This window comes from Paenibacillus sophorae (assembly GCF_018966525.1).
Lineage (GTDB): Bacteria > Bacillota > Bacilli > Paenibacillales > Paenibacillaceae > Paenibacillus_AQ > Paenibacillus_AQ sophorae.
Genome location: NZ_CP076607.1, coordinates 2,182,011 through 2,412,696, shown reverse-complemented (window position 1 = coordinate 2,412,696; position 230,686 = coordinate 2,182,011). Strand labels below are relative to the sequence as shown.

Genomic DNA, 230,686 nt, shown 5'->3' with positions numbered 1-230,686 from the left:
CATTCCATTCGAGGAGTAAATGCTTACAACCCAGCTAAAGTGTGTCCGCAAGCAGCTTAACGGTGTTATTTCACCAGTTGATGCATCCGCAGGATTGACAAGAAGCACAGAGAATCGGATGAATGGTTTGACATCTCATTTATGATAAGGTTCACCGTAATGTATCTAAACACAAAGTACAGTTTGACCACAAGGTTTACATATCAATATAAAACAAAAAACCACTCCTTTGACGGAAGTGGGTTTTTGAACAGAACTTCCCTTTTATTACACTATCGTTTCCCGTCAGCCTAATCAAATAATTATTGATTAAATTTGAATACGTTTAAAAAACCTTTTATTAGTCAAAAGAAAGCCCACGAAACCGATAATGTTAAAAAATAAGAAAATCAGCATCCATAAGACACTCGCTTTCTTTGTCGTATGGAAAGCATAGATAATTGCCCAGATTGTGAATAAAGCCCAATAAAGAGCGATTCCCAATACCAGAATTAAAATGGATATTACATAATAACCGAATGCTGACGTGTAAACAAACCAATCTCCCATCCCATTACCACCACGATAGTACCCAGCCCATAGCCATCTTGGCGTATTAACATCTTCAGAGTAAGAATAAATAGGTTTAGAGTTCTCCAAGTAATTAAATAACTCATTCCCCTCTAAACCTTTGGTATTATATATTTCTATTTTGTTTACGCTTCTATTGCTTTGTACGATGGATTCAACTTCTTTTTTTACTTCTTCTGTTATTGATTCGTGGTCTTTTAGACTGTCAATTATCTTTTCGTTAATGCGATGAGGAAAATCATTACTGCTCAAATAATCTCGTTGATACAGGAATTGAAACGAAAATATAGCGACGATAAGTACCGTTATAGCTGCAAACAACACCCCTTTTGCAAATAGCCTTTGTTTGTGATAAAGCTGAGAAATTTCGAAACGCATTTCCTGTTCTCCACCAAAACGTTCGATTGCGAGCTGAACTGCTTCCTGCTCCGATTTCCCTTCTATTTTCAATTCGTGTACTGCTTCCAGAAGGTGGCTTCTCATTTCAGCTTTTAATTCGTTTATTTCTTTTTTGTTTCCACCAGCGTTTTGATAGACAGAATCGACAAATGTTTCGATTTGCTTCATTTCCTATCTCCCCCCTCCAAAAATGAATCAATTATTCCTTTGATGAACTGCCATTCCAAGCGTTTTTGTTTGAATGTTTCTTTGCCCAAGGGCGTGATTCTATAATATTTCCTTCTTCCGCCTGGTCCTTGATCGTCACTCCAGTAAGAAGAAATCCACTCGTTTGTTTCCAGCCGCTTCAGTGATAAGTAAAGCGTGCCTTCTTTCAATTCGAATTGTTCTCTGCTATTTTCTCGTACTAATTTGGCAAGTTCGTAGCCGTACATTTCTTTGTTGTACAACAGGGAGAGTATTATCGTGTCTATATGACCTTTTAATACCTCTTTATTAACTTCCATATTCTCACCTCCATACCACACAGCAATTGTAATCATTTGTAATTTATTTATAATATAGATTACTCTATAATGCAAGGTATAAAATCTTTTCACCCCCGAAGATTTAACTATCCTGTCCGTTAGCTTATTTTACTTCATACTATAATTTACAGTTTCGTAAACGGCTCAAATCTTGCTCATAGTCGGGCGACGGATGTGCATACCTTGTTTCCAAACCCATGAATGGTAAGAGTGATGTAACCCCCCCACCTTTTCTACCTCAACCGACTGTCTAGAATCATTCTGACGCCCCTAGCCTTGCATCAGCCCTTACAACTAAGATAGGCATTAGAAGCCAACATAATCCCGCTACCGCCCCGAGGATCGAGTATGTCAAAAACTATGCTATTCGAAATGGTGATAATCTGAAGGGGGTTAGCAATTTCAAAATGTTCGTTTTATGGTTTTGAAATGTTTCAAGTTGATTTACCGAGTATATGAAATATGAAGTTTGCCAACCAATCTGACAAGTTGGAGGATAATTTACGGTGAACCGTATCATAAATCAAGAGCTCTTGATTGCGCTGACCTGCCCTTTAGCTTAAAGGTCATTTTTTCGAATTCGTGATTACGTAAGCAGTGAGAAAAGAGATTTGATGAGAAATAACTAAACATATAACTATTAGTAATCCTTCATCACCAACAGGATTTAATAAACTAGACAACAAATAAAAAACCACTATCGTTAAAAAAACTACACCTAGAAAAATACATTATACATTCCTTTGTTTAACTCTACTGCCCTTTAGTTGAAAAAGGCTCCCGTTCAATTGCGGAAGCCTCTTGATGGTTATTCAGCTATCGTAATCCGTTAGAGCTTAATCACCAAACGGAAATGATTCTCTAGATTTGAACATCACAACCATCGAAAGGTAAACTTCTTTCAATAAGTTTAACCGCATAATTGATTGCATTCCGATGGTCCACTGTAAGACGACTCTCATCGCCATCCCATTCACCTAACCACCAGAAGAAAGAACAAATATTCCGATACTCCATAAACATGGGGATTGTTTGTATCCAGTATTCTGAGAGATGATTTTCTTTACCGTAACCAATTGATCATCGTTTTTATCAAAAAAGCGGCCTGAAGCCGCGTAAAAAGCTGTTGCTATTTTCTCTTCTACTATTTAAATATTCTATGGCTAGGATAGACGTAAATCTTCAAATGTTAATTAAAATGCTATCCTGACCTTTCAACAAATATTAAAGGACGCTCCCGCTCCTTCGCTTGGGCTGCGTCCTCTACACACTAAGAAAATACTTTATTTTCCCAAGACACCCACTAGAAGGCTATGTAAATCAGGTCACCTTCTTGAAGGCCTGCTTAATATCCTCGATCAGCAGCTCGGGATCTTCCAGACCGACATACAAACGGACAACCGGACCGGATACCGATTCATAGCCTTCCGGCAGGGTTGGAACGGTCACTAGGCTTTCATACCCTCCCCAGCTTACGCCAATCCGGAAATATTCCAGGTGGTCCGCCCACTTCTTGATCACATCGACCGGCAGGTCCGTCTCAAATGCGAACACACTGCTGTACCCGGCCATCTGCTCCTTCCCCAGCTCATATTGCGGATGCGAAGGCAGTCCGGGATGATGGACTTTGAGGACATGCGGGAGCTGTTCCAAGCTTTTAGCGACCTGCAGGCCGTTCTTTTCAAACCGCTCCATGCGAAGCGGCAGCGTGCGCAGTCCGCGCATGGTCAGCGAAGCGGTATGGGGAGTCATGACTCCGCCGAGCAGCAAATACTCGCTCTCGTTGATCCGCCCAATCAGCTCCTTCGAGCCGATAGCGACCCCTCCGATCACATCGCTGTGCCCTCCGATAAACTTGCTTGTCGAATGAAGGACAAGATCAATGCCCAGCGAGAACGGATTTTGAAAACAAGGCGTCGCCCATGTATTGTCGATATAGGTCAACGCGCCGATGCTTTTTGCCAGCTCCGCACAGTACTTCAAGTCCTGAAGCTGAAACAGCAAGCTGGTCGGGCTTTCCAGGTAAAATAATTTGGTGTTGCCGCGCACGGCCGACCAGAGAGCTTCCCGGGAAGCGCCGTCCACGAAAGTGAATTCCACGTCGAATTTGGTTAGAAAATTCTCCAGCAGCTTGCGGGTCGGACCGTAAACCTGGCTGACGCATACGATGTGATCCCCCGTGCGGACAGCAGCCAAGATGGCTGTCGAGATGGCGGCCATGCCTGATGCAAAGCAGCGGGCTTTCTCTCCTCCCTGAAGCTGAGCGAGCCGCTGCTCCAGCTGTTGAACGGTCGGATTATTGCCCCTCGAATACATCGGCCGGTCCGGCTCCTCCGCCGCCGCATGGTCAAACTCCGCGTGGGTGGCAAAGCTGAACAGACTGGTCTGGTATTGCGGTACCGTAACAGAACCTTGATGGCGCTCGTCGTGTTTGTCATGAACGACAAGGGTTTGCGGATCCTGTTTCCGGCTGGCTGTTATTTTTTCTATTTCCGTCATCATTCGTCATATCCTTTCTCATGTAATGTCCTATCCCTAACCTTTCACAGCGCCGTCCGTCAGGCCTTGTACAATCAACCGCTGGCAAAGGGCGAACAGGATCATGGTAGGAATGACGGACAGAACCGTTGCCGCCGACATCGCTCCCCAATCGATATCAAACTTGGTAATAAAGGAATTCATCGCAACGGGGATCGTCTTCGCCTCTTCCCTGTCGATGAACATAATGGCCAGGAACAGCTCATTCCAGTTCTGAACAAAGGCAAAAATAAACGTTGCCGATATCCCCGGCTTCATGACCGGAAGGATAATGCGGATCAATCCGCCCAGACGGGAGCATCCGTCAATCATCGCCGCTTCCTCCAGGCTGGAAGGAATCCGCTGAAAGAACCCTTTTAACATCAGGGTACAGAACGGGATGAGAAGCACGGAATACATCAGGACAAGCGAGCCCTGCTTGTTAAGCAAGTTCAATTGGGACATGATGCTATAAAGAGGACCAAATCCGATGAACATCGGAATCATTTGCGTAAGAAAGAAACCGTTCATAATCTGCCGGCTGCCCCGGAACGTAAAGCGCGCCAGCACATAACTGCTTAATATGGCAATGATAAGGACGATAAACGCCGACAAAAGCGAAACCAGCAGGCTGTTGCCGATATACACATGAAATTTTGAAATCGCGAAGATGTTGGCGTAGTTCTCAAACGAAATCCGCTCCGGCAAGTACTCCAGCGGAAACTTGAAAATATCGTTCTTGGGCTTCAGCGAAGTGAGAATCATCCAATATAAAGGAAAGACCATGAATAACAGCCAGATCCCGAGTATGATCACCTTGGAGCTTAATTTAACCCTGCTTATAACCTTCCGTTTCATTTAAAAATCACCCGCCTTACTCGCTTTCGTAGCAAAAAGATAGAATAGGGTGTACAGCAGCAGCAGTACGATCGAGATGACCCCGATGGCGCCGGCCAACCCGTAATCCCCGCCGAAGACAATTTTATCAAGCATGAACGTGGACAGAATATGCGTCGAATTGGCCGGTCCGCCGTTCGTCATCGCATAGATAATATCCGGGAAATTGAAAATCCAGATGACCCGCAAAGCCGTGGTCGTAATGATCGTCGGCAGAATGTAGGGAATAATGACATGCAGCATCTTTTGAAGTCCGTTCGCCCCGTCCATATCGGCAGCCTCAAACAGCTCCTCGGGAATGGACTGCATGGCGGCTGTAAGCATGATGGCGAAAAAAGCAACCCCGTACCAAATATTGGCCACAATAACCGAGAACATGGCCCATTTCGGGTCGGACAGAAATCCGATGCGTTCTGAGATCAGCCCCATTTTGAGCAGCAGATCATTAATGACGCCGATTTGGCCGTTGAACATCCAGCGCCAGATAATCCCGATCAGGAAGCCGGACATTGCCCACGAATAATAAATCAAACCTTGATAAACGCCTCTGCCCGGGAATTTCTGATACAGCAGGAGCGACAGGACGAATCCGATGGCGAACTGCAGGATTAGGGATATAAACACCCAAAGCACTGTATTTTGCATAATGGTCGGCAGGTTCGGGTCCTGCAAAACCGTTTTGAAATTGTCAAAGCCGATAAACCGGATGTCGTTCAAATTAAAAAGCGAGTAATTTTGAAACGCCATAATGATGCCCTTGAAAATCGGAAAATACGTAAGCACAACCACCGGAATAAGCGCGGGCAGCAGACAGAACAGGATAAACGCGGCAGTGCGGCTTAAGCGAGGTTTACGGACGTCAGCGTTGTTCATCAGGACAGGAACCTCCTCTGAAAACAAACATATGGGCAGCACCGTACCCATATGTTTGAATTAATATTTACTTGCCTTGCTTCTTCTGGTCGAGCCAGTATGCGTCCCATTTCTTAAGCGCGTCGTCTACGGACAGCTTTCCAAAAATGATAGCCTGCGTATCCTGCTGGATGATCGAGCGCCATTCTCCGAAGCCTTTATAATCCGTTTCAGGCTGGACCGGAATATAATGGGCGGTATCTGCGTTCATATCCATGTAAGGCTTGTAATAGCCTGTCTTGTAGAAGTCATTCTCCGAGGCGGTTGTATGCACGGGAATCAATCCGATTTTTTGGGTGAAAAATTCATTCTCTTCCGGGCTGGACAAGAACTCGATCAATTTCCACGCTTCGTCTTTATGCTTGGAATTGGCCGCCATTCCCCATCCGGCAGCGCCGACTTTAAAGTGGGTAACGCCGGAAGGACCTGCTGGGATAGCCGCCGTGCTCCAGGTGCCTTCACCCATTTTTTGCTTAACGACGTCGATGACATCCGGGTCTTGAATCAGCATGCCGGTAATCCCGGCTTCAAAGCCTTCAACCATTTCCGCGAATCCCCAGTTCACCGAATCTTTCGGTGCGCCGTCTTTATAAATATTCAGGTGGTTCTCCAGAGCCTGCTTGGCTTCCGGCGTACTGAAAATCGTGTTGCCGTTCTTCAGGAACATCGCATCTTCTGGGTTGGTGTTCGTTCCGTTGTAGTCGCGGACCATATCGACAATATAGCTGTCTGCGCCTTTTCCGCCCCGGAACGAGTAGCCGTAACGGTTCTTGGAAGGATCGGTGATCGCTTTAGCCGCTTCGTACAGGTCTTCCCATGTCTTGGGCGCTTCCAGTCCTTTTTCCTTGAACCAGTCGGTGCGGTAGAACAATATTTTTTCATACAGGCCATAAGGAATGTAATAAGGCTTGTTCTCTATATAATTGGCGGACATTTGTGCGCTGGTGTTCAGCGTGCCGTAACCGGACCACTTGGACGTGTAGGTCGACAAGTCGGCAATCCAGTTGTTCGTTACGAATTGCTTGACGGTTGAATCTCTGACTTCCAGCACATCGACATCCGCTTTGGAGGACAGCATTTGCGCAATTTTCGTATCGGCGCTGTCCAGCGGCGGAGAGATCAGCTCGACGTCAATCCCCGGATTGGCCTCTTCAAACTTGGTCAGCATTTGATTGATGACTTCGGTCCGGGCTGGGCTTGTCAGGCTTTCAATCATTCGGATGGTTACCTTTTCCGAAGAGCCGTTTCCGGCAGAGCCTTCACTGCTTGATCCGCTTCCGCAGGCTGTTAAAGTGCTGAGAGTCGTTACAATCACTAAAGCTGCCGCAAACAATTTTTTACCGGTTCTCACAAAAATCCCCCTCAAAAATAAAAGTATTATTATAAAAGGTTCAGGGTCCCTTCATAATTTCGTTAATGCCACTTACAAGCAACCATACTATCATGCTGTCATACAGGTTGAGGCAAAATCTCTTGTTATCATCTCCAACGGTGATCAACAAGAGGAAATACCTAACTACTAGAGGAAATATCTAACTACCAGTAATGCTGTGAACCTGTCTGATAGGTTGAAGCTCAAAAAACTAATTTTTTTCTCGAGACCATCCCGACATGTTAAGTTACATGCCATTAGCTTTCAATCTCGCATTGATTTTGCATGAATAGAATGAAATTTATTTAAATTCTTAATGAATCTTATCATCGCTTATCGCCTATGTCAATCCTTATGTCAGGTAAGTTTACTCCACTTCCGTGATCGCTCTCACCATAACGTCCATCATTTTATTGAATTCTTCTCTCGCCTTCTGCGGATTCTTCTCTTCGATCGCTTCAACGACGGATTTGTGAAAAGGATAGCTGTCATAGAAAAAATCCTTGTTTCCAAACGGAGCCCGCCAAAACTCGACAAATGTATTCCAGATCGAACCGATAATTTCCTGAAGGATGACGTTGCCTGAGGCCCGGTAAATCGCCTGATGGAACTTCATATCCGCGATGGAGCTTTCAGCCCCGCTCGTCTTGCCGATCAGCTCATAATAATACCACATCTCGTCCACATGCTCCTGAGTGGCCCGGGTTGCCGCCAGTTCCACCGCAATTCCCTCGAGGCCTCTGCGCACATCGCACAGCTGAAGCAGCGCGGATTTCTCATCCTCTATCGTAAATTTGGTCGATAATTGATAAAGGGATGGCTCCTTGACGAATATTCCTTTGCCGTTAAGGACTTCAATGATATCCAGAGCTTCCAAATAACGGATCGCCTCACGAATTGAAGAGCGGCCCACGCCAAGATTTTCCATGATTTGCTCTACGGAAGGCAGCTTGTCTCCTTTCTTTAGATTGTTTTGCTGAATATAATCCTTAATTTCTTTCGAGACCATTTCGTGCGTCTGAACTTTTTTGATCTTCTTCATTTGGCCTTCCCCTTCAAACCAATATTTGCACTTATTCTACCTGAAAATGATAGCATGATGAATAATAAGTTACAAACATTGACTTTATGGAAAAAAACCGAGCTTTGCCCACAGCAAAACTCGGTTCAATTGCGGCCGGCTCTCATCTTACTTAGGCGAGCTTCACCCATTCCCCTTGGGCATCCGCTGATTTGATCTCCGCTTCGACGAGTTCAAGGGATTCCGCCGCGCTTTCAGGCGTACACACGGCAACGGGCTTGTCATGGATGACCGCATCCAGGAAATAGTCAAGTTCCCGGTAATAGCCGGCTTCCGGGGAAATCTCCGGGGTAAAGCCCGGTCCGTTATTCGGATTCACCTTGACCTGGCTGCCGTCAAACACCACACTGCCCCCTTCGAAATTGACCCGATAGCCCATGTAGAAACCGAAATCGCCCTCCAGCGTCCAGTCCACCTGGGCATTGATAACCTTGCCGTCTTTATAATAATAATGGGTGGAGGCGATATCGTATCCGCTTCCCGGAAGCACATTGCGCCCAAGGGTTGATACTTTCTCCGGCTTGCCGAAGAGATAGTTGATCATATCCGTGTCGTGAATATGCATGTCCATAATGCAGCCGCCGCTCAGCTTTTCATCAAGGAACCAGTCCTTCGGCGCGCCGGAGCCGCGATAGAAATAGCCTTCCGTCGCCTGGCCGAACTTGCCGCTGTCTACAATATCCTTCAAGTATTCATAACCCGGCCAAAACCGGAGGCACTGTCCGATCATAAGCTTCTTACCGCTGCGCGCAGCCGTCTCCACCATCTTCCATGCGTCCGCCGAATGTCTCGCCATCGGTTTCTCGCAGAATACATGAAGCCCGCGCTCCAGCAGCAAGCAGGCCATTTCGGCATGCAGATACGTAGGAGCCGCAATATCGATGACATCCAGCTGCTCGTGCGCCAGCATTTCCTCAAGATCGGTGTAGAGATTATAAGCAGACAAATCATATACTTCACGGGCCGTACTCATATTCCCGCCCGCTTTTCCGTCTTTCAGTTCTGCGATTCGCGGATCGCAGATCGTGGTGAGCGAGACAGGGCAGCCTTCCTCCACTAACCGGACATAATTGTCAAAGTGCATCCGGCCCATAAATCCGAAACCGATCAATCCTATTTTCAACATGCCAGAAACCACCCCGCTAAATTGATATCGTTCAAAACAGTGTAACCCATGCCCCTTCATTCCGGGCGGATTCCATTTCAGCCTCAATGATTTCAATGGACAGAGCCGTACTTTCCGGCGCGCAGACGCTGACCAGCTTATCCTGAAGAATCGCGTCCAGGAAATAAACCAGCTCCCGATAGTAGCCCGTATGCGGAGAAAGATACGCCGTAAAGCCGGGCTGGTTGTTCGGATTGACTCTCACCTGACTGCCGTCGAACACCAGATTGCCCCGCTCGAAATTGACCCGGTAGCCCATATAAAAGCCGAAATCCCCTTCGAGCGTCCAGTCCGCCTGCGCGTTGATGACTTTTCCATCTGTATAGTGATAATGGGAGGACACGATATCGTATCCGCTCCCCGGCAGGACATTCCGTCCGAGGGCCGAAACCTTCTCCGGCTTCCCGAACAGATGTTGAATCATATCGGTGTCATGGACATGCATATCCATCATGCAGCCGCCGCTCAGCTCTTCATTCACCAGCCAGCCCTTCGGCGCGCCGGAGCCCCGATAGAAATAGCCTGCCGTAACTTGACCGAATTTTCCGCTTTCTATCGTTTCCTTCAAATATTCATAAGCCGGCCAGAACCGGAGGCAATGCCCGACCATTAGCTTCTTCCCGGTCCGCACTGCCGTTTCGGCCATTTTCTGCGCCTCGGCTGAATGTCTGGCCATCGGTTTTTCACAGAACACATGATAGCCCCGCTCCATCAGCGAACAAGCCATTTCGGCATGCAGATACGTGGGAACCGCCAGGCTTACAGCATCGAGCTCCTCGTTTGCCAGCATGTCTTCCAAATCTCGATATAGTTGATAGGCTGACAAATCGTATACTTCACGGGCCGTGTTCATATTTCCGCTCGCCTTTTGGCCCTTCAGTTCTTCAATCCGCGGGTCGCAGACCGCCGTCAGCGTGATCGGATAGCCGTCTTCATTCAGCTTGACGTAATGATCAAAATTCATCCGGCCCATGAAACCAAATCCTACCAGTCCTACTTTAAGCATTTCCCTCACTCCTGCTTAGACTTTGTAATCGGTCCGTCCCAAAATTGCATCCATGGACGCGGAAGTATTGAAGATGATTTGCTCCGTGTAATGCTTGTAAGCAGGGATCATCTCGCCTGTAACATAGCCGTCGTATCCAATCTCCCGAAGGGCGCTAACGACTGCGGGATAATCCACATCTCCAGCGAGCAGGTCCACAAACCCGTGAAGACCTCCCGCTTCCCGGCGGTAATCTTTGAAATGCACCTTCTTGATCCGGTCCCCCAGAATCCGCACCCATTGTTCCGGATAGCCGGAATGAACGATATTCCCCACATCCAGGTACGAGCCTACGAAGCGGGAGCCGATCGCGTCAATAAATCCGCGCATTTCAAGCGGGGACAGCAGAAATTTATTCCACACATTCTCGATGCCGATGGCTACACCCAATTGCTCGGCCTCCGGCGCCAGCTTGCCGATAGCCTCCAGCGCCCGGTCATATGCCTTGTCATAATCGACAACCTCGCTACCCGGGATGAAATCCACGCCGACCGCACCCGGAATGACCAGGATGGTATCGGCTCCGAGAACGGCAGCCAGCTCCAGCTGCTTCTTGCACACATCCATCGCCTTGGTGCGGTTCGCCTCCGATTCGCTCGTCATCGCATAGGACCAATACAGTCCCGTGGCCAGACCCGCAATCTCCAGACCCGCCTCGTTGATCGACTCCCGAAGTGCGCGCGCTTCCTTCTCGGTCGTTTGCAGACCCATTTCACCGGACTCGTTCAGTGACAGCTCAATTCCGTCAAATCCCGCCGCTTTAGCCAAACGAACGCAATCCTTGATTGGCGTCCCTTCACGAAACGACCAAATATTAATCCCTTTTTTCACTTGGATCACTCTCCGATTTTTGTTATTTTCCGTTTTATAGAAACATAGGCTGCGTTTTGCTGTTTTCCTTATCTTTTTTATAGTATATTAGATTTGAAATTTAATTTATTTAGGGGAAAAAGATACTTTTTGCATTATTCCGGTGTATATCTTTTATTTCTTCATTTGTTCTGGGAGGCCTTGCCATGCAGGAAAGAGAGATTTTCCATTCCTTGAAAAGAGAAACGCCCTACCGTGAATGGTCGCCCGGCATCCATTACGCCCAATTTCAAAATCTTCAGCCCTGCAGCTTTCCCGAACGAAGGCTGTATGATTTTGAACTGCTATATGTCCGCCAAGGGAAGCTAACGACTAAAATGAATGGAACGAGGCATGCCCTGACATCCGGACAGCTTATTTTCCTTTCTCCTGGCGTCTATCATCAGAATTCGGTCCTGAAGTCTCCCACGAAGCTGCTCGGCATCCATTTTGATTTTTTCGGCGAATCCCGTATTTTGCGCGAAGAAGATATGGTGGTCAATGAAGAAGAAGTCGTTCCCGAAAAATTCGCTGTGGAAGCGATAGCCGCTCCCTTTTTACCCTTATCCGAAGAACCGGTATATGCGCCGCCCCCCGAGTGCATCCATGCCATGGAACAGCTCGTCCAGGAATTTACGATGCGCCCGCCCGGTTATGAGCTGGTCTGCCGGGGGTTGATGCTTGGAATTCTGACCTCGCTGCTACGCACCCAAAGCTCGCGCCGTCTGGCCAAAGCATCTGTGCATGGCGAACGGATTCGGGCCCTGATTGAAGAGATCGAAGCCGCGCCCGCCCAAGGCTGGACGAATCGGTCCATGGCCGCATTGATGAACTTGCACGAGGACCATTTCTCCAAATTGTTCCGCCAGATTGCCGGTATGCCTCCGGGCGAATATCTCCGTTCCATCCGGCACCGCGAAGCGCGCAAGCTGCTCAGAGAGACGGACTGGACGATCGAGAGGGTCGGGGAGCGGGTCGGCTATCCGGATATCCATTATTTCAGCAGGACCTTTTCTTCCCATGAGGGCATCTCCCCCCGCGCGTACCGCAAGCTTTCCCGGATATTGTGATGCCGTCTATTATGAGTCCGATTTTCGCAATTCACTCAGTTATCCGCCAAAAGGAGGCACCTGTTATGAACGAAGCTAGGTTGTACCGGGTTGCAAGGAATTCAGGTTCAACAGATTGGAAGGATATTTCCCCGCTCGCCGTGGACCGGTATCTTTGGCTAGACAACGGCTATACCCCCAAGGTCGAGGTCAGGGGATATTACACATCCGAGCGCCTGCATATCCAATTCAAGGTTTTTGAACAAGACCCGCTCGTTCGGTATAGGGAGCAGAATGATCCGGTCTATACGGACAGCTGCGTCGAATTTTTCATGCAGCCTCTTCCCGGTTCCGATCCGCGCTACCTGAATTTCGAATTCAATGCAGGCGGAACCATCCTCTTGCAGATGGGCGAAACGAGAGAAAACCGGATAACCCTTGCGGATTCTCCGGCGCTCTTTCAAATCGATACAGCGCTTAACCGGGTTGATGAACATAGCGGGGATACGTACTGGGAGCTGGCATTTGCCATCCCTTTCAACTGGCTGCAAAGCCGGTTCCCCGGCTTCAGGGCAGAATCCGGTCAAGCCTTTCGCGGCAATTTCTATAAATGCGGAGATGAAACCCCTATCCCCCATTATGGATGCTGGAACCGGGTCGCTTCGGCCTCGCCCGATTACCATCAAAGCCGGTTTTTTGGGGAATTGGTGTTTGAGTAATCCAAGCGAGAAGCAGGTACTGCCGTACTGAGGAGCTCATGGTATAAAAAAGGATACTATACAATATTAATGTGCGTACTATGATTGTTTATACTTATGTACTACACTATTGCATGTGGTTGCGATGAAAATACAAATAAAGGAAGGTATCCTCCTCATGCAAAAAGTAAAAGATCAAATTATTGAAGCCTATCAATTTCGACATGCTTGTAAGGAGTTTGATGCAGGCAAAAAAATAAGCGATGCCGACTTTGATTTTATTCTTGAAACCGGGCGTCTATCCCCAAGCTCGTTCGGGTTTGAGCCTTGGAAATTTGTCGTCCTTCAAAACCCGGCGATTCGCGAAAAGCTGCTTCCGGTAACGTGGGGAGCCCAAAAACAACTGCCGACATCGAGCCATTTCGTGATCGCTCTCTCCCGCACACAAGCCGATATGGTTGCAGATTCCGCACATATCCAAAGGATGATGAAAGAAGTTCAATTGCTTCCAGAGGAAGTTCAGCATGGCAAAGGAAAAGCCTATCATAACTTCCAAGAGAATGATTTCAAGCTGCTTGAGAACGAAAGAGTGACTTTTGAATGGGGCTCCCGGCAAACTTATATCGCTTTGGGCAATATGATGACCGCCGCCGCTCAAATCGGAATCGATTCCTGCCCGATAGAAGGGTTCGACAAAGAAAAAGTAGAGCAAATTCTGAAAGAAGAAGGAATCCTAAAGGGGAATTTCGGGATCGCCTGCATGGTTGCATTCGGATACCGGCTTCAAGAGCCTCGTCCAAAAACAAGACAAACGATCGAGCAAATTGTAGAGTGGGTTCGTTAATAACATACACGACAGAAGGCCATCCTGAAGTAGAATTTTCTACGAGCGGGATGGCCTTTTTTTCTGGATGACGCAGAAAATAAAAAAGGTGAAAACTAGCTGTTTCTTAAAACATAGTGCATCTCTCAAAAGGATGGTATTATATTCAAAATATTTAGCCCATGATTACTTTGAATTTGAGGAGACTTCCATTGAACCTGTCCGAAGAGAGCCTGAACACGATTAACGAGAGCGTCTATAAATGCCTGGATGAATGCCTGAAAAAGCTTAACAAACGTATTCACCTCAAGCTGTTTTCCCTGGTATACGAGAAGGGTGGCTTCACATCGCAGACACGTGTCAAAAAGACCGTCGCTGTGCAAGAAAATGCTTATCCCATCGCCCCGCAGACCCTCCCCCGTTGGGAAGATCTTGGCAAGGAATTGCGCGTCCCCCTGCCTGCGGCAGAAAATGCCCTTACTCCGAAGGAATTGAAAAGCTATTTTGACAAAAAGCTCTACCGCGAAGAACAGGGCATTGAATACGAGAAGGCTGCTGATTTGGAAACAGATGGAGATTCAGAAGCAACGGTATCCACTGAAGATGAGACACGCATCTTGTATTCCAATCACCTGCATTTCTCAATTCACGGGTCGCCCGTCGTTATTTCATACATTCTGGAAATCTGGAACGTCGATCCGGTATCCCGCAAAATGTTCTATGACAAGCCCGAATATTCATATCTGCGAATGCTGCTGGATTTCTTCCATCTCGATTATTTTTCCGTGAATGAAGGACTTGAAATTATCCTGGACCATAGCGGACAACCGGTCAGCAAATATAACGAGAACATGGTCTTATTTAACAGAAGGATGACCCGATTGTTCTTAGGTAAAATGCAGGAGCACTTGCTGAACGGCAGCGAACAGGAACGCTCCGGGCAGATTTATGACAATACTCCAAGCAACACCTACTACATTCATAACCTTCTGGAGCATATGGACGAGATTTCCAGCCTGACCTACGAGAACGCTAATCCTTTCGGGTCGATTCTGCTCATGCACCGAACAACCATTGTTCATTCTAACTTCATTCGTTTCAGTATCCGGTTTAAGGAGTGTGACCGGATTGCGCTGGATGATTCCAAGCGTATCCGTAAGCTGCTCGAGCTAACAAATGAGGACAAGGATTTGTATCTGATCGCGGATCACAGTCATATTTACGGCCTTGGCGAGGCGAACTGGAATCTGCTAAAGAACGCGCTGGTTCTGCGTCTGGATTTTCACGGACTGTCCAAGTTCAGCCTGTCGCTGGTCTGTACAGAGGACGAACGGTCTACAAGCGGAACGATGGTTGTAAAGGATGACCGCAAATATTACAGCTACGATCTCGCTCTTGCCGAGAATCAATTGCTGGCGGTATCGGCTAAAAATCCCAGATTAGGAGAAGAAGGCTACAGCCCTGAGCGTTTTATCAACCTGCTGCAAAAAGTATTCTGGGATGGGATCGTCAACGAAACCGTAGAACGGAGCTGCAAAATTCTGGATCTCATGGTCCGTAAGGCTCGTGAGCAAAAACACGGAACGATGGTTGTAATCACGGACCCGAAGACGGCAGTAAGCGAGTTGGCTATCCTGCGGAAGCAATCCACCCTGATTGAGCCGAGACCGATCAAAGCTGAGCACATTCCGTACTTAACCTCGATTGACGGAGCTATCTATTTTGACACGAATGGAGACTGCCACGCGATCGGTGTCATTCTGGACGGCATTGCCAAACCGGAAATCGGTGACGCCAGCCGCGGCGCGCGTTTCAATTCAGCCCATCGGTATCTTCACAAGCTCAAGGGCAACGGTACTGAGGAAGACGAAAAAAAATGCGTGATCGCCATTATCTCGGAGGACGGGATGGTCGATTTGCTGCCGGAAATTGAAAATGAGGAGCAGTTGCTGGCAATTTCTTATGAAATTATTAATCTGATTAAAGAAAATGCCGATACAGGCTTGTTGGAAGAGAAAGAGAACATCCTACTGAATTCTGCGATTGCGGATAGCGAGTGGCTATTCCAGATTGGCAAAGCTTATCGTAATTCAAAGAAATACGAAAGGGCATTGGTTTTTTTAGAACAGGCTTTGAAACAAGCCAAAGATGAGTTTATCTCATCCTACCATTATAATTTGGTTGGACTTTGCTATTATTTAGTCCAAAAAGATAATACTTATTTGGAAAAAGCCTTGCAATTATCTGAAAAAGCGCTTCATAATCCGGACAGCGAAGATAGACTTCACACTTACTATGGCAATGTAGGCATAGCTTGCGGTACACTAGCAGCACACTATTCTAAAGAAAAGCAGAAAGATAGGAATAAAATAGTCCCGCTTTATAACAAAGCTGTACATGCACTGACAGAAGCAGTTGAAATTAGAAAACGAAAATCCATTAAAATTGAAGATTATTTCTACGTTAATCGAGCAATTTGTTACCGTGAATTAGGAAAGATGGAAGATGATAAATCGAATCAAGCGGCATTGTTCCATAAAGCGCTTGAAGATTTTAGCTTTGCCAACTCAATAAATCCTGATAGAGAGAATTATTGGAATCAAGCACTAATTCACATTGTTCTGGGCGAACACAAAGAGGCAGCAAGCTGTTTGATTCATGCAATAGCCATCCAAACCGATCCAAAATATTGGGACAAGCTGCATGCTCTCTTTGAGAAAGAACCTGCACTTGTCATGGATGCCGCTGCACTTTATAAGAAACTTACAGGCCAAGAAGAGCTTCCCCAAGAACTGAAACAGCCTTACGAGACCTATCTCAACCATCTCGAAATGACCGAAAGAGAGAGTGCGGCCGGCAAACAACTAGATCAGAACCCTGAAGACTCCGATTCGGAGTAGAAGCTTTTTGTAGCCGAAAACAAACAGGCAACCGGACGTTTCCGGCTGTCCCAACAATTATAAAGAAATCGCCCTTCACTAATGGAGTATCACCGAACCATTGTAAAGGAGCGATTTCTTTTTATATCCAATATCCATAATCTTACGGCAAGGTCAGCTTCCCCAGCACCGTCGAACGGCCCGCGCCTGTTGCGGAAGGGAGATGGTTGCTAATGCCGTGCATAAAATCATTTCCCAGCAGCGCGAAAATGACCGCTTCCTTCGCATCGTCGCTAAATGGAGGTTCTTTGTCATGAATTGCTTTAAGCGCTCAGCTTATAAATTCTTATATTTTGAACAAAAGGTGTCCCGCAGCCATCCGGAGATGACGGGCGGAACACCTTTTGGAGATACTAGAAAATTAAGATACTTTTTTCTCCAGCATACGGAAGATAATAACCGCTGCTTGAGCACGGTTGGCGATGCTCTTCGGTGCGAATTTTCCGGCATCCACACCGTTCACAATTCCAAGCTCAGTCAGCTGTGCGACAGCTTCCTGCGCGTAAGGCGCAATTTTGGACTTGTCGGCGAACTTCTGCAGCGCCACGTTTTTATCTACCGGCTGCAGATGTCCTTTAAGGGCGTTCACGATCATAATCGCCATTTCTTCACGGGTAATTTCACGTCCCGGTTCGAATTTGCCGCTTCCCGAACCTTTTACAATGCCGGCCTTAACCGCCGCGGTGATGGAATCCGAGTACCAGACGCCCTGCTTAACATCTTTGAATGTATTGCTTGCTCCGGTATTCGTCAGGCTAAGAGAACGAACCAGCATTGTAACGAATTCCGCGCGGGTAACATTTTTGGTCGGTGCAAAATTGTTGCCGTCAACACCTTTGATGATGCCCTTGGCAGCCAAGTAACTGATCGCTTCCTGCGCCCATGCAACTTTACCCAGATCCTTGAAGACCGGTGCGGAAGATGCAGCAGGAGCCGGTGTCGCGCTTGGAGCCGGAGTTGCCGAAGGCGCTGGGGATGCGGACGGACTCGGTGCTGCTGTTGGCGAAGACCCCGGTAACGAAATCACCGCTGGGCTCAGATTGTTGATGATACGCCCTTCAATTTTGGATGTGATCAGCCCGCCCTTGAACGTCTTCACGATATAATCATAGAACACGTCCAGATCAATAGGTCCGGGCACGGAATCGCTGGCTTCGGTCAGAACTTTGTAGTTATCTCCGCCGGCCGCCATGAAGTTGTTGACAACGGCGGTGTATTTTTGGTTCATGTTAATCGGTGTTCCGTCAGCCTTGGTGAGACTGGCAACGCGATTGGCTGCCGGCAGATACATGTTTGCCGTATATTTCAGGCCGGAAATTTGCAGTGTTTTGGTATCTGCTGTTCCGTCGGCTTTCACACCCCATTGCTGCTGCAGCAGAGTCTTGATTTGTGCTCCGGTGAGCGTCAGCTTCACCAGTGTGTTGCCGAACGGCTGGATTTTGGCCAGATCGCCAAACGAGACATTCCCTTTCGGAAGATCCGCGCGGATACCGCCCGGATTCATAAAGGCGAAGTCGGCCGGTCCTTTGCCGTCGCCGAAATCCGCATTGATCATAGCGTCGGCAATCAGGTTGCCAAGGGCAGACTCGTTATTATAGGCATCAGTACGGGTAATTGTGCCGTCTGTCGTACCTACCGGCTTGGTCAGCTCTGGATGCAGATTCAGGTACTTATTAACCAGAGCAGCGGTTTCCGCATCAGGTGTTACGCCGTCTTGGAAAGTGGTGTTTACTACAGCCGACTTCGTCTTGACATCACCTGTTGTATGGTCGATAACCAGCTTGATGTCCTCAAATGCCGTACCGTAAGAATAAGCCTGGACAATCAGCTTGCCGTTAACGACGCCGTTCGCCAGCGCGTGGTTGTCACCGGCAACGATAACGTCGACCGGCGAGCCTGCGGGAAGCGCGTTGGCCAGATCGGCGGCTTCGCCCGTTGTGGCCTCTCCCTTGGTTGACGCCGGATCATGCGCCAGCACAACGATGGTTTGAACGCCTTTGCCTTGAAGCTCGGCGGCGTACTTCTCGATAGCCTGTACTTCTTCTTCCGGAGACAGGAAGCGGACACCCGCTGTGCCTGCAGGAGAAACCTTGCTTGGCGTTGCCTTGGTCACAACACCGATAAAGCCGATCTTCACGCCCCCGATTTCTTTGATGACGTAAGGATTAATAATCGGTGTGCTTGACTTGCTGTCTACCGCATTGGCATTGACATAATCAAAATCCGTACCGGCGTGAACAACTTTGTTGTTCTTAGGGTCCGCTCCGCCGAAGAGCTGCGTCTTCAGCGCTTCAACGCCTTGGTCAAACTCATGATTGCCCAAGGAGCCGACATCGAATCCCATCATGTTCATCCATTCAATGGTCGGCTCGTCACGCTCAAGCGAGGATACCGGAGCGGCTGCGCCAACGGAGTCTCCATTATGGAAGAGCAGTGAGTTCGCATATTTCGCACGAGCCTGCTTCAGGTAAGTCGCGAGAACCGCAGCCGTCCCTACATTCTTGCCACTGACAACGGAAGTAGTGTCAAGCTGGCCGTGGAAGTCGTTAATGCCGATCAAGTGAACCTCAACGTCCCCGGTAGGAGCTGGGACAGCCTCTTTCAGATTCAGGTTATAGATCTCAAATCCCTTGCCATCAACCGCCTTTGTATCCTGAATGTTGCCAGGAAGAACATTTTTCGCGTCAGGGGAGGATGTAAATGTAACATTTACATTGCCCTTGATCGGAGCCAGGGACCAGTTGTTGTCAGCGGTCGGGTCAATCGTGCCTGCCTCTTTGATATAATCCATCAGAACCTGACGGTTCTCGGTTTGGGTATCCATGATCATCGTGGAACCTTTGACGCCCGGGAAGTTGCCCCCGCCGCTGGCGCGGTAATTGTTCGTAACTACGATGAAATCCTGGTTCGGATCCAGAGGCTTGCCTCCGTATGTCACTTCCGTTACACGGCTCGAAGATGCGTCGTTGATCGTGCCGTCAGGCTTGTATTTCGCTTTTTTAGTTACATCAATTTTGTACTTGATGCCGTCAATAACATCAAAGTTGAATACGGCAAACGCCGGATTCAGCAGAGGCTGCGGAGTGGAAATGCCCGGCTTGATACGGTTGAACGCGCCTGCGCTCATTTCCAGCCATTCCTTGACGACAGAACCTTTAAGCTTGATCACTTTCAGCGTGTTGTCGTACAGATACAGATCGCTCGCGCTGCGGATCGTCAGCGGACCGGCGGCAATACTTGTATATTCGCCAGGGCCGTTGCGTCCCGCCTTGAAAGGAGCGCCCACGCTGAGAATCGGCAGGCCTTTATACTCCGCCAAGGCAGGATTGGTGGCAATTTCGTTTTCCACATAATGTTTTTGGGCATAGGTCACAATCTGAACGGTCGGATCGTCCTGTACCAGAGCGAAATAACTGTTCATCCGAGCCGTTGTCGTGCCGAGCGGTGTGCCGGTGTAATCAATTGTAGCCTGATGATCGGCCCCTACCGCAGCCAGAATAGCCGGATCTTCCGCGGCTCCAGAGGCCGAACGGGTCGAAGCTTTGGAAGCCGCCTTGTCAACCACCCATTTTCCGCTGCCATCTTTAGTGATTTTGAGGTCAATAAGGCCCAGATAGCCTCCGCCGTAACCGGCCTGCACAGCCGGAACGCCGTGGATATGGCCGTTCACATTGTCAATATAGCTGTAAGGCTGCTTCGTTGCCGGATCTATAAAAGATGCATCCAGCTTCGTAGTATCCCAATTCGTCGGGAATACTTTGTGGGTGTGAGAGAAGGTAATCGCGTCAATGCCGGAAACCTGACTCAGCTCGCTGATGGCATTTTCAGCGTTTGGTCCCGCCGCAGCAGCATCGAAACCGGTATGCGCCATCACCACAATGACGTCGGCCCCGGCCGCTCTCATTTCAGGGACAAACTTTTCTGCTGTTTCAACAATGCCTTTGGTCACGACCTTGCCTTCCAGATTGGCCTTGTCCCACTCCATGATCTGGGGGGTTACAAGACCGAGAAGACCGACTTTGATCGATTGGCTTTGATTATTGGAATCCTTTACCGTCTTGGTGATAATCTCATAAGGTTTGTAATAGTTCGTCACGCCATCAGGTTTATAAATATTCGCATTGATATAAGGAAAATTAGCTTTTGTGTTCAAACTGTCAGTGAAACTGCCATTGATCGTCCGATCCAGGAATTCCAGACCATAATTGAATTCATGGTTGCCGAAAGTTGCCGCATCGTAATGCAGGGCGTTCAGCGCCGCAATCATCGGATGGGGCTTGGAATCGTAGACCGCCTGGGTCACCGGTTGAATCTTCGCCTCATATGTACCGAGCGGCGTTCCCTGGATCAAGTCCCCATTGTCGAGCAGCAGGTTGTTCGATTGCTCGCTTCTCGCTGTATTGATCAAGGTCGCTGTCCGAGCGAGTCCGACCGAAGCAGATAGGGCATTCTTGAAATAATCCCAGCCGTATACATTCGTATGCACGTCCGTCGTGGTCATTAACCGCAGGTCAATTAAAGGCAGTGAAGAGCCCCCGACATCAGCAGCCTCCGCCTTGTCCGTACTCCAAAACGCCCCAGCAACAAATCCGCCAAGCACCTGCGCTGAGAGTACAGCTGTTGCCAGCACAGAAGCGAGAGGCTTGTTCCATCGTTTCTTCCACATATCTACTAATCCTCCTATCAATTAATCTACTTCCGCGATATCTTATCACAGAAAAAAATTCCAATCTAGCAGGAAAATATAAACTCCGCGTATTTTTTATGTAAAATTTCTCACACTATATGTTAATTGATAGCGGTTTTATGAGTGAATTTAATAAAAAGTTCATAAATATTCGTAGGGAATTGCAAAGCTTTCGTGAGGGGCATCATTTTATCAGAATTCGTTTCAGCAGCCAATCCTAAGCGGGGGTCATATAGAAATAAAGAGTAATAATAAAAAAAGAATTAAGACCAAAATATTAATAGCAACAAAAATATAATTCCTCCCTTCTTTAGGATAGAATAATAGGAATCCGTATGTCCCGATTATCGTTAACATTAGGGACCCAGATATTAAAAGGGTGAGATAATTCGGCTGATTGAACAATAAGGCGCCCTCACCACTACTTGATGCAAAAAGAATGGAGATAAATAAATAAAAACTAATAACCCCTAATCCCGAACTAATTAACAGATACATAATTCTCTTTATTATTAAAAAACTTCTCTTCTTCATACATCGATAATCCTTTCTAACCTAAAGAGGTGACATGAAGCAAACTATTGAATCCTCTCTATAAGTGGAGTTGCTAGCTGCAACCCCAACCAATGCACTCAATATAAGGAAAAATAGACCAAATAAAATACATCCTCCTTAATTCGAAAATTACACGGCATGACCAATTGAAAAATCCAATATCCCCCTATCGATAAGATTTATCGGTATATTTTTCCAAATAGTTGATAGGTTCTTCTCCAGAAATCATAGTGCTTCTAACCTCTCAGTATCTTTGGCAGCATCGGGCCCGATCATTGGATTGAAATTGTTCTCTTTGGAAATGATAACGGCGATGTTCCATTTTTCACATAAGGGAGGAAATCCGCATTGTTCAAACGCATGGATGAAATCATGATTGAAATTCCTCAAGTCAATCAGCCCGACGCCAATGCGGCGGCGGCCGTACAGGAACTGCTGGGCGGAAAGTTCGGCGAGATGTCAACGCTTAACAACTATTTGTTCCAATCCTTTAATTTCCGCAGCAAAACAAAGCTGAAGCCCTTCTACGACCTGATTATGAGCATTACGGCTGAAGAGATCGGCCATGTGGAGTTGGTATCCCACGCTATCAACTGCTGCCTGCACGGTACCACTTCCGCTGGGGAGCCTGATGCCACTCCGCTGGGATCGGCCAAGGATGCGCGTATTTCCTATCACTTTCTCGCGGGAGCACAGGGAGCGATGCCTTTCGATTCCATGGGCAATCCATGGACCGGTGCAAATGTATTTAACAGCGGAAACCTGGTGGAAGATCTGCTGCATAACTTTTTCCTGGAGTGCGGCGCCAGAACACATAAAATGAAGGTATATGAAATGACGGATCATCCATCCGCCCGTGAGGTGGTCGGGTTTCTACTTGTGCGTGGGGGCGTTCACGTTGTGGCTTATGCCAAAGCGTTGGAGGTTGCGACCGGCGTCGACGTCACGAAGCTGATACCGATTCCATCGCTAAATAACAAACATTTCAAAGAAGCGGCCAAGTACGAGGCTAAGGGAGCGCATACGAAGCTGTATACGTGGAGTGAGAAGGATTTCGGGGCGATCAATCAAATTTGGAAAGGCACCCACCCTGAAGATAATTCTCCGCTTGAGGTAGTTACAGGAGCACCTCAAGGCTTTCCGATTCCGGAAGCGCCGGCGGTGGAGGAAGAGTTCGCACCGGGGTTTTCTTCCGAGGAATTCACGTCGATTGCGAACCGCCTGAAGATGGCGGGCAACATCAGCGAAGCGAAGGTAACGACATGGGCATGATTGAAGAAGCAGGGCGCTCTTCCGAAAAGTACTGCCTAACCGGAAGACCGCCCTATTTATTTGAAACTATTCAGAAAAACTCCGATTTCCTGAAAGCGCGGCGGCAAGGCGCTGTAAATCGTTCGAATTTCGTGCCGCAAAGCAAAACCCGGACGAAAACGGAACATTTTCGTCCGGGTTTTTAAGCATTTTACTCTTCAAGCGTCTACTCCACTCTTTCCAGCCGCCAAATATGACTCAGGAAATCTCCTTTCAGCAGCCCAGCGGGAACCCGCAGTCCGATGTTCATCAACTCGTCGCCGCCGAATATTCTTGCAAAGCCATTCCCGGCAGCCCCCGTCCCGTCGTACACTGCAGGCTTCCTGACTTCGCTGCCGCTCGCCTCACCCGCCGCCGTTCCGCAGGTCCAATCCGCCATGGCCGCGTCAACCGCCGGTTCAGCCCCGTACACCCGGTAGCGGGCAGAAGGGTCCAATCCGCGAAGCCGCAGCGTGCGAAGGCCGGAATTCGGGTGGGCGAGTATCTTGTAATAGAAGGCTGCAGCTTCCGCTCCGTCTTCAGAGACGAAGATCCACGCCGCTTCGTTCCCCTCAAACGGGCTGAGCAGACGGTGAAATTCGCCGAATTGAACAGTCCGCCGGATCTGCTTGTACAGTGCGACCTGTTCCTTCATGATCGTCTCTTCTTCAGCCGTCAGAGCCGTGAGGTCCAACTCGTAGCCGAAGACGCCGGACAGAGCGGCATGGCCCCGCGTTTCCAGCGGCGTGATCCGCCCCGTCTGATGATTGGGCACGGAGGAGACATGCGCTCCCATGCTGCTTGCCGGATAGACGATGCTCGTGCCGTACTGGATCTTAAGCCGGCTGACCGCGTCGGTGTTGTCGCTGGTCCACGTCTGCGGCATGTAATGGAGCATGCCCGGATCGAACCGGCCGCCACCGCTGGCACAGCTCTCGAACAGTACGTCCGGGAACGCCTTCGTCAGTTCCTCCAGCACCCGGTACAAGCCGAGAATATAGCGGTGCGCCGTTTCCCGCTGGCGCTCCGGCGGCAGCGCGGCGGAGCCGATCTCGGTCATATTGCGGTTCATGTCCCATTTGACATAGGAGATGGGAGCGCTGCGCAGCACGTTCGACAGCATTTCCACGATGGCTGCGCAGACCTCCTCACGCGAGAAATCCAGCACTAGCTGATTGCGGCTCGTCGAGGAAGGCCGTCCCGCCGTGTGAATCGCCCAGTCGGGATGCTTCCGGTACAGCTCACTGTCGGGATTGACCATTTCCGGCTCAAACCAGAGGCCGAATTCCAGCCCTTTCGCCTTTACCCTCTCAGCCAAATCTCCAAGACCCTTTGGCAGCTTTTCTTTATGGACGAACCAGTCTCCAAGCGAGCTGCTGTCATCGTCCCGGCGGCCGAACCAGCCGTCGTCCAGCACCAGCAGCTCGATGCCAAGCTCCGCTGCCTTGACTGCAAGCTGCTCGATTTTGTCCGCATCAAAATCGAAATACGTCGCTTCCCAGTTGTTGATCAACACCGGACGCTCCCTGTCCCTGAACGTCCCTCTGGCCAGGCGCGTCCGGTACAGCCGGTGATAAATGGATGACATTCCGCCAAGGCCCAGGTTCGAGTAGACGAGAACCGCCTCCGGGGTCTGGAAGCTCTCTCCCGGCTCCAGCAGCCAGGAGAACTCGAACGGATTGATGCCGATTGCCGCCCGGGTCGCATCGTATTGATCGACCTCCGCTCCGGCGGCAAAGTTCCCGCTGTATACAAGGCTGAAGCCGTATACCTCACCGCTATGCTCTCCGGCCCCGCCCCGAAGGAGCGCCAGGAACGGATTATGCTGCGCGCTGCTGGCCCCCCGCTTGCTCTCTACGGACTGCCAGCCTTTGCACAGCGGTCTGGACAGCACATTCCGCTCGTTGGCCCAGCCGCCCGACAAGTGGAGCATCTGATAGTCCGCATCGCCGAAATCCACGCTCGCGCTCATGGCCCGCAGCAGCTTCAGCCGGCCGCCGCCGTCATTGACGAAGCGGACCGAGCGCGCGATGGCGTCATGCCGCTTGAAGACCGTGTACAATAGCAGCGCCCGCAGGCCGGTAAGATCATCCCGCAGCTCCAGTTCCAGCGTCTCCGCTTCGTCATCGCTCTCCGTATAGGTTGCCGGCAACCCTTCGAGCGCGGGCTTTCCGGGGAAGATCCGGTGTGAATGATATCTCAAATCAACGACAGCCGAACCGTCTTCGCATTCGAATTGAAAGGCCGGCTCCCGGAAATCTGAGGTGCCGTACCCCGGATATTCCCGGGGCAGCGTGTCCAGGGAGAATCCGCTCGTTTTTTCATGCGGATAAGGGTTCGGCGACAGCGGACGTTCCATATATACGAGCGGATTGCTGTCGCCAAACGTTTCCACCCTCGCTCCCCAGTAGCGGTGAGACAGATGGCCGTCCCGGATGATTTGCAGCACATAGCTTGAACCCGGGGTCTGCAAATGAAATATTTTCAGCGTTTCGTCATAATGAATGGACACAGTACAGCCTCCCTCTTAATATTTGCCGTTTAATTTTTGGGGTCCCCGCAAAGTATCTGAGTAGGCTTCGGAGCTCATCATTTTGCGGGAAAGTGATTTTTATCATATCCTATCCTATCCCTTCACTGCTCCCGAGGCAAGACCCGAGATGAACCAGCGCTGCATGAACAGATACAGAAGCGTCGCGGGCAGGGCAGCCAGCAGCGAGCCGGCGGCAACCCAGCTTATTTTGTTCGTATTGGGGCCAAAGAACGAAGCCAGCGCGACCGTAATGGTGCGCATATCCACTTTTTGCAGGAAAAATACCGAGAATTGATAGTCGTTCCACACGCTTATGCCCGTCATGATCAGCACGGTGGCTGTAATCGGCTTGAGCAGCGGCAGAATAATTGTAAAAAACAGTCTAAACCGGCTCAGCCCATCAATCATCGACGCTTCGTCCAGCTCGCGGGGGATGGTGCCGATAAAGCCCGAATACAGAAACACCGCCATCGGCAGACTGAACGTGACATGCAGCAAAATAACGCCCCAATACGTGTTCATGCCGTTAATATCGATATAGAACTGGTACAGCGGCACCAGAATGGTCAGCGGAGGCACGATCAGCGTCGCAATGATCAGGGTGTAGACTCCCTTGTTCAACTTCGTCTGAAAACGGGACAGCGGATAGGCGGCGCAGGAGCCCAGCAGAATGACTAGCAGCAGTGAGAACGCGGTGATGACGAAGTTGTTGATAAAGGCGCGGCCAAGGTTGGCCCCCTCCCAGGCGTTCGTAAAGTTGCTGAAGTCGATCTTCGTCGGCAGACGCCATTTGGAGCTGAGATCCGTGACCGGCTTGAGCGAGGTGGTCAGCAGCAGATAGAATGGCAGGATGTGCAGCAGTGTAATGATAATGGACACCGTATACGCAATTCCTTTGTTGGTCTTCATGACTGGATCTCCTTTCGGCGAAGGAACAGCAGGGCCGCCACGCTGATAATTGCGATCATGAAGAACATCAGGTTGCCCAGCGCCGCCGCGTAGCCTGCATCCTGCGCACCGAAGTACGTTTTGTACATCAACGTAGACAGCGATTGGGACGCATATCCCGGTCCGCCTTTGGTCAGCGCGATAATGACGTCGAACAGTTTCAGCCCTCCGATCAGATTGAGCACGATATTGATCGTGATGGACGGAGCAAGCAGCGGAAGCGTCACATTGAAGAATTTGCTGATAGGACCAGCACCGTCGATGGAGGAGGCTTCATAGTAGTCCTTGGAAATCGATTGGAGACCCGCCAGAAAAATAATCATCGCCACGCCGACGAACTGGAACGTATTGACCGCCATAATGATCCAGACATTGGCATGCGGGTTAGCCAGCAGATTGATGGGCTTGTCGGCAAACAACAGAACGATGTCGTTCAGGGCGCCGCCGCGGAACTGGAAGAAGAAATACCAGATATAGCCCATGATCAGGGGGCTGACAATCGCCGGAAGATAAATGATCGTCCGGGTAAGTCCGCGGGTGCGGATGCTCTGGTTCAGCAGAAGTGCGTACATCAGACCGATTACATTCTGGAAAAAGGTACTGCCGACACCGTAAATCAGCGTGTTGCGGATAACCGTTCCGATATTTTTGTCGTGAAGCATCCGGACGTAATTATCCAGACCCACCCAGCTGTAATTGACGTTGAAGCCGTCCCAGTTCGTAAAGGACACGCGGATGCCCTGAATGAACGGATAGTAGATAAAAAGAGCGAACAGCAGCAGCACCGGGACATACATCAGATTCAGCCAGCCCGGCGAGTTGCGGCTCATGCGCATAAATCCTACACCCTTTCTATTAAGATTGCGGGATGTCTGCCGGTGCCCCTGCGCCGCAGCAGCCGGGCTCGGCCCGTCTAGAGAATTACGGCTCATACCCATAATCCATCACCCTTTCCCAATCGATTGAGGGGCGCCTGCCGGCGCCCCAATGTGCCGAAGCTGATAAAGGGATACCCATCAAGCGTGAACCGTTACTTTTGCTGGCTCTTCAGCCGCTCTACTTCCTGCTTGTAGAACTGTGAAGAATCTTCCGGCGTCATCGTTTCGCTGAGAATCTCTGCGGAAGTCGTCTGCATGACATCCCACATGCCGCTTGGCAGATAGACGCGGTCGAAATACGGGAATACCCGGATATCTTTATACTTTTCATAGTATTCGGTATAGATGCCGAGATCAGGCGTTACATTGCTCATCGCCGACGGTGTGCCGGTCACTTCCGAAATTTTCTTCAAGTTTTCGGGCTTGCCGAAAAAGTTAATGACGTCCTTGGCAACATCCAAATGCTTGCCGTCCTTCCAGGCAGCCATCGTGTACCGTTCACCGCCAGAGAAGGTCGGTGTATCGCCCGGCACGATGGAAGGAATCGGCATGATGCCCACCTTCAGGTCGGGGTTGATCGCGAGCGCATCGGGAACGAAGGTAGGCGCGCTGAACGTGAATGCCACTTTGCCTTCGGCGAACAGCTGCGGACGGTCGCTCTCGCGGACCGTGAATACATCCTCGTTCATCAGGCCCTTATCGTACATTTCCTTGAACTTGGCCGGCAGCGGGGTCCAATTGTTCCAGTCGAAGGTGCCGTCCAGCAGCTCCTGCGCATGGTTTTTCTCTGCGCTGATGAGAAGCGGTGTTGCCAGCATGTCGAAATATTGGGCGAGCGAGGCGGGATCTGTAGATGAGAAGAAGAACGGAGTGACTTCGCCGCCGCTCTCTTTTTTGATTTTTTCGCCGGCGGCAATCAGTTCATCCAGCGTTTGCGGCACCTCAATGCCGTATTTATCGAGAATTCCCTTGTTATACGTAATGCCGTCCTTGGCCGCATTCAGCGGAAGCGTATAGACCTTGCCTTCATCGTCGGTAACGATCGGCTTCATCGAATCCGACAGATTGGCCACCCATTCCTGATCTCTCAGGTCAGCCACAAAGTTGTTGTAGCGTACCTTCGACCAGCCGTGGGTATCAAAAATATCCGGCATGTCGTTGCCCGCCATTTTCATTTTGAGAATATTCTCATAATCATTGCCGGGGAACTGCCACTCGAATTTCACGTTCGGATGCTCCGCGGTATAAGCGTCTGCGATGGACTTCAGCGTGTCCTGCGCAGCCGAATCGTTGGTTGTCGTATAGATCGTCAGCGTCACATCACCGGAAGAGCCGCCGGAATTGCCGGACGAACCTTCGGACGAATTCCCGCCGTTTCCGCCAGAAGAGCAGCCGGACAGAACGATCAGCATCAGCACCAAAGCTATTGAAAGCGCTCGCATTTTTCTCATAATGAATGTAAGCCTCCTTGTTCAAATGAATGTAAGGGCTTCGCGTCGTGTTTGACGGCTTATACACCGTCCGGTATACTTTGATTGCAACTTTTTTCTCTTGGGCTCCTTTTTTGGAGTCTCTTTTTTTGTGCTTTTCTCTTTTTTGTGTTGTAATTTTGTGTTGTAATTTCCTGAATTTTGCCCCGCTTACACAAATACAGCGCTTACTTATTCTTGTCAGGCATCACCCCTTTCAAGTTCCCTTACTGTTCAAGCTGGGCCGCTATCAGGTCCTCCACAGCTCTGCCTTACAATAAACCGTGCGGGGACGACCGCCTTGACTGGGATGCTTCTGCCGCCCAGCCTTTCCATCAGCAAGTTGACTCCTGTCCGCCCCATCTGCTCGGTGTGAATCTTGACCGTGGTCAGCGGGACATTGACATATGAGGCCATTTCAATATCGTCGAAACCGATCAGAGCCACCTCGCCGGGTATGGAGATTCCGGCTTCCAACAGCGCTTTCATGGCGCCGATGGCAAGCGGATCGCTGGCGATGAAGAATGCCCGGGGCAAATCGCCTTTGGCAATGGCGGTCTGCATCATCCGGTATCCTTCGGCCATCGTCCAATCCCCCAGGTAGACGTCGTCCGGATTGTACATCCCGTGCTCCCTGCATATCCGCTCATAGTTCAGAAGCCGCAGCTCGGGTATGTTGAATTTCTCATTGTTGAAACCGTGAACAAAATCCTTGGCGCCGATAAAGCCAGTCCTTGCATAGCCCTTTCGCAAAAAATGCTGCATCGCCTTCTCCGTCGCCCGCCGATAATCGAATACAACCGAGTCGTACTGTTCTTCATCCGGCGAATAGTTGATATAGACAGTCCGCTCCTTGCGGGGGTACATGCGCTCGATAACCTCCGGCAGGATGTTCCCGATGACAATCATTCCGTCCAGATCGTCCAGCGCCTGCTTTAAATACTGCCCATACAAGCGAAATATCCGGATCACTTTAATGCCAAGCTCCGTCAGCTGCTTTTCCGCTCCTTGCCGGATATACAGGAAATAAGGGTCTTCGTTCTCAATCTCCGGCGGGTACCAGACCAGAAGTCCGATTTTGGCCTGCTGCGGTTCAAATGCGGCAGAGGCCGGTTTTTTCCTGCGCTTGGAGAAGTCGTAGTTCATCTGCCGGGCTGTGCTGAAGACTCGCCGCCGCGTCTCTTCCGTGACGGAAAGCGACAAATCGTCGTTCAGTATTCTGGATACCGTCGCAATGGATACATTGGCGCTGCGCGCAATATCGCGAATCGTCGTCATTGTTCATCCTCCCGCGGTAAACAATTTGTTTAGTTAATGTTTACTAATATTCACACTTCATCTTAACAAGATAACGCTTTCATTGCAATATATTTTTTGAATTTAAATTAATAATATGAAAATATGCTCCGAAAACCGTAACACCCCATCATAATATAACCACATCTTTTCCTTTTGTTTAGTAAACAAAAAAGACGGAGGAAGATCGCCATCGATCCCCTCCTCTGTCTTCTACTTATACCATGTTCTCCGGTCTTACCCACCGGTCAAATTCCTCTTCCGTCAACAGCTTCAGCTTCAGCGCGGCCTCCTTCAGCGTAAGGCCTTCTTTATGGGCCAGCTTGGCAATTTGCGCCGCCTTTTCATAGCCGATATGCGGATTCAGGGCCGTTACCAGCATCAGGGAGTTATGCAGATTGCGGTGAATGACCGGTTCGTTCGCCATGATGCCCCGGGCGCAATGTTCCTCAAACGACAGCATGGCATCCGCCAGCAGGCGGCAGGACTGCAAAAAGCTGTGGATGATGACCGGCTTAAACACATTAAGCTGAAAATTGCCCTGGCTGGCCGCGACACCAATCGTGACGTCGTTGCCCAGCACCTGGCAGACGACCATCGTCATCGCCTCGCTCTGCGTCGGATTCACTTTGCCCGGCATGATCGAGCTGCCCGGCTCATTCTCCGGGATCAGCAGCTCGCCGATGCCGCTGCGGGGGCCGCTTGCGAGAAAGCGAACATCATTGGCAATCTTCATGAGGTCGCCGGCCAGCGCCTTCAGCGCTCCATGAACATGGACAAGCTGGTCATGGCTCGTCAGGGCGTGGAATTTATTCTCGGCCGGAACAAAGGGGGTGGAGAGTTCCTCGCCGATTGCTCGTGCAACCCCGGCCCCGAAATCCGGATGGGCGTTAAGGCCGGTGCCAACAGCCGTCCCTCCGATAGCAAGTTCAAGCAGGGACTGGGCGCTGCCCTCAATAAAGCGTTTTCCTTTTTCCAGCATCGCCGCCCATGCGCTTATTTCCTGCCCAAGTGTAAGCGGGGTCGCATCCTGCAAATGCGTGCGGCCGATTTTGATCAGGGACCGGTACTCATCCGCTTTCTGTTCCAGCGTGATCTTGAGCTGCTCCAGCGCCGGAAGCACCTGCTGCCGGACCGCTAGATATGCCGCAATATGCATCGCTGAAGGAAAGGTGTCGTTAGAGCTCTGGCCTTTGTTCACATCGTCGTTAGGATGGATCTCCGCCGTAGACCCGTTATCCCGCAAAAGCTCGCCGCCTCTGCGGGATATCACTTCATTTACGTTCATATTGGTCTGAGTTCCGCTTCCCGTCTGCCAAACGACCAGCGGAAAATGCTCATCATACGTCCCCTGCATGATTTCATCCGCCGCGCGGACAATGGCGTCTGCCTTGGCTTTCGGCAGCAGGCCGAGTTCCACGTTCACCTTCGCCGCCGCTTTTTTGATGTGCGCCAGAGCGTAAATCACTTCAAGGGGCATTTTCTCGCCGCCGATTTTGAAGTTTTGCAGGCTGCGCTGGGTCTGTGCGCCCCAATACTTGTCCGCCGGGACCCGCAGCTCGCCAAATGTATCTTTCTCCACGCGAAATTCCATTCTTCATTCCGTCCTTTTTACCGGATTTAGTCTGAAGCTGCTTGTGAAAGCTTAAGTCTTTATTTTACATCGGGCCACGGCGGCAGTACAGACATCCGCCCCGTTACCGCCTCACTCTTCCCGCCCGCAGATGCCGTAAAAGAATATATGCACCATTTCCTCCAAAAAAGCATCTCTATTGTCCTGCTTCTGGGCGATTTCCAGCATCTCTCCGGCATTCTGCATATAAAAATTCATAAATATGAGCACGGAGTTTACGGAAACCTTGGACGAGATTTCATTCCTCGCCTTTCCCTCCTCCAGCATCCGGATCATCAGCGGCAGCACTGCCTGCTCGTATCGCTGCTGAATATAGCGGAACATTTCCTGATCTTCAAGCATCATCTTCTTCATCAGAGACGGGGGGATGGCGGCATACGTTTCTTTTTCCTGAATAATGGTATACTCCACAATCTCTTTAATCGAGCGCTTCTGATTGAGAACTTCTTCAAAGCCGTCGATCGCCTGGTCCACAAAGTCCTTGAGCGATTCCTCGATGAGCGCTTCTTTGCTGCCGAAATAGTTGTAGATCGTTACCTGCGAGACGCCCGCCGCCTTGGCGATATCGGCAATCCGCATCCGCTTGGGCTCCCATGTTTTCAGCATTTCTAGAGTCGCCCTCATAATTTTGTACCTGATTTTCGCCGCTCTCTTCTCAAAACCGTTCATTTTTTTCATCTGAAAATCCACCCTATCTGGCATTGTATGATATAGAAGTGTAATTAATGAAATATATAACTTAAATAATTTCATAATTATATTGACGCTGAGCCTGATCGGGATTATTATAACACATGAAATATTTGACCAAAATATTTCATTATTTCACACCGGAGGTGGCAGTATGCTTACTGTCCAAGGATTGACCAAAACATTTTCAAACGGGAAGGGTATTCGGGATATTACCTTTTCGGTAAACAAGGGCGAGGTGTTCGGCTTTCTCGGACCGAACGGAGCCGGCAAGTCGACGACCATCCGGCATCTTATGGGCTTTATGAAGCCCGACCGTGGACATGCGGCCATATGCGGGCTTGATGTGTGGAAAGCGCAGGGAACGGTACAAAAGCATGTAGGCTATCTGCCGGGGGAAATCGCCTTCGTTGACGGGATGACGGGAATTGCCTTTCTTAATTTTATGGCAGATATGCAGGGCTTGAAGGACAAGGGAAAGCGCGATGAGTTGATCCGGCGCCTGCAGTTCGACGCGAACACCCCGATCCGCAAAATGTCCAAGGGGATGAAGCAAAAGGTCGGCCTTGTCGCCGCGTTCATGCACAGCCCGGAGGTAATTATTCTGGATGAACCCACTTCAGGCCTGGACCCGCTGATGCAAAAGGTGTTCATTGAATTGGTGCTGGAAGAAAAGGCGCTTGGCACAACCTTCTTAATGTCGTCGCACAGCTTTCCCGAAATCGAGCGAACCTGCGACCGGGCCGCCATTATCAAGGATGGAAGCCTCATTGCCGTCAAGAACATTCATGAGCTGCAGTCCATGCAGCGGAAGCTGTTCGACGTCGTCTTCGAGAACAAGGAGGACGCGCTCCGGTTCCGGACCTCCGGTCTGCCTATCGAGAATTACGATGATTTCCGCGTCCGGGTCGCCATACAAGGCAACTATAATACATTCATCGAAGAAGCGGCGAAGTACCGTATCCGCAGTATGGATGTGTTTACCCAGAACCTGGAGGATATTTTTATGGATTATTACGACCGGGAGGGAAGCCAGCCATGAATTTCCCATTATATAAACAAATGATTAAAGTGAACGCCAAAGGCATCATGAACTATTCTTTCGGCTCTGCCTTCTACATCCTGCTGATCTTCTGGCTGTATCCGGGCATTGCGAAAAACACGCAGGCGCTGAATGATCTTGTAAAGTCCATGCCGGAGGGCGTGAACAACGCGTTCGGCCTGAACAGCGGATTCGCCAGCGCGGAAGCGTTCGTCTCGGGGGAATATTACGGTCTCATTCTGGTGCTGATTCTGGCCATTGTCTGCGTCCAGATGTCGACCCGGCTGATGGCCGGCATGGTGGATCAAGGCTCGATGGCCTATCTGCTGTCCACACCGACCACCCGCGCCAAAGTGTCGGCGACGCAGGCCCTTGTGCTGGTAACGGCCCTTATCGTAATCATGGGCGTAACGACGCTGGCGGGCTTTTTAGGAGACGCCTGGTTCCTTGACGCTTCCTTCCCTTTCAACAGCGGACGGTTTTTGCATCTGAACATTGTCGCCTTCATGCTGTTTTTCGCGATCGGCGGCCTGACCTTTCTGGTGTCCTGCCTGTCCAATGACGAGAAGAGAGCGCTCGGCATCTCCGGCGCCATCGCCTTCGGCTTCTTCACCATTGATCTAGTCGCCAAAATCAGCGACAAGCTGAGCTGGATGAAGGCTCTGACGCTCTTCTCGCTGTACCGGCCCAGCGAAATTGTTACGGGGCAAGCGAAATGGGGCCAGATCTCCCTTGTGCTGCTGGCCGTCGGCCTGCTCGCTTTCGCCCTCGGCATCGTTCTGTTCAAGCGGCGCGATCTGCCTCTGTAAGAGCGACGGCGCCGGTGGACGGAGCTGCGATGCCGGGCGGAAGCTTATACTAACCCAGGCAGCAGACTGCCAGTTTGACCCGCCCGGAGAGGGAACAGCCGCTCCCGGCTGCTGCGCCGGGAGCGGCTGGGTGCGTGCTCTACTCCGCCAATCCCTTGGCGCGGAGAAACCGCCCGATCCGCCGGGCCGCTTCGGCGAGCCGTTCCGCCTCCTCTACGAGCGCGATGCGGACGAAGCCCCGTCCTTCCGCGCCGAAGGCGTCGCCCGGGATGACGGCGACGCCCGTCTCCAGCAGCAGCTCGCGGGCGAAGCGGCGCGAGTCAAGGCCGCCCGCAGCGGCTGCGGCGGGAAGCGGCGCCCACACGAACATCGTCGCCGCGGGCTTCGGCACGTCCCAGCCTTCTCTGCGTAGCGCGCCGATGAAGGCATCGCGCCGCCGCTCGTACAACGGGCCGACGCCTTCGCCTGCGTCCGCGCCCATCGCCTGCTCCAGCGCGGCAACAGCCGCCTCCTGCACAGGCTCGAAGACGCCGTAGTCGATGTTGCCCTTAAGGCTTCGCAGGGCACCTACGGCTTCGGCGTTCCCGGCCAGAAAGCCGATGCGGCAGCCGGCCATGTTGAAGCTCTTGGAGAAGGAATGAAATTCGACCGCCGTCTCACGCGCGTCCGGCACCTGCAGGATGCTGATCGGCCGGTAACCGTCAAAGCCCATCTCGGAGTATGCGAGATCATGCACGACAAGCAAGTTCCACCGCCGGGCAAAGCCGATCAGATGCTCAAAGAACGCATAGTCCGCCCTTACAGAGACCGGATTGCCGGGAAAATTCAGCAGAATAAATGCGGCTCGCTCCAACACCTCTTCGGGGATAGAGCTAAGATCCGGCAGAAAGCCGTTCTCCGCCTTCAGCGGCAGCGGCCAAGGCTTAACGCCGGCAATGGCCAGCGCTCCGGAATAAATCGGATAACCGGGATCGGGCACGATCGCCACATCGCCGGGATTGCAGACCGCCAGCGCCAAATGTGCAAGTCCGTCCTGGGAGCCCATCAGCGTCAGTATCTCTTTCTCGGGATCGACCTCTACTCCGAACCGGTAGTTCATCCAGTCTGCGGCTTTGCTGCGGAAAGCAAGACCGCCCTCGGACGACGGATACGAGTAGCTGTCTTCCTTCAAGACAGCCGCGCTGAGTACGCGCCGGATTTCAGAAGACGGCCCGCGGTCTGGACTGCCGATGCCAAGGTCGATAAGATCAAGGCCGCCCGCAGCCGCTTCGGCTTTCCAGCCGGCAACCTCCTGGAAGATAGAGGAGCCGAGGCTCGACAGCTTGTCCGCGCGCCATCTATTTTTAGAAGCTTTAAGAGTCAATGATACACACCTGCCTGTTTTTTAAAAATATATGTTATATAAGATGAACTTAAAATTTTCCCATCAGATATCAGTCGTAACTACGAGGAATGTTTGGACTTCCGGCCGCTGTTGTCCCCAGATTTCTTCATATTAGCCGCTCTTCGCGGATGAAATCCGGAGACAAAGGCGATCGCTATCGCTCCTACAGTTCCAAACTTCCCCTTCGTTACTCCTTACCCAGATGTCATTTTTCAAGTTCGCCTTATATGGATTCATATAAGTATAACACCGTCCGCCCGCTTCCGGCACCGCCCTGGAACGATTAATGAAGCTTAACGCGGATATGAGCAGCAAAAAAGGAGCCGAACCAGGGAATTTCCCCGGCCGGCTCCTTTGTTCTCCAAATCGGCTGTCCTTATAGCAGCACTTCCCGTTTGATCGTCTCCAGTTCCTGTGATCTGCCGTAAACCGGATAAGCGCGCTTTGTCGGCTCGCACCAGTTCACGCCGTTGACGATAACCTTTTGAATTTCCGGGTGGTAATAAGTCGGATAAGACTCATGGCCCGGCTGGAAGTAGAAGATTTTGCCGTTCCCGCGCCGGTAGGTGGAGCCGCTCGGAAAGACGTTTCCGCCTTCAAACCAGCCGACAAAGATCAGTTCGTCTGGCGCAGGCACATCAAAGTGCGTACCGTACATCTCCTCATGCTCAAGCTCTATATATTCGCCGATGCCTTCCGCAATCGGATGGCTCGGATTCATGACCCATAGACGTTCCTTCTCACCGGCTTCACGCCATTTCAGATCGCAGCTCGTACCCATCAGCTTCATGAAGATCTTCGACATATGCCCGGAATGAAGCACCACAAGCCCCATACCCTGAAGAACGCGCTGATGAACGCGGTCCACAATCTCATCGCTTACTTCCTTATGGGCAATATGGCCCCACCAGACAAGGACATCCGTATTGTTCAGCACTTCCTCTGTCAGCCCGTGCTCCGGCTCATCCAGGGTCGCCGTCCGGACGTCCAAGCCCGCGTCTTTCAGAAAGCTGGCGATTTGCCCGTGAATGCCCTCCGGATATACAGCAGCGATTTTGTCGTCGTTCCGCTCATGGCGGTATTCATTCCATACGGTTACTTTAACCATACTGTTCTCTCCCCTGTCCCCTAGTTAATCATTTGCCTTCCTTATCATACAGCTCGGGGAAGGAGCTTTCCTCCTACATTCTAGCTGAATTATTCCCGTATATTGTCCTCCGGTATTTCAGCGGCGAAACGCCGGTTGCTTCCTTGAAAAAATGATGAAACGTCTTCACGCTTCCAAAGCCCGAGGCTTCGGCGACCGCCGTAATCGGGGCATCCTCATTGAGCAGCAGCCATTTGGCCTTATTCAGCCGGTATTCATTCAAGAAGGACACAAAAGTCATGCCCGTATTGCGTTTGAATAGCTTGGTAAAGTAGTACGGGCTGAATCCCATATATTTCGCGACTTCCTTCAGGGTTATGGCCTCACGGTAGTGCTCCTCGACATAGGCGAAAATCCGCTCCAGCTTCTCCAGTGTTTCCTTGGATTTGGTAGCCGACTCCTCCGAAATTTTGGGCTGCTGATGCATCCCGCTTTTGGGAACCTCGCGGAGAATCAAGGTCAGCATTTCAAACAGCCGGGCTTTGATCAGATAGGCGTACCCTTCCGCCCGCCGGACATTTTCCTCGTGGATGCTCTCGATCAGCCCCCGCATTTTATCTGCCACCCCTTCGGGCCACTTCCATCCGGACTGCTCCATCGAAGCAAAGGCGTCGCGGAGCGAATGCTCCTTGGCATCCGGAAACGAGACTTCCTGAAAAAAGCTCAAATCAAACTGAATGACCACCCGCTCGCTATCAGGCGAAGCCAGAAAATAATGCACGTCCCCGCTCCCCACAAACTGGATTTCCCCCTGCCGCATATGGATCGGAACATCGTTGACACCGAGATCCAGACTCCCTTTGACCACATAAATGATCTCTATTTCTTTATGCCAATGCGGGTAGCACAACCGATCTCCCTTGTTCACAAAGCTGCGAAACGGAAAATGCTTGTCAAGCTCCGGAATCTCCAGATAAAGTTTCATGCCGTCTCCCGTACCTTTACGTTTAATCTGCTTTAATATTGATGATAAATCAGCGCGGCGGCAAAGGGCAAAGATTTTTTTCAAAGATGGGCGCATCCTTCTCCCGGCCGGTTTGGACGCGGTTTGCCGGCGAAGCGGCCTGCTAATATTGAAGCTGATCCGGCAGGCAAGGCAACCCGGGCTCCTAACGTGTTACATTAAGTATTCCAGCCGGCGGTCACATTTACCCGTTAACACCCGCCTTAAGCCGAAAAAAGATACCGCAGTGCTCTTGCAACCTTTTTTCGTCTAATCCGTTGAATGTAGTGAAAGAATCGTTTGAGAAACAACCCAGAGGGTAAATAGCTTTATACTGTGCTTTATAGAGTCAAGGGGGGAGATTTATCATGTTGTTAAAAAAGACTTTTGTAATGCCTGTCATTGTGCTGCTGTTCTTTTCCCTCATCAGTACGGCAAGCACAGCCCTAACCCGGGCGGTTGCCCAGAGCAGCGGACCGGAGCAGCAATTGACCGTCTATATTCATTCGCTGCAGCCTGACGGCAACAAGGTGATTCTGACGGCGGATGAGATTAATTGGTATGAAGGACAAGACGCCGACCGTGTCTTTGCGCAGCGGGAACCGGAAGCCGCCCAAGAGATTGGCGGCGCGCCGGACGGCTATTATATCGAGAACGACAGCGATACGCTGACCGAGTACCCTCTGGCTGACGATGTGGACATCAAGACGCAAATATTTGACCATACCGGAACCCCCGGGGATCTGGATATCATATGGAATGAATCAGTTGATCTGGATACATTTCTGAACAAATTCCACAATACGGATGTGGTGGATTTAAGCCAATTCCCTTATCACATCACGGTTCAGGACGGCAAAGTGACTGCTATCGTTCAGCAGTATATTCCTTAACTAAGTGATGCCTCAAGCCTAACAGCGGCCCGCAGAAGAGCTCTCTGGCCAAGAGTTCTCCCTGCAGGCCTTTTCGCGTTTGCGCCCTTATTGACGGCGGAAGCCGGTTGACTGGGCGGGGCCGATAATTATCATTTGGGAGTCGGCACGATCTCCGGTATAATAGAGATCAGGCTGAATTGAATGATAATTTGACTAAAGGAGACTGGGATGTTTAACCGGAAATGGAGCATTGCCCTACTGATATTATTAGGCGGATTTCTTTATACCCTGGTCCAGTTTATTCTCTCTACGAACCGATTACAGCATCAGGTGGATATCCTGCTCCCCGGACAGGCTCTAGCGGTCCCCTCGCGCCAGATCGTGCTTATTTCCCAGGAGCTCGACAACCCTTACTGGCGGTCCATTGAGAAAGGAGCGCGGGAAGCGGCCAACAAGTACGGCATGGATTTCGAATATACCGGACCCTTACGGATTAATCCGGAAGAACAACTCTCCCTACTGGAGCAGGCAATCGCTTCGCGGCCCGGCGCCATCATTGTGCAGGGAACCGGCGGAGCCGGCTCTCAGGAGCTGATAGACCGGGCGGAGGCGCTCGGCATCCCTGTCGTGACCGTCGATGCTGATGAGCCCGGAAGCCGCAGGCTGTTCTACGTCGGATCCGACAATTTTGCGGCAGGCGAAGAGATGGGCCGGCTGGTGGCGGAAGCCGCGGACGGCAAAGGAACAGTCGGCGTACTGATAGGAACGTCCCGGGCCGACAGCCAGCGTCTTCGTCTAGAGGGCCTGCGCAGCATTATTGCGAACTACCCGGAAATGAAAATAGCCGACGTTCGTACATCCGATATATCGCGGCTCCAGGCCTCCGAGCAGACCCGAAGCCTGCTTGCGGCTCATCCGGACCTGAAAGCGGTCGTCGGATTCAGCGCCCTTGACGGCCTCGGTGCGCTGGACGCGGTGCGGCAGCTGAGGACAAATCGGCTGCTGTTCGCTTTCGACGATTTGGCCGAAACAAAGGAAGCCGTGCAAAAAGGGCTAATTAAGCTAACCCTTGTCCAGCAGCCGCTGGAAATGGGTGGCACAGTTGTAAAACTGCTCCATGATTATTTTCAGGGGAAATCCGTGCCGGATGTCAACTATACGACTATCCGTTTGGTTGGAGACAGCGGCATTGCAAAGCCTGCCGGGGAGGAGGCGCCATGAGTATTCGCAGCAAACTGCTGATCTTCATCCCCCTGCTCGTTCTGCTGATGAATCTGGTGACTTACTTTTTATTTCAAAGCGGAACCATCGTTCAGGATAGCTATGATCTGATTATGGGCCGGATTCTCAAATACAAAGAGACCACCGGGGCGTCCGAGGACAGCCTCAAGGCGGTGTATGCATATCTGCTTCACCCGGCGGAAGACTCGAAGGCGCAGGCGGGCCAAAAGCTCACTTACCTGTCGGGACTTCATTCAACCCTGATGGATACAGGCGCCGCGCCGCCCCTGACCTCATCTTTAATCGGGTACGGGAATACGATTCGAACGTTGCTGTCCCTTGAGCAGCAGACGCTCGCCGCAGCGGAGAACGGCAGATCTTCGGATGCCTTCGGGCATTATCTCGAAGCCGAAAAGACCGTCTCCTTTATCCGGAGCGAGGGACAACAGCTGGTTGAAGGCGAATTGGATCATTATCGTCCGGTATTCCGGAACATTCAGGCGGAAAATGCCCGGCTTTATAAGCTGGGCGTCGCCGTTTTCGCTCTAGGCACGACGCTCAGCCTGGTGGTTGCGGTCTGGATTTCCCGCAGCATTACGGTACCGGTCAGCGCGTTGGTCCGCTCGGCGAAATCCGTGTCCAGGGGGAATCTGGACCCTCCCCTTCCCGCCGGGGGCAAGGACGAGCTCGCCGCTCTGTCTGCCGCCTTTACCGGGATGCTGGCCGGTCTGAAAGAGTCTATTGAAAAAGACAGGGATATAGCCGAGAAGGAACGGCTGGTCAAGACTCTGGAGCTGCAGGCGCTGCAGAGCCAGATCAATCCCCATTTTTTATACAATACGCTTAATGCTTTATCGAAGCTTGCTCTGCTGGAGGAGGCGGAACAAACCAGCGATCTGATTGTCTCGATGTCAAACTTTATGCGTTACAACCTGCAGAATCTGGATCGGCAAGTGCCTTTGCGCAATGAGCTGGAGCATGTAAAGGAATACATCAGGCTGCAGCAGACCCGGTTCCGTGACCGGGTGTCATTCCAGCTCGATATCGACGAAAAAGCGCTCAATGTAAGGGTTCCCTCCCTGACAATACAGCCTATAATCGAGAATGCATTCATACATGGCATCGGTCATATGGAGAGCGGAGCAGTTATCTCCCTTTCCATATACGGCGGGCCCGCGGTTACAAAGATTGTTATACACGATAACGGCATAGGGATGACTGAGAATATACGGGCGTCCTTGCTGAACCACACGCAAGTTCCGGCGGCAGAGATGCCAATCCAGGCGCGCTCCACCGGTCTTGGCACCCGTAATGTGTTCAGAAGACTGGAACTGGTCTACGGGCGGAAAGATTTGGTGCAAATCACCAGTGAACCGGGGAAAGGAACAACCGTAGTACTAAATATTCCGGAGGGAAGGAGCGGGATGAGCAGTGTATCGGCTGATGATAGCAGATGACGAGGCGCTTGAGCGCGAGGGATTAGAGTGGATTGTCCGTCGGGCGATGCCGGATACATTCCAGATTATTCATGCCGAGAACGGAAGAGCGGCGATCGGACTTGCTGAGGAGCACCGGCCCCATATTATTTTCATGGATGTCAATATGCCCGGCATTCAGGGACTGGAGGCTCTCAAGGAGATTAAAGCGCGGATGCCGGACGCCAAGCTGGTACTGGTGACCGCCTACGACTATTTCGCCTATGCCAAGGAAGCCATTTCGCTCGGAGTGGAAGAATATATCGTAAAGCCCGCCAAGCGGGAGGAACTGGTGTCCCTACTGCATAGACTGGTGGACGAGTTGGATCAGGAAAAAGCGAGACGCGAGGAAGAGCTGGAAATGCGCGACCGGATGTCCCAGCTAATGCCGCTTGCCGAGAACGAGCTCGCCCTGCTGCTGATGATGAACAAAGCCGCAGATGAAGAAAGCCGGCAGCTTTCCGAATGGCTTGATTTTCCGCTTGACCGGGGACTCGGGCTCGTCGTGGCATTCCATGACGAAATGAATATCGGGAGACAGAAAGTTTACAATGTCATCCACAGTCTGCTGAGAACCTTCGGCAGCTCGATTTCCAGTTCGATCATTGACCGTCATGTCGCCGTATTCCTGCGTATGCCGCCGGATATGCCCGAAACGGAGTTTAACGATGAAGTGCATCAGTATGGAGAGAAGCTGCGCTCCCACGTGGAGCAGCACTTCGGACTTTCCGCAGCAATCGGGATCGGCACGGTCCGTGAAGGGGCCGAAGGCCTTCATGAATCCTACTTTGAAGCCGTGTTCGCCTCCACTCTCGGCGCGCGAAACGGCGAAATCTGCCACTTTGGCGATTTGAAGAAGGAGGACTTCGATTTTACCGACAGGAATCCGGCTGCAGTCAACCAGGCGGGCGAGCGTTCCTATGTGGTCGCAGCACTTGAGCGCATACGGGAAGAACGGGAACAGCAGACGATGAGCGTGATGGATAAAGCGAAACGGTATATCGGCTTAAAATTTACGGAGGAACTCTCGCTGGAGGAAGTCGCTGATCACGTGCATCTGAATCCCTTCTACTTCAGCAAAATCTTTAAGCAGTTAACGGGGGAGACCTTCATCGATTATCTGACTAGTCTCAGGATCGGCAAAGCCAAGGAACTGATTGCAGCCGGGGATCTCAGTCTTAAGGAAGTCACCTATCTCGCAGGATACAAGGACCCGAATTACTTCAGCCGGGTGTTCAAAAAGGTGACCGGAGTCACTCCAAGCGAATATCGTGAACAGATTAATTAATACAGTCCATGCCGTCAGGCGTGGATTTTTTTGTGTCCGAAGGACAATATAATACTAGTATCGACATTCCCCACCGCCATTCCCTCCCCATCTTAAAGAAATGCGTAAAAGAGGACAAAATCGTGCAGAGGATAGCTCCTCTCTATGCTAAGAGGGGATGTTATAATTCTAAGAAGAAACAACTGCTGCGCTGATTTGATGGCGGTATCCGCTGGTAAGCGCACAGATGGAAAGGGGAAAATGATTTGAGTACTTTATTGCAACATCCGGCCGAAGAGTCGGAGACCAGTATAAAATTTGTTCTGCTTGTATCCATGGTCGCGGCCCTGGGCGGTTTCTTATTTGGATTCGATACAGCGGTAATGTCGGGGGCTAACGGGTTATTGCGGGCCCGGTTCGAGCTCGGCGACTTTATGCTCGGCTGGACGGTATCCTGCCTGATCATCGGCTGTATGGCCGGAGCCGCGGTGTCCGGTTCGTTGGGTGAACGGTTCGGCCGTAAAAAGGTGCTAGTCGCGGCTGCGGTTCTGTATACCGCCGGAATTTTCGCTTCCGCCCTCTCGCCGTCGCTGGGAATGTTCATCACAGCCCGCATGATTGAGGGCATTGGAATCGGGATTACATCGACGCTCTGCCCGCTTTATAACGCGGAGATTGCCCCCGCCAAATTTCGCGGCCGGCTGGTCGCCATGAACCAGATGGCGACGGTTAGCGGTATCTTTCTCGGCTCGTTTCTGGCCTTCGGCGTATCCAGCATGGGCAATGACGCATGGGACGTTTCCACGGGCTGGCGCATCATGTTCGGAACCGGCATCGTGCCGGGACTTCTGTTCCTGACTCTTCTGTTCCTGGTTCCGGAAAGCCCAAGATGGCTCATTAAGAAAGGAAGAGCTGCGGAGGCGCTGCCTATTCTGCTGAAGATTCACGGAGAAGAGCTGGCCAAGAAAGAAGTGCTTGATATCAAGCAGAGCTTCGCACAGGACGAGGAAGCCAAAGCCGCTTCCGGCCGGAGATTTACGCCGGCCCTGCGCACCGTGCTGATCGTAGGCATCATCATCGCTATGCTTCAACAGATTACGGGCATCAACGCCGTAATGTACTACGCGCCGGAAATCTTCCGCCAGACGGGCGCGGGAGCGAGCGGTTCCCTTACTCAGACCATTATGGTCGGACTTGTCAATCTGATCTTCACCGCACTGTCCCTCTGGCTTGTCGATAAGCTGGGCCGTAAGGTGCTGCTGCTGGCCGGTTCGTTCTTCATGACCCTCAGTCTGGCGATCATCGGTTTTGCGTTCCATACCGGGCGTACAGACGGGCCGATCGTGCTGATCTGTATTCTCGTCTATGTTGCTGCTTTCGCCATTTCACTCGGGGCCGTGGTTTGGGTAATCCTGTCCGAGATATTCCCGAGCCGGATTCGCGGCCTTGCTACAGCGGTCGCCACTATGGCTCTCTGGGGAGCCGACTTCGCGGTTTCCCAATCCTTCCCGCCGCTGCTTGCTTCCGCGGGACCTGCCATAACATTTTGGATTTTTGCCGCGACTTCCCTGTTTACATTCCTCTTTACTTGGGGAGTCATTCCGGAGACCAAAGGCAAATCCCTGGAAGAAATCGAAGCGATGTGGGAGAAGAAACACGGCGACAAACAGGAGAGCTATAAGCCCTCTCTTCAGGATTAATCAATACACATAACGGGTCGAATAGGGATTATCCCGGTTCGGCCCGTTTTTTGTTTGCTCGTATGCTTGTTACTGGACATCACATCAGATTATCGCAGCTTTCTTTTTTACCAAAATAAGTTTATGATGATCTAAAATATTGTATTCACAAAGCCACTGGGAGAAGATAGCTGAACATGATCTATATCAAAGACTTGATGAGCGGAATTGATATTTTTAAAGCGCTCAGTTCCGAAATCCGAATACAAATTCTAGAAATGCTTGCCTCCAACCCGCAGCTGAACCTGAATGAAATCGCCAAACGGCTGAAGCTGAGCAACGGCGCGATCACGATGCATATTAAAAAACTTGAAGAAAGCGGTCTTATAGAAATTAACACTTCCGTCGGCAAACATGGTATCCAGAAGGTATGTTATTTGAACAAAGACCGGCTGATGGTCGAACTCCGCAGCAAGGATATCGACAATCTGTACGAGGTGGAGATTCAGGTCGGACATTACAGTAACTATGCGGCCGTTCCAACCTGCGGTCTTGCAACCAAGGATGGCATTATCGGAGAATTCGATGAGCCGCGCTATTTTGCCGATCCCCAGCGGATCAAGTCGGAGATTATCTGGATGGCTGATGGGTTTCTCGAATACCGGATTCCGAATTATTTAAAGCCAAATCAGAGCTTCCGTGAGATCCAGCTCTCCTTGGAGCTTGGGTCGGAAGCGCCTGGCTGCTCTGATCATTATCCTTCGGATATTTACTTTTATCTTAACGGCGTCAAGCTCGGCTTCTGGACAAGCCCTGGTGATTTCGGCGATACACGCGGTACGTTCAGCCCTGATTGGTGGCCTCCCCATTTGAACCAGTACGGAATGCTGAAGCTGATCCGGATCAACGATCAAGGAAGCTTTATCGACGGCTCCCGCATTTCGGATGTTACTCTGGATAAAATAAAGCTGGATTACAAAAGCGAGCTGACCTTCCGTATCGCCGTTACCGATAAGCCGGCCAACAAGCGCGGGCTGACGATATACGGCAAGCATTTCGGCAATTACAGCCAGGATCTTCTCGCCCGCATGCTGTACGATGTCCGCGAGGCCGGAGAGATTCATACGGTTTCAGCCAGCCCGTGACCAAAAAAGACGATAGATTCATGACAAAACGCTCCAGAAAGACTGGATATCCGTCCTTCTGGAGCGTTTGTATGCTTATAACTGTCATTTGCCGGAGGCTGCCGCTGCGCATAATTCCCTTGCTGCGGACACACACTAATCCTCGTCTCCCAAACCAACGAGAAGGAGTGTTTCAAATGCGCGAAGGTTTGATGCCCACCATTCTTGGAACCGTCGTTTCCGCTTCAGGAGCTGCCTTTCTTGGAAGCAGATATAAGCTGATTGCGACAGGAGTACTCGGCTTCGGTCTGGCGCATATTGTACTTGGCGCCATCGACCTGATTGAGCACCGGTAAGGGGCAGGAGAACAGAGGATATTCCGAAGGCTGCAACCGCGGTCCGAGGGATATCCTTTTTGTTGCAGACACTACTTTACAGCCACATAGAACAGCCGCTGCGTGTCTTCCCGGGCCGGTCTCCATTCAAAATCGGCATACACCTTCACCTCGCGGAATCCGGCTCTCCGAAGCGCTTCCTCCATCCACTGCGGATCGTAAGCACGCTGCACATGCGTCTCCTCGAACCGGCGGTACCGATCGCTTTCCGCCTCTTCGCGGACAAAAATTGAGAGATGATGCTCAATTTCAGTCCTTGGCACATCCAAATCGCAGGTCCAGATGTAAGACACCGAGAGATCATCCATAATGAAGGGCTGCTCCTCCTCGTAACGAATCAGAGTGCGGGGATGGTGAACGTCAAAGAGAAAGCTGCCCCCGGGCTTTAATCCCTTGCAGGTACGCTCGAACACAGCGGAAATGTCGCTCTCTTCGAGTATATAATTCAGACTGTCGCAAAATGAGATCACGGAGTCCACCGGCTCCGGCAGCTCCCATTCCCTCATGTCCTGTCTGATCCAATGGACGCTGCCTTCCCGCATAAACCGCCGCCCCCGGGGACGATCCTCCATCTTCTGACGCGCCACGGCAAGCATATCCGAAGACAGGTCAATTCCCGTCATATGATATCCCGCCTCAGCCAGCGGAATGGTGAGGCTGCCGGTGCCGCAGCCAAGCTCGGCAACGGTCTTCGGCTTCCCCAGCCGCTCCCACGCGGCTTCGGCAAAAGCGAGCCACTGGGGATATGGCATATCCGCCATCAGTTCGTCATAGACATAAGCAAATTTCCCATAGGAGGACACTGACAACACCGCACCTTCCATCGCCGTCCTAATCGGCAGAGTTTCCGCGGCTGTCGCCGCTCTGTTCGCCGGAAGCCTGACCGGGCTTATCTCCCTGCGCCAGATACGTCCAGCTCTCCTTCTGGGTGATAAGACCTTCCTTCATCAGCTTACCGAGGGCACGCTTGAACGCGGCTTTGCTGATCCCAAACCGCTGCTTGATAATATCCGGCGGCGTCGCGTCCGAATAAGGCATTCCTCCGCCCGGACGATTCTGCAGAAATTCCAGAATCTTGGCGGAATCCATGTCCCGTCCCACTTCCTTGCGCTGGGCCATGGACAAGTTGATGCGTCCATCCTCCCGAATGACAGCTACACGGGCTTCAAACTCCTCGCCCAAACGAAGCATTCTCGGCCGTTCGGAGGAATGGATCATGCCGATTGCACCGAAGCCGAGCACGCCTCCGTCCACAATGACAAAAGTACCCATTTGGAGAGGCTTGTACACCCGAGCCTTCAACCACTGGCCCTTCCAGCTGGAAGGGGCCGGGAACGTCAGCGGCGCAAGCTCCTGTTCGCCCGCCAGCTTGGCCCGGAGCCGTCCCTGCTTGTCATGCTCCATAATGACGAATACGCGGTCGCCTACCTGCGGATGCAGCTCCTTCAGTTCAGGCAGTTCGCGGATTGGCAGAAGCAGCTGGCGCCCGAGTCCCATTTCAAGAAAACAGCCAAGCCGGGGATGAACGTCCGCCACTTCCAGCAAGGCCAGTTCGCCAAGCGTGAGATACGGTTTCTTCATCGTTGCCGCAAGGCGGTCCTCCGTATCGAAGAACAGGAACACTTCAACCTTGTCCCCGGGTTTAATCTTATCCGTAAGCTCCGTATAATGCAGCAGCACATCCTGGTCGCCCGCGCTCAAGAAATAACCGTAGGGGGAAACCTCCCTCGCCACTTCGAGCGTTACTACGCTTCCGGCTATCAGGCTCATACGTGTTCCACAACCTTCGCGTCGGACCACAGACGCTCGATATTGTAATATTCGCGCTCGTCCCGGTGGAAGATGTGTACGACCACATCACCCAAATCCATCAGCACCCAGCGCGCCGCGTCCATTCCTTCTATACCGCGGATGACTGCCCCCGCTGCCTGCGCAACCTTGCGTACCTCGGTGGCGATAGCCTGCACCTGGGTATCGGAGTTACCGTGACAGACAATGAAATAATCGCTAATCAACGAAATGCCGCGCAAATCAAGGGCAACGACGTTCATCGCTTTTTTATCTTCAACTGCTTCAAGCGTCAGCCGCAGAAGCTCTTTGGATTGTATGGTCATTCATTTTCCTCCAATATTCTTACTAGATCGTTTCTTGCCATTACCGTCAGTGGGAATACAATCCGCCGTTTCTCCAGGAGCAGGCTGATCGTAGAATCGAATCCGGCGACAAGTCCTTCTTCCAGACTGGAACCGGCAAGTTTGCGTATACGGTCGACACCTGGAAAATCGCGCCCCGGCTCAATGTAATCAGCCAAACAGACGATTTTGTCCAGCAGGGCCATGCCCACCCGGCCTGAAGTATGGTAGCGGATGGCATCAAGCACACCCGAATCCGTAATTCCGTACTCTTTTTCCGCCACAAAGGCCCCCACCTCCGCGTGCCACAGCTGCTTGTCATAGGACAGCAGTTCAGGCGAGAGGTGATTCTGTTCTATAATTTCGCGCTGGCGTTCGACCGGCCAATATTTGGCCACATCATGCAATATCGCTGCCAGCTCGGCGCGCTCCGGATCGCCGCCATACTTTCGGGCAAGCTCTCCCGCCGATTCCACTACGCCCAGCGTATGCTTCCAGCGCTTCTTCGGCATCTGCGAGGATACCGACTCAATTAGCGCTTCGCGGCTGAACTCCATACAACTCACTCCTTTGCACGTAGTCGTATACCGCTTCAGGCACCATGTACCGGATCGACTTCCCAGATGCGGCCCGTTCCCGAATCATCGTAGACGATATATCGACCATCGGCATATCCGCCAGCAGCACCTTATCGGCGATATTCACCGGAAGCGTCCCGAGATTAAGGGAATTGCCCGGCCGTCCCACACCAATAAAGGTAAGCCGCCGCACCAGTTCGTCGATATCCTTCCATTTCGGCAAATACTGCACCATATCCGCCCCGATAATAAAATAAAAATCTTCGGACGGGTAACGCTCCTTAAGCATCCGCACCGTTTCGATTGTATACGAAATGCCCCCGCGTACAATCTCCCAATCGAGGATACGGAAAGATTCATTATTCCTGATCGCCTCGCTCACCAGAGCCAGCCTCGTCTCACCCGAGGCTCCTGCCGCATGTTTATGCGGCGGGATATGCGAAGGCATGAACCATACCTGTTCCAGCCCGAAGGCATCCCTGGCCGTCTCCGCAACCAGCAGATGGCCGATATGAATGGGATCGAAGGTGCCGCCCATAATGCCGACCTTCACACTCCCACCTCCTTGCAAATTTGCCTCTCTCGCCTGAGGCCTTGTCTACAGACTGCTTACTTATGGATGCGGCTTCGCCCCATCCGTTTCCGGGATATGGATCTTATCTGGGCAGCTCAATCGTCTTGTTGTCGCGTGATTCCTTATACAGAATGATCGTCTTGCCTATGACCTGAACAAGCTCGGAGCCAGACTGCTCCGCAAGCTCGCTGCCTATCTCCTTCGGATCCTCGGCGCAATTGTTCAGCACGCTGACCTTCATCAGCTCGCGCTTTTCAATCGCCTCCTCAATATGGCGGATCAGATGCTCGTTAACGCCGCCCTTCCCAACCTGAAACACAGGGTCGAGGTGATGGGCAAGCGAGCGAAGATAGCGCTTTTGTTTGCCGGTTAACATCATGTATGCATACTCCTTATTTATCAACTATTATTACCCGATTATCCTAAAATCTACTTGCTTCCTGAAGATTCATCGGCGCCGAGACTACCCAGCAGAGCCTCCCGCATCACATCGATCGGAGCGGGCATTCCCGTCCAGTATTCGAGAGCGTAAGCCCCTTGATAGAGGAACATCCCTACGCCGCCGTGAATAATGCATCCCCGGCGTTTGCGGCTTTCCAGCAGCAGACGGGTATGCAGCGGGTTGTAGATCAGATCGCTGACCACGATTCCTTCCGGGATGATATCCGGGTCTAAGGGCATTTCATCTACATGGGGATGCATTCCCACCGAGGTTGTGTTGATCAGAATATCCGTACCGCCGATGTAACTTCGGATCTGATCAAATCCAATACCCTTGATATCGCCCCGGCTGCTCCAGCTTCCCGCAAGCAGCTTCGCCTTCTCCTCATCACGGTTTACAATAACAACCGACGCAGGATGATCCTGAAGCAGCGCGTCGATTATGCCCCTTGCCGCGCCGCCTGCGCCGATAACCATAATCCTGCGTCCGGAAAGATCGGAGACCGCTTCCGATTTCAGAGAGCGCACATATCCGATTCCGTCGGTATTGTAGCCGGTTAAAATACCGTTGTCGTTAACAATGGTGTTGACCGCCCCAATGGCCTCCGCTGCAGGGTCCACTCTGTCCAGATGCTCAATCACTGCCAATTTATGCGGAATGGTCACGTTGATGCCCCGAAAATTCAGTGTCCGTATTGCCTGGATCGTCTCTCCAACTTTATCGGGGTTTACGTGCAAGGGAACATAAGCTCCCGGGATTCCAAGCGCCTTCAGACCCGCGTTATGCATCACGGGCGATTTGGATTGCAAAATGGGGCATCCTATAACCCCCAAAAGAATGCTTCCGCTCTCCAAAGACCAGGTTTCCGTTGTAGCTGTCATGATTGTCCTCCTTCTATCTAAATCAGCGAAGGGCGAACCAGCACCTTCACGCCGCGGGGGACATGGACAGCCACAACCGCGCCTTCCGTTCCGTTCAATTTGATCCAGCCCAGGCCGGAGATGAATACATCGCTGCGGCTTCCTCTGGCTATTCTGAATTCGTGCCGCTGCCAGGCAGGAAGCTTATCCACATCGCCGGCAGCAGGCGGGGACAGCATTTCGCCGCGGTGATCGCGGTACAGATCGTCCGCACGCTCCAGCTTGGTGCGGTGAATTTTGAGGCTGCCGCTGATGAAGCAGGTGAACGACTGATGCTCGCCCTGCACGAAGTCGAACCGGCCCAAGCCGCCGAAAAAGAGCGTCTGTCCCGAGTTTAGCTGGTACACCGCAGGCTTAAGCGGCTTTGCAGGCATGACCGCGTCCAGATCCTGACGCTCAACCAATTCGCTGTACCGCCAAGGATAGACAATTCCCGGTGTGTCGATGATGTAATGGCCGTCGTCCAGCGGAATCTTGACGCTGTCCAGCGTCGTGCCGGGATACCGGGATGTCGTCAGCTCCTGCTCCAGATCGCTATAATCCGAAATGAGACGGTTGATCAGCGTCGACTTGCCAACGTTGGTTGCGCCTACAACATATACATCGCGCCGGCCCCGAAGCGAAGACACCGAATCGAGCAGCCGGTCGAAGCCCTGTCCCCGCTTGGCACTGCAAAGCACGATTTCCGCAGTTTTCAGTCCAAGCTCTTTGCTGCGCTGCTGAACCCAATTGCGCAGCTTGTTCCAGTTGGTCACCTTGGGCAGCAGATCGCATTTGTTCACGGCCAGAATGACGGAATTGCTGCCGACAAACCGCTGAAGTCCGGAGATAAGGCTGCCTTCAAGATCAAAAAGGTCGACAATGTGGACGACAAGCGCGTTCTTTTCCCCGATTCCGGAGAGCAGGCGCAGAAATTCGTCCTGGTCCACGGAGACCGAGGAGACCTCGTTATAATTCTTAATGCGGAAGCACCGTTGGCAAATGACTGGGTCACGGTCATAAGCCGCCTCCGGCATGTATCCAGGCTGGTCCCGGTGCACGGTCTGCAGCTTAATGCCGCAGCCGCTGCAGCTTATGGGACGCTGCCGTTCAGTCTGTTCGTTCATTCCTGTTGTTCCTCCTCATGCCACAATCCTTGTTTACGCAATCTGGTCAGCGCAATCTGCTCTATCCGGCGGTTGATGCGGGTGCCAAGTCCCTCGTCCTCAGGGGAGATCGGCAGCACCAGTACAGTAAACAGACCCAGCCGGTTGCCTCCGTATACGTCGGTAAGCATCTGGTCTCCGACCACGATCGTCATCTCCGGTTCCAGATTCATCAGCTTCATCGCCTTGTGAAAAGGGGCATTGGTCGGCTTGCGCGCTCCGTGCACAAATTCGATATTCAGCGGCGCCGCAAATCGTGATACCCGGTTCATATTATTATTGGACACGATCACCAGTTTAAAGCCGTGCTGCTTCACCTTATCGAACCACAGCACCAGCTCCGGCGTAGCCAGAGGCGCCTTGGCGCCTACCAGCGTGTTGTCCAGATCGGTAATAATGCCCCTATAGCCCTTCAAATACAGATCTTCGAGATTAATATCGAACACCGTATTTACCCGCAGCTTGGGGACAAGACTTTCAAACATACGTTCACCTCGATTTCATACGACAAACTATATCATAATCTTTACTCTTCGGAAATGATTGTTAGATAGAGAAATCGCCGGTTATCTGCCGTTCATTTCGTCAGCTTCAGACTCTTTCGCAGCCGCAAAGTTTCAGTATACACGGCTTGCCAGTCTTTGTCTTCAATTACTTCGGGGCTGTATTTTGCCTTCTCGAACCAGCCGAGCAGCGCCGATAGACTTTCCGACGCACCCGGACGCTCACCTCTCCACCGGGAAACCGATTCCCTAAGGGTCTCATGCTTGTCTCTGGAGAAGCCTTTCCGGCGCATGAAGGCTACCCAGCGCTCCGTCTCAGCCACAATTTTCTCGGCGGAAGACAATGGCCGTCCGCTGCGGATTCTCTGCAGCAGAAAGCGAAGGTCGGACCGGTGCTGCCACAGCAGAAACGCCGCCCAACCGGCTACAATAACAGCCGCTGCGGCAACGACCCACGTTCCCACGGACAAGCTGCTTTCATCGGAACCCGTACCTGCAGCCTGCTCTTCATCCTGCGCATCTGCATTCGGAGCTTCGGATGCTTCGGGCTGCGGATCGGACTCGCTTTGCGTCAGCAGCGGGGCATTGAAGCCGGGCGTTGCCTCTACCGGAATCCAGCCGTAATCCCCGAAGTATACCTCGGCCCAGGAATGGGCGTCGGCGTTGGTAATCGTATAGTTGTTGTTCACGGCCTCTCCCTGCCGCACGGCAAGGCTGTCGGGAAGCTGGGCCTGTTCTCCCGGCGCATAGCCCTTAACCCAACGGGCTGGAATATCCAGCGAACGGGCCATGGTCACAAGAGCCGTGGAATAATAGTCACAGTAGCCCTCTTTAATCTCAAACAGAAAGCCTTCCACAAAATCCCTGCTTTTTTTGAGGGACAAGTCGGGTTCATTTGTGTACGGAAACGTTTGTTGTAAATATTGTTGCAGAAGCATCGTCTTTTCATACGGCGTCTGTGCCTGTGCCGTAATTTCACGGGCCAGATTCTGCACTCTTTCGGGAAAATTATTTGGAAGCTGCAGGAACTGGTTCGGAATATCCTTTCCGCCATACAGGTCGGAGAATGTCTTTGCGCTCAGTTCCTGAACCGGAACGACGGGCAGCTCGGAAGTCAGCTCATACGTCTTCGGGTATGGAGCGGAATCAGCGCCGTTAATCAACAATTCGCCGTCCCGGCTGCGCCATGACATCCCGCCAGTTTCTTTTTCACCGTTAATAGAATCGATTCTGGAAATGGAATAGGCGCCGAACAGCACCGGGTACCGGTTATTGCTGAGCATACGGACGGTATACTGCAGCTCCTGAGTGGGAGTAGACGACGCATAGTCATTCTCCAGCGCCTCCCCAACCTCCGCCGGCTCTAGGCGCCCTTGTTTGCTGCGGAGGTTATCGCTCCATCCTGTGCCGGAGTATACGTTTCTTGTCTCCCCGCGCATATAGATGCGCGAAGACGAGGTGACCGACATCACCGGAGAGTAGTCAAAAGCGAAGCCTCCTCCGAGATTGGCATCATTGAGGCTGTATCCGGAAGCCGTCCCTGACGAGCCTGTGCCGCTTGATTCGGTTCCAGTATTGTCCGCTCTATTATCTTGCGGCGCGCCGCTGCCGTTCCATTCCCTCCAGGCCGTATAAGGATCGGTCAACGTGGGCTTGACCGCCGGCGCATTCACGCCGGTAAGAATGACCAGCGCAAAAATAACGGCGATATTCACTGATATTTTGAGCGGATAATCAATGAGATATTTCCAGCCTCTGGGATAACGCAACTGAAAGCTCTTTAGATGATTGCTCACCAGCCAGCCCAGCCCGGCGAACACCGTCCAGGCGACTTCCTGCCACAGCACCGAGGGCGTGAAGGAATCCAGCGCCGCGAATGCCGCGATATTCATGCCGATAAACAGCAAAATACGGCTCTTGGTCGTTACCAGTAAGGAGGCCGACAGCATAATCGCCCAACCTGCGAGAGCGAACCAGAGATATGGCGTCATCTGCGATAAAGTATCGGTCAGATGTTCGTCAATCGGCGCCGAAGGAAATGGGATATAAAGTCCGTAATATTGGATGGTCCGGTATACAATATACAGAACTGTAGCCGCTTCGATCATGATGCGGTACAGGATGGAAATCGGCAGCAAAATTTCAATAACTGCTGCGGCCGCCAGCGTGATCAACACCGCGGTGCTCGTCTGCTGCAGCCAGATCGGGTCGGTGAAAGAAAGCCACTGCAAAGCTATGATGACCATCCACAGCAGACCGAAAGACCGGTGCCAGGACGATTTCATTAGGTTCCACCAGTTCTTCATCGTCCATCCCCTCCAAGCGCAGCGGGCAGTTCACGAAGCGAGCTTACACTATGCCCCATGATACCGCGGGAATGAAGCTCGCTGGGCCATTTGTTGCCGCGGTGCGAACCCGCAGGGTTCAGTACGTGGATGTGACAGGGGGTCATCCCTCTGCTCTCGGCCCACTGCAGTGTCTGCAGCACATTTCCGTCTGTCTGCGGGCTGATCAGCACGAAGTAAGCTCCTTTCGGAAACATGCGGTATCCCTTTTCCAGCCGGGGAACCAGAGGGCCTCTGCCCTCCCCGTTGATATCGATCAGATATTGAACCATCTTCTGCCGCTCCGCGGCGCTCTCCGCAGGGGCGAATACTTTGGTATTTTTGTCGAGACAGCACAGTCCGATGCCAATCCGTTCCCGCACGCCAAACCCAAGCAGAGAGGCCGCTGCCGAGACGGCAAGCTCGAACTGCGCGGAAGAGGCGTAAGCCGAGGCGGTTCCGTCGAGAATAAGCATCGTTTTGGGCAGCGATTCATGCTCGAATTCCTTGGATTTCCATGCCCCGGTCTTGGCCGTCGCATTCCAGTGAATGCGGCTTAGGCGGTCGCCGTACACGTAATCGCGGACGCCGTTGATCTGCGTCGTCTCCCGCCGTGACTGAGCCAGCGAAACCTGGGGCCCGGAAATCCGCGAATTCCGTTCGTACAGCACCCATCTCGGGATATGGACGATGCGGGGCAGCACCCGGAACTGTCCCTGCGCGAGAAAGCTTCCTTTGTGCTCGACCAGCCCGAAAATATCCTCGCTGGAAATTCCCGTCTCGGAAAAAGAATAGCGGCCGCGTTCGAGCGGTGGCGTTTGGAATCTAAGTTCCCCCTGTCCTTTAAAGTTCGGAACAAAGCTTTCCTCAAAAATCCAGGACTCTCCATTATGCCTTTTGAGCATTTCACGGACAACAACAAAAGGAATCGGCAGAAGGCCGGGGAGCGCAATTTCGAGCTTGACGTGCAGATGGCCTCCCGCATAGAGCAAATCGGACTTCTCTCCGTCGGTGAGAAGGGTACGGGCGCCCCGGGCTCTGCGTACTCCGGTAAATCCGCCGGCAAGCAGATATACCATCAGGACCGACACCATAGTGAACAGCATGAACGACGTTTTGCCGCCTTGAAACAGAACATACAGCAGGGTAACACACCAAACCGCGGCAATTCCGGCCAGCTTGGCCGGCAGCCTCACGGCGGCTGCGGACAAATAGCGTCTCATTTTATTGCCTCATTGTCACGGGCACCTGGATACTCTGCAGAAGATTGTTCAGCAGTGTATCCGCGCTGACGTTATCCAGCCGGGATTCGGGACGCAGCAGGATGCGGTGGCCGAGCGTATATGGAGCCAGCGACTTCACATCATCCGGCAGCACATAGTCGCGCTCCTGCAAGAAGGCGAAGGCCTTGCATGCCATCATATAAGACAGCGCTGCACGGGGGCTGGCGCCGAGCAGGACCATCGGATGTTCTCTGGTGCCGCGGACAATATCGAGGAGGTAGCCTAGAACCGGCTCGCTGATATACACCTCGCGGATTTCGTCTTGAATGGATGCTATTCTTTCCATTCCCGTTACCGGCTGAAGCTTATTCACCGGCTGGCCTTCCTGATGGGTCAGGAGCAGATTTCTTTCCGTGGCCGCATCGGGATACCCAAGGCTGATTCGAAGCATGAAGCGGTCGAGCTGCGCTTCGGGCAGCGTGTACGTGCCTTCGAAGTCAATCGGATTCTGCGTGGCGCACAGCATGAACGGATGCGGAAGCGCATAGGTCTCCCCGTCCACCGTTACGTTGCGTTCCTCCATGACCTCCAGCAGCGCAGACTGCGTCTTGGTCGTAGCCCTGTTGATTTCGTCGGCAAGCAGGATATTCGTCATTACCGGTCCCGGACGGAAGTGGAACATCTCATCCCGGGGATGATACACCGATACACCGGTAATATCGCTCGGCAGAATGTCTGGATTGCACTGAATCCGGCGGTAGTCTCCGGAGATGGATCTTGCCAGCGCTCGGATCAGCTGGGTTTTGCCCGTTCCCGGGACATCCTCGATCAGGACATGGCCGCCTGCAAGCAAGGCAGTAAGCAGCAGCTCTATTTCAAACGATTTTCCGAGAATACAGGATTCCAGATTGGCGCGGACGGCATTTACGATTTGCATCGATTCGTGGCTAACGGGCATATATAGTAAAACCTCCTAAGTCAGAATAAACAGTATACTTACTATTTTACATGATTAAGAGGGACAAAGTACATTCGGCCGGTTTTGAAAACGGTTAAGATGAATATATATATATATATATATATATATTTGTTGCTTGTTTTATCTGCAAATAATCTTGATTGACCTATTAAAATTCTGCGTTGCACAGAAGGATTTCCATAATATTGAAAGAATCATTAAATTGACAATATTTCCTCAAACATTGGGAGGCCCGGGATGAACGCAGAACAACGCAAGGCATGGAATGAAGATCACAAACATCTGACAGCCATGATTCTCATACCGAATGAGCATAAGGAGTCTGTCTCTCTGCTGCTGCGGCTGCGTGCTCAGTTGTATGCGGCTGAAGGAGAGGCGAATGGACCTTTTGGTTATGAGGATTTGCTTCTTAAAGACACCCGGGAGGAGACAATGCGATGCTATCCCGTGCAGTCTCCCGATACGCGGAATTCCATAGTTTGGCATCTGTGGCACAGCGCCAGGATAGAAGATATCACTATGAACATGCTGGTAGCGGGCACGGGGCAGGTTCTGGATACAGACGGAATGCCCCAGGAGCTGAATATCCGGTTCCTCCATTCCGGTAACGAGATGACTGAAGAAGAAATGACGGAACTCAGCGCTGAAATTGGGATTGAGGGTCTGCTTGCTTATCGGCGGGCTGTCGGGCGGAGGACAAATGAAATTATAACTTCTCTGGAGCCGGGGCAATTCAGACAAAAAGTGGATCCGGGACGGATCAAGGCTGTCCGGGAGCAAGGCGCGGTTACGGAAAAAGCTGGCTGGCTGACCGACTACTGGAGCGGAAAAACAATAGGCGGCTTGATGCTGATGCCCGCGACACGGCATAACTTCGTTCACCTGAACAAAGCGATGCGGATCAAAAGCAAGCTTCAACGGCGCCGGTAACGAGGCAGATAGGCCAAGAAGAAACGGCCGCGCCATTCTCCTAGGGGCCAATGCTTCCAGCGATACGGTGATACTTTCCTTTTTTCGCAAAAGAACCCGCCGGAGCGATGTCCGGCGGGTTTGGCAAGCAAGTCAGCCCTTTGGCCGCACAACCAGCGCAGCCAGGAAAGAAAATACGATTGCCGAGGATATACCGGCGCTCGTAATGTTGAAGATCCCGGTGACTACACCGATCCAGCCAACCTGTTCCAGCTCGATAAGCGCGCCGTGCACCAGCGAGTTGCCGAAACTGGTAATCGGTATGGATGCGCCCGCGCCGGCGAATTTTATGAGCGGATCGTATATTCCGACCGCGTCCGCTATCGCCCCGGCGACCACGAGCGTGCTCATCGTATGCGCCGGAGTCAGCTTAATCACATCCATCATCAGCTGGCCGATTACACAGATCAGGCCTCCGACCAGAAATGCCCACACAAATATCATGCTTGCTCACCTCCGCTCTCCAGCGCAACCGCATGCGCTATACAAGGTATGCTCTCACCCTGCTGATACGTCAGCGGCGAGAGCAGTGCTCCTGTGGCAACGACGAGAACGCGCTTCAGTTGTCCTTTTTTCATCCGTTTCAAAATATGTCCATAGGTGACGGTCGCCGAACAGCCGCATCCGCTGCCTCCCGCGATGACATATTTCTGTCTTTCCCGGTCGTAAATCAGCAGCCCGCAATCGGTGAATTCGGTCTGTTCCATCGGAATTCCTTCTTTAGCGAGCAGTTCCTTTGTTATGGGCAATCCGACCGAGGCAAGATCGCCGGTCACGATCAAATCGTAATAACCCGGAGACAACCCCGTATCGCGAAAATGCGCCGTGATCGTATCCGCCGCGGCGGGAGCCATGGCAGAGCCCATGTTAAAAGGGTCTTTAATATCAAAATCCATAACTTTGCCAATGGTTGCGGCAGTGACAAACGGTCCGGTCTGGGTTCCGTCATTCCGGGTAATAATCGCGCAGCCGGAGCCCGTAACGGTATACTGCGCCGTCGGCGGTTTTTGCGATCCGTATTCGGTGGGATACCGGAATTGCTTCTCCACCGTACAGTTATGGCTGGCGGTTCCGGCCAGCGCATATTTCGCTCCCCCAGAATCCACGATCATGGATGCGACCGCCAAACTTTCCATAGAGGTGGAGCAAGCGCCGAATACACCGATATAGGGAGTGCCGAGCTTTTTGGCCGCGAAAGAAGCGCTGATAATCTGGTTCATCAGATCGCCGCCAACGAAAAACTCCAGCTCCTCCTGCTTAATCCCCGCATTGATCATGGCCAGACGGATCGCCTTTTCAAAGAGCCGGCGCTCCGCTTTCTCCCAGGTCTTCTCGTCCATCTTCAAACTATCGTATATGAAGTCAAAATCCGAGGCGAGCGGCCCCTCGCCTTCTTCCGGTCCCACTACCGCCGAAGCGCCAAGAATGGCGGGTTTGGATGTGAACTGCCACGTCTGCTTGCCCAGCTGCTTCATAAATGTCCTCCCCCATGGCCAAGAAAGATGTAGACGATGCCGACAACAAAAGCGGCTACGACTCCGAAGACAATAACCGAGCCCGCAAGCTTGAACATATTGGCTCCCACGCCCAGCACGATCCCTTCGGCACGATGTTCAAGCGCAGCTGAGCACATGCTGTTGGCGAAGCCGGTTACGGGAACGGCCGTCCCTGCGCCGCACCACTGGGCAAGCTTGTCATATACGCCGAAGCAGGTGAGAATGACGGAGATTAGGATCATTACCGCAACGGTCGGGCTCGCCGCCTGCTTTGAACTCATGTTGAAGTTAGCCATAAACGCTCCCTGGATAGCCTGTCCAATCACGCAAATCAGGCCGCCCGACAGAAAAGCGCGAAAGCAGTTTTTAAGTACGGGCCTGGAAGGTTCGTGCTTTTTGGCCATCTGCTTGTAAACTTGCGGAGTCAGGGAATCAAGCTGCAGCTTGACCCCCGAACGTTTGGTTTTTGCCGGCAATGAAGGCACCTCCTAAAGGTTTGGCGAAGACTTAAGTCCGCTTGCACAAATACGCATTAAGGACGATCAACCGACTTCGCATAGAAGATTTTCCTTTATTGTTCGCCGTCCGGCGTTTCCTTATGACATTAAGTATCAGGAAAAATACAGCAGCACTGCGACAAGCAGCAAAAACAGCACTAAAATAATGATGGCTTCGCGCTCCGCTTCAGACTTAATCATCCTTCTCCCGCTCCTTTTCAGGGCTCCGACCTTTCTAACGCCCTGACAGCATTATATTCGCCGCCTTCCAGCCGGGTGTAAGCTTCAGACCTGTGCAAAACGCATATTTCAAAGACCGACGACCTTTTTTTGCGGAGCGTTCCCGATCCTTTATGACCTCGGTCCAATGGACAACCCGGTGGCGAAAGTTCATACTATACGGTAGTAAAGGAGAGAGGCTAGATGAACCAGGAAACACTTAATATGTTCAAAACCCTTACCGAATTACCTTCCGCCCCCGGTTTCGAACGTGAACTGCGCAAGCTTGTAAAAGAAGCCATGGCTCCGTATACCGATGAATTTGTCCATGACCGTCTCGGCAGCCTGTTCGGTGTGCTTCGCGGCGATGTTAACGGGCCGAAAATTATGGTAGCCGGCCATTTTGACGAAGTAGGCTTTATGGTTACCGGAATAACCGATAACGGAATGATCCGTTTTCAGCCGCTTGGCGGCTGGCTGGCTTCGGCGGTCAGCTCCCAGCGGCTGCAAATTATTACGCCTAAAGGGGCGATTACGGGTGTCGTCGGCAGTACGCCAATACATCTGCTCAGCCAGGAAGAGCGCGCAAAGGGCGGTGACATCAAATCGATGTTCATCGATATCGGCGCGGAAAGCCGCGAGGAAGCGATGGAATTCGGCGCTGCTCTCGGCCAGCAGATCGTTCCCGTCTGTCCCTTTACCCCGCTTGCCAATCCGAAAAAAATATTGGCCAAAGCATGGGACAACCGTTACGGCGTCGGGCTTGCCATTGAGCTGGTCAAGGCGCTCAGCGGTAAAAAGCTGCCGAACACCGTCTTTGCCGGCGCTACCGTACAGGAAGAAGTCGGCCTGCGGGGTGCGCAAACGTCGGCCAACCTTCTTCAGCCGGATATTTTCTTCGGACTTGACGCAAGTGCCGCCTCGGACATGACAGGGGACAAGAAGGCGTTCGGGCGGCTTGGCGATGGCGCGCTGCTGCGCATCTTTGATCCAACGATGATTACCCATCGCGGGATGCTGGAATATGTACAGGATACGGCAGATACACACCGGATCAAGTATCAGTATTTTGTCTCCCAGGGCGGGACGGATGCAGGCCAGGTTCACGTAAGCGGAATCGGCATTCCCTCCGCCGTGATCGGCATCTGCTCGCGGTATATTCATACTTCCGCATCCATGATCCATACCGACGATATCGACGCGGCCAGAGAACTGCTGATCAAGCTGGTAGAAGGACTCGATCATACTACTTTGCAGACTATTATTGAGCGAAGCTGAAGCATGATCCTTTGCGGAAGCGGGACACATGCTGAAATAATTGAAAGCCCGCCGGGCCATTAGGGGTCCGTACGGGCTTTTTCCAGTGGCTTGCATGTGCATAATCAAGGCACAAATTTTAATATAATTGTCCATCTGCACCCTGCTCACTACCTTGTTAGCCACTTTTGGAACTAGGCTTGCTTTAATACATTTAGCAGCTTCAATTCGTTAACACGCTTTAATTCATCGTAATGTTTCAGGACCAATTCATGAATCTTATGACCTGGCGGAATCCCTGTATACTTGGCCAGCGACGCCCGGGCTCCGGCTTTGGCCACGGAAGCCTGAAGCTCGGCAGCTTCGGGATCTTCCATCACATCGAACAGCAGCGCCCCGGCCATCGATCTTGCCAGCGCCGAGAAGCCGAGGCCCCTCTCATAAGCTTGCATCGCGGGTGAGACGAGGCGGTCACCCGGGGAAAGCTTACGGATCGGGGAACGCCCGACCCGGGACACTTCATCCGTCAGCGCCGGATTTCTGAAGCGTTCCAGAATTTTATCGATATATTTGCCATGCTCTTTACGGTCGAAGCCGTGCTTTTGCACCAGTAATTCCCCTGTCTCTTCGAGCACTTCCCGCACAGAGGCGGTAAGTTCTTCATCCTCCATCGCCTGCTGGATCGTTTCCCACCCGCGAAGATAGCCGAGATAGGCCGCCGAGCAGTGTCCGGTATTCACCGTGAACAGTTTGCGCTCGATGTAAGGCTCCAGATTGTCGACGTAATGGACTCCCTTAATTTGGTGATAGCCTGGAATCATTTGTGAGGAATCCACGACCCATTCATGAAACGGCTCCACGACTACTTTCAAAATATCCCTATGCTGCTGAATCGGTACGATCCGGTCCACTGCAGCGTTTGGAAAAGCGATCGTTTTATCAGCCTTGCTTCGCGTTTCCTCGTCAAGTCTGGCGTAGACAAGCTCTTTAAGCTGCGCGCTGCCGCCTATTGCATTCTCGCAGGCGATGATATGAAGCGGGGCGGATGAGTCCGCCACCCGAAGGGCCACACCCTGGGCAATGACACCCGCGATATGCTTCAGAACAGAAACACCTACCGCCGTTGTTATAAGATGTGCATTGGCGACTGCCAGCATCACCTCCTCTTCCTGGGAGGCGCTGCTGAGCGCAGTTACATTGTTCACCGTCACCGTTTCCCGTCCTTCGCTGGCCAGTGTAACGGTATATTCACCGCGTTCCCGCAGTTCATGAACCATTTTTTCATTCACGTCCACAAAGGTCACTTCATAGCCCGATTGCGACAGCAGCAGGCCGATAAAGCCTCTTCCGATGTTGCCTGCTCCAAAATGAACTGCCTTCATACCTGTACGCCTCCCTCAAAAATCCCGATAATATCCAAAGGGCTTGCGGCGTTCATAATCCGTTCGATCGCGTCGTCTTCAGTGAAAATCATAGCCACATTAGTAAGGACTTCCATATGCTCATCTCCTGCGGCCGCTATGCCGATCACCACAAACGCGGGCTCGTCGCCTCCGAAATCAACACCTTCCGGAAACCGGGCGATGGACAGCCCCGTGGATTTGATATAAGGCTTCGCATCCTTGGTTCCGTGGGGAATGGCGAGTCCGCCTCCCATGTATGTGGATACGACTTCTTCCCGCTCCAGCATTTTCGGAATATAATCCTTCGTGACATGATCACCCTCCACCAGCAGTTGGCCGGCGATTGCAATAGCCTCGTACTTGTCTTTGGCGACGGCGTTCATCATAATTTTATTTTCTGACAGTATGCTCATTAGGTTTCTCCCGCTTTCATTTTTTATTTTCGAAAAAACGGAGAAGCTCGGCGGATAAATATGTTCTGATCTCCTGCTCCGACCTCTCCTCCAGCAGACGCATCAGGTCCGTATCCAGCATCATTGCGCTTATCTCGCTAAGCACTTCCAGGCTTTCCTTCGACAGCACCTTCGGGGCAAGCATTAGCAGAATCGTTCTGACCTCGGTATTTCCGTCCAAAGTAAGCGGCGACTGGAGCCGGTAGAGTGTCAGCGAGGACATGAGAACATGGCTGCTGCGTGTATGAAAAAGAGCAAGACTGGTATCCGGTATAACCTGGCTGGCCATCTTTTCACGTTCCAGCAATCTCTTCCGCAGCGTCTCCGGATCATCGGTTACGCCGCTGCCGCTCAGCTTATCAAACATCGCACCGATGGTATCCTGCAGATCCATCCCTTCATTGCTCAGTGAATAGTAGCGGAAGCGTTCGACCAGCCCATCGATTTCATCGAGCAGTCCTTTGTAGCTCCTTAATCTGCCTATAACCGATTCCCCTGTCACTGGCGGGTCTTCTTCTCCGGCAGATGAGCTTCCGTCTTCCGCCGGCGCCTTGTTCTGGATGTAGCGCAGAAGTTTGTCGATCTCTTCCGCCGTCAGCAGCGGGCTAATTCGGATATATCTGTCTTTTTCCATCGGAAGATCGATTGTCGATATGATCAGGTCGTAGTCCTCTTCCGGCATCCGGGCCGCCTCGTACCAGGAGACATTGCCCAATATCTCAAGTTGGGGCATTTCCTTTCTAAGCCGCTCTCCGAGCAGCCGGGATGAACTTAGACCGCTGGCACAGACTAGAATCGCTCGCACATTCCGCTTCAGTTGATTCAGCCGTTCCGTAGAGGCTCCGAAATGCATGACCAGGAAGGCAATCTCCTCATCGGGTACGGCCAGATCCAGCTTCAATTCATCCACCGCATCCCGGATAATGCGGAACAGATACTGGTAATCCTTGCGGATGGGTCCCAGCAGCGGATTGCGGATGCGGGTGCCCTCGCGGATTCGTCTGAGCGCCTGCTCGACATGCTCAAGGAGACCTTCTCTTAAAATACGGTCGCTATGGAACGAGAACCCGGTGCGCTTGACGACCTGGTCCGTCAGACGGTATACCATCCCCATCAGTCCGATGTCCCCATGCACAAAATCATCTGGCGCACTGGACTCCTGCGCCCTGTCAAACAATTCAGCGATATATAAGTGCTCCGTTTTCGGAAGCGCAAAGTTCATCTCGTTCTCCAGCCGCTTGACGAACTGTTCCGCGCCGGAAATATTCCGGTGATCGGTCATTAGCGAATAGGCCGCATCCTCGGAGTTCCGGATGATCATTCCGATTTCCCAGCGCCTCACGGCGACGGACAGGCCGAGCAGCAGTTCCATGTAGACACTCTCGGGCAGTTCAGCCGTCCAGTTCCACTCCATATCCCACAGGATATTCTCCACGTTCAGCAGTCTGCTCTGTCCGACAGCTGCGAGAAGCTTCCGGAAGACCGGACTTCCCTCTCCTTCGGGTTGAGGCCCCCGGCCTACCAGGTCCGACTGATCCAGATGCTCGGCTGCCAGCCTGCAAAGTGCGCGCCGCTTGTCGGCTTCGACGCCGGCGATTTCGACGCCATAGCCCCTTCTGCGAACGAGCTGTAGTCCAAATTTGCGCACCCATGGCTCCAGTTCATCCAGATCGTTGCTGACGGTAGCTACTGTTACTTTCAAGGTGTGTGCCAAGGCGAACAGCTTTAGCGGCTCTTCCGTCTCAATCAGTGAGCACAGCTCGAATATTTTTCGCTCCTCGCCGGAATATTCCGCAGGTTTTTCCGCCCGCAAAAAGTGCCTGAGCTGCCCTAGTCCGGTTTCCGGGCCGTTCATTTGGATACCCTTGCCGGATTTGCGGCTTAATGTCAGCCCGAAATCCTGAAGGATGTGTTCGGTTTCCTCCATCTCCCGGTGGACGGTTCGCACGCTAACGCCGATGTTCCCGGCGATTTCCGCAGCGGTTATTTCCTCGCGATTGTCCAGAAGCAGCTGAATCATCTGCCGCTGCCTGGCGGTAATCTTCCTTATCATTAGGCACCCTCCTGCAAGCCTTAACTCAAGCGTTCAACCAGTTCGTCATATTTCGGACTCTTCAGGAAATTATCAATTGAAATATGCTCGGCCTTCGGATTATTCGCGATTGCCCGGTCTGTCAGTGTCTTTTGCGTAACCACAATGTCGGCATCGGTCGGAATTTCACTGACCGGGGAATTGACTACCGTCACATGAACGCCGGCGTTTTGCAATTTTTTTCTTAGCACGGAGGCGCCCATGGCGCTGGAACCCATGCCCGCGTCGCAGGCAAACACGATTTTTTTGACGTCGCCTTTGCTGCGGACATTTCCGGACGCAATGGAGGCGGTTGCATTTTGAGCTGTTACGGATTGAGCCGTTGCGATTTGAGGCGCTGCGCCTGCCGTTTTCATCCCTTTTAATTTGGCCGATGCTTCTTCCAGATCCATTTCTTCTTTGCTCTCCTTGACGGTCTTCAGCAGCAGCGAGGCAATTAAGAAGGAGACGGCTGTCGCTGCGATAACGCCGGCAAACATCGGAAGATATCCGCCTTTAGGCGTCATGGCCATATAGGCAAAGATACTGCCCGGCGAAGGGGAAGCCGACAAGCCCGCTCCAAGAAGTTGGAAGGTGAAAGTTCCTGTCACACCGCCGCCGATGACCGCCAGGATCAGACGCGGATTCATCAGAATGTACGGGAAATAAATTTCGTGAATACCGCCCAGGAAGTGAATGATGATTGCGCCGGGAGCGGACGACTTGGCCGAACCCTTGCCTGCGAGCCAGTAAGCCAGCAGAATGCCAAGACCGGGACCCGGATTGGATTCAAGCATGAACAGAATCGACTTGCCTGCGCTGGCTGCTTGCTGGACAGCAATCGGGCTTAAGATCCCGTGGTTGATCGCGTTGTTCAGGAACAGTATCTTGGCCGGCTCAATGATAATGTTGACAAGTGGCAGCAGGTGATTGTTGACTAGAAATTGCACGCCGCTCGACAGGATGTTCGTCAACCCTTGAATAGAAGGTCCGATACCAGTGTAAGCGCCCAGAGCCAGAGCACCGCCGATGATGCCCAGCGAGAAGTTGTTGACGAGCATTTCAAAGCCCGCTTTAATCTTGCCGTCTACCGCGCGGTCAAACATTTTCAACACCCAGCCGGCCAAGGGACCGACGAGCATCGCACCCAGGAACATCGGAATATCCGAGCCGATGATTACGCCCATTGTGACCAAGGCCCCGATAACCCCGCCGCGCTTGCCGTGAACCATCGTTCCGCCTGTGTAACCGATCAGAAGCGGCAGCAGATAAGTGATGACAGGTCCTACCAGCTTGGCCAGGTGCTCGTTAGGCGCCCACCCTGTCGGAATGAATAAAGCGGTAATTAATCCCCAAGCGATAAATGCGCCGATATTGGGCATTACCATTCCGCTTAACAGACGGCCGAGCTGTTGTACCTTTACCCGGGCACCGCCGGATGCAGATTGCTTCGTTGCCAGTGTAGCCATGTATTTTTCCCCCTAAATTAATAAAATGTAAAGCCTTTCAATAGACTTGAAGGAAAGTCATTTCCTATGAATCCATCATAAATCGAAGCGCTTTCTTTGTCACCAAATTGTAAATATGGTTTCGTCATGAACGTTGTTGACAACATTTAAGAGCAGTATGGTTGACATCTATTTGGGGTTCTACTTATACTAATAGCAACTTCACAGGTTGTTCGTATAACCCCGATAATCGGTTCGGGGGCTCTACTGGGGTCCGTAAAAATCCTAACTACGAACGCAATATTCTACTATATTGCGCTCGCGGTTGGGATTTTTTGCATTTCAATTAATAATGGGAGGTATAGCATGAGCACACTGCTGATCAAGAATGCCCGCAATATCATCACCATGGATGCGGAGCGCCGCTGTCACCCGGGAGGAAGCCTGTTCATCGAAGGTCAGGAAATCAAAGCCATCGGGACTAACATCCCCTATGAGAACGCCGACACCGTCATTGACGCATCGGGAAAGATCGTTTATCCGGGGCTGATCAACACCCACCATCATTTATATCAGACATTCACCCGGAACATCCCGTGGGCTCAGGACTGCGAGCTGTTCGACTGGCTGCTGACGCTGTACGAGATTTGGCGCCATATGCGGCCGGAGGATGTATATCTGAGCGCAATGGTTGGTTTGGGCGAACTGCTCAAGACCGGCTGCACGACCGCTTCTGATCACTTTTACTGTTTTCCGGACGCAATCAGCGGAGAGTTGATTGATGAAGAAATCCGCGCCGCCGGAGAGCTCGGCATCCGTTTTTACCCGACGCGGGGCTCAATGAATCTTGGCAGGTCGCAAGGAGGGCTTCCGCCGGATGAGGTGACACAGTCGGCCGAGGTCATTCTAAGGGACACCCGCCGGGTTATAGAAACCTATCATGACGCCTCCAAGTTTGCCATGGTTCGCGTCGGTGTCGCGCCTTGCTCGCCTTTTTCGGTGTCCGAAGATCTGCTGCGGGAATCCGCCCGCTTGGCACGCAGCTACGGCGTTCGGATGCATACCCATCTGGCCGAGACGAAGGATGAGGAAGACTTCTGTCTGGCGAAGCTTGGGCTCCGTCCGCTGGAATACATGGAGAAGACGGGATGGATCGGCCGCGATGTGTGGTACGCGCACGGCATCCATTTTAGCGGCGATGAAATACACAGGATGGGCGCCTGCGGCTGCGGGGTCGCCCATTGTCCGAGCAGCAACATGAAGCTGTCGTCAGGGGTGTTCCCCGTTCGGAGCATGCTGCAGGCGGGCGTTCACGTCGGACTCGGCGTGGACGGTTCGGCATCCAACGATGCGTCCAATCTGCTTGGGGAAGCGCGTCAAGCCTACCTGCTGCACAAGCTGACCGCCGGAAGCGCAGGCCCTACGGCTGAGGAAAGCTTATGGCTCGGTACGGTCGGATCTTCGAGAGTGCTCGGCTGGGAGGATGCGATCGGATCTTTAGAGGTCGGCAAAGCCGGAGACCTGTTCATGATCGACTCTCGCCGATTGGAGTATGCCGGCGCTTTGTTCAACGACACGGCCCTGCCCGTCGTGACAGGTATCAGCCAGAACGTGGATATGACGGTCGTCGGCGGACGGATTGTCGTGAAAGACGGACGACTCGTGCATATCGAGGAAGAACGGATTGCGGAAGCCGCGGGGGCCGCGGCTCTCCGGATGGTTCTGACGGCATCAAGACGAACCGGCGTCAATTATCTCAAGCATCGCGGACGTGCCTGACACGCACCAAAAAGATGCCCCGAAAGTCATTCCAGATGGCATTCGGGGCATCTTTCGCAATCTGCTCTTTTCTATTATGCCTGAATCAGATTCGGAGGCGTCTTGCCTTCAAGCCCCGCCACCAGATTTCTCGCCGCCGTCCAGGCCATTTCCAGCCTAGTCTCCCGTGTAGCCGAACCGATATGCGGCAGCAGAACGGCATTATCGAGCGAAAGGAGCGGATGATTGTCCGGAAGCGGCTCCTGCACGTACACATCCAGACCTGCCGCCCAGATTGTTCCGCTGTGCAGCGCTTCGATCAACGCCTCTTCATCGACTGTGGCCCCTCTTGATCCGTTTATAAAAATAGCGCTCTTCTTCATTAGCTTAAACTCGCGTTCGCCGATCATCCCCCGGGTCTCCGGCGTTAGCGGCGTCATGAGGCACACAAAATCCGCCTCCACCAGCAGCTCGTCGAGTGTGCGGTAAACCGCACCGTACTGTTCCTCCAGCTTGGGATTGCGCGAACGGTTATGATAAATAATATCCATATCGAATCCGAACCGGGCGCGCTGAACGATTTTCTCTCCGATACCGCCAAGTCCGATAATGCCAAGGGTTTTATGATGCACATCAAGGCCAAACTGGACGTCATCTCTCGAATCCTTCCACTGCCCGTTCCGGACATAACGGTCCAGCTCCGGCATCCGGCGCGCCGTTGCCACCAGCAGACCGAAAATAGTATCGGCTACCGTATCGTTCAGAACTCCCGGTGTATTGGTCGCCATTATTCCGCGTCGGCTGATTTCGGGAATAATTAAATTATCGTATCCAACGGAAATATTGCTCACGATTTTCAGCTGGGGGGCACGGTCCAGAAATGCCGCATCGACCTTCAGTCCCGCCCCGAGCAGTCCCTCCGCATCCTTCAGCGCTTCCGTAAAAGGGGAGCCGGGTGTGTTGTCCGGGGCATCGAAACTGGACGTTTCACAGTGCTCCCTTACGTATTCCAATACTTCTTCGGGTAGTTTGCTGTATACAAGCGCTTTTGGTTTCATCTATCCATTCCTCCGTATCAAATTATATCCAGCGGCATTTTCCGTACCGGCTCGGGAAACGCCTTATCGAGCAGCCGTAATTCCTCCTCGCTTAAGTCTATTAATGCCGCCGCCGCGTTCTGAAGCACATGTTCGCGGGAAGCAGCTTTGGGAATCGCAATCACGTCTCCTTCCCGGATGCACCAGGCAAGGAGAACCTGCAGGGGAGAAGCTCCATGGGCCGCGGCAATTTCTCTGACCGCTTCGTTCTGGACAAGGCCTTTCCGCAGCGCCCCTGCCTGGGCAAGCGGTGAATACGCCATAAGCGGCATTTGTCTCTCACGCTGCCAGGGGAGCAGATCGAACTCAATCCCGCGCGATCCCAAATGGTACAATACCTGGTTCGTTACGCAGTGTGTTCCCCGGGCAAGCCGGAACAATTCTTCCATATCGTCCGTATCGAAATTGGATACGCCCCATCTTGCAATTTTCCCCTGCTGCACCAGCCGCTCCATGCCCTCTACCGTTTCCTCCAGCGGAACGCTGCCTCTCCAGTGCAGCAGGTACAAGTCCAGACAATCGGTCCGCAGGCGATTTAGGCTGTCCTCACAGCTTTTGACGATGCGCTTTAGCCCGGCGTTATGCGGGTATACTTTGGAGACAAGAAAAACCTTGTCCCGGATACCCTGCATCGCTTCACCCACCAAAGTCTCGGAGCGTCCTTCCCCATACATCTCCGCGGTGTCGATCAGATTCATCCCGAGCCCAACTCCCAGCCTGAGCGCCTCCACCTCTTCACTCCTGCGGGAAGCATCCTCGCCGATATTCCAGGTTCCCTGCCCGATTCGGGGCACGGCCGCTCCATCCGGCAGCGCAATCCGGCTCCGGGTATTGGCCTGTTCGATTTCGGTTTTGCTTGCTTCATTAACGGAGTTGGTCATCGGTATGCGCCTCTTTCCTTAATGATAATTTCCCGATATATGCTTCTCCGTCCGGGACAAAATTTTGGCCAACAGAACGATCTGTCCGGTATGATAGCCGTAATGCGCCGATATCCTCAGTAAAAGAGTACGAATGCTTTTGACGTCCTTGGCGTCTTCTCCGGAAGCCTGCCCGCGTTTCATCCGGTTCCAGTCTCCAACATCATAAGGAACGGTAACCTCACGGTTCAAGTCCGCTTCCGACAAAGAAGAGAGAATCGCTTCCGATTGGCTTCTCACTTCTTTCAGCTTCTCGACAAGCCCATCCCGGGAAAAACCGCCCTCTGCGGTAAATTCCTTGGAGCGCTCCCGAATCAACGGCCTGCCGCCAACAGCGGTTACGAAATTCTGATATTCGTTGCCCGCAAGGTGCAGGCAGTAATTACCGATGCTGTTCATGCCAGGATTTATTTTTGTCCAAATTTGCTCATCCGACAGGAGCAGCAGGCTTTTTTCAATGCTATTTAGCTGACTGTTCATATAATCCAGCGCGTCTTTGACCAGTTCAATCATTATCATCATCCCTTCGGGCTTCGTATGGACTTAGTACAAGCATACCATATTTTCCCGAAATGCCGCCAAACGGGCGAAGGCTCCTAATTATTAACCCTCCTCGCTTCCCGTCGACACGGTTTAGCCGCACAGAAATCGGCATAAGAGCCGTCTTTTGCAACGTCATAGCTGACAGGATACGTTCTTTGACTATCCCATATCTCATGCTTCAAGCTTTCCCGGCTGCGCTTTATCCATTTCAACGCGGAGCGCGGAAAAGGCTTGGGGCTTTCTATCTCCCTTCATCACTGGTATAATTTAGTTATTTCAATACAGTTAGGAGAGAATGCCTTTCATGAGCATTGGCCTTATATTTATTGTAGTTTTGGCTTTTGTGCTGGTAAGCGGCATGATCCGAAGAGACGGACACGGCAAGCCTCCCGGCAAAACCCGGAACGACACCGAATATGATCCTTCCCTGTTTATGCTGTCCAACCCCGACCTGACCGGCAGCTCCCACAGTGATTCCCATTCCCATGAACGAAATCATCACCATCACGGCGATTCCGACGGCGGAGGCCAGCATCATGAACATCACGGAGGCTCGCATGATTTCGGCGGCTTTGGCGGCCATTCCCACGGAGGACACAGCTTCGGCGGAGATGCCGGAGGCGGAGGAGACTGCGGCGGCGGTGGGGGCGGAGACTGAGCTTGCCGCGTCAGTCAAGACAAAAAAGCGGCTTGGGTAAGTATAAATAATCAAATCAAAAATCTCCTGTAAGCATAAAAAACCACTGCTGAAATCTCAGCAGTGGTTCATGTGCTTGGCGGCGTCCTACTCTCCCCGGACCCTTCGGTCCAAGTACCATCGGCGCTGGAGGGCTTAACGGTCGTCAGCTCCATGCCTTACAGCACTTCCACCTCCAACTATCTACCTCGTCGTCTTAATTGCTTACGTAAAAGCGGATTTTCACTCGCCAAGTGATTGAATGAACACGGAAGATATAAATGCACCCGGCCATGAAAACCAATGCCTTGATTCAACATCCCCCGTATGCTCGTTTACTGCTTCTGGAAAAAGTCCGTCCCACTGGACGATCTTCGCCAATTTGCGCTGAACCTGTTGCTCACGCTTGACGTCCCCGATCAGCAAGCTGTACAGAAGCTCTTGTCCGTCTCCGAGCGGCCAGGGATGAGGTGTATGTACGGAACCGAGTCCGCCAAATTTTCCGTCGTAAAAGCCTCCCTTATTCTCCTTTGAAAAAGCAAACTCCATCGTATTCATCCATCTCGGGTCATTCGAATTACAGAATCCCCAGATAGGAGCATAAACCGTTGGAAGATCGTTCGCATCATGGTAAAGCTGAAAGCTTCCCTTCAAGTCGGAAAGATAGGCAAACAGTTCCCTGTCTCCATGGAGCGTAACAAAGCAATCCAGAATATCGCGTTTGACGAGCCGGGCCATTTCCAGCAATTCGAGGCTCGTAAAAGAAAAAGTTTCATTCAGTTTCGCCAGAGATGTCAGCGTATGCCATACCAACACCTGGCTTGAAAAATGATAAGGGTATGTGACTTCATCATCCGCCGGCGTTTCCCCGGTTTGAAATAGCCATCGTTCCGTATCCTTGTATTCCATGATCATATTAAGTATTTCGTTAACCTTGGGCAGAATTCTTGCAACCGTTTGGTGATCTCCAAATCTGTCGTAATATTCGCAAAGCTCAAGCAGGGGGTAGCACTGCTGATCCAACTGAAACACATTGTCCTTGCAGAATCCGTTGGTAAGATAGGCCCTGCCCCAGTAGCCGCTTGGTCGAACGGCTTTTTCGAACATCCATAATAAATGACCCTTGACAGTTCGCTGCACCTGATTTTTGAATGCGGGTACGTAGGATGCCCCATAGATACATTGTGCACGCCGCTCCGAATCCAGCAGCAGCCGTATCATATAATAGGAATCCCGGTTCCATGACAAGGGCAGGAGTTGATGATCGGTAATGATGCATACTGTATCTTCGCCCACCGGGATGGAGCAGCAGGTCAAAATATAATCGATATTCCTCTGAAGGATGAACTGTTCCTCCGAGGAGGGACCCTCCCGGTTTAGTATCGGCGCTTCTTTCAAGGCCTTCTCTTTCCAATCCTGCAGCTCGTCAAGGCTGAAAGCCGTTTCTTCCTCTTCCGCGGAAATCCGGCAGACCATTATTAGCTCGCGGCTTTCTCCATGTTCCAAATGGATTTCCGTTTCATGTAAATAGGTTACCGGGCGGTTCGTTGTTTTCTCCATCGGCTGCAATTCCAGCGGGTCTGACCCGTTAAAGAAATACAGGCTCGCTTTGGCCGGCAGATTCAGATTGGCAATTGTCAGGCGGTTGTCAGTGGCCGTAACTGCAAGATCAGTTGGCGGAATCGGGATCGGGCCGCCTTCCGTCAATTGTCCATAGCTGCACCGGTGAAGGCTGAGGGTGCCGCCAACCGTTAATGGAACGGACTCCGGTTTGTCGCCGCAATTGGTAACTGTTAACTGCTCAATAATGCCGCTCTTCCCATCCTGGTGAAAAGGGATAAATAACGCATCGATTTCAATGTTTTGCCTTTTGAACCGGATGAGCGGGAAATGATTCAGGACCAAAAAAAACTCTTGCTTCCAATCTGAACCCTTCGGCAGAATTCCGAATCCTGCTGTTCCTTCTGAAATGCGCGGTTGATCTATTAAACGTCTGCGATATAGACGAACGTATTCACTGTCGTACCATTTATCGTTTGGAAATGGTTCTGCCGATTCCAGTGTGATAAATCCATGTCGCGGATGGACGTGATTAACCGAACGGATGCAACCGTCCTCTCCGATGCTCGCGGACAGCTGCCCGCATCCCACATCCAGAGGCTTGCGGTTTTGTGTATCTAGTAAACGCATGAACTCAAGGGATGAAATAGACAAAGGAACTCCTCCATTATTACCGCATTCAATTATGCTTGCTGTGCCAATATTCCGTACAGTTCCGGTCTTCTGCTGCGCAAGCTCATCTCCTGCTTCCGCTCTCTTGCGATTTCGCAAAGATCGATCGTGGCTGACACTACTTCTTCCTCATCGCCGGCTTCGCAGATCACGTCGCCCCGCGGATTGACGATCTTACTGTTTCCGCAATAGACAATACCTGCTTCCGAGCCTACCCGGTTAACGGCTACCGTGAAGATTTGATTGTCCTGGGCACGGGCTCTCGTTCGCAAATCCAGCAGGTATTCGAAGTCTTTTGGGATGACCGAAGGGATAAAGATAACCTGGGCTCCTTTCAAGGCCAACACCCTGAACATTTCTCCAAATGCATGATCATAGCAGATGGCAATGCCTGTTTTTACCCCGCAAATCTCAAATATGGGAAAATCCGAACCGCTGCGGAAATATTGATGCTCTGTCGGATACAGATGCGCTTTTCGATACTTCCCGATATATTCGCCCTTTTCATTGATGACAAAAGTTGTATCATAGAGCACGCCTTCCTGGTTCCCGTCCTTTTCCACGATCGTTCCGATTACCGCCGTTCCATAGGTTCCCGCTTTTTTAGCCAACCGCTCGACGGTCGGACCCGGGATCGTTTCCGCCAACTCGTAAAAGGCATCTCCGATCAAATCGAAATTGTAGCCGGTCGTAAAAAGCTCCGGGTAACAAATGACGTCCGCTTTGCCCTCTGTTTGATCCAATAAGGCTTCCGCCTTTTGCAGATTATATTCCTTATCCATAATTTTGCTGTCCATCTGTGCAATCGCGATTGTCAGCTCCGTCATATTCATTCCTCCGTCCTTTTCACAATTTCAAATGATTAGCCTTTAACGCCCCCGGCTGTAAGCCCCTGAACGAAGAAGCGCTGAAGCAGAGCAAAGATCAGTAAAGTCGGTATAGTACCGAGAGCGGCAGCGGCGAACAGGACGCCGTAATTGGTCCCCATGATCGGATCACCGACAAACTTGTACAGCATAACGCTGAAAGGAAACTTGTCCTCATTAAACAGCATCGTTAACGGCAGGATGAAGTCGATCCAGGTCTGCATAAACGTAAACATGGCAGCGGCCCCGATGCCAGGCAGAGCCAGCGGCAGTGCGACGCGATAAAGGGAAGCGATTTTCGAGCTGCCGTCCACCATCGAAGATTCGATTAATTCATTCGGAATGGACTGGAAAAAGCCTTTTAAAATCCAAATGTTAAGCGGCAGCGTTCTTGCGGTATAAATGAGAATCAAGCCGCTGTAAGTATTCACCAGATGCATTCGCTGCAAAATATCGAATAAAGGCACAATCGCCGCCATACCGGGAATCAACTGGGTGGCCAGGATGGCCAGCAGAAGAATCGTCTTCCCTTTAAATTCGTATTTCGCGAGTGCGTAAGCGGCCGGAAAGCTCAATGTGACGCTTAGAGCCAGCGTACCTACGGCCAGGATCAGGCTGTTGATCAATCCATTATCGATACCCGCTTCAAATAACGCCTTGGTATAGTTGGCGAATTCCCATTTGTCCGGCAAAATCGTGGGAGGAAACCGGTACAACTCATCGGCCGGCTTCACGGACATGACGAACATCCAAAGAACAGGAAAGGCAATGACGATCGCCGCAGCGCTCATCAAGATATAGATTCCGAGTGCTTTCTTTCGGTTTGTCATCTTGTTACGCACCTTCCTTCAGCGTGTTCAAGCCGAACAACCGGATATATACCAAAGTAATCAGAATATTGACAACAAAGATCAAAGTCGAAATGGTTGCGCCGAGCCCGAGGTCCATGAATTGGAACGCACTTCGCCACATAAACATTCCGATCACATCCGTACTTCCAAGCGGTCCACCCGCCGTAAGGACAAAGATAATCCCGAAGGAGTTAATGGTGTACAAGGTAATCATGATCATGTTCAAAAGCGACACATAGCGTATGGATGGCAGCGTGATATGAATAAATTTGCCCCAAGATGTGCAGCCGTCCACTTCCGCCGCTTCATAAAGCTCCTTGGGAATGCCCTGCATCGCCGATTCCAGCATCAGCAGGGAGAAGGTGCTTCCCCACCAGACATTCGCTACAATAACGGCGGGAAGCGCGAAGTCAAAGAGCCAGTTCTGCGGATCAGCGCCAAGCAGAGTGGCGAAATAATTGATAATCCCGAACTCGGTGTCCAGTATCTGCAGCCAGATTAGCGACACAACCAATTCGGAAAGCGTATAGGGAACAATAAACGCCGTCCGAAAAAATCTTTTCCCCTTGACGCCCTGAGCGGAAAGCAGTGCAGCCAGCGCAAGCCCCACGAGAAATTGCAGCGCGACCGAGCCAGCCACATAGATGACGGAAACCTTCAAGGCATTGATAAATTCTCCGTTTGAGAACAGCTGTGAATAATGATCCAACCCGACGAACGTTTCCCCCGGATTCAGAAGCTGCTTATCAAATAAACTGAGCCGAAATGCGTTGATGACCGGAAACAGAGCGAAAAGTCCCATCACCGCAAGCGCGGGAAGCATCAGCAAGAAGGGGATGGTTTTGGCCCATTTCTTGCTGAATCTGGATCTGGTTGAACCGGTGTTATCCCGGATCGCTGTGATCAGCGACTGTCCCACATATGCCACCACCTTTTTAAAAAGAGTAGGGGATGAAGACATCCCCCTTACTGCTGCAAGTTATTGCTGAGGAAGTCCTGTAACATCGCTGATCGCCTTAGCCGCTTCCGTTACCGCCTGATCGGCAGGCGTTTTGCCGGATACCGAGCTCTCGATCATCTTCTGGATTTGTTCCGATACCTTGGCATATTCCGGAATCACCGGACGGACATTCGCGTCATACAGGAACTTGCCCGTTTCAGCGAGGAACCAGTCCTTGTCTTTGTCCAGACCTTCGGTTACCGAAATCCGCGGAGAATTCTGTGCCGTGTCCACTACGAACTCTTTCATCAGTTCAGGGCCGGTTACAATTTTCAAAATCTCCATGGCGAGTTCCGGCTGCTTAGCCTGCTCATAAATGACATAGTCCATGCCGCCCGCAGATGTCGCTACTTTCCCGCTGCCGCCGGCCGGAATAGGCACGAAACCAAGCTTTTCTTTCATTTCGTCATCGCTCCACCCGGTCGTGTTCTTGATCATCGCGTATTCGTAGCTGCCCCCTACGGACAAAGCTACTTTTCCCGTTGCAAGCAACTTCGTCGCCCGATCCCATTCATAGGAAATCACTTCCTTGGTAGACGCCTTTTCACCCACAAGATCAGTCAGGAATTGGACCGCCGCCTTCGACTCCGGACTGTTTAATACCACTTTCCCGTCCTTGAAGACATCCGCGCCGCTGGACCAGAAGAAGGGCATTAACAGACTTGTCGTCGTTTCTCCGGCTTTCATACCCCCAGGAAAAGCAATGCCTTGAGAGTTCCCGTATTTGGCCTGAACGTCCTTTTGCGAAAAATGCTTCGCTGCAGCCATCAATTCGTCCCAGGTCTTCGGCGGCTGAATGCCCTCTTGGCTGAACCAATCCTTGCGGAACCAGATTAGAGCCATATCTGTTTGCGAACGGATTGCATAAGGCTTTCCTTCATAGGAGTCCCCATTGACGAATACAGGATAGAAGTCTTTCTTAAAATCATTTTCAACCCATTCAGGATCTATCGAATCGAGCGGTTTAAGGTATCCGGCGTCCGCAAACTCCGCCACCCATACCGAGTCAATCAGGGAAAAGTCGGGAGCTTGTCCGGCTGCGGCTGCGGTTGTAATTTTTTGGCGCAATTGCGGATAGCCCAAGACAAGCTGATTGAGCTTCACTTGCTTATCGGGATGTTCCTCGTTCCAGATTTTCACCGCTTTTTCCACATAAGGAGCCCAACGGTCCTGGTTAATGACGGTTAATTCGGTCGGTTCGGCGGAAGATGCCGCTGCACTATCTCCACCCTGATTATTCTGGGAAGTGCCGGAACCGGAGCTTTCCCCTCCGCATCCCGCCAAGATCGTCATGACTGCCATTACGAAAACCAGCACCAATACCTTCATTTTTTGCATGGTATTCTCTCCTCCTCATATTTGCCAGTGTGTTTTTCTAAAACGTTTTCCGAAAAAAGGAAAAGCTATAGGATTTTTTTACCATATCACTCCCTTTGTTTCTCAAATGAATTGGCAGTTCCATCTGCTCTTTTATATTTGAACGAATAAAAAGCGGAGAATTTGGCGAGATAGCTCCTTATTCGGTCCAACCATTCCCTAAAACGTTTTAGATAAAAATTGAAACGAAGGCGTCAGCCCTCTCGTTTCGTTCCGCTGCTTTCTCTGATCACAAGTCTCGCTGGAATCGTGGCATGCCGGGTAATTCCGTCTTGGCTGTCGATCAGCTGAAGAAGCATTTTTGCCGCAGTTTCCCCCATTGTAAAACGTTGTTGGTGGACGGTTGTCAATGGAGGCTGATAGTCTTTGGATTCGTCTATATCGTCAAAGCCTATGACAGCAATATCTTCAGGAACCCTGAACCCTAGATCCTTCAAAGCGTCAATGATTCCGAAAGCCATCATATCGCTGGATGAGAATACGGCAGTGACCCCGCTTGGTTTTGAGAAGAAACGTTTTGTTAACTGATAGGCTTTGTCCCTGGAGAACTCCCCGTATAAGATCAAATCGTTATCTACTTCAAGCCCATGCTTGTTCAGTGCCTGCTTGTAACCTTCGATCCGGTCGTACGACGCCTTGGCAACCTGGTCTCCCGCCATCTTCAAAATTCTCGTATGACCCAGTTGAATCAGATGTTCCACCGCCTGGAATGAGGCATTCACATTTTCCGTTTCTACGAAGTTAACATTGTTGTATTGATAGGATACGCTGTCTATATAAACGGTCGGCAGACTCTCATGCAGTTCCCGGATGTTTTCATCCGTACGCTGGTCGCCGGTGAGAATCAGGATGACGCCATCAACACCCTTTTCATAGCAGATGGTCTTATAGCTGGATGTATTTCGCTTCTGGTTGGCAAAGATGAGGATATCATAACCCTCCGCACCGGCCACATCTTTTATCGAACGGATCAGCTCACTGAAGAATGGATTGTCGAACCCCGAGTTTTGCCTATCCCCGAAAAAGATTCCAATCGTATTCGATTTCTTCGTAATGAGCCCTCTGGCCATTACATTGGGCAAATAATCCATTTCCTTGGCAACATCGAGGATCATCTCCCTTGTCTTGCTCTTAACATCCGAATAGCCGTTCAATGCTTTAGAGACGGTAGATACGGAAACTCCAGCCGCTTTGGCGATATCTCTTATGTTAACTATAATAACGCACCCCACATATCTAAAACGTTTTCGATATTTTTTATATATTTATAATACATTCATAACTATGTACTTGCAATTGTTTTTTTATTTAATGTCATTATATTTAACACTAGTCCGGATATCGCATTTCAATCATGCATCTGGAAAACAGCGAAAAAACAGCCTGCCAATGACAAGCTGCACTTTCCTCTCCCTCCGCTTTCACCTTTAGAACTCATGATACAGCTTCATCAGCGCCCGCTTCTCAATCCGTGATTCGGAGCTGCTGCTCAGACTAACGTTTTGTTTGCTGCAGGAAATAAACGGTTTTATCATACTCTCTTTGTAAATAAGCTGCCACATCATCCAAGGACATATTCCTGTATCCGCCTTTATCAACAAAGCGGTAAAAGCTATGAGGAAAAGCTAAGTCGAAATACATTAGGTCCAATTGGTCATCATTCAAAGGATTTTCCCGGAGATAAGCATTCAGAAGATGATCAAACCAAACAGGGTCCCAACCTTTTCGCCGGTTCATTATTCCTTGCAGAAAACGGGCTATATCTTTGGAGGGATAGTCATAACGGATGAATTCAAAGTCGATAATATAGAGACTTGATCCCACCGTCAGGACATTTTCGCTGTGAAAATCGCCGTGACACAAAAAATGCTTTTGAAGAGGAGCGTCGATCCAGCTTTTAAAAAAGGCATGCCGCTCAAGCCGTTCAACGAGCTCCCGACCTGTTTGCTGAAAAAAATCGATATGGGACAAGATCATCTTTTTTTTGGATGCTCTAGAGTTTTGATACCAGTGTACCCAATGCTTCAAAGAGGATAATTCTCTTAGATAAGTACTTAGCCACAACCTTTCCTCAGGACCGTATGGTCCATGGTTCGAAAGGAAGCCTAGCGAAGAGGAATGCATCCTTCCCAGAAGGGCTGCCCTGCGAGTCACGGCCTCAATTGTTGTTGGAGGAAACGGAGTCCCCCGCAATTTTTCTTGCAGGACATAACGGTCCCCTTCCCACAGAAAATAACGCGTACCTGTGAGAGTAGGAAAGATCTCGGGTATATGAATTCCCCGCAGCCGCAGGAAATATTCGGCTTCCAAAATAAACTGAAGGCGTGTTTCACTGGTAAATATACTTTTCAGAATATAATCACCCTGTGGAGATTTCAAGGCCAGGACCAGCGTTCGCCCCGTTTTATGAAGAATTTCAGATTCGTAGAATACGATCCCATATTGTTCCGAAGCGGCTTGCAGCAGCTGGTGAAACATAAAGAATCACCTCGTCATGCTAAAATGGAGGTGCGTTAAATCAACCTTAACCCTTCTCCCTCCAGATCGGAAAATAGTCCCTTAATTCCTCCAAAGCACTCCGAACGAGGTTCCTCCTGCACATTAAGAAATCAATCAATTCAGTCACATCTTCCCGGGAGATATTCCACTGTTTTGGGAGCCCCTGTACCGCTTGAATCACCGCTTTCTTGCTGATCTTTTCGACTAACGATACATAATGGCCGAACGGGTCCGGGCTATCAATAAAAGGAACAAACATTTCATATAAAGGACCCCAGAATACATCCATTTTATCACGGTCATCCATAAACTCTTCTTTATCCCAATACGGTCCGAAAAAAGCATCGGAGTGATCAATCAATTGAATCTTTTGTTGGTCCGGTATATATAATAGATTGGACTCTGCGACATGCCGGTCCCAATTATTGATCCAATGATCAAATACAATCATCCCGGCTGCGTGATGTAGATTTTTGCATAATGCCAAATTGACTTCGTCCAGCAAGGTCGTCCCTTGTTCATAGTATAAGCTGCCTAGGTGCAGGCCTGCAGGGATTTCCATGCTTTTCAGAACAGGGAACATATCCACAAGATCCCGTGTTATCTGAATTATGCGATAGGGTGGAATCGGCAATCCAAGCCAATTCCCGAGACGATAAGCAATCAGCTCGTTGGCCAATATACCAGAACCGGAACGATTATTAATGAATTTGACAACATAGGTTTGACCGTCCTCGCACTTGAACAGATGCGGAAGTGTCCATCCATCATCCATAGGTCTAATGTATTGCACAGCCAGGATGCTCATCGGTCCTCAACCTCTTAATCGTAAGGTCCATACCACGCCCAGCTGTTGTGGTCGTCCCTAACGTAGTATTGATACTTGCCTTCTTTACATGAAATTGCCGTCAATTGTTTCTCATTGTTCTCTACTAAAATCACTTCGTCATACTGCTCCGTACCGAATACGATCGGGCCAAACCATGGAAGCATGGGATCGTCGTTGTTTCTCCACCAATGACCAAGACCCCCCTGCTCAAGCGGAGCAATCACCTCGAAATTTCCGTAGCTGCTCTCCAGAAAAGCGGGCATTCCCGTGACACCTTCCGCAAATGGTTCGGATGGCGACCATTCCCCGGTATGCTCATCTCTCCAATAATGTACAAGCTGGTTACCGGTTCGGCATACCGCTTCAAGATTGCCGAATCTGCTCTCAAGCGCTGTTAATGCTTCAATCTTTTCGCTTCCGAATGCATAGGGGCCAAACAAGATATCTTTAGTTCTGCCTGATTGATTTTCCCTCCAGTAAAGCAGCCCTTTGTCCTCTGAGGCGGCAAGCCATTCTATTTTTTTGCCATAATACTTGCTTCTGCGGATGAGATAAGGCATTTCGCCGAGATACTCTTCCATAAATCGTTCTTGATAGTCGGGACTGAGCTGGATTTTCCGTTTCATGGCCTCCCGGATAAAGCTTCTTGCTTCATCCTTAAGCTTACGATGGACCGGATGAATGAGGGAACTTTCAGGTTGGAAATTCACAAGGCTGACCACCTCATCAAGCGGAAAGTGCGGCCGGTAACGAATGGTTGATGCAACATCCTCCCGGTAAGCATGCAATGAATAGCCCAGCCGTTCAACCATCGTAACAAAGACAATCTCATCTACTCCGAAGGACTTTGTATCATGGAGGTTGCTTTTTAACAATTCATACTGGTCATCATGTAAAAAACGAAGGACCACTTTCCTGCTGTATACCTGCCCTACGTTAAAAGACTCCCTATAAGGTTCGTTTCCCAGCAGGGGGATCCATTGATCGATTTCCTGTCTAAGTTGTAATAAGCAATAAAAATCATCATCCGGTATTTTCGTACCGACACCCATGTACTCCTTGTCTTTCATCTCGTTAAGAATGAACTGCTCAAAGCCTTCTCTGGCAAACAAAACATCAGAATCCAGATTGATCAGTACATCGTAGGAATAATCAATGTCCTCGAGCCATTCCATCACTTCAAGCATATATATTGCGGTTACCCCGTAATCTAATTTTCTGCTGGTTGGGCATACCGGATATCCGAGTCCATTACATAATTCCGGGTCATCTCCACCGTTGTACAAGACGACAGAACTGTTAGGACAGTAGCAACGGATGTTGTCTAATAAATCGATGATCACTTCACTTCGATTATGCACCAATATGGCAAAGCAGATTTTTTTGCGTGGATAGTCCGTGTACTCCGAATACGCTGAATAGTCCGTATATTCAGTGTAATCACTGCTCTCTGTCACGATAAATCACCTTCCTTATGTTGTGCCGCTGTTATTGTATTGTTAATCCCGAATTTTGATTGGGTAGGTATATATTTCACCATACAATTTTGAGAAAATATACGGTTATCCCTTTCAACTGTTTTCTTCAGATCATATGGTGAAAGGACATGATTATTGGAATGGAGGGGTTGACCTGTGTCGCTTGCACGAATTGACCAGCTTGTAAGCATCGTGATCCCGTGCTTTAACACAGAATCTTACATTGAGGATTGTCTGGATCATTTATACGAGCAAACCTACCCAAACATAGAAATCATTATTGTGGATGATGCATCGACGGACAGATCTGCCGATCGTACCTTGTTATGGCAGGCCCGCCGGCGATTCCCCCGCTTCACTTTGCTTCAGCTGCCTCGAAATGTAGGATTCTCCGGTTCTCTGACAACAGGGCTGTTTATGGCCAGCGGCGAATATATCGCAATTCACGATGCGGATGACTACTCCCATCCGGACAGGATTAGTAAGCAGGTCGAGTTTCTGATGAACCACCCGCAGATCAGTTTGGTCGGCACGAACTATATGGCTTTTGAAGAAAGCGACATGTTAAAACAAACCCCGTCGAATTGGCTAAGTTATGGTGAGGATATCCCTAAGAGATATGCGATAGGAGAGCATTGCGTCTCTCATCCGACCATTTTGTTTCGAGGCAGTGTATTCGATCGCTTGGGAGGACTTTCCCGGAACATGAATGGGGCCGAGGATTATGAGTTTATTGCCAAGTGCGTTTCTCATGGCATCCGGGTCGAGAACCTGCGGGAGACCCTGTATTATTACCGCTCTCATCCGGCCCAGCGTTCCCGTGAATTTTATTCAGAATAAGGAGTTGAAGCAGGTTGAAAAAAAAGGCAGAGGACCGCAGCAAGAAACGCACGGTTAGGAAACGCATGTACACCCAAAAGCCGATTGTACAATACGTCGTGAACGCTCAACCTCCCAAGCAAGTGGTCTGGTTTAATAAAGAAGAATCGAATTACAGCATGGAAACGCGATATTCAGTTAGTGACCTGCGCATTTTAATGGTGCTGGACCAATTTAATATCGGCGGAACCGAAACACACGTTCTGACATGCGTACGGGAACTGCTTAGAAACGGTATTCACGTCGTTGTAGCCGGGAAACGTGGAGAAATGTGTGATGCATTCGCCGCATTAGGCTGTCCCGTATATGAGATTAACTTCGTCACTAACGAACATATAGTCAATGATGCCGATGAGCAGAAAATTATCTCCCAATTAAAACAAATCATGAATACGGAAGGAATTACAGTCGTTCACATTCATCAAATCCCTTCCGGTTCTTTTGCTGCAAAAGCCGCAGATCAATTATGCATCCCCCGCTTATGGACGCTCCACATGTTACTCCCATTTACATTCCATGAAATCGAGCTGATTAGAAGCAGCGCGGCGGTCGTCTGCGTGAGCCCATCCATAGTGAAACAACTGCCGGTCAAAGAGATGCCGGTCCAATTGATTCCTAACGGAATTGATACCGTGCAGTTCAATTACCGCTCCCTTATTCAGAGTGACTTGCGCGAAGAACTGGGAATTCCAAAGGGCGCGCCCGTTATTATGTACGCCGGCAGATTGTCTTGGGAAAAAGCGGATATTTGCAGAGACATTATAGAAGCATGTAGACGGTTAAAGGTCGAACACTACCCTAACCTAAACCTCCTCGTGACCGGCGAAGGGCGGCATAGTGAGGGTATTAAATCGCTGGTTGATGTGATCCATAAAGAAATGAAGGGCAAATTCATTCATTTGCTGGGAAATACGCTCAATATGTCTTCCTATTATTCTATCTGTGATGTCTTTGTCGGCACCGGGAGAGCCGCCCTTGAGGCTCTGGCCTGCTGCCGTCCTGTGGTCGCTGTTGGGGTGAAGGGATTTGTTGGACTCGTTCATCCAGGAAATTACCGGTCCGCATGGGAGACATGGTTCGGTGACCATCATGCCGATGAAGCCTGGACAGTAGAGAAGTTAAAAGCAGATATTAAGCGGGCGCTGGATATGCCGATTCAAGAAAAGATGGAAACTGGCTGGGTAAACCGAAATCTGGTAAAAGAACAATTCAACTTCACCCGTACTACAGATATGTTGATAAACGTATATACCAACATTCTAAAAGACCGTTATGCCCCCTACGAGGTGGAATGATGTCAGCCTATTCGGAAGCAGATAAACTTATGGTAGTCGCTCATCCTGACGATGAAAGCATATTCGGAGGCGGAGCCTTAATCCGGGAGTCAGGCTGGAAAGTCATTTGCTTAACCAACGGAAGCAACGAGACCCGTTCCAGGGAATTTCAAGAAGCAATGAATTTCGTTGGCGCCGAGTTCGAAATATGGGATTTCCCGGATGAATACGATGGAGAGTTTGACGAAGAAGAAGTAGGAGACGCTTTAAGAAACGTATTGGATACCGGTGATTTCCATAAAGTTGTCACTCATAATCTGGAAGGGGAATACGGGCATAGCCAGCACCGGTCGTTGTCCCGTATTTTGCACAACATGGATTTAGATCAATTGTATGTATTTGAAAGAGCGGATGATGCGCTTCCATTTCATATATTGCAGATGAAACTTCAATTATTGCAGCACTATAAAAGCCAAATGTATGTAATCGAACAACTGATGCCATTCATAGTGAATGAGCGGTTAATTTAGGTTGACCCATGGGAATCTTAAGCTTCCATATACGATTTTCAAGCAGAGGTGATTCACGGTGATCATTGTTCAGGTGGCTCCGAACATCATTCCTCTTCCCGGCAGCGGAGGTCTCGAAAGGGTCGTGTACAATTTATCGGATGCGCTTGTCGATATGGGTCATGAGGTCTATGTGTATGCTCTCGCAGGGAGCCGAAGCCGTGCTGTCGTTATTCCGTATGGACACCGGTATGAAACGGACAGCATCAAGGATTTCGTTCTTGAAACGATACCGGACAATACGGATATCATACACGACCATACGCATGATCTCCTGTTTGGACAGGAAGACCTAAGCATTCCAATAGTCTCAACGATTCACACGGAATGGTCGCTTCATGTCCCGGTAAAGCATCCCGTATATGTGAGCCGTACGAAGCTTAAACAGTCTCCTAACCGGCATAAAGGATATTATGTACACAATGGAATCGACCTAAACGAGTATAAATATAGTAAGCACAAAGAAGATTATGTGCTGTTTCTAGGACGGATTGATTGGGAAAAAGGCGTGCATACTGCGATTGATGTGGCCGAAATGACAGGTGTAAGAACGATAATAGCAGGTCCCGCCTGGGACGGAGATCTGTTTAAACAGATCCTTCCAAGAATTAATAACAGCCCTAACATCGAATATGTCAGTGAAGTTCATGGAAAAGCAAAACAAGATTTACTGCGGCATGCTAAATGGCTCATGTTTCCGACTGCTTGCGAAGAGCAATTTGGATTGGTGATGATTGAAGCGATGGCCTGCGGAACGCCTGTGGCCGCATTCCCAAGAGGGGCTGTCCCGGAAGTCCTGTCCGGGTTTCCCCAATTCTTGTGTGAAAGCGCGGAGGATATGGCGGAGATGATTATGAGCGATGCCTCCGTCCATCCCGAACAGCTTCGTCAGTATGTCGCTAGTCGATTTACGAAAGAAAAGATGGCTGAACGTTACCTAAAAGTATACGAGAAGGTTATTGGGCATGGTCATTACCTGTAAAATATACAGCTAAAAGCAACGTTACCCTTCACGGCCGTTTCCCGGAACTTGACCGGGGAACGGGTGTTTTTCTATGGAATCGATTAAAGAAGCAGCCTGTCATTGGACAAGCTGCTTCTTTGTATGAGTTACGGTGGTATCATTTAAAAACATATTCCCCTTCGCCGATGACTATAGTTTTGCCTCTTAGTTCGGGAGAATCCGAAATGAATCCAAGCTGCGTCAAACGCCGTTCGTCTCCTTGTTTAAAAACAAATGACTTGTCGCCAATACCAAGCTCAATTGAAATCTTGTCCGGTGATTCGGATACGGCTGCGGACAGCCCGAACAATGTTTGCCAATGCGCGGCGGCCGCTGCCGGATCGGGTACGGAAAAGACTGCATTCTTGATCCGGGCTCCGCCTGCCGGATGCGGTTTAATCACCCCGGATTTGGTGAGACTTTCCAACCGCTCCGCATCGGTTCCCTTCCATTGTATAATGAATGGGTATACGAGGCCTTGAAAGTCTCCTTCAATCGTCATCATTCTCCACTCAATCCATTGCCCCTGCGTATTCAGCCGTTGTCCGTCCAGAATCGGCGATAGCGTCAGACCCTGCGATGTTAACCAGTCTGCGGTCTTCTCGATGTCATTGGTCCGGAGAGCGACACGGCTAAAGATTTCTTGTCCCGGGAGGGTCTGGAGCGCATCATGAACGTGCCCCAAAGTTTGTGCGAACCGCCATGGAATGCATCCAGTCCGCTCTCCTGAAACGTCTTTATCGCCTTGTCCAGATCGTTGACATAATGAACCGTATGATCCCAGTGAATCGTTGTCATGAGTGATCCTTTCCAAGCTCCGTTGTCCGCTTGACTGCGGCTAACACGCTTCGCTGCAGACCGGCCGCAAAGTCGCTGTTGTTCAGTTCATACAGCCCGTTAATCCCAACGCCACCCGGTGAGTTGTTTATGTCGAGCAGTTGTCTGGGATGAAGCTTCGTATGACGCAGCATTGCCACGCCGCCTTCGACATTTTCAAGAGCAACCTGCCATGCCTGTTCCCGTGGGAGACCTGCAAGCACGCCCGCGTCGGCCAAGGATTCAATAAAATAGTAAACATAGTTCGGTCCGGCCACCCCGTAACCAGTGAAAATATCAATAAGCGATTCGTCCAGATACTGCACTTTTCCGAACCCGTTCAAGAAATCGTCCACCTCTTCTTTGGCTGCATGGGCATTTAGGGCTGCTCCGCTGTATCCCAGCCCCGTATCGGTTAATGTGTTCGGAATCACGCGAACAATAGGGCGGTCGCCGCCGATATAACCGGCCAGCTTCTCAATCGTCACGCCGGCTACTATCGATATGACTGCACTGTTCTGCGCTGCATGCTCATGAATGATCCGTCCGACTTCGGCCAGATTATCCTGAGGCCTAACGGCAATAATAATAAGATCGGCTTCCGCCAGTGCAGCCTCCTGCCGGGTTTCAGCTTGAATACCGTACTTCCCGCTTAATAACCGGATGCGTTCCTCATTGATGTCGGCCACGCTGATATGCTCGGCAGCTGTAGTCTGATTGCTGATAATCGCACGGATGATCGCTTCGGCCATTTGACCGCCGCCGATGAAATGAATGCGCTGCCCCGCCATTTCAACCACTCCTTAGTTGTTTTTCCAGGCCTCCGGCAGAATGAAGCCGTCATATTTATCTTGAGAATTAATATAATCCTCAAATTCCTTGGATTCGTAAGCTGCTTTCAAGTCCTTGGCCCATTGGGTGTTTTCGTCTTTTTTATTGATAGAAACAATAATGCGATGCTGTTCGGGTGTATTTTCGATCTTCAACGCTTCCGTAATTTTTCTGTTGGCGTTGGCAATGTAGTTTCCGTTGACAACCCCAAAGTCCACGTCTTTCAATGACACCAGAATTTGGGCCGGATCCAGCACCTCAATTTTAAGATTAACACTGCCTGGCTCAACGCTGTTCAGGTTGAAATCCGTTGTACCCGCATCGGCTTTTACTTTTACCCAACCGAGTTCTTCCAAAATCCGAATCGCGCGTTCCTGGTTAACCGGGTCCTGTGGGACCGCTACCATCGAACCATCTTTTACTTCATCCAGCGACTTGTGCTTTTCGGAGTACAGACCTTGCGGCGCACCGGGTGCGAATGCGAGTCTTGTCATCTCCGCACTCAGTTCCTTATTAATAGCTTCCATATAAGCTGTACTTTGGAAAATGCTGGCGTCAATAGAGCCTTCCTTCATAGCCGGGTTAACCTGCATGTTCTGCGAGAACGTTTTGATGTTCACCTTGTAGCCTTTTTCCTCCAGAATCGGCAGAATGCCCTGGCGGAATTGCTCTTCGTAAGTACCTACGCCAAAACCGACGGTAATCTCTTTTTTATCTTCGCCGGACGAACTTTGCTTTCCGCAAGCGCTCAGCACCAAAATTAATCCTGCCAATACTACCGTTAATAATTTTCTCATTGTTTTGTCCCCTTTTCAAAAATAGAATCATGAAATTGCTGCAGCGCCTCATCGGTTACACTCACCGGAATCGCACAGTTTGGCGCCAAAATAAACGGCTTGTCCGCCATCAGCTTAAGCGCTTCTTTCGCTTGTGCGCGGATACGGCCAATGTTGTTTCCCGCAAACAGGGCGTGATCGACGCTGCCTACTTTCGTTGCTTTGAGCGGGGCATCAAGGCCGACATTGCCGGGCGCTGTCGTATCCCAATTGATGCCGTCGATCCGGTAATCGTTGAACCGCTGCGGCTGAAGATCGCAGGTATTTCCCCCATACCTCGGCATAATACGTGGCTCGCGGGTTGATCTTGACCCAATCCCAATCAAATTGTTTCGTACTAACAGCAGGGCGATCTGCCAGTTCCCCCAACAGCAGGGCTTCAAACCTCTCTTTCTTGTGCTAGCCTCCCATGATGAACCCCCTTTTTAAATCAAGACCCATTCAGTCCAAAAAAATATAATACCAATATGTTTAATTGGATTAATTAGTCGGATAGTAACATACATAAAAGGACAACGTCAATAAATTTTGCAGCTGATAATGAGCCTTTAACTGCATTCAAAAAGCCTGTTGACAAGAAGAAGGAATACAAGGTAACATTCCATCATTATTAATTAACATCGGAAAAGTATGTTTTAAAAATGGCTATATTATGAGGAGGGTATCATGACTTGTATAGATGCTGGATCAGAACAAGCATTAACAGACCGGTTAAGAAGCAGCCCGCTCTAACCAACTGATTTAAGGGAAGGGGCAAATTGGGGTAAAATGGATTCGCTAATCCTTTGACGGATTGTAATATGAAGTGCGACACCTAAAAAAGAAAGGCCCATGAAAGATTCTTGTAAAATGGAGTCATCACAACTAACCATTACACAGGAGAATCTCACAATGGGTTACACTCATCTTAGCATAACCAAACGCAGTCAACTAGAACTCCCAGTCCGGCTAGGATGGTCCAGCCGAGCCATTGCCAAAGAGCTGGGCGGCATCCCTCCACAATAGCCAGAGAACGCTAACGTGGAGGAACGGCGGACGAGTACAATAGTCAAGCATGCCCACCCGGATTACCGGCTTCGCCGCGAAGCGAGCCGGCCTGCAGGCCGGTATACGGCCGAACTGGCCCGAGAACTGGAGGCCCAACTGTCTCGGACTTGGTCCCCCGAGCAGATTGCCGAGAAAAGGCGGGCAACGGAGAGCCTTTCGTCTGCTTCAAAACGATCTACCGCTGGCTGTATGCGGGTCTTTTAGCCGCCGGGAATGAACAAGTGCTACGGCATAAAGGCAAGCGCCGCCAGCCTGCCGAAACTAGAGGACGTTGGCCACGGTAGATATTTGCCTGTTACCGCAACCTGGAGACCTTTCATAAGATTCAGGTCTACATTGCCGATCCGTATTCAGCAGCGATAGCTATTTCTCTCTTCCGCTGTGATAGGAGTGCCGTCTATGTGATAGTCATAGCTCCAGGGGAGCTGGGAAAACTCCTCTTTCCCCATAACCCACAGTTCTTCCTGAAAGAGCCGGATCAGCTCATACAGCGTATTCGCATGATCGGGAATGCATATCTCTAAATGGTACTGCAGAGCCCTGTTTAATCCGGAATAGTGAAAGCAGACGAATGGAAGGCCGTCTTCAAGCCAATACCGCCCTTCCCCGGCCGAAATGATCTTCCGGCTGGACTCGTGCAGATTCCAGTAGGCGACATTGTACCCCGGGTGATCCCATACTGTAACGTTAAAATAAGCTGGCGCGAGATCGATCCATTTCTGATCACAATAATAGGGTGCTTGGTAATATCCGTAGCTGTACAGCCGCTGTTCCCACCATTCCAGAAAATGCATGGTCTCCTCCGATCGCCGAAGCGCCAAAAAGCCGGTGTTAAAGACGCCCACCCATAAATAGCTCCACGGATCTTCGCACGGCTCCAGCAGGTGAGGGGACAGCAGGATATTATGATATTCCAGGGCAAACAGCAGATCGTCGAATGGAGCGTAAGGGATGACGTCCGTATCCATGAATACGATGTTGAGTTCATCCGGATGCCGGTCAAACAGAAAATGGAGAAGAGCCGGTTTAATGGAGGTTACCGCCTCATAAAGGCTGTATTTTAGAATATTGTATTCAAAATCAGGGATCCCCAAATCCTTGGCCAGAATTACTTCGTCGAACCATGGAACGTTAAGCGCTGCGGGATGCATCGACCTCTCCACAAGACATATGACAACCCGGGCATATGGCATTTGAACTTTTGCCATTCTTGCCATCACTTTAGCCTCATGCAGATTGTCTGCACAGGTCACCGAGCAGATGATCATGGCGGGTCCTCCTCTTCATTCGGTAATCAAAATTTACTTTCATTAGAAAGTGTGAAGGGATTAACTTCCATTGAACGGTATATTTTGGCCTCCCGGTAGCGTAATCGGGTCTCATCCGATATTTTCTCCCCGCTGTAGAAGAAGTCATAACTCCAGGAGAAAGGTGAATGCCAGGGAAGCAATGGTTCCAGATCCTGCTTGTAGTTCTTCCACATTTGTGCATAAACCCAGTTGTCCGGAATGAAGGCGTTCATACAGCTGTCCAGCAGCCCGGCCGTATTGTTGAAGTTCACGCAGTGAAGCGGAGTCCAGTCGGTCAAATAATACTGATCTTCTACCCAGTAGAGTTCTCTGCAGCGTTCATGTAGGTTCCAGAATGCCAGGTTGTAGCCGGGATGACGAAGAATGCCTGTATGATAAAAAGTGGGAACGAAGTTCAGATATGGCTGGTCGATATACAGCCCTTTCGGCTGTCCGTAAAAATCACCTGAAGTCATCTTCACCCACCAGTCCGCAAAATGACGGCCCCCGTCGCTGTTTCTAACGCCTACCAGTGCGCTGTTATACGTCCCGTCCTGCAGCGTCCCGATTTCGCGGGAACAATCCCAAGGAGCGGACGGCTCTAGATGGTGAGGAGTCAGCACCACATCATAATAGGTAAGCATTGCCCATATTTCATTGAACGGCTTGAATACATACATCTCCGGATCGAGATAAACAATCTGCTCCTCCTCCGGGAAGGCTTTGAGCAGATAAGCGGTCAACTGAGCCTTCATCGCCGTGGCGCATTGGAGGGAGCCAAACTTAAATAGATAACCGTCAAAGTCGTGGAATCCTATATAAGCCGAGATATCTCTGGCCGTAAAAATCCAGTCGATATCCGGCAGCGGTTCTACCGGAAATTGCTCTACCAGGCAGACGACGACCGTTGTTTCAGGCATTACCCGCTTGACCGAAGTCGCCATCAGCCTGGCTTGTGGCAATCCCGAAGCGCTCACTGCCGTTCCGATAATCATATTAGACGAGCCTCCTTGTTCTGGGATCCGATTGATATAGCATTCACCCGCACCTAATCCAGAATCTCAGCCATTAGTCTTTCACTCCTTCATTGTGAGATACTATATTCTATGAACAAGTGAGCTAATGGCTTGTGCAGATGAACAAATTCATCTTCTGATATTTATATACTCAACTCTCGGTGCGACCAAGCCCAGGTTGTGAAGTTTAACAGGTGGGAATCCTGCTTGGAAAGGCTAAAGCCAAGCCGCTTATAACGGGTCTTGGACGGCTGGAGGAAATTTCAGACGTTAAGCGTAGACAGCCAGGGTAGTAGGCCTGAAAGTGATGGAGCCTCGGAAAAGAGGTAGATCGGAGAGGTTGACATTGTCGAAAGTACGGAAGACCTAACTATTATATATGCCCGTTGATTTGATCCATTCGGTAGTTAATTTTATACCTTCTTCAAAAGAGAATTCATGTTTAAAACCCAAATGTTTTATAGTTTCATCCATTGTAAACCATTCTTTCTTGTACACAATTCCATCTTCATTTCTTATTCCGAACCCTAATTGTGAGTCAGGAGAAACTACATTTTTAGCCGTTTCAATAAATTTATTCAAAGGTTGCGGAGAAGGGCCTCCAACAAAATAGTATTTTTTAAAATCATTCTTTAATCCAATTTCAAACAAACACTTGATACAGTCATCAATATAAACGAAATCAAATAATTGCTCTGCTTTAGTATATTCGGGCAATTCTTTAAGTAATAATTTTTTGATTGTATAATTAATAATATTTGATGTTCTATCCCCAATCCCATATACACCAGGTAAAGTGCACCACGTGTAGGGAATGTTATGGTTATAACAATATATGTCTAACAATGAGTGACAAAAGTTCTTACTAATAGCATAAGTGAAAATCTCTGAAATTATATTATTTTTTATTGCTAGCTCTGCCATGAACTCTCCAATTGTACCTATTGCAATGAATCTTTTACATCCCATAAGCTTTGATTGCTTAGCACACTCCAAGGAATTGGATACATTCTCCATTTGAACCTTATAGTCTGCCCTTCCTGGTCCAGACGCACCAGTCCAAGCAAGATGATAAAACACATCAATATCTCTATCTTCTATTAAATATTCTAACTGCTCCGCATGATTAAGATCACAATAGATTATATTAATGTTTTCATGTTTCAGTATTGTATCAACATTAGAGAATTTGTTTCTTACTACAGCAAATATTGTTACTCCTTTTTTCGCAAGAAAATTCGTTAATGAACTACCAATAAATCCATTTGCTCCTGTGATTATTACTTTATGCATTTCATTCACCCCCTCAACATGTACGAATAAATTTGTCACTCCATTAACGCATCCATATTGTCACCGATTGGTGTTGGCACGTTCGAAGCATAATCCAGAATCTCTGCCATTAGTCTTTCACTCCTTCATTGTGAGATACTATATTCTATGAACAAGTGAGCTAATAGCTTGTGCAGTTGGACAGCTTCATCCGCTGATATATTTATATAAAAGATTCGTGTAAAATGGAGTCACCACAACTTAGAGAAGCTGGGGTTTCCTTACCATGCGGTTTATTATGAATAATCATTAAAGCTTGTGGCACTGCCATACTCGTCCACCCAGTTTAGCAACATCCTTATAAAAAAGAGACCTGCCTACTGGGCAGATCTCCTTCCGTTCTCTAACGTTTCGCCTTATAAAACTCATGATACAGCTTCATCAGCGCCCGCTTCTCTATCCGCGATACATAGCTGCGGCTAATCCCCAGCTCCTTCGCTATCTCCCGCTGCGTCCGCTCCTCGCCCCCCGTATCGAGCCCGAAACGGCCGACCACCACCTCTTTTTCCCGGTCGTCCAGGATGTCGAGGTTGCGGTAGATCTTGCTCTTCTCGATCTTCAGGTCCACTTCCTTGATGACATCGTCCGTATCCGAGCCCAGGATATCGATGAGCGTGATCTCGTTACCTTCTTTGTCCGTCCCGATTGGGTCGTGCAGGGATACATCTTTGCGGGTTTTTTTGAGCGAGCGCAGATGCATCAGAATCTCGTTCTCGATGCAGCGGGCTGCAAACGTAGCCAGTTTGGTTCCTTTATTGGGACGGTAACTTTCAATGGCCTTGATGAGCCCGATTGTCCCGATGGAGATTAAATCCTCCATGTCTTCGCCGGTGTTATCGAATTTTTTGAGGTTGTGAACACGATATGATGTCATTTTTCAGTTAACCAAACTCAAATCTTATTGAAAACCCAGCATTATTTAGAAACAAAACACACTATTTTAAATATTGGATCTCTTCGTATTACTCATTCCTGAATCCATTTATAAACCGCCTGTTTCGTTACGTTGAAACGTTCGGCAACTTCTGCTACAGAATAACAATCATCCTTAAGCTTTATATTCCGCAATTTGGAAAGTGCATCTGCACGCCGCACGCATAAGACAGCAACCCTAAGAGCATTTACATATTTTATCAAATTTTCCAGTTTAGACACGGTTAATGTTGCTGTAGCACTTCCCTTGAATTTGGCTTCCTGCCGTTATTAAATTTCTTTTCTATATCTTTAGCAAATTTTCCACCCTCATCGACTAAATGTTTTCTCATAAAGAATCCACCAAAACCATTTATCCATGCTGCAAAAGCCAGTAGCCGAGATGGAAAGTCCGCTCCAATCGTACAACTAAGTTCGCAAGAGTAGTTATCAATAGGCGTGACCTTCATTTCCCATGGAACTCCAACAATGGCTGGTATCCATCGACATATATATGCTTCTGTCCTGTCAGAGTAGAAACGCAAATGATCCTCTGTGTGCTCTTTTAATTGATAGTGTTGAACAATCATCTCATTCCCCATATTTTCCACATTAACCATATAGAATTCCCCATCTTCAAAATAACTGCCCATTGCCTTGTGAGCTTTTGAAAATGATTCATATTCAGCTGGAGTCATCTCAGTTACCCATTTGTACAAATCCACATTTTTAGCTGCAATCTGCAATTTAAATTTCTTTGTCATTCTCATATTCATTAGCCTTCTTTCCTGTAATTTTTCTTGTGAGTTCATCGTGCCAATTCATAATCATTTGAAAATATTCTTTGCCAAACATCAACGTCGCGTGCTCATATCCCCCCATCTCATGAACGTGTTGCTCTTCTATCAAGGCAAGCTTGTTATATTCACAGGCGACAGTGGTTTGAAAGCTGGCAATCAGTCGAACAACCTCAAGATCGTCAAGATATTTATAAAAGAAAAGCTTACTTAAATACTCATAATTAAAAGGGGAAAAAGTACATGGTGTTTTTAACCATTCTATAAATTCACTCTTCCCTTTTTCCGTGATACCATATGATTTTTTGAATCTGCCCTCCTCTACCACTTCTTCATACTTGATAAGCTCCCCCTTTTCCATTTTTTTCAGCATAGGATATATGCTTCCGAAGCTGGCATCAATAAAGTTGGAGGTACTTAACGTCATCTTCTGCTTGATTTCATATCCTGTCATATCCTTTTCGCAGAGGAACCCAAGTATTACATAAATCAACATAAAATCTATCCCTTCTTTCCTGGCATAGTGAATGTTCCTTCTGAAATCAAAGGAAACTTGTCTCTGTTCACATATAGCTAAGTTATATATATTAAATCGATATATATCGTTTCGATATGTAGAATATAAAGGTTGACGAAGGATTTGTCAATAATAAAAACAAAAAAATCCAAAAGGATGTTATCCCTTCAGATTTCTCAAAGTAAACTGCAAATTTCAACATCTCTCTATCGCTTCGCCTTATAAAACTCATGATACAGCTTCATTAGCGCCCGCTTCTCTATCCGCGACACATTGCGGTAGATCTTGCTCTTCTCAATCTTCAGATCGACCTCTTTAATTACGTCATCCGTATCGGAGCCGAGAATATCGATTTCGTTGCCTTCTTTGTCCGTCCCGATTGGGTCGTGCAGGGATACATCTTTGCGGGTTTTTTTGAGTGAACGGAGGTGCATCAGAATTTCATTCTCTATGCAGCGGGCTGCGAACGTAGCCAGTTTGGTCCCTTTATTGGGCCGGTAACTCTCAATCGCTTTAATCAGCCCGATCGTGCCAATGGAGATCAGATCCTCCATATCTTCGCCGGTGTTGTCGAATTTTTTGAGGTTGTGGACACGAACCGATGTCAAATTTTTATGCGATACTGTGATTTCTTGCGTGGTCGCAGCTTTTGCATGCGTGCTAGCAAGCTTCCACCCACGCATTGGATTAGATGCGCTTGCTGTTTTGTGGTCAGTGAGTTACGAGGATGCGAATGTACAACATGGAATGGGTTATCAGTAATTATAAATGATTAAGGTCATGGCCTCTAAACGAAGTAATGGCGAGTTCAATCAAGGTGTAATGTTCTCCACGGCAACTCAACATTATAAGCGAACCAGCAGCCTTGTTTGGCTGCTGGTTCTTCATTACTGAGCTATCGGTCTCGGAGTAGGTTTAAGCTTTTGTCACGGTCAACATCTTACATGCTTGCGTTTAAAACCAACCTGCCCTTTGTCGACTGCCTTTTGAATATTTTCATAAGCGTGAAGAAATTTGCTTTTGGCCTTATCCTTATTGACTTCTACTGGGCCTACAGTTCTTGCGGTCTCACACGCTTTATCATGAAGAGGCACATAGGATACCGCCACTGTGTATAAAAAGTTGTTCATTGCGTATTTAGTGCGTTCTGGAGAATCATGAATCGTATTTTTCACGATCTCAAGCATACCGGCAATTTTGCTTTCGGAAAATTCATCGTCCGGTCGGTTGCCGAGCAGCCAGCAGTAACAGCTCCAGCCCGCTGACATTCTCAGCTCTTTACCGCTCGCGATCCATTTATCGGCAACCTCTTGTGCAATATCCGCTTCTGCCAAGGTTACTGCAACTACATAATCGGACAGCATATAAAAATAAGCCGCATCCATCCATCGGTCAAAATCGGCTTCCGTCATTGCATTGGGATCGGCAATGATCCCAGCAAAATACATGGCGTCGTAGTTCCCCGTCGCGTAAAGCTGCTCAGCTAGAGGCTGATTTATTTTGGTTTTCTTGAAGATAGGCTTCATCGCGCCGGTAGCCACGCCAAAAAGCGGTTCGTGCGCGCCATTCGAACTGTATATTTTCTTGGTTCGTTCCTTGCCGAGCGCTTCAAGCTCCCGCATGACCATTTCTACATTCATTGTTTAACACTTCCTTTTTTCGAAGTACTCTCATCAAAGTTATCATAAGTAGTACTGGATAAAGAAAGTGTACTGTACGGATTTCCCTGTCGCAAGCTCAGTATCCCTTCAGACTATCTGATCTTACCGGTTCTTATCCAAAAAACGAGGCATCCCCGTCCGTAGAACGGCAGCAAGACGCCCCCTGTCATATACTTTCTATTAACCTTGTTACGCGCAGATTTTCATCAATCAACTTCTGCATTCCAAAAAACTGAAAATTTGTGTGCTATCTTACACCGCTTAATACATAGCAGCCCAATATAATAGTTATTATTACCATACTGGAGGTTGCTATGTTCAGAAAATTCAAAGAGTTTCTCCAACTCAACAAATCATTAGAAGAAAAACAACGTCAACTGCTTGAAAAAGAACAGCAAGTCAATGCTCTCGAACAGAAAATCGCAAATCTGGATCAATTCATTGAAGATGCCATATCTCCGTTAAGACAAGCAATTGAAGAGAAGGGTGTCCAAATTATCCAAGATGCAAATCAAGAGGCTGCATCAATTATAAATGAATCCAATATAAAAGCTGGCCAAATCGTTGATGAGACTACAAGCGGCGTATCCGAGTTGTTGATGAAAAAGGAACAACTTACTGAAGATGTCAGTCGACTAGAAACCCAAATGCTTAAGGTAACAAAAGAACTGACGAATTATCAGAAAACAGCTAAGAAACATAAGGCTGAAATTTTAGGTATTAAAAATCTGATTGAGCATTTCCCTGAAGCCGTTAACCATTCTATGATTGAAGCACACCTTCATAATTTGGAGCAGTCTTCAAACGAAGATGGAGTATTAGAAACCATTGTCCATCTCCACTTGCATCATAAAGATTCTAAGGCCTTAAGATCGGAAATGAATGCCAACAATAAAGATATTAGAAATCTATTAACTGCATATCAAACTCGCTATACTACCAAAGCCAATACAACAATTTATGAGTTAATGGTCATCGGATTGCAGGCCGAGTTACAAAACATACTCTACACACTCAGTTATTCAAACTTAGACAAGGCAATTGAGAACTCAAAACTATTAATAGAAAAATACTTGAAAATTGCTGCTAACGGAAATGCGAACATCCTTCCAACTATAACCCGATTTTTATCAGAGTTAGAACCATTATTCGAAATTGCCATTCGTATTGAATATAAATATTATGTTCAGAAAGATTTAGAGAAAGAAGAACAAAGAAAAATCCGTGAGATTATGCGCCAAGAAGCTGAGGAAAAACGTATTCTTGAAGAAGAACGTAAGAAACTTGAAAAAGAAGAAGAAAAATATCATCAAGAAATAGCTAAAAACATAGAGCTTTTACAAACAGAAACTGACGTAGACAAAATAGCCGCTTTAGAAGCAAGATTGAAAGAGCTCGAAGAACAATGCCATAAACTTGAAGAAACGAAAGAAGAAATCATTAAACGTGCAAATGGTAAAGCAGGTTATGTGTATGTTATTTCTAATTTAGGTTCTTTCGGCGATAACATGTTTAAAGTGGGTATGACACGACGTCTAAACCCAATGGATCGTGTAGATGAATTAGGCGATGCATCCGTACCTTTCAGATTTGATGTTCATGCTCTAATGTTTAGTGATGATGCTGTTGGACTTGAACAGAAGCTTCACGAAATTCTTGAAGCGCAACGGGTCAATAAAATTAACCTCCGAAAAGAATTCTTTTATGCAACTGTTCAAGAGTTACAAGACATTGTACAAGAAATTGACCCTACAATTGAGTTTATACAAACGATGGCAGCAATGGAGTATCGACAAAGTCAGAGTATTGGCACTAGTGAAATAGAATTAGAGCCTGTCTTTTCATAAGCAAAAAGCCTGGACATAGGGCACCTCCTAATGTCTAGGCTATTATTATTTTTCACCGCTCGCTATACACAATTCAAACCCATATCAGTGCAAGGAAATATAGAAGAGCCATCTCCCAACGATCCTATCTCTTTGAGTAAAGGAACCTTCAATTGACGGATTGTAAAATGAAGTGCGACAGCTAAGAAAACAAAAAGGCCCATGTCGGTTTCGTGTAAAATGGAAGTCACCACAACACCATTTACAGGAGAACCCAACCATGAGCTACTCCCATCTTAGCATAATTGAGCGTGGACAACTAGAGACGTTACGCAGTCTGGGGTGGTCCGTGAGGGCCATTGCCCGCCAGCTCTGCCGACATCCTTCCACCATCGCCCGCGAACTGAATCGTGGCGCTCAAGCCAAGCAGGCATATGAAGCGGCATCCTCTCAGAAAGCTTATGAAGACAGAAGGAGGGCGAGCCGTCCGCATGGCAAGTTCACGGTTCAACTGGCAAAAGAGCTTGAAGCCAGACTCGACCAGACATGGTCGCCAGAGCAGATTGCGGAAAAACGACGCGTGGAGGGGAAGACCTTCGTTTGCTTCAAAACCATTTATCGCTGGATTTATTCCGGCCGCCTTGCCGCAGGAAAGGTGCAGGTGCTCCGGCACAAGGGCAAGCGCCGTGGGCCGGTCGAAACCCGTGGACGCTTTCTCGTGGGGACACCGATCAGTCAAAGGCCGCATGAGATTCGTAAACGGAGTACTTTTGGACACTGGGAACTCGATACCGTTGTCTCCAGCCGAGGCAAGAGCAAGGCCTGTGTCGCCACCTTCATCGAGCGCAAAACGCGCCTGTATTTGGCCGTTAAGATGCCGGATCGTACCGCCTACTCCATGGAAGTCGCCTGCGGCGTTGTAGCCAGCCAGTATCCGCATTCCGCTTTCCAAAGTGCCACAGTTGACCGAGGAAAGGAATTTGCCTGCTACAGCTCGTTGGAGCATTACCTCCAGATGAAGGTATACTTCGCGGACCCGTATTCCTCCTGGCAACGCGGCTCCAATGAAAACGGCAATGGTCTTCTGAGAGAGTTTTTCCCAAAAGGCCACGACTTCGCCACGGTTACCGACCAAGAACTCGCTCAGGCTGTCCGCCTCATCAATTTCCGGCCACGTAAATCTCTGGGCTGGAAGTCGGCTCACGAAGCCTTCATGGACGAGATGTCGCACTTAGCTTGACAATCCGTCAATTAAAAAAAAGTAAAGCAACTTATCCGGAGACAAGTTACTTTAATGTTCTGGATATTTCTTTGTGACAGCATATTTAGATTTTACCGCTTCGCCTTATAAAACTCATGATACAGCTTCATCAATGCCCGCTTCTCGATCCGCGAGACGTAGCTGCGGCTGATGCCCAGCTCCTTGGCGATCTCCCGCTGCGTCCGCTCCTCGCCCCCCGTGTCGAGCCCGAAACGGCCAATCACGACTTCTTTTTCCCGATCATCCAAAATATCAAGATTGCGATAGATCTTGCTCTTCTCGATCTTAAGGTCCACTTCCTTGATGACATCGTCCGTATCCGAGCCCAGGATATCGATCAAGGTAATTTCGTTGCCCTCCTTATCCGTACCAATGGGGTCGTGCAGGGATACATCTTTGCGGGTTTTTTTGAGTGAACGGAGGTGCATCAGAATTTCATTCTCTATGCAGCGGGCTGCGAACGTAGCCAGTTTGGTCCCTTTATTCGGCCGGTAGCTCTCAATCGCTTTAATAAGCCCAATCGTTCCGATGGAGATGAGGTCCTCCATATCCTCCCCTGTATTGTCGAATTTTTTCACTATATGGGCTACGAGCCGCAAGTTATGTTCAATCAGCAAATTCCGGGCTCTGGCGTCTCCCTCCGCCATCATCCCCAGGTATCGGCTTTCCTCTTCCTCTGTCAGCGGCTGGGGAAACGCATTGTTCCTTACATACGATACCAGCAGCGTCAGTTCCTTGATCAACAGCGCAATGGTGCTAAGAAATCCGGGCACTTTGGCGACACCTCCCGCACTTGTACAATGAAACCGGTCAGTAAGTCTTACGGGTTCACGGTCATTTCATTGTATGTGGGTAAATGCCTAGAAGTGCCTGTACGGGGGGAATTTGTACGGGTATATCTTCTTTTGGGATGTGCCGGATTATTCGCTTAGGCTTTCACTCGCTTAGCGCCTGCCGCCGCACCGATGCCAGCCACTCCCCGTCTTTGAGCAGCCGGTAAGCCGCCTCGATATCCACCGTCTGGCAGCGGTCGGCATCCAAAAAAGACACAGCGGAGCGGAGCAGACGGTAAGCCGCCTCCGTTCCCCGTCCAAGCTTGACGCCGCCGCGCAGGTCAATGGCCTGCGCGGCGTGAATGGCCTCAATTGCCAGCATATAGGTCAGCCGGTCAATGATCTCTCTTGTCTTGGAAACGACAAACGGTGCGTTGGTCCCGTGGTCCTCGATATCCCCCGCCAGCGACATATAATCGGCGGACGCCGGGTTGCTCAGATGGCGGATTTCCGCATCCAGCGAAGAGGCCGTCTTCTGGACGGTGCTGAAGCCGAGCGAGCGTTCCGCATCCGGCGTCAGAAAGCGGCTGAGGCCGGTAAAGGCCGGATCACCCAGCTTGAGGATGCGGTAACAGGAGCTTTTGGAGACATGATGCAGGGCGCTGCCCAGCATCTCGAAGCCGAGCGTCCAGACAACGGGATCAAAATTGGCGCAGGATAATATGCGCCGCTCTTCCGCCAGCACGCAGGGATTATCGTCCGGGCTGTTCAGGTGAATCTCCAGCAGTTCCCGGGTATAGTCAAGCGCATCCCGGGCCGCGCCGTGGATCTGGCAGGCATCGCGGAAGCTGAGCGGGTCTTGCAGGGATTCCGGATTATACGCGTCCCAAAGTCCGCTGTCAGCAAGATTATTCCGGACATTCGCCAAGCTTGCAAGCTGCCCCCGGAATGGACGCTTCCGGTGAACGGCTTCGTCCAGCGGGCTGACATTGCCGCGAATCGCCTCCAGCGACAGGGCGTACACCGTATCGGCGGCTTCCAGCAATCCGGCCAGGTCATGCAGCGCCAGAGCGCCGTTTCCGGCGGAGAGCGCATTGGAACTGACGATGGCCAGCCCGTCCTTTGGCCCCAGCCGCAGCGGAGCAAGTCCAAGCTCCGCGAGCGCCTGACTGGCCGGCAGGCGGCGTCCGCCAACCTCCACCTCCCCTTCCCCGATCATCGCCAGACCCAGGTGGGCGATCAGGGTGATATCCGCAGCGCCCACCGAACCGCGCAGCGGCATAATGGGGTGAAGCCCCAGGTTGAGGAAATCGGCGTAGCATGCGGCGATTTCCGGCTGCGAGCCGGTGGCTCCGGCGAGCAAGCCGTTCAGCCTGGCAAGCATCGCCGCCCGGACCACCTCCTCCGGGGCTTCGGGCTTGACTCCCGAGCTGTGGGACAGCAGCAGGCTGCGGTTATAATCTTCATACAAACCGGGAGAAATGACTTTATCCTTATTCCAGCCCACGCCCCGGTTCAACCCGTATACGGGCAGTCCTTCCTCCGCCAGCTCGAAGATAACCTGCCGCGCCTTCTTCAGCCGTTCCCAGGCGCTCGGCGCGATCTCAACCTTTCGGCGGCCGCGGGCGACGCTGTCCACATCGGCAACGCTAAGACCAGTTCCATCCAGCACTAGAGCGCTGCCTAATAGCGGGCAGCTTCTCTCAGGCATGAACCTGCTTCTCCTTGTTAAAGGCATAGCTCTGGAGATCGATCCCCAACACCTCTTCCACTTCAGGATAGACGCTCGGGTCCTTGACGCTGGAGCTGAGCGGAACATTGGATTTATCTATGGCAAATACGGCAATCTCCTGCCCTTCCCTAAGATCCCCGACACTGACCGGACGGCCTGTGGCCAGATCGATGGTCGTAATGACATCGGGGAAGGTGGTCAGCCGTGTACCCGACCGGTCGTCTACCGCCATATATTCATTCATCACGTGCAGGGTCAGTGAATTCCCCGGAATTTCCACTTCAATTGTGCCGATATCAAAAGCACCGGAATAGTGCACATTCTTCTTCGTTACCGTGCCTTTGCCGACAATTTTGCCCTTCGTATGGCTCACAATTGTGTCAAGCACCGCCTCCGGGCCGTCCGGCTCGGCCGCAAGGATCGCCCGGCCCAGCTCAATCGCAATCGAGATGCCGCCCAGCGCGGCATGCTCCTTAATATATTTCGCCGGGAGCGGATGGCGCGCCGCGGCGATGAAGCCGCCGGCCATGTCCGACGCGGTGCGCAGAATGTTGGAGGTCCGCGCCGGAGTCCCTTTGACAACCAGCTCAATGTAGCTGCCCAGCTCCGGCTTGCCGCCGGCCACCGCCTGGACCGTCTCGTAATCAATGGACGAGGCGAGGCCGAGCGAGCCCATTTTGCCGGTGGGATGGGCGCGGATGTCCCCGGTGGCGTCCACAACCGCAAGACCGAGCGCGGCCGCCGGCAGCCAGCCGTTGATCGTGCTGGACATTCCGTTCTGCGGCGTCATGACTCCGGCAATTTTGCCGTCGTAGTGGTCGATGACCAACTGCACGGCCTTGATATAATCCTTGCCGAGCATCTGCCAGTCGCGCCCCGCCGGTGCGCCGATGGCTGTGCAGGTCAGAATAATGGCGTCTTCCGGCAGTTCATCGACTGACACCAGCTTCGGACGGCCCACGCTAAGCGCGGCATGACCGATATCCAGACCGTGGTCCACCCAGCCGCCCCCGCCGCTGGCAAATACGGAACCGCCTCTAACCGCGGCGTTTACATCATCTCTCGTTAACTCTCTCATTTATCCCAGTCTCCTCCTGCGGCAAGCCGTGCGCAGCGGCATGAAAGGCATACATTCGCCTATTTCCACCGCTTTTCCGGCTCGCCGCCGTTATTTTTTGCATACGTATCAGTCGGCCAAATTTAGCCGGTACAAATTCTAGTCCGCCAAAATCTCTTCGTGCCTGCTGGTATCAATTCGTGCGATTCCCTTGCGTTCCACCTCATCCAGCGACTCCTCGTATCCGGCATCCGCATAGCGGAGCACGCCCAGTCCGGTATCGTTATCGAGGGCGGTCCTCAGCCGCAGGTCGCTCTCCGTTTTGCCGTCAGCGACAATGGTGACGCCGGCACTTGTCATGTACCCCGCATAACCTCCGCCGCCGGAATGAATGGCCACCAGATCGGCCATGGAGGAGCAGTTCAGCATCGCGTTCAGCAGCGGCCAGTCGGCAATCGCGTCGCTGCCGTCCTTCATCCGCTCGGTCATGATGTTCGGGTGAGCCATCGCGGCAGCATCCAGATGGTCGCGCGAGAACGCCACCGGACCGCTCAGCTTGCCTTCGCGGACCATGTCATTCACGGCCAGCGCCAGCCTGCTGCGGTCCCGGTGGCCGAACCAGCCGATTCTGGCCGGCAGCCCCTCGAACGGTATGTGAACGTTCGCCAGCTTGATCCAGTTCGACACGATCTCGTTGTCGCTGAATTCGCGCAAAATATATTCGTCGATGGTCCGGATATCCTGCGGGTCGCCGCTGAGGGCGATCCAGCGGAACGGGCCGATGGCCCGGGCGAACAAGGGCCGCAGGAAGGCTTCGGTGAAGATGTCGATGTCAAAAGCGCCCACGACGCCGTACTTCACCGCCTGAGAGCGGATGTTGTTGCCGTTGTCGAAGACGACCGAGCCGCGCTCCTTGAATTGCAGCATCGCTCCGACCTCAGCCGCAATCGACGTTCCGGCGGCTTCCTGAAGTCCGGCTGGGTCCGTCTTGCGGGCCTCCGCCGCAGTGACGGGGGTATAGCCTCTTGGAATATACCCGTAGAGCAAATCATGCGCGGAGGTCTGGTCGGTCACAATATCCGGCAGCACCCCGCGCGCCAGCAGCTCGGGATAGACGTCGGCGGCATTCCCGAGCAGGCCGACCGACAGCGCCTCTCCGCTGCCTTTTGCCTCTTCAATCCAGGCCAGCGCTTCGTCCAGACTCGCGGTCTTGCGCTGCAAGTACCCTGCCGCAATGCGCTTGTCGATCCGTTCCTCCGCGACCTCCACGCATAAAATCGCCGCGCCCGCCATCGTTCCGGCCAGCGGCTGAGAACCGCCCATGCCGCCAAGGCCGGCGGTCAGAATGAAACGGCCGCGCAAGCTTCCGCCAAAATGCAGGCGCGCAATGCTCTGGAAGATTTCATACGTCCCCTGGATAACGCCCTGCGAACCAATGTACTGCCAGGCGGCAGCAGTTAGCCCTCCCCATATAATCAGACCCTTGTCCTGCAATTCATAGAAATTCTCGCTGGTGGCCCATCTGCCCACCAGATTGCAGTTCGCCATCACAACGAGCGGAGCCTGGCGATGCGTGCGGAAGACGCCGATCGGTTTTCCCGATTGAATAACCAGCGTCTCGTCCTCTTCCAGATTCTTCAGCGTGTCCACAATGGCTCTGTAAGATGGCCAGTTCCGCGCCGCTTTGCCCAATGAGGCATAGACGATTAGCTCCTTCTGGTTCTCGCCGTTCTCCAGCACATTCTCCAGCATCCGCAGCAGCGCTTCCTGCCGCCACCCCTTGCAGCGAAGTTCTCCTCCTCTTGCCGCCGTTATTCTGCTCACGGCTATCCCTTCCTTTCTGTTTCAATTTCTCTCCGCGCTTAAAAATTTGCCTGTCATCCAGTCCCAGAACAGATTGCAGTCCACATCAACCGCAACGCTCACATTCGGTTCTTTTCCCATAACGTTATTGAAGTCGGCAACGGTCATGCCGCGGGTTACCGTCCCTTCGGTTTCCACCGTCATTACATATTTGTTCAGGGTAACGAGCCGGGGAACGATCAGGCTGGCCAAGGCGATGGCATCATGGACATTCGGCGGATCGAATCCGAACTGCCCGCAGCGGCGCAGCATAAAGTCGAAAATCCGGGCAGCTAAGTTCGCAAATTTGTTGTCCAGCCGCTTGACGGTTTCAACAACAGCAAGCGGAAGCTGCGGTTTCAACGTCACATCCAGCCCGACCATCACCAGAGGGATGCCAGCCTCGAACACGATTTTCCCGGCGTCCGGATCAACATAAAGGTTGAACTCGGAAGCCGGAGTCATGTTGCCGCCTCTGAGCGCACCGCCCATAATCGTAATCCGTTTGATAAGGCGTATAATATCCGGGTAACGAATAATTGCCCCGGCAATATTGGTAAGCGGGCCGACGGCCACAATTTCCAGTTCTCCCTGCGCGGCAACGGCATGCTCATAGATGGTGTCAACCGCATCCTTCTCGTAAAATGACCTGATCGACTTCGGCACAGTCACATCGCCGAGGCCTGCCCGGCCATGACTGATCGCGGTATGCAGTTCCTTGTTAAGCGGCTTCGCGGCTCCGACCGCAACAGGGATATCAAAGCCAAGATAATCCACAATATTAAGAGTATTGCTGCTCGTCAGATCGACTCCGACATTTCCGGCAACGGCGGTGAATGCTTTTATATCCAGCACCTCCGTGCTCATCAAAGCGCAGATGATGGCAATGGCATCGTCTGTGCCGGTATCGACATCCATTACTAAGGGAATCTTCTTCATACGCAGCGGCTCCAGCGTGTCGCACTTGTGAGCAATGCTGTCCGGCAGGGCTCCGATTTGTTGCGGATGCAGTCCGAAGCTTCACCTCAACACGCCCCCTTTACTCTTCAAGAGCTTGGCGAAGATTTTTGGACGGGCGCCCCGTTTTCGGCAAATGCAGTTCGCCGCGCGCCCGCTTCATCGCCCGTTTTTCAAAGAATAGAAGAATCCGGTTGGCAATCAGGGACAAGGCCGAGGCCAGAATCGTTCCCCATACGATCTTGTATGCGAAATTCATGCGGAGACCGTCAAACAGCAGCGTGCCCAGACCTCCCGCTCCAATCATTGCGGCGATCGTCGCCATCCCAATAGAGGAAATGACCGCCAGCCTGAGGCCGCCGAGCAAGGCAGGCATGGCAAGCGGCAGCTGCACTTTGAAGAATAGCTGCGAAGCGCTAAGACCCATCCCTCGTCCCGCTTCCAGCAAGAACGGATCGACCGATTTGAAACCGGCCAAAATATTTCTCACCAAAATAAATTGGGTGTAGACGACCAGCACGGTAACGGCTGTGGGGATGCCGAGCCCGAGAAGCGGAATCAGGATCGCAAAGAAGGCAAGGCTGGGAATAGCGTACAGCGCTCCAAGCACAGCCAGTACAATCGTTGACAGCTTGTGCGAACGATAGAGTGCAAGGCTGAGCGGCATGGCGATCAGGATCGAAATAAGCAGCACAAGCGTAACAATTTGCAGGTGCTGAAGCGTCATCTCGAGCATTTTGTCACCATATTTGGCGAAGTAGGCCAGAAAATCAGCGATGGATTGCAGCATGAATGTTCACCTTCTCACCGATCCGGCTTGGGCTGCCGGTTTGCGTCCTGTCATCCTTTGAATGCAGCAGCCCATTTAACTGATCCCAGGCGATTTCGCCGACCGGCTTGCCGTCCGCATCCGTCACAATGATCGTTTTCTTGCCACTTTCAAAAAACTTTGACAGTACACTGTCGAGAAACTCTTCCTTGCCGATATAAATATCCGAATCATCCGGGGTCCGGGTTAATGGCTGCACAGCGGTTTCAGCTTTTAGAATCTTGAGCCGGTTGATAATATTCTCAGAAGCTACTAATTGCGCAACAAATTCATTGGCCGGATTAAAAAGAATATTAAACGGCGTGTCAAACTGCTGAACTTTCCCCTGGTCCATAATGATGACTTTGTTGCCGAGCTTAAAGGCTTCATGAATATCATGGGTGACAAAAAGTATCGTTTTGTTCAGTTTTTTCTGAATGCGGATCAGCTCATCCTGCAGATTCTGTCTTGTGATTGCATCAATCGCGCCGAACGGTTCATCCATTAACATGACCTGGGGATCGGCGGCCATGGCCCGCGCCAGCCCGATTCTCTGCTGCTGTCCGCCGGAGAGCTGCGAAGGATACCTCTTCCGGTAGCTTTCGCCCGGCAATCCCACCAGCTCAAGCAGTTCTTCCACGCGGGCATTGATTTTCTCCTTGCTCCAACGAAGAATTTTGGGCACGGTTGCGATGTTGTCCGCCACGGTCATATGCGGGAACAGCCCGATTTGCTGGATGACATAGCCGATTTTTCTCCGATAGTCCTCCACTTTCAGCTTTTTAATATTTTCACCATAGAAATAAATATCGCCCGAAGTGCTCTCGTAGATCCGGTTGACCATTTTTAACAGCGTGGTTTTCCCGGAGCCCGACGTTCCAAGTATCGTGACAAAATCGCCCTCATTTACGGTCAGACTGACATCGAAAACGGAGTCGGCCTCCGCATGGGGGAACCTTTTTCTTATATTTTTAAATTCAAGCGCTATCCTGCTCACCGAAGATCAACCCCTTTTCAACTGACAACCGCCAAGAAAAAATGAAAACCACTACCCGAAACGATACGTGGTTTTCATTTCCTATTGGGTTCGTAATCTTATTTGTCCGCTGCCGCTTTCACATCCGCTTTAATGGTTTCGAAATAGTCGCCCGCGACTTCTTCATACTCTTTTTTGTCGATATCGACGGCGGCGTTGAGCTTGATAATCGTAGGGTTGTCAAGCTTCGCCGACACGGCGTTCAGAATGGTCGCCACCTTCGGCGAATCCTGTAATACGCTCTCTCTGACCACCGGCGCCACATAATAAGGAGGCCACAGATGTTTGTCATCATCCAGCACGACGAACTGAGGATCGACCAGCGAGCCCTCTGTCGTATAGGCTACGGCCAGATCGGCCTCGTCATTTTTAAGCACCTGGTACTTGATGCCGTCGTCATATACCTTTGAGGATTTGAAGTTGAACTCTCCATACACTTTTCTCAGACCGATAAGGCCATCCTCGCGTTCATCAAACGAACCGTTGGAAGCATATCTGATTTTGTCCGCATTCTTCTGCAGATCGGATATCGTCTTGATGCCGAATTGATCCGAAGCTTTCTTGGTGATAACCAAACCTTGCGAGTCATTGATATTGGCCTGGTCGAGCAGGGCGAGCTTGAACTTGTCTTTGTACTCGGCGGCAACCTTGTCGTACACTTGCTTGGCGTCAAACAATGCCGGTTCCTTCAAAATAACCGTTAACGCCGTTCCGGTATATTCCGGGTATAAATCGATGCTGCCTTTCAGCAGCGCCTCGTGAGGCCCTTGCCCGCTGATGTTAAATTCTCTCTTCACTGAAAATCCATTGTCTTCAAGCGCCTTTGCGTAAATCTCGGCAAGAACCAGCGACTCCGTAAAATCTTTGGAGCCTACCGTAATTGCCGGGCCGCTTGCGCTTCCCTTGGAGCAGCCGGCGAGCGAGAGCAGTGCAGAAAGGACGACGATGGCCAGCAACGAAATGGTGAAAATGGACTTCATGGATTTTTTCATATGGTTTTTCTCTCCCCAACTAAAAAATATTTATCAGTTCTTTCTGGTAAACTTTCCAACCTTCCAATCCTGCAGCCTTCGAATCTCAGTTCAGCCACAAATATTTCGTAAGTCTCTTCTGGGTAATGGATAGAATCACATCCACGGCAATGGATAGTATCGCTACCGACACCCCCCCGACAAGTAAAATGGCAGTGCTCGGCAGACGGAGTCCGATGATGATCAACTCGCCAAGACCGCCGGAACCGATGTAAGCAGCCAACGTCGCACTCGCAATCACTTCCACGGCAGCCGTTCTTATTCCCGTGATGATCATAGGAAAGGCAAGCGGAAATTCAACCGTAAACAAAATCCTCCGCGGGCTCATCCCCATACCTTTGGCCGCCTCGATAACCGAAGGGCTGATTCCTGTAAAGCCAATGCTTGTGTTAATCAAAATCGCCGGAAAAGCCAGCAGCGTCAAAGCAAATATTGCAGGAGCAAGCCCTGTTCCGAGCACCGGCATCATCACTATCAGAATGGCGAGGCTTGGAATCAGACGGAGGATGTTGAACAATCCTTGCACCGGCTGAGACAGCTTCAAAAACTTGGCGCACAATACCCCTAAAGGAACAGCTATCAATATTCCAATCAACATAACCGCAAGACTGATGCCAATGTGCGTCATTACAGCGTTAAGATAGACATCGTGGTTCTTGGACAGATATTCAAGCATCCGATCAATCAATCAGGATCACCGCCCTTAAAATAAAATGGCGAAAGCAGCCAGTGCCGCTTGCAGTTGAATGTTGGAGCGTCGACATCGCCCGGTTCCCGGGATTTTCACGCGGACAGGAAAGATGAACTTCATGCCGTGAAACACCTCACAAATATGTAGTATTCGAATCAATATAATATGAATTAGGGTGAAGATAAATCACAAACACCATGAGGTGCTTGTGATTAGCGGCTAAGATATCGGCTTGATGCGAATGGACTAATCCAAATCAATCAATATTTATTAATATGTGATAATTCAATTCCACAATTCAATATTATTATTCATTACATGATTTTGTCAACTATTAATTCTAGTATTTTCATCGGAATTCCAAAAATCAAAGTCCAGCCCCCATTCGCCGCGACAATTCGGCCGCAGCCTGCTTCACCGCTTCAATGATAAAGCCCTCCCGCTCTGGGCTGCAGCGGAAGCTTGGACCGGCCACGGACAGGCTGGCTACCGCCTGTCCGTGGCCGTCCGTAATCGGGGCGGCGACGGCGAACACATCGGGGTCCACCTCGCCCTTGGTGATGATATAATTCTGAGCCCGTGCCGCTTCAAGCTCCGCTTCCAGGCGTGATCTGTCCTCTGCATCCTCAATGGTCTGAAAAATCCGCTGGGCGACCTTGTCGCTCTCAAAAGCAAGGATACATTTGCCTGAAGCGCCCAAATGCAGCGGCAGAATGCGTCCATTCTCGATGGAGAACTGGATGAGGCTGTTGCTTTTGACATTCTGGATGCACACGGCATTATTGCCGGTCCGCACGAACAGCACTGACGTCTCCTGCACCTTCTCCGTCAGCTCCTTCATAATCGGCAGCGCCAGGGGCAGCAGGTCCCGCTGAAACTGCAGGTTCAGGCTCCTTGCCAAATCCAAAATCCGCAATCCCAGGGCGATCCGGCTTCTCCCCCTTCTCTCTACAATTCCGTTCTGCTCCAGCGTCTGGAGAAAGCGGTAAGTGGTGCTCTCCGGTATCGAGACCTTCTCGGCAATCTCGCTGACCGTAAGCGTATCGCCGGCTTCTGCCAAGGCGAACAGGATATCCAGCGCGCGGCTGAGCGTTTGTGTTCCGTTCATTTTCTGCACCTTCCAACGACTCCTCTATTGTCCATTGCAATCATGTCTCACGAATTTGAAAAAAAGACCTCCCGAATTCGGAGGCCGCTGAAAAAGTCAGAACAATCAAATTTCGAATTTACTCATGCCACTGCCATTATTTTTATTGCCACTTGCTCATTCATGTAAAGATTCCTGATCGTTTATTGGTCCTATCTCACCATTTGATTTTGCACCAGTTTTTGCGCGATCGCCTGTAAGCTTAATTAATTTATACAGATCTTGAACACGGTTCATGACGTTTCACCTTCCATCCCGTATGCAATCTTGCCAACATTATATAGCATACTCACTAAAGATCAAGAAGGAAAGGCCCCACAAATGGCTTGTCCGAGCGGTCTATTTTCCATTGACCTTTCCTGCATACACCTTAATGGCCGCATTCCCGGCATCAAGGACCGACGAGCTTGCACTGAACATTTCAAAGAGTATTGTTGATTGTTTTGAAGATAATCAGAGAGTAAGATAGATTCATGCAAATGATCAACACGTTGTTCATTAATGCTTACATTAAAAAAGACTGAGAGGTGTTCAAAATGACAATAAAAGGTGATATGAAAGCTGTCAGAATTCATGAATATGGCGGCACTGAGGTTATTCGTTATGAAGTGACTCCTATCCCTGAAATTGACCAAGATGAAGTATTAATCAAGGTGGCTGCGACTGCGTTTAATCCTGTGGATGCAGCGATTCGAATGGGAGCGCTGAAGAACATTTTTCCTCATCAGATGCCGTATATCCCGAATGTCGAAGCATCCGGCGTCATTGAAAGCATCGGCGGGGCCGTAACAAACTTTAAACCGGGTGATCCCGTCTTTGTCTTTCTGGATATGACCAAAGACGGCGCCGCTGCCGAATATGTCGTGACCAAAGCTGAAAATGCCGCTCTTGCTCCTAAGAGTATTGACCTCCAGGATGCTGGCGCAATTCCTGTAGGGGCTTTAACGGCTTGGCAAGGATTGTTCGACCATGGCAAGCTTCAAGAAGGCCAGCGTGTACTGATTACCGCAGCCGCAGGCGGAGTCGGATCTTATGCCGTTCAACTGGCCAAGTGGAAGGGTGCACATGTAATTGGCACAGCTTCGGAAGCGAGCTTCCCGCTTCTCCAAGGGCTTGGGATCGATCAGATTATTGACTATAAGCATGAGGCTGTGGAGGAAAAAGTAAGCGAAAAGCTGGACCTGATTCTCAATCTTGCTCCAGAAGGCCCGGCGGAATTGAATAAGTGGCTGCCCTTGCTGAAAGAGGGGGGGATTTTTGTATCGACCACAAGTCCGGCGGACGCTGAACTCGCCAATCGTTCGGGTGTCCAGACGATCCGAATGTTTGTGGGGCGCAATGCCGGACAGCTTTCGCAAATTGCCGCATTGGTAGACGAAGGGCGAATTAAGCCCGTAATTACCGAAAGAGTAAAGCTTGACGATCTGGCGCTGATTCACAACAAAAGTCAGGCAGGAAAAATCCGGGGGAAAGTATTGATTAACTTGGATTAGCGGCAGTAATGGCGTGAAAGAAGACAATTCCTCCCCTTGCGGCAGATGGCGGCCGGGCTCATGATTAGTTGAGCTTGACCGCCGCTCTGCCGCAAGGGGTGATTTATCTAAAAGCCTGAAAGAAGAGTAATTTGATATAAATTACGGCTATTTGTTCCGGGGAATAAGGCGGATCCTGGTTTAACCACTCCTCCGTGACACCAAGAAATACGGATACCGAGAAAGCGGTCAAATATTCTTTCGGGATCGAAGGGTTATTTTCAAAAGTATGGTGGTTGAACAGCTTCTTATAGAAGCTTTCGCTCACCACCTCTTTCATTTTGCCCGGGAAGCCGGATTCTCCTTTGGGACCTAACAGCAATCGGATTAAGCCCCCATGCTCATGCAGATATTGGAATATGCAAACGAATGGAGCATAGGGCTGTTCATCTAAATAGGTTTGCTGAAGCTCAACCGAAGATATATCCACTACCATGACCTTCTGCAAGCCATCCAGAATCTCCGTTTGAATTTGTTCCATTAAATCATATTTATCTTTGTAGTGGAGATAAAATGTTCCTCGATTTATCCCTGCACTTGCAGTTAAATTCCGGACAGACACCCCGCCGAAGCCCTCTTTCTCAACTAAACGGACGAAGGTTTCCTTGATTAGCTCTTTGGTGCGGGCCGCCATTGCATCATGTTTATTCTCAGGCATGGTGTTTAAGCCTTTCCATAGATATGTTGTCTTTGATGTCACTAACATATCATATTATTTCCATTAAGCATAACCCGGCACTTCGGCGGCATCTCCCGCAGATGTACAACGAAACCGGACAGCAGGTTTACTCACTGGTTAACTGTTCCACGTTCGTTTCAGCAGCATGTATAGCCCGAGACGATGGTTTTTTAATAGTTAAAGAGATAAGCATCCCTATTAGAATTCCAAATGCGGCGGCATACATCGTGATGCTGGTTCCACTAACCATCGCATGGTTCAACTGCCTAATGCAAGACCACTTGATCCGGCAAGACTCCATATGGAAAGCGCCCGATTCCGTTCACGGCCTGCCGCAAACAGACTATTGATCAGAGAGAGAATGGAAGGGAACAGAAATGCTCCGGCAAGTCCCTGAATAGCGCGCGCAAGGATCACCGTCCCGGCGTTGCTTGCAAAGCTGCCCATTAATGACGCAGCCGCAAAGATGAACAGCGCATTAACGAAAGTTTTCCGTTTGCCTAACAGGTCGGATATGCGTCCGCCCAAAAGCAAGAAACCGCCAAAAGCAACTATATATGCGCTAACTACCCATTGAAGCGTCTGCTGGGAGAAACCAAGCTCTGCGCCTATTTCGGGAAGCGCCACATAAACAATATTGAAGTCCAGTCCAAGGAGCACATGTGCTACCGACAGGATGAACAAACTTAAGCGGAGTCTGGACTGCGAGATGGACCCGTTCATATATGCACCTCTCTTAATGCTTTTGCAGATATTATCATGATCATTCACTCCTTAAAATTAGTTTTGAAACGTTCGGTTCGCAAGTGAACCTTAATGCATAAAAGTCTGTACTGTCAACCTTTTTTCGTCAAAAACAAAAAGAACCGGCATTTCATCACAGGGCATTTGCAGGGTAATTGCAAGGCTTTTGCCAACCATTACTTACATACAGCACGCTCTGGCGGGAATACTTGACATCAATCATGCAACGTGATATTTTTCATATATGTACCGAACGTTCCAGAATAATAAGCGGTGTCAATCCTAATCCAATCGAAGGAGAGGCTCCCTACTGCATCTAGTTAGGAGGAGATTCATATGGCAACAGGACGGCCGCGCACCTTCGATAATACAGAGGCATTGAAGAGTGCGCTTCAGGTGTTTTGGGAAAAAGGTTATGAAGGTTCGTCCCTCTCGGATTTAACCGAAGCGATGAAGATTAACCGATCAAGCCTCTATGCCACTTTTGGCAGTAAGGAACAATTATTTAACCAAGCGCTTGATCTTTACTTTGAAGGTCCGCCGAAGCTGACAGGAGCGGCTTTTAACGAGACGACAGCCCGCGCCGTTGTCGAAAGGCTCTTGAATGTCACTGCTGACTCCGTGACTAATCCTTCTACCCCGAAGGGTTGTCTGACCATTCGCGGAGCCATTGCTTGCGGAGAAGACGCGGAAGTGATTCGTCAAGAGCTTACATCGCGCCGGGTAGAAACTGAAATGGCCTTGCGCCATCGCTTTGAAGAAGCGAAGTCCGCCGGTGACCTGCCGGCTGGCTCTGATCCGGCGGCGCTTGCCCGTTATATCATGACCATCACGGAAGGAATGTCAATACGGGCTGCGGATGGCTCAACCCGCGACGAATTGCAGGATGTGATTGATATTACGATGCAAGCTTGGCCTTCGTAAGCAGGATATCATATCCCCTATCCCCTGCTTGTCTCTGCAACATTCATCATCGGAACATGCCCCCATCGAACAATCGGTGGGTATGCATGTTCCCTTGATGAATGTTTTTTTACTTTTCCACTTTTTTATTTTCCCTCTTGACAACTCAAACGCCTCAAGTTTATATTTAGCACATAGTTTTGAACCGAACGTTTCAAAACGAAAAACTTGAGGAGGTTTTTATTATGACAACAACAATTAATACTTTATCTGGAAAAGTAGCACTGGTAACCGGAGGATCCCGCGGCATTGGGGCCGCCATCGTAAAACGGCTTGCAAACGACGGTGCGGCAGTAGCTTTCACCTACGCAAGCGCGCAGCAAAAAGCGGAAGAATTGGTGAAAGAAATTGAAGCGGCTGGCGGCCACGCACTGGCTCTTCGCGCTGACAGCGGAGACGCCATCGCCGTGAAAGGCGCAGTTGCTGAAACGGTAAAGGCTTTCGGCGGCATTCACATTCTGGTTAACAATGCTGGACTTGCAAATTTGAAGCCCTATGATCAATTTGCCATCGAAGAATTCGATCGAATGGTTGCCGTCAACGTTCGCGCCGTGTTTGCGGCGGTGCAGGCGGCTGCTCCTCAAATGGGCGAAGGCGGCCGCATCGTAAATATCGGCAGCATCAACGCCGACTCCAATCCGTTCCCGGGAAACAGCCTCTATGTTATGTCGAAGGCTGCTGTCGCCGGACTTACCCGAGGCTTGGCCCGCGACCTGGCTCCGCTCGGCATTACCGTCAACAACGTGCAACCCGGACCAACCGACACCGATATGAACCCGGCTGACGGTCCTTACGCACCTGTTGTCTCCGGTCTGATTCCGATCGGCCGTTACGGTACAGGCGCAGAAATCGCCGACATGGTAGCTTATCTGGCTACTCCGGGTGCCGCTTTCGTGACCGGTGCAACCATTAACGTAGACGGCGGAACCACAGTCTGATTCCTGGTCCTAACTTAAAAACCAAAACCCAAATTTGAGAGGAGAATTTATATGTCTATTGGAATTATTGGCGCAGGTGAAATCGGGAAAGCATTTGCCAAACAAGTCGTTAAAGCAGGTTATGAGGTGCTCCTAAGCAACAGCCGCGGACCGGAATCACTTGCTCCGCTCGTTGCCAAACTTGGAGGGAAGAGCAAAGCCGTTACCGCTCGGGAAGCCGCAGCGGCCGATATTGTACTTATTGCCCTGCCTTGGAAGCATCTGAAAGAAGCAGTTTCCGATTTGCCTGAGTGGAACGGACGTATCGTGATCGATGCGATGAACCCGATTATTACTCCTGAATTCATCGTGGCCGATCTTGGAGGAAAAACATCAAGCGAGGTTGTATCGGAGCTTGTTCCCGGCGCAAGGGTGGTAAAAGGATTCAATACGCTTACTCCTGCTGTGCTCGGCTCTGATCCGCGTGCTGCCGGCGGACGCCGCGTCATCTTCATCTCCGGCGATGATGCCGCAGCCAAGGCTGAAGTCACCCGTATTAACGACAAAATCGGATTCGCCACCGTTGATCTGGGCGGTCTCGCTGACGGCGGCAAATTGCATCAATTTCCGGGAGGCCCTCTCCCTACTCTTAACTTGATCAAATTGTCCTAAGTCTCATCAGGTGCGGGGTCCGGGGAAACAGATCATCCGGTGTGGCTAGTGATCCAAGCGTTCCTTGGACGCCCGTACTGCTAAAGTTTGAACTATAAAAATGAGCAATGGAGCGTGAGAGATATGGTTTATTATGAATCCCCTCAAGCCACGATTTCCTGGAATGAAGCTGTCCAAATCATTGAAGTGAGATGGAAGGCATTCGCTCAAGGCGAGCAATTTCGTACCGCTATGGATAAGGTAGTGGAATTGGCCGGAAAAATGAATGGCAGCAAAGTGCTGTATGACAACCGCAAGATGTCTGTCATTAGTCAAGAGGATCAAGCCTGGGTTTCCCAAAATTGGGTGAAGCGGGCCTCGGACATCCAATACTGCGCCGTTGTAGAGCCGGAGAAAGTCGTCGCCAAATCAAGCCTAAACCGGATTGTTGGCACAATTGAAGAGTTCCCGTACGACATGAAGTTTTTTCAGAATATGGATGATGCGGTTAACTGGCTTGCTGAAATGAGGTATAAAGTCAGATGAGAGCTTACTATTATGTTGCCATTATCGCGTTCGGACTGTTCAGCATCGTCAACACTGAATTTGGCGTCATCGGCACTTTTATTCAAATTACAGAAAAGTATCAAATTAGCGCTTCACAGACCGGTATGCTGGTCAGTTTGTTTGCGCTCACGATTGCGATTTTTGGCCCGTTCATGACTTTGCTGTTCACTAGGGTTAACAAAAAACGGATCATGGCCTCTGTGCTGGCCCTTTTTGCCGTCGCCAATCTCCTGTCAGTAATCGCTCCTAACTTTTCGCTTTTGTTGATTGTCCGCATCCTGCCCGCTTTTCTTCATCCGGTCTATTTCTCGCTGGCTTTCGTAGCCGCGGCAAGTTTTTTCCCAAGCGAACAGGGCAATAAAGCGACAGCCTATGTTTTTACCGGAGGTACGGTGGGGATGGTTCTGGGTGTGCCGTTCACCTCTTTTATCGCGGATCAATTTTCTCTTGAAGCCTCATTTCTGTTCTCCGCCGCGCTGAATTTGATCGCGTTAATCGGTCTGTTAATCTGGGTTCCAAGCATGCCGGTAACTGCAAAACTATCTTATAAAAAGCAGCTCGGAGTATTAGCGAAACCCCAGTTATGGCTGAACATTGTGACCGTCTGCTTAACCATTTCGGCGATGTTTGCCGTATTCAGCTATTTTGCGGAATATCTCGGACAAATTACAAAGATGAGCGGGAAATTAATAAGCACCATGCTGATTCTTTTTGGAGCAAGCGGTGTTCTTGGAAATTTGCAGGCAGGCCGATTGTTAAGCAAGCATGTGATCAAAACGACCATTCTGTATCCTGTTGTATTGGCCATCACGTATCTGATCGTATTCTGGGGCGGAGCTTATTTGATTCCAATGATGATCATCGTGATTGTCTGGGGATTCATTCATACCGGGGGCTTCATTATTAATCAAAACTGGTTAGCCTCCGAAGCATCTGAAGCGCCTGAATTTGCCAACAGCTTATTCGTCTCTTTCTCGAATTTGGGCATTGCGATTGGTACTGCTTCAGGAGGCCAGTTTCTATTGCATATGGGTACACACCAGATCATCTGGGGCGGTATATTGTTTTTAGCGCTTGCGGTTATCGGTATGCTTGCAAAAATAAAATTATTTGGGTTCCGCACCATTTAAACCTGGAACGCTCCGATCACTCCGCCGACAGCTTGTCGTACATGGAAGGATTCACCTGGACGACGGCATTCGCCGCCTGCCGGTTCAGCCACGATTCGTAGCGTTTGTCGTCCAGCGGCTTCCCGGAGTGGTCGCCTTCCTCCTCGGCAAGCTGCTGACGCAGCGCCAGTTCCAGATTGGCCAGCGTATATCGGTAATAAGCTTGTTCGCTGTACTGCCGCGGACCATAGATCACTTCGCCGCGCCGGAGCCGGCTGCTCCGCGTCCGATTCTCCGCATCCAGCCGAGACAGGAACGCCTCGTATCCGATGTCTTCAGCGATTCCGGCTTCCTTGGCGGCAATCTGCTGGACCTTTACCCTAACCAGAAGGTCCAGCGTCTTCTCTTTCAGCAGACCGAGCGGCGTCCGGCCGCCGATGTCGGAGGTCCAGAAGCTCTTGGCCGCCGGGTCGGTGCCGCCCTTCGCCGTCTCGGCGACAACCTCTCCCCGCAGCTCCAGCATGCGGGTCCGGAATTCGCCGTACGCGACCGGTTCACCGTTCACCCAGGCGACGGCGGTAAACGGATCGGGCGCCGCCGCCCCGCCGCCGGCTTCGGAAACGGCAGCTTCTGCAGGCGGCTTAGGCGGCGAACAGGCGGCGGGCACCAGCAGCGCCACCAGCAGCGCCAGCGCGGCCAGCGGCTGAAGCTGGTGCCATCCTCCCTCCGCCAAACGCGGGCGGAATTTGCGGCTTCCGCCCCTCGCCTTCGTTCTGACGGTCATTGTTCGTCCCTCCTTGTTCGCCCCGCCTCCCGCCGGACGCCTGACCGCAGCGGACGGCAACTTAACCGGCCGCTACTCGGTCACCCGCACATTGTCGAACGACGCCATGCCGGAGTGTACGCGCAGGCCGATTTTGCCTGAAGCGAGTTCTGTTCCGCTGCCGGTCCAGGTTATGAGGTCGGTGCCGTCCACGGCCCCGGTAATGGTTGTGCCCTGAACCGTCGCCTTCAGCCTGTATACCTGATTCGGATTTACGGTTATCGGCACGCTGGCCAGCATTTGGAGATTGCCTCCCGTCTTCTTGTACAGATCGGCGGTGCTGCCCGTGTCGTTCAACCGGAACATATAAAAATTGTTCGCATCCTGATAGCGGAACAGAATGCCGCCATTGCCGCCAAGCTTCTTTAACTTCACATCCGCTTCAAGGCTGTAGTCGGTCCAGGAGGCTTCGCCGGCGAAAGCGATTGATTCCCCATAAAGGCCATTTTGGGCGTAGACCAGCGAATCCTCGGTCCCAATATCCCAGCTTCCTCCGACCGTGGCCCAGCCGTCCGCCGTTCCGTCTTCGAAATCGTCATTAAGCAGCGCCCCCGCAGGGCCCGCCGTTCCCGGGGCTTCGTATACGCCGATGTCGGGCACCCCGCTGTACAGCGGATTGCCGAAGAAATCGGCGCCGCCGTTGCCCCATACGACGGCACCGGCATTGATGGCCGGCGAGCCTTCAGCCAGTTGGTACACCGAAGCGGTGTCGATGCCGGACGCGCCGCCGCCGTCAAGAAACATCGGGTCAGCCATAACCTTGCTTGGGTCATTCGGCACGTTCGAATTAGCGCCGTAGAACAGGTTGTGGCTGTATTTCACGTAATTGCTGTTCGTGTACGTTCCCCCGGCGGCGTTATAGAAAATATTGTTGCTGTAATAAGCCATTCCACTCGTGCTTGATTGGGTCAGAGCCGACGTAACACCGTGGTCGCGGTAAATAACATTGTTGTAGATATACAGGTTGCCGCCGCCCGGTCTCAAATGGAACGCGCCGAAGGCGTCGTAATCATTCTGGCTGATATTGTAGCGAAAAATATTGTTGTTCGTACTGTCCATAACCAGCAAGGCGCCGCCTTCGTTGTGATGGCTGAAGTTATATTGATAGATGCTGTCGCTCACCTTGATGTCGAAATCCCAAGCCTGGCCGTCTCCTTGCAGAACCCGGGTATTGAACGCTTCGTTGTGCTGGAAGACAGCCCCGGTAGTGTAATAAGCCCACTGGGCGGCGACGAAACCGATGTTATCCAGATAATTGACCACCGACCTGTTGACGTCACAGCTGACGCCGATCTCGTTCGTCGTGTTGTACTCAATCAGCGGAGAGACGCCGGCACGGACGAGAATCCCGTCCCGGTGAATCTTCTCCACATAGTTGCCGCTTATAATCAAATGGGTAAAGGCGTCCTGCTTATGGGCCCAAGAAGTATTGGCGAAGGCATCCGTCATTACCTGAATGCCGGTATCCGCCACGTTGATCACCGTATTGTCCTCGATCCGCACGTCATCCCAGGTGCTCTCGGGATCGGTATTGCCGCCGCGGGCGTGAAAATTGATGCCTCCGGTTCTCCGGTCCGTGCCGAATACGTCATGGATGTCGTTGCCCCGGATATAGATATGCTTGAACGCGCCGGCGCCCGCCCCTTCACCGACGACGAGGATGCCGCTTCGGCGCATGTCGGTCGCGTGCTGCCCGCTTGTTATTTCCAAATTGTTAATTTCCCAGTACGATACATTCTTAAGGCGGACGCCGAACCCTTCGCCGCCCACCGCCGTATTGCCGAAGTTAATCAGCGGTTTGGGCCCGGTTCCGTACCGGTCGACCACGATTGGGCTTCCTTCCACGCCCGATCCCTTCAGGTCCAGATAGGTATCGCTCCAGACCGAACCGGCTTTAAGCAGAATACGGTCGCCTGGACCGAACACGGCCGAATTGACCTTGGCGAGCGATTTCCAGGGACTATCTGTGCTCGTGCCGCCGTTCTCGTCGCTTCCCGCCGTGGCGTCCACATAATACGTCATGCCCGCTGCTGCGGCCCGGCCCGCCGGCATTAGGCCGAACGGCCCGAATATCAGCGCAGCGATGAGCGGGAAGAGCAGAAATCTTTTTATAGTAACCGCTTTCATAAATATTCCCCCTAATGTTCTAGCCCCGTTCTACACATTCTTGAACTCGCTGGGGCTCTTGCCGCTGTACTTCTTGAAGACCTTGGAGAAATAAGCCCGGTCCGAGAACCCGAGCGTATAAGCTACATTTTCGACCGTCTCGTTCTCCCGGCGAAGCATGGAGATGGCGATGGAGATTTTGTAGCTATTGACGTAATCCGTAAATTTCATTCCGGCCAGCCGTTTGAAATAGCGGGAGAAATAGCTCGGGTTAAGGTGCAGATGCTCCGCCATGTCCACCGAGGTTATCGTCCGGTCGACATGCTCCCGCAGAAAATCGTCGATGGCCTGAAGCCGAATGTCCTTCTCCAGATCGCTGATCGGCGTCAGCGCCTGATGCCGCCACAGCTTCCACAGCTCCCGCTTCGTCAGGTGCGCCGCTTCTTCCGCCCGGAGGGACCAGCTTAAGTGGACGAAGAATGCTTCCTCCGCCGTTCCGTTCGTCTCGGACGCCATCCGGCGTACACAATCGGCGTACGTTTCTTTAAGCAGCCTTGGCGACCAATGCTCCGCTTCGGCATGCTGCAGCAGCTTGCCTACGGCCAGGTCGATCCAGGCGGCATTGTCTTCCTCGAGCGCCAGCGACAGCATCGCCTTCTCTTTCTCCGGTTTTGATTCGGCCGCCAGTAGAAACGTACGGTCCGGCTTCAGCATCACGGCCGGCAGGGCGGGTCCATAGAAGCTGTGGTCGCGGTACTCCGCCAACTGCTTGTAGGTCTCGACGAATTGCCGGACCGGAACCGCCTCCGCCGCGTAGAAGCCGCGCACGCTGACCTTCAGATACTGCTCCGCCTTCTCCCGGACAGACAACATATACTTGATCAGCTCGCATTCCGGGACGTTCCGGTCTTCGACGTTCCACAGCAAATAAATGTCCGCCTCTCCATCCATTAGCGCCGTGATCGATGCCGGACCGGAGGACAGCTCAGCTGCGATGTTGCCGACGGCAAAATGAAGGAGCGGAATGTCCTTGTACCGGTAGCGTCCGACGACGGATGCTGCGTCGATATGCAGAAAGCCGTGGCGAAGATAGGGCAGCTTCCAGGAAATGCCGAGCCTTTCGCCGAACAGCAGAATATTGTCCCATTCCCCGCCTTCGGAGAGCAGCTGCTTCAGGAAATTCTGCTTGAGCACCTCCCGGTTGCGCTCAATCGCCTGCTGGAAAGAGTAGCGCTCCAGCATCTCCCGGCGTCTCCGGAAGCGCTCCATCGCCTTGCCGACGCTGTCCCGGAGCTGCTGCGGCGTGAGTTCATCCTTGATGAGATAATCGTCGGCCTCCAGCTGAATCGCCCGTTTGGAATAATGAAAATCTTCATAACAGGTCAGGAAAATGAGCCGCACCTCCGGCTTCATCATGCGGAACGCTTCCGCCAGTTCCAGTCCGTCCATGCCGGGCAGTCCGATATCGACGATCGCCAGATCGGGCAGGCAGTCATGAAACAGCTCCAGCGCCTGCTCGCTGCCGGAAGCCGCGGCGGCCAGCTCAAGCTCGAGATCAAGCTGGCCGAGCAAATGCTTCACATAGTCCAGCATAGGCACATCGTCATCGATCAACATGACCGTCATCATGCGAAGAAACCTCCTTGCCGCCCGTCACCGGAATATAGAATGTAAAGATCATGCCGCCGTCCGGGTTCGCGGCCGCCGTCAGCCGCGACCGGTAGCCGTACAGCACCTGCAGCCGCCGCGCCGTGTTGATCAGCCCCACACCCTTCTCCGGCTGCGGCAGCTCGGGCTCCGCGCCCGACAGGAGGCGGCCCAGCCGCTTGATCGCCTCTTCAGGCATTCCCCGGCCGTTGTCGGAGATCGCGATTTCGAGCATGCCGCCGTTCAGGCGTGATTCCAGCTCGATGCGAGGATGATCGGGACGGGCCGAGAAGCCGTGGCCGATCGCGTTCTCGACGACGGGCTGCAGCAGCAGCCTCGGCAGCTCCAGCTCTTCCGTTCCCGGCTCCAGCCGATAGTGAAAGGCGATGTCCAGCCGGTTGCGGATCTGCATCACCTGCACATAGCTGCCAAGGATGGCACACTCTTCGGCAAGCTGCAGCGGCTGATCGGCATGGACGTAGGCCCGCTGCAGCTTCATCAGCGCGTCGATCATCGCCCCGTGGGTGGTATCGCCGGCCATCAGCAGATTGACCTTGATCGAATTCAGCGTGTTGAGCAGAAAATGCGGCCGGATCTGCGCCGACAGCGCCCGAAGCTCAAGTCTCCGCTTCTCTTCCTGCTCGCTTTCCACCTGATGCAGAAGCTGGTTGATATCCTCCAGCATCTGGTTAAAAGCAGCCGACAGCATCGCCACCTCGTCCTTGCCCTTGACCGGAATCCGCACGCCCCGGTTGCCGCCGACATACTGCTTGACGCTGGCGCGCAGCAGACTGATCGGCTTGTTTATATACCCTGCCCAGAACATGGACAGCACCAGAAAGGCTAGAAAAAACACGCCGAACACCGAGATGGACACGAAAAACTCCCGGTTGATATGGCTGTCGATCGAGCTGCGGGGAAGCTCAATCGACAGCAGCCAGCCGGTTCTTGCGATCTGCACCTCGCTCCGCAGCGGCTTCTTCCGGTCCACCGCCTCGCCTCCCCGGCGTACGGCGATCGTCTCCCCCGCCGAATCGACCAGCGACATGACGACGGAAGCGTTGCCCGTATCCAGCAGATTCTCGAAATAATGCCGGGGAATACCGATGAACAGGGTGCCCAGCTTCTCATGATTACGCGGATCGAAGATGAAACGGGCGGCATAGTAGTACTCAGGGACAGAGTCGCTTTCCCGGTAGGGAAACCACTGAAGTACTGTCTCTTCTCTCGGGTTCAGCCTGCCGCTCTCCTGCAGGAAACGGTCCGGCACTTTCGAGAAGACAGGGCGGTCCAGGTTGCCCATGATAATCCGGTTGTTCCGGTTGACGATCATAATCTCCAGGTCCGCGTCGAGCGCCTGGATCGTGAGGATACCGCCTATCGATTTCAATTTGGCCTGATGGATGTAGGACTTATAATCACCGAAGCTCTCGGCGTTCGTTAAGTAGCGCAGACTGTTCAGGACTTCGGGATCATAGGTTTCGGAGAGATAGAGCGATGCGAAGGAGATGCTGTCGATCGTTTTTTCGATCTGATTGGCGATGACGGTGATCGTCTCTTCGTTGGTGCGTAGGATCTTGTCGCTTACGTTCTGCCGTACGGATTGGTAAGACCAGAAGGTCACGGCGGCAAAAGGCAGCAGAATCAGGGCCAGGAATGAGAACTGCAGCCTTCGATGATAGGAGAAACGGCTCATCCATTGCATAACGGGTCATCCTTCTCCCAAAGTATCGTTATACTGCCATTATAAACCCTTATTGTGCGCCTGTATGACATTCCGGTTAAAATCGTCCCGCAAAATAATGCCTCATGGCACCTTCGAAGCTTCCATGCGATTACTTTGCGGGGAACAAGGCAGCTTATCTATATACGGCCGTTTACCGGTTGGCGGCCACTACCTTTTCGACTTCGGCCGTCATTTCCGCCTTAACATCATCGAACTTGCGATTGTCCAGCATATAGCTGGCGAAGGAATTTTCAACAATCGTCTTGAGCTGGCTGCCGTAGGGAACGGTGAAGGTGCCTTCCGGCATTTTGTTGCGGCTGTCGAACAAGGTTTTGGCGAGCGAGTCGGTATCGATCAAGTTTTTGTTCCCGCTGAAAAATTGTTCCAGCAGCGCCTTGCCGTCGACATTTTTCAGCGCCGGAATTTCCTGCGTGTACTTATAGGATTCCTTAGTCATCCAGCGGATAAAATCGTATGCCGCCTGCTTGTGCTCCGACTTGGCGCCGATCGCCAGGCCACCGCCGGAAATGTTCGTCATCCCTACATCGGTTGCGTTCACGGAACGCGGCAGCGGTGCGTACACCATCTGAAAATCATGGGGGAATTTCTCCAGGTTGAGGCCCGCCCGGACCGCGTAGCTTGGAACGGCCAGCATGCTGGCTTTGCCGGCAAAAAACTGCTGCAGCACATGATAGTTCGAGGCCAGCACATCCGCATAAGGCTCGGCGCTCTTGTCTTCCTTCTCCATGGCGCGGCGGAGGTTGAAGAAATAACGGAAGGAGGGGTCCTCAAAGATCGGCTTCAGGTCGGCGCTTAGCTGCGGATTCGGATGCTCGGTGTACGCGATGATGTTCGCATATTCGCCCCAGGTGTGGAAATAGGTTCCGAAATGATCCGGGGTCGTGAGCTTTTTGGCGTAATCGCGGAAGTCGTCCCAAGTCCAGCCCATTTCCGGAAGCGAAAGTCCGGCCTCATCCAGATACTTCTTGTTGAAGACCGTAAACCACTGTGTGGCAGAGCCCATCAGCCCGTAGATTTTGCCATCCAGCTTGAGCACCTTGAAATATTCATCCTCCGGCTTGACACCCTCTGCCTCAAAATACGAGTTAAGCGGTTCCACAACTCCACGCGAAGCTCTCTCCATCAATTCTTCCTCATTCCCGGTCATGAAAGCGTCTACAACTTCTCCGCCGGCAACGAGAACATCCAGCTTCTTCAGGAACTCCGTGCTGTCGCTGTTCTGGACAAGCGAAATATATTCCACCTCTACTTGGTCCTGCGACTGGTTGTAGGCTTGAACCGCCTGATACGCCGGCTCCTCCGGTTTATTGGACTTAAAGGTGTAAAATTTGATCTTTTCTTTCTCCGCGGGTGTGTTCGCCTGGCTTGTCGCGGCCGGATCGGCGGCAGCCCCTTTGTCGCTTGCGGCCGGAGTGTTCCCTCCCCCGGAACATGCGGTAACCGAGAACGTCAGCAGCAGGGAGGCCAACCATAATGCAGGCTTCTTCATACCATTTCCCCCTTCATTTCATTGATGCAATCTGATTATACTACCCCGCGGCCGTACGTACCGTGTATAGTCTTGTGGTGCGGGTGTAGATATTTTTGACTTTGCTGCGGCGAAAGTCCCGCTAGGCGGGCCCCTTCGCTCATCCCTTGACCCCGCCGATGGAAATACCCTGGATCACCTGCTTCTGTAGTACCAGGAAAAGCACGAGCAGCGGGATAATGGCCGCGAGCGAAGCCATCATCATCACCGAAATCGTAGTTCCGAACTCCTCCTTGAAAAACTGCATGCCGAGCGGAATCGTATACAGATTGGTCGAATTCAGCATGATCAACGGCCCCTGGTAGTCATTCCAGGTCCAAATGAACTTGATGATGCCGACGGTGGCCAGAATGGGACGGCTCAATGGCAGCATGACGCTCCAGAAGATGCGGAAGAACCCGGCGCCGTCCAACTCGGCCGCCTCCAGCAGATCATTGTGCACCCCGATCATGAACTGCCGCAGCAAAAAGGTGAAATAACTGGAGAACATGCCCATCAGAATCAGCGCGGCATGTGTATCGTACAGGCCCATTTCTTTGATCATGATATAGCGGGGAACGAGCGTCGCCTGCTCCGGGATCATCATGAAGGCCATCATCGCGCTGAAGATGAGGCCCTTCCCCGTAAATTCGAGCTTGGACAGCGCATAGCCGGCCATGGCGGAGACGATGAGCGTAGCCAGCGTGGAGATCAGGGCGATTTTGATCGAGTTCATATAGAAGAGGCCGAAGGAGACGTCCCCCATCCAGACGGTCCTGAAATTTTCGGCAAAATGCCAATCCTCGGGAATCCACTGAATCGGAAACGTCCAGACCTCTTTCTCCGTCTTGGCGGCTGCAGACATCATCCAGGCCAGCGGCAGCAGGAAGAAGAGCGAGAGCGCGCCGAACAGCACCGTCAGTACGATAGGCCCAAGCTTGATTTTTCGTATCGTCATTTGCGCGAAGTCCTTTCTACATTAATAATGAACCTTCCGGCTCTGGGTGATCCAGGTCAGCGAAGTCACGAGCATAATGATCAGGAACAATATCCAGGACATAGCGGAAGCGTAGCCCATCCGGAAATGCTGAAATCCTTCTTCGTAAATCTGGTATACAATGACCGTGCTGGAATAATTGGGTCCCCCATTGGTAAGGAACTTGATCATGTCAAATACCTTGAACGAAGAGATGATGCTGGTAATCGCCAGAAAAAAAGTCGTCGGCCCAAGCAGCGGCAGCGTGATCCGCCGAAACTGCTGGATGCCGGTCGCGCCGTCGATCGTCGCGGCCTCGTAGAGCTCATCCGGGATATTGGTCATCCCCGCCATAAAAATGATGATCTGGTAGCCGAGCAGCTGCCAGATATAAATCACCATGATTGCGACGAGCGACCAGCTTGTGTCAACCAGCCAGCGCGGCGGATCAGAGGCGCCAAGCTGGATCAACAGCTGGTTAAGCGGTCCCTTGGATGGATGATAGAGCGCCGACCACACCGCGGCAATCGCGACCGTCGAACAAATATAGGGAACGAAGAACGCCACCTTGAAATAATTCTTGAAGTACAATTTCTTGTGAATGATCGCGGCAAAGACGACGCCGAGCAGCATCGTGACCGGCACGGTGCCGACGGTGAAGCCGATGTTGTTCTTCAGCGCCTGAAGGAACCGGTCGTCCCGGAACAGCTCGGCAAAATTATCAAGTCCGATAAACTTGATGGCGGACAGGCCGCCGACCAGGTTCCACTCGGTCAGACTGAGGCCTAAGCTGAAAATGAGCGGAAACACAGCGAGGACGAGCATGCCGATCACCTCAGGCGCGATGAACAGCCAGCCGGCCAGTTGTTCGCGCCGCCGGCGCGTCCAGTAAGTCTTCTTCTCTCTGGCCGCCAGCTGCTTCTGTACGGTTGCATGTTGGCTCATCTCACATCTCCCCTGTTCGCGGCGGCAGACATTACCGGCAGATAGGCCCCTTCTTCCCGCAGACGGCCCCGCAGCCTTGCGACATCGACCGCATGCACATCACCGTCCGCCAAGGCGGCGAGCGCCGCGGCCAATCCGGCGGCTTCACCCATCGCGAGACAGACCGGCATGACGCGGACGCTGCCGAGCACCCGGCGCTCGCAGGAAATGGACCGCCCGGCCACCAGCACATTGCGCAGACCGCGCGGCGTCAGGCAGCGGTAGGGAATGCCGTGCGATTCGCCCGGCCCGTACAGCGTAATCGTCTGCGCCGAGACCCCCTCGCTCTTCTCCTCCTTCTCGGTGCCGTGCACATCGATAAAATAACTGTTGCGGCAGATCTCATCCTCGAAGCTCCGGCGGGAGACATAGTCATCCACCGTCAGCACGTAATCCCCGATGATCCGCCGCGATTCGCGTGTGCCCATCAGCGTGCCGGTGCTGGCGACATAGGCGCCCGCGAAGGAGGCCGGCTGGATCTCAGCCAGCATGTCGCGGTAGGCGGCGGCCATTTTCCGCCCCCGGATCAGCGCCTTGGATACGGAATGGGCATCCGTATTGTCCACCTGCCACAGATGGCCGGCGTTGAAGCCGACGGCGCGCGGCGCGATCTGATTGTTGCAGAGATGCGTGTCCGGTACGTCCGGGTATCGGCCCGAGGCCACCGCTTCATGGATCGGGCTTCGCGGGTTCTCTTTATGGAGAAGCGGCCCGTTCAGATAAGCGTATTCGTCTACATTGCCAAGGATGAAGCAGTGAGTTGCAGGCTGGAGATCGCCGGTGGCGCTGTCGCCTTTCCGGTACTCCGCCCCTGCCCAGGCAGCGACATCCCCGTCACCCGTGCAATCGATATACACCGGTGCCCGGAACGCCTGCAGCCCGCCCTTGTTCAAGGCGACAATCGCCGTCACGTTCCCCTGCCCGTCCGTCTCCACCTCGGCCAGCGACGTCAGGAACAGCACATCGGCGCCGGCCTCCGTCACTAGTTCGTCATAGACAACCTTCAGCTTTTCCGGCTCGATCGGCACCCAGTCCAGCGCCTCCGGCTTCACATGGGGCATTTGTGCCTTCAGCGTCTCGAACACCTTCCCCGCCAGCCCGCGGTAGACCATTTTCTCCTTATCCGAGAACGGGCACCATGCCGGGACCAGCCCCGACGTTCCCATCCCGCCGAGATTTCCGGTGGCCTCGATCAGCAGTGTCTTCGCCCCTTCCCGCGCGGCCGATGCCGCGGCGGTGCAGCCCGCCGGTCCGCCCCCGACGACGATCACCTCATAGGAAGTATTCAGCGGGATTTCCCTGCTCTTCATTCTGTAGCTATCCATACGAGCCTCGCTTTCCCGGCGGATTCCCGCTTAGCGCGCGGTCCGCCGCTTTTACTCGACCCCATTATAGCAACCGGCGGTCCAAAATACGGTATAGCTCTCATACCGGTTGATGTGTATTTTTTTGACCTTGGGGCAGGTAAACTAGAGTAAAGGGCTGGTAATAGCCCAGCCCCTCCTCATCAAACCGTACTTGAGGTTTTCCCTCATACGGCTTTCCGATGTTCGTCATTCATCGGCATGCAGATTACAATAGCGGGTCTCTTAAGTATCACTGCACTTTCTTTCAAACCATGCCGTTCCCCTTACGCCGGAGGATTCTTCGCTGCCGCTCCAAGTACCCAGCAGCTTCCATTGCCTTCGTCCATACGCCCAAGACTCGGCTTCCTCTTTCCCCTCTTGCGAGGCCTTTTTGACGACGCGGCAGGATTCACTTTATGTTGCGGCCTGGCTTGTCGCTCGCCCTGTCTCTGACAGGTACTTTTGTCGTCTACGCACTGCTTTCGCCATACGCAGGCATCCGAGCTACATGGGGGCTTGGCCACTCCCGCGACCGGGCTTTCACCAGCTAGAAAATGCGTGCTTAACTGGGCACAACGACGCAAAAAAAGCAGGCATCATCTGCCTGCTGAGGGGAAAAGGGGGATAACCCCCTTTATTATACTTTGTTCTTAACCGGTAGTACTGAACAAGAAACCCTGCATCTAAAAGACGCAGGTTTCTGGTCAATCTGATAAAACGAGCCTATTAATTCGTTTTTATTTGATTTTGGATAAAACTACCATTATTAGGGAGCGATTTACTCACCCGCTTTAATTCTGTATTCAGTTTTTTTGATTTTGACAAAATGATCGTTATTACAAATCCCGATACAAAAGAAATCAAGACGGCAATTAAAAAGTTCAGCACACTGCCAGCTTGAATACTGACAAACCCGATCAGTCCAGCAGGTCCGGGGGCTGCGTTTAAAATGTGATTGAATGCTACAAAGGCACATCCAAAAGCTGAACCGATCATAGCGGCATAAAATGGATATTTCATTTTCAGGTTAACGCCAAACATCGCGGGTTCCGTAATGCCAAGCAGGGCGGAAATTCCGGAAGAAACCGCAATGCTTTTCATTTTTTCGTCTTTTGTCAGCAGCATGGCCGCAAATGTCGCGCCTCCCTGGGCAACATTATTGCATGAAACAAGTGCCAGTAAAAATGAACCGCCAGCAGCAATTAACTGAATGTCAATCGGAAGAAGACTATGGTGCATACCCGTTAATGTCAAAGGAGATAAAATCAATCCAAAAACTGCTCCACCAAAGAAACCAAGTGTATCATACAGCCAAACCATTCCATCAGCCAAAAGATTCCCGGCAGATCTCATTATACCGCCAACTACAGTAAACGTAAGAAAGCTTGTGATAAATACCGTTAATAACGGAGTTAATAAGTTATCAAGAAAAGACGGAACGATTTTACGTAAATTTTTCTCGACTCGCGCCAGGATAAATGAAGCAGCTAAAACAGGAAACACGGTTCCTTGATAGCCCACTTTTTCAATTTCAAGTCCAAAAACATTCCATACCGGCACTTTATTATTCAAAATAGCTTGCCCGTATCCATATGCATTTAAAAGATCCGGGTGCACCATGATCATTCCCATGACAGCTCCTAAATAAGGGTTTCCTCCGAACATTTTTGTTGCGGAGAATCCTATTAATATCGGCAGGAACACAAACGCTGCATTAGCAAACACATTGATCATGTTCGCAAGATCGGTTATGTTCGGGTACACATCAACTAAAGACCTATCTTTGAAAAATAATCCGCTGGATGTTAGAACGTTGTTGATACCCATCAATAAACCGGCGGCTACCAGTGCCGGGATAATCGGGACAAATACGTCGGACAACAATTTCACCAGCCTTTGGACCACATTCATTTTATTGTCGGCTTCTTTTTTAACCTCATCTTTACTAGATTCTTTAATACCTGCTAATTCAACAAAAGCGTGGTACACTTCATTGACCGTACCAGCACCGATAATAACCTGATATTGTCCTCCATTGCTGAAGTGGCCTTTTACAAGATCAATATTTGACAGTTCTTCTGCCTTGACAGTGGATTCGTCTTTTAACACCAACCGAAGGCGGGTCGCGCAATGCGCAGCACTGATAATGTTCTCAGATCCGCCAACGGCAGCTAGAATTTGCTGTGAAGCTCGTTCGAATTTGTGGTTAGTCATTATTCTGATCCCTCTTTCAGATGATTTCATATATAATGGCTTCATACGGACGCAATGTGATGTTTTTTAAATCGCTGCTCGAGTGGCTGTAGTTGCTAATTAAAATGTTTACGGCTGAATGACTTTCGGGATAGTAAGAAAAAGTGGCTTCCGGTTCGTAAAAATTGCATACAATAAGCAGCTTTTTGTTTTCGAGTATCCGTTCGTAAGCATAAATATTGGGTTCCGAATCAAGAAGACGATAGGTCCCATAAATAAGTGTGTAATTTTGTTTACGAATCTTGATTAATTTTTGATAATGATAAAAAACAGAATCCGAATCATATAAAGCGCTTTCCACATTAACAGAAGGATAATTGGGATTAAGCTTCATCCATGGTTTTCCTGAAGAAAATCCTGCATTTTTTGCATTCGACCATTGCATTGGGGTTCTGGCATTGTCTCTTGCTTTCATATAGAGCGATTCCATGATGTCTTCTTCTCTAAAACCGGCTGCTTTTCGTTCTTTATAAATATTTTGAGTTTCAATATCCATATAATCTTCTATGGACTCAAAAGCAGCATTTGTCATGCCGATTTCTTCTCCCTGGTAGATATAGGGGGTTCCTTTCATTCCATGTAATAAAGTGGCCAACATTTTGGCAGACTCCACCCTATATTCACGGTCATTCCCCCATCTCGATACAATGCGGGGCAGGTCGTGATTGTTCCAAAATAAGCTGTTCCAACCATCTTCGTTTAAAGCATATTGCCACTTGCTTAACACTTGCTTTAGTTCATTGAGCTCTAGCTTTTTCAAATCCCATCTTTGTTTGCCCGGAATTTTATCTAGCTGAATATGTTCAAACTGAAAGATCATGCTCAATTCCTTGCGTTTGGGGTCAGAGTACAGTTTCCCGTCTTCAGTTGTCGCGCCCCACGTTTCTCCAACCGTTAACAAATCTTTGGTTCCAAACGTTTTTCGATTCATTTCCTGCAAATAATCATGAAGTTTAGGCCCGTTTTCTTTTATTTGTTTATCGGGATCTTTTCCAATCAAATCAATCACATCCATACGGAAGCCGCCAATTCCCTTGTTAATCCAAAAGTTCATCATATCCCAGATGCTGCTACGCATTTTTTTGTTTTCCCAGTCCAAGTCGGGCTGTTCTTTGCTGTAAAAATGCAAATAGTATTGGTTGGTTGTTTCATCAAATTGCCACGCTGAACCACCGAAATTCGATTTCAGTTCGTTGGGTTCTTTGCCGTTAACCGGATCGCGCCAGATATAATAATCTCTGTACGGATTGTCTTTTGATTTTTTTGCTTCTATAAACCACGGATGCTGGTCTGAGGTATGGTTGACAACAAGATCCATAATAATTTTAATGCCGCGCTTGCTGCTTTCTAATAACAATTTATTCATATCTTCCATGGTTCCAAATTCCGATGAGATGGAGTAATAATCACTAATATCGTAGCCATTGTCTACGTTGGGAGAATCATAAACGGGACTTAGCCAAATGACGTCGGCGCCTAATAATTTTACATAGTCTAACTTTTGAATGATGCCTTGTAAATCGCCAACTCCATCGCCATTACTGTCGTAGAAGCTACGGGGATATATTTGATAAATAACACTTTTGTGCCACCATTTTTTTTGAATCTCTTTCATTTTTGCTCTCCTTTTTGTCAATTGGAAACGTCTTCAGTATAATGAATGTTAGCAGTTCTTTCTTGCACATTTTCAAAATTTATAATACTATTCTCACTTTTAAGGAGAAAATAAGAATGAAATCATCTTTAAAAGAAAATTCTATTCATGGCACTCCGTCTTTTCCGTTGCATATATACAGTAAGGTACGTAAAACCGATTATTATGTAGGGTATCACTGGCATGAAGAATTAGAATTTATTTATGTTGAAGAAGGAGAAATAGAGGTGACGATCAATTCAGAAATCATACATGTTTCCAAAGGAGATTTTGTTTTTATCAATTCTGGAGACTTGCATCAAGTTACCTCAAACGGTCCATCCATTCATCATGCTATTGTTTTTCATCCCCAGTTATTGAATTTTGAATATCCAGACATATGCCAGCAAGCTATTATCAAGCCGATTACCTCGGGCGCCTTGCAATTTCCTTGTGGCATACATTTAGATAAGGAATCAAAAGAGGAGTTATCAGGAAAGTTACGAAATATCATTGCCATAAAAAAGGGGGGAAACAAGCTCTCATCCTTGCGTATTAAAGTGATTCTCCTTCAAGTCATCGATCTTTTATATGAAAGAAAACTCTTTCTGGAAAATCGACTTCATACAAAAGTCAAACAAGAAAAAATCAAAAAAGTGATCCTATATATTGAGGAACATTACAATGATAAAATTTTTCTTGAGGACTTAGCTTCGCTTGTAGGAATGAACAAAAATTATTTTTCAAAATACTTTCAAATAGCTGTAGGGAAAAATCCAGTTACGTATATTAATGAATACCGATGTGAAAAAGCAGCGAAACTGCTAAAAAATAGCGAGTTGAAAGTTTTAGAGATTTCCTTGATGGTGGGTTTTGAAAACTTCAGCTATTTTATTCGTAAATTTAGAGAGTACAAGCACTATTCTCCGTCGCAATATAGAAAAATGGTTTATGATAATTAACAAAAAGAAGCAGGTGTTAACGCACAATGCGTGAAGACCTGCTTCCAGTCCGAATTCATGCTATGCCTGGTTTGCCTTGACATGTATTCGCAAAAGGCCTATGGAAAAGCCGCTTTATCTTTTAAACCTCTATCCCCGCTTGGAACGGTACGCGCTGCCGTTCTCATATTGCTCCTGCCAGCCGGGTGCAGCGAGACCCGGCACTTTACCGTTCAACAGCCGGTCGGCGCCTGATTTCATCCAATCCTCCACCTTGCGGCGCAGCTCCGTCAGTATTTTTTCATAAGCCGGGGCACCGGCCAGATTTCTCTCCTCCAGCGGGTCTTCCTTCAGGTCGTACAGCTCTTCAGGCACATTCGGCTTGTAATAATCCTCCCGCACCTCACGGCCGGAGGGACTGAGGTGAATGTCGAGCGGCAAATAAACGGAAGGCCCGTCCTCGAAATTGCGGATATATTTGTACTGGTCGGTGCGGACGCCCCGCATCGGATGATACTGGTCATGCCAGGTCAGCTCGGCGAAAAAATGGTCGCGTGTAGAGGGCCCGTCCGCATTCTGCAGGAGCCTGTAAAAGCTGACTCCATCGATGTCCTCCGGCCCCTCCGCTCCGGCAAACTCCAGTAGGGTCGGCATCAGATCAACATTGCAGAGCAAATGGCCGTTGACCTGCCCGCCTTCGAGTGTTCCCGGATATCGCATAAGAAGAGCGGTCTCAAGGCCTGCATCCATCAGGGTGCCCTTGGCCCGGGGGAAAGCAATGCCGTGATCCGTTGTATAGATCACCAGCGTATCTTCCGCTAGTCCCAATGCATCCAGCCGGGACATGATGCGGGCGATGCCTTGGTCCAGCGTCTTGACCGAGCCGTGCAGCAGCGCAAAGTCTTCCCGTACCCGCTCCGTGTCGGGCAGATACGGGGGCGGAACGATCTCATCGGCCGGATCGGCCACCGGCGCGTATTCGTCGAAATCGCGGTGGGTTTCAAAAAAACCGACCGAAGCAAAAAACGGCCGTTCCTGCGGCCCTGCCGCTTTTTCCTCCAGGAAAGAGACGACCCGCTCCGCGACATCCCCTGCCCGGTCGCCCGGCACCGGGAGAACCGTCTCATATCCCAGCTTATATGTAGATGAGGTGCGGTCGCCTCCGGCTTCGCCGATCGTTTCATGGCTGAAGCCGATCAGCGCGGTTTCATATCCGGCTTCGCTTAGGCTCATCGGCAGCGTTGTTACCTCCGGATCGATGGAGAAGCCGAGATGGCTTAGCCCGATCATTCCATGACGCTGCGGATACAGGCCGGAAAGGATGCTCCCCCGGCTCGGGCTGCATTGCGGCGCCGGGCAGAAATAATTGTCAAACCGCACCCCTTCCTCAGCTAAAGCGTCAATAGCCGGCGTTTCAACCGATTGTCCGTAGCAGCCCAGATACCGGCCGGTGTCATGCGAGATCATTAGCAAAATATTTTTACGCTTCATTTCATATCCTCCTTTTTAATTGGGTCAGAATGAAATTCCCTTTGTCACTTGGCCGTATTATTGTTTCACCGCGCCTGACGTCAGGCCCGCAATAATCCGGCGCTGAAACAACAGTACGAGCAGCACCACTGGAACCGTCACCGTCACGGTCGCCGCCGAAATTTCTCCCCACGGAAATGTAAACTCACCTTGGAACATGGCAATGCCGACGGGCACCGTCATCATCGACTGCTTCGTATTGATCGTCAGAGCGAATAGGAACTCATGCCACGCGTCCACGAACACGATAATGGCCGTTGTGAACAGCCCGGGCGACACGAGCGGCAGCAGCACCCGGCCAAAAATGCCCAGCAAGGAAGCGCCGTCCACTTTGGCCGCCTCCTCCAACTCGACCGGAATCTGCTTAAAGAACGTTGTCATATACCAGATTGCAATCGGCAGGGCATAGGTTGTATAGGGGATGACCAGCCCGGCGTACGTATTACGTAAACCGGTGGACTGCATAAATAAAAACAGCGGCGACAATGTGGCGATTTGTGGCAGCATGGATACGGCCAGCAGAATGCCGAGAAAAAAGGTTTTTCCAAAAAAGTGCAGTCTTGCCACCGCATACGAAGCAAAGGCCGCAATACTGATCGAAAGAAGCATCGTCAGCACACCGACCGTGAAGCTGTTCAGCAGATACCTGCCAAAAGGATGATTCGTAAAGACGGAAATGTAGTTGTGCAGCGTGTACTCCGGGACCTTAACACTGAAAGCATACTCTCCGTATAGATACAGGGGGGCTTTTAATGAAGCAAGCAGTACCCACAGAAACGGAAAAATCACAATCCCTATAAAAGCGGCAATGGCGGTATAAAACAGCGGACCCGTCTTTTGATTCATGCTCTCCCTCCTTAACCGGCGCGCCTGCCGACAACGTCGGCTCCAAGCCATTTGACATAGACCATGCTGATCAACAGCACACATACAAAGACAATAACGGAAAGCGCCGAGCCTTTGCCGAAATCGAGTTCGCTGAACATCGTTTTGTACGCATAGATGGATACGGATTCCGTTGAATTGGCGGGGCCGCCTCCCGTAAGCACATAGATCAGATCAAATACGCGGAAGGCATCCAGCGTTCTGAACATCAGCGCGACGAAAAATGCGGGTTTCAGCAGCGGCACGGTTACATGCACAAACTGCTTCCACCTGCTGCCTCCATCCACCCAGGCGGCTTCATACAGCGAAGCGGGAATGTTCTGAAGACCGGCAAGCAGCAGCAGAGCCACGAAAGGAGCCGTCTTCCAGACATCCGCCATAATGACTGAACCCATAACCATGGAGCCGGAAGATAGAAGTGATCCCATATCCGAAATCAGCCCGGCTTCGTACAGCAGCTTCGCGACAATGCCGTTCTGCCCATCGTACAGATAATGCCAGATCATGGCCGATACGGCGGTTGGCGTTGCCCAGGGGATGAGCACCGCCGCACGCACCAGCCCGCGTCCCCGGAAGGTCCGGTTAAGCAGCAGCGCAATCAGAAGTCCCAGCAGCATCTCCAGCGCCACGGCAAATACGGTAAAAAAGAGGGTGTTCCCTAGCGACTCCCACAACCGCCGACCCGACATCAAGTCTTTATAATGCGATAAACCTACAAAATTGGGAGCCTGGAACGTGTCGAGCAGAGCGCTGGTCAGTCCAATGACTTCATCCGGGCGTTCCAAGGATCCGTCTGCCTTCAGTCCGATAAGCTCCTTCCGAATTCCTTGAAGCTCTGCCTTCAACCGCTCGGCCTTTGCGTTATCCACCGGGATGAACCGCAGCTCCTGCGGGACCGGAGAGAAGGCATCCAGCAGCCCGTTAACCTGAGCGAGCCTTTCCCGAAATGCCGGGTCTTCCTCAAGCTCTCCGCTGACAGCCTCTAATTTCTTCTGGGCAACAGACAGACCAGGCGACGCGCCGTCTCTGGCATTTCCGGCTTCCCGCTTCACTGTCCTCAGCAGACCGGGAAGGCGGTCGGCATACTGCTCGACATTCACCGAATACGAATAGTGGATGGCGTTGCGGGTCGGATCATTGAGCCGGAGATCGAACAAGCTGATCCAGAAGGAACGGAGCAGCGGCCAGAGCGCAACGGCGGCGATAATCAGCACGGCGGGAAGAATCATGGCGTATGCCGCTCTTCCTTCTTTCCATTGGTTTTTTTTCTTAAGCGGCATGGTATGACACCCCTTTATTCGAGTTCAGTCAAAAACGAGTGAGAGCCGTAAATACGGCTCTACACCCGCCTTATTGGACTTGAATGACGCTTATTGAGAAACAGCGGCTTTAATTTGCGTCTCCAACTGGGCCAGTGCCTGCTCGGCGGTCTGCTGTCCGGCGATCGCCTTGGAGACTTCCACTTGAATCAGCCCGGAGATTTTGGCGTATTGCGGTGTAATGGTACGCGGAACCGCGCTGCCAAGTCCGTTCACGAAATCATGATTTGCAAACAACGGGCTGGCCTTCTGCACTTCCGGATCATCGAACAGCTTCAGGTAGGTCGGCGTTTGCGTATTGTTGATCGCTACAATTTTTTCTCCTTCCTCGCTGATCAGGAACTTCAGGAATTCCCAAGCTTCCTTCGGATGCTTGGAGTATTTGCTGATGGCGCCCAGCCAGCCGCCCAGCGCCGCAGCGGAACGTGCATCACCGGCCGGAAGCGGCGCGATGCCTACTTTACCGACAATTTTGGATACTTTGGGATCGTTGGCTTGTGCGTACAAGGCCGGCCAATGACGGGCGAATACGGCGTCGCCTTCGATGAACGCGGTCAAGGTTTCTTTTTCAGTAAAAGTGTTTAGGTTGGAAGGAACTGCCTTCGAGGTTTGGATCTCGATCAGCTTCTTGAGTCCCTTCAGGGCCTCAGGGCTGTTCACGACAACATTGCCCTGATCGTCGATAATTTGGCCCCCATAAGCGTTAACCAGTTCGGTAAAACCGACAGCCAGACCCTCATACTGCTTGCCTTGAGTCACGAAGCCGTACTTCGTCCCGCCCTGGCCTTTCAGTTCCTCCGCCTGCTTCAGCAGTTCATCCCAGGTGGTTGGAACCTTCTTGACCAGATCGGTCCGATAGTAGAGCAGACCCGCATTGTTGTACCTCGGGAACGCCCACTGCTGGCCGTTGTAATATCCGGCTTGAATCCCGCCCTTCAAGTATTCATTCGTATCAATGCCATCCTGCTCAATATACCGGTCCAGCGGCAGCAGGAACCCGGCTTGAGCGAATTCGGCGGGCCAAGTCACATCCAGATTCAAGACATCCACCTCGGAGGATTGGCCGCTCAAAATGGTAAGGAGCTGGTCATGCATTTGCGAGGAATCATTCGGGAATTCGCGAACCTCTACATCGATGTCCGGATGCTGCGCTTCAAAGGCTGCCACCAGCTTTTTGGTGCCGTCCGTCTGGTCTGCGCCCTGGCTGAAGACGATCTTCACTTTCTCGCCCGCAGCCGGTGACGCAGAAGCCGCCGCTGAAGCCCCTGCGGAAGGCGCCGCGCTGGATTCTCCGCTTGCGCTTCCCGAGCCTGAACCATTATTGCCGGAGTTGCCGCAGCCTGCGAGCAGTACCCCTGTCAGAATCAACGCCATACTCCATTTCCCTGCTTTTGTTTTCATTTGATTAGTCCTCCTCGGGAATTTTATTGAAAGGTTACAATTATTACAAAATGGAAAAGCTTTTCAGATTGGCTGCGGACAGTCGATTACGGAATTGCGTTCGATAATCTGATGGGGCACACAGGTTCGAAGCTCCCCGATGTGGTCTCCATTGATCACTTTCAAAAGCTTGTCCACCGCCAAATAACCGATGTTATACAGCGGCTGGGCTACCGTCGTCAGCCTTGGAAAGCTCATGCCCGCCATCCGTGTGCCGTCAAATCCGATCACGGAGATATCATCCGGTACCCGGATCTGATTCTCATGCAGGTAGGAAATAGCAGCCAAAGCCCGTTCATCACTGGAGGCAAATACAGCGGTCATTTCGGGATATTTCCCGTGAAGGCGTTTCATCGCTTCATAGCTATCCTCAAAATGGTATTTCCCGTATTCCACACAGACCGCTTCGTCGAATTTGAGATGATGATCCCTTAATGCCCGGAGAAAGCCCTGAATCCGCGGATAACCGGAGATGGGATCGTTCTTCGGACCGCTGATCATGCCGATACGGGTATGCCCCCGCCCAATCAGATACACCGTCGCGTCGTAGGCTGCCTGTTCATCGTCAACTTTTACAGAAGGAAGGTTATAATCCAGACTATGCGTAGCCGCCAGCACCACCGGAAAATCGAGCTTTGCAAACATTTCATAACTGTCGCTGGGAAGCGGCTCACTTGTCCAAATCACGCCGTCAATCTGCTTCTCGTACAGCACCTTCAGGATAGAATTCCTGCGTGCGGCGCTTGTATCCGTATTGCAAATAATGAGATTGGAATCCGAGCGGTTCGCGGCATCCTCCATTCCTCTAAGCACAGCGGAATAAAAAAGATTGGAAATATCCGGAATCAACACTCCCAGCGTACCGGTCCGTTTATGTATAAGCCCTCTCGCCAAGGCATTCGGCGAATAGTTCAGCTCACGGATGGCCTCAAGAACCTTCTGACGTTTTCTTGGAACGACCAATTCGGGATTGTTTAACACTCGGGATACCGTGCTGATGGATACACTGGCGAGGCTCGCCACATCTTTGATCGTTGCTTTCATTTCAATCACCTTTCACTGGACAACTTTTCTACTTGAAAAGCTTTTCAGTTTCCTGTGCAAAGCTTCTTCAGTTACATGTACAAGCTTGCGTCAAAATTCCACTCAACCCCTTTCAGCACATAGAAAAAGGCCTACTTCGCTCTTGATAGAGATCGGTAGGCCGTTGGTTTGTCCAGTGGGCTCTTCGTTTATGAAATTGAAACTTTCATTGGAGAAAATATATCACGATAAATCCAATGGGTCAAGTATGAATTAATAACTTGGCTGATGATATCACTTGGCAGCCTGCCACCCTATTAAAGTAACTTCAAATGATGACTGTGGCGCTGTCCCGGTCCTCTTCTTGATACACCTTAGCTAATGCATCTCAAGTGCATTGCTCAATATCGGCTGCCTTAGAAAATTATAATTGCATTTTGCAAATATTTACGCTATAACTAATCTATGAGGTGAAGCCAATGGAAAATGCACGCGAGTTGTTTCAAATCATGACCAGGCGCCTGGGTCTGCTGAATAAAGACTGCTGCAGCGTAGGCGGAATCAACCTGTCACTGGCCCAAAGCCATCTGCTCCACGAAGTGGAACGCCGGGACAATCCTTCCATGCAGCAGGTTGCGGAGACGCTGGGAACGGATGTTACTACCTTTAGCCGGCAGGTGCAGTCCTTGATTAAGTTGGATCTTGTTAAAAAAACGCCGGACCCCGATGACCGCAGAGTATTTACCCTTTCTCTGACAGCGGAGGGAAAGAGAGTTGCTGCGACCATCGATCAGCAAATGAACAGTTACCTGGAAGAAGCCTTCTCCTACATGACTGAATTTGAAAAAGAAACAGTCTTGCGTTCGGTACAGCTTTTTAACGAAGCCATGGGGAAATCAAGCAGATGCTGCGCACCTGTCACCGGGTGATTTTCCCCGCTTTTATAGTTGCATTTTGCAAGTATAATTCTATATACAAGGAGAGAATATGATGAACAAACTTACCCATGACCAGATTCGCCAAAAGGTTAGAAGCCGGTACCAGCAGGTCGCGGTACAACAGGCAGAGGCTCCTACTTCCTGCTGCTCTGCCGAAAGCTCAAACAGCTGCTACGACGGTCCAACCGACTACAATGCGATCTCCGCTAGACTTGGCTATTCAAATGATGAATTGTCCGCCGTTCCGGAAGGCGCTAATTTGGGGCTTGGCTGCGGCAATCCTCAAGCTATTGCTGAGTTAAAGCCTGGTGAAACGGTGCTTGATCTCGGCAGCGGCGGAGGCTTTGATTGCTTCCTTGCTTCCCGCCAGGTTGGAGACAGCGGCAAGGTCATCGGCGTCGATATGACTCCGGAGATGATCAGCCGCGCCCGGAATAATGCCGAAAAAGGCCGGTTTACCAATACCGAATTCCGGCTCGGTGAAATCGAACATCTTCCGCTTGCCGATCAATCTGTTGATGTTATTATCTCGAACTGCGTGATTAACCTTTCCCCTGATAAGCAGCAGGTATTCCATGAAGCGTTTCGGGTTCTGAGACCGGGCGGCCGGATTGCGGTATCCGATGTCGTGGCCACGGCGGAATTTCCGCCGGAAATCACGAACAATATAGATGAACTATACACAGGGTGTATTTCGGGCGCCTCGCCGATCATGAATCTGGAATCCATGCTGCGGCAAAGCGGTTTTACCGATATTTCCATCGAGCCGAAGGATGAATCCAGATCCTTCATTAAAGACTGGGTTCCCGGGGCCAATATGCAGGATTATCTGGTCTCCGCCGTCATTACAGCAACCAAAAAATAATCATACCGTTAGGAGAATGGCTTATGGAGTCGACCGCTACGATACGGGAAGCAGCCTCAGAAGATATCGCGAATATTCTTCGCATCTATAACCAAGGGATTGAGGACCGCATTGCAACCCTGGAAACGGATACCAAAGATATGGCCTACATGGAAGCCTGGTTCCGGGAACATCAGGGCCGTTACAACGTCCTGGTGGCTGAAAAAGACAATACTGTTGTCGGCTGGGCCGCCCTTAATCCGTATTCCCACCGCTGCGCTTATAACGGCGTTGCCGACCTCTCCATTTATATTGAACGCGAATCTCGCGGGCAGGGGGTCGGAAGTTCCCTCCTTCAAGCCTTGGAGCATACAGCGAAAGCATCAGCTTTTTACAAAATCGTGCTGTTTACCTTCCCCTTTAATCAGATGGGCCAAGGGTTATACCGGAAGATGGGTTACCGCGAGGTCGGCGTCTTTGAAAAACAAGGGGTCATAGATAATCAACCGATCGATGTTATGATTATGGAGAAGATGCTTTAGAACACAGTCAAAGAGCCTAACGGCGTGTTAGGCTCTGCTTAAATTACTCGCCTCATCTGATACTAATTGGCCAAAGCTTCTTCCGTTATTCGTCTGATGTCGACGGGGGAAATCGTTTCTTCGTTCACGAGATCCGGCAGGATGCGGTCGAGAAAATAGCCAACACAGTGCAGCGGGATGTCCTTAATCTTCATCAGGGCGCTGCGGTACATCGTGATAAATTCCTTCTCCGTATTGCCCTTTTGCAGCTCGGCGAACGCCTCGTACACCTGATCCAGCTTGTCGGCGACTTCGAGAATGCGCCCTTCCACCGAATCATCCTTGCCCTCGCGCAGCTGGTTGTAGAAGATGCTTTTGAATTCGGGCGGGATATTTTCTTCGATAAAATGGTGCACCATCCCCTCTTCCACCTGCTGGATCAGCGCCCGAAGCTGCGGGGAGGAATGTTTTACAGGCGTTTTGATGTCGCCAATAAAGATTTCGCCATAATCATGGCTGCTCGTAATCTCGTAAAGCTTCTTCCAGTCGATCTTCACGCCATGCTGTTCCTCGATATCTGCCAGCGTCTTGGCATACTGCACCACCTTCCACGAGTGGGCCGCGACACTGTGTTCCTCGAATTTGAATTTCCCCGGACAGCGGATTATCCGCTCAAGCCCGCCCAAAGACCGGAAATATGCATGAATTCCCATCGGTTCAGCCACCTTTTTTTGTCATGAAGGTCTCCTTTCTACTATAAAATGCTTATGTTATGAGCATATTAAAACAAATCTCTCAATTCCGTCCTTCAAGCCGTCCTCGTCATTGCTTAATGTGACCGTATCGGCAATCCGCTTCACTTCCTCCGGCGCATTCCCCATCGCAATCCCCAGTCCCGCGTACAAGATCATGTCGATGTCGTTATAATTATCGCCGATCGCCATCAGCTCCCGGTTGGAGATATGAAGCACCTCTTCCAGTTCGCGGATCGCATACGATTTGGACACCATTTCGTCCATGATTTCCAGGTAAGTGTCTTTGGATTTATAGATGCTGACGCCCGGAACTGCTCTTTTCAGTGTTTCCGCTAGACGATTAATCTCCTGCGGGTTACCCATGCATAATATTTTATGAATCTCATGATTTTCTTCAATATAAGAGGATAGCTCGCGCTCTATTGGTTCGACCTTAATGATCTCCTGCTCCTGAATAACCCATGGGTCGAAGCGGTCGCCGACAATCCACTGGTCATGGCTGTACAGACTGAAGCTGATGCCCGGAAAGCCCGCGCTTACGATGCTGCGCAGTAAATCGACGCTGGTCTTGCCCATTCCGACACTGTGAAGGGTTTCCCTTTGGCCCCCGCTGTTGCTTCCGCCCAGGACAAGAGCGCCGCTATAACAAATGACGGGCGCATTGATTTCAAGCTCCTGCTGCAGAGAAAGAATCCCGCTTGGCATCCGGGCCGAAACGAGAACAAACGGAATATCCCGGTCCTTCACCTTCTGTATGGCGCTTTTGGTCTCCGGTGTAATCTGGTGCCGCGAATTCAGCAGGGTTCCGTCAATGTCACTGAAAATAGCTTTGATCATGGCGCACTCGCTCCCTTGTCAATGATTTTCACTGCTCTTCTCCGGCCGTCAGGATAATCTCGATCCCGCTCTCCCGCATGACAGACTGCAGATGCTCCGGCGGATCGCCGTCGGTAATCAAGACATCGATGCCAGAGAATTCAATGCCCTTGAATGAAGCGGTAAGACTGAATTTCTTCGTATCCGCCAGCACGTATACTTTTCCGGCCCGCCCAGTTACCAGCTTCTTGATCAGTGCATCCTCCCGGTTAGCAAAGTAAACCCCGTCTTCCATAATAGCCGCAGCTCCCAGAAAAGCCTTGTCGAAATAAACCTCGTTCAGCTGCAAAGCCCCAGCCTGGTCATAAAAAAACCGGTTGTCATGGTGAAACTTCCCCCCAAGCAGATGAACGTCAATGCCGGTCTTTCCCGCCAAGACCTCAACGTTATCAAGCGAGTGAGTATATACCGTCAAATGATCCCCAACCTGCCCGCAGAGCTCCCGGACCGTGGTCGAGACATCCATGAAGCAGACGTCCCCGTTTGCAATATAAGCGGAGGCCGCCCTGGCGATGTGAAGCTTCTGTGCGGAAGCGGCGGTTGCGCGATCCTTGTAAGCCTTGATTTCCTCCTTGAAAAAAGGTAAAGCGATCCCTCCATGCGTCCGAATGGCAGCGCCTTCCTCCACCAGCTTGATAATGTCCCTTCTCGCCGTATCTCTGGAGATGTCCAGCAGTTCGCAAATGTCCGCATTGGATAGTTGGGCATGGGTCTTCAGTTGATCCAAAATTTTCAGCAGGCGTTCCTCCTGGTAAATTGGAAACTCCTCCCTTCTCATTCTCATTATAAGCATTTTTATGTATTTTGTTAAGCATTTTTAAGTGTTTATCTTCCGAAAAAAGCGACCTGCCCGGATGCACCGAAAACAGATCGCCTTTATAAGGGAACGGATCATGCGGAAAATAAAGTTTTACTTTCCGGCCAGCTTGAAGCCGTATTTGACAAACACCTCTCCGGCTTCCTGTGTAAACAGGTAATCATAGAAGACTTTCGCTTGTTCCGGATGCGCGCTTTCCGCCAGAACAGCCGCCGGATAATCAATCGGGTCGTGAGCGGAAGGGTCGACCTGCATGGCGACTTTCACCTTCGGTTCTCCGGCCGCGTCGCTGCCATACACCAGCCCCGCTTCCACATTGCCGGAAGCCACGTAGGTCAGAACCTGACGGACATCCTTGGCAAAGACGATTTTGGGAAGCAGCGTATCCCAAAGACCTGCTTTTTGCAGAAATTGCTGCGCGTACATCCCGGCCGGAACCGATTCGGGCTGTCCGACTGCAATCTTCGCGAAGCCGGAGCCGGTTAAATCTTCGGCGGTAACAGCCGACGCCGCCGAGTCGGCGGGAACGACCAGCACCAGGTCATTCGTGAGCAGAGTCTTGGTCAGATCGGATTGGGTAAGCTGTTTGTCCGCAAGGGCCTTCATCTGTTTGGCGCCCGCCGAGACGAACAGGTCTGCGGGAGCGCCCTGCTCGATCTGCTGCTGGAGCGATCCCGAAGACGCAAGGTTCAGACGCACGGCAATATCGGGATGCGCGGCCTGAAATTTCGGAACCAGTTCTTTTAAAGCCTCGCCGAGGCTTGCGGCAGCCGATACCAGAAGCTCCGTCTGTTCGGACGCAGAATCTGCGGGCTTGCCCGGAGATGTAGATGCCGAATTCGAGGAAGCGGCTGCGGGACTTGAGGTTGCGGAAGCGTTGCCCGGCGGCGAATTCCTGGCACAGCCAGCGATAACGAGCAGAAACAGGGACAGCAGAAACATATAGGTGATCAAACAGGGCTTTAACTTGGCGGTCATCCAATTTCATCCTTCCAAAATTCATATTTACAATTCATATCCTTTTTGTAGATGCCAAAATAACTTTGGTTTAGTATACAATGAAACGGAAGCTTGCCGGAAGAGTCCAAATAAATGAACGGCTTGCACTTCTCCCCGTACCTCAATCGAGTAGGAGGCTACCCATTAACTGAGTAGCCGACCTCTCACACCACCGTACGTACCGTTCGGTATACGGCGGTTCAACCGTTTAAGTGCAATTGACGTAAACGCTCGTACTGCGCAGGAAAGTCATAATATCCTGCCTGTGCGAGCTTTTCGTTTGTTATGGAACGAGACAGCACCGGGCTTCCGGCGATGCGCCAGTACCCCAGACGGGAGTTCCCCCACTGGTAAGCCTGCCATTCCGGTATCCCCAGCTTGCGCAGGTTCTGTACCTTGGTTCTCGGCTTCTTCCACTGTTTCCAGATGTACATCCGCAGGCGTCTTCGCAGCCATTCGCTCCAGCTTTTCAATATCCGTTTCATGTCGGCTACATAGTAGTAGCCGATCCATCCGCGAATGTAGACTTTCACTTTCTCCATGACTTGGCGAACATTCCTGCCCTGACTGCGGCTCGTTAGTTCTTTCAGCTTCTTCTTTGCTTTTGCGAGGGATTGCCCATGGGCGCGAATATACACCCCATTTCTGTTCTTTCCCAGGGCAAAACCAAGGAATTTGAAATACTTCCGGGCCACTACGCTGACTACCTTGCTTTTCCGCATATTCATCTGGAGTCTCAATTTGTTCTCCAGGTACTTCCGGCAAGACTCCAGAAGCCGCGTCGCTGCCCGTTTGCTTTTGGCTAGCACCACGATGTCATCCGCATACCGGATAACGTTCACTCCCCGTCTGTTCATCTCCTGGTCGAATTCGTTCAGATAGATGTTCGCGAGCAGCGGAGATAAAGGGCCTCCCTGCGGAGAGCCTTCCTCCGTTTTGCAGTGCACCCCATTCTCCATAACCCCACTTTTCAAATATTTCTTAATCAGTTCGGTTACACGCTTGTTCTGAATTTGTTTGCGCAAAAGATTCATCAGCAGTTCATGGTTCAGTGTGTCGAAGTATTTCGAAAGGTCGATTTCTACCGCGTGACCATAGCCTTGCTGCGCGTAATCTTTCACCTTACGGATGGCCTGCTGCGCGCTCCGCCCAGGGCGGTAGCCGTAACTTCCGTCTGAGAAGAGCGGCTCAAACAGCGGCTGCAACTGCTGGGCGATCGCCTGCTGGATCACTCGGTCCACGACTGTGGGTATGCCAAGCTTCCGTACTCCACTTCCATCGGGTTTGGGAATTTCCTTGCGCCGTACCGGGCTTGGCTTGTATCGGCCTTCCCGGATATTTTGCAACAGCTCGTCTCTATGTTCCTGCAGCCATGGCAGCGCATCTTCTACGGTCATTCCGTCGATTCCAGGCGCTCCATGGTTGCGTTTGACCTGCTTGTAGGCTCTGTTCAGATTGTCTCTGTCCAGAATCTGTTCCAGCAAGTCTGTTGCACCGTCTCTTTCTCTACTTTCCCGAATGCCGGCACTCCGCGCTCCCGCATACTCTTCATGTTCCACACGTTCCCTTTGCGGGCAGCCCTTTCGGTATTCTGCTTTCATCGCGCCGACTCTCCTTCCTGTATGTACTCGAGACTTACGATTGTTCGGCCCTTCCCGAGAAAAAAAAACTTCCCGGTACTATGGCCTCTGCTGACTTCTCACAGCAAGCTTTACTCCGTCTTTCGGATTTTTTTTTTTTTCCTACCGGGCGTCTGTGAGATCTCCCCGGGTAAGAGCGATAACCTTCCCCTCATCCATCTGCCACATTTACACCCTGGGATTCGGGCAGTATTGGACTTTGCTTTGTAGTGCAAGCTCGTCCGTCCCATGATGCCTTCTATGTGATTTCTGTTCGTCAGACCGAGGGTTTGCCTCCGGCTTCCTTCAGATTCCGCCTCGCGGCGGACACCCTTGCCTTTGGCTAACAGTTCCTACTGCCAAGCCTGTAGCGGACTTTCACCGCCGAGTTATCGCCCATGCCGGGCGCACACTGCAAAAGGGAAGGCCATTATCGGCCCTCCCTTGTATATTGCAATAACGAATAGCTATGCTTCAGTTGGCTCATAAAGCGGCATTCTCCCTGGCCAGGCTGTAGATGCCTTGCGCGGGATTCCCCTCGCAAATCGATACGAGCCAGGAAATCCCGGCGGCTTCGAAGAGGCCCGCCAGGCTTGTCCGAAGCGCCGAAGCGTTGAATACCCCGCCGGACAAATAGATGGGAAGCTCACCGCCGAGCCGCTTGAGCGCCGCAAAGGCCAGCCGGAACAGATGCCCTGCCGCCTCTTCCATTATCCGGCACGCGGCGGGATCTCCCCGTTCAGCCTGTTCATTGACCGCCGGAACGAGCAGGGCGAGATCCTTATCGGTTATTTCTCCAGAGTAGAATCCGGCCAGAAGCCCGCTTTCCTCTTTAAAATCCAGCATTGACGCGACCGGTTGTTCCAAAGCCGTTGAGGCTGAAATGCCGGACCGCGCTTTAAGAACTTCCTTCACGGCTTCCAAGCCGATCCAGTAACCGCTGCCCTCGTCTCCCAGATGATGTCCCCAGCCGCCAACACGCGCCGAGCTTCCCGCCGCATTCTTGCCGTAAGCAACCGTGCCGCCGCCGCTTATGACGACGATCCCCGGCTTTCCGTTCGTTACGGCCCTCCAGTTGCCCCAGTAGTCGGGAACCACCAGCAGCCCGACCATGGAAAAGTTTCGGCCGCTCATCCCGCGTTCAATCGTCTCCGGAATGATGGACACATCTCCGTGATAGCCGCTAAGGCTGAAGCATACAGAGACCGGTTCGACCAGCTTCATCCCGTTCAGTTCTTCGCACAGCCCTGCCGCAATGCGGTAGTAGCTGTCCAGACCGCCCGGCCGGGCATAGTGGATAACCGGCTCGGTCTTCCAGTTCCGGATTAGCCCGCCGTTCCCGTCGAACAAATCAATCGAAGTCTTCGTCTGGCCTCCGTCAACGCAGACAATCAGCATCGCGATCACTTCCTGTGCCGTGATTTTGCAATAATCCCGTATACCCTTTGGTAATGGCTACCGTATCGGTGATCGCCGTTCCGACAACGACGAAGTATGCGCCGGCTTCCACGGCCGCGAGGGCCTGCTCCGGCGAGGAGACATGTCCTTCGCAAATCGTCCGTATGCCGGCATCGGCCAGCGCCTTGACCAGCTCGATATCCGGCGTCTGCCGGTCCATGCTGATATCCGTATATCCGGATAGCGTGGTTCCTACATAATCAGCCCCAAGCTCCCAGGCCCGGACGCCTTCCTCGTATGTGGAAATGTCCGCCATGACCGGCGTATTCAGTTCTTCTCTTATCTCCCGGATCAGTTCTTTCAGCGCTTCCTTGTCCGGTTGATTCTGAAAGGTCGCTTCCAGCGCAACAATATCCGCTCCAGCTTCCACGATGTCCTTGGCGTGTTCGAATGTTGGCGTAATAAAGAAACGATGGCCGTGTTGAAGCACTTTATTGATCCCGATAACGGGAACGTTTACATTCTTCTTGATTTCTCTGATATGCTCGGGGCTATCCGCCCGGATTCCGACCGCCCCCCCGAGCTCCGCGCATTTAGCTAAAGCCGCGATGTGAAGCGGGTGATTTAACGGATGGTCAAAATGCGCCTGGCAGGATACGACGAGTCCGTGCTTCATGCTGTTGTCCACTGATTTTGCCACTCCTTTTAGTATAAGTTTTTACTGGTGGCCTTTGCCGTTTTTTGGATCGTTCCCACAGCGGTCTCGCCAAGCTCCTGCATCACATGCGCAAAAATAATATCCAAAATATAAAGCTGCGGAATCGTTGACGTAAAGGCGCTGCCTTCCGTTGGCTTCTCCCGTGATGAGCTGAGCAGAACGACATCGGCAAATTTGGTGACCGGCGATTTGATGTGGCTCGTGATGCACACGACTCCGGCCTTGCCTTCTTCTTTGGCAATGCGGGCTATGTCCACCATATCCACCGTGCTCCCCGACACCGACAGCAATACGGCGACATCGCTTTCCGTCATCAAGGTGGCCTTTACGGGTCCGAGATGCCCATCCGTCACTGCTTCGACAGGCAGACCCGTGCGGATAAACCGGTATTTGGCGATTTCCGCCGTAAACCCCGAAGAGCCCACGCCGAAAAACACAATTTGCTTGGCGCGGAGCAGCATATTCACCGCCTCCCGGATCTGCTCTTCTTTCAGAAGGGAGGTCGTTTCATTGATAATATGAAGATTTTTTTGTCTGACCTGTTCGGTAATGCCATCCCCGATGGGATCTTTTTGCTGATCATGGCCGGAATCCAGTTCCTGGGCAAGGGCCAATTTAAACTCCTGGAATCCCTTGTACCCGATATGCCGGCAGAACCGGAGCACCGATGTTTCCCCAACCTCCGCTTTTTCCGCGAGATCGGTTAGCGAATCGAAGATAATATTTTTGACTTCGCTGAGAACGACGTCGGCCACTTTCTTCTCGGCCTTAGTCAGCGTCGGATAAATGCTTCGGATAAACGCGATTACATTTCCGGTGGGTATAATTATTTTTTCCATCCCGGCAGTTCCTCCCCATTGCACCTGTTCAGCCCTTAACCGCACCCATGGACAATCCGCTGACCAGATAACGCTGGGCGAAGAAGGTGAACAGAAGCGGCGGCAGTATCGATAATACGGTGGCGGCTGAAATATCTCCCCATTTAATTCCCCAGCTCGTTATGAACATCGTCGAACCCAGGGTAACGGGAGTAGCCTTGTTAAGAGATATAATAACGGCAAATAAATAATCGTTCCATGAAAAAATGAACGCAAGTATGGCCACGGAGGCGATACCCGGCGCCATCAGCGGAAGAATAATCTTCCACAGAATCTGGTACACGTTGCACCCGTCGATTTTGGCAGATTCTTCAATCTCATAGGGCAGCTCCTGCAAAAATCCTACCATTAAAATCAGCCCAAGCGGAATATTCAGGAAAATATTAATGAGAATCAAACCGGTGACCGTATCCAGCAGTCCCAAATATTGAAACATTAAATAGTAGGGAATGGCAAATACAATCGGCGGAAACAGTCTCAGCGCCATGGAAAGGGTCAGAAGCCTTCCGGAACTGAAGCCCAGCCTGATGACGGAATAAGCAGACGGCAGCGCGATCACGATCACAAAAAGACTGGTGAACACGGACAGCAGGATGCTGTTCTTAAAATAGCTTGTAAAATCATACCCCGCCGCGAACATCACATTTCGGTAATGCTCCAGCGTCGGAGCGAACGTAAACTTCGGAGGGAAGGAATTAATGTCGCCCGTCGTTTTCAAGCTGGTCATCAGCGTGTTGAGCAAAGGGAGCAGCAGGAACACGGCGATTACACTGACGGCGATCGTTGTAAGCCACGGCTTTCTTGCTTTCATAAGAGGACGGCCCTCCTTGTGCTTTATTTGGATAATCTCTTCACGAAGAACGGAATGAGCAGCAGCAGGAATACGGCAACAATGACGGAGGCGGAGGCCGCCTGACCGATTTGGCCGGATTTGAACGCCGCTTCATAGATATAGATGCTGGCCGTCTTCGTGATATTGCCGGGACCGCCGTTCGTCAAGACATAAATGACGTCGAACGTACGGAACGCATCGATTCCCCGCAGAAACGCCGCGATAAAGAAAATGGGTGCAATAACTGGAAGAATAATCTGCAAAACAGTTCTCCAGTATGAAGCACCGTCCACCGAGGCGGCCTCATAGAGTCCAGGATCGACACCCTGCAGACCGGAATAGATGATCAGAAACGTAAACGGGACCCACTGCATAATGTCCAGAACGATCATCAGCGGCACAACGAGATCAGGATCAAACAGATTGACCTGGATATGCAGCAGCGATAGAAAATAAGTAGCGACACCGTTGTTCTCGTTCAGAATCAGACGGAACATAATTCCCATCAGCGAAGGCGCGACCATAATCGGCAGCAGCACCATGCTCAGAAGCGGACGCTTCCCGGGAAACGACCGGTTAAACAGCAGCGCGAGCAAAAATCCGAAAACAAGCTCAAGAACCGTGGTAATCAGAGCAAACTCAAGGGTAAAGCCGATGGAGTGCCAAAAGTCGGCATCCCGCAAAATTTCCAGATAATTGCCGAACCCGGAAAAAGAGGACATCCCCTGGCCCATGGATACATCGTGAAGACTTAAGTAAATCGCATATCCCGCCGGGAATACAACCATGACAACCCAGAATAACAGCAGGGGAAACGACAGGACCCACTTTGCCGCCTTTTCCGAATAGACCATTTCAACACCTCTTCTTAAAAAATAGGGTAAAGGGGGAGGAATCCCCCCTTTACCGGCAGCAGCTTACTTGGACAAAGTCTCGGTTACATCGGTCTGCGCTTTTTCAAGCGCTTTTCCGATATCGTCCTTTCCTGCCCAGGCTCCGCTCAAATCTTCGGCCAGCTTCAGCATGATCGGCTGGGTTTCGGCAATAATCGGTGTGGAATAACCGTATTTATCCACATGCTCAGCGATGAGCGGCAGCACCGGCTTCTTCTCGCCCAGACCGTTCAGCACTTCCGCAATCGGAGGAATCCCGCCGCCATCGGCATAGATTTGCATGGCGTCCTTCGTCGTCAAATAATTCATCCATTTCAGTGCGGCTTCCTTGTTCTTGGCGTATTTGTTCAGTCCCACCCCGAGGGCGTGAACATGCGTTTTATGCTCGCCCGGAATCGGCGCGACCGCAATTTTGCCCGCAATATTCGGAGAACGCGCCGGATCGTTCAGTTCGTCATACGCCGCTCCCCATTGAACGGCAAAGGCCGCGTTGCCCGATTGCAGGGCCGCTTGGGTTTCGGGGTACTCCGCAACGGTCGAGTTCGGGGACGTCATTTTACCGTTATAAATGGTCGAGTAAATACCCATCGCTTTCTTGGCTGCATCGGAATTGAGCTGCGGCTTGCCGCTCTCATCAAGCCAGGAACCGCCGCTTGACCAAAGGAAGTCGTCCCATATCATCACATTGAAAATCAGGTTCTTCATTTGCAGCGCGGTTCCGTATTTCGTCGGGGAATCCGGATTGTACTCCTGGCTGAAGAACGCCGCGGCCGCAATAAAGTCATCCCATGTCCAGTCCTTCGGATCTTTGGGCTCAAGGGTTTGGCCCAGCACCTTTTGGCTGACTTCGCCATATTTGCTCTTCCAAGCGGAATCGCTCAGCAATTTATCGATCAGATCCTGGCGGTACAGCAGGAAATGGTTGCTGACATCCATCGGAATCGCCAGGGTCTCGTTATTCATTCGCAGGGAGTCGACCGAGGATTTCAAATAACCGTCCGTGTTCACCTTGCCGTCCAGGGCATCCAGACTTGGCGCATGCTGGCCGATAATATAGCTTGCGGTAAAGTACATATCCACTTCATCCGATTTGGAGCTCATCATGGCCGCTTCCTTCTCGTAAGTTCCGTCACGGCTCAGCAGCACCATCTCGACATTCACGCCGTCGGTCTTGCCCTGCCCGCTATTATAAGCGTCCACCACTTTTTGCATGGCGTCGCTCTCCGGTCCCGGCCAATACACCATGGACACCTTGGACGTTCCCGATTGTCCGCTTCCACCGGAAGCGCCGCCCGCATCGGTCGAACTGTCCTGATTCGAGCCGCAGCCCGCCAAAACGACGGTCAAAGACAATGCCAAAGTAACACAACGAGTTAATAAACCTTTCATCCAAATCCCCCCTTGATAAGCTTGTTCTTATAATATTCTATCGCAAAATAAAAGTAAACACTTTTTTTATTTATAAAATGGAGGAATACTCTTTTATTCGATTGCATTTCACTCCTTTTGCATGAAAATCATATAGTTTTCAACAACAAAGATGTCAGTTATTATCACATAAGAAGCAACTCTGAAGATTTCACAAGCGGCAACAAAAAAAGAGGAACGGATCTCTCCGTCCCTCTTCCCGGCTTTTTATCAATGCTTAATTCGCGACGTGTCTTACAAAGTCTTGCCATGAAGCCGGTACACCCTGGCCTCGTACGGCTTCAGGTGGATCGTCCGGATGCTGCCCCCCGCAGGAGCCTCATAGCTCGAGAGGAGCAGCTCAACAGAGCTGTAACGGACAGCTTTAGGCAGGTGGAACAGCGCCTCTTCCGCGAACAGGTTGGTGATGATCAGCAACTGGTCATCCTCAAGCGTTCGGGTATACGCGTATATTTGCTTGTTCTTCGGCAGGATCAGATCATAGACGCCGTAGACGGCGACCGGGTTGCTTTTGCGTAGATGGATCATCTTCTTGTAATAATGGTAGATTGAATCGGGATTCGCAAGCTCGCTTTCCACATTGATTTCCTTGTAGTTCGGGTTCACCTTCATCCATGGCGTCCCCTCCGTAAATCCCGCCTGCTCCCCGGCATTCCACTGCATCGGCGTTCGGGAGTTATCCCGGCCATTGGTCCAGATCACGGGCATCAGATCTTCATGTTCCTTGCCTTCTTCTCTTTCCAGCCGGTACCAGTTCTTCATATGCACATCGTCATAATCGTCGATCGACTGAAATTGCACGTTCGTCATACCGATTTCCTGGCCTTGATAGATGAAGGGAGTGCCCTGCATCAGGAAATACATCGTCGCCAGCGCCTTGGCCGACTGCACCCGCAGCGATCCGTCATCGCCATAAGTGGAGACCGAGCGGGGTTTATCATGGTTCTCCATGAAAAGGGCGTTCCAGCCGGTGCCTTCGAGCGCTTTTTGCCATTCGGTCAGCACCTTCTTGAAGGTGATCAGGTCGAACCCGCTCTCCAGGCTTTTATCCCAAAGATGCATATGATTAAATTGGAACACCATGTTGAACTTGCCTTTTTCCTTGCTTACCCACTGATCCGCGTCCCCTGCCGTAACGCCGCTCGCTTCCCCGACGGTCATGATGTCGTACTTGTCAAATGTTTCCTCTTTCAATTCCTGCAGAAAATCGTGGATGCCCTCGAGGTTCATATGTCCGGCAAAGGCGCTCACATAGCGCAATCCTTCCGGGTTCGGCAGATCGGGAAATCCGGCCAGCTTCTTGATATGCGAGATGGCGTCGATACGGAAACCGTCGATGCCTTTATCCAGCCACCAGTTGACCATTTCGTACAAATCCTGGCGTACATCGGGATTCTCCCAGTTGAGATCCGGCTGCCTCTTGGAGAACACATGCATAAAATACTGGTCCGTAACCATGTCATATTCCCAGATCGACCCGCCAAAGATGCTGTCCCAGTTGTTCGGCTCCGCGCCGTCTTTCGGGTCGGCCCATATATAGTAATCCCGTTTCGGGTTGTCTTTGCTTGACCGCGATTCGATGAACCAGGGATGCTCGTCCGAGGTGTGGTTGATCACCAGATCCATGATGAGTTTCATCTCTCTGCGGTGAACTTCCTCCAGCAGCTCGTCGAAATCCCCCATCGTGCCGAACTCGTCCATAATGTCATGATAATCCGAGATATCGTACCCGTTATCGTCATTGGGCGACTTGTAGATCGGGCAGATCCAGATCACGTCGATCCCCAAATTTTTCAGATAATCCAGTTTGCTGATAATTCCCCGCAAATCGCCGATTCCATCTCCGTTGCCGTCCATAAAACTGCGGGGATATATTTGATAGGCCACCGCTTCTTTCCACCAAATTCGCTCCAATGCTGTCAGCTCCTCCAACCTGCTTTAAGGAAAAATTTTTCCTATATGGAGTATAAAACGAATCATTTTTCCCGGTCAAGTCCAATTGGAAATATGATGTGGCCGTGTTATGATACTAATTAAAGATAGTAATTATTGATTCATGCAGCCTTTTTAGGAAAATATTTTCCCGTTATGGGGTATCTTATTGTTCGGAGTTGTGGTGCTAAGATGAAGGTAACGATTAATGATATTGCCAAAATGGCCGGAGTTTCCATCTCAACCGTCTCCAGAGTCATTAATAACAGCAAGCCGGTGAACGAGGATGTCCGGATGAGAGTAATGGAAGCCATCAAGCAGACCCAATACCGTTCCGGCACTCCCGCGGGCGATGGCACCAAGACCGATTCCGCATTGATTGGAGTCATTGCCCCCCAATTCAGCCAGACTGTGCTTAACGATATGGTGGCGGGCATCGAGTCGGTCTCCAGGCTGTACGGGTTCGAGCTGCTCATCGGGCTGACGGACGGAACGCTTGAAAGCGAGCTGGATCATTTGAAAAGATTCGGGAGCATCGAGTCGAAGGGGATTATTTTTGTCGGGTCCATGCTGGAAAGAAGGCATGTTAAAACGATTGAAGCGGCGGGCATCCCCTGCGTCGTGATCGGCCAAATTTCTAATATTCCATCCATTCCTTCCGTCCATGTGGATAATATTACCGCCTCATACGAAGCCGTGACCCATCTCATTCAAAAAGGACACCGCCGCATAGCCATGATCCGGGGAATAGGCGATTCGGGGATTGGAAACGACCGTTACCAAGGATTTTGCCAGGCGATGAACGATGCGGGACTTCCGGTCCGGAAGGACTGGGTTGTGAAGAGCGAGCTGTCCGTGGATGACGGGATGAACGCTATGCGCAAACTGGTGGAAACCGGCGAAATGCCAACCGCGGTATTCTGCTCAACGGACTGGATGGCGATCGGGGCGATGAATTATGTATTGGATCAAGGAATGCGAATTCCGGAGGACGTAGCTATATTCGGCTTTGACGGCAGTTATCTGTCGTCCATCTTCCGTCCCAAGCTCTCTACGGTGGAGTATTCCGCAACGGAAATCGGCATGACGGCTACCCGCAGCCTGATCAAAATGATTAAGGGGGCTTCAGATATCCCGCAGCATTCCAATGTAACGCATTATCTGGCGATTCGCGAAAGCACGAAGTGAGACATGCGGAAACAACTCTGGACTATCCCCAATCGGCCAAACAGCAAGCTTCCGGCGGCACGGAAGCTTGCTGTTTTATGAATTCGGGTATTTCAATTGCCCGGCTCATTTCACGCTTGCGGAAGCTTGACTATTATTGAATCGCAACTTCGTCTTCTTCTAACGCCGCTTTGCTCAGTTGCTCCTTCAGATACAAAGGCTTAACAGGAATTTTATGAATTTTGACGCCGGTGTGCCGCAGCGCATCCTGAACGGCCGACTGGATGACGGCGAGAACCGGTATCGACCCGCTTTCGCCCGCTCCTTTGACGCCAAGCGGATTCAGCGGAGATGGCGTTTCAATATGATGAATCGTCATTTCCGGAATTTCCGTGGAAGAAGGGACAAGGTAATCCATCAGGCTGCTCGTAAGAAGCTGCCCTTCCCGGTCGTAGACAATTTCTTCATACAAGGCGTTGCCGATTCCGTTCGATATGCCGCCCTGATACTGCCCGGTTACAATCAGCGGATTAAGCAGCTTGCCGCTGTCGTGGACCGATAAGTAATGCAAAATCTTGATTTGCAGCGTCTCGGGCTCCACCTCGACGACGGCCATATCGGACATCGACGTAATGGCTGCACCTTCGGGAGCAAAATAATCGGTTGCCTCCAGCATCGGATCGGTTGGAAGATCGTAGGTTTTACCTGGAGCGCCTCCCTTCGCCGCATGGGACAAGGCTCCCAGTGAAATGTGCATACCGGGCTCGTCTTTTTTGCGGACATATCCTCCGGCCAACTCCAGTGCGCTTTCCGGAACATCCAGCTCATGCGCAGCGAGCCGGAGCGCATGCTGCTTGACTTTCTGGGCAGCCTTGTACACCGCGTTGCCCGCAATGGTCGCAATCCTGCTGGCGAATGTACCGGTACCATAAGGAAAGAGGCTTGTGTCGCCTTCCCGGACGATCACCTTCTCAAGCGGGACATCCAGCACTTCAGCCGCAACCTGGGCTAGAGACGTTTCATGTCCCTGCCCCTGGGTCGCGGCGCCTGTAAACACCGTCACTTCGCCCGTATCCTCCACGCGGACAGTCGCCCCTTCATAATTGCCGAAGCCGGTGTTCTCGATACAGACGACCGTGCCGATTCCGACATTTCTGCCCTGCTTCCGGTACTCTTCCTGAAGCTGGCGCCAATGCGCGTACTCCCCTTCCGACTTAACGGTTTCCACAAGCTTGGGAAAATTGCCGCTATCGTAAATCTGGGGCTTTCCGTCTCTGGATAAAAGACCGGTGCGGTAAGGAAATTCATCCGCCTGAATCAGATTACGGCGTTTAATTTCAAGCGGGTCCATATTCAGTTCATGGGCCGCCTCATCCAGCAACCGGTTCAGAATCATGGCCGCCTGCGGTCTTCCGGCTCCCCGGTATGGCGCGAGGGGGACCGTATTCGTATAGAAGACGTCGATATCGCAGGCATAGTCGGTCACGCGGTACGGGCCGGGGATTAATGAAGATGTAATGATGGGAACGATAACGCCCCAGGGCACGTATGCACCCGTGCTCGCCAGACCTTTATCGATTACCGCCACAATCTTGCCTTCCCGGGTTACGCCGAGCGTAGCCTCATGAATCTGTTCGCGCTCATGAATGCAGCTCATCATATGCTCCATCCGGTCTTCGATCCAGCTTACCGGCGCGCCCACCTGAAGCGACGCCCAGGGAACAAGCATGTCCTCCACGTAGAACGGAGCCTTGGCGCCAAAAGCGCCTCCGACATCCGGGGCAATGACCCGAACTTGATGTTCCGAGATCCGGAACGTTTCCGACAGAATTTTGCGCATTTCATGCTGGCTCTGCGTCGCGGCATACACTTCCAGCATAGGTTCCGGCTGGTGATGGCTCCACTTCGCGAGCAGTCCGCGCGTCTCAATCGGCAGACAGCTCACCCGGCCGATTTCAAACCGGTGGCTGACGACGACATCGGCCTCCTTCATTCTCTCATGGGCGTTGCCGATCGACTGACTGATGCTCATCGCCACATTGGATTCCATATGCCGATGGGCCAGCGGCGCTCCGGGACGCGCGGCGTCTTCCAGAAAGGAAACGGCAGGGAGCTTCTCATATTTGATTTTGATCAGGTCGACTGCGTCTTCGGCTATATATCTGGAGGTTGCGATTACCATGGCAACCGGCTCGCCTACATGGTGAACGGTTCTGTCAAGCGGCCGCTGGGTAACGGATATCAAATTGGGATTGGGAAACACAACAGGCAAGCAAGGGAGCTCCGCCGCCTCATCGGGGCCGAATACCGCTACCACGCCCGGCAGTTTTCTCGCCTGCTCCAGGTCAATTTCCGTAATATTGGCATGTGCGTGCGTGCTGCGCAGAAAAGCCGCGCTCAGAGCTCCGTCCATGTGAATATCGGCGATATATCGTCCCTGTCCCCTCGTCAATCGCGGATCAATTTTCCGTTTCATGGGCTGACCTATATACTTCATACCTTCACCTCCACAGTCTATAGACCGAATAGCTCTTCCATCATCCGGCCGGACCAGCGCTTCGCCGTTCCGTCCTTGGACAGGAGCTTGATAAATCTCCACAATGGCATCTCCAGGAAAAAGCCTCTCAGCTTTCCGGCCAGAATCGTCTCTTTCAGGTTCTCATCTTCCGCAACATGCTCAGCCAAGTAGCGGACAGCCTGCAAGCCTTGCTCAGTCGCAAGCCATTGCTTCAGCAGGCTGTTTGAGTCAAGCGTTATTTCGGTCTTACCGGCGAATTCAATATGCAGGCGCGTGGACAAGCGAATGTCTCGCGAAGAAGCGCCGATAGACAGAACAAAGTCTCCACTGTCGGCCGTCCAGCTTCCTGAAGCCGGATGATAATAAGAAAAGTCGCGCTTCTCCAATTGCAGCGTGACGGTCTGCGTTTCGCCTGGCGCGAGTTCGACCTTCGCAAATCCTTTCAATTCCCGGTCCGGGCGAACCAGCTCGCAGTCCGGGTCTGTGACGTACAACTGGACAATTTCTTTACCGTGTCTGCTCCCTGTATTGGTTACCCTGACCGATACGACGAAGTCGCCTTCATTCGGTTTCCGGGCGACCTCAAGATCCGTATAGTCAAAGCTCGTGTAGGACAAGCCGTATCCGAACGGGAAAAGAGGCTGTATTTCCTTGCGGTCATAGTAACGGTATCCGATAAATAAGCCTTCGCCATACACCGTCTTGCCACTATCTCCGGGGAAATTCAGATAAGACGGATTATCGGACAGCTTCATCGGGAACGTCTCCGCCAGTTTACCGGAAGGATTCACCGCCCCAAACAACAGACGCGCCATGGCGCTGCCGCCTGCCTGTCCGGGAAGCCACGCCTCAAGGACAGCAGACGCGTCAGCAATCCACCCGCGCATATCTACAGCAGACCCGTTGTTCAGAACAACAACGCAGGACTTGTGGACGGACGCGACGGCTTTCAGCAGCGCCGAATGTCCGGCGGGCAAATCCATGCTCTCCCGGTCGTTTCCTTCAAGCTCCGTGCTGCCCGCAAACAGAAGCACGACTTCAGCCTGAAGGGCGGCTCGAACCGCTTCGGAAATCAGCTCGTGGTTAACCTCGCCATCTTCACCGTAGCCATCCGCATAGAAAGCCTGCGTACCGGGGGCCAGCATTTTCCCAATTTCATCGAAAGGAATTTCCAGACAGGACGGATTGATATTGGAACTGCCTCCGCCCTGAATTATTGGATACTTCGCATTTCTCCCGATAATTGCGATTGAAGGCAGCCTGGACGGCTCAAGCGGCAGAAGGCGATTGTCGTTCTTGAGCAGCACCATGCTCTCTTCCGCCGCTGTCCGGGCAAGCCGGTGGGCTTGCTCAAAGCTCCAGTCAAGATCGTCAGGAGCGGACCCGGCGCTCCCGAGGCTTTTCTCCACAGCCGACAGCACATTCAGAACCGCCCGATCCAGTGTTTCCTCGGCAAGCTCGCCCGACTGCCAGGCTTCTTTGAGCTTCATACCATTCGATAGGGCAGGCCCTGGCATCTCCAAGTCGAGTCCGGCCTGAAGAGCTTTTACCCGGTCATTAACCGCCAGCCAGTCAGACATGACGAACCCGCTGAATTTCCATTCGCCCCGAAGAATATCCGTCAGCAAGAACCGGTTCTCCGAAGCGTAGGTTCCGTTTACTTTATTGTAGGAGCTCATAATCGACCAAGGCTCGGCTTTCTTGACCACACGCTCAAAGGCAGCCAAATAAATCTCCCTCATCGCGCGTTCATCCACTTCGGAACTGATCGTCATCCGCTCGAATTCGGTATTGTAGCAGGCAAAATGCTTGAGCGACGTGCCGATGTTCCGGCTCTGAACCCCTCTGATGAACGCCGCGGCCATTTCCCCCGCAAGGAAGGGGTCTTCCGAATAGTATTCAAAATTCCGGCCGCATAGAGGCGAGCGCTTCATGTTAATGCCGGGTCCCAGCAAGATTTGAACGTCCAGCTGCCTGCATTCCTGTCCCAGATTCACGCCGATCTGTTCCATAAGCTCGATATCCCAGGAAGAGGCCAGTCCGGACGAAGTCGGGAAACAGGTGGCCGGCTTGCTGAGGCCAAGCAGCGTGCCGTCCTGTTCCTTCCTCACTCCATGAGGGCCATCATTCATGCTGAGCGATGGTATGCCAAGCCGATCAACGGCTCTCGTTCTCCACAAATCTTCTCCCGCGCACAAACCGATTTTCTCGTCCAACGTTAGTTGTCCAAGCCAAGTTTCCGCCAGTGTACTCATCTTGATGCAGATCACCTCTCCGGCTTCATTTGTTTCAGCGCCTCTCGGATGCGTTCGGGGCGAAGGGGGAGAGAGGTTATCGGAATGGCGTATTCCTGCAGCGCGTTCACGATGGCATTGGCAATCGCGGGAGCTACGGCTACCGTTCCGCCCTCTCCCGCGCCTTTGACTCCGAGCGGATTGAGCGGTGAAGGATAGTTCTCCAAAATCTCGGTTTGGACCTCCGGAACTTCCATCGAGGTTGGAATCAGATAATCCATGAAGCTGCCCGACACAAGCTGTCCGATTTCGTCATATTTCAGTTCCTCGTAAATGGCCCCTCCCAGTCCCTGGGCCATTCCTCCAACAAGCTGGCCTTCCACGAGCATCGGATTAATCGCCCTGCCGATATCATATGCAATATAGTAGTTCAAAATATGAAGCGCTCCCGTGTCTGGATCAAGCTCTACTTCGGCCGCGTGGCAGCCGTACGGGTAAGTCATATGGTCAATATGAAACGTATATTCCTCACACAGTGAAATGCCGCGCTCCAAGCAAATAGGCAGTAAATCATCCAAAAGCATAACGACCTGCCCCGCTTCGGAATACACCACGCTCCCGTCCTTGAGGGCGAGCATGTCCACCGGCACCGCAAGCTCCCCGGCTGCAACCTCCAGCAGCTTCTCCTTCAGCAATCCGGCGGCATGCCAGGCGGCCGATCCGCCGACAACCGCTCCGCGGGTCGCGAATGAACCGTTGCCCTTCTCCACAAGGTCGGTATCGCCGTGAACGACACTGATCCGATCATAAGGGATACCAAGCTGATCGCTGCAAATTTGCGCCAGCGTCGTTGTAATCCCCTGACCGACTTCAGTCAGTCCGGTTTTGCAGATTACCCGGCCGTCCGGCCGCATCTCCACCTCGGCAAATTCCCATGGGCCAAAACCCGATTTTTCCACAAAGGAAGCAAAACCGAGACCGATAAAACGTCCTTCCTGTCTAGCCCTCGCCTGCTTCTCGGGGAAACTATCCCAGCCCATGAATTTCCGGGCCCAGTCCAGGGTCTCGGCATAATTGCCGCTGTCAAATTCAACGATTTGTCCGAGAGCGGACAACCCGTTGGTGTAGGGCATCTGTTCGGGGCGAATGTAGTTCCGTTCCCGGACTACAGTGGGGTCCAGCTTCAAATGCGCGGCGACCATATCGATGACCCGCTCGCGCACAAACGTTCCCTCGAACCGTCCCGGCCCGCGGTACGTTCCAACCGGTGTCTTGTTGGTCAATGCCAAATGCGTCACGATTTCAATATCGCTGAAATCATAAGGCCCCGGTAACATGGCCTGGGTCAGAGACGGCACGGTCGTACCGTGCGTGCGGATATAACCGCCCTGATCGAAGAAGATCTCATCCCGAAGCGCATAAATCCGCCCGTCGCCGTCAAAGCCGACCGTTACCTGATGCGTCTGTTCTCTGGAATGGTTCGTCGCTTTGAAATGCTCCAGACGGTCCTCGATCCATCTTACCGGACGCTTCAGACGCATGGCGGCAAACGGGATCAAGTAGTCTTCCGGATAGAACTCGCCTCGGGGCCCGAAGCCGCCGCCGCAATCCGTCTCGACCAACCGGATATCTTCTTTATTCTTGTTCAGGAGACGTGCCATCAATTGATGATTGAAATGGACAACCTTCGCGGCGCCGTATACCGTCAACCGCTCGTCCTCGTCGCACAGGGCAAGCAGCCCCCTCGTTTCCATCGGGATGCCGGAGTGGCGCTGCACGTACAATTCCTCTTTCAGCACATGCTCGCACGTTTTCAGCCGCTCCGCCACATCCCCCTTTTTGCTGTAGATCAGATATACTTCATTTGTACCCGCATCAGGATGAAGGAGCGGCGCATCCGGTTGTAGCGATTGAACCGCATCCGTCACCGGAGGCAGCACATCATATTCAATCTTGATGAAATCCGCGGCGTCCTCGGCCATATAGCGATCCTTCGCGACAATCACCGCCACCGGGTCGCCCACGTAACGGACGCGGTCTTTCGCCAAAGGATATTGCAGAGCCTTTTCGAGTATCGGGTCCGGAGACAGCCGCATCGGAATCGGCCGCAGGTCGCCCGGCAGGTCGGATGCCGTGAGAATCAGGAGCACCCCGTCAAAACGCCTGGCTTCTTCCACATCGATGGAGCGGATGATCGCATGCGCATGCGGAGATCGGATGATCACGGCTTCGCATTGATCCGGAAATTGCAGATCTCCGACATATTGTCCTCTTCCCGTTAAGAGATTGTAATCCTCCAGCCGTTTCAGACTTGCGCCAATCGACATGTCACTCCGCCCTTTCCCTCATTTCTTTGGCCGCGTATTCCACCGCATCGACAATCCCCTGATACCCTGTACAGCGACACAAGTTGCCGGAGATCGCTTCGCGGATTTCTTCACGGCTAGGGTCCGGATTGTGCTCGAGCAGGTGACAAGCTGTCATCAGCATGCCCGGCGTGCAAAATCCGCATTGCAGTCCATGCTTCTCCCAGAATCCTTTCTGAAGCGGGTGAAGCTCCCCGTTCTCGCTTTCCAGCCCTTCAACTGTCACAATTTCCGCCTGATCCGCCTGAACGCCGAACACGAGACAGGACCGGACGGGTCTTTCGTCCATCATAATCGTACAGGCTCCGCATACGCCGTGCTCACAGCCCACATGCGTTCCCGTCAGCCTCAGCACGTCCCGCAGGACATCGGACAACAGCATACGAGGCTCCACATCAACCGTATATTCCTTATGGTTGACCTTCAACGTTATCGTCTTCAACCGGCTCGATTCCGCGGTTTTTTCCATCATGGACGCTCATCCTCCCTTTCTTCCTGTCAGGCCTGTTTTGCCCGGTCCGCGGCTTTCTTCAACACACGGCGGCTTAACGCCACGCACAGATCCTTGCGGTACTCCGCGCTAGCATGAATGTCTTTCTCCGGGTCGACCAGATCCACGATCTGCGCGCATTTCTCCGCGAATAATTCTTCGCTCGGGGCCTCGCCGATCAATTCGTCGGTGACATCCTCCAGCTTGACCGGAATGCCGTCCACTCCGCCGATGCAGAGCGCAGCGCTCTCAATCAGACCTTCCTCATCCAGCGTAACGGAAGCCGCGGCGATAATGATTGCGAAGTCGCCGCTCCGCAAAGTAAACTCTTCAATCGCATGGCCTGTCCGTTCCGCGATTACAGGAAAATGCACGGACTTGACAATTTCATTCGGTTCAATCGTCGTCGTCATATAGGTAAGAAACAGTTCTTCCGGAGTCAACTCCCGTTCATCGCCGCTCGATACGACGGTGACCTTCCCGCCCAGCGCTGTCAGCATAACCGGAAGCTCCGCCGTAGGGTCCGCGTGAACGATGCTGCCGCCAATCGTTCCGCGGGAACGAATCTGCGAATGCCCGATCAGCTTGATGCCTTCCGCGAGCATCGGACAGCTATTCTGAATTTCGGGGGAGTGCTCCACCATGTAATGACGGGTCAACCCTCCGATCACAATCTCGCTTTCGCCGACTTCAATTCCGGTCATTCCCTGAACTCCGTTAATATCAATCAGAACCGGCGGCCTGGCCAGCCGCATATTCATCATCGGAATCAGGCTTTGGCCTCCCGCCAGAACTTTGGCGTCATAGCCGAACTCGTCCAGAAGCGACAGGGCCTCATCCAATGTTTCCGGTTTATAATAATCGAACGCCGCAGGTTTCATTCTGATAGGCTCCTCCCTTCCCTACACTTCCTTCGCAAGCTTCTTGAAGAAGTCTTTCACAATCATCTTGCCGATCCCGGACAGAATGCGCTGGCCCACTCCGGCAATCAGACCGCCCACCTGAGCCGTTCCGTCATATTTGATAATCGTTATCGAATCGCTCTCGGCCTGAAGCTCAACGCGGGCGTCGCCTTCGATGAATCCGGCCGGACTGTTCGCCTTCATCACAAGGCGGTAATTCTCCGGCTCATCCTTGTCGAGAATTTTAATCTCCGCTTCATAACTGCCGCGCACCGCCGCAATTCCGATCGTAATATCGGCCTTGTACGTATCCGGCTCCGTCTCAGTAATCGAATTGCAGCCCGGTGTGGCCTTTTTCAGAACATCCGGATCGTTAAGAGCTTTCCACACCGCTTCTTTACCGGCCTTTACCTTTACTTCACCCTGAACCTCCATAAGTATCCTCCATTTCTGCTGCCCAAGTTTATTGGTTAAACGGCTGCTTGTCCTATTAAACGCTTAATGGTTTCAGTTCCGCGATTACTTCGGCTACCGGCACGACATCCGCATATTTCTGCTGCATATCGAAAAGATTGATCGCATGGGAGGCAATGCCGCGGTCAAACACGCATTCCTCCGGCACAATGACTTTAAAATTGTAAGAAAACGCATCAATGACAGAAGCGCGCACACAGCCGCTTGTTGTACAACCCGTCACAATGACTGAATCGACATGGCGCGCCGTCAAATACGACATCAGCGGCGTTCCGAAGAACGCGCTCGGCTTCTTTTTGGAGATGACGATTTCGCCGTATTGGGGTTCAAGCTCCTTGACCACTTGTGCTCCCTTCGCGCCTTCAAGAAGCTCGGGGTGATCGAAAATGTTGCCTTTAATGGCAATACGGTCATTCGGAGCAGACTTGCTCCCCTCAATAATCGTGAAGAACACCGGAATCCCGGCCTTCCTGGAGACCGCCAGCAGTTCCTTGATGTGCGCAATCGCTTCCCAACTGCTTTCCCCGCAGCTTGTCGGATATTTCTGAATGGATGCCTCGATACTCTCCGGTGAATCGCCTGTGAATCCGTATTGCACATCCACAATAATCAGGGCCGGACGGCTGCCAATGCCCATCGCATGGCCAAGACCGGCCTTCGCATATACCCTCTTGTCCCGTTCATCCAGATAGTTATCCCAGATTCGTGCCATGAGCAATCCTCCTTATCCGTAGGTAATAACCCGGTCATGATCGACGGTCAGACGCACCAGCACATTCGGTTCCGCAAGCTGGGCCTGCTTGCCGCTTAGTTCCTTCTCCGTCATACCGCGCGCGCCGCAAGATATTCGGGAGAGATAAATAGCCCCTCCGCCTCCGACAATCGCATCATAGGATTCGCGTACTGTCGTCACGCCGTCTCCCACTCCGATCACGCTGTCCAGGATGTCGTCGCGCAGAAGCTGAACGGCGCTCCCCGCAAGAAACATGGAGACGAAATGACCTTCCTGAATGGCGGTCTTGGCGATAAGAAACGCCCGATCGGCCTGAGTCGGTGCTTCAGGTCCATGCGTGAGATGAATTAAAATTTTGGCCATGGTCATTCCCTCCCGTTAGTTATTTAAGATGAACTTAAGATTTTCCCATCACATATCAGTCGTAACTACGAGGAATGTTTGGACTTCCGGCCGCTGCCCATCTCCAGATTTCTTGATTTAAACCGCTCTTCGCGGATGAAATCCGGAGACAAAGGCGGTCGCTGTCGCTCCTACAGTTCCAAACTTCCCCTTCGCAACTCCTTACCCTGATGTCATTTTCAAGTTCATCTTATATAGATGGGCATTTTGCAAAATGCCGATATGCGTAATCCGGTATGGATGATGATCAACCTTTTGCCGGAACCAGCTTCCAGACGACCTGCTCGGTCTCGGCCTTCTCCATAACTTCATAGACTTCCTCATGTGAACGGTAGCGGGCATCGGGAATTTTGCGCCGCAGCACGGTCGTTTCCACAACTGAATCGAACGGGAACGGATCGACGGCAACAACGCCGCCCCCCTGCCCCTGAACCGTAATCATTTCACCCTCGGAACCAAGCGTCCGGCGAACCGGACCAAGAACCCACTTCTCGTTCGTGTCCTGAGGAAGCATAGATACGTACTGGGACAAGCGGTCCATCATCTGGACCAATTCATAGTTCATCCACAGGTTATCTTCGAACAGGCTTCTTCGCTCCGCCCGGTTCCACAGGGCCATCTTCAGATCGACCCATTCCTTCTGCTGTTTGATCGTATTCTCGTCAATAAACGTTGCCAGTTCGCTTGGGATTTTGAACGTAAACGACGGATCGTACCCGAACCGGTTGGTGTACAAACCGATCCAGTGCATGCCAACGAGCAGTCCGGCATACGGGTCCTCGTTCCTTACTTGCTCATATCCCTTGCCGTAAAACTCGACATGCTGCAGCAGATTGACGCTTAAGAAAGGAACGGGTTGTCCGGTTTCCGGATTGAACAGCACCTTCGTATCGGATTCAACCCAGCCGATGTCATGCTTCTCGACGGCCAGACACATCGACTCAAAATGATCCGGACGCCGGAATTGCTCATTTCCCCAGCGGCGCGCAACCTGTCCGGCCTGAACGGAGTGGTCGTATTGATTGACAATGTGCAGATCGCCGTCATTTTTTGTAATAAACATATATAGGCTCTCCCTCCGGCGGTTAGTCGGCAAAAACAAATGATGGGTCAATATCAAGCGGCTTCTCTCTCGTATAAAGACGCTTGTACGTATCCGTGATGTCCGGGAGCTTCGTGCAAATGCTGAAAATATGAGGGGCCAGATCCTTCTTGACAGGTTCCCGGGTCAGGAATCTTTCCAGGGTTACCTGAAGATTCTGGATCATCTTCACTTCATCCTTACGTCTTGCCTGGACCTGCTTCAGCGTTTCAAGGGAAAGGTCGCCAGTCCGGAACCCTTTATAAAGGACATCCGCCGCAACAATCGCGGTTCCCATCGCCAGAGTGCTGCCAACTGCTCCCCAAGGAGTTACGCAGTGCGCAGCATCGCCGATTAGCAGGCAGCCGTCTTTGGCCCAATCTTTGACATACCGCATTTTGCATAACAGCAGAACAAAAGGTTTGAAGTCTTCCATGGGCTCCACATAAGGTTTAAGAATAGGCAGGTCTTCGAGAATCTTGCTTTTGAAGGCTTCGATGCCTTCTTCCTTGATTTTCTGAAACTCGCCTCTGGTGAGCGAAATGCCGCATTGGATGAGTCCGCCCAGCTTGGGCAGGAATAGATAATTGTAATTTTTCTGGAAGTAGAAGTGGTAGATGTTGTAATCCCAGGACTCCGGTTTCTCAAAAGAGAACCACAGCAGGTCATTCACATAATAATCGAGGTCCAGTTCAAAGTCGGCGAGCTTTTCCATGGTTGAATTCCGGCCGTCAACGGCAACCGTTACCGCAGCGCGAATATCGAACTCTCCCTCATCAGCCAGTTCCTCCGCGTTGGTAGAATTGCCTGCTGTTCTTAACGCATAGACGCCGGTGATTTTGTCGCCGTCTTTAAGCAGGTCTTTCACCTTCGTATTGAACAGCAGCTTAAAGTTCGGATAATGCCGGGCTTTCTCCAGGAGGGCTGCCAGCATCGTCGGCTGGGTCAGTCTAGCACAGTAGCTCTCCTCGTCAATTAACGTATTAAATGCGAGCTGCATAATTTCCTTATGATCATGGAATACAACCACTTCATTGATCTTCACATGGTCTTGGCTTTCGATATAGTCAAGCAGGTTGAGCTGCTTCATCATCTGGACAAAACGCGGCTGGGTAATTTCTCCACGATATTCCCTATAAAAATCCGCATTTTTCTCCAGCACGATCACGTTAATTCCCTGTTTGGCCAACAGCAAGCCGAGCAGCATTCCGGCAGGACCGGCTCCAACGATGCATACGTCTGTCTTCACTTCGTTCTTCAACGTCTCCATGAATGCAACCACCTCTCCCTTCCGGATCATTCGTTTAACTTTTTCGGAGTTCCCCTGCCATTTGCAGTGTGCCTGGAGACTCTATAATTAATTTGATTGAATCCCATACATGCTCCTGCATCCGGGAACGGGCCAGCTTGGAGTTCCGTGCCATCAACGCATCCAAGATGCCCTGGTGCTGATGGTAGGTGCTGAAATGCCGGTCCTTATTGCGGTTCCATGCCATGACTTGAATCCAGTTGATCCCTACCCTTAGATGCTGCAGCGTATTTTTTAACGAAAGATTCTCGCTGGCCTCCACGATGAGATCATGGAACTGGTTATTTAGCTCAATCGCTTCATCGGAGCGTTCCGTCTCAAATGTCCGGTGCAAGTGAAGAATCTCCTCCATCTTGTCGAACATAAGCTTGCTTCCCCGTTCGGCGGCGAGTTCGGCAGCCAATCCTTCGAGTTCGGCGCGAAGCTCGTAATAATCCTGGATTTCTTTAATAGAGTAATCTTTGATACGGACGCCGTGATGGGGAACCGATTCAAGCACCTGCTCCTGTACGAGCATTCTCAAAGCTTCTCGGATCGGTGTGCTGCTGACACCCAACATCTCCTTAAGCTGGCGTTCCCTGATCCATATGCCCGGTTCAAATTGTCCGCTCATTACGTAGTCAAATAATCTTTTGTAAACGGCCATGGTTGTTGTTTCTTTAACTAGCTTGTCGGGCGGCTGCGTCATTTGTATTCACTCCTTGCTGGATAAGGATCAAAGACCGAATGTTTCCCATGTCTCGCTGGAAGGGTTTCACAGCGTTTCCGGATCCGGCTTCTGTCCCTAAAAAAACTATATTATATATAATATTTATTGTTAAATATCAATTGCTTATGTTTCGATAAAGTTGATGAATGTTAGATATATCGGAGGATTCCATCGGCCTTAGCCCTTTTCGCCACCGGCAGTCAAGCCATCCACCAGAAAACGCTGCATGATCATAAACAAGACGGTGACCGGTATAGCAATCAATACGCACCCGGCGGCGAACACGGTAAAGTCGGTCGAAAAATTGGTGTTGATCATATCGAATAGCCCGACAGCAAGCGTCTTCGTCTCCGTTGAGCTTAAAACCAGTCTCGCGAAAATAAAGTCCGTGAACGTTGCTGTAAAACTCAGCAGCGCCATATACACGATCATAGGAGTGGAGAGCGGTGCGACGATCCGGAAAAAAACGCCCAAATGATTCGCTCCGTCGATACGGGCGGCTTCAACCAACCCTTTGGGAATCGTATCGAAGTAGCTTTTGGCGAACAGGAAGAACACCGGCGAGCCTGCCACATAGACGATGATGACGGCCAGATGAGTGTCCAGCAAATTCATCATGTTCAGCAAAATATAAACGGCGATCATGCTCATAAATGAAGGAAACAGCCCGAGAACAAGCAAGGTGCTCATCAGTGTTTTACGGCCGCCGAAACGGAAGGTGGAAAAGATATATCCGGTCAGCAAAATCAGGATCGTCATAAAAATCGTGCTGATTACAGAAATTTTCAGTGAATTTAAATACCAGAGTCCGAAATCGTATTTGGCAAATAATTCTTTGTAGTGGATAAACGTAAACTGCCTCGGAACGAGCGTCTCGCTGAATAATGAGCCTCCGATACGAAAAGAGGACATGATGACCCAAATGGCAGGATAGATGGAGACAATGCCAACGATGATAAGAAAGGTATAAATAGATGTGATGCTGACGATTTTTTTCGGTTTTACACCACCCATTTATTTGACCTCCTCTTCTTTGAACGCTTTCGTGTTGCGTATACTCCAGACGGCAAAGAATGACAATATAATGAAGATAAAAATTCCAATAACCGAAGCAAAATTATATTGGCCCTGATCGATGGTCAGTTTATAGATCCAGGTAATCAAAATATCGGTATGGCCGGCGAATCTGAAATCCGAACTGCCGGGCTTTCCTCCCGTGAGCAGAAAGATCAGGTTGAAATTGTTAATGTTGCCGACGAACTGCATGACGAGCAGCGGAGCCATCGAGAACATAACGGCCGGATACGTAATCAGTCGAAGCTTTTGAAAGCCGCTCGCTCCATCGATATCGGCCGCTTCATACATATCGCTTGGAATGGTGGACAAGATTCCGATAATCATCAGCATCATAACCGGGAAGCTCAGCCAGAAGTTCACGATAACCAGCGTTACTTTCGAAATCGTCGGGTCGGAAAGCCAGGGCACGACGGGAAGTCCCATCATTTTCAAATATTGATTGATCGGTCCAAACTGTCCGTTAAAAATGTTCTTCAGAATCAAAGTCGAGACAAACGCCGGAATGGCATAGGGAAGAATGAAAAGCGTCCTCCAGAACGATTTCAAACGAACCTCTTTGCGCTGCACGACAAGAGCAACAGCAAATCCGCCGATAAAACTGGTCAGCGTCGTGAGCAGCGCCCAGACAAATGTCCATAGCGCCACCGCATATAACGTATGACTCCACGATTTGATCACGAATATATCTTTGAACGTCTTGAAGCCCTGCCAATCGATCAAATGGGCGGGCGGCTGATTGTTAATGGTGTAATTCGTAAAAGCCAGCAATATCATGAATATAATAGGCATAATGGTGAAAAACAGAATGCCCAGCATAGGGATGGAGATTGCGATTTGCGGGAACCGGTAATCGGCAACGTATTGCAGGCTTTGCTTGAATGTGTTCGTTGTTCCGCCTTCTTCTCTTACTTTTCCGGTACGGTACGCATCCTTAATGTTTAAAAAATACATCCAAACAAACACAAACAACAAGAATACAGTAATCAGACCTTCGACCAGTAGAAAGATGGAATGATCGCCCATGACTTGCTTGTACATCTTCCCAACCTTTTCCAAGTGCCTCTCTTTTTCGCCTAGAGTGACAATACCCCAAATGGCATGCGGCAGCCGGGTAACCGCCGTGTAGATCCCCAGGCAGGAGAAGATCAGGAGTACAATCCCTTTTCCGTACTGGCGGTTGTATAATTGGCCAAGACCCATGAGAAGAACAGACAAGACTGCCGCAATTTTACGATGCCCGACAACCCTGCGAGGCTGGTATACCCCTTCCAGCGTCTTGCGATGCTCGTACATGTAGCCAACTCCTTTAAAGTCTGTAATGGATACCCCCGGCAAAATCTTGCCGGGGGATTTTACTGCTAATCAAACGTATAGGCAATCCGTGTCAGTTACTGACTTCCGGCAATCGAGTCCTTCAAGCTCTGTGCAGCTTTATCCAATGACGATTTGACGTCGGCGCCGTCCCATATTTGTTCAATCGCCGGCGTAATTATGGTATCGCTGTACGCCAGGACCTTCATTTCAGGAATAATCGGGTAAAAATGCGATTGTTTCAATTGGCGAATGAAACCCAGGGTAACCGGATCGTCTTTGTACAGCTCTTCATTTTGCAGGTTCTTGGCCAGAGGAAGAAATCCGGTGACTTCATTGATTTTCATCTGCATTTCTTCCGACATTAAGAAGTTGGCAAACAGCTTGGCGGCGTTCGGATATTGCGTGTACGACCCTACGAAGAATCCGCCAACGCCGGTCATTACGGGAGCCATTTTACCGTCCGGCATGTTGGGCAGCGGCATGGACTCTACTTTAAACGGCAGCTTCTTGTATCTTCCGCTGTTCCACGTTCCATCCATAATCATGGCGATTTTCCCTTGTTCCCAGAGGCTGGTCTTAACGTCACCAGACGCATCGGCTGCTTTTAAAGGCAAAATTTCTTTCAGGCTTTTGAAATACTCCAACCCTTTAACCGCACCTTCGTTATTGATGCCAATGTCGCTCGCATCCGTGCCGTCTTTGCCGAAATAATAACCGCCCTCCGCGGCCATAAATGGATAAGCGCTGTCCTTTGTGTTAGCCTCAAAGAAAAATCCATATTTATTGTTTTGGATATCGTTAAACTTTTTAGCAAAAGCTTTGATGTCATCCCAAGTTTCAAATTTGGCATCCTTCACCAAATCCTTGTTGATGAATATGGCGGGCAAATAAGCATAGCTTGGGTAACCGTAGAGAATACCGTCCCACGTGAAAGACTGGATCGCTTGGTCAAGCATCATATTTTTGGTGTCTTCTTCAAAATAATCGTTGGGCAGCACACTGCCCGATTTCACGGCATCCCCCAAATCAAGGCTGCCAAGAACAAAGACGTCAGCGCCTTTTCCGGCCGGGCCGTCGGCTTTATATTTATTCAGAATGGCGTCGTAACCGACATCTTGAAGCGTTACGGGAATGTTGTATTTTTTCTGGAATTCTTGTACCGCGTATTCGGAGAAAGGAGTCTTAGGGTGCCAGAAAATAAGTTTGGCGCCGGGCTCGGGGGTAAGCTCGTCCGTTGCCGCTTCCGCTGGAGCGCTGCTGGAATTCGCGCCTTCGGATGGTTGAGCGGAATTCGTGGAGTTTGCGGAGTTAGCGCCGCATGCGGCCAAAGTAAACATCAGCATGAGAGACAATACTACCAATCCCATTTTCTTCGTCATTCCCAATCACTGCTCCTTATTGTTCAATAGAGTCGAAGCATTTTCTAATTCCTTCGGCAATTTCATCCAGACAATCTTCCGCTTGAGGGTACAGTCCGAGCTTATCCAGGAAACCGTGATTGGTGCCGTTATATTGGATCAGCCTGGTTTTGACTCCGCACCCTGACAACTTTCTGGCATAGGCTTCGGCTTCCAATCTCAAATAATCGTATTCGGCTGTCAGGATCAGAGCTTCCGGCAGATCGTTTAATTGTTCAGCCAATAACGGGGAAATGTAGGGGATCGATGCGTCCAAATTTTTCGCATATACCTGCCTGATGATTTCAAGGTTGTCCTTTATTTCCTGAATACCCGGCATGATAAACTCGTAATGCTTGTTAATGACATACTCGTCAATGCTCCACCTGAAATCGTCGGTAATGGCTTCGGCATTATTGACAACGGGATAAATCAGCGCCTGATACTTGATCATTCCCGCCCCCGACTCCTTATCTTTCAGGGCGCAGGCCGCTGCGAAGTTTGCTCCGGAGCTGTCGCCCGCAACCGTAATTTGATTCCTGTTTACGCCAAGTTGTTCGGCACTCCGCCAGGTCCAATTCACCGCATCAAGACAATCGACAAACCCGGCCGGAAACGGATGCTCGGGAGCAAGCCTGTAATCCACGGAGATGACAACGGCGCCGGCCTTCTTCGATAAAGCTTTACATACATTTTCCATACCATCCACTGTTCCTCCGATAAATGCCCCTCCATGAAAAAACACGACTGCAGGCAATTTCTTCTCGTTCTCGGGCCTGTATATACGAATTGGGATAGTGCCGTTCGTTCCGTTAATAGCAAGCTTGGAGGTCTCGATATCCGTGCCGGTAATATCCTCGCTGCCCGAGCCCATCATCCCGGCTCTCATCCGGAGGGCAATCTTCTCAAAAGCCTTAAGGTCCGCAAGCTCCGATTTACGCTCATCGGCCGAAATTTCACTCTGATGCTGCTGCTGAAGGACACTTAACACTCTCGGATCAAGTTCGCCGTCATTATCCGAATCCGGAATTTTTTTAACAATAAAGTCGTACCCGTCTTTAAATTGCGTGACTGATTTTGCACGTAGAAGAGAAAGCAATTCTGTATACTCGTCGAGATGATTCAAAGCTTATCCCCCCCTTCCTTAACGCTGTCCTCCTGTTAAAAACTACTTTTTCAGCTTGTTCCAGGATGCCTGGAATTCGGCCAGCATTTGATCGGGAGTCGATTTTCCAGCCACATACTTCTGCATCGACTGCGCAATTTCCGTATATAGACCTTCCGGCATTTTCGACGCTTGCATCGGAAGTGAATTTCCTTCCTCCGAAAACTTCGTCAGACCAGCACCAATGCTTCCCACATCAGCCGAGTCGGCCTTAATGCTCTTGAACGCGGGAATCAGATTGAATTCCTTGGCTACATATTGTTTTCCGATATCGGACGTAACGAGCCAGTTCAAAAATTCCTTCGCCTGCTCCTTAACCGGTGAATTTTTGTTCACTACCCAAACGGTAGGCGAAGTATACACCGCGTTTTTGTTAAAATCCGCATCATCGCTGACCGGCATCGGCATAAGTCCGGCCTGGATATTCGGATTGATTTTATCAATAAGCGGTTGAATCCAGTTTCCCGCCGGGATCATGGCTCCCTGGCCGGTGGCAAACATGGTCATCGACGTGTTGTAGTCCGTGGTCAATGGATTAGGATTGCCGTTCTTCATAGCAATATCGAGATATTTCGGCAGCCCTTTGAACACATCGTTGCCTGCAAACGTTGCCGCCCCGCTATTCAGGTCCGCGATAAATTTATCCGTATCCGGCACCTTCGCCATAAAGGAATCAAATATCGTAATCCCCAAATCCCATACGCTTGCATAGTCATTTACAAACGGCGTATAGCCTTGCGCTTTAAGCTTTTTGCTCACTTCTTCCAGTTCGGACAGTGTCTTCGGGAGCTCGGTAATTCCGGCTTTGGCGAACATATCTTTATTGTAGACAAGCCCTGATCCTTCCAGTGACAACGGGAAGCCATACAGCTTGCCGTCTTTCATCATCGGCACCTTGGCTGACTCAACAGCATCGCTCACCCAAGGCTGATCCGTCAGATCCTCGAGATGGTCGGCCCACACATCCATGTCGCTGAATCCGCCGTTATTAAAGATATCCGGCATTTCATTCGCCGCCAGCTTCGCTTTCAGCTTAGTGCCATATTGGCTGGACAGAACAGACTCAATTTCAATCTTGACACCAGGATGGGTTTTCTCATACTCGTCCTTCAATACTTTAAGCTGCTCGGCAATTTCCACCTTCTGCTGGTACAGCTTAATCGTAACTTCTTTTTGAGCGTTCGATCCTCCGGTTCCGGCAGCATCGGCGCCGGTATTGGCCCCGCTGTTTGAATTGGCCCCGCAAGCAGCCAACAGGCAACACATCAACACTAGGACGCATGAAATGATAAATGAACGCTTCATTATCTATTAAACCCTCCTACAATTGTTTTTTATCGTTACGATGTGTATATGAAGGTGCCGGATGACACTCGCATTTTATAGCCAATTATCCTTTTACCGCTCCGTCAGCAATGCCTTGGATGACATGGCGCTGCGCCATAAAGAATAAGACCATGACGGGGACCATACCCATAACGAGCACCGCAAGCGCCAAATCCCACTGGGTCATGTATTGCCCGAACAACGAACTGGTGGCTGTCTGTATCGTTTGAAGACCGGGTTTTTGCAAAACGAGCATCGGCAGCAGGAAATCGTTCCAAATCCACAAACTGTTAAGCACGAGAACGGTAACCGTCATCGGTTTTAGCAGCGGAACGATAATTCGAAAGAATGTACCGTAAGGCGTGCAGCCGTCAACAACAGCCGATTCTTCAATTTCTTTCGGTATCGCTATGATAAAGCTGCTGTACAGAAATAGCGTAAAGGAAACCCCCATCCCCATGTAAGCAATCACGACCCCGGTAAAAGTGTTCATCAGGTTAACCCAGCCAAACATCTTTACCATCGGAATCATAATCGATTGAAACGGAATGATCATCGCCAGCATGAACATCGAGAATAAGAAGCGATTCATCCGGCTCTTCTTGCGGACCAGACGATATGCGGCCATAGAAGAAATAATAATCAAGCCCATGTTGCTGAAAATCGTAATGATCAGCGTATTTTTAAAAGCCACCGGGTAGTTCAAGGCGTTCCAGGCATTCAAATAGTTTTCAAAATGCAGGACCCCCGGTAGACCTGCCGTATCCGTGAGCAGTTCCGCGAAGCTTTTAAACGAGTTTACGATGACAAAATAGAACGGAGAGAGAAACACTAGCGCCAGCAAGAAAGCAAGCAGCTCGACGCCAAATAACTTTAATGAATACGTTCTGCCCGTCATTACATTTCCACCTCCCGGCTTTTTGTAAGCTTGACCTGAATCAAAGTGATAACGGTGACAGCCACGAAGAAGATTAGCGCTTTCGCCGTACCTAATCCATAACGGTTATTCCCGAATGCTTCATTATAAATGTTCATTGCCACGGATTCGGTAGAACCATACGGCCCACCGCTTGTCAGGGAATAGTTCAAGTCAAACATTTTGAAAGTCCACGAAATGGAGATAAACAAGCATACCGTCAAAGTTGGCATAATCAGCGGAATGATAATATTCTTCAGAATTTGCCACTTGCCGGCCCCGTCAATTACTGAAGCTTCAATCAGGTCCTTTGGCACATTCGCCAAACCCGCAATATAGATAACCATCAAGTAACCCGCTCCCTGCCACACGCTCACGATGATAAGAGCCCAATATGCAGTGGCCTCGGTTCCTAACCAAGGAAGATTGAAGAAAGACAGGTGTGTGAGTTTTCCAATCCCGGGAAAGCCTTGTACGAGAATGAATTGCCAGATAAACCCGAGAACAAGTCCACCCAACACGTTTGGCAGAAAAAAGATCGTTCGAACCACACTCCGGCTCTTGAGCGGCTGGGACAGCAGATAAGCCAGAGCAAATCCGATCAAATTGTTTAGTACCACAGCGGTTAAGGTAAATCGGGTTGTGAACCAAAACGATTGGACAAATTCCGGATCGTTAAAAAAAATCGATGAAAAATTTCGTAATCCTACCCAGACGGCATTACCGGATACACCATCCCAGCTCGTCATCGAATAATAAATGCCGAAAAAGAACGGTATTGCAATGACTATGGAGTAAAATAGTATCGCCGGACCGACAAAGAAGATTTGCTGCATCCATTGCGAGGTTACCCATCTTTTCACGCTTCCTCTCCTTTCCAGCTTCGATGATCTTTCAATAACAGGATGGATATCTATTGAAGCCCGGTTATTTTCCATGTTGTCTTCTCCTGTCTGTAAGAAATAGATTAAATTTTAACGTTCTCTGTTAAGGGGATTATAAAATGCATTATATATAATGTTAAATATGAATCCCTTATTTCCAAATAAAAAATAAGTATGTTATGTGTTCGTTTTTTCCGAAAAAGATATGATTAATGTCACTTATTATGACGTAATAAGGATTTTATCAGGCTAAAATGTTAACAAAACGTGGACTAAATATTATATATGATATATATTGTTACATAGAAGAGTGTTTCGAGGCAGGCGTGAAGGATTTGAAGTATGTAACCTGTATTACTAATATTTCCATATTGTATTACCAGGGGGGAATTCTTGACCATGAACATCGTGCATCTTGAGACTTTCATCATCGTATGTAAATACGGTAATTTTACAGAGGCGGCCAAGCATCTTTACGTTCCTCAACCGACTGTAACCAACCGTATCAATCAGTTGGAGGAGGAGCTCGGTCAAGAGCTTTTTGCAAGAGGAAAGTCAGGAAAGCGAAATGTTCAGCTTACGCGTGCGGGAGAAAGGTTTCTCCCTCATGCCCAATCCGTTATTGATACGCTCAAGATGGCCAAGCAGGAAATTACTCATACCACCTCGTTGTCGATCGGAAGCTCGGTTCCCCTCAGCCACCCTTTCATCTATAATGTCATTCAGGATCTTACCAATCTGAACGAGCATTTAAATATCCATTTGATCTTCCTGGAATCTTCCAGCATTTTGAAGGCATTGGTTGATAATGTAGTGGACGTCGCCTTTACAACCGATTTAATGATGAACACCTGCTATCAGACCTATCCGCTTGGCTCCGAGGAGTTCAACCTGATCCTCCCCGCCGAGCACCCGTTATCGAGTCAGCCCTTGCTGGAGAACTTCACATGCATGGAAGAAGAGAATATTATCTTCTATGAACCCTACAAGAACAGCATCGCGGATTTAACGGATCTGAATTTTAAAAAGAAGCTTTATTCCAACCAGGTCGAAGTGATCAAAAGCCTGATCCATGAACAGCACGGAATCTGCTTTCTTCCCCCTATGATTCTTGAGAAGGAAATAAAAAATAACGAAATGGTCAGCATTCCGTTATCGGAGAATATTCAACTGAATAAAATCAACTACTATTTAACCTACAATAAAGAGAATTTATCGAAAAAGGGGATTCGTTTGAATCAGGACAACTGGACATTCGAAGAGGTTGTCTAGCTATCAAGATATACGTAACGATTGGAAATATAAAAGGCCATGCCTCTACAAACGTAGAAACATGGCCTTTTGTGTCGAAGCTTACAACACATAGATATTACAAAATAGGATATAACCGCCGCCAGATATCCATCCGGGAACACGATCGGCAACTATTCCTGCTAAAAGAGCGCCTACCGAAAGGAATGTCAACAACAAAAAAACATGTACACGAGGACCATAAGCTTTAAACTTCTGGTCTTGGTACATGTCTAACTTCGTTCAATCGGCTTGATCCGATTCTCCCGCTTGCTCGCTTGCTTCTTCTTGCCGGGAATCTAGCATTAAACTGATCGTATCCCATATATGCTCGTGCATTCTAGCCTGGGCAAGCTGAGGGTCCCTGTTCACCAGCGCCTCCCAAATCCCGCGGTGCTGGTAATCGGTAAGCGCATGGCGTTCTTTATTCCGGTTCCATGCCATCACCTGTATCCAGCTAATTCCCGCGCGCAAATGATGCAGGGTGCTCTTCAGTGCGAGATTCCCGCCGGCCTCCACAACAAGATCGTGAAACCGGTTATTTAATTCCATGGCATCCGCGGTATTCCCGCGATGAGCCTGCTCAAGGTTCAGAAGATTCTCCATCTGCTTGAAATGCGAGCTGCTCCCCCGCTCTGCGGCAATCCTGGCCGCCATTCCCTCCAGTTCGGCGCGAAGCTCATATAAATCCTTCAGCTCTTTCACCGACAACTCCTTGACCCGAACACCGTGATGGGGAACAGATTCCAGAATACGTTCCTGCACCAGCATGCGCATCGCTTCACGAATCGGCGTGCTGCTTACACCCAGCATCTCCTTCAGCTCGCGTTCCCTGATCCATTCACCCGGCGGAAATCTCCCGCTCAGCACCAGATCATATAACCGTCTATATACAGCCATGGTCGTCGTTTCTTTAACAAGCTTATTAGCTAAGTCCATAGAGTCTTCCCTCCAGGTGATAAGAACAACTTACCCGCCCTTATTATAAGAGCGGGATCGGCTTCTGCGCGAATATTAGACAATCATTGAAACACTCTGCCTATATCATAGCAGATTATGGTTTTTTCGTAAAAGCCGGGGATTCATCGGCCAAGTCTATCCTCCGATATAAGACATTTCAATCTTCTGTTTGCCGCTCGCTTCATTCGTATCCCGCCCCCGCTTCGCGCTGTACTGATTGTCCCTGTTATTCCAGACGGACGCTATCCTGCCCGCCAGTACATCGTCCGACAGACCGTACCGCAAAAGTTCCCGGAGGTCGGTTCCTTCCGTGGCGAAGAGACATGTATACAAGGAGCCGCTCGCTGAAATTCTCGCTCTTGTGCATGTTCCGCAGAAGGCGTCCGAAACCGCCGAAATAATGCCGACCTCCTGCTCTGTTCCTTTATACCGGTAACGGGAAGCCACTTCTCCGAAGTATTGGCCGCGAACAGCCTCAAGCGGCATCACATGCCGGTCAATCCTGTCAATAATCTCCTGTTTGGTTACAACCTTGTCAAGATTCCAGCCGTTGGTGTTCCCCACGTCCATATATTCAATGAAGCGAATCGTATGTCCGGCGTCCTTGAAATATTTCGCCATCGGAACGATATCCTGATCGTTGACGCCTTTTTGAACAACCATATTGATCTTCACTTTCAACCCGGCCCTTGCAGCCGCTTCAATCCCCTTAAGCACCGGCTCGACTCCGATTCCTCTGCCGTTGATATAGCCGAACCGCTCGTCCGATAACGAGTCGAGGCTTACCGACACGCGCCTCAGTCCCGCAGCTTTCAAGTCCGCTGCATATTTGGGCAGCAGTACGCCGTTTGTCGTCAGCGCGATGTCCTTAATACCCTGGATGGAAGTAAGCTTGTCCAATAACAGCGGAAGATCGGTTCGCAGCAGCGGTTCGCCTCCGGTGAGACGTATCTTGGTCACACCGAGAGCCGCAAATATTTGCGCAAGCTTCGCTATTTCTTGAAAATTGAGCAACTCCTCTTTGGGAAGAAAGGGATAATCCGGGCCGAAAATTTCCTTCGGCATACAATATACGCAGCGAAAATTGCAACGATCCGTGACGGAAATTCTCAAATCTTTGAGCGGACGTTGAAGCAGGTCATTGATCATAGGTTCCTCCCGAATCTGCATATATAAAGATCATATTGTGATTCTATACTATACAGCATTATATATAACTTTAAAAATACCAATTGTTTATGGCTAAATAAAAATATTTAATGCTTATCAAGACTTTTCCGACAGACAAAAAGCTCCGTTTTGCAGAACTTTGTACGTTCCCCATTAACATCCCCGTCCAATTGCCGAAGCTTTCCCCGTCTTAGGTCGAGAATGCAAAACCGTCCCCAGCCCGTTTTACGATGCACGCGAAAATAATAGAATTAAGCCATAGATAACGGATATGACGAAAGGAAGAAATGAAATCATGAAAAAACTTTACCGTTCCGAAAGAGACAAGAAAATCAGCGGCCTGTGCGGAGGGTTGGCTGAGTGGCTGGGCATCGACTCCACCCTTATTCGGCTGGTCGCCGTAATCGTCGCTTTATGCAGCGTCGGCACGTTTATTCTTTTTTATCTGATCGCCAGCCTCATCGTTCCAAGCGACCGGAACGGGGGCTTCATGGATGGACATCATTATTACTAAAAAGAAAAGGGAGAGAGATCAATGAGCATATTGCAGAGAATTGCGACTTTAACGAAGGCTGCCTTGCATGAGGGCCTGAACCGGCTGGAGGACCCGGTCATGATGACCGGACAATATTTGCGCGACCTTGAAGACAAGATCGCCGAGGCGGAGCAGCGCAGCCGCGATTTACAGGCGGCGGCCAGACTGCTGGAGCGCCGGCTGAAAGAATACCGCATGCTGGCGGAGCTTAGCGAAGGCGATGCCCTAAAGGCTCTGGAGAGCGGCGACGAAGCTAGAGCGCAGCAGGCCGTAACTGCCAAGCTCACCTATACGGAGAGCGAGCAGGAATGCGCCGCCGGTCTGGAGGAGACCCGGCAGGTGCTGGCCGGACTCGGATACGAGATCGCCGCAGCCAAGGAAGAGCGGGTCCGGCTGAAAGCCAAAAGGGCCGAGCTTGCTGAACGTGCCGAGCGTCTCCGCAAAGTTCCAGATAACGTCACCCCCGCCCCTTCCCGCGCCGCCTTCTCCGGCCTGAATACACATTCCGCCGCCCGGGGATTCGAGCGAATGGAAGATAAAATCCAGGAATGGGAAGCGAGACAGACGCTACCGGGCCGGTATGTGTCTCCGGCTGCCGGCACAGAAGGCAGCACCGCAAACGCTCGTGTGAAGGAACAAGCCGCGGCCGAGCTGGAACGCCTGCGCTAGCGGACGAAGAGCAGCGGGCAGTAAGATTATATGGATTTCGTTGAACAAAATGGGTACTCTCCTTGCCGAGCAGAGAGAGTACCTTTTTTTATTGTAAGATTCTGTAACTTATCAGACGATTTCGCGTCTAAGATTGCGAGAATTCTTTTTCAGGGAGGAATGTATCTAATGAAGAAGCTGGCAAGTCTGGGCTGCGCTTCAATTCTTGCTCTGGCCATAGTTTCGGGAGGGACATCCTTCGCCGCTGGCGAAATTGAAGTGATCGTAAACAATAATGCAGGAGGGCAGGGAACATCCGCCTATCTGGCGAACGGAACAACTATGGTTCCCTTAAACGTCGTGCGGCAGATTCCGGGAATATCGGTAAGCTGGGATAACAAGACCAAGACGGTAACGGTTATGAAAGGCAGTAAAATGATTAGTTTGGTTGCCGGCCAGAAGACGGCCTTCGCCGATTCCGGTAAAATTACGCTCTCTATGCCGGCCACTCTGGAAAAAGGGCGCATCATGGTTCCGTTGCGTTTCATCGCCGAAGTCTCGGGCGCTTACGTAACCTGGAATTCCTATTCCCGCACGGTGTATGTGGCAAAGGCCGACAACAGATTGATGGAACGTCTGGCGTCCGGCAATCTGACCGATGCCCGCAGAGCGGTCATGCAGCTTCCCCGCGTAAGCAAGATCCGGAACCTAGAACCGACGCCATCCTCTTTGGAGGGCCAGAGCTTCACCTACTATTTTCCGGAAGGCGAATATAAGCGGTTCTTGATCGGTGGCGGCGACGTCGTCTCTTATTATGAAGTGGTGAACGAGCGAAGCCAACTGATCTGGACGGCAAGACTGACTGGCGGCGCAAAGACGGACAGCGTCCTGTTCTTCAAGGAAACCAAGGCGATCGAGGAGAGCGGAGTCCGACCCATACTGAAAAGCCGGCTCGCCTACTTTCATGTCATGCCCCATATCGGCGCAGCCTCTTACGGATTTATCGGCCCGGACGGAACTGTGACAGAGCTCGGCACCAAAGATGTCACCATGAACGAGGAAGTCGTCGATATTCCGGAAGAGCAGAAGTAAATACACTCTTTTTCATACACGACCTCTGCTATACTTATAGTTAGAACACTATGAATCTACCACCAAGGAAAGACAGGAGTCAGTATGATGGATTTTGTGGCAATCGATTTTGAGACGGCGAATGCCGGCCGGGCCAGCGCTTGCGCGTTGGGACTGGTTGAGGTAAAGGGCGGAAGCATCGTGTCCGAGCAGGCATGGCTGATTAATCCGGAGCAGCGCTTCGACCGCAGAAATATCGCCATCCACGGGATAACACCCGAAATGGTCGCAGGGCAGCCGACATTCCGCGAGCTGTGGCCTGCTATTGAACTGCTTATTCATGGAAAAAATATCGTGGCGCACAACGCTTCCTTCGATATGAGCGTACTCCGTTACGGACTCGATCAGTGCTCCCTGCCCTATCCGTCCTTTCAATATTGGTGCACCTACTTGCTCGCCAAAAAAATGCAGCCCGATCTCGGCTCTTACCGGCTGAACATATTAGCTGAATATTTCGGTATTCCCCTGCGGCATCACGACGCGCTCGAGGATGCCCGCACCGCGGCGGTCATCCTGGTGAAGCTCGCGGAACGGGCCGGGCATTCCGGCCTGCTGACGCTGGCGGAAGATCTGGGCTGCCGGATTGGCACGCTGCATGCCGGCGGCTACACTCCCTTCTCGATTCCGGCGCGCAAGCCAACCCGCAGCAAGGCGAAAGCGAGCGGGAACAAGTCCTCAGCCGTCTCGGCGGAATCTGCCGCAGCTCTTCTTCAGGCTGCGGAAACGGCAGCCGCCCGAGAAACGCTGGGGAAAGAATAAAGAAGGGGAGGCATATTCCCATTATGGATATGCCTCCCCCATCTATGGCCGGTCTTCGCAGATAACAGGCTTTTACCCGGCTTTTTTTCACGACTGGATTTACAGCTTCATCCGATATACCGCTTTATTCTCCAATCCGCGGATAAACGGCGTCCACTCTTCACTCTCTGGCGTCGTATCCAGTGCATCCTCAACCATTTGAAGCTTGGCGTCCATGGCATCGATATGGTGGAGGGCCACCGCTTCAGCCGTCTGGGGCTGCACCGGGCTTCCCCATTCCCCAAGGTTGTGATGCGACAGTACCAGATGCTGAAGCCCGATAACCTTCGGAGACTCAAGATCGATATTCGAGCGGATCGCCGCTTCCGTAATCCAACTCGAAGCCATTGCTATATGCCCGAGCAGCTTGCCCTGGACACTGTAATCCGATACAATGCCAAGCTCGGCGATCATCTCCTCCGGCTTGGCGATATCGTGCAGGATAATGCCCGCTTTCAGCAGATCGGGATTCAGAAATGGCCGCTGTTTGCACAAAAAATCGCCAATCTCAAGCATTCGCGCCATATGATAGGCAAGCCCGGCAAAGTAAGCGTGATGATGGGTCTTGGCCGCCGGATAATGCATCAGCTTCTCCTCCACCTTGCCCACACAATACGCGACAATTGTCCGGATCTCCGGGTCGCTTATGGAGCCCATGGCCTGCCTAATCGTATAGATTAAATCGACCGGACGGATGGGCGCGGAGCGGATAAAGTCCGTCAAAGCCACACCATCCTTCTCCGTAGCCAAACGCATTTTGCTAATCTTGATTTGCAGCTTCTCCCGGTATAAATGGGCGAGACCTTGAACTTTGACAAGACCCATCGGAAAAAAAGTCTCTTTGTCCGCAGTCGACACATCCCATTGCTTCGCGGACAGCTGGCCGCTGGAATCACTGAGTACGATATCGAAATAATCCTTCGGCGGATTACCGTTCGTTTGTTTGACCGTCAATTCCCTTATCAGATAAAAGCCGACGAATTCATCCTGCGGTGCCAGTTGATTGATTTGCTTCATGATGAGCCTCCTACTAAGGTTAAACCTTCTTCTTCCCACAATAAATTTGACACTGGGCGCTTCAATCCCTTCAAACTGTGGAATAAAAACTATATGCCGCCGCGCCATCAAAAGATCTTCGTCCGAAGCTTTATCTGGTCTACGGGAGGTTCCGGTATGATCTCTATAAGAAAAACTCCTATCGAAGTCTTTTCGAAGAAGCTGTCTAATCCCTCATTAGCGATTGTTTTTCTTGCGATTAAAGAATCGTTCAGCTCTGCTGAAAACTTATAGATTCTTTAATCTTCAAAAAAGAGCCGTTCCCGGCCTTATTGCATGGTCCTGAGAACAGCTCTTATGAGGGTGTGCTCTTTATTTGCCCGCGCTCTCGAGCGCGGCCTTGATAGCTTCCACCGCTTTGGCGGATATAGCCTTCTGGGCATCATTCGCGCCGAATGCCGCAGGTCTATACCCGTATTTGTGCAGGCTGTCATACGAAGGCAGCTCGATTTCGCTTTTCACAGCCTTCTCGTCATTCGACAGCTTATCGTATGGTCTTACATTGCCTTTTTCGTCCAGATAGTAAACAAGCATTTTCACTGGAACGTTATACTTGACGGTTACCATTACATTCACGGATTTATCAGCGCTCACGCCGATAAAGGTGCCGTTGAAATAGGCAGCCTTGTAGGCTTCCGCAACTTCCGCTTTGCCATAGGCTCGGTCAACGGCAGCCTTCAGCGCATTGCTGCTGCTTGTCGCGCCGGAAACGGCATCCATTTCCTGAACGCCTTCTCTCGTGCCTGCCGCCAAAAATTTGGAGGTAAGCTGAGGAAGGGCCTTAATCACTTCCGCATAGGCGGCTTCGCCGCGGTCAACCATGTTCATGCCCAGGCGGTACAGAGCCACATCCACGATTTTGCCGTTGCGCAGCGTTACTTTCGCCTGATTCGTTCCTTTATCGTAAGCGTTGCCGTAAGCGATAAAGGTGCCGTCTTTATAAGCCCCCTGCTGCTTGGACGCATTCGCCAGAGCATCGGCCAACGCCGCCCGGGCTGCGGAGGAATGATCTTCGTGACCCGCGATATCGGCCGCTTGTACGCCTTTGTCCAGCAGGCCGGCAGTCAGCTGCGCAACCAGATCCTTCTGCTCGGCGGTCAGTTTATCGGCGGCGATCAGCTTCTTGTCGTCACCGAACAGGCTAACGGTGATGCCCGTTACCTTATCCGAAGCGATATCAACGAGCAGCATCAGCTTCGACTGATTATCGACCCCGGCGAATTTACCGTCAAAATATTGGCCCTTAGTCGGAACCTCCAGCGCCTTTTCGAATGCTCTTTCCACAGCCTGGTTCCAGCCGTGGCTGCTCTCAGTTGCGCCGGAAATGCCGTCAACCTTCTCGTCGTAGTTCGCGATGTACGATCCGTTAGCCAGCAGCTTAGCGGTCATCGGAGCATTCGCTTCCACTACTTTGGCATAAGCCGTCGTTCCTCTGTCAAGCAGGTTGCTTCCCAGCCGGTACAGCTTCACATCGACCAGCTTGCCATTGCGGATGATGATATCGGCTCTTTCCGTGCCTACGCTTCTCGCTGTGCCGTAGGAGGAATAGAAGCCGTCGACATATTTGGATGTATTATTGATGAGAGCGTTCTCCTCGGCATCCCAGAACGCATTGACCGCTGCCTTGAAGTCCGCTTCAAGACCGGCGGTTGGCTGTGCGGCCGCTCCTTTCGCCAGCAGGGCAGGCGTAATCACAGCTACGGCAGCGGCCTGTGCCGGGGTGAACGCCTTTTCTTCAATGATATCGCCTGTGCCGCTAAGCGGGTATACTTTGACGCCCGTAAGCTTAGTGGCATCGTAAGTGGCGAATACGGCGTATTTGCCTTCCGGATCAACACCCATATGCTCGCCGGCAAAGTAAACGGTATCCTTGGGTTTCACTTTCAGCGATCTTTCGAACGCTCTGTCGACCGACAGCTTCCATCCGTTGCTCGTACGCGAAGCTCCGGAGACGGCATCGACGTTGGCGGCGCCTTGTCTTGTCTTATTCAGCAGCCTTTCCTTCATCAGTTCATACGCAACCCACACGCCGCTGTAATTGTTGCGGGCGTCTCTGTCAATAATCTTTGGGCTCGTTCTAAGCAGTTCGATATCGGCAACCTTGCCATTCTTGATCGTAACCTTTGCACCCTCGGTACCTTTGGTGTTAGCGTTTCCATACGCGACGTAAACCCCGTCCAGATACACATTTGCACTGACGTTGGCCGGTTTGGCGGTTGCTTTCGGCCCAGCCGTAGCCTTGGCAGTCGCCTTAGGCGCTGCCGCAGGTTTGGCAGTTGCGGCAGGCTTAGCAGTTGCAGCCGGTTTAGCGGTTGCAGCCGGCTTGGCGGTTGCAGCCGGCTTCGCCGTGGCTTTCGCGCTCGGTTTGGTAGTTGCCTTTGGTTTGGCTGTGGCTTTAGGCGCCGCCTTCGGTTTGGCGGTAGCCTTCGGTTTGGCCGTGGCTTTCGGTTTGGCTGTGGCTTTTAGTTTGGCTGTGGCTTTAGGCGCCGCCTTCGGTTTGGCGGTGGCTTTCGGTTTGGCCGTGGCTTTCGGTTTGGCGGTGGCCTTCGGCTTAGCGGTAGCCTTCGGTTTGGCAGTGGCCTTCGGCGTTGCGGCAGGTTTCGGTGGCGCCGGTTTAGGCGTTGCGGGCGGCTGCTCCTCGGATGCCGCCGAGACAGCGTCGATCTGTAAATTTAGTGCCGGTGCATTGATAGTGAAGGCAAATGGCGATAACAGCATTACAGCGCTTACAGTCAAAGAAATGAGTTTTTTCAATCCGAATTCTCCTTTACCAAATCCCCAGTTTTATGCAGCTTTTTTTAATTTCGATTTATAAAAGCGCTTTCTTTCTTTATGAAAGAAATGATGCCTTTCAAAGAGGCCATTCCTCCTTTCGCGCTCGACCTGACCATCCCTATTAAACAGGCCTTTTCTTGGAGTCCTGGAAAAGAGATGAAAGCTTTCAAATAAAATAGTGAAAATTTTCACAAAATTAAATGAAGCCCTTCCGGATATTTCTGGCTTGATCATAGCAAATCGCTGAAAACGTAATCTGTGTGTAAAATCACACCCTATATAATAAAAATCACGAATTCCTTGATAATGGAACTTTATCTCAAATCCTTCTATTTAGGAGCGTTTTCATAGCTTCCGCTTCGCCGCCAGCTTCCTCAATTCCCGCCAGGAGATACGCAAAAAGACCGCCTCTATCAATCCACAATCGGTGATTGTTTATTGATAGAGGCGGTCCGCTTCAGACGGTAATAACCGGCTAGTGTCTATACGGCGCACGGCGCTTAGGCGCTCAGCTCTTTATACTTCTCGGTAAGCTCTTCGAACCATTGTTTGTCCTGCAGCGCCAGCGCAAAATCGATCAGCTCGGCGATTTCGTTCTTTCCGAGGTCCGGCTTATCGTTAAAGTTAACCTCAGCTATGGCAGTGGCTTCGACTATAGATCCTGCGGAAAAGTCAAACGAAAACTCCAGGTCGATGTCGCTTTCCAGGTACTCATTGCGGAGAAAATACAGCACTTCACACATCAGAACCGGCCTAACCTGATCTTCAAAAACACAGTCCATTACTTTTGCCCAATAGTGACGGTTGGTCAGATGCAGCTTGTCATCATTTAAGAGACTCTTCTCACCTTGAAAATCATTGACAAATCTCAGTTCAAGCGGCTCCATCTTAAAGATACTGGCGATTTGCTTCTTGGCGATACTCACGATCTCATTCGTTTCCAATCTAATCATCTCTTGTTCCCCCATCCTAAAAAATTAATTTGGGCTTTGCGTTAAGCTTAGAACAGTAGATCTATCACATCAGTAATTATTCATTTATTGTTATATCGTCTATGGATTGCCCTTTATTAATATTATATTAGCATCTTTTCTGAAAAAATGTTTCATCACTATTCAATTTGGTTAATGTTTTTAGCCCCTAAACGCTTAAATTTCATTTAAAATTCAAATTTCCAAAATATATATGTAATTATTTATTAATAAATCAATAATATTCCATTTATCTATTGCCATATCTATCACCTTTAGCCGACAAAAATCCGCTGTCCGAAATGGCACAGCGGATTCTTGTTGATGAAGATAATGATCCGGGCAACAAATGGCCAGGGTCACTCTGCCCACGAACATCCGGACAAGGTCGATTACCCGTCAGGCAACTGCTGCGAGGATATCCTCCATTCTGAAGGGCCGCACCCGCCCTAAGGACAATATGCGGAACAGCTTCCGGTACAATTGGGAGCAGTAGGGATATAGCAATCCTGTCAGCAGATTTTATACAGAAGCTTTGACACTCTCCTCGCAGAACAACGGCACCAGTTGGATACCGTCCTCCGGCGTAATCCGCACCAGACCTTTGTCGGAAAGGCGAAGGGTCGGAATAACCGCGAGTGCGAGCAGAGATAGCGTCATAAAGGCATAGTTGAGGGTACAGCCCGCATCGTAAAGCGCCTTGCTGATTGCGGCCGACTGGGCGGCGGCGACTTCAAATGGCTCGGCGGACATCAGTCCGGCAATAGCGAGCGGGAACAAGGTCGTACCTGACCCCGTGATGACCGCAACTCCACCCTGCACGTCGGCAACGGCATTTACAGCCTTAGCCATAAGTTCGTCGTCGCTGCCGATCACAAGCACATTATGGCTGTCATGCGCCACGGTCATGGCAATGGCCGCGGGTTCATGGAAGCCGACTCCCTCCACCACTCCGACCGCCATATTTCCCGTTCCTTTGTGGCGCTCCAGAACGGCGATTTTGCATAGGCCGCCCCCTACCTGAAGGTTCCCTTCCAATACAGGCAAGGATAGAATACGTTCCATTGTCTCCACATGGTTTTCCAGCACCTTGATAACCCGGGTGCTCACATTACCGGACTCCACCGGCGCCTTGATAACAAAATCTCCGGCTGTCGGGCGCTTCGGCAGATGAACGGAAGACAGCACTTCCTGAGGATAGGCAAATGAAGGCAGGGATACTGTCATGGCTCCATTCTCGGCGACTACGGTCCCGGCGGCTATTGTCATCACGACGTTGACGTCAGCGAGATTGCCGTCCAGCAGAATGATATCGGCGAGATTGCCCGGAGTAACGGAGCCGATATCGCGGGCAACACCGAAGCGTTCAGCAGTGTTGATCGTCGCCATCTGGAAGGCGGTCACCGGCTTCACCCCCTGGGCAATGGCATGCCGGACCACGAAGTCCATATGGCCTTCGTCCCGCAGCGATTCCGAGCTGCGGTCGTCGGTGACGAGCATCATCCGCCTCGGGTCGAGGCCATGCTCGGTATGCGCCGTAATCGTCTTGGCAACATCATGCCAGGCGGAGCCGCGGCGCATCTTGGCGTACATGCCCAGCCGCACGCGCTCAATTACATCCTCGGCGGTCACGCACTCATGATCGCCGGTTACACCAGCCGCCGCGTATACAGGCAGCCTCCAGTCGCTCGCGGGCCAGGTGAAATGCCCGTCGACCTGACCGCCGGCGCGAAGGGTCGCCTGAATCTCTCCGATCATTTTATCGTCGCCATAGACGACGCCGGGAAAGTTCATCACTTCACCGAGCGCGATGACATCGTCTCCCCATGTGAAAGCCTCCGCCACTTCCTCCGGCCCGATTGCCGCTCCGGTCGTTTCGAATTCGGGACCGGCCGAAGGGACGCAGGAGGCGACCTGCATGTATGCCGCAAGCGGAGTCGTACGCATCTCGTCCAGCATCAGCTTGATGCCCTTAAGACCGAACACATTGGCGATTTCATGAGCGTCGAAGAAGCCGCCGGTCGTTCCGAGCGGGAGAACCGCGCGCGCAAATTCAGTGACGGTCAGCTGCGTGCTCTCGATATGACAATGTCCGTCCAGCAGCCCGGGGGCGATATATTTTCCCGCCGCATCGATGATCTGGGTATTCTCGCCGATCATATGCGATACGTCCTTGCCTACATAGGCGATGCGTCCTTCCTGAATGCCGACGGACATGCCTTCCAAAATTTCGCCGGAACACACGTTAACCAGTTTACCGCCGGTAATGACCAGCGTTGCCGGCATGTCGCCGCGCGCCGTAGCTACAAGCGCCGGAACGCAGTCGGCGAGAGGTTTTCTTGCAAAGACCATATTTACCCGCTCCCTCCGCAAAAATAGTTAACCGCAGCAGCTCCGCCGAGCGGCAGTTTAAGAAAAAACGGCTCTGCCTTCCCCGCGGGGCCGGTAGCCGTTTTTCCTGATTTCATCCGGCAGGTATGTCTTCCGAATGTCTTGCGTATTTCGCTTCTCAAAATTATCCTATACCCGCTCGTAGATATCAAGCGCCGCCTGAACGCCAAGTCCGGCAGGCAGCTTGCAGCCGTGTCGGAGCAGCGCCGCCTCCAGCGCGCCCAGCACCCGCAGCACATTGTTCCCGCGGCAGCTGAAGCCCATAGTTCCAATCCGCCAGATTTTCCCTTTAAGCGGTCCGAAGGAGCTGGCAATTTCGATGCCGAAGCTGTCCAGCAGCATGGAGCGGACTGATTCTCCGTCGACTCCGTCCGGGATCGTGATGCAGGTTACCATCGGCATTTTGCAGCCGGGGTCGCCGTAAAGCTGAAGTCCCATCCCCTCGAGCCCGGCGACAAGCGCACGCTCATGCAGACGGTGTCTGGCAAATCGCGCCTCAAGCCCCTCTTCCAATACGAGCCGCAGGCCTTCACGCAGCGCGTACAGCATGGAGGTCATTTCCGTATGATGATTCAGCCGCAATGGACTCCAGTAGTCCTGAAGCATCCCAAGATCGAAATAATTGCTGCGTACCGCAATGATATCATCTGCTCCGCCGTCGCCGGTGCGCAGTCCGCGCTCCACCCGCTTGCGCGACATGATCTTGTCTTCGGCGCGCTTATTGTACGTGACCGGAGCCATGCCCGACGGAACCGACAGGCATTTCTGCGTGCCGCCGATCACGGCATCAAGCTGCCAGGCATCCGTCTCGACAGGCACGCCGCCGATGGTTGCCACTGCATCGACAATCAGCAGGGCATCCATTTCCCGGCAGGCCTGCCCGATCCCTTCAAGCGGCTGCAGGCGGCCAGTCGACGTCTCGCCATGAACCATTGCCACCACATCGGGCTTCACCCTACGCATCTCGGCAATAATCTCTTCCTGATCGAAGACGGTTCCCCACGTCTTCTCAATTGTATGCACTTCCGCGCCGCAGCGCTCGGCGATTTCATGCAGCAAATGCCCAAAACGGCCGTAAATCGGGATCAGCACACGGTCTCCCGGAGAAATCAGGCTGACCATGGCCGCCTCAATCCCCGAACGGGAGGTGCCGTCAACGGGATAGGCCCACTGATTGCTTGTAGCGAACAGCTCGCGCAGCATACCCATCGTCTCATTCATAATATCCGTAAACTCGGGATCGAACTGCCCCAGCACTGGAAAAGACATTGCCCGCAGCACGCGCGGGTCAACCTCCACCGGTCCCGGAGTCATGATGCACCGCAATGACGGCGACAAGTCTTCGAACCGCTTCATGTCCATCTCTCCTTCGTATTTTGCGGCACAAGACCGTCTTCATCCGTTTCTTCATATCCTAGCTTATATAGTAGCGCGATCAGCACCTCAAGCCCGGCAGCCAGCTCTTCCGGCGGAGTATATTCCTCCGGGGAATGGCTAATGCCGCCTCGGCTAGGCACGAAAATCATCGCCGTCCCGCAGCGGGGCGCAAAGAGCTGGGCGTCGTGACCCGCCCCGCTGACCATCGCCTTGTATGTCCTGCCCTGCCGGACACATATAGCTTCAAGCTCCGCTCTCAGCCCGCTGTCCATCGGCGCGGGTGAAGCGCTAAGCCGGGGTGCTATGTCAAGGGCAACATCCCGGCGTTTCGCTATTTCCTCAAATGCGGAAGCGACCGATGAGCAGAACGCCTCTAGCTCATCCTCCCGGCTATGACGGATGTCCAGCGTGAACGCCACTTCGCCGGGAATCACATTCGGCGTATTAGGGAATGCTTCCAGCCTGCCCGTGGTGGCCACCAGCGGATCTCCCGCTTCGATGGCGAAGCGTTCCAACTGCAGCACCATCTCAGCCGCCGCGGCAAGGGCGTCGCGGCGAAGCCCCATCGGCGTTGTTCCGGCATGATTGGCCGTACCCTTGACCGTCACGGCAAACCGCCGCTGTCCGGCAATCGCCGACACGACGCCGATCTGTGTCTCCGTCCGCTCAAGGACGATCCCCTGCTCGATATGAAGCTCTACATAAGCGGAGATGTCGCTTCTGAACGAGTCGGCGGATTTCTGCAAGCCGCAATCTTCCATCGCCTTTTTCAGCGTAATCCCTTCGCCGTCGCGGCAGTCTTCCGCTTCGCTGCCGTCATACAGTCCGGTCACGTTGCCAGAACCCCAAAAGGTCAGCGGAAACCGGCTGCCTTCCTCTTCGGCGAAGGAGACGGCTTCCAATGTCCGAAGCGGCGGACCGTACACGCTGTTTAGGTAGCGAAGCGCTGTAAAGGCTGCCGCCACGCCGTAAGCCCCGTCGTATTTTCCGCCGCTTACAACCGTGTCGATATGCGAACCGGTCAATACGACTTTGCCGTCAAGGCGCGTGCCGGCCAATCTGCCGTAGACATTGCCGACGTTGTCGGAATAAGCCGTCAGGCCGCTCTCCCTGACCCGGCCCAGCAGAAACTGCTGCGCCTTCTTCCATTCCGGCGTATACAGCAGCCGGGTGACCCCGTCTCCCGGCGCGCTGAACGCGGACAGCTCTTCAAGCAGCTCCATCATTTCGGCGGCTGGAGCTTGAATATATGACGCACTCATAATACCAGCTGCCCTTCACCGATTTTTATCCACTGTCCGCCTTCCGGAGAGATCACGCCTTGTTCACGGGTATAGACAAGATTGCCGCGGCAGATGGTGGAAGTCACCCTGCAGGAGAGATTCATTCCGGCGTATGGGCTGTGCTTGTGGCGGTAGAGCAAATCCGAAGCGGCAAGGGTATAGGCCATATCCGGATGCAGCACCGCCAGATCGGCGTCCATGCCAAGAGCAATTGAACCTTTGCGGCCGGATAACCCGAAACGCTCCGCTGGAAGCCCCGATAGCAGCCGTGAAATCAGCGTAACCGGAAGCTTCCGCTTGTTCACTCCTTCGTGGAACATCAGTTCCATGCTGCTCTGAGCACCGGAGATGCCGCCCCAGGCATCAAAGAAAGTCAGTCCGGAGGCAAGCTTCAGTTCGGGAGGACAGGGCGAATGGTCCGAGGCAATGAGATCGATTTTCCCTTCGGCCAGCGTGTTCCAAAGTTTCTCACGCTCTTCGGCGCTCCGCAGCGGCGGCGCGCATTTGGCGACCGGCCCCATTTCCTCCATATCGTCTTCCGTCAATATCAAATAGTGCGGGCAGGTTTCCGCCGATACGTCCTGGCCGCGCAATTTGGCTTCATGAATCATGTCGATTGCCGCGGCCGTGCTGATATGGACAAAATGCAGCCGGCATCCCGTCCGCTCCCCGTACAGCAGCGCCCGGGCGACGGCCTCCAGCTCAGCCTGCGCTGGCCGGGAAGCCGCAAAATCGCGAGCTCCTGTCTGTCCGCTTCGCACCGCTTCCGCCGCGAGCACCGCCGTCATCTCGTCGCTCTCCGCATGCAGCGCCAGAATGCCGCCGAGCGAGGCGATCTTTTTCATTCCTTGGTAAAGGGTCTGATCGTCAACCTCGCGAAAGCGTCCTTCGCCTTCGCCGCCCGGATTCGATATAAAGGCTTTGAAGCCCGTGACGCCTGCCGACCACAGCTCCTCCAGATTATCCAGATTGCCCGGAACAAGGCCGCCCCACAGCACATAGTCGACAGCGGAATGACCGGCTGCCATTTCGGCTTTCAAACCAAGAGCGGGCAAGTTCACCGTCGGCGGATTGCCGTTCAGCGGCATATCAGCATAGGTGGTGCAGCCTCCCGCCGCCAACGACGCCGATCCGGTGGAAAAGCCTTCCCAGTGCCCGAACGACGGCTCGTTAAAATGGACATGCATGTCGATCATGCCAGGCAGCACATACTGTCCTTCGGCATCGATGACGGTTGTATCCGGGCCGGCTTCTATCCCGGCTTCCAACGCGGCGATTTTGCCATCGGCAATGCCGATATCAAGCTTCACGACCTCCCCGGGGAGTACCGCCAGACCATTTTTAATTACCAGTTCATAAGAATCGCTCAAGTGGGTTCCCTCCCATCGTCGTCAGATTTCTTCTAAAATTAAGATATATCCGCTTGTCAGCTTCCGCGATAGGTGCTGTATCCTCCGGGAGCGAGCAGAAGCGGGACATGATAGTGGCCGCCTTCGCTGCCGATATGGAATCGGATCGGGATCAGATCGAGAAATCCGGTTGATTCTTGTACACGGGACGAGGATGTCTCCGAGATTTCCGCATCCATTTTCCGAAAATAATCTCCCGCGTGGAACAGCAGCTCATATTCGCCGGGCTTCATCTCTGCATCCTCCAGCAGCGGAGTATCCAGTCTCCCGTCCGCATTCGTAGCCGCCTCGCGAAGCAGCAGACTTTCTCCGTTCTCCAGCCGCCTAAGCTGCAGAACGATGCCGGAAACGGGTATGCCCCGCGCCAGATCAAGTACATGGGTAGTCAAGCGTCCGCTCATACAGCCACCTCCCTGGATAAATTATGATTCAGAACGTGAGATAAATCATTGCGTTTCCCGTAATTCTCGAGGAAAATATTCATTAATAAGCTGGGTAATTCTGTCTTCCTAACCGGCAATCAGCCTTTGGAAGTCCTCGGTATGGGCATGGGTGGCCTACTGTTAACAAGAATGATTTGATTGAAGGATGTTTTTACTCCGCCAGGAGATCCTCCAAGCGAAACTTCGTAATTTTGCCGATTTCGAATAAGGCTCTGTTCCATTCTTCCTCAGGTGACAGGTGTACCCGCTCGCTGACAGATTCAATGATGTCGTCTTTGTTTTTGCCCCGGACAGCCAGAATGAACGGAAACTGGAATTTGTCCGTATACTTCTTGTTCAGATCGTTTAACAATTCAAATTCCTCCGGGGTCAACTGGTCAAGCCCCGCACCTTTCTGCTCGGCCGCCGACAGCGGTGTTACTTGGAGCCTCGTCGCCAGATCGGGATGCGCCCGCAGCAGCGACAAAGTCTTCTCCCGGCCTGCGCTTCGGGCAGCCTCCGCCATCGCTTCGTGCAGTTCGCCAACCGATCCGAAGGGACGGGAAGTGTAAGCCGATTCGGCGACCCATGGCGAATGTTCAAAAATGCCGCCAAGCGTCTCCACGAACTCTTCCTTGCTCATTTCGTTAATCTCTGACAGTGTTAGTGGTGAAGCAGGGGTTTCCATGGTTTATCCCACTCCTTTTTCAATCGCTTTGTTTACAGCCCGTATAATGCCGCCATACCCTGTGCATCGGCATAAATTGCCGGATAGCGCCTCTTCCACCTCATCTGGCGCCGGGTTGCGTCGCCGGTGTACCGCATACTGTCTTCTCAGAATACCAGCTGATGCGGAAGGGCGATGCCAAAGCCGTTCAAGCTTCAAGCCTGGCACGTCCTCATGCGTGATTAAGGCATGAATGCCGGGAACGGCGGCCGCCTTCTCAGTGCGCAGAGCTAGAATACGGGCATGAGCCTGATGGCTGCGCAGTACGCGGCCGGTCAGCATGCCCTCTGCGCTCATATCGGCTAAAAACTGCAGCGTGCTGGTGACCTTTTTCATGCCATCGGGCCACTGGACTCTCGGTTTAGCAGCATTTCCCTCTCCCAGTATTACATTAATGGCCGATGTTTCCAGTGTTTCCTTCCAATGTCTTCCACAGTTCAGCAACGACAAGATTGCCTGCCGAATGCATTCCGCTCCACCGTTCGGCGAGCCACTCTTCCACCCGCCGGCGGATGCGGAACTTGCCGTCAAAGACGGCCAGCCCCGCATCGCGGACAAGCAGCGCGGGAAGATAATCGCCGTAACCGGAGGCAAAATTGCCGGCGTCCACAGCGGTTTGTCGCGCAAAGCTTCCATTTGCTCGCCTCCCTTTTTGCAACTGCCCAGCAATTATGAAACCGCCTTACCGCCCTAGAACCGCTGCTCGCGGATGTATGGGACACCCAGCGATTCCGGTGTGCCGGAAGGCTTGTTGCGGTTACGGTATCCCAAATACATCAGGACAAGAATGGTTACGACGTAAGGAATCATTTTCAGGAAATACGGTGGAATTGCGCTGCCGAGCAGCTGCATCCGGAAGCCTAGCGAATCCAGCACTCCGAAGAAGTAAGCGCACAGCAGCGCCCTTACCGGATTCCATCTGGCAAAAATAACGAGACCAACCGCGATCCAGCCTCTGCCCGCCGTCAGCCCTTCATTCCAAGTCGGAGCGACGGTCAGAACCATATCCGCTCCTGCAAGCCCGATCAGCATGGCGCCGACAGTAACGTAGCCGTAACGGATCAGCCGGACATGAACGCCCATAACATCAGCAGTGGCCGGACTGTCTCCCACGGCCCGCAGGTGCAGACCCCATGAGGTGCGGTGAATGAGCAGATGCAGCACAATGACAAGCACAAAGCTTAACCAGGTCAAAACATCCAGATTCCCAAAAATATCGCCGATCACCGGAACCGGCTTCAGAAAGTCCAGCTGCAGTCTCGGTAAAATGCCGGGTAGCGGGTTGCCGCTGATCGACTTGCCGAGATAGGCGCTAAAGCCGCTGCCAAACAGTGTCATTGCAAGACCAGCCATCGTCTGGTTGGCGCGGAGCGTGATGCACAGGAAAGAGTGGACCAAGCCGAGCACTGCCGTTACTCCAACTGACGCGAGCAGCGCCACCCCAAGATTTTCCGTACGAATAAAGACAATGCAGGTTGTGACCGCCCCCATCAGCATCAGGCCCTCAGATCCTAGCTGAATTATACCGGCACGTTCGTTCAATATGCCTCCGAGCGTCGCCAAGAGCAGCGGCGTGCCCGCGGTAATGGCGGCGATTAATAACTGTGTGACAAAATCCATTTCTTTCGATTCCTCCTTTGGGCTACGCTCCCCGGCGAATGCGGAAGCGGGTGACCATATCGCCGGCAATCAGGAAAAACAAGATCGCGCCCTGCAGCATTTCCGAAATGGAAGACGGCAGACCGATGGTCTGTACACTAAAACCGCCGACAATCAATCCGCCGAACAGCACCGAAGTGACAACAAGCCCGAGCGGATTCAGCTTAGCGAGCCAGGCTACGATAATGGCGGTATACCCATAGCCCGGCGAAATGCCCTGCATCAGCTTATGGCTTACCCCCGATACCTCGGCCATACCGGCAAGACCCGCAAGCCCTCCGCTGATCAGCATGACAATAATAATATGGCGTTTAATGTGAATGCCGGCGTAGCGGGCTGCCGTCGGATTCGCTCCGATCAAACGCAGCTCGTAGCCCCAGCGGGTAAATCGGATCATCAGATAATAAATGACAACCGCAACCAGTGCAAAGATCAGGCCGATATGCAGCCGGGTTCCCCCGAGTACAGGCAGCGATTGCGCGTCGGTGAATACCGGCGAGCCCGGCATATTGAAGCCGTTAGGATCTTTCCACGGTCCGAATACGACGTAATCAAGGGCCAGCAGCGCCACATAGTTGAGCATAAGCGACGTAATCAGCTCGTTCACCCCGAAATGCGTCTTAGGAATGGCCGTGAGCAGCCCCCAGAAAGCGCCGGCGGCAACGCCGAAGATCAACATCAGCAGAATGGACCAAAAGCCGGGCAGATTCGGAAAATAAACCGTAACGGCGGTTGCTGCCATCGCCCCAACCGTCAACTGTCCCTCGGCTCCGATATTCCAGACCGAAATCCGGTAGGCCACGGCGATGCCGAGTCCGCACAGCAACAGCGGAATGGCTTTGACGAGCGTTTCGGTGATGCCGTATGACGTTCCGAAGGCACCTTTAAACATTTTGGAGTAGACGGTTACCGGGCTCATTCCGTTGGCATAGATAAAAATCGCGCACAGCACGAGTGCCAGCGCCACCGATACGATCGGCGTCCACCACGGCGTGCGGATGCGGGATGAATCATATTCCAGCCGCCAGGGCATCCTTCCTCCGGAAGTCTGTTTCACAGGTTCCGCAAACGCCCTTCCGCTTGCCTTTTCCTGGCTCATACCATGCTCTCCTCTCTGCTTCGGATGCCCGCCATCATCAGGCCGATTCTTTCTCTATCCGCCGTCTCATGGGTCTCCTCACCAATAATTGCTCCGTTATAAATGACCAGGATCCGGTCCGACAGCTGCAGCAGCTCATCCAGATCCTCAGAAATAAGCAGCACACCGCTCCCGGAGGCGCGGAGATCCATAAGCAGCTCATGTACCCCCGCTGTCGCGCCGACATCAAGGCCCTGCGTCGGATGGACAGCCACCATCAACTTCGGACGATGGGTAACTTCCCGCGCGAACAACAGCTTCTGCTGATTGCCGCCGGACAGATGCTGGACAGGCGTATCCAGCTCCGGTGTCTTCACATCGAATTTGCGAACAAGCTCCTCAGACCATGAGCGGTTCTTGGCCGCCTTCAGGAAGCCGAACTTCGAATGCTCCTCGGAACGGTACGATTTAAACAGCAGGTTATCAACGGAACCAAGCCGACCGGCCAAGCCGCTCTTCATACGATTTTCCGGCACATGGGAGATGCCCGAGTCAATCGCTCCGCGCACTGAAGCCGTCTTGACAGGACTTCCGTCAAAGATAATTCCGCCTTCTCTCCACGTCCGAAGACCGGTCAGAACTTCAGCCAACTCCTTCTGTCCGTTGCCCGCCACTCCGGCTACGCCGACAATTTCGCCCTTTCGCACACTCAGGGACAGATCGTCCAAAGCTTTGCGGCCATGATCGGCGTAGACGCTTAAGTTTTTAACATCAAGCAGTTCTTCACCCTCCGTAGCTTCGCGCTCCTGACGCTCAATAACCACTTCTCTGCCGACCATCAGACGCGCAAGCTCGCGCTCATCGGTATCTTTGGTGACCAGCGTAGCAATCATTTTACCCTTGCGCATGACCGAAATGCGATCCGAAGACGCCATGACTTCCTTCATTTTATGCGTGGTCATGATAACCGTCTTACCTTCCTGCTTCATCCGGCGCAGTGTACTGAACAGCCCTTCTACCTCCCCCGGCGTAAGCACCGAAGTCGGTTCATCCAGAATGATAATGTCGGCGCCGCGATAGAGCGTCTTGACGATCTCCACCCGCTGCTGTTCCCCGACGGAAAGCTGCCATATGGGACGGTCCACCGGAAATTTCAGCCCGAAGCGTTCCGCCAACTCTTCAATTTCTTTATGTTTGTTTTTAATCCAGTTGCGCCCGCGCCAGAAAGACGACTTTTCGCCAAGCACGATATTTTCCGCCGCCGTCAAGGTCTGCACCAGTCTGAAGTTCTGAAATACCATGCCCACGCCGAGCATTGCCGCGTCTTTGGGAGAACGAATCTTGGCAGGTTTGCCGTGAATCAGAATCTCTCCTTCATCCGCTCTATACACGCCCGACAGCATGCTCATGACCGTGCTTTTTCCCGCCCCGTTCTCACCAAGCAGCGCGTGTATCTCGCCCGCGTTTGCCGAAAAATCGACTTGGTCGCTCGCGGTTACCGAACCGAACCGTTTGACAATCCCGCGCATTTCCACCGAATATTCCTGCATATGGAACGCCTCCTTCCTCATAGTTGTAGTACAGGTGGGGAAGGTTCTTGGATTAAGAGCCCGCCCCACCTGTATGGTCTTCCTCTTATTAATGGATATCACGAACGAATTTTACAATTTAAAACAGGTCAAAAAGTTACTTATTTAGGAAGCGGTCCGACTATACCCTTGGCCAGCCAGTTCATGCCCAGCACTTCTTCAAGCGTAAGCGACTTTCCTGCCGGAACTTTCTCATTGCCCTGGTTATCGCTGATCGGACCCGTAAAGACATTCAATTCACCGCTGATGATCTTCGCCTTGGCATCCGCCACAAGCTTCTGCACATCCTCTGGAACCTTGTTGCCGAATGGAGCCAGATCGATCATGCCGTCAGCCATGTCGCCGGAATACTGCTCGTTCTTCCAGGTTCCGTCCATGACCGATTTTACAGTCTTCGTGTAGTACGGTCCCCAGTTCCATACCGGGTTCGTCAAATAATTGTCAGGTGCGAATTTCTTCATGTCGGAGTCGTTGCCGCCTGCGAATGCGCCGCGCTCAGCAGCTGCCTGGATAGTAGCAGGGGAATCCTGGTACGCGAGCAGCACGTCGGCGCCTTTGTCCAGCAAGCTGATGGCCGCCTGGCGCTCAGTCGTCGGATCATACCATGTGTTTGTCCATACGACGTCGACTTTAATGTCCGGATTTACGCTTTGTGCACCAAGCGTAAACGCATTAAGGTTGTAGATAACTTCACTGATCGGAAAAGCGCCGACATAGCCAAGATGATTTTTCTTGGTCACTTTGCCTGCTGCAATACCCGTCAGATAACTCGCTTGATAGTTCTTACCGAAGTAGTTGCCCATGTTGTCGGCGGTCTTGAAGCCGGAAGCATGATCGAACTTGACGTTCGGGAATTTCTTCGCCACGCTGAGCGTCTGTTCCATATAGCCGAAGCTTGTTGTAAATACGATGTCATGACTTTGCGCCAGCTCGGTAATGATGCGCTCGGCATCGGGTCCCTCAGGGACGTTTTCTACAGCATCCGCCTTAATGCCGAGTTCCGCTTCCATTGCTTTGCGCCCTTGGTCATGCTGGTAAGTATAACCGCCGTCGCCTGGAGGCCCGATGTATACGAACGCCACCTTAGGCTTCTCTCCTGACGGCTGCGCGGACGCGCCCGCCGAATCTCCCGCCGTTGCCGTGGCGGTTGCCGCCGGCTCCGAGGACGCTCCTGCGTTTCCTCCCGTATTGTTGTTGCCGCCGCAGCCTGCAAGCACAATCGCAAGCACAAACAGCAACATGAAACTCAATTTGAATGCCCGACCCCTTTGTTTCATTGTTTTCCTCCTCCTAAAATGTCGTGTAGCATGAAAGCTTCCACTATATGAACTGGCCGTTTCCAGCCGAAGCCCCGTTATTGGGGCTCTGGCCTTCAAGTATATTATACTTTTAATATACTGGAGGCCAGAGCCGTGCGTAAATTTATATAACATACGTTTGTGCGTAACGACGAAAAGGAGGGATTATTTTGTGCAATTCGCACTATCCCGAGCCTAGATATATTTAAAATTGTAAGGAATCATAACATATACTCGACTTATATATCGGCAGAGTCTCGCTTCCGGTCGCTTCTAAGCATCCACTCCCGGTGAACTTCCCTGAAATCCCCTTCTGTATCGGCGTCCATGAAGAATAAGGGGGACTCCCCTTCAATTACCGCGCCCTTATAGTCCGGGGAACGGAATATGCCTGCCGCGCCGCGGTCGCCGTCAAGCTGCTGGAGCGCCGGAAACAGCGATTTGGAGAAGAGGGCCGGCGGCATGACCGTTCCGTTGCCTTTGGAAGCTACGTAATCCAGAGTCGGCGAGGACCGGAAGGTCTCAATCAGACGGCCGATCAACCCGGCCGTAATGAACGGCTGGTCGGCGAGCGCGACCACCACCGCGTCCGGCTCGGCCGGCAGCACCGCATTCAAGCCGCAGCGGAGAGAGAAGGACAGCCCTAAATGGGCGGTCAGGCAAGTCTCCGTCCGTCTTGATCCCGGGACTCCGCTCTCGGGCGGAAGCCACTCCAGCTTGTCGTCGGCCCGTACGACCACGGCCAGCGGCTCGAGGCCGCAGCGTTCCAGCTCACTGAGGGCGACGCTCCCAAGCGCGACGTCCTGCGACAGCCTCAGAGAAACCTTGGAGGTGCCCATCCGGCTACTCTGCCCCGCCGCCAGATAAATTCCGGCAACTCTCATCGTTATCCGCTCCTTTCGGCTGCTTGCGGGAACCCGATCTTCTGACCTGAATCATCTCGGCAATAATACTGACGGCAATTTCTTCCGGCCCTTCTCCTCCAATCGGCAGCCCGACAGGTGCATACAGCGTCTCCGGTGCATCCAGCCCATCCAGCAGCATGCCTATTCTCGCTTTGGATCCGATGATGCCAATATAACAAGGTTTATGCTTAATGATATTTTCAAGAAATATGCGGTCCCGCTGAAGCTGATGGCTGCAGATCAGGACATAATCTCTGCTGCCGATATGAAGCCGGTCTGCGGCCTCGCCCGGAGAACAAATGACTCTTTCTGCTGCGGCAAAATCATGCCTTAGACTGCCCTCGCGCCAGTCAGTGATGGCAACGCGAAAGCCGGCTCTGACCGCCAAATCCGCGATAGGACGCGCATCATGTCCGGGACCAAACAGAACGAGCCGTGGTTTAGGTACAAGCAGCGTTGCGAACGAAGCTTCGCTCCAGCCGCCAACCGCCCGCGTCTCCTGCGCTCCGGCAGCAGATTCCACCGAATAGGCATAGCTTCCGTCTGCCCGGCTGCGCCGCAGGATCACGCTTTGACCGGAGGTCATGAGGTTATGGGCTTCAAGCAGCAAATTCCTGAGCTCGCCTTTTACTGGCTCCAGCACTACCTTAATCTTGCCGCCGCAGCCCACAGCTTCTCCCCAGGAGAAATCATCCTGAGACAGCATATCATATTCCACGGTCTCCGGCATCCCCGATTTCCACACTTCCCCGGTCCGGAGCTGCAAATCGCTTTCCAGACATCCAGGGCTGAGGCTTCCTATCGTTCCCTCCTCATGAAATAGCATGACCGCGCCGGCCTTTCGATATGAGTGCCCCTCTACGCCAATCAGGGTAGCCAACACGGCGGGAGTCTCATCTCTCTTGATGTGACTTACAATATCGTACACGCTCATGAACTCCCTCCTTTACTCATCGCGACCCTAATTTCAGCCGCGCTCCAGCATTTTACGGAACAGAAAGGCCAGCTTCAGCCGCAGCAGGTCGTCGGTCTTCTTGAAATCAACATCCAGCAGCTCGCTCAGCTTCTCCATCCGGTAAGTGGCCGTATTGCGGTGGATGAACAGCTTTTTAGCCGTTTCATTGATATGGCCGTCATTGTCCAAAAAAGTTTCCAGCGTATGCAGCATCTCCCTTACATACTCTGGCTCACGGCCCAGCAGTCCGGCCAATATGCGGCTGAAATATTTCTGCATCATCTCGGCAGGAACCTGCTGCAGCACCATGGCCAGTTCAAGCTGACGGTAATGCGCAACCTGCTGTCCCGCATTCCAGTGTGCCGTCAAGCGCAAAGCTTCCTTCACTTCCGCAAAAGCTTCCCTGGTCTCCTCCGGTTTACTCTTCCGGCTGCTGATCGCGGCCCGGGGGTAGAAGCTCTCGCCGATCTTCAGTTTGTCGAAGCAGGACTCAATAATAGCGCAAAAACGCTCTGGCGCCAGCCTTTCTCCCGAATAGATCGACAAAAGCCCTTCTTCCATCACAAGATGAAAAGCCTTCAACTTCCCAAACTCCGGATGCTGCGCGTACTCTTCTTTAAGACGGGTCAGTTCGTGCTGCCGCAGTTCTCCCGCTTCAGGCACATCACTAAGAACAAGCTGAAACGGGGCTTGCAGCAGTCCGTAGTCCAGTGCGTCAGCCGCCTTTACCAGTTCGGCGCAGGACAAGTCGCCCTTCAGGTAACGGCGAAGCAGCCTTCCGAACTCTCTGTGCAAATCCTGCTCGAAATAATCCTCATCCCCCGACCGGATATGATGCGCGATAAGTTCGGCTCCCTGTACGAACAGGCTTTCTTCCATAGGTAGGAGCAACGGGTCAATAGAGCAAAAGACAAGATAACCAAAGCACTCTTCTCCTTGCATAAGCGGAAGGCGGTAACCCGTTTCCTCTCCAATGCGCACCTTGCGGTTCCGGTTCCCCCACGGCCATCCGCCGAGCAGTTCCCGTTCGCTATAGGAAGAGTTATTGAACAGCAGCTCCCCCCGGCTGCCAATGATGGCAAGCGGGTGTCCGATTACATCGGAGACCGACTCAAGAAGCGAGCGGCTGCGCACGGGGCGCAGGGCAAAGCGCATCAGCTTGCGCTGCTTCTCAAGAACGGCTTGCAGGGTACCCGTCTTGCGGGTGAGCTCCGCCCGGAACAGTCCGTTCATCTGATCGGAAAAGGTAAATTGGAATGGAAGCTCGATAAGCGGGAAGTTCAATTCGTCCGCTTCAGCGATCAGAGCATCAGGAACCGATTCCCAGAATCGGCCCAGCTTGATTCCGAGTCCCGAGGAGCCCCTCCGATTGAGCTTGTGAAGCAGCGCCGACGCCTGCTCCGGGTTATCCTTGATCAGATAGGCTGTCGTAAGCAGCATCTCGCCTTCTTTAATCCAGTCCGAAATATCCGGCGCATCCATCACATTGATCGACTTGACGATTCTGTGAGTTCCTTTGGAGCCGGCAATCAGCTTCGCTTCCGACAGAGGATAAATCGATAACGCCTCTTCGACCGTAAGATGCATGCAGCCTCTCCTCCAGTATATATTTAAAATCAAATTTTTTATGATATCTTGTGTTACTTTATGTAACATTATAAAGAATCCGTCCCCCTTTGAAAAGAAAAAAGTTAAAAAAACGCCTTGTTATGTTATGTATTTTTACATATATTTCATATTGATTTTTTTGATTATCTGTTATACAAAAAACAAAAGCCGCCCTGCGCGGCATTCACCGCGGGACAGCTTCGTATTCCGTACTCAAACCCTGATCAAACCAGCGCCGGTTTCCATATTTCATTCACCCATGCCAGCAAGCGCAGGTCCTGGCCAAAGCCGCCGATGACGGACAGTCCAAGCGGAAGACCGCCAGGACCGCTCACCGGCAGCGTGATTTGCGGAAGACCGGTTAGGCCTGCGATGCAGCAGAGCGACATAGCTCCGCTGCGGTTAAACTCCAGCTGCGCCGCATCGCCGCCGACTAACGGTGCGGGACCCGGTACTGTCGGAATAACCATTGCTCCGTTCTCGCCAAGCAGGTTGCGGAGCCGGACGGCAGCTTTCTGACGGAATGAGACCGCGGCTTCAAGATTACGGCCGTACAGTTCTTCCGCAAGGTTAAAGCGGGCGGCAATATCCGGCGCAAAGGTTGGCCGCTCCTTACGCACCCAGCTTCCATGAGTTTCCCATATTTCACTGCCCTGAAGCTCCCGAAAGACATCCATCCAGACCTTCAGTCCTTCCGGAGCCGCTTCGGTCTGCACGCTTCTCCCGGCGCCGGCCTGCAAAACCTTCAAGGCGCCGGTTAATTCCCCGGCGCTTTCCGGCTCCGTCAGCGCCCAGGCATCCTCCGGGATGTACAGTGTATCTATTTGAAGCTTAGCTGCTTGGGCTGATGATGCGGTAGAACCATGGGCAGACTCCGTCAGGGTCTCTCCTTCGCCCGCTCCGCCGAGCAGCACCCTGCCGACCATGTGCAAAAGTCCGGCGCTCTTTGCCATCCAGCCGACGGTATCAAACTGCGGCGCAAGCGGGATAACTCCATTCATATCAACCGCTCCATGACTCGGCCGAAAGCCATAAATACCGCAGTATGCGGACGGTACGCGGACAGAGCCGCCCGTATCCGTCCCCAGAGCGAAGTCTACGCTTCCCGCGGCGACCGCGACTGCCGAGCCGCTGGAAGAACCGCCGGGAATTCTCCCCGCTCCCCGCGGATTCACCGGCGTGCCGTAATGAATATTTTCCCCGCCAAGGCTGTACATCAGTTCATCCGTGTGTGCCGCGCCTTTGAGAGCGGCCCCTGCAAGCAGCAGGCTGCGAACCGCTGCAGCATGTTCTTCCGCCGCCGGATGGCTGCGCAGCCAGTCCGGGTTACCCGCCGAAGAGACATGTCCCTTGACCGCAAAGACGTCCTTGACTGCAAAGGTCAATCCGTCCAAAGGTCCGCGGGCAAGCGGCGATACCTCAAGTCCCGGATCGATAAATGCTCCATACCGGTTGTCCAAATCCATCTGTCCTTCCCTCCTCTCACTTTCTAGTTCCCTTATTCTAAGATCCGAACCCATCTATTGTCCGGATTGTAATGTTGCACCTGTTTCCCGTTTCCAAAACTTGCCGTTACCAGCCGATAGCGGCTCCGTCACAGCGCGGGTCGGTACCGCCGCTGCGATAGCCGTTGTCATCGATGGAGATCACATGGGCGTGGCCGGCCAATCCGTCATAGTCTGCCACTTTCCGGACCTTATGTCCGGCTGCCGCAAGTTCTTCCAGCACCTCATCCTCTACTCTGCCTTCCACGGTCAGCTCCTGGGTCGGCTCGCCCCAGGTTCTGCCCCAGACGAACCGCGGCTCGTCGACCGCCTGCTGGGGATTCATTCCATAATGGAGCATTCTGGTCAGCAGGAGCGTCTGAGTCTGCGGCTGTCCCTCGCCGCCCTGCGTGCCGTACAGGATGGCGGGCTTGCCGTCCCGGCAGGCCATCGCCGGCATCAGTGTATGGAAGGTGCGCTTATGCGGCTCCAGCGTGTTGACGGCTGCCGGGTCCAGTGAAAAGAAGGAGCCCCGGTTCTGAAGCAGAACACCGGTGCCGCCAGGAGCGGTTCCCGACCCGAATTCGAAATACAGGCTCTGAATGAAGGAAACCGCATTGCCTTCCGCATCCACGACTGCCGCGTAGGCTGTGTCCCGGCCGGTCGGCTCACTAGCCAGATCGGCCGCCCTGCTGGGCGAAATAGACGCTGCAAGCTCTGCAGCGTAAGTCTTATCCAGCAGCCGGTCCAGCGGAATCTCATTGAATTCCGGATCGGTTAGCACCGCGTCGCGGTCGCGGAAGCTGGCTTTTATCGCCTCAACAAGCAGATGATAATATTCATAAGAACCGTGCGGGATTCCTGCGAAGTTAAAGCGCTCCAATATATTCAGCGCCATCAGCCCTGCGAATCCCTGCGAATTAGGCGGAGCCTGAAAAACGGTGTACCCGTGATAATCCGTTGAGATCGGATCGCACCAGCTGCCCTGATGGTCGGCAAAATCCTCGCGGATCAAATATCCGCCTGACTCTGCCATGCCGTCGCAGATGGCCTTGGCGATTTCTCCTTTATAGAAGGCGTCACGCCCCCCGGAGGCCAGAATAGATAGCGTGCGAGCCAATTCCTTCTGCACGAACTTCTCCCCGGGCCTTGGAATCCGTCCGCCCGGCATATAGATGGCCGCCGCTTCGGGAGACAGCGCAGCGCCGGCAAGTATGGTGTTGCCGTGCTGGTCCGGCGACATCGGAAAGCCCCCGGCCGCATAATCGATTGCGGCCTCCAGCACCTCCGCCAGCGGCAGGCGGCCGTACCGGCTCAGGACCGCATCCCAGCTGTCCGCCATGCCGGGCACCGTAACCGCGCTGCGCACGCCTCTTCGCGGGATCGCGGCCTCTCCGGCGTACCGGCCCCGATGCACCCCGTAGCCCGAACGGCCGCTGCCGTTGTATACCTGAACGCGGCCTTCATCGGCGCTGTATGTCAGCCAGAACGCGTCGCCTCCAAGACCCGTCATATGCGGGTAGACGACCGCCAGCGCCGAACTGACGGCCACCGCAGCGTCAAAAGCGTTCCCGCCCTTTTGAAGAATCCGCGCTCCCGCGGCGGACGCCAGATAGTGCGGGCTGACCACCATCGTTTTCGTGCCAGTCACCGGTCGTTTTATCATTTTGATCCTCCTAAAAGTTTTGCTAAGTGAGTTTACTTCCTGAATGATCTTCGGCAAAACTGGCATCGTAAGCATTAGTCGAATGAATTAATGTCATTTAACATTACACGGCTGCTTGAAGTCAACCGGAAGCGCACAGAACGCTAATGCTGCACGCCTGATTTGTGAGCCATGCACAAAGTTATCACTCGGGGGATGCAAAAAGAAATATAATGTGGGGGTATTCATACGGTTTGTATATAATGAACTTTTGACAACATTAAGGAGGAAACGGTTTGAAACCAATGAACAAAGACTATATAGAGCTTGGAGTCTCAATGGTCCGCACCGGAATTCTCGGCTATGGAGGGGGCCCCTCGGTAATCCCGCTAATCCGCCACGACGCGGTTATCCGCTACCGCTGGATCAGCGACGAAGAATTTGGGGAAACGCTGGCGCTGGCCAACGCCCTTCCCGGACCGATTGCCACCAAAATGGCCGCTTATTTAGGATACAAGCGAGCAGGGGGCCTGGGAGCGTTCTTCGCCGTAGTTGCGCATATTTTGCCCAGCGTTCTTGCCATGATCCTGCTGCTGTCCGCCGTCAATTACCTGGCTGGCTCCAAGGTCGTCAAGGGAATGATTGCCGCTGTCTCGCCGGTTATCGCCGTCATGCTCGGCGTTATGGCTTACGAATTTGCGAAAAAGGCCGTCAAGGGGCTCGGCATTGCAGCCGGCGCCGCCTTTATGCTGCTTGCCCTGCTGCTGCTTGAGGTGCTGCACGTTCATCCGGCCATCGTCATCGTGCTGTTTCTCGCTTACGGCGCGGTGCATTACCGGGCTGTGGCCAATCTCCGCCGCAAGCAGGAACGAAAGGGAGGAACGCCTTAGATGGAATGGCTTGATCTGATTATTGGATTTTTTATCGCTAATCTGCTGGGATACGGCGGCGGCCCTTCCTCCATCCCGCTGATGTATACAGAAATCGTGCCCCATTATCATTGGTTGACCAATTCGGAATTTACCAACATGCTGGCGCTGGGCAACGCGCTCCCCGGACCGATCGCTACCAAAGTGGCGGCTTATGTCGGCTTTGAAATCTACGGCTGGGTTGGAGCGATTCTGGCGCTTCTGGCCACCGTGCTGCCTTCCGCCGCCGCCCTGATTGCTATGATCCGTCTGCTTCAGAAATACCGGCAGTCCTCGGTCGTCAAAGGCATGACGCTGCTGGTTCAGCCGGTCATCGCTATTATGATGGTCGTTCTGACCTGGCAGATGAGCAAAGGGCCGCTGGCTTCCGTAGGCATTTGGCAGACTCTGATTATTGCAGCGATCTCCTTTTGGGCGATGGAACGGCGCAAGATCCACCCTGCTCTCGTCATTCTGGCCGCTTTTATCTATGGAGGATTTATTCTCCGGTTTTGGGTATAACGGCACGACAACGGTTTGCGGCCCTGCAAAGGGATATCGCGGCCGTTTTTTTACGGCTTCAAAATATACTGGGAAAGCACCGCCTGCACCTCATAAATTTTCACGCTCTTGTTAAACGTTTTTTTGAGCGGCATCGTACTGCCGGACACGAAAAGGCACAGTTCCGCATCGAGATCAAAGTGTCCCGCCGTCTCCACGGAATAATGCGTAATGCTTTTGTAGGGGATGGAGTGGTATGCGATTTTTTTGCCGGTCATGCCCTGCTTATCGATCAGTATGAGCCGTTTGTCCGTAAAAATGAACATGTCGCGGATCAGCCGGTACGCCCGTTCGATTTGTTCCCCTGGAGCCAAAATTTTTCCGTATTCTTTGCGGGCCGCATTAAGATCCACTTGAGACGCATTGCCGAGCAAACCATCGAAAAAAGCCATGTGCCTTCCTCCTTCTGATTGCTGAGATGGGGCGTCTTGGCCGCCCATACCACATTCATATCGAAGAACAACGATGGGTATGCAAGTAATCGGAAGCGTGAACGGATCACTCTTGGCTTTTTTCGGAAAATTACGCTTGATAATTGTAAATTTTTTATTTAAGATGAATGTAACTTTGTTAAGAGGGAGGTGAGGAAAGATGAATTATGAGGGTCTGGGTAACATGGTCGGCCGTTTGCCTATCGCAATGGCGGGCATCGTTCATGCTTTTGGTGTTAGCGGGAGAGGTCTGTCCTTTTTTGCCAAAATCATAACGCCCGACTACCCAGAAATGTCTTTCCTGCCTTCCAACCGTCAACCTTAAACCGGACACGGACGAACAAGGCCGCGGGGAACGTTTCCCTGCGGTCTTTTTATGTTGTCCTTCCATGCGAGATGGCAGGGGCGTTTCCTTTGATTATTTACCGGCTTGCGGCTTTCCGGGCCGCTGAAGCTGTTAAAGGAGAATCCCTATGATTATTCAATGTCAAAATGTGCAAAAATACCATGGCGCCCAGCTTGTGCTGAGCGATATCTCATTTGCTGTCCGCCAGGGCGAAAAGGTCGGCCTCATCGGCCGCAACGGCTCTGGCAAAACGACCTTGTTCCGCCTTCTGAGCGGCGAAGAAGCACCCGACTCGGGACAAATCGCCATTCGTAAAGGCAGCGTCGTCGGGCTGCTGGCCCAAATTCAGGAAGGCGGCGAGGATACGGTGTACGCGGTCCTGCAGCGCAGCTTTGCCGAGCCGCTGGCGTGGCAGCGGCGGCTGCGGGAGCTTGAGCGGGAGATGTCGGGCCCCGGCGCTGACAGCGAAGCGCGGATGAGTGCGCTGCTGCGCGAGTACGGCTCGCTGCAGGAGAAATTCGAAGCGGCCGGAGGCTATGAAATTGAATCCGATATCCAGCGAGTGTCCTCGGGTCTTGGGATCGGCGGCGAACAGTTTGAGCGCGCCTTCTCTTCCCTCTCCGGCGGGGAGAAGACGAAGGTCGGGCTGGCGGCACTGCTGCTGCTTCGGCCAGATGTGCTGCTGCTCGACGAGCCGACGAACCATCTGGATATGTCCGCCATCGAATGGCTGGAGCAGTTCCTGAGAGACTATGACGGCACGGTGGTCGCCATATCTCACGACCGCTATTTCCTCGACGCCGTCGTCACGAAGATCGTCGAGATCGAAGACGGCGAGGCCATCACCTATCATACCGACTACACCGGCTATCAGGCCGAGAAAGAAGCAAGACTGCTCCAGCAGTTCGCCGATTACCAGGAGCAGCAGAAAAAAATTAAAAAAATGCAGGAAAGCATCAAACGGCTGATCGAATGGGGCAATAACGCCAATCCGCCCAACCCTTCCTTTCACCGCCGGGCCGCGTCGATGCAAAAGGCCTTGGACCGGATGGTCAAGATCAAGCGGCCGATCCTGGAGCGTAAAGCAATGGATTTGCAGCTTGAGCAGCAGGACCGCTCGGGCAACCGGGTGCTTGTGCTTGACAGCGTCGGCAAGCGCTTCGGACAGCGTACGCTGTTCACGGAGGCGGGTGGCGTACTGCGCTACGGCGAGACGGCCGCGCTGATCGGCGGCAACGGCGCGGGCAAAAGCACGCTGCTGCGCATCATACTCGGGCTTGAACAGCCCGACGAGGGAAGCTGCGTGCTTGGCTCGCGGACAGCGGTCGGCTACCTTGCCCAGGAAGCCGTGCCGGAGGATGCCGGCCAATCCGTGCTGAAGTATTTCCGCGAACAGGCCGGCATGGAGGAAGGCGAAGCGCGCGGGCAGCTGGCAAGGTTCCTTTTCTACGGCAGCGATGTGTTCAAAAGCGTCGCTGGACTGTCCGGCGGAGAATGGACCCGGCTGCGTTTCGCCGTGCTCATGCACCGGCGGCCTAACCTGCTTATCCTCGACGAGCCGACCAACCATCTTGACATCGACTCCAGGGAAGCGCTGGAAGAGGCGCTGGAGGAATTTCCCGGTACTGTGCTTGCGGTGTCACATGACCGCTATTTCATCAACCGCTGCTTCCGCAGCATCTGGGCCCTTGAGGACGGAAGTCTCTCCGTCTTCCCGGGCAATTATGAGTACTTCAAAGAGAAGCGAGCGGAACAAGCGGCTGCCCTTGCCGCCGCGTCTGCAGGCAGCGGGGTGTATACAATTCCCGGGAAACCATCTTCGGCAAGTAACATGGCGCCCCCGGAGATCAAGGCGCTCGGGGCTCAGAGCGGGAGCGGTTCGCTCCGCTCCCGGGACGCGCGCTCCGCCGAAGCCTGGGAAAGCGAGATTGCCGAAGCTGAGAAGCTGCTTCATGGCATCGAAGCCCGGATGCTGGAACCTCTGCTAAGCAGCGATGCCGCCAGTCTGGCCAATCTGTACGCCGAGCGTGAAGCGCTGCAGTCAAGGCTGGACGCGTTATACGCGGCGTGGCTGGACAGTTCCGGCCAATAGGCAATGCCGGGTAGCCAAGACGCGGCCAGCATAGGCCCGGCCACCAGCATGGCTGGGCAGAGCGGCCGCAGCAGGCTCTGCTGCCCAGCTATATTAAAAGGCCGCCCCTTCGAATACCGAAGAGGCGGCCTTAGCCTAGAACTATATCCGGTTGTTTACAAATAAACGGCTTGCACCGCCCTTAAATAAGGACGGCGCAAGCCGTTTACTCTTGACCGTTTCTTATATATCTATCGCAAGCGCTATAATATTGCCCCAATGCGGCGCTTCTCTTTCCCGGTTACAATTCAAAGGATAGCTCTAGAGTACTATCATTATCTTCCGTCGTACTACCTCGTAAAGCTAATAATCCAGCCTAGCAGCGAAATCCATAACGGGATGCTGATCAGAATTCCCCACAGAAGTCCAGCCGAGAAGCGGCCTTCGGAGTGTACTTTCATACTTTCCTGTTGCAGCGGCAATCTCAAATTCTCTTGCTTTTCCATGCGATCCCCTCCTATATAATCTTATCGTCACAAAAGAGGAAAAAAATTAGACCGCCGGACCTAAATTTTTTTATCAGGGATATAATGAATTATAGCCATAAAGACTCAGCGGATATACCTTTTTTGTAAGCCCTTTCAATTATTTATTCTAAACGATTTCCGGTATTTTTTAAACAAAAAAATAAAAATAACTTTATGTAATTTTTATGTATGAAAAAGCCAACAACCGACCTACAAACGTCTAAAGACGTTGCGCGGCCGGTTTTTGATGTGCCGTTATACCGTTCATATAGCTGATTCATATCGGCCAGGTGGGACGGACTATCTTTTTACGGGTGTAAATATAATTATGCGAACCTATTCTGGCGATAACTGCATAGCCTGTATAGCGGACAGCCGCTGACGGAAGGCTTCTTCCCGCAGACAATCTCCGCAAATACTCAAAGTCCGGGTGAAACGTCTCATCCAGAAGATAAGCAGATGTCCTGCTGCCCGGCACTCTCTCTCTGTTCAGAGCAGTAATAATTCCCTCGGCGGTGGTAATACCGATTCCATGCCCGAAATACATTCCTTTGCCAAGCACGATTACATTCTCCCCCTGCCATTCCGGTTTGTCCGGATCATGGTCGGGATTCTTGAAATACTGCACATCACCGGGATAGGCTTCTTCCCTGTTATTGATCGCAGTTAGCTGTAAATCGCTGTCGTAATGCCAATCATAGAGCAGCAGGTTTTTAAAGTATGAGTTAAACACCTCTTCGCCCAACGCATCAAGGACTCCCTTATATAAAACAACCACCGCGCCCGTTGCGCACTCAAAGGCATACAGACGGCCGTTCCGGAAAATATCATTGATCCCGTCGGAAGGTAACACCCCAGCATTTAAGCGAAGTCCTCCTTCGCTGGTACGCGACCAAAAGTTACGGTTACCTCTGGTGGTCTCGAAAGGGACAAAGGTCACTCCGCTTGCATCAAGCGCGACAGCCGCTTCAACAATACGCCTTCTGGTATTCAGCTCAAATGCGAGCGCAGCAGGCGATTCGTATACATAAGTTTCCGGACTTCTCTGCTTCTTCTCCACACTCTCTCTCTCCACACCCGATAGCGTTGACATGTCGATTCCGTTCTGGCCGCCGTTCAAAAAAGTAATCACCGCTGTTCCTCCATTACTCGTTATTCTCTGGATATGGGTTATTGTACGTAGCGGCGCCCAGGTATGTGCGCAACCAGCGATTTTTGATTGTGCTAGGGTAATTCCAGTATAATAGTTCCTATGGGTCGCCGAATCCGGTTCGGCGCATCCGTCACAAGCCAAGGGCTTGCGACCCCGCAAATCCAGGAGGTACATAATCATGTCTTACGCAGAATATTTTGCATCCCGCCGGGATGAACAATTGAACGAACTGAATGAATGGCTTAAGATCCCCAGCATTTCCGCACTGTCCGAGCACAAGAAAGATATTTTGACAGCGGCACAGTGGCTCGCGGATACGCTGAATAAAGCAGGACTGGAACATATCGAGATTCACCCAACGGGCGGCCACCCTGTCGTCTATGCGGACTATCTGCATGCACCGGGCAAGCCGACTCTGCTTCTCTACGGGCACTACGATGTTCAGCCGGTTGACCCGCTGAATCTCTGGACCACTCCGCCATTCGAGCCGAATATCAGAGACGGCAAGCTGTACGCCCGCGGCGCAACCGACGATAAAGGTCAAGTCTTCATGCATATTAAGGCGATAGAGGCCATACTGAGTCAGGAAGGCTCCCTGCCGGTTAACCTCAAGGTATGCATCGAAGGCGAGGAAGAAATCGGCAGCGTTCATTTAACCTCCTTCCTGGAAAAACATAAAGACATGCTGGCTGCGGACGCCGTTCTCGTCTCCGACACCTCGCTTCTCGAGCGCGGAAGACCCGCCATCTGCACCGGACTCCGGGGCCTCTGCTCGCTGGAGGTGGACGTCATGACCGCTTCCACGGATTTGCACTCGGGCACTTACGGCGGCGCTGTCCCTAATGCGCTGCATGCGCTCGTTTCCCTGCTCGCGTCGCTGCATGACGACAAGGGCCGAGTCGCCGTTGACGGCTTCTATGAAGGCGTGCCTGAGCTGTCTCCGCTGATGCGCGAGGAATTCGCCAAGCAGGGTCTCGACGAGGATAAAATCCGGGAGGGACTCGAATTGTCCGCTCTCTACGGCGAAGAAGGCTATACGTTTGTCGAACGCGTCGGAGCCCGGCCTACGCTGGAGCTTAACGGCGTCTATGGCGGCTTTCAGGGCGAGGGCACCAAGACCGTTATCCCGAAAGTCGCTCATGCCAAAATCACCTGCCGCCTTGTCGGCGACCAGAATCCCCAGCATGTCCTCGACGCTATTGAAGCCCATCTGAAATCGCATATTCAGCCGGGAGCCAAGGTGGAAGTACGGCAGATGGAGAAGGCGTTCGCCTTGGACATTGATCCGTCGAATCCATTCCTGCAACTGGCGGCGGACGCTTACGGCAAAGTATACGGCACACGCGCCCTGTTCACGAAGGACGGCGGCTCCATCCCGATTATGGAGAGCTTCTCCCGCATCCTGAAGGCGCCGATCGTTCTGATGGGCTTCGGACTTGACGACGAGAACCTGCACGCGCCCGACGAGCACTTCAACTTGGAGAACTTCGACAAGGGCCTGCTGACGATCGTGGAATTTTTGAAATCGGCGGGAACGGTCTAACTTGACCTCAAGCTGAACTAATATGGAAAAAGGCTTTTCGCTCAATATTAAGCGGAGAGCCTTTTGTTGTTGAGTAAGCAATTAAAAACAATCGGAATTGCTGCGCCATCGCCTGTTTAAACGGTATTCAAATCAACTCCACTTAAAACTTTTTCTGTAGGATATTCGGAATTATTTCGTGCAACACGAAGAAGATTCTTGCATGTATTGGTCAGAGTTAAATTTTGAAGACTTGTTGCTGATAAATCAGGTGATTCTATTAGAATATCTAAAGTGCCATAACAGTTTTCATGGTGTCCTGTGCTTTTAGTTTGACATCATGAACATCATTCACCAGCATGATTCCATTTACTAAAAACCGCATTTACTACCGAACAATACAAAAAAGTTTTTTCCCTGCTTTCAGGTTATATTGTATCTAATCCCATTATCTCATTTTTTTACAGGCGAAGTGCTTGATGATCTAAATAATTTATTCAAAGGAAATGGCAAAGCAATTGGAGCTCAAAGATTAGTTTATAAATACGGACAAGTTTACCATAATAACACTTGGGTTAATTATTATGAAACATACCAACGAGAAGATTATTGGGCTCACGATCAAGTAAGTTATAATAGTAACGGCTCTGTAAAAAGCGCTGAATATAAACGATATTGGCCTGAAAGCTATTGGCCTTTCCAATGGATTCGGACTGGAGATTTTTCGAATGATAGTGGTATCGCGGAAGTGGCACTATATCGATATAGTGTTGACCCAAATCCAACATCCCCTACTCGAGATTTTTATCGTTATGAAGGTGGATTAGAAAATTGGGTAACACCTGGTTCTTTACCTTATTAAAATTATTTTCAAGGACCCTTAATTAAGGGTCCTTGAAAATGTTCTCTGAGAGGTGTCATAACTTATGAAAACAAAAAAAATAATAATACTATCACTTTCACTTTTATCAATTTTTATAATAATTATGGCCGGAGATTATTATTTCTCCGACCAGCTACCAAAATCAATGGTGAATCGTGTCATTCAAAAATCAATGGAAGGGAATTTTTCTGATTTAAATATAAGGACCCAAGATAAGGAAATTTTACAGCGTTTTTTCAATAGTGAATATGCTACAAAAGATATGGATTTTTCCGGAGAATTCACACATATGAACCCGAATCGCCCTGAACTACTCTATAACTTCGAATATATTGACTATAATCAAATTAACCAAATCAGACAGATTATTGTTGGGGCCATTGCTATTGAAATGACTCGCCAATCTTTTTTAAAATGGAAGATCAAACAGGTAAGGATCATAAAAAACCTGCAAATTTACAATTAAGATACAGAAGATTATTTCGATCGCATCAGGTCTACGGAAGGTGAGAAACAAAAGACTATACTAAGGGGTGCACTTAAATTAGCCCTTGAACGTATTTTCATTTATTTCCTATTTGTACGCGAAACTCAAACCCGTTCCTCATGTAATATGTATCTGCGATTTTGGTGGAATCAGGGGAGTATTTCTGGATATGACCTTCGTAGTCTACGATGCAGCCGGCCAGATCGCCACGACGTTCGAATACGGCGACACGGGAATGGGCGAGGGCCGCTGAGCACGGCGACAAATACGTGGGCAAAATTCTTGAAGAAGTACAAATTTCTCCACGTTAAACTTCATGGGTTAAGGCATACGGCCGCTACGCTGCTCCGCGAACACGGAGCCGACCAAAGGAGTATACAGAAATTTTTACGACATGCCAAACTGGAAACCACTGACCGATATACCCACGAGGCCGAAACGGTTAATCGCGCACTGATCGAACCGCTTGAGGCACTAAATCCAAAAAATCTGAAATTTGCCCCATGAATTGCCCCATAAGAACAAAGTCGTCTGTCGTTTGTCGAATTTTCCGCAAAGAAAAAACCCTTTCGGCACAAGGGTTTAAGCAAAATATTAGGCAAAAGCGGGTGATGGGAATCGAACCCACGCTATCAGCTTGGAAGGCTGAAGTTCTACCATTGAACTACACCCGCGCTTTCGTGAACATTTAACATTTTAACACTTCTGACCGGATAAGGCAATTCCAATTAGGATGGCATTCCAAAAATAGTAGATTTCAGGAAAATTCTTTCGAACTCCTGAGCCCTGATCGGCTTGCTGAAGAAATAGCCCTGCGCCTCATGGCAGCGCTGCTGGCGCAAGAATTGCAGTTGATCCTCGTTCTCCACTCCCTCGGCAGTCACCCTCAGCTTCAAATGATGCGCCATGGAAGTAATTGTCGAGACAATAGCGGCATTGTTGCTATCCTCCATTACCTCGGCCACGAAGGAACGGTCGATTTTGAGGCGGTCAATCGGCATATTTTTCAGATAATGTAGCGAGCTGTATCCTGTTCCAAAATCGTCGATACTGATATACACCCCGAGCTCTTTAAGCCGCTTCAACTGCTCGAAGGCTTTTTCCTTGTCCATTGTCATGCTCTCTGTAATTTCAAGATCCACATAGCTCGGATCGAGGCCAATCCGTTTCAAAAATCCCCCGATCTTACCGGCCAGATTCGGCTGGAGAAACTGACGCATAGACAAATTGACCGAGACGCAGATCGGACGGTATCCCGCCTTCTGCCATTCCTTATTCTGAGAACAGGCGGTTCTCAGCACCCACTCCCCGATCGGAACAATCAGCCCGCTCTCCTCGGCAATGGGAATGAATTCAGCCGGAGACACGAGGCCGCGTTTCGGATGCTGCCAGCGAAGCAGCGCCTCCATGCCGACAAGCTCCTTGGTGGCCAGTCGAACCTGCGGCTGGTACAGAAGGAAAAATTCCTCCCGCTCCAGCGCTCTGCGCAGATCGTTCTCCAGCTTTAATCTTTCTTTGGCCTTCATTTGTATTAACGGTACGTACCTGCGAATATCTACGCCATGCTCCTTGGCATCATGAACAGCGGTATCCGCGTTCTGAATAAGCTGCTCCGCCGTATCTCCGTCACCGGGAAAGATGCTGATGCCCAGGCTGAGCGAAATATGATACTCTCCGGCCTCCAGTTCAATAGGCTGCTCGAACAGATTAAGCAGTTCTTTGGAGCGGAGAAAGCAGCTATCCAGACTCTCCATATCAGTCATCAGATAGGTGAATTCATCTCCGCCCATACTGAATAAATCCTCGTTAGGCCTGATGCCATCCTTAATTCTGGATGCCACCAATTGCAGCAGGCGGTCTCCGGCTAGATGGCCCAACGAGACGTTGATATCCTTAAAATGATTGATATTGAGGACGGCTAGCGCCGAGAAGCCGCGTATGGCGGAGGTTTTGTGGGACTCGATCACTTCATCGACATGCTGGAGCAGCCGGCGTCTGTTCGGCAGCCCGGTCAAATCGTCATGATAGACCAGATAATTGATCTGCGCTTCAATCGCCTGCTTCTCATAGAACGGCTCTTCGAGCGTCAATCTGTACACCCCGGTAAGCAGCAAATAGTAGGCTGCCGCGCAGCTTGCCGCTCCGAACAGCAAATCGATATTTTTATCGGAGCCCGCATCCATATAGAACGCCTGACCCAGAGCCAGAAGTACGAGCGACCTGATGATAATCAGCAGCGAGGACGACTTCTCCGCGCGTTTCGTATAGACGATAATGACGATGTCCAGAAGGTAAATCAGCAGCACAACAAAATTAAGCAGTTTTCTGGCAAAATCCGCCTGCACGGGGCTGATTACCTCCGGAAGGAAATAAGAACCCGCACTGAATAGAATCATCGACAACACGACCAGAAGGATTGACTTTCGCAGGATTTTATTTTTTCCCGAGACAAGCACCGGAGAATCTTCCTTCCCAAAAACCAGAAGAATGCCGACCGCACTCGCAAGCCTTGAGAAGGATAGCAGCCAAAATGCCCTGTCTTCGCTTATCACGTTTTGGATGAACGGAATTCCAATAAAACCGAGCGTATGCAGGAGATCGAAAACGCAAACTCCTAAAAAAAGAGCGGAAGAGTAAAGCCTGCCCCTCGACAATTGATTGGAGAAAAGAAGCCAGCCCTGAGCAAAAATCGCAAATCCGAAGGCGCTGGTACACCAGCTGCTAATCAGATACAACGCAGACAGCGCTTCCCGCTCGTCATCGCCATTTAGCGTAATGTGCAAGCTTTGAACCAACAGAAATAGCGCTGCGCCGCAAACTGCTGTAAGTATTGTTTTTTTCTCTTCTATTTTCATAGGCTTTCGTAGGCCCCTCGCGTCTAAGTGTCACTCTACAACTCATAAAATTGTAGATCCTCAAAATAAATATCGGTTGGATAAGGCTGGAAAGTTACAGTGCTCTGCCGACATGTCCAATAGACCTAATTTTGATAAGTAACTGCATTAATATATGCAAAGAAATAAGCATCCGTTTATGGATTATCCGGCCCCAGGCTTGTCGAATCACACCATTCTTGTGATATTAATCATTGAATTAAGCATAAAAAAATGATAAATTACATAAAAACAATTGAGATTGATTATCAGTCTCCACCGGAGGGATTAAGATGATTGCTACAGTTTGCCACGTACTGCAAATGCAACCGGGTTCCGCCGGCGCTATTCAAGGAATAGAAGGAATGGATCCTATCCTGCGCCGCCGTCTCGCCGATCTGGGAGTTTCGGAAGGCTGCACCGTCTGTCTTAAAGGAAAAGGTCCGTTCATGGGTCCGGTTATGTTGGAATGCAACGGACAATTGCTCGCCATCCGCCGGAAAGAAGCCTCGAAAATTGTGGTGAACGTGTCATGAGCTCTATCGCACTTCTCGGGAACCCCAATACCGGAAAGACATCCCTTTTTAATACATTGACTTCTTCTTATGAATATGTTGGCAACTGGGCAGGTGTAACGGTTGAGAAAAAGGTCGGCGACCTGAAAAACGGCGCAGGCACGCTCATTGATTTGCCCGGCATTTATTCCCTTCATCCGCTGTCGCGCGACGAAGGCGTTGCAACCCAATATCTGCTTGAAGAGTCGCCGGAGGCGCTCGTCAACATCGTCGACGCTTCGCAGCTTGAACGTAATCTGCTGCTGACTGTCCAACTGCTCGAATATGGCAGGCCGACCGTTATCGGACTCAATATGATCGACGTAGCCAAAGCCAGAGGCATTAAGGTGCATCCGGACGTTCTGCAATCCAAGCTCGGCGTTACCGTGCTTCCACTGGTCGCAAGAACGGGCAAAGGCACCGCGCAGGTGCTGAGCATGCTGGAGAACTCCGCGGATATCCCGGCTGTGAACTTCAAGCTGGATTATGGATTAATCGTCGAACAAGCCATTGCCTCCATTGAACAGGAGCTAAGGCAAGAGCCCGGCCTTCCCAATCATCGTTGGGTTGCCCTCCAGCTTTTGGAGCAAAATCCGGTTATCCTGGAATTCCTCAAGGGCCGCGCGGATGCGGACAAACTGCTTGCTATTCGTGAAAATTGCCAGAATGAGCTTCAAAACAGCAAGTTGGCGCTTACCCTTCCTCAATGGATTCGCTCTATTCGAACCGATTATATCCGCTCGCTTTGTCTTGACGCTCTGGATACATCCGGCATTAAACCCCATAACTTGACGGAACGGCTTGATTCCATCCTTACGAATCGTTATCTCGGACTGCCGATATTCCTTGCGTTTATGTATGTACTGTTTAAAACGACCTTCGAATGGGTTGGCGCACCGCTGTCCGATTTGCTGGACGGCCTCATTGCCGGTCCGATCAGCTCGGGGGCAACTTCGTTTCTTGATACTGTCGGGGCATCCGAGTTCGTACATGCACTAATCATTGACGGCATTATAGGCGGCGTAGGCGGCGTCCTCGTCTTTGTCCCGCAAATCTTCATTCTGTTCCTGATCATTTCCTTTGTAGAAGATTCCGGGTATATGGCCCGCGTCAGTCTGGTCGTAGACAGTATAATGGAGCGGATGGGACTAAACGGCAAAGCATTTATTCCATTCATCATCGGTTTCGGCTGCAACGTGCCTGCCGTTATGGCCGCGCGAAGCATTGAACAGCCCAAAGAGCGGATGCTGACTACTCTGCTGCTTCCTCTTATGTCATGTTCTGCCAGACTTCCGGTCTACCTGCTGTTTGCCGCTGTCTTTTTCCCGGAAAATCAAGCGGCTGTCATTATGACGATGTATGCTTTGGGAGTGGTGTTCGCGCTGCTGCTGTGCAAGCTCTTCTCCAAGTATTTGTTCAAGAACGAGTCCTCGGTATTCGTAATCGAGCTTCCTCCCTATCGTATGCCGCAGCTTAAGTCGCTGTCGCGCAGCACCTGGGAAAAAGGAAAAGGCTTCCTTCGCAAAGCGGGGACGATTATTCTGGCCGGTTCGGTAATTATCTGGATCATGTCTTACGCCGGACCTGCAGGGTTAAATGTGGATATGGACAACAGCTTCCTCGCCAAATTCGGCGGTCTCGTCGCACCTCTTCTTCAGCCACTTGGCTTTGGAAACTGGCAGGCAGGTTCAACATTGGTTCCAGGCTTCCTTGCCAAAGAAGTTGTCGTTTCAACGATGAACATTATCTATCACGCGCCGGAGGCCGCCGGACTGGAAGCGCAGATTTCCCAGTCGTTCACGCCTCTCAGCTCGGTAAGCTTTATGGTCTTCATTCTACTGTATACGCCTTGTCTTGCTACGGTGGGTGTAATTAAGAAAGAAACAGCTTCCTGGAAATGGACTTTCTTCTCCATAGCCTATGCCGTTGTCCTGGCCTATTTGGTAAGTCTGGTTGTCTATCAGGGTGGACGGCTCCTTGGATGGGCCTAACCCAATACGAATATCCCTATATGGGGAAAGCGGGGAAATTACATGATGAGCGTATTGATTAATATATTGATTGCTGCCGCTATCTTCGGTTATTCCGGCTGGATTCTCTATCGCCATGTGCAAAAAGGGAAACAGGGCGCATGTGCCGGATGTGACAAAGGAAAAAGCTGTCCGGGCGCGTCCAATGACTTTTCACAGACCTGCTGCAGTACTCAAAATAACGTTCCGCCATCCGGACTACACCATAGCAATCAAGCTGGATTGTAATTGTTAACAAACATACAAAGGGACCGGCCAAGGTATCTTCTTGCCGGTCTCTTTGTATGCTCACAGAATTCCCGTTTCAGGCTGATTTCTCCGTGCCTGAGGCTTTATAAAGTACAGAGAGCAACCTGGCGGCCCTGCCTGACGCTCTCCACGCCTTCCTAGGGGACGTAGTGCTCCAGGAAGGGCAAGTTGTAAGTCGGCCCCCCTGGATACCTTTGAGCCTTGCTCGCCTCATTTATGTGGCTGCAGTTCAGCGTGAAGCCTGGACTGCCCGATCTAACGGGCAATTCTCCATTTGGCCCGTGAAGCCAGGAGCCATTCCGTCCTTGCTTTCCGGTTATGCGGTAAATCCGGGGTTCAGCGGAAGCGATATCACAAAACTGGTCCCCTCATTAATCCGGCTGCTGACGGAAATGCGTCCCCCATGGTTTTTGATGATTCGATCGCTGACGGAAAGCCCCAGCCCCGTGCCATTCTCCTTTGTAGTGAAGAACTGGTTGAACAGATGGCTCATGGTGCATACATCCATGCCTTTACCGTTATCGGAGACGGTTATCCGCACCTCTCCGCCTTCTCTATACGCTCCAAGCTCAATCTTCCCTGTGGTATCGTCCAAGCGGTCGGAGATAGCCTCAAGGGCGTTTCGTATCATATTGATCAGGACCTGCTTAATCTGCTTCACATCTACGGAAATATACAAGTCACTGGCTAAAACATTAAGAACGATCTGGCAGCCCTTCATCAATACTTCGCTTTCTGTCAGCAGTATGACTTCTTTCAACAGAGCGGAAATGGAAATGATTCCGGCTTGAGGAGAGGAAGGCTTGGACGAGGACAGAAATTCATGAATAATATCATTGGCACGATCGATCTCGGCCAAGATGATCTTAGCATATTCTTCCTTCCCAAGTCCTTGCAGATGCGGGCGAAGCAGCTGGATAAATCCGCGAATGGCTGTCAAAGGATTCCGGATTTCATGGGCAATGGAGGCGGATAATTTGCCTAGCATGGCCAGATTGTCATTTTGGTAAGCTGTTTGTTCTATCTTTTTATAATCGGAAATTTCCTTGAAAATAAATAAGTAGCTGCCGTTCATATCCGCGCCAAAAGACGCGTTTACCTCCCAATAGCGGCCATACTCGTCCATAAACTCATACATCGTTTTCCCTTTGTCAACCGTCTCCCGATAAATATGCAGCAGTTGTCTCTTCTTGCTGCGGCTCAAAGAAAGATGTGTCAACAAATCGACTACAGTGCATCCTGCCAGCGCATAGCGCTGGAGTTCAAGCATTCCGTACGCCCGAGCATTTACAAAGGTTAGAACTCCTTCTTCATCAAAAAGCATGACTCCACTGTCAATATGCTCCAGAACATTTTCATATGTACTGTCCAGAAGCCCGGCTTGGAACGATCGCGGCGACAGAAGCCGACTTTCGTGAATTTCATGTAGCACGATGTGAAGTTCCTCCTTCAACTGAAATTGACGGAGCAGAACGACTAAATTGACGAAGCAGTTCTGCGACATCAAATTATGCTGTTATATAAATATATGCTATGGAACCGCTAGTACATTCGGCAATCATCTTAGTTTTATTCAGTCATCCAAGCGTTTTAACTATATTCCAATCATATCCAAGAAAAGTGCCCAAAGCAATCAGAGATACTGTCGAATGTAAAAAAATTCATAAAATGATACTTTAGTGCCGTCCCGAAGGCCTACGCAAACAGTCTATTCTTCATGAAAAAGACCCTCGCAATTTAGAGAACACTGAAATTCGTTTCATCAAAACTGAGAATCCGCGATTTACGGCGATTTACGGCAGTTTGCGGTGGTTTTCTTGTACATCAAAAAAGGCCATGGATCTCTACATGAAGTAGAAATACACGACCTTTTTCAGTGTCCACACAATTGCGGAGATCTTTCCAGAGAAGTAATAATACACGCCATGCCTTTACGCTTTTTGCTGAAGACGATTACGCCGCTGACTCATGACGGCGAGTCTTTTCTTTAGCTCCCGCTCCCACTTGACATCACCAATCTGTTTGGACACGGCCAGCAGATCAAGCGCCATATCAATCTGGCTGCGGATAATGGCCAAAGTGTCTTCACTTTCCATATTGACGACATTTTCAAAAATCGACTCTTCGTCTTCCATCACATAATCCTGGAAATCCACATCGGTAACGCCGTCGCCATGCGCGTATTCCGCCAAGATTTCATACTCATTCTCGACCTTGTAATGAACCTCGACCCGGTGACATACCGGGCAAAAAAGCAGGGGAACATTATGGACTTGCGTGCGATAATGCTTAAGCGTCCCCTTCGTACCTACCATACTCGCTCCACAGCAAAAACTCATGATTGTTCACCCTCCTCAGGTCAGTTCCAATGGTTTCGTATTATTGTATTATACTCGGTTTCCGGCGATTCCTGCTAATAAAAGGTTTATATCCACCTTTACCGCCCATTTTAAACAGATCAAGACAAGACTGACGGGCGTTTTGTTGCAAAAAGCCCCCTTGGCCGGATAATCATCCGGAAGGAGGCTTTGATCAGCATTTCAAAGGACATGATGAGGACACCCAGCAGCTTTTGCTTACAGGTTCTTGTCGCCCGGTTTCCAGTTCATAGGGCACAATCCGCCCGATTGCAGCGCCTGCAGCACACGCAGAGTTTCTTCTACGCTGCGGCCTACATCGTTATGGTTAACCACTTGGTATTTCAGTTCGCCTTCCGGATCGATAATGAAGAGACCGCGAAGCGCGATACCTTCTTCTTCGATCAATACGCCGTAATCGCTGGCTACCTTCTTCGTAATGTCCGAAGCAAGCGGGAACTTCAGCTGTCCAAGACCGCCCACATCTTTCGAAGCGTTGATCCAAGCCTTGTGGCTGTGTACGGAATCGATGCTTACGCCAAGAATCTCGGTATCAAGCGCCGTGAATTGGTCGGCTGCTTCGCTGAGCGCCGTAATTTCAGTCGGGCACACGAAAGTGAAATCCAGAGGATAGAAGAAAAATACGAGCCATTTGCCGCGATAGTCGGACAAGCTAACTTTGCCAAATTCTTTACCGTCTCCCGATACGGTTTCCATAGTGAAATCGGGAGCCTGTTTGCCTACCAAACGTTCTGCCATTGCGAAAATCCTCCTTTGATTATGTAAGAAAAACAATCTGCCATCCATCCGCATTAGGTGGTGATATGGCGGTGTCTTTCTTGAGTATGATGGATTTGGTTACGTCTCTGCTGTTACAAACCAAATGGTATCACCGTACAAAATCAAAGTCAAGATTACATTCATTATTTTTTTATAATAATTATAAATAAGCAATTTTCTGTGACGTTTTTCTCTTATTTGCGGATAGCTGCGACAATCAGGTCGCCCATCTCGCTCGTGCTGATCGCCTTGCTCTTGTCTACAGCAATATCGCTGGTACGATGCCCTGCATCAAGCACCTGCGCTACTGCGGCTTCGATTGCAGCGGCCGCGTCTTCATAGCCGAAAGTCAGACGGAACATCAGAGCAAGCGAGAGGATTGTGGCAATTGGATTGGCCAATCCTTGTCCTGCGATGTCTGGAGCGGAGCCGTGCACCGGCTCATAGAGGCCGTAGCTTCCTTCGCCCAGCGAAGCGGAGGCCAACATGCCGATGGAACCTGTGAGCATTGCGGCTTCGTCGCTCAAAATATCGCCGAACATGTTCTCGGTGACGATGACGTCGAAGCTGGACGGACGGCGCAGCAGCTGCATGGCGCAGTTGTCAACCAGCACATGCTCCAGTTCCACGTTCGGATAGTCTGCCGCAACCCGGATAACCACTTCACGCCACAGGCGCGACGTTTCCAGCACGTTCGCTTTGTCTACGGAAGCCAGCTTGCCCCGGCGCTTCCCGGCAATTTCGAACGCCTGGCGGGCGATGCGCTCCACTTCGGTTACATTGTATGCGCAGGTGTCAACCGCTTCTTCCCCCTGCTCGCTTTGACGGCGGAACTTCTCACCGAAGTAAATACCGCCGGTCAGCTCGCGTACGACGATCAGGTCCGTTCCTTCAAGCACTTCCGGCTTCAGCGTGGAGGCATCCTTCAGGCAGTCGAATACGACTGCGGGACGGAGATTCGAGAACAGCCCCAGCGCTTTGCGGATACCCAAAAGTCCGGTCTCCGGACGAAGCTCCTTCGGATTGGTGTCCCACTTGGGACCGCCGACGGCGCCCAGCAGCACAGCGTCCGCGCTTTTGCAGATATCAAGCGTTTCCGCGGGCAGCGGAGTGCCCTTCTCGTCGATTGCGATACCGCCGAACAGCGCGTGCTCGGTCTCAAATTTGTAGCCGAATACTTCCTCGGTTACTTTCAATACTTTTTCCGCTTCCGCCACAACTTCGGGACCAATGCCGTCCCCAGCGATTACGGCGATTTTTTTAACTTCGCTCATTCTTCGTCACTCCTCAAGTTGATCCGCGCCCACGCGGACATAGTTCTTCTGTATATTGTTGTAACATAACATAGTCAAAAGGACAAAGATATGGAATCTATCAAATTAATAGGAATAGCCTATAACCCGGACAGGATCGAATGGAAAACAATGCTTCCGCAAATCAGTGTCAGAATACACGGCTGGGTGCCCCAAGAAGAATTGCGGAGAAACGGCTTCATTGTTTCGCCATTGCTTTTTATTATGGCCCGATCAATAATGAGTGATGCAGTTATATTAATACATCTGCGAATCCGCGCCATCCATTGACCTTGATTATCGCAGCGGGTCTACTCCTTACATCAATAGCGCTCGCTATTGCCGGACGCTAATTACATTTGCTCTTAAGGCTCGAATTCCCCGTCATAACAATCTGGCGGGGTTGTCTGTGCTTGACGTATTGCTCCTGCCTGCAAAGTTGTTTACAATAAGTAAGCAAACGCTTTCTATTACTCGGCTTCTTAAAATTTATTCTGGGGAGTGATCAAGAGGTGCAGTACACGAAGCTTGGCAAATCCGGCATGAAGGTCAGCCGGCTATGTCTGGGGACGATGAATTTTGGACCGCTGACGGACGAGAAAGAAGCTTTCCGTATTATGGACACCGCGCTTGACGCCGGAATCAATTTTTTTGACACTGCGAATGTGTACGGAGGCAGGGAAAGCTCAGGCCTGACCGAAAGCATTATCGGCCGCTGGTTCAAGCAGGGCGGCGGACGGCGGGAAAAGGTTGTGCTAGCCACCAAAGTGTACGGCGCCATGAATGATCAGCTTGACGGTCCGAATAACGAGCGCTCGCTGTCCGCGTACAAAATCCGACGTCACCTGGAAGGCTCCTTGCGGCGGCTGGAAACCGACCATGTCGAGCTGTATCAGATGCACCATGTGGACCGCAGCGTCTCCTGGGACGAGCTGTGGGGAGCCTTTGAGCTGGCTGTAAACCAGGGCAAAATCGGTTATGTCGGCTCCAGCAACTTTGCCGGCTGGGATATTGCGGTTGCTCAAGCGGAAGCGAAGGCCCGGGGCTTCCTTGGCCTCGTATCGGAGCAGCACAAGTACAGCCTGACTTGCCGGCTGCCGGAGCTTGAAGTGCTGCCGGCTTCGCAGAGCCTGGGGCTTGGCGTTATTCCCTGGAGCCCGCTGGACGGCGGTCTGCTCGGCCGCAATGCCCTCAAAAAAATCGCGGGCAGCCGCAGCGGCGGGAATATCGAACGCGTCGAACGGCACCAGACTCAGCTGGAGCAGTTCGCCAAGTTATGTCTGGAGCTTGGCGAACCGCAGGACAATGTCGCTTTGGCCTGGCTTCTGGCCAATCCGGCCGTTACCGCCCCGATCATCGGCCCCCGCTCGCTGGAGCAGTTGG

At 51.4% G+C, this 230,686-nt stretch carries 207 protein-coding genes, 1 tRNA gene, 3 pseudogenes and 1 riboswitch (1 of these 212 running past the window's edge); of the genes and pseudogenes, 56 read left to right on the top strand and 155 right to left on the bottom strand.

Annotated elements, in window-relative coordinates; translation table 11 throughout:
* Positions 1–309 precede the first annotated feature (309 nt).
* From KP014_RS28735 to KP014_RS11395, 10 genes are all read right to left on the bottom strand, one after another.
* Positions 310–1,137: a permease prefix domain 1-containing protein gene (locus tag KP014_RS28735; RefSeq protein WP_036599124.1), complete on the bottom strand. Its 828-nt coding sequence runs from the start codon at positions 1,135–1,137 to the stop codon at positions 310–312.
* The gene (locus tag KP014_RS11435; protein ID WP_036599122.1) at positions 1,134–1,475 is read right to left on the bottom strand and encodes a PadR family transcriptional regulator; all 342 of its coding nucleotides are present in this window, start codon (positions 1,473–1,475) and stop codon (positions 1,134–1,136) included. Before KP014_RS11435 ends, KP014_RS28735 begins: the two co-directional genes overlap by 4 nt.
* 1,341 nt (positions 1,476–2,816) lie before the next feature.
* On the bottom strand, positions 2,817–3,998 hold the full coding sequence (locus KP014_RS11430; protein ID WP_036599119.1) for a trans-sulfuration enzyme family protein: 1,182 nt from the start codon (positions 3,996–3,998) through the stop codon (positions 2,817–2,819).
* 33 nt (positions 3,999–4,031) lie between these two features.
* Positions 4,032–4,829 (bottom strand): carbohydrate ABC transporter permease, encoded by a 798-nt coding sequence (locus KP014_RS11425; protein ID WP_246590703.1) that lies wholly within the window; start codon positions 4,827–4,829, stop codon positions 4,032–4,034.
* A gap of 42 nt (positions 4,830–4,871) precedes the next feature.
* On the bottom strand, positions 4,872–5,783 hold the full coding sequence (locus tag KP014_RS11420; protein ID WP_090834074.1) for a carbohydrate ABC transporter permease: 912 nt from the start codon (positions 5,781–5,783) through the stop codon (positions 4,872–4,874).
* Positions 5,784–5,850: 67 nt separating this feature from the next.
* On the bottom strand, positions 5,851–7,173 hold the full coding sequence (locus tag KP014_RS11415; protein WP_051500356.1) for an ABC transporter substrate-binding protein: 1,323 nt from the start codon (positions 7,171–7,173) through the stop codon (positions 5,851–5,853).
* 388 nt (positions 7,174–7,561) lie between these two features.
* Positions 7,562–8,236: a FadR/GntR family transcriptional regulator gene (locus KP014_RS11410; protein ID WP_036599115.1), complete on the bottom strand. Its 675-nt coding sequence runs from the start codon at positions 8,234–8,236 to the stop codon at positions 7,562–7,564.
* Positions 8,237–8,387: 151 nt separating this feature from the next.
* Positions 8,388–9,401 (bottom strand): Gfo/Idh/MocA family protein, encoded by a 1,014-nt coding sequence (locus KP014_RS11405; RefSeq protein ID WP_036599114.1) that lies wholly within the window; start codon positions 9,399–9,401, stop codon positions 8,388–8,390.
* Between the two features lie 31 nt (positions 9,402–9,432).
* Positions 9,433–10,446 (bottom strand): Gfo/Idh/MocA family protein, encoded by a 1,014-nt coding sequence (locus KP014_RS11400; protein ID WP_036599111.1) that lies wholly within the window; start codon positions 10,444–10,446, stop codon positions 9,433–9,435.
* Between the two features lie 15 nt (positions 10,447–10,461).
* Entirely contained in the window at positions 10,462–11,316 is an 855-nt protein-coding gene (locus KP014_RS11395; protein WP_036599105.1) for a sugar phosphate isomerase/epimerase family protein, read from the bottom strand.
* 185 nt (positions 11,317–11,501) lie between these two features.
* Here KP014_RS11395 and KP014_RS11390 point away from each other — a divergent pair, with 185 nt between their 5' ends.
* From KP014_RS11390 to KP014_RS11375, 4 genes are all read left to right on the top strand, one after another.
* On the top strand, positions 11,502–12,404 hold the full coding sequence (locus KP014_RS11390) for a helix-turn-helix transcriptional regulator (RefSeq protein WP_036599103.1): 903 nt from the start codon (positions 11,502–11,504) through the stop codon (positions 12,402–12,404).
* Between the two features lie 65 nt (positions 12,405–12,469).
* Positions 12,470–13,102, top strand: coding sequence for a carbohydrate-binding family 9-like protein (locus KP014_RS11385; RefSeq protein ID WP_051500355.1), 633 nt, complete (start codon positions 12,470–12,472; stop codon positions 13,100–13,102).
* A gap of 157 nt (positions 13,103–13,259) precedes the next feature.
* Positions 13,260–13,925, top strand: a complete 666-nt coding sequence (locus KP014_RS11380) for an NAD(P)H-dependent oxidoreductase (protein ID WP_036599101.1) — start codon at positions 13,260–13,262, stop codon at positions 13,923–13,925.
* A 191-nt stretch (positions 13,926–14,116) separates the two neighbouring features.
* Complete coding sequence (locus KP014_RS11375) at positions 14,117–16,804, top strand: tetratricopeptide repeat protein (protein WP_036599099.1); 2,688 nt, start codon at positions 14,117–14,119, stop codon at positions 16,802–16,804.
* Positions 16,805–16,946: 142 nt separating this feature from the next.
* Here KP014_RS11375 and KP014_RS11370 read toward each other — a convergent pair.
* Positions 16,947–17,081 (bottom strand): annotated as a pseudogene (locus KP014_RS11370) (anhydro-N-acetylmuramic acid kinase); the annotation flags it as partial.
* 123 nt (positions 17,082–17,204) lie between these two features.
* Entirely contained in the window at positions 17,205–21,509 is a 4,305-nt protein-coding gene (locus KP014_RS11365; RefSeq protein ID WP_036599096.1) for a bifunctional 2',3'-cyclic-nucleotide 2'-phosphodiesterase/3'-nucleotidase, read from the bottom strand.
* 924 nt (positions 21,510–22,433) lie between these two features.
* Here KP014_RS11365 and KP014_RS11360 point away from each other — a divergent pair.
* On the top strand, positions 22,434–23,357 hold the full coding sequence (locus KP014_RS11360; protein WP_036599089.1) for a manganese catalase family protein: 924 nt from the start codon (positions 22,434–22,436) through the stop codon (positions 23,355–23,357).
* Positions 23,348–23,542, top strand: coding sequence for a hypothetical protein (locus tag KP014_RS11355; RefSeq protein WP_036599086.1), 195 nt, complete (start codon positions 23,348–23,350; stop codon positions 23,540–23,542). Before KP014_RS11360 ends, KP014_RS11355 begins: the two co-directional genes overlap by 10 nt.
* 20 nt (positions 23,543–23,562) lie before the next feature.
* Here the strand turns inward: KP014_RS11355 and KP014_RS11350 are convergent, their stop codons facing one another.
* The 7 genes from KP014_RS11350 to KP014_RS11320 form a co-directional block, all read right to left on the bottom strand.
* Positions 23,563–25,887 (bottom strand): alpha-galactosidase, encoded by a 2,325-nt coding sequence (locus KP014_RS11350; protein WP_090834071.1) that lies wholly within the window; start codon positions 25,885–25,887, stop codon positions 23,563–23,565.
* Between the two features lie 114 nt (positions 25,888–26,001).
* A complete protein-coding gene (locus KP014_RS11345) occupies positions 26,002–26,817 on the bottom strand; it encodes a carbohydrate ABC transporter permease (protein WP_036605235.1) in 816 nt (271 codons plus the stop codon).
* A complete protein-coding gene (locus KP014_RS11340; protein ID WP_036605240.1) occupies positions 26,814–27,692 on the bottom strand; it encodes a carbohydrate ABC transporter permease in 879 nt (292 codons plus the stop codon). The genes KP014_RS11345 and KP014_RS11340 overlap by 4 nt, the downstream gene beginning before the upstream one ends.
* 194 nt (positions 27,693–27,886) lie before the next feature.
* Complete coding sequence (locus KP014_RS11335; protein WP_036605234.1) at positions 27,887–29,185, bottom strand: ABC transporter substrate-binding protein; 1,299 nt, start codon at positions 29,183–29,185, stop codon at positions 27,887–27,889.
* Between the two features lie 252 nt (positions 29,186–29,437).
* Positions 29,438–30,481, bottom strand: a complete 1,044-nt coding sequence (locus KP014_RS11330) for a LacI family DNA-binding transcriptional regulator (RefSeq protein WP_036605233.1) — start codon at positions 30,479–30,481, stop codon at positions 29,438–29,440.
* Positions 30,482–30,716: 235 nt separating this feature from the next.
* Positions 30,717–32,093 carry a class II fumarate hydratase gene (gene fumC / locus KP014_RS11325; protein ID WP_036605232.1) on the bottom strand — a complete coding sequence of 459 codons (1,377 nt, stop codon included), beginning with the start codon at positions 32,091–32,093 and terminating at the stop codon, positions 30,717–30,719.
* 111 nt (positions 32,094–32,204) lie between these two features.
* A complete protein-coding gene (locus KP014_RS11320) occupies positions 32,205–32,810 on the bottom strand; it encodes a TetR/AcrR family transcriptional regulator (protein WP_246590702.1) in 606 nt (201 codons plus the stop codon).
* 166 nt (positions 32,811–32,976) lie between these two features.
* Between KP014_RS11320 and KP014_RS11315 the strand changes: the two genes are divergently transcribed.
* Together KP014_RS11315 and KP014_RS11310 are read left to right on the top strand one after the other, a co-directional pair.
* On the top strand, positions 32,977–33,864 hold the full coding sequence (locus KP014_RS11315; protein WP_036605231.1) for an ABC transporter ATP-binding protein: 888 nt from the start codon (positions 32,977–32,979) through the stop codon (positions 33,862–33,864).
* Positions 33,865–33,884: 20 nt separating this feature from the next.
* On the top strand, positions 33,885–34,673 hold the full coding sequence (locus KP014_RS11310; protein ID WP_246590701.1) for an ABC transporter permease subunit: 789 nt from the start codon (positions 33,885–33,887) through the stop codon (positions 34,671–34,673).
* 139 nt (positions 34,674–34,812) lie between these two features.
* On the opposite strand, the gene KP014_RS11305 is transcribed toward KP014_RS11310, so the two are convergent.
* The 3 genes from KP014_RS11305 to KP014_RS11295 form a co-directional block, all read right to left on the bottom strand.
* Positions 34,813–36,036 carry an aminotransferase class I/II-fold pyridoxal phosphate-dependent enzyme gene (locus tag KP014_RS11305; RefSeq protein ID WP_090834069.1) on the bottom strand — a complete coding sequence of 408 codons (1,224 nt, stop codon included), beginning with the start codon at positions 36,034–36,036 and terminating at the stop codon, positions 34,813–34,815.
* Positions 36,037–36,433: 397 nt separating this feature from the next.
* Complete coding sequence (locus KP014_RS11300) at positions 36,434–37,165, bottom strand: ThuA domain-containing protein (protein ID WP_036589817.1); 732 nt, start codon at positions 37,163–37,165, stop codon at positions 36,434–36,436.
* A 73-nt stretch (positions 37,166–37,238) separates the two neighbouring features.
* Positions 37,239–38,129, bottom strand: a complete 891-nt coding sequence (locus KP014_RS11295) for an AraC family transcriptional regulator (RefSeq protein ID WP_036589825.1) — start codon at positions 38,127–38,129, stop codon at positions 37,239–37,241.
* 386 nt (positions 38,130–38,515) lie between these two features.
* Here KP014_RS11295 and KP014_RS11290 point away from each other — a divergent pair, with 386 nt between their 5' ends.
* The 7 genes from KP014_RS11290 to KP014_RS11260 all read left to right on the top strand — a co-directional run bounded on the left by KP014_RS11290 (position 38,516) and on the right by KP014_RS11260 (position 46,144).
* Positions 38,516–39,040, top strand: coding sequence for a hypothetical protein (locus KP014_RS11290; RefSeq protein WP_036589819.1), 525 nt, complete (start codon positions 38,516–38,518; stop codon positions 39,038–39,040).
* 210 nt (positions 39,041–39,250) lie between these two features.
* Entirely contained in the window at positions 39,251–40,243 is a 993-nt protein-coding gene (locus KP014_RS11285) for a substrate-binding domain-containing protein (RefSeq protein WP_036589820.1), read from the top strand.
* Positions 40,240–41,700, top strand: coding sequence for a sensor histidine kinase (locus KP014_RS11280; RefSeq protein ID WP_036589821.1), 1,461 nt, complete (start codon positions 40,240–40,242; stop codon positions 41,698–41,700). Before KP014_RS11285 ends, KP014_RS11280 begins: the two co-directional genes overlap by 4 nt.
* Entirely contained in the window at positions 41,675–43,006 is a 1,332-nt protein-coding gene (locus KP014_RS11275) for an AraC family transcriptional regulator (RefSeq protein ID WP_036589823.1), read from the top strand. Before KP014_RS11280 ends, KP014_RS11275 begins: the two co-directional genes overlap by 26 nt.
* Positions 43,007–43,251: 245 nt before the next feature.
* Positions 43,252–44,685 carry a sugar porter family MFS transporter gene (locus tag KP014_RS11270; RefSeq protein ID WP_425517269.1) on the top strand — a complete coding sequence of 478 codons (1,434 nt, stop codon included), beginning with the start codon at positions 43,252–43,254 and terminating at the stop codon, positions 44,683–44,685.
* A 176-nt stretch (positions 44,686–44,861) separates the two neighbouring features.
* Positions 44,862–45,809 (top strand): ArsR/SmtB family transcription factor, encoded by a 948-nt coding sequence (locus KP014_RS11265; RefSeq protein ID WP_036596773.1) that lies wholly within the window; start codon positions 44,862–44,864, stop codon positions 45,807–45,809.
* 176 nt (positions 45,810–45,985) lie between these two features.
* The gene (locus KP014_RS11260) at positions 45,986–46,144 is read left to right on the top strand and encodes a hypothetical protein (protein WP_036596775.1); all 159 of its coding nucleotides are present in this window, start codon (positions 45,986–45,988) and stop codon (positions 46,142–46,144) included.
* A gap of 71 nt (positions 46,145–46,215) precedes the next feature.
* Here KP014_RS11260 and KP014_RS11255 read toward each other — a convergent pair whose 3' ends face one another.
* The 12 genes from KP014_RS11255 to KP014_RS11200 all read right to left on the bottom strand — a co-directional run bounded on the left by KP014_RS11255 (position 46,216) and on the right by KP014_RS11200 (position 56,982).
* Positions 46,216–46,986, bottom strand: a complete 771-nt coding sequence (locus KP014_RS11255) for a class I SAM-dependent DNA methyltransferase (RefSeq protein WP_090834123.1) — start codon at positions 46,984–46,986, stop codon at positions 46,216–46,218.
* A gap of 28 nt (positions 46,987–47,014) precedes the next feature.
* Positions 47,015–47,953, bottom strand: coding sequence for a CvfB family protein (locus tag KP014_RS11250; RefSeq protein WP_036596524.1), 939 nt, complete (start codon positions 47,951–47,953; stop codon positions 47,015–47,017).
* Positions 47,950–48,297, bottom strand: coding sequence for a ribosome silencing factor (rsfS, locus tag KP014_RS11245; protein WP_036596526.1), 348 nt, complete (start codon positions 48,295–48,297; stop codon positions 47,950–47,952). The genes KP014_RS11250 and rsfS overlap by 4 nt, the downstream gene beginning before the upstream one ends.
* Positions 48,294–48,872, bottom strand: coding sequence for a bis(5'-nucleosyl)-tetraphosphatase (symmetrical) YqeK (yqeK, locus tag KP014_RS11240; protein WP_036596528.1), 579 nt, complete (start codon positions 48,870–48,872; stop codon positions 48,294–48,296). Before yqeK ends, rsfS begins: the two co-directional genes overlap by 4 nt.
* Positions 48,844–49,446 (bottom strand): nicotinate-nucleotide adenylyltransferase, encoded by a 603-nt coding sequence (locus tag KP014_RS11235; RefSeq protein WP_036596530.1) that lies wholly within the window; start codon positions 49,444–49,446, stop codon positions 48,844–48,846. Before KP014_RS11235 ends, yqeK begins: the two co-directional genes overlap by 29 nt.
* 103 nt (positions 49,447–49,549) lie before the next feature.
* On the bottom strand, positions 49,550–49,843 hold the full coding sequence (gene yhbY, locus KP014_RS11230) for a ribosome assembly RNA-binding protein YhbY (protein ID WP_036596546.1): 294 nt from the start codon (positions 49,841–49,843) through the stop codon (positions 49,550–49,552).
* 53 nt (positions 49,844–49,896) lie between these two features.
* Entirely contained in the window at positions 49,897–50,790 is an 894-nt protein-coding gene (locus KP014_RS11225) for a shikimate dehydrogenase (protein WP_036596532.1), read from the bottom strand.
* 17 nt (positions 50,791–50,807) lie between these two features.
* Positions 50,808–51,935, bottom strand: coding sequence for a ribosome biogenesis GTPase YqeH (gene yqeH / locus KP014_RS11220; RefSeq protein ID WP_036596534.1), 1,128 nt, complete (start codon positions 51,933–51,935; stop codon positions 50,808–50,810).
* Positions 51,932–52,459 carry a YqeG family HAD IIIA-type phosphatase gene (locus tag KP014_RS11215; RefSeq protein WP_036596537.1) on the bottom strand — a complete coding sequence of 176 codons (528 nt, stop codon included), beginning with the start codon at positions 52,457–52,459 and terminating at the stop codon, positions 51,932–51,934. Before KP014_RS11215 ends, yqeH begins: the two co-directional genes overlap by 4 nt.
* Positions 52,460–52,551: 92 nt before the next feature.
* Positions 52,552–54,783: a transglutaminase TgpA family protein gene (locus KP014_RS11210; RefSeq protein WP_090834068.1), complete on the bottom strand. Its 2,232-nt coding sequence runs from the start codon at positions 54,781–54,783 to the stop codon at positions 52,552–52,554.
* Complete coding sequence (locus KP014_RS11205; RefSeq protein WP_090834067.1) at positions 54,780–56,024, bottom strand: DUF58 domain-containing protein; 1,245 nt, start codon at positions 56,022–56,024, stop codon at positions 54,780–54,782. Before KP014_RS11205 ends, KP014_RS11210 begins: the two co-directional genes overlap by 4 nt.
* Position 56,025: 1 nt before the next feature.
* Positions 56,026–56,982, bottom strand: coding sequence for an AAA family ATPase (locus tag KP014_RS11200; RefSeq protein WP_036587472.1), 957 nt, complete (start codon positions 56,980–56,982; stop codon positions 56,026–56,028).
* A 258-nt stretch (positions 56,983–57,240) separates the two neighbouring features.
* On the opposite strand from KP014_RS11200, the gene KP014_RS11195 reads away from it, so the two are divergent.
* A complete protein-coding gene (locus KP014_RS11195) occupies positions 57,241–57,933 on the top strand; it encodes a DinB family protein (RefSeq protein ID WP_036587475.1) in 693 nt (230 codons plus the stop codon).
* A 132-nt stretch (positions 57,934–58,065) separates the two neighbouring features.
* Here KP014_RS11195 and spoVAE read toward each other — a convergent pair whose 3' ends face one another.
* The 3 genes from spoVAE to spoVAC are packed head-to-tail and all read right to left on the bottom strand — an operon-like array spanning position 58,066 to position 59,911.
* A complete protein-coding gene (gene spoVAE, locus KP014_RS11190) occupies positions 58,066–58,416 on the bottom strand; it encodes a stage V sporulation protein AE (RefSeq protein WP_036587477.1) in 351 nt (116 codons plus the stop codon).
* Positions 58,413–59,447 (bottom strand): stage V sporulation protein AD, encoded by a 1,035-nt coding sequence (gene spoVAD, locus KP014_RS11185; protein ID WP_036587480.1) that lies wholly within the window; start codon positions 59,445–59,447, stop codon positions 58,413–58,415. Before spoVAD ends, spoVAE begins: the two co-directional genes overlap by 4 nt.
* Positions 59,444–59,911, bottom strand: coding sequence for a stage V sporulation protein AC (gene spoVAC / locus KP014_RS11180; RefSeq protein ID WP_425517282.1), 468 nt, complete (start codon positions 59,909–59,911; stop codon positions 59,444–59,446). The genes spoVAD and spoVAC overlap by 4 nt, the downstream gene beginning before the upstream one ends.
* A gap of 477 nt (positions 59,912–60,388) precedes the next feature.
* On the opposite strand from spoVAC, the gene KP014_RS11175 reads away from it, so the two are divergent.
* On the top strand, positions 60,389–61,462 hold the full coding sequence (locus KP014_RS11175; protein WP_036587485.1) for a M42 family metallopeptidase: 1,074 nt from the start codon (positions 60,389–60,391) through the stop codon (positions 61,460–61,462).
* Positions 61,463–61,635: 173 nt separating this feature from the next.
* On the opposite strand, the gene KP014_RS11170 is transcribed toward KP014_RS11175, so the two are convergent.
* Genes KP014_RS11170 through KP014_RS11155 form a run of 4 tightly spaced genes read right to left on the bottom strand, consistent with a single transcriptional unit; the run spans position 61,636 to position 66,836 of the window.
* A complete protein-coding gene (locus KP014_RS11170; protein WP_051499232.1) occupies positions 61,636–62,823 on the bottom strand; it encodes a mannitol-1-phosphate 5-dehydrogenase in 1,188 nt (395 codons plus the stop codon).
* Positions 62,820–63,257 (bottom strand): PTS mannitol transporter subunit IIA, encoded by a 438-nt coding sequence (locus KP014_RS11165; RefSeq protein ID WP_036587487.1) that lies wholly within the window; start codon positions 63,255–63,257, stop codon positions 62,820–62,822. The genes KP014_RS11170 and KP014_RS11165 overlap by 4 nt, the downstream gene beginning before the upstream one ends.
* A 16-nt stretch (positions 63,258–63,273) precedes the next feature.
* A complete protein-coding gene (locus tag KP014_RS11160; protein ID WP_036587489.1) occupies positions 63,274–65,349 on the bottom strand; it encodes a BglG family transcription antiterminator in 2,076 nt (691 codons plus the stop codon).
* Between the two features lie 20 nt (positions 65,350–65,369).
* On the bottom strand, positions 65,370–66,836 hold the full coding sequence (locus KP014_RS11155) for a PTS mannitol transporter subunit IIBC (RefSeq protein ID WP_036587491.1): 1,467 nt from the start codon (positions 66,834–66,836) through the stop codon (positions 65,370–65,372).
* A gap of 192 nt (positions 66,837–67,028) precedes the next feature.
* Positions 67,029–67,127: riboswitch (purine riboswitch) on the top strand.
* A 54-nt stretch (positions 67,128–67,181) separates the two neighbouring features.
* Between KP014_RS11155 and KP014_RS11150 the strand changes: the two genes are divergently transcribed.
* The gene (locus KP014_RS11150; protein ID WP_036587494.1) at positions 67,182–68,594 is read left to right on the top strand and encodes an 8-oxoguanine deaminase; all 1,413 of its coding nucleotides are present in this window, start codon (positions 67,182–67,184) and stop codon (positions 68,592–68,594) included.
* 74 nt (positions 68,595–68,668) lie between these two features.
* On the opposite strand, the gene KP014_RS11145 is transcribed toward KP014_RS11150, so the two are convergent.
* Genes KP014_RS11145 through KP014_RS11135 form a run of 3 tightly spaced genes read right to left on the bottom strand, consistent with a single transcriptional unit; the run spans position 68,669 to position 71,103 of the window.
* Positions 68,669–69,631: a 2-hydroxyacid dehydrogenase gene (locus KP014_RS11145; RefSeq protein WP_090834066.1), complete on the bottom strand. Its 963-nt coding sequence runs from the start codon at positions 69,629–69,631 to the stop codon at positions 68,669–68,671.
* A gap of 17 nt (positions 69,632–69,648) precedes the next feature.
* Positions 69,649–70,551 carry an aldo/keto reductase gene (locus tag KP014_RS11140; protein ID WP_036602926.1) on the bottom strand — a complete coding sequence of 301 codons (903 nt, stop codon included), beginning with the start codon at positions 70,549–70,551 and terminating at the stop codon, positions 69,649–69,651.
* An 18-nt stretch (positions 70,552–70,569) separates the two neighbouring features.
* A complete protein-coding gene (locus tag KP014_RS11135) occupies positions 70,570–71,103 on the bottom strand; it encodes a DUF1572 family protein (protein WP_036602928.1) in 534 nt (177 codons plus the stop codon).
* A 334-nt stretch (positions 71,104–71,437) separates the two neighbouring features.
* On the opposite strand from KP014_RS11135, the gene KP014_RS11130 reads away from it, so the two are divergent.
* Positions 71,438–71,791, top strand: a complete 354-nt coding sequence (locus KP014_RS11130) for a hypothetical protein (RefSeq protein WP_036602931.1) — start codon at positions 71,438–71,440, stop codon at positions 71,789–71,791.
* A 261-nt stretch (positions 71,792–72,052) separates the two neighbouring features.
* On the opposite strand, the gene KP014_RS11125 is transcribed toward KP014_RS11130, so the two are convergent.
* The 9 genes from KP014_RS11125 to KP014_RS11085 all read right to left on the bottom strand — a co-directional run bounded on the left by KP014_RS11125 (position 72,053) and on the right by KP014_RS11085 (position 82,920).
* Positions 72,053–73,999 (bottom strand): glycoside hydrolase family 125 protein, encoded by a 1,947-nt coding sequence (locus KP014_RS11125; protein WP_036595513.1) that lies wholly within the window; start codon positions 73,997–73,999, stop codon positions 72,053–72,055.
* Between the two features lie 53 nt (positions 74,000–74,052).
* Positions 74,053–74,868, bottom strand: coding sequence for a carbon-nitrogen hydrolase family protein (locus KP014_RS11120; protein WP_175491836.1), 816 nt, complete (start codon positions 74,866–74,868; stop codon positions 74,053–74,055).
* Between the two features lie 35 nt (positions 74,869–74,903).
* A complete protein-coding gene (locus KP014_RS11115) occupies positions 74,904–75,737 on the bottom strand; it encodes a carbohydrate ABC transporter permease (RefSeq protein ID WP_036595510.1) in 834 nt (277 codons plus the stop codon).
* 4 nt (positions 75,738–75,741) lie between these two features.
* A complete protein-coding gene (locus tag KP014_RS11110) occupies positions 75,742–76,677 on the bottom strand; it encodes a carbohydrate ABC transporter permease (RefSeq protein ID WP_036595509.1) in 936 nt (311 codons plus the stop codon).
* 60 nt (positions 76,678–76,737) lie between these two features.
* Positions 76,738–78,096 (bottom strand): extracellular solute-binding protein, encoded by a 1,359-nt coding sequence (locus tag KP014_RS11105; protein ID WP_036595507.1) that lies wholly within the window; start codon positions 78,094–78,096, stop codon positions 76,738–76,740.
* 233 nt (positions 78,097–78,329) lie between these two features.
* On the bottom strand, positions 78,330–79,289 hold the full coding sequence (locus KP014_RS11100; RefSeq protein WP_139210583.1) for a LacI family DNA-binding transcriptional regulator: 960 nt from the start codon (positions 79,287–79,289) through the stop codon (positions 78,330–78,332).
* A 340-nt stretch (positions 79,290–79,629) separates the two neighbouring features.
* Complete coding sequence (locus KP014_RS11095) at positions 79,630–80,613, bottom strand: CotS family spore coat protein (protein ID WP_036595505.1); 984 nt, start codon at positions 80,611–80,613, stop codon at positions 79,630–79,632.
* A gap of 46 nt (positions 80,614–80,659) precedes the next feature.
* The gene (locus tag KP014_RS11090) at positions 80,660–81,442 is read right to left on the bottom strand and encodes a HipA family kinase (RefSeq protein WP_036595504.1); all 783 of its coding nucleotides are present in this window, start codon (positions 81,440–81,442) and stop codon (positions 80,660–80,662) included.
* Between the two features lie 14 nt (positions 81,443–81,456).
* Complete coding sequence (locus KP014_RS11085; protein ID WP_036595502.1) at positions 81,457–82,920, bottom strand: hypothetical protein; 1,464 nt, start codon at positions 82,918–82,920, stop codon at positions 81,457–81,459.
* Positions 82,921–83,097: 177 nt separating this feature from the next.
* Here KP014_RS11085 and KP014_RS11080 point away from each other — a divergent pair, with 177 nt between their 5' ends.
* The 4 genes from KP014_RS11080 to KP014_RS11065 all read left to right on the top strand — a co-directional run bounded on the left by KP014_RS11080 (position 83,098) and on the right by KP014_RS11065 (position 86,645).
* Positions 83,098–83,781 (top strand): glycosyltransferase family 2 protein, encoded by a 684-nt coding sequence (locus tag KP014_RS11080; RefSeq protein ID WP_036595501.1) that lies wholly within the window; start codon positions 83,098–83,100, stop codon positions 83,779–83,781.
* A 65-nt stretch (positions 83,782–83,846) separates the two neighbouring features.
* Positions 83,847–85,115 (top strand): glycosyltransferase, encoded by a 1,269-nt coding sequence (locus KP014_RS11075; protein ID WP_139210582.1) that lies wholly within the window; start codon positions 83,847–83,849, stop codon positions 85,113–85,115.
* Positions 85,112–85,624, top strand: coding sequence for a PIG-L deacetylase family protein (locus tag KP014_RS11070; RefSeq protein ID WP_090834063.1), 513 nt, complete (start codon positions 85,112–85,114; stop codon positions 85,622–85,624). The genes KP014_RS11075 and KP014_RS11070 overlap by 4 nt, the downstream gene beginning before the upstream one ends.
* Before the next feature lie 58 nt (positions 85,625–85,682).
* The gene (locus KP014_RS11065) at positions 85,683–86,645 is read left to right on the top strand and encodes a glycosyltransferase (RefSeq protein ID WP_051500090.1); all 963 of its coding nucleotides are present in this window, start codon (positions 85,683–85,685) and stop codon (positions 86,643–86,645) included.
* 139 nt (positions 86,646–86,784) lie between these two features.
* Here KP014_RS11065 and KP014_RS11060 read toward each other — a convergent pair whose 3' ends face one another.
* The 5 genes from KP014_RS11060 to KP014_RS11045 are packed head-to-tail and all read right to left on the bottom strand — an operon-like array spanning position 86,785 to position 89,433.
* Positions 86,785–87,351, bottom strand: coding sequence for a VOC family protein (locus tag KP014_RS11060; RefSeq protein WP_254776466.1), 567 nt, complete (start codon positions 87,349–87,351; stop codon positions 86,785–86,787).
* Positions 87,249–87,464, bottom strand: coding sequence for a VOC family protein (locus KP014_RS29075; protein WP_254776465.1), 216 nt, complete (start codon positions 87,462–87,464; stop codon positions 87,249–87,251). Before KP014_RS29075 ends, KP014_RS11060 begins: the two co-directional genes overlap by 103 nt.
* Positions 87,461–88,273 carry a pyrroline-5-carboxylate reductase gene (gene proC, locus KP014_RS11055; protein ID WP_036595500.1) on the bottom strand — a complete coding sequence of 271 codons (813 nt, stop codon included), beginning with the start codon at positions 88,271–88,273 and terminating at the stop codon, positions 87,461–87,463. Before proC ends, KP014_RS29075 begins: the two co-directional genes overlap by 4 nt.
* 12 nt (positions 88,274–88,285) lie before the next feature.
* Positions 88,286–89,110: a MetQ/NlpA family ABC transporter substrate-binding protein gene (locus KP014_RS11050; RefSeq protein WP_036595499.1), complete on the bottom strand. Its 825-nt coding sequence runs from the start codon at positions 89,108–89,110 to the stop codon at positions 88,286–88,288.
* A complete protein-coding gene (locus KP014_RS11045) occupies positions 89,107–89,433 on the bottom strand; it encodes a uroporphyrinogen decarboxylase/cobalamine-independent methonine synthase family protein (protein ID WP_175491835.1) in 327 nt (108 codons plus the stop codon). The genes KP014_RS11050 and KP014_RS11045 overlap by 4 nt, the downstream gene beginning before the upstream one ends.
* Before the next feature lie 736 nt (positions 89,434–90,169).
* On the opposite strand from KP014_RS11045, the gene KP014_RS11040 reads away from it, so the two are divergent.
* Positions 90,170–90,400, top strand: coding sequence for a hypothetical protein (locus KP014_RS11040; protein WP_139210581.1), 231 nt, complete (start codon positions 90,170–90,172; stop codon positions 90,398–90,400).
* Between the two features lie 146 nt (positions 90,401–90,546).
* Here KP014_RS11040 and KP014_RS11035 read toward each other — a convergent pair whose 3' ends face one another.
* The 8 genes from KP014_RS11035 to KP014_RS10995 form a co-directional block, all read right to left on the bottom strand.
* Positions 90,547–91,464: a hypothetical protein gene (locus KP014_RS11035; protein ID WP_036600498.1), complete on the bottom strand. Its 918-nt coding sequence runs from the start codon at positions 91,462–91,464 to the stop codon at positions 90,547–90,549.
* A gap of 26 nt (positions 91,465–91,490) precedes the next feature.
* A complete protein-coding gene (locus tag KP014_RS11030; RefSeq protein ID WP_036600496.1) occupies positions 91,491–92,480 on the bottom strand; it encodes a hypothetical protein in 990 nt (329 codons plus the stop codon).
* Between the two features lie 387 nt (positions 92,481–92,867).
* Positions 92,868–93,794, bottom strand: a complete 927-nt coding sequence (locus tag KP014_RS11025; RefSeq protein WP_036600494.1) for an NAD-dependent epimerase/dehydratase family protein — start codon at positions 93,792–93,794, stop codon at positions 92,868–92,870.
* A 382-nt stretch (positions 93,795–94,176) separates the two neighbouring features.
* Complete coding sequence (gene sigK, locus KP014_RS11020) at positions 94,177–94,707, bottom strand: RNA polymerase sporulation sigma factor SigK (RefSeq protein ID WP_090834062.1); 531 nt, start codon at positions 94,705–94,707, stop codon at positions 94,177–94,179.
* Positions 94,708–94,990: 283 nt separating this feature from the next.
* Complete coding sequence (locus KP014_RS11010) at positions 94,991–95,509, bottom strand: hypothetical protein (protein ID WP_246590700.1); 519 nt, start codon at positions 95,507–95,509, stop codon at positions 94,991–94,993.
* Entirely contained in the window at positions 95,493–96,038 is a 546-nt protein-coding gene (locus KP014_RS11005) for a PadR family transcriptional regulator (protein ID WP_036592588.1), read from the bottom strand. Before KP014_RS11005 ends, KP014_RS11010 begins: the two co-directional genes overlap by 17 nt.
* 227 nt (positions 96,039–96,265) lie before the next feature.
* Positions 96,266–96,742, bottom strand: a complete 477-nt coding sequence (locus tag KP014_RS11000; RefSeq protein ID WP_246590699.1) for a sigma factor — start codon at positions 96,740–96,742, stop codon at positions 96,266–96,268.
* A 249-nt stretch (positions 96,743–96,991) separates the two neighbouring features.
* On the bottom strand, positions 96,992–97,699 hold the full coding sequence (locus KP014_RS10995; protein WP_036587426.1) for a DNA alkylation repair protein: 708 nt from the start codon (positions 97,697–97,699) through the stop codon (positions 96,992–96,994).
* 335 nt (positions 97,700–98,034) lie between these two features.
* Here KP014_RS10995 and KP014_RS10990 point away from each other — a divergent pair, with 335 nt between their 5' ends.
* On the top strand, positions 98,035–99,567 hold the full coding sequence (locus KP014_RS10990) for a GIY-YIG nuclease family protein (RefSeq protein ID WP_036587428.1): 1,533 nt from the start codon (positions 98,035–98,037) through the stop codon (positions 99,565–99,567).
* A gap of 259 nt (positions 99,568–99,826) precedes the next feature.
* A complete protein-coding gene (locus KP014_RS10985) occupies positions 99,827–100,786 on the top strand; it encodes an IS30 family transposase (protein ID WP_036593802.1) in 960 nt (319 codons plus the stop codon).
* Positions 100,787–100,878: 92 nt separating this feature from the next.
* Here KP014_RS10985 and sigK (KP014_RS10980) read toward each other — a convergent pair whose 3' ends face one another.
* The 10 genes from sigK (KP014_RS10980) to KP014_RS10935 form a co-directional block, all read right to left on the bottom strand.
* A complete protein-coding gene (gene sigK / locus KP014_RS10980) occupies positions 100,879–101,580 on the bottom strand; it encodes an RNA polymerase sporulation sigma factor SigK (protein WP_216700496.1) in 702 nt (233 codons plus the stop codon).
* A gap of 163 nt (positions 101,581–101,743) precedes the next feature.
* Positions 101,744–103,291 carry an HAL/PAL/TAL family ammonia-lyase gene (locus KP014_RS10975; protein WP_090834774.1) on the bottom strand — a complete coding sequence of 516 codons (1,548 nt, stop codon included), beginning with the start codon at positions 103,289–103,291 and terminating at the stop codon, positions 101,744–101,746.
* A complete protein-coding gene (locus tag KP014_RS10970) occupies positions 103,284–104,390 on the bottom strand; it encodes a thiohydantoin desulfurase (RefSeq protein ID WP_036600726.1) in 1,107 nt (368 codons plus the stop codon). The genes KP014_RS10975 and KP014_RS10970 overlap by 8 nt, the downstream gene beginning before the upstream one ends.
* Before the next feature lie 138 nt (positions 104,391–104,528).
* Complete coding sequence (locus KP014_RS10965) at positions 104,529–106,193, bottom strand: thiourocanate hydratase (RefSeq protein WP_036600725.1); 1,665 nt, start codon at positions 106,191–106,193, stop codon at positions 104,529–104,531.
* Between the two features lie 21 nt (positions 106,194–106,214).
* On the bottom strand, positions 106,215–107,150 hold the full coding sequence (locus tag KP014_RS10960) for a nucleoside hydrolase (RefSeq protein ID WP_036600724.1): 936 nt from the start codon (positions 107,148–107,150) through the stop codon (positions 106,215–106,217).
* A 100-nt stretch (positions 107,151–107,250) separates the two neighbouring features.
* Complete coding sequence (locus KP014_RS10955) at positions 107,251–107,958, bottom strand: ABC transporter permease (RefSeq protein ID WP_036600723.1); 708 nt, start codon at positions 107,956–107,958, stop codon at positions 107,251–107,253.
* Positions 107,939–108,973 (bottom strand): ABC transporter ATP-binding protein, encoded by a 1,035-nt coding sequence (locus KP014_RS10950; protein WP_063619524.1) that lies wholly within the window; start codon positions 108,971–108,973, stop codon positions 107,939–107,941. The genes KP014_RS10955 and KP014_RS10950 overlap by 20 nt, the downstream gene beginning before the upstream one ends.
* Positions 108,974–109,071: 98 nt before the next feature.
* The gene (locus tag KP014_RS10945; protein ID WP_036600722.1) at positions 109,072–110,004 is read right to left on the bottom strand and encodes a glycine betaine ABC transporter substrate-binding protein; all 933 of its coding nucleotides are present in this window, start codon (positions 110,002–110,004) and stop codon (positions 109,072–109,074) included.
* An 85-nt stretch (positions 110,005–110,089) separates the two neighbouring features.
* Positions 110,090–110,731 carry an ABC transporter permease gene (locus KP014_RS10940; RefSeq protein ID WP_036600721.1) on the bottom strand — a complete coding sequence of 214 codons (642 nt, stop codon included), beginning with the start codon at positions 110,729–110,731 and terminating at the stop codon, positions 110,090–110,092.
* 370 nt (positions 110,732–111,101) lie between these two features.
* Complete coding sequence (locus tag KP014_RS10935) at positions 111,102–111,842, bottom strand: IclR family transcriptional regulator (protein ID WP_090834781.1); 741 nt, start codon at positions 111,840–111,842, stop codon at positions 111,102–111,104.
* A 593-nt stretch (positions 111,843–112,435) separates the two neighbouring features.
* Between KP014_RS10935 and KP014_RS10930 the strand changes: the two genes are divergently transcribed.
* Positions 112,436–113,374: an NADP-dependent oxidoreductase gene (locus KP014_RS10930; RefSeq protein ID WP_036595427.1), complete on the top strand. Its 939-nt coding sequence runs from the start codon at positions 112,436–112,438 to the stop codon at positions 113,372–113,374.
* Between the two features lie 103 nt (positions 113,375–113,477).
* On the opposite strand, the gene KP014_RS10925 is transcribed toward KP014_RS10930, so the two are convergent.
* A complete protein-coding gene (locus KP014_RS10925; protein ID WP_216700495.1) occupies positions 113,478–114,071 on the bottom strand; it encodes a TetR/AcrR family transcriptional regulator in 594 nt (197 codons plus the stop codon).
* 279 nt (positions 114,072–114,350) lie between these two features.
* On the bottom strand, positions 114,351–114,815 hold the full coding sequence (locus KP014_RS10920) for an MFS transporter (RefSeq protein WP_051500065.1): 465 nt from the start codon (positions 114,813–114,815) through the stop codon (positions 114,351–114,353).
* Between the two features lie 357 nt (positions 114,816–115,172).
* Here KP014_RS10920 and KP014_RS10915 point away from each other — a divergent pair, with 357 nt between their 5' ends.
* The 5 genes from KP014_RS10915 to KP014_RS10895 all read left to right on the top strand — a co-directional run bounded on the left by KP014_RS10915 (position 115,173) and on the right by KP014_RS10895 (position 119,064).
* On the top strand, positions 115,173–115,760 hold the full coding sequence (locus tag KP014_RS10915) for a TetR/AcrR family transcriptional regulator (protein ID WP_036595420.1): 588 nt from the start codon (positions 115,173–115,175) through the stop codon (positions 115,758–115,760).
* 224 nt (positions 115,761–115,984) lie between these two features.
* Positions 115,985–116,737 carry a 3-oxoacyl-ACP reductase family protein gene (locus KP014_RS10910; RefSeq protein WP_036595418.1) on the top strand — a complete coding sequence of 251 codons (753 nt, stop codon included), beginning with the start codon at positions 115,985–115,987 and terminating at the stop codon, positions 116,735–116,737.
* Positions 116,738–116,788: 51 nt separating this feature from the next.
* On the top strand, positions 116,789–117,388 hold the full coding sequence (locus KP014_RS10905; RefSeq protein ID WP_036595416.1) for an NADPH-dependent F420 reductase: 600 nt from the start codon (positions 116,789–116,791) through the stop codon (positions 117,386–117,388).
* 123 nt (positions 117,389–117,511) lie between these two features.
* Positions 117,512–117,913: an STAS/SEC14 domain-containing protein gene (locus tag KP014_RS10900; RefSeq protein ID WP_051500064.1), complete on the top strand. Its 402-nt coding sequence runs from the start codon at positions 117,512–117,514 to the stop codon at positions 117,911–117,913.
* On the top strand, positions 117,910–119,064 hold the full coding sequence (locus tag KP014_RS10895; RefSeq protein WP_036595414.1) for an MFS transporter: 1,155 nt from the start codon (positions 117,910–117,912) through the stop codon (positions 119,062–119,064). Before KP014_RS10900 ends, KP014_RS10895 begins: the two co-directional genes overlap by 4 nt.
* Positions 119,065–119,080: 16 nt before the next feature.
* Here the strand turns inward: KP014_RS10895 and KP014_RS10890 are convergent, their stop codons facing one another.
* The 8 genes from KP014_RS10890 to KP014_RS10855 form a co-directional block, all read right to left on the bottom strand.
* Positions 119,081–119,827 carry a hypothetical protein gene (locus KP014_RS10890; RefSeq protein WP_090834770.1) on the bottom strand — a complete coding sequence of 249 codons (747 nt, stop codon included), beginning with the start codon at positions 119,825–119,827 and terminating at the stop codon, positions 119,081–119,083.
* Between the two features lie 72 nt (positions 119,828–119,899).
* Entirely contained in the window at positions 119,900–121,993 is a 2,094-nt protein-coding gene (locus KP014_RS10885) for a 3-keto-alpha-glucoside-1,2-lyase-like domain-containing protein (RefSeq protein ID WP_090834769.1), read from the bottom strand.
* A gap of 30 nt (positions 121,994–122,023) precedes the next feature.
* Entirely contained in the window at positions 122,024–123,601 is a 1,578-nt protein-coding gene (locus KP014_RS10880; RefSeq protein WP_036605260.1) for a response regulator transcription factor, read from the bottom strand.
* On the bottom strand, positions 123,576–125,324 hold the full coding sequence (locus KP014_RS10875) for a sensor histidine kinase (RefSeq protein ID WP_090834768.1): 1,749 nt from the start codon (positions 125,322–125,324) through the stop codon (positions 123,576–123,578). The genes KP014_RS10880 and KP014_RS10875 overlap by 26 nt, the downstream gene beginning before the upstream one ends.
* A 172-nt stretch (positions 125,325–125,496) precedes the next feature.
* The gene (locus KP014_RS10870) at positions 125,497–126,855 is read right to left on the bottom strand and encodes an ABC transporter substrate-binding protein (RefSeq protein ID WP_036593828.1); all 1,359 of its coding nucleotides are present in this window, start codon (positions 126,853–126,855) and stop codon (positions 125,497–125,499) included.
* Between the two features lie 139 nt (positions 126,856–126,994).
* Positions 126,995–127,831 carry a carbohydrate ABC transporter permease gene (locus KP014_RS10865; RefSeq protein WP_036593832.1) on the bottom strand — a complete coding sequence of 279 codons (837 nt, stop codon included), beginning with the start codon at positions 127,829–127,831 and terminating at the stop codon, positions 126,995–126,997.
* A gap of 21 nt (positions 127,832–127,852) precedes the next feature.
* Positions 127,853–128,794: a carbohydrate ABC transporter permease gene (locus KP014_RS10860; RefSeq protein WP_036593835.1), complete on the bottom strand. Its 942-nt coding sequence runs from the start codon at positions 128,792–128,794 to the stop codon at positions 127,853–127,855.
* On the bottom strand, positions 128,791–130,143 hold the full coding sequence (locus KP014_RS10855) for an FAD-dependent oxidoreductase (protein ID WP_246590698.1): 1,353 nt from the start codon (positions 130,141–130,143) through the stop codon (positions 128,791–128,793). The genes KP014_RS10860 and KP014_RS10855 overlap by 4 nt, the downstream gene beginning before the upstream one ends.
* Before the next feature lie 452 nt (positions 130,144–130,595).
* On the opposite strand from KP014_RS10855, the gene KP014_RS29070 reads away from it, so the two are divergent.
* Positions 130,596–130,730 carry a hypothetical protein gene (locus KP014_RS29070; protein ID WP_281426460.1) on the top strand — a complete coding sequence of 45 codons (135 nt, stop codon included), beginning with the start codon at positions 130,596–130,598 and terminating at the stop codon, positions 130,728–130,730.
* Between the two features lie 175 nt (positions 130,731–130,905).
* Here the strand turns inward: KP014_RS29070 and KP014_RS10850 are convergent, their stop codons facing one another.
* Both KP014_RS10850 and KP014_RS10845 read right to left on the bottom strand, forming a co-directional pair.
* The gene (locus KP014_RS10850; protein WP_051500370.1) at positions 130,906–132,393 is read right to left on the bottom strand and encodes a sucrose-specific PTS transporter subunit IIBC; all 1,488 of its coding nucleotides are present in this window, start codon (positions 132,391–132,393) and stop codon (positions 130,906–130,908) included.
* Between the two features lie 16 nt (positions 132,394–132,409).
* Positions 132,410–134,047 (bottom strand): glycoside hydrolase family 13 protein, encoded by a 1,638-nt coding sequence (locus tag KP014_RS10845; protein ID WP_281426459.1) that lies wholly within the window; start codon positions 134,045–134,047, stop codon positions 132,410–132,412.
* 116 nt (positions 134,048–134,163) lie between these two features.
* On the opposite strand from KP014_RS10845, the gene KP014_RS10840 reads away from it, so the two are divergent.
* Positions 134,164–135,027 (top strand): AraC family transcriptional regulator, encoded by an 864-nt coding sequence (locus tag KP014_RS10840; RefSeq protein WP_036599319.1) that lies wholly within the window; start codon positions 134,164–134,166, stop codon positions 135,025–135,027.
* Between the two features lie 129 nt (positions 135,028–135,156).
* Here KP014_RS10840 and KP014_RS10835 read toward each other — a convergent pair whose 3' ends face one another.
* The 5 genes from KP014_RS10835 to KP014_RS10815 form a co-directional block, all read right to left on the bottom strand.
* Positions 135,157–136,497 carry a sulfatase family protein gene (locus KP014_RS10835; RefSeq protein WP_036599321.1) on the bottom strand — a complete coding sequence of 447 codons (1,341 nt, stop codon included), beginning with the start codon at positions 136,495–136,497 and terminating at the stop codon, positions 135,157–135,159.
* Positions 136,498–136,554: 57 nt separating this feature from the next.
* Complete coding sequence (locus KP014_RS10830; RefSeq protein WP_036599322.1) at positions 136,555–137,382, bottom strand: carbohydrate ABC transporter permease; 828 nt, start codon at positions 137,380–137,382, stop codon at positions 136,555–136,557.
* An 11-nt stretch (positions 137,383–137,393) separates the two neighbouring features.
* Entirely contained in the window at positions 137,394–138,701 is a 1,308-nt protein-coding gene (locus KP014_RS10825; RefSeq protein ID WP_036599323.1) for a carbohydrate ABC transporter permease, read from the bottom strand.
* A gap of 90 nt (positions 138,702–138,791) precedes the next feature.
* On the bottom strand, positions 138,792–140,141 hold the full coding sequence (locus KP014_RS10820) for an ABC transporter substrate-binding protein (RefSeq protein ID WP_036599324.1): 1,350 nt from the start codon (positions 140,139–140,141) through the stop codon (positions 138,792–138,794).
* Between the two features lie 63 nt (positions 140,142–140,204).
* A complete protein-coding gene (locus KP014_RS10815; RefSeq protein ID WP_036599325.1) occupies positions 140,205–141,224 on the bottom strand; it encodes a LacI family DNA-binding transcriptional regulator in 1,020 nt (339 codons plus the stop codon).
* Between the two features lie 458 nt (positions 141,225–141,682).
* Between KP014_RS10815 and KP014_RS10810 the strand changes: the two genes are divergently transcribed.
* From KP014_RS10810 to KP014_RS10800, 3 genes are all read left to right on the top strand, one after another.
* Complete coding sequence (locus tag KP014_RS10810) at positions 141,683–142,132, top strand: MarR family winged helix-turn-helix transcriptional regulator (protein ID WP_036599326.1); 450 nt, start codon at positions 141,683–141,685, stop codon at positions 142,130–142,132.
* A 61-nt stretch (positions 142,133–142,193) separates the two neighbouring features.
* Entirely contained in the window at positions 142,194–143,006 is an 813-nt protein-coding gene (locus KP014_RS10805; RefSeq protein WP_036599327.1) for an arsenite methyltransferase, read from the top strand.
* 23 nt (positions 143,007–143,029) lie between these two features.
* The gene (locus KP014_RS10800) at positions 143,030–143,527 is read left to right on the top strand and encodes an arsinothricin resistance N-acetyltransferase ArsN1 family A (RefSeq protein ID WP_036599329.1); all 498 of its coding nucleotides are present in this window, start codon (positions 143,030–143,032) and stop codon (positions 143,525–143,527) included.
* A gap of 62 nt (positions 143,528–143,589) precedes the next feature.
* Here KP014_RS10800 and KP014_RS10795 read toward each other — a convergent pair whose 3' ends face one another.
* The 12 genes from KP014_RS10795 to KP014_RS10740 all read right to left on the bottom strand — a co-directional run bounded on the left by KP014_RS10795 (position 143,590) and on the right by KP014_RS10740 (position 156,633).
* Complete coding sequence (locus KP014_RS10795; protein ID WP_036599331.1) at positions 143,590–144,219, bottom strand: YfbR-like 5'-deoxynucleotidase; 630 nt, start codon at positions 144,217–144,219, stop codon at positions 143,590–143,592.
* 57 nt (positions 144,220–144,276) lie between these two features.
* Positions 144,277–145,098 carry a Cof-type HAD-IIB family hydrolase gene (locus KP014_RS10790; RefSeq protein WP_036599333.1) on the bottom strand — a complete coding sequence of 274 codons (822 nt, stop codon included), beginning with the start codon at positions 145,096–145,098 and terminating at the stop codon, positions 144,277–144,279.
* Between the two features lie 28 nt (positions 145,099–145,126).
* Positions 145,127–145,915, bottom strand: coding sequence for a DeoR/GlpR family DNA-binding transcription regulator (locus tag KP014_RS10785; RefSeq protein ID WP_281426470.1), 789 nt, complete (start codon positions 145,913–145,915; stop codon positions 145,127–145,129).
* A 132-nt stretch (positions 145,916–146,047) separates the two neighbouring features.
* Entirely contained in the window at positions 146,048–146,932 is an 885-nt protein-coding gene (gene modA / locus KP014_RS10780; protein WP_246590697.1) for a molybdate ABC transporter substrate-binding protein, read from the bottom strand.
* A 221-nt stretch (positions 146,933–147,153) separates the two neighbouring features.
* Positions 147,154–148,554 carry a group II intron reverse transcriptase/maturase gene (gene ltrA / locus KP014_RS10775; protein WP_036589107.1) on the bottom strand — a complete coding sequence of 467 codons (1,401 nt, stop codon included), beginning with the start codon at positions 148,552–148,554 and terminating at the stop codon, positions 147,154–147,156.
* Positions 148,555–149,055: 501 nt separating this feature from the next.
* A complete protein-coding gene (locus KP014_RS10770) occupies positions 149,056–149,970 on the bottom strand; it encodes an N-acetylglucosamine kinase (RefSeq protein ID WP_090833987.1) in 915 nt (304 codons plus the stop codon).
* The gene (locus KP014_RS10765; RefSeq protein WP_216700493.1) at positions 149,951–150,670 is read right to left on the bottom strand and encodes an N-acetylmannosamine-6-phosphate 2-epimerase; all 720 of its coding nucleotides are present in this window, start codon (positions 150,668–150,670) and stop codon (positions 149,951–149,953) included. The genes KP014_RS10770 and KP014_RS10765 overlap by 20 nt, the downstream gene beginning before the upstream one ends.
* Before the next feature lie 5 nt (positions 150,671–150,675).
* Positions 150,676–151,527 (bottom strand): MurR/RpiR family transcriptional regulator, encoded by an 852-nt coding sequence (locus KP014_RS10760; RefSeq protein WP_036593878.1) that lies wholly within the window; start codon positions 151,525–151,527, stop codon positions 150,676–150,678.
* Positions 151,528–151,555: 28 nt separating this feature from the next.
* Positions 151,556–152,377, bottom strand: coding sequence for a carbohydrate ABC transporter permease (locus KP014_RS10755; RefSeq protein WP_051499842.1), 822 nt, complete (start codon positions 152,375–152,377; stop codon positions 151,556–151,558).
* A gap of 23 nt (positions 152,378–152,400) precedes the next feature.
* A complete protein-coding gene (locus tag KP014_RS10750; RefSeq protein ID WP_051499843.1) occupies positions 152,401–153,252 on the bottom strand; it encodes a carbohydrate ABC transporter permease in 852 nt (283 codons plus the stop codon).
* A gap of 63 nt (positions 153,253–153,315) precedes the next feature.
* On the bottom strand, positions 153,316–154,680 hold the full coding sequence (locus tag KP014_RS10745; protein WP_051499845.1) for an ABC transporter substrate-binding protein: 1,365 nt from the start codon (positions 154,678–154,680) through the stop codon (positions 153,316–153,318).
* Positions 154,681–154,953: 273 nt separating this feature from the next.
* Positions 154,954–156,633, bottom strand: a complete 1,680-nt coding sequence (locus KP014_RS10740; RefSeq protein WP_036593881.1) for a glycoside hydrolase family 13 protein — start codon at positions 156,631–156,633, stop codon at positions 154,954–154,956.
* Positions 156,634–156,843: 210 nt separating this feature from the next.
* On the opposite strand from KP014_RS10740, the gene KP014_RS10735 reads away from it, so the two are divergent.
* Entirely contained in the window at positions 156,844–157,839 is a 996-nt protein-coding gene (locus tag KP014_RS10735; protein WP_051499875.1) for a LacI family DNA-binding transcriptional regulator, read from the top strand.
* 133 nt (positions 157,840–157,972) lie between these two features.
* Here KP014_RS10735 and KP014_RS10730 read toward each other — a convergent pair whose 3' ends face one another.
* From KP014_RS10730 to KP014_RS10645, 18 genes are all read right to left on the bottom strand, one after another.
* Positions 157,973–160,294 (bottom strand): xanthine dehydrogenase family protein molybdopterin-binding subunit, encoded by a 2,322-nt coding sequence (locus KP014_RS10730; RefSeq protein WP_216700492.1) that lies wholly within the window; start codon positions 160,292–160,294, stop codon positions 157,973–157,975.
* 38 nt (positions 160,295–160,332) lie between these two features.
* Positions 160,333–162,591: a beta-glucosidase family protein gene (locus tag KP014_RS10725; protein ID WP_036593901.1), complete on the bottom strand. Its 2,259-nt coding sequence runs from the start codon at positions 162,589–162,591 to the stop codon at positions 160,333–160,335.
* Between the two features lie 11 nt (positions 162,592–162,602).
* Positions 162,603–164,897: a xanthine dehydrogenase family protein molybdopterin-binding subunit gene (locus tag KP014_RS10720; RefSeq protein WP_090833989.1), complete on the bottom strand. Its 2,295-nt coding sequence runs from the start codon at positions 164,895–164,897 to the stop codon at positions 162,603–162,605.
* A 1-nt stretch (position 164,898) separates the two neighbouring features.
* Positions 164,899–165,408 carry a (2Fe-2S)-binding protein gene (locus KP014_RS10715; protein WP_343223091.1) on the bottom strand — a complete coding sequence of 170 codons (510 nt, stop codon included), beginning with the start codon at positions 165,406–165,408 and terminating at the stop codon, positions 164,899–164,901.
* 26 nt (positions 165,409–165,434) lie between these two features.
* On the bottom strand, positions 165,435–166,307 hold the full coding sequence (locus KP014_RS10710; RefSeq protein WP_036601695.1) for an FAD binding domain-containing protein: 873 nt from the start codon (positions 166,305–166,307) through the stop codon (positions 165,435–165,437).
* A gap of 21 nt (positions 166,308–166,328) precedes the next feature.
* Entirely contained in the window at positions 166,329–166,763 is a 435-nt protein-coding gene (locus KP014_RS10705) for an SRPBCC family protein (RefSeq protein ID WP_036601698.1), read from the bottom strand.
* A gap of 55 nt (positions 166,764–166,818) precedes the next feature.
* On the bottom strand, positions 166,819–167,514 hold the full coding sequence (locus tag KP014_RS10700; RefSeq protein WP_036601700.1) for an isochorismatase family protein: 696 nt from the start codon (positions 167,512–167,514) through the stop codon (positions 166,819–166,821).
* 12 nt (positions 167,515–167,526) lie between these two features.
* Positions 167,527–167,898 carry a DsrE family protein gene (locus KP014_RS10695; protein ID WP_036601701.1) on the bottom strand — a complete coding sequence of 124 codons (372 nt, stop codon included), beginning with the start codon at positions 167,896–167,898 and terminating at the stop codon, positions 167,527–167,529.
* Positions 167,899–168,184: 286 nt separating this feature from the next.
* On the bottom strand, positions 168,185–169,000 hold the full coding sequence (locus KP014_RS10690; protein WP_036601704.1) for a DUF3891 family protein: 816 nt from the start codon (positions 168,998–169,000) through the stop codon (positions 168,185–168,187).
* Positions 169,001–169,022: 22 nt separating this feature from the next.
* Complete coding sequence (locus KP014_RS10685) at positions 169,023–170,288, bottom strand: FAD-dependent monooxygenase (protein WP_036601706.1); 1,266 nt, start codon at positions 170,286–170,288, stop codon at positions 169,023–169,025.
* 34 nt (positions 170,289–170,322) lie between these two features.
* Positions 170,323–171,015, bottom strand: coding sequence for a GntR family transcriptional regulator (locus KP014_RS10680; RefSeq protein WP_036601709.1), 693 nt, complete (start codon positions 171,013–171,015; stop codon positions 170,323–170,325).
* 198 nt (positions 171,016–171,213) lie between these two features.
* Positions 171,214–172,050: a sugar ABC transporter permease gene (locus tag KP014_RS10675; protein ID WP_036601711.1), complete on the bottom strand. Its 837-nt coding sequence runs from the start codon at positions 172,048–172,050 to the stop codon at positions 171,214–171,216.
* Positions 172,051–173,406, bottom strand: coding sequence for a carbohydrate ABC transporter permease (locus KP014_RS10670; protein WP_051500499.1), 1,356 nt, complete (start codon positions 173,404–173,406; stop codon positions 172,051–172,053). It lies immediately after the preceding gene.
* A gap of 95 nt (positions 173,407–173,501) precedes the next feature.
* Positions 173,502–174,806 (bottom strand): sugar ABC transporter substrate-binding protein, encoded by a 1,305-nt coding sequence (locus KP014_RS10665; RefSeq protein WP_036601713.1) that lies wholly within the window; start codon positions 174,804–174,806, stop codon positions 173,502–173,504.
* A 16-nt stretch (positions 174,807–174,822) separates the two neighbouring features.
* Positions 174,823–175,950 (bottom strand): alpha/beta hydrolase, encoded by a 1,128-nt coding sequence (locus KP014_RS10660; RefSeq protein ID WP_036601714.1) that lies wholly within the window; start codon positions 175,948–175,950, stop codon positions 174,823–174,825.
* A 42-nt stretch (positions 175,951–175,992) separates the two neighbouring features.
* Positions 175,993–177,294 (bottom strand): ABC transporter substrate-binding protein, encoded by a 1,302-nt coding sequence (locus KP014_RS10655; protein WP_036601717.1) that lies wholly within the window; start codon positions 177,292–177,294, stop codon positions 175,993–175,995.
* Between the two features lie 85 nt (positions 177,295–177,379).
* Complete coding sequence (locus tag KP014_RS10650) at positions 177,380–178,213, bottom strand: carbohydrate ABC transporter permease (RefSeq protein ID WP_036601718.1); 834 nt, start codon at positions 178,211–178,213, stop codon at positions 177,380–177,382.
* Complete coding sequence (locus KP014_RS10645) at positions 178,213–179,067, bottom strand: carbohydrate ABC transporter permease (protein WP_036601741.1); 855 nt, start codon at positions 179,065–179,067, stop codon at positions 178,213–178,215. Before KP014_RS10645 ends, KP014_RS10650 begins: the two co-directional genes overlap by 1 nt.
* Positions 179,068–179,514: 447 nt before the next feature.
* Here KP014_RS10645 and KP014_RS10640 point away from each other — a divergent pair, with 447 nt between their 5' ends.
* Positions 179,515–180,387 carry a LysR family transcriptional regulator gene (locus KP014_RS10640; protein WP_051500500.1) on the top strand — a complete coding sequence of 291 codons (873 nt, stop codon included), beginning with the start codon at positions 179,515–179,517 and terminating at the stop codon, positions 180,385–180,387.
* Positions 180,388–180,648: 261 nt separating this feature from the next.
* On the opposite strand, the gene KP014_RS10635 is transcribed toward KP014_RS10640, so the two are convergent.
* Both KP014_RS10635 and moaA read right to left on the bottom strand, forming a co-directional pair.
* Positions 180,649–181,344, bottom strand: a complete 696-nt coding sequence (locus tag KP014_RS10635) for a GntR family transcriptional regulator (RefSeq protein ID WP_036601720.1) — start codon at positions 181,342–181,344, stop codon at positions 180,649–180,651.
* Between the two features lie 156 nt (positions 181,345–181,500).
* On the bottom strand, positions 181,501–182,535 hold the full coding sequence (gene moaA / locus KP014_RS10630) for a GTP 3',8-cyclase MoaA (RefSeq protein ID WP_425517268.1): 1,035 nt from the start codon (positions 182,533–182,535) through the stop codon (positions 181,501–181,503).
* A 295-nt stretch (positions 182,536–182,830) separates the two neighbouring features.
* Here moaA and KP014_RS10625 point away from each other — a divergent pair, with 295 nt between their 5' ends.
* The 4 genes from KP014_RS10625 to KP014_RS10610 all read left to right on the top strand — a co-directional run bounded on the left by KP014_RS10625 (position 182,831) and on the right by KP014_RS10610 (position 185,608).
* Positions 182,831–183,049 (top strand): PspC domain-containing protein, encoded by a 219-nt coding sequence (locus KP014_RS10625; protein ID WP_036601723.1) that lies wholly within the window; start codon positions 182,831–182,833, stop codon positions 183,047–183,049.
* A gap of 21 nt (positions 183,050–183,070) precedes the next feature.
* Entirely contained in the window at positions 183,071–183,739 is a 669-nt protein-coding gene (locus KP014_RS10620) for a PspA/IM30 family protein (protein ID WP_036601724.1), read from the top strand.
* Positions 183,740–183,907: 168 nt separating this feature from the next.
* Positions 183,908–184,810 carry a copper amine oxidase N-terminal domain-containing protein gene (locus KP014_RS10615; RefSeq protein ID WP_036601726.1) on the top strand — a complete coding sequence of 301 codons (903 nt, stop codon included), beginning with the start codon at positions 183,908–183,910 and terminating at the stop codon, positions 184,808–184,810.
* Between the two features lie 84 nt (positions 184,811–184,894).
* Positions 184,895–185,608 (top strand): 3'-5' exonuclease, encoded by a 714-nt coding sequence (locus KP014_RS10610; RefSeq protein WP_246590696.1) that lies wholly within the window; start codon positions 184,895–184,897, stop codon positions 185,606–185,608.
* Positions 185,609–185,707: 99 nt separating this feature from the next.
* On the opposite strand, the gene KP014_RS10605 is transcribed toward KP014_RS10610, so the two are convergent.
* The 21 genes and pseudogenes from KP014_RS10605 to ggt all read right to left on the bottom strand — a co-directional run bounded on the left by KP014_RS10605 (position 185,708) and on the right by ggt (position 210,300).
* The gene (locus KP014_RS10605) at positions 185,708–186,664 is read right to left on the bottom strand and encodes a 3'-5' exoribonuclease YhaM family protein (RefSeq protein WP_036601728.1); all 957 of its coding nucleotides are present in this window, start codon (positions 186,662–186,664) and stop codon (positions 185,708–185,710) included.
* A 351-nt stretch (positions 186,665–187,015) separates the two neighbouring features.
* Entirely contained in the window at positions 187,016–189,457 is a 2,442-nt protein-coding gene (locus tag KP014_RS10600; RefSeq protein WP_036601730.1) for an FMN-binding protein, read from the bottom strand.
* Between the two features lie 521 nt (positions 189,458–189,978).
* On the bottom strand, positions 189,979–190,431 hold the full coding sequence (locus KP014_RS10595) for an IDEAL domain-containing protein (RefSeq protein WP_036601731.1): 453 nt from the start codon (positions 190,429–190,431) through the stop codon (positions 189,979–189,981).
* Between the two features lie 540 nt (positions 190,432–190,971).
* Positions 190,972–192,801 carry an adenine deaminase gene (locus KP014_RS10590; RefSeq protein ID WP_090833993.1) on the bottom strand — a complete coding sequence of 610 codons (1,830 nt, stop codon included), beginning with the start codon at positions 192,799–192,801 and terminating at the stop codon, positions 190,972–190,974.
* A 168-nt stretch (positions 192,802–192,969) separates the two neighbouring features.
* The gene (locus KP014_RS10585; RefSeq protein ID WP_036587435.1) at positions 192,970–194,196 is read right to left on the bottom strand and encodes a pyridoxal-phosphate-dependent aminotransferase family protein; all 1,227 of its coding nucleotides are present in this window, start codon (positions 194,194–194,196) and stop codon (positions 192,970–192,972) included.
* The gene (gene allC, locus KP014_RS10580) at positions 194,193–195,479 is read right to left on the bottom strand and encodes an allantoate deiminase (RefSeq protein WP_036587437.1); all 1,287 of its coding nucleotides are present in this window, start codon (positions 195,477–195,479) and stop codon (positions 194,193–194,195) included. The genes KP014_RS10585 and allC overlap by 4 nt, the downstream gene beginning before the upstream one ends.
* On the bottom strand, positions 195,476–196,870 hold the full coding sequence (locus KP014_RS10575) for an allantoinase (protein ID WP_036587438.1): 1,395 nt from the start codon (positions 196,868–196,870) through the stop codon (positions 195,476–195,478). Before KP014_RS10575 ends, allC begins: the two co-directional genes overlap by 4 nt.
* A gap of 56 nt (positions 196,871–196,926) precedes the next feature.
* A complete protein-coding gene (uraH, locus tag KP014_RS10570; protein WP_036587440.1) occupies positions 196,927–197,310 on the bottom strand; it encodes a hydroxyisourate hydrolase in 384 nt (127 codons plus the stop codon).
* A 193-nt stretch (positions 197,311–197,503) separates the two neighbouring features.
* Positions 197,504–198,019 (bottom strand): 2-oxo-4-hydroxy-4-carboxy-5-ureidoimidazoline decarboxylase, encoded by a 516-nt coding sequence (uraD, locus tag KP014_RS10565; protein ID WP_036587442.1) that lies wholly within the window; start codon positions 198,017–198,019, stop codon positions 197,504–197,506.
* A gap of 3 nt (positions 198,020–198,022) precedes the next feature.
* Positions 198,023–198,121, bottom strand: a pseudogene (locus KP014_RS10560) (2Fe-2S iron-sulfur cluster-binding protein); the annotation flags it as partial.
* A gap of 138 nt (positions 198,122–198,259) precedes the next feature.
* Positions 198,260–198,340, bottom strand: a pseudogene (locus tag KP014_RS28730) (hypothetical protein); the annotation flags it as partial.
* A gap of 109 nt (positions 198,341–198,449) precedes the next feature.
* Entirely contained in the window at positions 198,450–198,668 is a 219-nt protein-coding gene (locus KP014_RS10550) for a hypothetical protein (protein ID WP_216700491.1), read from the bottom strand.
* An 80-nt stretch (positions 198,669–198,748) separates the two neighbouring features.
* Positions 198,749–199,678: an ABC transporter permease gene (locus tag KP014_RS10545; protein WP_036587448.1), complete on the bottom strand. Its 930-nt coding sequence runs from the start codon at positions 199,676–199,678 to the stop codon at positions 198,749–198,751.
* Positions 199,679–199,700: 22 nt separating this feature from the next.
* Positions 199,701–200,750 carry an ABC transporter permease gene (locus KP014_RS10540; protein ID WP_425517281.1) on the bottom strand — a complete coding sequence of 350 codons (1,050 nt, stop codon included), beginning with the start codon at positions 200,748–200,750 and terminating at the stop codon, positions 199,701–199,703.
* Between the two features lie 62 nt (positions 200,751–200,812).
* Positions 200,813–202,345 (bottom strand): ABC transporter ATP-binding protein, encoded by a 1,533-nt coding sequence (locus KP014_RS10535; RefSeq protein WP_090833996.1) that lies wholly within the window; start codon positions 202,343–202,345, stop codon positions 200,813–200,815.
* 140 nt (positions 202,346–202,485) lie between these two features.
* Positions 202,486–203,661: a BMP family ABC transporter substrate-binding protein gene (locus KP014_RS10530; protein ID WP_090833997.1), complete on the bottom strand. Its 1,176-nt coding sequence runs from the start codon at positions 203,659–203,661 to the stop codon at positions 202,486–202,488.
* Positions 203,662–203,921: 260 nt separating this feature from the next.
* Complete coding sequence (locus KP014_RS10525; RefSeq protein ID WP_051500409.1) at positions 203,922–204,566, bottom strand: NTP transferase domain-containing protein; 645 nt, start codon at positions 204,564–204,566, stop codon at positions 203,922–203,924.
* Positions 204,526–205,521: an XdhC family protein gene (locus KP014_RS10520; RefSeq protein ID WP_051500408.1), complete on the bottom strand. Its 996-nt coding sequence runs from the start codon at positions 205,519–205,521 to the stop codon at positions 204,526–204,528. Before KP014_RS10520 ends, KP014_RS10525 begins: the two co-directional genes overlap by 41 nt.
* Before the next feature lie 33 nt (positions 205,522–205,554).
* Complete coding sequence (locus KP014_RS10515) at positions 205,555–207,129, bottom strand: PucR family transcriptional regulator (RefSeq protein ID WP_036600024.1); 1,575 nt, start codon at positions 207,127–207,129, stop codon at positions 205,555–205,557.
* Between the two features lie 245 nt (positions 207,130–207,374).
* Positions 207,375–208,610, bottom strand: coding sequence for an amidase (locus KP014_RS10510; protein ID WP_036600026.1), 1,236 nt, complete (start codon positions 208,608–208,610; stop codon positions 207,375–207,377).
* A 112-nt stretch (positions 208,611–208,722) separates the two neighbouring features.
* Positions 208,723–210,300 (bottom strand): gamma-glutamyltransferase, encoded by a 1,578-nt coding sequence (gene ggt / locus KP014_RS10505; protein ID WP_090833998.1) that lies wholly within the window; start codon positions 210,298–210,300, stop codon positions 208,723–208,725.
* A 284-nt stretch (positions 210,301–210,584) separates the two neighbouring features.
* On the opposite strand from ggt, the gene chrB reads away from it, so the two are divergent.
* Positions 210,585–211,169 carry a chromate efflux transporter ChrB gene (gene chrB / locus KP014_RS10500; RefSeq protein WP_036602398.1) on the top strand — a complete coding sequence of 195 codons (585 nt, stop codon included), beginning with the start codon at positions 210,585–210,587 and terminating at the stop codon, positions 211,167–211,169.
* On the top strand, positions 211,170–211,709 hold the full coding sequence (gene chrA / locus KP014_RS10495) for a chromate efflux transporter ChrA (RefSeq protein WP_036602396.1): 540 nt from the start codon (positions 211,170–211,172) through the stop codon (positions 211,707–211,709).
* A 50-nt stretch (positions 211,710–211,759) separates the two neighbouring features.
* Here chrA and KP014_RS10490 read toward each other — a convergent pair whose 3' ends face one another.
* Positions 211,760–212,140, bottom strand: coding sequence for a PH domain-containing protein (locus KP014_RS10490; protein WP_036602395.1), 381 nt, complete (start codon positions 212,138–212,140; stop codon positions 211,760–211,762).
* Positions 212,141–212,339: 199 nt separating this feature from the next.
* Between KP014_RS10490 and KP014_RS10485 the strand changes: the two genes are divergently transcribed.
* Complete coding sequence (locus KP014_RS10485) at positions 212,340–212,504, top strand: hypothetical protein (protein WP_175491818.1); 165 nt, start codon at positions 212,340–212,342, stop codon at positions 212,502–212,504.
* A gap of 148 nt (positions 212,505–212,652) precedes the next feature.
* Complete coding sequence (gene abc-f / locus KP014_RS10480; RefSeq protein WP_090833999.1) at positions 212,653–214,617, top strand: ribosomal protection-like ABC-F family protein; 1,965 nt, start codon at positions 212,653–212,655, stop codon at positions 214,615–214,617.
* Positions 214,618–214,946: 329 nt separating this feature from the next.
* On the opposite strand, the gene KP014_RS10475 is transcribed toward abc-f, so the two are convergent.
* Together KP014_RS10475 and KP014_RS10470 are read right to left on the bottom strand one after the other, a co-directional pair.
* Entirely contained in the window at positions 214,947–215,102 is a 156-nt protein-coding gene (locus tag KP014_RS10475) for a hypothetical protein (RefSeq protein WP_175491819.1), read from the bottom strand.
* A 298-nt stretch (positions 215,103–215,400) separates the two neighbouring features.
* On the bottom strand, positions 215,401–216,255 hold the full coding sequence (locus tag KP014_RS10470) for a protein-glutamine gamma-glutamyltransferase (RefSeq protein ID WP_246590695.1): 855 nt from the start codon (positions 216,253–216,255) through the stop codon (positions 215,401–215,403).
* Positions 216,256–216,454: 199 nt separating this feature from the next.
* On the opposite strand from KP014_RS10470, the gene KP014_RS10465 reads away from it, so the two are divergent.
* From KP014_RS10465 to KP014_RS28720, 5 genes are all read left to right on the top strand, one after another.
* Positions 216,455–217,819 (top strand): dipeptidase, encoded by a 1,365-nt coding sequence (locus KP014_RS10465; RefSeq protein ID WP_036600553.1) that lies wholly within the window; start codon positions 216,455–216,457, stop codon positions 217,817–217,819.
* Between the two features lie 412 nt (positions 217,820–218,231).
* Positions 218,232–218,660 (top strand): hypothetical protein, encoded by a 429-nt coding sequence (locus KP014_RS10460; RefSeq protein ID WP_216700490.1) that lies wholly within the window; start codon positions 218,232–218,234, stop codon positions 218,658–218,660.
* Between the two features lie 64 nt (positions 218,661–218,724).
* On the top strand, positions 218,725–219,147 hold the full coding sequence (locus KP014_RS10455) for a hypothetical protein (protein WP_036600551.1): 423 nt from the start codon (positions 218,725–218,727) through the stop codon (positions 219,145–219,147).
* Positions 219,148–219,232: 85 nt separating this feature from the next.
* Complete coding sequence (locus KP014_RS28725) at positions 219,233–219,421, top strand: hypothetical protein (protein ID WP_246590694.1); 189 nt, start codon at positions 219,233–219,235, stop codon at positions 219,419–219,421.
* Entirely contained in the window at positions 219,388–219,675 is a 288-nt protein-coding gene (locus KP014_RS28720; protein WP_425517280.1) for a tyrosine-type recombinase/integrase, read from the top strand. Before KP014_RS28725 ends, KP014_RS28720 begins: the two co-directional genes overlap by 34 nt.
* A gap of 96 nt (positions 219,676–219,771) precedes the next feature.
* On the opposite strand, the gene KP014_RS10445 is transcribed toward KP014_RS28720, so the two are convergent.
* Together KP014_RS10445 and KP014_RS10440 are read right to left on the bottom strand one after the other, a co-directional pair.
* Positions 219,772–219,842, bottom strand: a tRNA-Gly gene (locus KP014_RS10445).
* 54 nt (positions 219,843–219,896) lie between these two features.
* Positions 219,897–222,023: a putative bifunctional diguanylate cyclase/phosphodiesterase gene (locus tag KP014_RS10440; RefSeq protein ID WP_036600548.1), complete on the bottom strand. Its 2,127-nt coding sequence runs from the start codon at positions 222,021–222,023 to the stop codon at positions 219,897–219,899.
* Between the two features lie 311 nt (positions 222,024–222,334).
* Between KP014_RS10440 and KP014_RS10435 the strand changes: the two genes are divergently transcribed.
* From KP014_RS10435 to KP014_RS10425, 3 genes are read left to right on the top strand one after another with little or no spacing between them, the layout of a single operon-like run.
* A complete protein-coding gene (locus KP014_RS10435; protein WP_036600545.1) occupies positions 222,335–222,577 on the top strand; it encodes a FeoA family protein in 243 nt (80 codons plus the stop codon).
* Positions 222,574–224,586: a ferrous iron transport protein B gene (gene feoB, locus KP014_RS10430; RefSeq protein ID WP_036600543.1), complete on the top strand. Its 2,013-nt coding sequence runs from the start codon at positions 222,574–222,576 to the stop codon at positions 224,584–224,586. The genes KP014_RS10435 and feoB overlap by 4 nt, the downstream gene beginning before the upstream one ends.
* Positions 224,587–224,628: 42 nt before the next feature.
* On the top strand, positions 224,629–224,853 hold the full coding sequence (locus KP014_RS10425; RefSeq protein ID WP_343223086.1) for a FeoB-associated Cys-rich membrane protein: 225 nt from the start codon (positions 224,629–224,631) through the stop codon (positions 224,851–224,853).
* A gap of 337 nt (positions 224,854–225,190) precedes the next feature.
* Here KP014_RS10425 and KP014_RS10420 read toward each other — a convergent pair whose 3' ends face one another.
* The 4 genes from KP014_RS10420 to leuB form a co-directional block, all read right to left on the bottom strand.
* Positions 225,191–226,306 carry an ATP-binding protein gene (locus KP014_RS10420; protein WP_036600556.1) on the bottom strand — a complete coding sequence of 372 codons (1,116 nt, stop codon included), beginning with the start codon at positions 226,304–226,306 and terminating at the stop codon, positions 225,191–225,193.
* Between the two features lie 499 nt (positions 226,307–226,805).
* The gene (locus KP014_RS10415) at positions 226,806–227,213 is read right to left on the bottom strand and encodes a hypothetical protein (RefSeq protein ID WP_036600538.1); all 408 of its coding nucleotides are present in this window, start codon (positions 227,211–227,213) and stop codon (positions 226,806–226,808) included.
* A gap of 237 nt (positions 227,214–227,450) precedes the next feature.
* A complete protein-coding gene (locus KP014_RS10410; protein ID WP_036600536.1) occupies positions 227,451–227,990 on the bottom strand; it encodes a peroxiredoxin in 540 nt (179 codons plus the stop codon).
* Positions 227,991–228,205: 215 nt separating this feature from the next.
* Positions 228,206–229,285 (bottom strand): 3-isopropylmalate dehydrogenase, encoded by a 1,080-nt coding sequence (leuB, locus tag KP014_RS10405; protein ID WP_036600533.1) that lies wholly within the window; start codon positions 229,283–229,285, stop codon positions 228,206–228,208.
* 530 nt (positions 229,286–229,815) lie between these two features.
* Between leuB and KP014_RS10400 the strand changes: the two genes are divergently transcribed.
* Positions 229,816–230,686, top strand: the 5' portion of a protein-coding gene (locus KP014_RS10400) for an aldo/keto reductase (protein ID WP_090834002.1). Its footprint extends 110 nt past the window's final position; 871 of the gene's 981 nt are visible here — the first part of the coding sequence; the start codon lies at positions 229,816–229,818; its stop codon lies beyond the right edge, outside the window.

Bases quoted from the DNA above. Each gene is read 5' to 3' on its own strand.
- KP014_RS28735 (WP_036599124.1), bottom strand. From the start codon at position 1,137: ATGAAGCAAATCGAAACATTTGTCGATTCTGTCTATCAAAACGCTGGT.
- KP014_RS11435 (WP_036599122.1), bottom strand. From the start codon at position 1,475: ATGGAAGTTAATAAAGAGGTATTAAAAGGTCATATAGACACGATAATA.
- KP014_RS11430 (WP_036599119.1), bottom strand. From the start codon at position 3,998: ATGATGACGGAAATAGAAAAAATAACAGCCAGCCGGAAACAGGATCCG.
- KP014_RS11420 (WP_090834074.1), bottom strand. From the start codon at position 5,783: ATGAACAACGCTGACGTCCGTAAACCTCGCTTAAGCCGCACTGCCGCG.
- KP014_RS11410 (WP_036599115.1), bottom strand. From the start codon at position 8,236: ATGAAGAAGATCAAAAAAGTTCAGACGCACGAAATGGTCTCGAAAGAA.
- KP014_RS11405 (WP_036599114.1), bottom strand. From the start codon at position 9,401: ATGTTGAAAATAGGATTGATCGGTTTCGGATTTATGGGCCGGATGCAC.
- KP014_RS11400 (WP_036599111.1), bottom strand. From the start codon at position 10,446: ATGCTTAAAGTAGGACTGGTAGGATTTGGTTTCATGGGCCGGATGAAT.
- KP014_RS11390 (WP_036599103.1), top strand. From the start codon at position 11,502: ATGCAGGAAAGAGAGATTTTCCATTCCTTGAAAAGAGAAACGCCCTAC.
- KP014_RS11385 (WP_051500355.1), top strand. From the start codon at position 12,470: ATGAACGAAGCTAGGTTGTACCGGGTTGCAAGGAATTCAGGTTCAACA.
- KP014_RS11380 (WP_036599101.1), top strand. From the start codon at position 13,260: ATGCAAAAAGTAAAAGATCAAATTATTGAAGCCTATCAATTTCGACAT.
- KP014_RS11365 (WP_036599096.1), bottom strand. From the start codon at position 21,509: ATGTGGAAGAAACGATGGAACAAGCCTCTCGCTTCTGTGCTGGCAACA.
- KP014_RS11355 (WP_036599086.1), top strand. From the start codon at position 23,348: ATGGGCATGATTGAAGAAGCAGGGCGCTCTTCCGAAAAGTACTGCCTA.
- KP014_RS11345 (WP_036605235.1), bottom strand. From the start codon at position 26,817: ATGAAGACCAACAAAGGAATTGCGTATACGGTGTCCATTATCATTACA.
- KP014_RS11340 (WP_036605240.1), bottom strand. From the start codon at position 27,692: ATGCGCATGAGCCGCAACTCGCCGGGCTGGCTGAATCTGATGTATGTC.
- KP014_RS11335 (WP_036605234.1), bottom strand. From the start codon at position 29,185: ATGAGAAAAATGCGAGCGCTTTCAATAGCTTTGGTGCTGATGCTGATC.
- KP014_RS11330 (WP_036605233.1), bottom strand. From the start codon at position 30,481: ATGACGACGATTCGCGATATTGCGCGCAGCGCCAATGTATCCATTGCG.
- fumC (WP_036605232.1), bottom strand. From the start codon at position 32,093: ATGGAATTTCGCGTGGAGAAAGATACATTTGGCGAGCTGCGGGTCCCG.
- KP014_RS11320 (WP_246590702.1), bottom strand. From the start codon at position 32,810: ATGAAAAAAATGAACGGTTTTGAGAAGAGAGCGGCGAAAATCAGGTAC.
- KP014_RS11315 (WP_036605231.1), top strand. From the start codon at position 32,977: ATGCTTACTGTCCAAGGATTGACCAAAACATTTTCAAACGGGAAGGGT.
- KP014_RS11310 (WP_246590701.1), top strand. From the start codon at position 33,885: ATGATTAAAGTGAACGCCAAAGGCATCATGAACTATTCTTTCGGCTCT.
- KP014_RS11300 (WP_036589817.1), bottom strand. From the start codon at position 37,165: ATGGTTAAAGTAACCGTATGGAATGAATACCGCCATGAGCGGAACGAC.
- KP014_RS11295 (WP_036589825.1), bottom strand. From the start codon at position 38,129: ATGAAACTTTATCTGGAGATTCCGGAGCTTGACAAGCATTTTCCGTTT.
- KP014_RS11290 (WP_036589819.1), top strand. From the start codon at position 38,516: ATGTTGTTAAAAAAGACTTTTGTAATGCCTGTCATTGTGCTGCTGTTC.
- KP014_RS11285 (WP_036589820.1), top strand. From the start codon at position 39,251: ATGTTTAACCGGAAATGGAGCATTGCCCTACTGATATTATTAGGCGGA.
- KP014_RS11280 (WP_036589821.1), top strand. From the start codon at position 40,240: ATGAGTATTCGCAGCAAACTGCTGATCTTCATCCCCCTGCTCGTTCTG.
- KP014_RS11265 (WP_036596773.1), top strand. From the start codon at position 44,862: ATGATCTATATCAAAGACTTGATGAGCGGAATTGATATTTTTAAAGCG.
- KP014_RS11260 (WP_036596775.1), top strand. From the start codon at position 45,986: ATGCGCGAAGGTTTGATGCCCACCATTCTTGGAACCGTCGTTTCCGCT.
- KP014_RS11250 (WP_036596524.1), bottom strand. From the start codon at position 47,953: ATGAGCCTGATAGCCGGAAGCGTAGTAACGCTCGAAGTGGCGAGGGAG.
- rsfS (WP_036596526.1), bottom strand. From the start codon at position 48,297: ATGACCATACAATCCAAAGAGCTTCTGCGGCTGACGCTTGAAGCAGTT.
- yqeK (WP_036596528.1), bottom strand. From the start codon at position 48,872: ATGGAGTTCAGCCGCGAAGCGCTAATTGAGTCGGTATCCTCGCAGATG.
- yhbY (WP_036596546.1), bottom strand. From the start codon at position 49,843: ATGTTAACCGGCAAACAAAAGCGCTATCTTCGCTCGCTTGCCCATCAC.
- KP014_RS11225 (WP_036596532.1), bottom strand. From the start codon at position 50,790: ATGACAGCTACAACGGAAACCTGGTCTTTGGAGAGCGGAAGCATTCTT.
- yqeH (WP_036596534.1), bottom strand. From the start codon at position 51,935: ATGAACGAACAGACTGAACGGCAGCGTCCCATAAGCTGCAGCGGCTGC.
- KP014_RS11215 (WP_036596537.1), bottom strand. From the start codon at position 52,459: ATGTTTGAAAGTCTTGTCCCCAAGCTGCGGGTAAATACGGTGTTCGAT.
- KP014_RS11210 (WP_090834068.1), bottom strand. From the start codon at position 54,783: ATGAAGAACTGGTGGAACCTAATGAAATCGTCCTGGCACCGGTCTTTC.
- KP014_RS11205 (WP_090834067.1), bottom strand. From the start codon at position 56,024: ATGAGACGCTATTTGTCCGCAGCCGCCGTGAGGCTGCCGGCCAAGCTG.
- KP014_RS11200 (WP_036587472.1), bottom strand. From the start codon at position 56,982: ATGCCCGTTAGCCACGAATCGATGCAAATCGTAAATGCCGTCCGCGCC.
- KP014_RS11195 (WP_036587475.1), top strand. From the start codon at position 57,241: ATGAACGCAGAACAACGCAAGGCATGGAATGAAGATCACAAACATCTG.
- spoVAE (WP_036587477.1), bottom strand. From the start codon at position 58,416: ATGATATTTGTGTGGGCATTTCTGGTCGGAGGCCTGATCTGTGTAATC.
- spoVAD (WP_036587480.1), bottom strand. From the start codon at position 59,447: ATGAAGCAGCTGGGCAAGCAGACGTGGCAGTTCACATCCAAACCCGCC.
- KP014_RS11175 (WP_036587485.1), top strand. From the start codon at position 60,389: ATGAACCAGGAAACACTTAATATGTTCAAAACCCTTACCGAATTACCT.
- KP014_RS11170 (WP_051499232.1), bottom strand. From the start codon at position 62,823: ATGAAGGCAGTTCATTTTGGAGCAGGCAACATCGGAAGAGGCTTTATC.
- KP014_RS11165 (WP_036587487.1), bottom strand. From the start codon at position 63,257: ATGAGCATACTGTCAGAAAATAAAATTATGATGAACGCCGTCGCCAAA.
- KP014_RS11160 (WP_036587489.1), bottom strand. From the start codon at position 65,349: ATGATAAGGAAGATTACCGCCAGGCAGCGGCAGATGATTCAGCTGCTT.
- KP014_RS11155 (WP_036587491.1), bottom strand. From the start codon at position 66,836: ATGGCTACACTGGCAACGAAGCAATCTGCATCCGGCGGTGCCCGGGTA.
- KP014_RS11150 (WP_036587494.1), top strand. From the start codon at position 67,182: ATGAGCACACTGCTGATCAAGAATGCCCGCAATATCATCACCATGGAT.
- KP014_RS11145 (WP_090834066.1), bottom strand. From the start codon at position 69,631: ATGAAACCAAAAGCGCTTGTATACAGCAAACTACCCGAAGAAGTATTG.
- KP014_RS11140 (WP_036602926.1), bottom strand. From the start codon at position 70,551: ATGACCAACTCCGTTAATGAAGCAAGCAAAACCGAAATCGAACAGGCC.
- KP014_RS11135 (WP_036602928.1), bottom strand. From the start codon at position 71,103: ATGATTGAACTGGTCAAAGACGCGCTGGATTATATGAACAGTCAGCTA.
- KP014_RS11130 (WP_036602931.1), top strand. From the start codon at position 71,438: ATGAGCATTGGCCTTATATTTATTGTAGTTTTGGCTTTTGTGCTGGTA.
- KP014_RS11125 (WP_036595513.1), bottom strand. From the start codon at position 73,999: ATGCGTTTACTAGATACACAAAACCGCAAGCCTCTGGATGTGGGATGC.
- KP014_RS11120 (WP_175491836.1), bottom strand. From the start codon at position 74,868: ATGACGGAGCTGACAATCGCGATTGCACAGATGGACAGCAAAATTATG.
- KP014_RS11115 (WP_036595510.1), bottom strand. From the start codon at position 75,737: ATGACAAACCGAAAGAAAGCACTCGGAATCTATATCTTGATGAGCGCT.
- KP014_RS11105 (WP_036595507.1), bottom strand. From the start codon at position 78,096: ATGCAAAAAATGAAGGTATTGGTGCTGGTTTTCGTAATGGCAGTCATG.
- KP014_RS11095 (WP_036595505.1), bottom strand. From the start codon at position 80,613: ATGTTTCACCAGCTGCTGCAAGCCGCTTCGGAACAATATGGGATCGTA.
- KP014_RS11090 (WP_036595504.1), bottom strand. From the start codon at position 81,442: ATGAGCATCCTGGCTGTGCAATACATTAGACCTATGGATGATGGATGG.
- KP014_RS11075 (WP_139210582.1), top strand. From the start codon at position 83,847: ATGTACACCCAAAAGCCGATTGTACAATACGTCGTGAACGCTCAACCT.
- KP014_RS11070 (WP_090834063.1), top strand. From the start codon at position 85,112: ATGATGTCAGCCTATTCGGAAGCAGATAAACTTATGGTAGTCGCTCAT.
- KP014_RS29075 (WP_254776465.1), bottom strand. From the start codon at position 87,464: ATGACAACGATTCACTGGGATCATACGGTTCATTATGTCAACGATCTG.
- proC (WP_036595500.1), bottom strand. From the start codon at position 88,273: ATGGCGGGGCAGCGCATTCATTTCATCGGCGGCGGTCAAATGGCCGAA.
- KP014_RS11050 (WP_036595499.1), bottom strand. From the start codon at position 89,110: ATGAGAAAATTATTAACGGTAGTATTGGCAGGATTAATTTTGGTGCTG.
- KP014_RS11045 (WP_175491835.1), bottom strand. From the start codon at position 89,433: ATGCCGAGGTATGGGGGAAATACCTGCGATCTTCAGCCGCAGCGGTTC.
- KP014_RS11035 (WP_036600498.1), bottom strand. From the start codon at position 91,464: ATGATCATCTGCTCGGTGACCTGTGCAGACAATCTGCATGAGGCTAAA.
- KP014_RS11030 (WP_036600496.1), bottom strand. From the start codon at position 92,480: ATGATTATCGGAACGGCAGTGAGCGCTTCGGGATTGCCACAAGCCAGG.
- KP014_RS11025 (WP_036600494.1), bottom strand. From the start codon at position 93,794: ATGCATAAAGTAATAATCACAGGAGCAAATGGATTTATTGGTAGTTCA.
- sigK (WP_090834062.1), bottom strand. From the start codon at position 94,707: ATGACATCATATCGTGTTCACAACCTCAAAAAATTCGATAACACCGGC.
- KP014_RS11010 (WP_246590700.1), bottom strand. From the start codon at position 95,509: ATGACAAAGAAATTTAAATTGCAGATTGCAGCTAAAAATGTGGATTTG.
- KP014_RS11005 (WP_036592588.1), bottom strand. From the start codon at position 96,038: ATGTTGATTTATGTAATACTTGGGTTCCTCTGCGAAAAGGATATGACA.
- KP014_RS11000 (WP_246590699.1), bottom strand. From the start codon at position 96,742: ATGCGTGGGTGGAAGCTTGCTAGCACGCATGCAAAAGCTGCGACCACG.
- KP014_RS10995 (WP_036587426.1), bottom strand. From the start codon at position 97,699: ATGAATGTAGAAATGGTCATGCGGGAGCTTGAAGCGCTCGGCAAGGAA.
- KP014_RS10990 (WP_036587428.1), top strand. From the start codon at position 98,035: ATGTTCAGAAAATTCAAAGAGTTTCTCCAACTCAACAAATCATTAGAA.
- KP014_RS10985 (WP_036593802.1), top strand. From the start codon at position 99,827: ATGAGCTACTCCCATCTTAGCATAATTGAGCGTGGACAACTAGAGACG.
- KP014_RS10975 (WP_090834774.1), bottom strand. From the start codon at position 103,291: ATGCCTGAGAGAAGCTGCCCGCTATTAGGCAGCGCTCTAGTGCTGGAT.
- KP014_RS10970 (WP_036600726.1), bottom strand. From the start codon at position 104,390: ATGAGAGAGTTAACGAGAGATGATGTAAACGCCGCGGTTAGAGGCGGT.
- KP014_RS10960 (WP_036600724.1), bottom strand. From the start codon at position 107,150: ATGAAGAAGATTCCCTTAGTAATGGATGTCGATACCGGCACAGACGAT.
- KP014_RS10955 (WP_036600723.1), bottom strand. From the start codon at position 107,958: ATGCTGCAATCCATCGCTGATTTTCTGGCCTACTTCGCCAAATATGGT.
- KP014_RS10945 (WP_036600722.1), bottom strand. From the start codon at position 110,004: ATGAAAAAATCCATGAAGTCCATTTTCACCATTTCGTTGCTGGCCATC.
- KP014_RS10935 (WP_090834781.1), bottom strand. From the start codon at position 111,842: ATGAACGGAACACAAACGCTCAGCCGCGCGCTGGATATCCTGTTCGCC.
- KP014_RS10930 (WP_036595427.1), top strand. From the start codon at position 112,436: ATGAAAGCTGTCAGAATTCATGAATATGGCGGCACTGAGGTTATTCGT.
- KP014_RS10925 (WP_216700495.1), bottom strand. From the start codon at position 114,071: ATGCCTGAGAATAAACATGATGCAATGGCGGCCCGCACCAAAGAGCTA.
- KP014_RS10920 (WP_051500065.1), bottom strand. From the start codon at position 114,815: ATGAACGGGTCCATCTCGCAGTCCAGACTCCGCTTAAGTTTGTTCATC.
- KP014_RS10915 (WP_036595420.1), top strand. From the start codon at position 115,173: ATGGCAACAGGACGGCCGCGCACCTTCGATAATACAGAGGCATTGAAG.
- KP014_RS10910 (WP_036595418.1), top strand. From the start codon at position 115,985: ATGACAACAACAATTAATACTTTATCTGGAAAAGTAGCACTGGTAACC.
- KP014_RS10905 (WP_036595416.1), top strand. From the start codon at position 116,789: ATGTCTATTGGAATTATTGGCGCAGGTGAAATCGGGAAAGCATTTGCC.
- KP014_RS10900 (WP_051500064.1), top strand. From the start codon at position 117,512: ATGGTTTATTATGAATCCCCTCAAGCCACGATTTCCTGGAATGAAGCT.
- KP014_RS10895 (WP_036595414.1), top strand. From the start codon at position 117,910: ATGAGAGCTTACTATTATGTTGCCATTATCGCGTTCGGACTGTTCAGC.
- KP014_RS10890 (WP_090834770.1), bottom strand. From the start codon at position 119,827: ATGACCGTCAGAACGAAGGCGAGGGGCGGAAGCCGCAAATTCCGCCCG.
- KP014_RS10885 (WP_090834769.1), bottom strand. From the start codon at position 121,993: ATGAAAGCGGTTACTATAAAAAGATTTCTGCTCTTCCCGCTCATCGCT.
- KP014_RS10880 (WP_036605260.1), bottom strand. From the start codon at position 123,601: ATGATGACGGTCATGTTGATCGATGACGATGTGCCTATGCTGGACTAT.
- KP014_RS10875 (WP_090834768.1), bottom strand. From the start codon at position 125,324: ATGCAATGGATGAGCCGTTTCTCCTATCATCGAAGGCTGCAGTTCTCA.
- KP014_RS10870 (WP_036593828.1), bottom strand. From the start codon at position 126,855: ATGAAGAAGCCTGCATTATGGTTGGCCTCCCTGCTGCTGACGTTCTCG.
- KP014_RS10865 (WP_036593832.1), bottom strand. From the start codon at position 127,831: ATGACGATACGAAAAATCAAGCTTGGGCCTATCGTACTGACGGTGCTG.
- KP014_RS10860 (WP_036593835.1), bottom strand. From the start codon at position 128,794: ATGAGCCAACATGCAACCGTACAGAAGCAGCTGGCGGCCAGAGAGAAG.
- KP014_RS10855 (WP_246590698.1), bottom strand. From the start codon at position 130,143: ATGAAGAGCAGGGAAATCCCGCTGAATACTTCCTATGAGGTGATCGTC.
- KP014_RS29070 (WP_281426460.1), top strand. From the start codon at position 130,596: ATGTTGCGGCCTGGCTTGTCGCTCGCCCTGTCTCTGACAGGTACTTTT.
- KP014_RS10850 (WP_051500370.1), bottom strand. From the start codon at position 132,393: ATGACTAACCACAAATTCGAACGAGCTTCACAGCAAATTCTAGCTGCC.
- KP014_RS10845 (WP_281426459.1), bottom strand. From the start codon at position 134,047: ATGAAAGAGATTCAAAAAAAATGGTGGCACAAAAGTGTTATTTATCAA.
- KP014_RS10840 (WP_036599319.1), top strand. From the start codon at position 134,164: ATGAAATCATCTTTAAAAGAAAATTCTATTCATGGCACTCCGTCTTTT.
- KP014_RS10835 (WP_036599321.1), bottom strand. From the start codon at position 136,497: ATGAAGCGTAAAAATATTTTGCTAATGATCTCGCATGACACCGGCCGG.
- KP014_RS10830 (WP_036599322.1), bottom strand. From the start codon at position 137,382: ATGAATCAAAAGACGGGTCCGCTGTTTTATACCGCCATTGCCGCTTTT.
- KP014_RS10825 (WP_036599323.1), bottom strand. From the start codon at position 138,701: ATGCCGCTTAAGAAAAAAAACCAATGGAAAGAAGGAAGAGCGGCATAC.
- KP014_RS10820 (WP_036599324.1), bottom strand. From the start codon at position 140,141: ATGAAAACAAAAGCAGGGAAATGGAGTATGGCGTTGATTCTGACAGGG.
- KP014_RS10815 (WP_036599325.1), bottom strand. From the start codon at position 141,224: ATGAAAGCAACGATCAAAGATGTGGCGAGCCTCGCCAGTGTATCCATC.
- KP014_RS10810 (WP_036599326.1), top strand. From the start codon at position 141,683: ATGGAAAATGCACGCGAGTTGTTTCAAATCATGACCAGGCGCCTGGGT.
- KP014_RS10805 (WP_036599327.1), top strand. From the start codon at position 142,194: ATGAACAAACTTACCCATGACCAGATTCGCCAAAAGGTTAGAAGCCGG.
- KP014_RS10800 (WP_036599329.1), top strand. From the start codon at position 143,030: ATGGAGTCGACCGCTACGATACGGGAAGCAGCCTCAGAAGATATCGCG.
- KP014_RS10795 (WP_036599331.1), bottom strand. From the start codon at position 144,219: ATGGGAATTCATGCATATTTCCGGTCTTTGGGCGGGCTTGAGCGGATA.
- KP014_RS10790 (WP_036599333.1), bottom strand. From the start codon at position 145,098: ATGATCAAAGCTATTTTCAGTGACATTGACGGAACCCTGCTGAATTCG.
- KP014_RS10785 (WP_281426470.1), bottom strand. From the start codon at position 145,915: ATGAGAAGGGAGGAGTTTCCAATTTACCAGGAGGAACGCCTGCTGAAA.
- modA (WP_246590697.1), bottom strand. From the start codon at position 146,932: ATGACCGCCAAGTTAAAGCCCTGTTTGATCACCTATATGTTTCTGCTG.
- ltrA (WP_036589107.1), bottom strand. From the start codon at position 148,554: ATGAAAGCAGAATACCGAAAGGGCTGCCCGCAAAGGGAACGTGTGGAA.
- KP014_RS10770 (WP_090833987.1), bottom strand. From the start codon at position 149,970: ATGCTGATTGTCTGCGTTGACGGAGGCCAGACGAAGACTTCGATTGAT.
- KP014_RS10760 (WP_036593878.1), bottom strand. From the start codon at position 151,527: ATGGAAAAAATAATTATACCCACCGGAAATGTAATCGCGTTTATCCGA.
- KP014_RS10755 (WP_051499842.1), bottom strand. From the start codon at position 152,377: ATGAAAGCAAGAAAGCCGTGGCTTACAACGATCGCCGTCAGTGTAATC.
- KP014_RS10750 (WP_051499843.1), bottom strand. From the start codon at position 153,252: ATGGTCTATTCGGAAAAGGCGGCAAAGTGGGTCCTGTCGTTTCCCCTG.
- KP014_RS10745 (WP_051499845.1), bottom strand. From the start codon at position 154,680: ATGAAAGGTTTATTAACTCGTTGTGTTACTTTGGCATTGTCTTTGACC.
- KP014_RS10735 (WP_051499875.1), top strand. From the start codon at position 156,844: ATGAAGGTAACGATTAATGATATTGCCAAAATGGCCGGAGTTTCCATC.
- KP014_RS10730 (WP_216700492.1), bottom strand. From the start codon at position 160,294: ATGAAACGGAAAATTGATCCGCGATTGACGAGGGGACAGGGACGATAT.
- KP014_RS10725 (WP_036593901.1), bottom strand. From the start codon at position 162,591: ATGAGTACACTGGCGGAAACTTGGCTTGGACAACTAACGTTGGACGAG.
- KP014_RS10720 (WP_090833989.1), bottom strand. From the start codon at position 164,897: ATGTCGATTGGCGCAAGTCTGAAACGGCTGGAGGATTACAATCTCTTA.
- KP014_RS10715 (WP_343223091.1), bottom strand. From the start codon at position 165,408: ATGATGGAAAAAACCGCGGAATCGAGCCGGTTGAAGACGATAACGTTG.
- KP014_RS10710 (WP_036601695.1), bottom strand. From the start codon at position 166,307: ATGAAACCTGCGGCGTTCGATTATTATAAACCGGAAACATTGGATGAG.
- KP014_RS10705 (WP_036601698.1), bottom strand. From the start codon at position 166,763: ATGGAGGTTCAGGGTGAAGTAAAGGTAAAGGCCGGTAAAGAAGCGGTG.
- KP014_RS10700 (WP_036601700.1), bottom strand. From the start codon at position 167,514: ATGGCACGAATCTGGGATAACTATCTGGATGAACGGGACAAGAGGGTA.
- KP014_RS10695 (WP_036601701.1), bottom strand. From the start codon at position 167,898: ATGGCCAAAATTTTAATTCATCTCACGCATGGACCTGAAGCACCGACT.
- KP014_RS10690 (WP_036601704.1), bottom strand. From the start codon at position 169,000: ATGTTTATTACAAAAAATGACGGCGATCTGCACATTGTCAATCAATAC.
- KP014_RS10685 (WP_036601706.1), bottom strand. From the start codon at position 170,288: ATGGAGACGTTGAAGAACGAAGTGAAGACAGACGTATGCATCGTTGGA.
- KP014_RS10680 (WP_036601709.1), bottom strand. From the start codon at position 171,015: ATGACGCAGCCGCCCGACAAGCTAGTTAAAGAAACAACAACCATGGCC.
- KP014_RS10675 (WP_036601711.1), bottom strand. From the start codon at position 172,050: ATGGGTGGTGTAAAACCGAAAAAAATCGTCAGCATCACATCTATTTAT.
- KP014_RS10670 (WP_051500499.1), bottom strand. From the start codon at position 173,406: ATGTACGAGCATCGCAAGACGCTGGAAGGGGTATACCAGCCTCGCAGG.
- KP014_RS10665 (WP_036601713.1), bottom strand. From the start codon at position 174,806: ATGACGAAGAAAATGGGATTGGTAGTATTGTCTCTCATGCTGATGTTT.
- KP014_RS10655 (WP_036601717.1), bottom strand. From the start codon at position 177,294: ATGAAGCGTTCATTTATCATTTCATGCGTCCTAGTGTTGATGTGTTGC.
- KP014_RS10650 (WP_036601718.1), bottom strand. From the start codon at position 178,213: ATGACGGGCAGAACGTATTCATTAAAGTTATTTGGCGTCGAGCTGCTT.
- KP014_RS10645 (WP_036601741.1), bottom strand. From the start codon at position 179,067: ATGCAGCAAATCTTCTTTGTCGGTCCGGCGATACTATTTTACTCCATA.
- KP014_RS10640 (WP_051500500.1), top strand. From the start codon at position 179,515: ATGAACATCGTGCATCTTGAGACTTTCATCATCGTATGTAAATACGGT.
- KP014_RS10635 (WP_036601720.1), bottom strand. From the start codon at position 181,344: ATGGACTTAGCTAATAAGCTTGTTAAAGAAACGACGACCATGGCTGTA.
- moaA (WP_425517268.1), bottom strand. From the start codon at position 182,535: ATGCAGATTCGGGAGGAACCTATGATCAATGACCTGCTTCAACGTCCG.
- KP014_RS10625 (WP_036601723.1), top strand. From the start codon at position 182,831: ATGAAAAAACTTTACCGTTCCGAAAGAGACAAGAAAATCAGCGGCCTG.
- KP014_RS10620 (WP_036601724.1), top strand. From the start codon at position 183,071: ATGAGCATATTGCAGAGAATTGCGACTTTAACGAAGGCTGCCTTGCAT.
- KP014_RS10615 (WP_036601726.1), top strand. From the start codon at position 183,908: ATGAAGAAGCTGGCAAGTCTGGGCTGCGCTTCAATTCTTGCTCTGGCC.
- KP014_RS10610 (WP_246590696.1), top strand. From the start codon at position 184,895: ATGATGGATTTTGTGGCAATCGATTTTGAGACGGCGAATGCCGGCCGG.
- KP014_RS10605 (WP_036601728.1), bottom strand. From the start codon at position 186,664: ATGAAGCAAATCAATCAACTGGCACCGCAGGATGAATTCGTCGGCTTT.
- KP014_RS10595 (WP_036601731.1), bottom strand. From the start codon at position 190,431: ATGATTAGATTGGAAACGAATGAGATCGTGAGTATCGCCAAGAAGCAA.
- KP014_RS10590 (WP_090833993.1), bottom strand. From the start codon at position 192,801: ATGGTCTTTGCAAGAAAACCTCTCGCCGACTGCGTTCCGGCGCTTGTA.
- KP014_RS10585 (WP_036587435.1), bottom strand. From the start codon at position 194,196: ATGAAGCGGTTCGAAGACTTGTCGCCGTCATTGCGGTGCATCATGACT.
- allC (WP_036587437.1), bottom strand. From the start codon at position 195,479: ATGAGTGCGTCATATATTCAAGCTCCAGCCGCCGAAATGATGGAGCTG.
- uraH (WP_036587440.1), bottom strand. From the start codon at position 197,310: ATGAGCGGACGCTTGACTACCCATGTACTTGATCTGGCGCGGGGCATA.
- uraD (WP_036587442.1), bottom strand. From the start codon at position 198,019: ATGGAAACCCCTGCTTCACCACTAACACTGTCAGAGATTAACGAAATG.
- KP014_RS10545 (WP_036587448.1), bottom strand. From the start codon at position 199,678: ATGGATTTTGTCACACAGTTATTAATCGCCGCCATTACCGCGGGCACG.
- KP014_RS10540 (WP_425517281.1), bottom strand. From the start codon at position 200,750: ATGCCCTGGCGGCTGGAATATGATTCATCCCGCATCCGCACGCCGTGG.
- KP014_RS10535 (WP_090833996.1), bottom strand. From the start codon at position 202,345: ATGCAGGAATATTCGGTGGAAATGCGCGGGATTGTCAAACGGTTCGGT.
- KP014_RS10530 (WP_090833997.1), bottom strand. From the start codon at position 203,661: ATGAAACAAAGGGGTCGGGCATTCAAATTGAGTTTCATGTTGCTGTTT.
- KP014_RS10525 (WP_051500409.1), bottom strand. From the start codon at position 204,566: ATGAGAGTTGCCGGAATTTATCTGGCGGCGGGGCAGAGTAGCCGGATG.
- KP014_RS10520 (WP_051500408.1), bottom strand. From the start codon at position 205,521: ATGAGCGTGTACGATATTGTAAGTCACATCAAGAGAGATGAGACTCCC.
- KP014_RS10515 (WP_036600024.1), bottom strand. From the start codon at position 207,129: ATGCATCTTACGGTCGAAGAGGCGTTATCGATTTATCCTCTGTCGGAA.
- ggt (WP_090833998.1), bottom strand. From the start codon at position 210,300: ATGATAAAACGACCGGTGACTGGCACGAAAACGATGGTGGTCAGCCCG.
- chrB (WP_036602398.1), top strand. From the start codon at position 210,585: ATGAACAAAGACTATATAGAGCTTGGAGTCTCAATGGTCCGCACCGGA.
- chrA (WP_036602396.1), top strand. From the start codon at position 211,170: ATGGAATGGCTTGATCTGATTATTGGATTTTTTATCGCTAATCTGCTG.
- KP014_RS10490 (WP_036602395.1), bottom strand. From the start codon at position 212,140: ATGGCTTTTTTCGATGGTTTGCTCGGCAATGCGTCTCAAGTGGATCTT.
- KP014_RS10485 (WP_175491818.1), top strand. From the start codon at position 212,340: ATGAATTATGAGGGTCTGGGTAACATGGTCGGCCGTTTGCCTATCGCA.
- abc-f (WP_090833999.1), top strand. From the start codon at position 212,653: ATGATTATTCAATGTCAAAATGTGCAAAAATACCATGGCGCCCAGCTT.
- KP014_RS10475 (WP_175491819.1), bottom strand. From the start codon at position 215,102: ATGGAAAAGCAAGAGAATTTGAGATTGCCGCTGCAACAGGAAAGTATG.
- KP014_RS10465 (WP_036600553.1), top strand. From the start codon at position 216,455: ATGTCTTACGCAGAATATTTTGCATCCCGCCGGGATGAACAATTGAAC.
- KP014_RS10455 (WP_036600551.1), top strand. From the start codon at position 218,725: ATGAAAACAAAAAAAATAATAATACTATCACTTTCACTTTTATCAATT.
- KP014_RS10440 (WP_036600548.1), bottom strand. From the start codon at position 222,023: ATGAAAATAGAAGAGAAAAAAACAATACTTACAGCAGTTTGCGGCGCA.
- KP014_RS10435 (WP_036600545.1), top strand. From the start codon at position 222,335: ATGATTGCTACAGTTTGCCACGTACTGCAAATGCAACCGGGTTCCGCC.
- feoB (WP_036600543.1), top strand. From the start codon at position 222,574: ATGAGCTCTATCGCACTTCTCGGGAACCCCAATACCGGAAAGACATCC.
- KP014_RS10425 (WP_343223086.1), top strand. From the start codon at position 224,629: ATGATGAGCGTATTGATTAATATATTGATTGCTGCCGCTATCTTCGGT.
- KP014_RS10415 (WP_036600538.1), bottom strand. From the start codon at position 227,213: ATGAGTTTTTGCTGTGGAGCGAGTATGGTAGGTACGAAGGGGACGCTT.
- KP014_RS10410 (WP_036600536.1), bottom strand. From the start codon at position 227,990: ATGGCAGAACGTTTGGTAGGCAAACAGGCTCCCGATTTCACTATGGAA.
- leuB (WP_036600533.1), bottom strand. From the start codon at position 229,285: ATGAGCGAAGTTAAAAAAATCGCCGTAATCGCTGGGGACGGCATTGGT.